Source organism: Thermodesulfobacterium geofontis OPF15 (assembly GCF_000215975.1).
GTDB classification, from domain to species: domain Bacteria; phylum Desulfobacterota; class Thermodesulfobacteria; order Thermodesulfobacteriales; family Thermodesulfobacteriaceae; genus Thermodesulfobacterium; species Thermodesulfobacterium geofontis.
Window position 1 is genome coordinate 914734 of record NC_015682.1, and the last position, 230686, is coordinate 1145419.

Sequence of the window (230686 nt, forward strand, 5' to 3'; positions counted from 1 at the left end):
AAGAAGTCCTTCACTTCCAAAAAGAGCTATTAATTCCCCTTTTTTAGCATATCCGTAAGATTTAACTAAAGGCACCTCTTTTTTATTAACCAGAACTTTAAAAGTTCCTTTTACTATATCTTTGTGAAAATTGGTAATAATATTTCCGAAGCTATCCACATACCAAATTGAAAGCTTATATCCATTTAAAGTTTTTTCAGGAAGGGGAAAATCTAAGACTTTAAGCTTATCCTTAGGAATAGGTTTTAAAAATTCTTCAAAGGGGGTCTTATCTAAAATATAGGCTACAGCAGGAGCAAATAAATCTCTTCCGTGAAAAGTTGAGCTATAAGGTGGTTTTAAAACCTTGCTTTCTATTATTTCAAAAGAGATAAAATCTGGATTTTCTGAATAAATTAAAGAGAATATTCCATTATCTGGACCAACAAAAATAAATTTATCAGTTTTAATTACTAATGCTTTTCTTTCCGTTCCTACTCCTGGGTCAACTATAGTTAGAAAAATTGTTCCTTTAGGAAAGTATTTATAAGAAAAATAAAGACTAAGTGCTCCCTTCCTTACATCTTGAGGAGGTATTTTATGGGTTATATCAATAAAATTTACATTTAAAGGCTTTTTTAGTTCTTTTAAAATTCTTCCTTTAATTACACCAACATAATGGTCTTTTATTCCAAAATCAGTAAGTAATGCAACTATCTTAAACATTTTGGGATATAAGAAAAACTTCTTCTCCTTTTGAAATTTTATTTTTTGCTTTTTTAGAATATTTTATAAGTAAATCCTTAATAAAGTTTTGTGGTGGATCTCCTTCTATCACTACAGCTGTAGGTGCAGGAACATTTAAAGTATAGGTTTTATATTTGTTTTCAACTATCCTTTTTATTTTTTCGTTTTCTTCTTTATTTCTTCCAAGAACTATCCAAAGTTCCTCTTCTAAGAAATGCCTTCCTAATACTAAAAGTTGGCAAGTTTTGTAATTAAGAGGTCTTTTTTCTTTTATAATTTTTAAAACCCTTTCTCCAATTTGTGGATCTGTAAGTAAGCATCCGCCTGCTGGGGTAGGGATTTCTTTTAGATTAAATTTTTTTGCCAATTCTAATTGAAAAGCCCTTTTTCTACCAGAAATACTATAAAGTTTTTCCCTATTTACAAGTCCTTTTTTTTCTACTTCTGTTATAGAAAGAAGTTTAGCTGAAAGGGGTCTTAATAAAATCCCTTTAACTCCAGCTTTTTCTTCTATTAATTCTAAAGTATTTTTGTTTTGGCTCATAGGTCTTTGTCCTAAAACTTCTCCTGTAGCAATAAAATCTGCCTTATATTTTTCCATTAGCTCTTTGGCTTTTTTTAACATAAAAATTTTACAATCTATACAGGGATTAGCATAATCTCCATATCCATATTCAGGTTTTTTAAGAATTTCTATATATTCTTCGGTTATATCTATTATAAGTCCCTCATCAAAATTAAGAGTCTTTATTTTTTCATAAAAAGGAGAAGGATTTTCTTTATATTTCCATCCAAAAAAGGGAGTAATAAATTTTATAGCTATTATTTTTATGCCTTGTTCTTTAAGTATTAATCCTGCTAAATGACTATCAAGTCCTTCTGAGAAAAGAAGAAGGGCTGTAAGCATTTTAAGTTAGACTTGAGCTTCTAAGAAGCTTTTTGCTAATTCTAAATTTTGGGGATCGCCAAGCATCCTTGCAATTTCTTTCAATCTTTCTTCTCCTTCTACTTTTTTAATCTTGGTTTTAGTTTCTTTTTCTTTTATTTCCTTTTCTACTACATAATGAATATCAGCTAAAACAGCAATTTGAGGAAGATGGGTGACACATAAAACTTGGTAATTTTGAGAAAGATCTTTTAATTTCTGAGCAATTTTTTTAGCAGTAGTACCCCCAATTCCAACATCCACTTCATCAAATATTAAACTACCTGCCTCAGTTTTTTCTTTTAAAATGGATTTACAAGCAAGAAAAATACGAGAAAGTTCTCCTCCTGAAGCAACTTTTTCAAGGGGCTTTAAAGGAACCCCAGGATTAGAGGAAAATAGAAATTTTACCTCATCAAGCCCTAAGGGACCGAGATTTTCAATTTTAGGTTCTCTAAGTATTAGCTCTATTTTAAAGTCAGCTTTTTCCATTCCCAAATCTTTTAATTCTTTTTTTAAAAGGCTCTGGAGTTTAGGGATTCCCTTTAATCTTTCTTCACTTAATTTTAAAGCAGACTCTATCAATTTCTTTTTTAGTGTTTCTTCTTCCTTTAATAAATTTTCATAATTTTCCTCTCCTACTTCCAAAAGGCTTATTTCCTCTTTTAATTCTTCTAAAAGTTTTATCAGTCCTTGGGTATCTCTTTTATATTTTCTTTTGAGTTTTTCGTATTTAGAAAGCCTTTCTTCTATTTCATTTAATGCTGTATCATCTTCAGGAAGATGGCTTGAGTAATCAATTAGATCTCTTGCTATTTCTTTTAGCTCATAATACATAGAAAAAACTTTAGAATAGTGATCTTTAAATTTATGCTCAATTTTGCTTAAGCTTTCAAAAGAAGAAACGATCTGATAAAAGTTTTTTTCAATTTCTTCAAGGTTTGAAAGAAGAAATTGGGTTTTTTCTTTTAAAAGGGAAAGATTTTTTAATTTTTCTCTTTCTTTTTGAAGATTTTCTTCCTCTTCCGGATTAGGTTTTAGTTCTTCAATTTCTCTAATTTGGAAAAGCAAAAAATCTTTTCTTAGCTGAGAGGAAGCTATTTTTTCTTCTATTTCTTTTATTTGCGATACCAAGCTTTTGTATTTATAATAAAGTTCTTGATATTCTTTTAAATAAGGGATAAGTTCTAAAAAGTGATCTAAAAATTCAAGTTGTTTTTCTGAAGATAAAAGAGTATAAAATTCGTGTTGGCTTGTAAGTAAGATTAAATCTTTTGTGAGTTTAGAAAGTTCAGTAAGGGTTACTGGGGAACCATTTATATAAATTTTTTGTCTATTAGGGGAAAAAATTCTTCTAACATGTATTTCTTCCTGAGGGGTATATCCTGCTTCTTGTAATTTTTGAGAAAGTTTTTCTCCTCCCCAAATAATAGCCTCGATCTCTCCTTCTTTAGCTCCGGGTCTTATATAATTAGCGCCTCCTTTTTCTCCCAAAAGGAGTTTCACAGCTTTTATAAGAAGAGATTTTCCTGCTCCTGTTTCTCCAGTAAAGACAACAAATCCTTTATCTAAATCTAAATGAATATTTTCTATAAGTACAAGATTACTAATTTTTAATTCTAAAATCACAAACTTATTTTAAAAACATTTTAAAAATTTTTCAAACCTTTTTACCTTTTCGCACTTACGAAGTGAGATAAGGTAAAGTAATTTTCAAAGTATTTTACCTTTCATAAACTCAAGGGCTTCAGATGCTGAAGCAAGATGAATAAGCTCTCCATCAGTCACAACCGCAAATCTTTCCCCTATTAACTCAGCTTCATAAACATCATGTGTAACATACAACACCGGTATATTTATACTTTTTATTACTTTATAAAATTCAGGCAAAAGCTTTTTTTTGGTGGGAGCATCAAATTCTTTTAAAGGCTCATCCATAAGCAAAACCGATGGCTCAGACACTAAAGCTCGTGCTAACGAGACCCTGCTTTTATATCCACCACTAAGTTGTTGTGGCTTAAACTGTAAATAGTCTTTTAACCCCAACATTTTAATTATTTTTTCCGCTGTTTTCTCACAACCCCGCCGATTTTTCAGCGAATACATGATATTGTCTTTTACCGAAAGATGATTAAAAAGGGCAGGAGATTGTGGAACATACCCAACCTTCCTACACTCAGGAGGTAGCATAGTTACATCCTGACCATCAATAATTATTTTACCTTCATCCGGTTTTATTATCCCAGAAATGATCTTAAGCAATGTAGATTTCCCGCTTCCATTTAATCCTAAAATAACCATTATTTCAGATTTTTTTACTTCTAATGTTACGTTTTTCAAAACTTTACGATTTACAAAACTTTTACTTATATTTTTAACCTCAAGCATTTATTTTTTCCCATTTATTTATTAAATTTAAAAATCCTACTATTAATAAAGACAATAAAATACAGAATGCACTTGCAGTCACCGCCATATCAATTTCACCCTCTTCAACTTTAGTAAAAACATAAGATGCTAAAACCTGAGTATCACCCGGAACATTTCCTCCAAACATAAGCACAGCAGCAAACTCACTTATTGACCTGGCAAAGGCTAATCCGAAACTTGAGAACATAACCGTTCCCAAAGAAGGAATCACAATCCGCAAATATACTTTACCAGGGGTGTCTCCCAATGTGCGGGCTACATCAATTACCTCTGGTTCTATTTTGTCTACACCGGCAGATATAGCTCTTGCTGCTAGAGGGTATGAAACAAAAAACATAGCAAGCACTACAGAAACCTTCGTAAATGCCAATCCTGTATCACTTACAAAACCTAAGACATTACGTCCAAAAGCTAAAAGCAGAGCAAGTCCAGCAACAGTATGCGGTAAAGCAGCAGGTAAATCATTCATAAAATTGGCAATCTTGTATAAAATCCTGTATAAATATGAATCTTTTGCAAAAAGATGATAATATCCAAATCCTATTGCCATTACAAGACATAATCCAGAAGCTATAAATGCAGCCCCTATAGTATTTTTTACGCTTTGCCAGAATAATACATCATGAAAGGTCTTAAGAATACCTGCACCATTAACATGCCCTAATAATGCAAGAATAGGATAAATTACCAATAAAAAAAATAGTGGAATAAATAAAGCGCTAATAATATTGTTTTTCATTTTTTTACAGCTCTCCAACCATATTTTTCAAATATGTTGATGTTGTCATTGGCTATATTCAAGAATTCCTTGGCAAGTTTTTCATTTCCGCCTTTAATGATAGCTGCGCCAAAAATAATCTCTCCAGTAAATTTTTGGGGTATTTCTTCAACATATTCCACATTAAATGCTTTGGCTACGCTACTATAAATTAAACCTGCATCAAGTTCATTTTTTTGAAGCATAATAGCAAGCTGATTTACTGTTGCAGGACGCGCTCTGAGATTTCCCGAAGAAACCAGCTTATCCCAAATATTCATTCTCTTTAAAGCTCTTTCAGAATAAACACCGACTGGTGCTCTGGTATCAGCTACCCCTACTACTACTCCTGGTTTTATCAAATCTTTTACACTTTTAACTTTGTTTTTACCAGTTTGTGACACTGCCAGCACCAATATATCTTGCACGAATTTTTGACCTTCAGCCAGTTTTCCGTCTTCTTTGAGCTTTTCTATATAAAGCCAGTCTGCAGAAAAAAATATGTCACAAGGCTGACCCATTTTGATTTGTGTGTAAAGTCCACCTGAGGGACCATAATTTGGTACTACCTTTGCACCAGTTTTTTTCTCAAAAATGGCGATAATTTCATCCATTGGTTTTTTAAGTCCTGCTGCTACATAAAGCTTAAGTTTCTGTCCTTTAAAAACTGCACTTTCGCTCTTTGGAGCCCCCTTAAGATCCTTATAAGCATAAACGTATCCAAAATTAAAAAACATTAGTAACACAAAAATCAAAAGCACCCAAATTTTTCTTTTCATTTTGACACCTCCTCATTATATTTAATTTTATATAACGCTGTACCTAAAAAATTAATCTAAATTTCAAAATTTTTAATTTGCTCTGAAAGAAATTTCTTAAAATTTTCATGAATTTTCCAGAATTGTTCGATCGCCTTTTCAGCGGTCTCAGTAATCCTTGTTCCTCCACCCCCTTTGCCTCCAACTTGAGTTTCAACAAGAGGTTTTTTTGCCTGTCTATTCATTGAAGCAATAAGTCTCCATGCCTGTCTGTATGACATATTTAGAGCTTTGGCTGCCTTTGAAATTGAGCCATACTGCTTGATTTTTTCAAGTAAAGCTATTCTTCCATAACCCAAAAATGTTCCCTCACTCCCTTCAATCCATATTTTACCTTTAAGTGTATACTCTCCATGTTTCTCACTATCTACAATGCAAAACTGGTGCGGATCTTTTAATGGTTTCCTTCCTTTTTTCTTCATAATATGGCAATATATAACAAAACATAACGATTTGTCAAGAACTATCAAGAAAAAGTTTTACCTGAAATTACTAATAAGCAGTTTATCCCACTTACGAAGTGGGATAAGGTAAAATAATTATAAAATAAAATTTAATTAAATTTATAAAATAGGTCTTGACTTTTTATTTTTTTTTAAATAATCTAAGTGGTATAAAGTGGAATAAAGTGGAATAAAATGTTTAGAGGTAAGTTCAAGCATACTCTTGATGAAAAAGGAAGATTTAGCTTACCTGCTAAATTTAGAGAAGTCTTAAGAGTTAAATATGGAAGTGAAAATTTAGTAGTTACCAATTATCCAGACTGTTTGGTTGCCTATCCTTTAGAAGAATGGCAAAAGATAGAAAATAAATTATTATCCCTTCCTTGGGACATTCCAGAAGTAAGACAATATGTAAGATATTTTTTAGGCGCTGCTGAAGAATATCAACCCGATAAACAAGGGAGAATCCTTCTTTCTCAATCCTTAAGAGAAGAAATAAAATTGGAAAGAGAAGTAATTCTTTTAGGAATGCTAACCCATTTTGAAATTTGGAATCCTAAGTATCTGGAATCTAAATTTAAAGAAACTAAAGAAAACTTTAGTAAGGTTATGCAAATTATAAATCCTTATCTTACAGGAGTAAAAAATTTATCACCATGAGCCTGTATTATTAAAAGAAGTATTGGAGTGGCTAAATGTGAAGGAAAATAAAATTTATGTAGATGGAACTGTTGGATTAGGAGGGCATAGTTCTGCAATTTTAGAAGCTTCCAAACCATCAGGTATTTTATATGGCTTTGAATGGAATGAGGATTCCTTTAAAATAGCTCAAGAAAGACTAAAAAAATATGGAGAAAGAGTAAAACTTTTTAATAAAAATTTCGTTTTTATAAAAGAGATTCTTCAAAAAGAAGGTGTTTTAGCAGATGGAATCCTTTTAGACCTTGGAATTTCATCCTTTCTTTTAGAAGGAAGTAAAAGAGGATTTTCCTTTCAAAAAGATGAACCATTGGATATGAGAATAAATCTTTCTATAAATCTTACCGCTAAGGATATTTTAAATAATTATGATTTTGTAAGTTTAAGCAATGTTTTTAAAAAAGGAGAAGTTCCTAAGGCAGATAAGTTTGCCAAATTTATTTGTGAAAAAAGAAAGAAAAAACCCTTCGAAACAACACAAGATTTAGTAAAAGCAATAAAAGAATTTTATAAAACTTCTAAAAAAGATTTATTAGCAGTTATTTTTCAAAGTTTAAGAATAGAAGTTAATAAAGAGCTTGAAAACTTAGAAATTGCTCTTCAAAAACTTCCAGATGTTTTAAAATCCTCTGGAAGAATTGTAGTTATCTCTTTTCACTCTTTAGAAGATAGAATTGTAAAGACTTCTTTTAAAAATGATCCCAGAATTAAGGTTCTTACTAAAAAACCTATTACTCCTTCGGAAGAAGAAATAAAAAGAAATCCGAGAGCAAGAAGTGCAAAAATGAGGGTAGGGGAAAAAATATGAATAACAAAGCTATGATTTACAGACCAACTATAGAGTATAACTATAAAAATAAAAAGGATAGAAACAAAGAAGAAGCTATTTCTTTAAAGGAATGGATAAAAGAATTTGTAACTGATATTGTGATTTTTTTCCTTGGAATCTTGGTTTTTGTTTTAAGTATAGCTAATGCTTATAATACTTATCTTCTTATAAAACTAAAAGTAGAAAAAGTTTCTTTACTTAAAGAAAATCAAGCTTTAAAAAGAGAATATCAATTTTTAACCTCAAGGGATGTTGTCTTAAGAAAGGCAAAAACTCTTGGACTTTATCCACCCCAAAAAGAAGATATACTTAGGTTAGAGTAAATGGGAAAAAAGCAAAATTTTTTGTTATTTTTAAGTATCCTTTCAGTTTTAGTAGTTTTAATGGTTAATTTTTCAGCAGAAAGAGTAACTGGAAAACCTACTGAATATAGAGTTAAAAGAGGCTACATTTTTGATAGAAACTTAAATCCTCTTGCTATATTCTTAGAAAATTATAAAGCCTATTATTTACTTAAAAATGATAATCTTTTCAGTTCCCCAGATATTAAACTTCTTAAAAAATATTTAGGTTCTACTATAAATTTATCTAAAAAAGGGGTTGTTCTTCTCTCAGAAGATCTTAGCTTGGAAGAGGTTGAAAATTTGAAAAAAGAAAAAAATGTAATAATTGAAAAAACTTACAAGAGAAAAGTTTTACAACCTTATTTAAAATCTCTCATAGGAGAAACTTTTAATGAATATGGAGTTTCAGGATTAGAAAAAATTTTTGATGAACACCTAAGTATGGGGAATCCTCTTATTTTGTCTATTGATTTAAATTTAGAAAAAAGGGTTTACAATATTATTAGTAGATTAAATCTTTTATCCTTTGGGATAGCTATTTTTGATCTTAAAACTGGTGAATTGCTTTGTTATTTAGAAAGTGAAAATTTAAGACCTTTTGGTAGTTATTATCCTTTAAACTTATTTAACATTCCACCATCTGAAATAAAAGATTTTAAATGGGTTTTAGGAGAAAATTTAGCACTTAAAGAAAAAGATACTATAAAAATAAATATTTGGCATATTGCTAAATGGTATATGGATAAAGTTTGCAATAAACCTGTTGAGCCTACTGTTTTGCTTAGAGAGACAAAAATTTGTGAACCAAAATCGGAAATCTTTAAAGATAAGGAATACATTTATAATTTAGGTAATAGTTTTGTTACAGTTGCCTTTAAGGAAGATAAAATGGCTCTTTCTTTGTTTGTTTTTGATCCCCAAGAAAAAGATTTACTAAATAAAAATAAAACAACAATAAATTATTTAATTTCTATGTTATGAAACCTTTAGGAGAACTTATTAAAAATTTAGAAATTATAAAGGCTTATTATGGAAGCCAACCTATAGAAAATTTTGCACCATATAAATATTTAAAAATAAGGGGAATTTCTGAAAATTCTAAAGAGATTGAAGATGGATTTATCTTTGTTGCAAGAAAGGGAACTAATTTTAATGGAGAAGCTTTTATAGAAGAGGCTATTAATAATGGAGCTTTGATAATTATTAGAGAAAGTGATATTAATTCTAAGGAGACTTACCCAGGAACTATTCAGATTCAAGTTAAAGATATTAAAAAAGCCTTATCTACCCTTTCTTTGAATTTTTTTGAAAATCCTCAAGAAAAAATATTTTTAATTGGTGTTACAGGAACAAATGGAAAAACTTCAGTAAGTTATTTCACTAAAAACATTTTAAATTTTTTAGGTGTTAAATGTGGATATATAGGAACTCTTTTTTACGAAACAGATAGAATTATTCCTGCCCTTGAAACTACACCTTCCATTTTAAAAATTTCCAGTCTATTAAAAGAAATGGTAGATAAAAATTTTAAAGCTTGTGTAATTGAAGTTTCCTCACATGCTTTACATCAAGATAGACTTTTGGGGCTTTTCTTTGACATAGCAGCTTTTACTAATCTTTCAAGAGATCATTTAGATTATCATAAAGATATGGAAGATTATTATCAAGCAAAGAAAAAACTTTTTAAAGAATATTTAAAAGAAAATTCTAAAATAGTTATTTCCTTAGAAAGCGAATATGGTAAAAGATTAGCTGAAGAATTAAAAGATTTTTCTCCGCTTTTAGTTAACAATGAAGAAATTAAAAGTGAAATATTAAGGAAAAAAAACAAATTAAGCCTTAAGATTAAAATTAAAGACAAAGAATATGAAATTTCAACACAACTTTTAGGAGATTATCAAGCTAAAAATCTGACCACCACTTTAGGAATTCTTTTAGCTATGGGATATAAAATTGAAGACCTCTTAGAACCCATTAAAAAACTTAAAAATCCTGTTGGAAGACTGGAATTGGTAACTGAATATAAAGGTGCTAAAATATTCGTAGATTATGCACATACACCAGAGGCATTAGCTGAAGCTTTAAAAAGTTTAAGTTCGATTAAAGAAAATAGATTAATTGTGCTTTTTGGTTGTGGTGGAAATAGAGACAAAGGTAAAAGACCTCTTATGGGTAAGGTCGCAAGTATGCTTGCTGATGGAATAATTTTAACTTCAGATAATCCAAGATTTGAAGATCCATTAAAAATTATTGAAGATATTGAAAAAGGTATTAATTCGTCAAAGCCTTATAAAATTATTCCTGACAGAAGATCTGCTTTAGAATTTGCTATTAAAAATTTACAAGAGGGGGATGTTCTTTTAGTTGCCGGGAAGGGGCACGAAACTTATCAAGAGATAGAAGGTAAAAGATATCCTTTTTCTGATCAGGAAGAAATTTTGAAAATTATAAGTACCTTAGACTTAAAATGAATGTAGAAATTAATCTATCTACAGAAGACATAATAAAAGCTACTTCAGGTATCCTTATAAATGGAGATATGGGGATATGGTTTAAAGGAATTTCAACAGATACAAGGGTTATTAAACCAGGTTATCTTTTCTTTGCTTTAAAAGGTGAAAAATTTGATGGGCATGAATTTTACAAAGATGCTATAGAAAAAGGTGCTAAGGGTTTAGTCATTTCTCGTTTTCCAAAAGGGTTCAAAATTGAGGAAATTCCTAAAACCATTTCTATAATTTTGGTAAAGGATACTCTTAAAGCTTTAGGAGATTTGGCAAGTTTCTGGAGAGGTAAACTTAATTCTATTTTTGTAGCTATAACAGGTTCATGTGGAAAAACCACTACCAAAGAATTAAGCTATAATATAATTTCTAAGTTTTTCAAAACTTCTAAAAACCAAGCTAATTATAATAATTTAATAGGTGTACCTCTTACACTTCTCTCTATAAAAGAAGATACAGAAGTAGTTATACTTGAACTTGGAACTAATCAAAAAGGAGAAATAGAAAGGCTTTCTCAGATTGTAAAACCTCATATTTCAGTTATAACCTCCATTTATCCTGCCCATTTAGAGGGATTAAATTCTATTGAAGGCGTTTTAGAAGAAAAAATAAGTTTATTTAAAAATACCTATAAAGATGGGATTCTTATTTATAATTTTGATCAAGAAATTTTAAGAAAAAGGGTAGAACCCTTTTCACAAAATAAGCTCTCTTTTGGATTTGATGAAAATGCAGATTTATCTATAAAAAATTTAGTTTTTTCTGAAAACAAAATACAAGGTGAAATAATTTTTAAAAAAAGCTCTTATCCTTTGGAGATAGAAAATATAGGAAAATACAATCTTTTAAATCTTTTAGCAAGTCTTTGTGTAGCTATTTCCTTAAAACTTGATTTAAAAGAAATTGTTCCTTTAGTAGGAAAAGAAATTCCTCTTTATAAAAGATTTAAAATTTTTGAGAAAGAAAACTTTCTCGTTATAGATGATACTTACAATGCTAATCCTGGCTCTGTTAAAGCAGCTTTAGAATTTTTAAAAGAAATTTCAAAAGACTACGAAAAAAAGATAGTTATTTTAGGAGATATGAAAGAATTGGGAAAAGACTCAGAGAAATTTCATAAAGAAATAGGGAGTCTTGTGGCTAAGGTTGCTGATTTCGCTATCTTTATAGGTGAGATGGCAAAAAGTTATAAAGAGGGTTTTAAAAGAGAAACCCAAAATAAAAATTGTGAAATTTTTAATAGTGTTGAAGAATTTTTAGAAAAAATTCCCTTTAAGAAATTTAAAGAAGAAAAGGCGAAAACAAATATTTTAGTAAAGGGTTCAAGAGCTCTAAGAATGGAAAGGGTAGTAGAAAAGCTATATGAGGAGCTAAATTAATGCTTTATCACCTTCTTTATTCTTTAAAAGATATCTCTATTATATTTAATGTTTTTAAATATATAACCTTTAGAATGATTTGTGGAGCTTTGACTGCCTTTATCTTGGTGTACATTTTTATGCCCTATTTTATAAGATTTATGAAACAAAAACAATTTGGACAGATTGTAAGAGAAGAGGGCCCCTCTCATCATAAAGCTAAAACAGGTACCCCTACCATGGGAGGTGTCATTATAGTTACCTCTATTATGATTTCTGCTCTTTTGTGGTGTAATCTTACCAATTATTTAATTTGGATAGTTTTATTTGTTCTTTTAAGCTTTGGATTTGTAGGGTTTTTAGATGATTTTTTAAAAATAAAAAGAAAAAAAAATTTGGGATTAAGGGCAAGGGAGAAATTTTTAGCTCAAATTATAATAGTAAGCATATTTTATTTAGTTTTATTTAAATTTTTAAATTTCTCTACAACCCTTAATTTTCCTTTTTTTAAAAAATTAATTATTGATATTGGTATCCTTTATTTAATTTTTAGCATGTTGGTAATAATTGGTAGTTCCAATGCTATGAATTTAACTGATGGACTTGATGGACTTGCTATAGTGCCTTTCATAGTGGTTGCTGGAGTTTATAGTATTTTAAGCTATGTAGCTGGGCATATAAAATTTTCGAGTTATTTATACCTTCCCTATGTACCTAATGCTGGAGAATTAGCTATTTTATGTGCTATTTTGGTGGGAGCTGGATTAGGGTTTTTGTGGTATAATTCTCATCCTGCTGAAATTTTCATGGGAGATGTAGGTTCTCTTGCTTTAGGAGCAACCTTAGGAGCTATTGCTATAATAATAAAACAAGAATTTCTTTTGGTCATAGCTGGAGGTTTATTTGTCCTTGAGGCATTATCAGTTATATTACAAGTTGCCTATTTTAAAATTACTAAGGGAAAAAGAATTTTTAAGATGGCTCCTTTACATCATCATTTTGAGCTAAAGGGTTGGCCAGAAAATAAAGTAGTAGTTAGATTTTGGATTGTATCTATAATTTTTGGACTTATAGCTTTAAGTACTTTAAAGATAAGGTAGAACCTATGGAATTAAAAAGTAAAAGGGTAGTAGTTTTAGGTTTTGGAAAAAGTGGAAAAGCAGTAACTAAGCTTCTTTTAAAAGAAGGAGCTGAGGTTATAGTTTCTGAGGTAAGAAAATTAGAAGAGTTTCCTTCAGAAATTTTAGAATCTTTTAGAGCACAGGGAGTTTATTTTGAATTAGGGGGACACAAAAAGAATACTCTCCTTTCAGCAGATCTTATTATAACAAGTCCCGGGGTTCCAAGAGAAATATATAAAGATTGTCTTAAAAAGGATATACCAGTGTTGAGTGAGCTTGAAATTGCTTGGCAATTTTTAAAAAATAAAGAAGAAACTATTGCTATAACTGGTACTAATGGGAAAACAACAACTACTGCTATGGTTTCAGAACTTCTTAAACTTTCGGGATACAAAGTTTTTACAGGTGGAAATTACGGAATTCCTTTATCTGAACTTGTAGTTTCAAATGTTTTGGTAGATAAGATCGTGCTTGAGGTTTCAAGTTTCCAATTAGAAAATATTTATACCTTTTCTCCTAAGGTAGGAATCCTTTTAAATATTAGTCCTGATCATTTAGAAAGATATAATTCCTATGAAGAATATGCCTACTATAAATATAGACTTTTTGAATTTCAAAAAGAAGATAACTATGCCATTTTGCCTTTTAATGAACCTTGGTTTGAAAGGTTTGGTAAATTAATAAAAAGTAGAATTCTCTTTTTTGATGAAAAAGAAAATGAGAAAGCTACAGCTTATCTCAAATTAAGTAATATTTCCTCTGAAGACCTCTTTATTATCAATCTGGGGAATAAGGAATTTTATTCCTTTTCTGGTTTTAAACTTCTTGGAATTCATAACAAAATAAATTTTATGGTAGCAAGTTTAGGAGCAAGGCTTCTTTCTGCAACTAAAGAAAGTATAGAAAGATTAATAAAAGAATTTAGAGGCTTTCCTCATAGACTTGAATATATAGGAGAATTTGGAGGGGTTTATTTTATAAATGATTCTAAAGCAACTAATGTTGATGCAACTTTACAAGCCTTAAAAAGCCTTCCAGGACCTATAATCCTTATTCTTGGAGGAAAACACAAAGGTGCTTCCTATGCTCCTTTAATCTCTTATATAAAAGAAAAGGTAAGAATTTTGATTTTAATGGGTGAATCTCGTTTTATTATGGCTGAAGAATTAAATGGAATTACTGAAACATACTTAAGTGAAACCTTAAGTTCTGCAACCCTTTTAGCTATAAAATTTGCTAAACCAGGAGATACAGTGCTTCTTTCTCCCGCCTGTTCAAGTTTTGATCAATTTAATGATTATAAAGAAAGGGGAGAAGTTTTTAGAAAAATAGTTTTAGAAGTAGCTCCCTTTTATTTTAAAGAAAAGAAAGAGGTGATACTCCATTGAAGTGGCTTATTGTTGCTGGTGGAACAGGAGGGCATATAATCCCTGGAGTGGCTATTGCTCAAGAATTATTAAAAATGCAAAGAGAAATAGCTTTTGTTTCTGGCACAAGGAAAATAGAAGAAGTAATTTTAAGAAATAAGCCCTTTAAAGTTTATAGATTAGATGTAGAAGGTTTTATAGGAAGATCCTTAAAAGATAAAATAAGAGCCTTTATAAAAATGATTAAAGCTACGGGATCTGCATATAAGCTTATCAAGGATTTTAATCCCCATATTATTTTTGCTACAGGAGGTTATATTTCCTTTCCAGTTGTGGTAGCAGGAAAACTTAAAAACAAAAAAATTGGGCTTCATGAGCAAAATATAGAACCAGGATTAGCCAACAAAATTCTAAGCTATATGGTAGATAAGATTTTTGTAAGTATAGAAGAAAGCAAAAAATATTTTACTGAGAAAAAAGTAGTCTTTTCAGGAAACCCTGTAAGAGAAGACTTATTAAATTTGAAACCAAGAGAACATTCTGGAAAAGGTTTATTAATTTTAGGGGGTAGCTTAGGAGCAAGGTTTATAAATGAGCTATCTTTAAAGATAGTGCCTATACTTTTGGATGAATATAAGAACCTCTTAATTATTCATCAAACCGGTTTAGATGACTTTGAAAGAATTAAAGAAGAATATAAAAATTTGATAAAAGAAGAAAATAAATCCCGTTTAAAGGTTTTTCCTTTTATAGAAGATATGAGCTGGGTTTATGGTCAAGTTGATTTGTTCTTAGGAAGATGTGGAGCAACCACTCTTGCTGAACTTTTTGCAGTTGGACTTCCTGCTATTTTTATTCCTTTTCCTTATGCTACAAAGAATCATCAAGAAAAAAATGCAAAAATTCTTGAAGAAAAAGGCGGAGCAATTTTAATAAGACAAAAGGAGGCTACTCCTGAAAGAGTTTTAAAAGAGATAAAATCTTTACTTGAGAATGAAGAAAAATTGAAAAAAATGTCTCAAATTATGAAAAGTTTTTTTGTTAAAGATTCAAGGAAAATAATTATAGAAGAGATGGAGGGGTTAGTGAAAAATGTCTCATAAGAAGAAAATTCACTTTATCGGTATTGGTGGAGTTGGAATGAGTGGTCTTGCCTTAATAATGCATTCCTTAGGATATGAGGTAGATGGGTGTGACATTGCAAAAAGCAAATATACAAAATTATTAGAAAAAAGAGGAATTAAGGTATATTATCAACACTCCCCTTCTCATTTAGATTCAGTTGATATTGTGGTTTATTCTTCAGCTATTTCTCAAGATAATCCTGAACTTTTAAAAGCAAAAGAGTTAGGAATATGGGTAATTCCAAGAGCTCAGATGTTATCAGAGGTAATGAATCTTTATCCTAAAAATATTGTGGTAGCAGGATCACATGGTAAAACAACCACAACTTCTATGATTGCTGAAATCTTAATTAAACTTGGGAAAAATCCTACTGTAGTAGTGGGAGGAATAATAAATAATTTTAAAACTCATTCCCTTCTTGGTGAGAGAGAATTTTTAGTTGCTGAAGCAGATGAAAGTGATGGTTCCTTTCTTTGTTATAATCCCTATATAGAAGTTATTACAAATATTGATAAAGAGCATCTTGATTTTTATGCAGATTTTAACGCAATTAAAAAAGCTTTTATAAATTTTATAAAAAGATGTTCTCCAGAAGGAAAAGTAATTTTGTGTGGAGATGATCTTGGGGTGAAGGAAATTTTAAAAGAAATTTCAGGTCCATTTTTACTTTATGGATTTTCCAAGGAAAACCATCTTGTAGGGAAAATTGTTGAAGATTCTGCCTATCCAAAAGTTGAAGTTTACTATTTAGATAAACCTCTTTCCTCTTTTAAACTTTCTGTTCCAGGAAAACATAATGCTTTGAATGCTTTAGCAGCCATAGGAGTTTCTCTAATACTGAACCTTCCCATTTCTGAAGTAATAAAGATATTAGAAAATTTTAAAGGTGTTGAAAGAAGACTTGATTTTAAAGGTATTTGGAGGGGAGCAATTTTATTGGATGATTATGCCCATCATCCTACAGAAATTAAAGCCACCCTTTCTACGATTAAAGAAGTTTATCCAAATAAAAAACTGGTGCTTGTCTTTCAACCTCATCGTTATACCAGAATGAAAGCTTTATGGGATGAATTTTTGCTTGTTTTAAAAGAACCTGAAATATTAATTTTAACTGATATTTATCCTGCCAGTGAAAAACCAATTCCTGGAATTTCTGGTTTTATCTTTTTTGAAAGTATTAAAAACATAAGGACTCCTAATCCTACCTTTTATGGAGAAACTTTCGAAGAAATTTTTGCACTCCTTGAAAAAATAGCAGGAGAAAATCAAATAATTTTAACTATGGGAGCAGGGAATATTTATAAATTGCATAAAATGCTTCTTGAACAAGAAAATGAAGAAAGATCAAAAAATGTGGTTTAAAGAATTAGACGAAGGATTAAGGAAATTAAATGTGTTTTTTAAAATTGATGAACCTTTAGCTCCTTATACAAGTATTAAAGTTGGTGGTCCCTGTAGAAGAATGATTTTTCCAGAGAAAGAAGAATATTTATTAGCTATTTTAAAATTTCTTGAAGAAAAAGAAATTCCCTTTTTTATACTTGGTGGAGGGAGTAAACTTCTTGTATCTGATGAGGGGTTTGACGGAGTAGTGATTAATCTCAGTAAGTTTAGAGGAATACAAATAGTTAAAGAAAGCAAAGAAAATATCATTTTAGAAATACTTGCAGGTACAAGGATTAATGAAATTATAGGAATGGGAATAAAGGAGGGATTTGGAGGCATTGAATTTTTGGGAGGCATTCCTGCAACTTTGGGTGGGGCTATAAAAATGAATGCAGGAGCCTTTGGAAATACTATTTCTCAACTGGTAAAAAGCATAAAAATCTTTAAAAATAGAAAGATAAAAACTATTGAAGCTAAAGAAGATCTTTGGGAATATAGAAAATTTAAAGAAGATGGCATAGTTATTAGTGCAGAGCTTGAATTAAAGAAAATGGAAAAGGGTAAAATAATAAATCTTCTTAAAAAGTATTTAGAGAAAAGAAAAGAAAGTCAGCCTCTTTTTGAAAAAACCTTTGGTTCTGTTTTTAAAAATCCTCCCTCTCTTTATGCTGGTGCATTAATAGAAGCTTGTAATTTAAAGGGTTATCAGATAGGATCAGCCAAAATTTCTGAAAAACATGCCAATTTTATAGTTAACCTCGGAAATGCAAAGGCTTCAGAAATTTTACAACTTATGAAATTAGTTCAAGAAAAAGTATTTTTAAAATTTGGAATAAAACTTGAGCCGGAGGTAAATTTTTTAGGATGTTCTCTTCAATAAAAAATTTAGTTAAAAATAAGTATTTTTGGATCATTTTAAGTATAATTTCCACATTTGCTGGAATTGTATATTTACTCTATTTTACAGATCTTTTTGTGTTAAAAGAAATCAAGGTATTAAACAATAAAAAAGTTACAGAAAGAGAAATTATAGAATTAACTGGTTTGAAAGGTGGGGAGAGGCTTTTTTCTATTCCTATAAATAAAATAAAAGAAAGAATCCTTCTTAATCCTAAGATTGAGGAGGTTGTTATAGTTAGACATCTTCCCTGTGCACTTGAAATAAAAATAAAAGAAAAAGAGCCTCTTGCAATTATTACCCAAAATAATAGAGGCTATCTTATAGATAAAAAGGGAGTTATTATAGAGCCAATCTTACCTGAAGATTATCAATTTTATCCGGTTGTGGAAATTAAAAACGAAGAATTTAAAGAAAAATTTTTAAATTTTTTAGTTTGGTTAAAAAATCAAAAAAATTATTTACCAGTTTATGAGAATTTAGCTACAGTTACTTTAGAAGAAGATAAACTTATTTTTGTTACTAAAAATGGTATAAAAATCTATTTTCCTCTTATTTCTGAAAAAGATTGGACCTATTTTTACAAAAATTTAGACAAAATAATGGCTTATTTATATGAAAAAGAATTGGTTGAAAAAGTAGAACTTATAAGATTTGATTATCCATTAGGTTCGGCATTAATAAAATTTAGAGGTTAGTTTATGGGGAAAGAGAAGGGTATTTTAGTTGTTGATGTGGGTACTACCAAAATATGCGCACTTATTGGTGAAGAAAAGGAAGAAAAATTATGGGTTACAGGAATGGGATTGGCTCCTTCAAAGGGTCTTAAAAAAGGAGCCATAATAAATATAGATGAAGCTACTCAAAGTATTAAAAATGCTATAGAAAAAGCTCAAACTCAAGCAAAGGTTCCTATAGAAAATATTTATGTAAGTATTGCTGGAAGTCATATAAAAACGATTTTTAGTTCAGGTGTGGTTGCTTTAAAAGAAAAAATAGTAACGCCTTCTGAGGTTGAAGAAGTACTTTATTCTGCGCAAACAATAGAACTCCCTCAAGATAGAGTGATTTTACATGTTATTCCCCAAGAATTTATAGTTGATCAAACAAGAGGGATACTCCAACCTATAGGGATGTCAGGGGTGAGGCTTGAGGCTCATGTTCAGCTAATTACATGTAATAGGTCTAATCTTCAAAATTTATTAAGATGTTTTGAAAATTTAAATTTAGAAGTAGATGGGGTTATTTTTCAAGGATTAGCTTCAGGAGAAGGAGTTTTAACTCCTGAAGAAAAGGAATTAGGCGTTGTCCTTATCGATTTTGGTGGAGGGACAACTGATGTAGTGATTTATTGGGATAATGTTTTAAGGTTTGTCTTTTCTCTTCCTGTTGGAGGGGAGCTTCTCACTAATGATTTGGCTATAGGATTAAGAACCTCAAGGAAAGAGGCAGAGAAGATAAAAATTGAACATGGAGTTTGTGTAAAAGAATTAGTAGATGAAGAAGAATTTGTTGAGGTCCTTGGAATAGGAAATCGTCCTTCAAGAAAAATAAGTAAGAAAATTCTTGCAGAAATACTGGAATTGAGAATAAAAGAACTTTTTGAATTAATTGAAAAAGAATTGCGTGAAAAGGTATTTGCGAGTGAAGAAATCTTAGATATTAAATCAAAATTAGGAAGTGGGGTAGTAATAACTGGTGGGTCAGCACTTCTTCCTGGAATGATTTATTTAACTGAACAATTATTAGACTTACCAGCAAGAGTTGGTTATCCTTTGCAACTTCCAGGGCTTTCAGAAGAAATTTATCATCCTCAATTTGCTACCTCAGTAGGTATGCTTTGGTATGTGTACAATTTAAAAGAAAAAGTAAAAGAAGAAAAAAAAGAGGGAATTATTGAAAAGATAAGAAAAAGTTTATTTAAATTTATAAAGGGGGGATAAAATAATGGGTATTTCTTTTGAACTATTAGATGAAGAAACTAAGGTGCAACCTAATATAAAGGTAATAGGTGTTGGAGGTGCAGGAGGAAATGCAGTAGCTAACATGATAAAAAACAAATTACAGGGAGTGGAATTTATAGTAGCAAATACAGATTTTAAAGTCTTAGAGCTAAATCCAGCCCCTCTTAAAATACAATTAGGTAAAAAATTAACTAAAGGTTTAGGTGCTGGTGGAAAGCCTGAAATTGGTAGACAGGCAGCTGAAGAAAGTGAAAAGGAAATAAGAGATGTGTTAAAGGATGCTGATATGGTTTTTATCACAGCAGGAATGGGAGGGGGAACAGGAACAGGGGCAGCTCCTGTAATAGCAAATATTTGTAAAGATTTAGGTATTTTGACTGTAGCTGTAGTCACTAAACCTTTTTCTTTTGAAGGTAAATTTAGAATGAAAGTGGCAGAACAGGGATTAGAAGAATTAAAAAAATATGTAGATACCCTTATTACTATCCCCAATGATAAACTTCTTACTTTAGGTTCACCTCAAGAAAGACTTGCAGATATGTTTAAAAAAGCAGATGATGTATTATATTATGCAGTAAGAGGAATTTCTGATTTAATTTTTTCTCCTGGATATATAAATCTTGATTTTGCGGATGTTAAAGCATTAATGGTAGAAAGTGGAGGAACAGCTTTGATGGGTATGGGAGAAGCAAAGGGTGAAGGAAGAGCTGAAATAGCAACCCAAATGGCTATTTATAGTCCGCTTTTAGAAGATATTTCTATTTCAGGAGCTAAAGGGCTGTTGCTTAACATAAGTGTTCATCCTGATACTTTGACTATTCATGAAACACAGGTAATTACAGGGACAATTGCTAAAGAGTTGCATCCAGATGCTAAAGTTTATTGGGGAGTTGTTTTTGACGAAAATCTGGATGATTCTTTGAGAGTTACTGTAATAGCTACAGGACTTGAAAAATCTGAAGAAAAAAAAGAAAAGGAAAAAGTTATATCTATGGATGAAAGTTTAAAGAAAAAAAGTGAAAAGCAAAAACAAAGTAGTTTTAATATTTTCGATGAGGAAATTTTAGATATACCAACTTTTTTAAGAAGAAACGCTGATTAAAGGGGGTGGTTATATGATTGAAATTGCCACCTTTGAAGACCCTGTAAAAAAACAGCCTTTAAAATTGGCGCTTTTTAAAATTGATGAAGTAGTAAGACCTCCTTTCCAAAGAGATATTTCAGAAAGTTTGAAAAAACACTTAGAAATGGCAATAGAAAAACTTGGATTTTTAACCCCTATAGTAGTTGTACCTAAGGATGGTAAATATTATGTAATTGATGGTTTACATAGACTTGAGGCTATGAGAGATCTTGGAGCAAGAGAAATACTTGGAATTGTTGTTGATGAAAGTCTTTATCATTACATCCTTGAATTCAATACTGAAAAACCACCTAATGTTAAAGAAAAATCTAAACAGGCTTATAGACTATATCAGGATTTATTAAAAGAAGATCCTAATATGATTGAAGAAGACCTATTTACCTATTTTAAAGACCCAGTATTTATTACTTTCGGATTTGCTATAGAAGAATTTGATCCTAAATTTCCTGCTAGTTTTTATGAAAGTTTTGTCTCTAAAATTGATAACTTTTTAGCTATGCCCTTAAGTTCAGCTGCTGAAGAAAGAAGAAGAAGAGCTTCCGCTTTGATAGATTTAAACAGAATTGTAAATGAAAAATATGCTGAATTTGGATGGGAAAATGCACTAATGAAAGGAGAAATAGTAAGAAAGGCAGTACAAAAAGCATATGGTGTTAGAGTAAGAACTATTGAAGAAGAATTCTATGCTGCAGTAGAAAGAGTAAAAGAAGCCTGTCAGAGCTTGACTGCAGAAGATTTTGGAGAAGAGACAGTCTAATGGATGCTACCTATAAACCTATTTTAAGATATGTAGATGTTATTCCAGCCAAACACGAAGGAAAACCTGTATTCTTATTAAGAGATCCTGTAGGTATAATTGAAGAAATTGTTGTTGTTCCTCAAAATGTAGTCTTTTTGCTACCTTTAATGGATGGCAAACATGATCTCAGAGATCTTCAAGTTGAAGCCACAAAAAGATTTGGAGAAATTGTGCCTTTAGAAGAAATAATTAAGATTGTTAATTTTCTTGATGAAAAAGGATTTTTATGGAGTAAGAACTTTGAAGAAATAAAAAGTAAAGCCTATGAAAAATGGCTATCTTTACCTTTAAGACCCATGGCTCATGCTAACCAAGCCTATCCTCTCTCAGCTTCAGAAGCTAAGTTTTTTATAGAGGATATTTTAAAGTTATGTAATCCTGATTCTTCAAAACCTCCTAAAATTTTAATTGCTCCACATATTGATATAAGGGCTGGTGCAAAAGCCTTTGCAGAAAGTTATAGCAGATTTAAAATACCTTCTGGTTCAAGAGTAATTATTTTAGGTGTAGGACACCATTTAGATCTTCCTTGGTCTGTCCTTACTAAAGATGTAGCAACTCCATTTGGAGTAGTTAAAAACGATAGAGGAGGTTTATTATATCTTAGTAATTCTAAAAAAATTGAACTATTTCCTAATCATATAGCTCATAAACTGGAGCATTCTATTGAATTTCAGGTTCTCTTTTTACATCATTTGCTAAAGGATGAATTTGTTGTCCTACCTTTTTTAATAGGACCTCTGATAGTCTTTTTTGAAGAAAAAACTAAAGAATTATTAGAAAAGTTTATAGAAGCACTATCTGAATTGATAGATGATAGAACTTATATCGTTTTAGGAATAGATTTTTGTCATTTAGGTCTAAGATATGGAGATCCCTTTGAAGTCTCAGAGACTCATATAAAGAAAATATTAGAAACAGATAAAAGATTATTAGAACTTACCTTTAATGGAAATTCTGAAGAATTTTTAAATGAAACTAAAAAACTTGCTCCTTTTAAAATATGTGGTCTTTCCTGTCTCTATTTATTAAATTTACTTTTAAACAAAGCAAATATTAAAGGAGAATACCAAATTTTTTATCAAGAAGCTATTCCCTTTGGTCAAGGTTCTGTAGTTTCTGTAGTTTCAGCAGGATATCATTTTTAAATTGTCAAAAAGTTTTTTTATTTTTTCTGGGTCTTTTTTTCCTGGATATAGCTCTACCCCACTTGCTATATCAATTGCGTAAGGAGAAACCTCTTTTATTGCAAATAAAACGTTATCAGGGTTTATTCCACCAGCTAAAAAAACTTTATACCCTAAAGAAACTACTTTTTTTGCTATATCCCAATTAAAAGTCCTCCCAGTTCCACCTGGTAGTCCTTTTATATAAGTGTCAAGTAATATAGCATAAGCATTTTTCCAAAGGGACAATTCTTTAAAATCAAAGAGATTATCCTTTATTTTGAAAACTTTTATTATTCTTTCTAATCCTATCTTTTTTCCAAATTGAGGTGTTTCCTCTCCATGAAGTTGAATTAGGTCTGCTCCTAAATCAAGGGCATTTTTAACCTCTTCATAAGAGGGATTTACAAAAACAACTACTTTTTTAGCTTTTTTTACTAAAAAAAGGAGCTTTTTTAACTTATCACTTACATATCTCGGAGATTTTGGATACATAATAAAACCCATATAGTCTAATGGAAAATCATTTAAAAACATAATATCCTCTTCTTCCTTAAGCCCGCAAATTTTAATTTTAACCATTTAATTTTATGATTTTCTATCAAAATAGATATTTTTTCCTTTTACACTCAAAGGTATACCTATTATTATCTGACCAGGCAAGAGATTTAGTTTTTTAGCTGCAACTCCTATGGTATACATTACTCTATTATCAATGCATAAATCCTTAGCTTTAGCAACTGCAGAACCTATAGCTATTCCCATATCCAAAAGTTTCATTGCACAGACAGGACCATCTAAATCTAAATTTGGTTTAGGTTGTTTTAAAATAGTATCACAACTAAAACCGCAAGCTCCACAGTTTAGACCTAAGGGTTTTGAAAAATTAACAGAAATTAGAATTATAGCTTCAGAATTTCTTACATTATCAGCATCCCTTTTGAAAAATTTAAAGGCAGATCCTTTTTCTTCTGCTATCCTTTCCATCTCTTGAGCAAGTTTTTCCTTTTCTTCATTTTCAGTTATAAGCCCAAAAATAAGATCATCTATGCCTTTTGCTTTTGGAGCAGTTCTTGCTGCAACTAAGATTTCTTTAGCTAAGGATTCTACAACCTCCTTTTCAGGGTTTATCTTCATATTCCCCTCCTTCAATCTGTTTTTGCTCTATATGAGATTTTTTCTTTGCTTTTCTTATTTCTAATTGATATTTGATAATTTGCCCAAGGGATAAAATTATTCCTGAAAGCAACCCTAAAATAAAACTAATAAATATTACTAAAGCAAGAGGAATATTCTCTAAAATAACTCCCGGAAATAGATGAATATTGACTTTAGGTTCCACATTAAAAATTACAAAAAATACTATAAAAAGAATAATAATGATCCATAAGATCAGTCTAATAAACATATTTTTTTCCTCCTCAAAATTTTTAAATAATTAGTAGCAAACAAAAAGTTACTCCTAAAAAGTTTTTAGAAGAAATAATAAAAACTTAGCATAAAACGATTAACCACCCCATCATCTCCATCCTCTTTTCTATAATCTGTAATAGCACGTAGATATTCCAGTCCTACTCCAAATTCAGATACAAATTTATACAAGAAATGTGCATAGTACATTTGTTGTTGTAGTCTTGCTCCTTTAACTCCTTTCAAATCTGAATTGAGCGGATTATCTATTCCCCATCCAACCCAAGTTTGAAGTTTAGGTACAGGGTTAAATCCAAGTTCTACCCATCCCCCAATAGCATGAACAGGAGTAATAGAGATTATTTTATCCTCGTTTTTATCAAAATTACTTAAAGTGGTAGCGTATACATATTTCTTTTCACTATTATCCCAATACTTAATTCTTGCTGTTTGATCTATACCTGCAGTATAATAACCTCCCAATCCTTGTCCATACCAAAATTCTCCAGATAAAGTAGGATTATATTTTTTAAAAAAAGGTATAGGTAAACTCAATTCTAAACCTGTAGAAAAACTTGTTGTTTTCTTATCTCCGCTTAAGGTTTTATAATCTTCTTTATATTCCTGTCCTGAATAGTGTCCAAATAAGGCAAATAGAGCAGGTTTTTCAAAAAGTTTGGTATGATAAGCTATTCTTGCCTCAAGACCAGGATACCCAAAATCCACATCAGGTTCATAATCCATAAAAGAAGCTAACCCACTATTTAATTTCCCAAAATTAAAAGGTTTATCAAGAGCAACCTGAACCTTTAAGAGATCATCATCAAACAGTTTAAAGTTTTTGGTAAGTCTAATTTGAGTTAATCTATAAGCTAAATTACCCATATAGGATCCAGCTGGGAAGTTTGAAAGGTGAGGATAAAGTTGAGCTATTGTCATCCAGTCATGCCCTGCTCTTAATTCCCAAGAATTTTTTAAAATTTCAAGATAGGCAAGTCGAGCTCTTAAAGGTGCATGTTGAGGGTTCCAAGGCTTGTAATCAGCACTATTACTTTGGGTATAAAAATCCATTTCAAATTTCCCTTTGATAGTAAAATTTTCATTATAAGGTTTAGTTAGATCAAAACCAAATCTACTATGCCTAAATGTAATGGTTGAAGTAGAATCATGTCCTCCTTGTTTTTTTGGTAAAGTCCAGAGTAAATAAACTGTACCTACAGAAGTTGAATCTTGCCAGATTAAATCGCCTTTAATAAATCCATAAAAATCAACCTTTGATTTTCCTGCTCCATAAGCCCCTTTAGAAAAAAATCCAGAAGAAATGCCACTTTCTTCCTTTTTTGTATTTTTAGCAATTTCAGTTTTAACTTCTTTAATTTCTTTTTCTTGTTGACTTTTGAGCCTTTCAATTTCTTTCTTTAAATATTGATTTTCCTGCTTTAATTCTTGCACTTCATTCATTAATTGTTGCAAAAGCTTATACACTTCTTCATCTGTTACTGAAAAACTTAAAGAGGGTAAAGAGAGAAGACCACAAGTCAATAAAAAAAATTTCCATCTCTTCATATTTCACCTCCTTTTTTTATTTTTTCAGTTCTTTCAAAAGTTCTTTTACTCTTTCTAAAGGAACTATATATTTTCTTCTACAGAAATTACAGGTTACTTCTATAGGTTCTTTTTTTTCTATAAACTCTTCTAATTCCTTTTCTCCTAAAGCAATAAGCATATTTTCTACCCTTTTTTGACTACAGGTACATTTATATTTCAATTTTCGTTTTTCAAGAATTTTTATATTTGGGAAAAGCATAGCCAAAATTTCTTCTGGAGTTTTTCCTTGAGATAAAAGGGTAGTGATAGGCGGAAAATTTCTTAATTTCTCCTCAAGTTCTGCAATTTCCTCATCTTTTGCTTCAGGTAATTTTTGAATTAAAAAACCTCCTGCTGCAAGGATTTTTCCATCAGTTCCTACAAGTACTCCCAGAGAGACTGCTGAGGGAATTTGTTCTGATACTGTAAGATAATAGGCAAGATCTTCTGCAATTTCTCCAGAGATTAATTTGGTTGAACTTTGATAAACTTCTTTTAGTCCTAAATCTTTAACTACAGAAATAAAACCATTTTTACCTACTGCTTCGCCAACAGGCAATTTTTTATCTTTAATTTCTAAATATACATTAGGATTTCTTACTGTACCTCTTAATTCTCCTTTATAATTTCCTTCAGCTAATATTTCTCCTAAGGGTCCACCTCCACTTATTTGAAGAAGCATTTTTCCAGTTTTAAGATCTGCCGAAAGAAGAGCAATTCCTGCAAGAGCTCTTCCAAGAGCTGCTGAAGCAATGGGACTTAATCCTTGAAGTTTTCTTGCAGTTTCGACTATATCTTTACATTCAACAGCAAAGATTCTAAAATTTTTATCAACAGGGATTGCTTTTATTACGTAAGCCATCTTTAAAATTCCTTAGTTCCTGCATTATCCTTATAGCTGATCTTGGGTCTATTAGATTAGCAGTTCCTACTTGAAAAGCCTTTGCTCCACAAAGTAAATATTCTAAAGCATCCTTTCCAGATATTATTCCTCCACATCCTATAACAGGAATTTTTACTTTATTTGCTATTTCATATACTAAACGTAAAGTAAGAGGTTTTATAGCTGGACCTGATAAACCACCTTGTAGAATTTTAAAAGGTTTTATACTTATTACAGCTAAAGCTGGATAAGTATTAGCAACAACTAAAGCATCTGCAAAACATTTTTCACATATTTCAGCTATTTCAAAAACTGGACCTACAGGAGAAAGTTTTACTGCTAAAAATTTCCCCCAAACCCTTCTTACTTCTTTTATTAATTCTGAAACCGATTTTGGATCACGGGAAAAATAAAGTCCACCTTTTTCAACATTGGGGCATGAAATATTGAGTTCTATCCCATCTACTTTTTCTTCTTTTAATTCAGAAGCAAGCTCCACAAAATCCTCTATTCTTTCTCCATAAAGATTTACAATAACAGGAACTCCATAATTTATAATTTTAGGAAGATAATTTTTTTTAAATTCTTTTATGCCTGGATTTTCAATTCCTATAGAATTTATAAGTCCACAGGGAGTTTCAAAAAGTCTTGGAGGTGGATTCCCTTTTCTTTCTTTAATAGAAATACCTTTAGTTACCAAAGCACCAATATTTTTTTTGATTTCTTCAGAGGCAAAGAATTTATCTAAATTTTCTCCCAAGCCCCAAGTACCAGAAGCAAGCATTAATGGTGTTTTAAGTTTTAGATTTTTTATTTTAACTGAAAAATCCAATATCTATCTCCTCTGCTAAAAAAGTTGGACCATCTATACAAAGATGTAAGTAATTTCTTTCTTTTGAGGGAATAACACATCCCATACAAAAACCTACTCCACAGGCTAAAAAGGTTTCCATAACCAAATAGGTTTTTACCTTGTATTTTTCTCCCAGTTCTTTTATTTTTTTAAGCATCAACTTTGGACCACAGGCTAAAATTATTTTTGGTTTTTCTCTAAGCTCCCTTTCTACTAAATCTGTAATAAATCCCTTATATCCTTTTGATCCATCATCTGTAGATATCTCTACAGATATACCAAAACTTTTTAAAAAAGAAAGTCTTACTAATTCATCTTTTGTTTTTGCTCCATAAAAAATTTTTTCAGGGGGATAAAAACTTCTTTTTTTGATAGCTTTTTGTAAAAGGAATCCAAATCCAGCAATTCCTATTCCTCCAGCACAAATTATATAATTTTTTAGTTTTGGGAAAGGCTTTCCTAAAGGACCTAAAAATTCAAGAGTTTCTCCTTTTTTAATTTCACTTAAAGCTTTTGTCCCTTTTCCTACTACCTGATAGAGAATATAAACTACATTTTTATCTACTGCATGAATACTAAAGGGTCTTGGAATGAGAGGATCCATTCTCTCATTAATTTTTATTTTTAAAAATTGTCCAGGATTAAAACTTTTCAAAATTTCCTTTGATACCTCAATTCCCAATAAATATATGTTTTTTGCTTCCCTTTTATTTAAAACAACTTTTCCTTTATACATAACTAAAAAATTTCCTTTAAGAAACTTAAAGCCTCATAATTTTTAAAATCAGATCTCAGTTTTTGCAGAAGCTCTCTAAAAGTGAATTCATCTTTTACAGGTATTCTATATAAATTGCCCACCCATTTTCTTAAATCTTTTTCTTCGGGTAAGATGGGAAGTTCATCTACATCAACTGTATTTAAAAGATAATCTGGAATTTCTTCTACTAATCCCTTTTTGTATTGATAAAGAAATTTTAATAAATCAAAAATATTTCCGTAAAGACCTCCAAGATCTATATTTTCAACAAGTTGTAAAGCTATTGTACTTATTTGAAAAAGAAAAGGCGGAAGTTCAGCAAATCCCTTTTCACAAGATATAGTAGATGCAGTAAGACGACACATTAGAGGTCTTCTTTCATAAATTTTGCATAATTTCTCTTCAGTTAAAAAGGGGCAAGGCTCTAAAGATTCAGGGATTTCCTCTATGTGGGGCTCTGAACCCTCTTTATAGGAGAGTAAAATTTGATTATGAGTAAGTTTAGGACGAAGATAATTCTCTATTTGAAAAAGCTTTTCCAAGTCTTTTTCTGAAAGGATATCAAGTATATAATAAGCCTCAATTGAAGTCGCAAAAACCTTTTGAGTACAACAAAGACTACATCCTGGTTTACAAGCAAGAGGATAGGCTTTATAGGTGGTCTCTACATAATCATATAAAATTTTTAAAAGCTGCATTTTTTCAGGTATGGCAAAATCTAAAACTATATTAATTTTACTTACTCCTTAAAAGGGTTTTTAAAAATTTTTCAAAAAACAGATAAGTTTCTTCAGGTCCTAAAATTTTACAAATTATTATAAAAATTATAGCCCCTAAGGGAATGCTCAAAATAATTTTAAATATTTTTTCAAAAATAAATATATTTAGAATCTCTAATATTCCAATTAAACTTAAGCTTGCAAGGATTAAAGTTAGAAGACTTCTTAATGTGAACTTAAAATCCAAAACCCCCAATTTATAAATAGCCATAGCAAGTAAAAACAAAGATTGGAAAACAAGAGACAAACTTGTTCCTAATGCTACACCATTTATCCCTAATTTTTTGATAGTTAAAAGAATAACTACTACATTTGTAATTACTGCTATTATGCTTCCAAAGGCAGGGATGATAGTTTTACCTAAGGAATAAAATAGGGGAACTGCTGTTTTTGAAAGTCCATAAAAAGGAAGCCCCAAAGAAAGAATTTGTAAAATTTGAGAAGTTTTTGAGGTATCATAAAATGTAAATTTTCCTCTCTCAAAAAGGACTCCTATTAAAGGGTGTGAGAGCATAAAAAGACCTATAGCAGAAGGTATAGATAAACTTAAAGAAACAATAAGGGCTCTGGAAAAGGTGTCTTTAGCCATTGTAAAATCTTTTCTTGCAATCTGGCGAGAAAGTTCTGGTAAAAGTGCTTGAGAAAGACCTACTCCAAAAAGTCCGAGGGGCACATACATAATTCTGAAAGCATAAGAATACCAAGAAACAGCCCCTTCTCCGCAGGAGGTAGCAAAAAAGGTATTGATAAATATATTTATCTGAACTACAGATAGTCCTAAAATAATAGGAAACATAAGTCTTAGAACTTCTTTAAAATACTCATTTTTAAAATCTGGAGAAAAGGAAAAAGAAAAACCCTTATTTTTGACTAAGGGATATTGAAAAATAATTTGAAACAATCCCCCAAGGGTAACCCCAATTGCCATAGCATAAATTGGATCTATAGCCATATTCATTAAAAAATAATAGCCTATAATCCCTATTATAATAGAAACTAAATTAAAAAGTCCTGAAGATAAAGCAGGAAGAAAAAATATTCTAAAAGAATTTAGCATACCTGCTAAAATGGATGCTAAGCTTATAAATAAAAGAAAAGGCATCATTATTTGAGTAAGTCTTGTAGTAAGGATAAACTTATAAAGATCTTTTTTAAATTCTGGGGCAATAATTGAGACTATGAAATTTGCAAAAATTATTCCTAAGAGCACTATGATTATAAGGATGACTAAAAAGTTTGAAATGAGAATCTGAGCTATTTTAAAGCTTTTTTCTACTCCTTCTTTTTCAAGTCCGGAGCTAAAAATTTTTACAAAAGCTGAACCAAGAGCACCCTCTGCAAAAAGATCTCTTAAGAGATTGGGAATTCGATAACCTACTACGAAGGCATCCATGCTTTTTCCTGCTCCAAAAAAATAAGCAAACACTTGCTCTCTTATAAGTCCAAGAATTCTACTTATGAAAACTGCAATGGTTACTGAAGTAGCTGAATGGGTTATGCTCTCAATTTTTTTCATTATCACTCTTGGCAAAAAGATTAATAGATTTATTATATTAACATATCTAACTTTTTAACCAACCTTTCAATTGGGAGGAAAATTTATGCCTATTAGTACTATTGAAGAGGCTTTAGAGGATATTAAAAAAGGGAGAATGATTATTGTTGTTGATGATGAAGATAGAGAAAATGAAGGAGATTTAGTATTGCCAGCAGAAAAAGTAACTCCTGAAGCAATAAATTTTATGGCAAAGTATGGAAGAGGTCTTATATGTTTGGCTATAACTCCTGAAATAGCAGAAAGATTAGAACTTCCTTTACAACCAAGAAGAGGAATTGATCCTTTTGGAACAGCTTTTACAGTCTCTATAGATGCTAAACATGGTATTACTACAGGTATTTCAGCTTATGATAGAGCTTATACTATTAAGCTTGTAATTGATGAAAATAGTAAGCCTCAAGATTTTATAACTCCTGGACATGTTTTTCCGATTATAGCAAGAAAGGGAGGGGTTCTTGTTAGAGCAGGTCATACAGAGGCAGCGGTTGATCTTGCCCGTCTTGCTGGCTTAAAACCAGCAGGTGTAATTTGTGAAATTATGAAAGATGATGGAACTATGGCTCGCCTCCCAGATTTGGAAAAGTTTGCAGAAGAACATAATTTAAAAATTATCACTATAAGAGATCTCATAGCCTATAGAATTAAAAAAGAAAGCTTAGTAAAAAGAGAAGTGGAAACCTATCTTCCTACTCAATACGGAATGTTTAAGCTTGTTGCCTATTCAAATTTTATTGATAACGCAACTCATATAGCTTTAGTAATGGGAGAAATAGATGAAAATCCTGTATTGGTAAGGGTGCATTCCGAATGCTTAACAGGAGATGTTTTTGGTTCCTTAAGATGTGATTGTGGAGCTCAGTTAAAGAAAGCTATGGAATTAATTTCTAAAGAAGGTAAAGGTGTGCTTCTTTATCTTAGACAAGAAGGAAGAGGTATTGGGCTTTTGAATAAACTTAAAGCTTATAAATTACAAGAAGAAGGTAAAGATACAGTTGAAGCTAATTTAGCCCTTGGTTTTAAACCTGATTTAAGAGATTATGGAATTGGTGCACAAATATTAAGGGATTTAGGAGTAAGACAGATGAGACTTATGACAAATAATCCAAGAAAAATTGTAGGTCTTGAAGGTTACGGTATAAAAGTAGTAGAAAGAGTTCCTCTTGAGATACCACCAAGACCTGAAAATTATAATTATTTAAAAGCTAAAAAAGAAAAATTAGGACATATTATAAGTTGCTTAAAATAGCAAAATCTTGACAAAAGACAAAAATATTGTATTTTTAATATTCAGTTGCCGGGGTAGCTCAGTTGGTAGAGCAGCGGACTGAAAATCCGCGTGTCCCTGGTTCGATTCCGGGCCCCGGCACCTCCATTAAATTTTTTCTTTTACTTAAAGGTAATTATTTTCTATTTTTAAGTTTAATTTTCTTTCTAATTTTTATAAATATCCCTTTTCTTTGGGCTGAGTTTGAACATTGCCTTCCTTCCAGAGAAATACTTATACTTGTTACCTATGCAAAAATTTACGAAAATAAGGGAAAATTTGAAGAAGCTTTAGAATATTACAAGGAAGCACTTTCCATAAGTCAGGAAATAAAAGATAAAAGATGGGAATCCTTTATTCTTACTAATATGGCAAAAATTTATGAACAAAAAGAGGATTTAAATAAAGCCCTTGAATATTATACAGAAGCTTTAAAGACATCAATTGATGAAAAAGACAAAGCGCTTATTAATAGTTATATTGGTGAAATTTATATTAAAAAAGAGGATTATCCAGAAGGAATTGAATATTTGAAAAAGGGAATTGAAATTGGTGAAAAAATAAAAGATCCTCAATCAACTGGTATATGCATGATTAAACTTGGGAAAGTATATTTAAATTTAAAAAATTTCCCAGAGGCTGAAGTGTATTTAAAGGAGGGATTAAAAAGAATTTTAGAAACAGATGAGGATATTTGGAAAGCTACTGCTTATGAAAATCTCGGGGTTTTATATTTAAATCTTGAAAATAAGGAACTTGCTAAAGAATATTTTGTAAAATCCTATAAACTCTACAGATCTATCGGTGCCAAATCTAAAGCCAAAGAACTGTTTTCTTTAATTCAAAATCTTTAAAAAATAAAGGTTATTACTTTTGAACTTTAGTATTTAGTAAGATTTAAAATTGTCGGAGATCTTTGTAACTGGTCTTTAAATTTAGCCAAGTGAGAACTATAAGAAGAAATTGTATTTTTAGACTTTCCTGAAAAGGCAAGCTTAGAAAGGGAACTATTAATTGCTCTTTCTAATTCCTCTTTCATATACATACTTATCTTTTAAAAGAAATTAAAAGAAATTTAAAATATAGTATTTTATGAAAGCAATTAAAAATTTAATTCGAAATGGATCATTTTTTAATGCTAATTTAAAATATTTAAGAGCAGACTTTTTCTGATTATCAAGAATATAATTTTTTCCGCATTTGAAATAAAAATTTGCTAAAGCTTTTTTATCCTTTTTAAAATCATCCATATGTTTTTCTAAAATGTATTCTAATGCACGTGCACGAATAACACCTTTTTGTTTATTTACACTATTTGGAGTGTCATGGGAAATATACAGAGGTTCATTTATAAATTTAAACTTGTATTTCTTTGATAATCTAATCGCTAATTCCCAATCTTCCATTATTGGTAATTTTTCATCGAATAGTCCAACATTAAAAAGTGCATTTTTTCTTACTAACATTGAAGGGGTATCAACAAAATTCCTTTTGAGTAAAGAATTAAGAATATCTCCCTCTTTTGGATAAATATTTTTTGAAGGTCCATATCTTTTTGCACCTGCACCAATAATTTTATAAGATCCTGAATATAATACAACAGCATAATCTTCTGGCAAAGTTTGTAATAAATTAACTTGTCTTTCAAGTTTGTCAGAAAACCATTCTACATCATCATCTATAAAAGCTATAAGTTCTCCTTTTGCTAAGTTTATTCCGACATTTCTAGCCCCTGCTGGTCCTTTATTTTCATTGTTTCTAAAATATTTTACTCTCGGATCTTTACATGCAATATTTGTAATAATCTCTTTTGTATTATCAGTTGAACCGTCATCAATAACAATAACTTCAAAATTACGATAAGTTTGAGCCAGCACACTTTGAAGAGCTTTACTTACAATATGTGCTCTATTATAAGTAGGAAGGATTACACTAACTAAAGGTTGATTAGAGGTTTTGTTATTCATCATTTCTTTCTCCATTTCTTGGATTTACAAAAAGTATAGTTTCACTAATACCATTGCTAAAATGCCTTAAATAAAATTTTGCTTCAGGTAATAATCCATAGATAAATGTAGGAATAGTAATAATGTCATCTGGTTTATGATAAACTGAAATAGCCATCTTTGGTTTAAATTTTTTAATTGTTTCAACTGCACCTTTAAGAACATTAATTTCAACTCCTTCAACATCAAGTTTAATAAAATCGATACGCTCGATATTATTTTGAGTAACAAAAGAGTCAAGAATAATACATTCAATCTCTGTTCCTTCTTCACTTAAAATCGAACTTGAACCCGTACCCGTCATTTTAATTTTGGATATTCCGTTTTTATCTAAAAGTAATTTATTTACAGGAATAATTTTATCTTCAACTTTGTTTAATTTTATATTTTTAAGTAAGATTTCGAAATTCTGAATGTCTCCTTCAAAAGCATAAATCCTTCTTGCACCCTTTGAAAGAAACCAAAATGAAGTTTCTCCTTTAAATGCACCACCGTCAACAACAAAATCTCCTGAAGAAACTTCACATGCTCCTTTTAAGTTATACTGTTCAAACACCCACGAACCTATAACTTGTAATGGATTAGATAAAAATTTATAACCTCCCATCTTTATAAAACCATTAGGATATAATTTTTTGATGTTTCTTTTTTTATTTTTAAATTCTTCGCTAGAAATATTTGGCGGAAATATAAATTTTGCTATTTCACCCAAAAATGCATAAGCAATTCTAAATTGAATAAACCAATCAAATGTCAATCTTGATTCTTTGTCAGTGAATAAATTATAAACTTCGTCAAACTTTTCCGGGATCTTAAGAGCAAGTTGGAATGTTCCCACCGAGCTCCATTTGCCCATTTTGTTATATTTTTCAAATTTTTCAAAAGTAGTTTCCCGCATTAAAATGAAAGCCAAATTTTTCTAAAATTCGATTAACTATATGTTTTTTTCTGCTTGGTTTTTTCTTTGAATAAGAGATATTTTCGAGTTCTTTTATATATCTTTCATAATTAAATCTTTGAATTCTTTCAAAAGCTTCTTCAATTAATAAAAGAGTATGTGAATTTTTCATATCTCAATTTTATAATTTAGTTTAACTTATCAATTATAATTTATGTATATAAAAAATGCCAAGGTTTACTTTGAAAAATGCAAAAAATCTATCAAAATTAACTTAATGAAAGGTTTCTCGCTTTTTTATATTTTCTATTGCCTCATAAGCAATTTCTTTTATAAGAGGTGGTTCATCTTTTATTGCTTCTTCAATTTTTGATACAATTTTTGGAGTACCTATCAAACCCAATAAATAAAGAATATCCCCTTTGTCTCTTTCATCTTTAACGGTTTTTAAAGTTTCTATAAGATGGGACAAGATTTTAGCTTTATTTTTAATTTTTCCTCTTTCAGCCATCTCTTCTAATACATACATAGTCCCAATCTTTGTAAAAAGTTCTGGTGCTTTCAAAAGCTCAATAAGTGTATAAAGACACTTTTCCTCCTTTTCACAGAGTTCTATAACCCTTTCTGCCTGAGCTTGTTTAAGCAAATTTTTTAAAACTTCTTTATCATATAGAGTTTCCCCTGCCTTTTCTATAAAATTCAATAATCCCTCCTTAGCTTCATTTCCAACAAGAACAAAATCTTCATTTATTACCACTGTGGGAGAGGCAGTAACTTTATATTTTTGAGAGAGTTGGACAAAAAGGGTTGCATCAATAATAAATACTTTTATTAAATTCTGAACAATAGCTATTTGGTTTGCCTTATCTACCACAAAAGGACAAAAGGGGCAGAAAGGAGTAATGAAAATCTTAATTTCAACAGGATTTTTAATAGTTTTAATCCTTTCAACTTCTTCCTTATTTAAAAAACTTTCTCCCTTTGAAATGGCTTTTAGTGCATTTAAAAAGGGTTGCCTTTCTAATCCTTCGGGAATTGCCATATAATAAATCTGAACTTTTTCTTCCTTATCTGTTACCTTTAAAGCTGGATAGTCAGGAAGTTCTTCTTCTTTAATTTCTAAATTTAATGAGAAATGTCCTTTTAAATTATTTAAAAATTCTTCAAACTTTGAAAAAATTTGATTTGATTTTTCTTTTCTTATAAGAAAAAATTTCAAATTTTCTAAATTAATTTCCTTTAGATCCTTTTCACTAATCATTTTTAATCTCCCTTAAGATTTTCTTTATGAATTCAAGTTCTGGATTAAGCTCTAATGCTTTTTCTCCATAATATATAGCTTCTTCCCTTTTATTTAACTCCTTCAAACTTAAGCATAAATTAGCATAATCAATTGCACAAAAGGGATCAATTAAAATAGCCTTTTTAAAACATTCAACTGCTTTATCATAAGCTTTTAATTTAAAATAACAAGTTCCCATTAGATTAAATATCTGTTCAAGCTCAACATACTTAACTATTTCTTCACAGAGATTTATAGCTTTTTCATATAATCCAAGATTTTTATAAGTATGTCCAAGATAAATAACTATGGGTATTTTTTCCTCCAAAGGCAAATTAAAGTTTAATGCCTTTTCTAAATTTTCTTTTGCTTTCAAAAAGTTATTTTTTTGAAAAAAAGAAAAACCTAAATAAAAATAGGTATTATGATCAATTTTTGCTTTTTTTAAATACTTAATAGCTGAAGCATAATCACCAAGTTGAGCTTTACCTATACCTAAGTAATAATAAATTTCTTCTTTTTCATCTGAGGAGGCAAATTTTAAAGTTTCATAAAAATATTTTAAAGCCATTTCTATATTTTTGTTTTCAAATAAGTCAAGCGCCAATCTAAAATGAAGAGTTGCTAATTCTTGAGGATCTATTAGACCCAAAGGAGAAAATTTTTTTAATAATCTATAAAGACATTTATTACAAAGCTCTTCATGAATATAAGAGAGTTTCCTTTCATAAGCATAAATACAAGGGAAAATTTTTTCTTCTTCAAGAATCATCATAGGATTGCAGACTTTCCAATCTATTTTAGAAGATTGAATGTTTTCTAAAAGGTTTAATAAAATATTTTGATAACCAATAGAGAGAAGAGGGTCTTTATGAGAATTTATAAAAACCCTTTCCAAAGTATGGTTTTGTGTTTTTTTATCTAAAATTATACCAGGAGGGAAAAAATAGGTTTCTAAAAAATCTTTTAAATTTCTCGGTAAGGTAAATAAAAAAATTGGAAAGACCATAAGTCTTGGCAAAATCTGATGATTATAACCTTCTAAATAAAAGGGACTAACTAATTGGTAAACTCTTAAATAAAAGGACTCTAAGTTTTCTTTGTAAGGGTGAATAATATGCAAGCGAAGATATAAAAAAGGGTAGGTATTTAAAAACTTTATTAACTCCTTTAATAAATTAAAAAGGAGCTCGAAATATTTGAAATTATTTAAAAATACATATATATCGCTAAAAATATTTATTTCAGGAAGTTTAGAAACAAATTTATTAAAATCAAACTTTTTATTAAGTTTTATATATATTTCCATTAAGAAACAATCCTCCTTCCTTTATCAAGTGAATTTTTAATCCAAAGTGATTTTATAATTTCAATTTCCTTTCTATTCATTGTTTCAGTTTCATATCTATCCCCTATAGATATATAAGATGGTCTTTTTTCGGGAAAGGGTTTTATACCAAATCTTTTGTAATTTTCTGTAACTGGTGCACCAAAATAGAGTTGCATTTGCTGAGCATTAGAATTACCTTGAATTTTAATTCCATGCGATTTGACAAATTCTAAAGTTCTTAAAGCCTCTTCAAAAGTCTCTCCAGGTAAGGCATATTGGGAAAATACTTCCACTTCAATTCCATATTTTTGTGTCAAATAAATAGCTCTTTTTAATTGCTCAAGGGAAAGCCTTTTTCTTACTATCTTTAAAACTTTTTCAGAAGCAGATTCAAGTCCATAAGCAATGGTGTGAACTCCTGCCTTTTTCATTAACTTAAGCATCTCCTCATCTATTAAATCTGCTCTAGTTTCTAACCATATATTTACTTTAAGTCCTTCCTTTAAAATTCCTTCTAATATTTGATAGATTCTTTCCTTTTTAAATGAAAAATTAGGATCTGCAAACCAAATTCGATTTTTTCCCTTTTTAACTACCCATTTTATTTCTTCAAGCACCCTTTCAACAGAGTGAAATCTTATTTTATGTTTTGAAGCAACTGGAGTGTAACAGAAAATACAATCAAAAGGACATCCTCTTGAGGTTAAGAGAATAACTTCATCTATTTTTGAGTAATCAAATATCCCCATTAAATGAGGAGAAGGATATTTATCAAGTTCTTCATACCCTTCAATTCTTTCTGTCTCAACTATTTCTCCATTAATTTGATAGGTAACCCCTTTTATTCCATTAAAGGGATTGCCACTTTCAATAGCTTTAGCAATTTCTAAGAGAGTTAACTCACCTTCACTCCTACAAAGATAATCAATCATAGGCATATTTTTTAGCGCTAAACTTGGTATAAAAGTAATTTGCGGACCACCTAAGATTATTTTTATATTTTTATTTATTTCTTTAATGAATTTAGCAATTCCTAAAACATACAAAATATTTCTTTGATAAGTACTAAAACCTACCAATTGGGGAGAAAACTCTTTAATAACCTTTTCTAATTCCTTAATAGAATATTCTCCCTTTTGAGAAAGGTTAATGATTTTAACTTTAAAACCATGTTTTATGAGAAAAGCTGCAAGGTAGCCGAGAGAAATGGGAAGTGTGGGAGGTGAAAAGGGATTTACCTCAAAAAGGAGAATCCGCATTTTTAAAAATAATACCTCTAATTTAAAGGTTAGTCAAATTTACTTTAGATTTAAACCTTCTGAGTTTTGGCTTTTAATTAAATTAGATTAAAATTTTTAAAAAATGGCTAAAATAAAAGAAAGGATAACTTTTTCAGAGTCTCAAAAAATAGTTGAACAAATAGAAAAGATTTTAAAAAAGGAAAATATTAAATTTGGAATTTATGGTTCCTATATAAGAAAAGAAAACACTATAGGAGATATTGATATCTTAGTAAACGAAAGGGATTACGAAAAAACTAAAAATATTTTAAAAAATTTTCCCTTTTATGAAAGGCTTGAAATTTATTATTTACCTGAAGAATATAAAGATTCTTGGGAAAGTTTTGCTCTTTATCTTGTTGGTTCAGGAAAATTTAATGTATGGCTTCGCGGAATAGCAAAAAGAAAAAACTTTTTATTAAATCAATATGGGCTTTTTAATCGAGATACAGGAGAATTAATAACTACTAAAGAAAAAGAAATCTTTGAAATACTTGGTGTCAGATTTATCCCTTATGAAAAAAGAAAAGAAATTTATAAAAAGGAATGGAAAAATTACTTGATAAAATAAAAGTAAATAAAATTTTTATCTTGGAATTGCTTTTTATATTATTCATTTATGTATTTATTTTTTCTTTTTTTCGAAAATGTAAAAGAAGAACTTGGTAGGGAACAAAGATATAAAATTCGCGCCCGGCAGGACTCGAACCTGCAACCTTTGGATTCGTAGTCCAATGCTCTATCCGATTGAGCTACGGGCGCATCTTAAAATAGCTTAAAAATAATATAAAATATTTTTTAGTTTTAGCAAGGATAAAAGGAAATTTTATGAAAAGCCGAAAAATATATAAATTTTTTTCTAAATATAGAAATCTCTGGTCCATATTCATTTTATGGACTGTAGTTTTAGTATCTTCTGCAGTTCTAATTATAAGTGCTTTTTTTACTTATAAAAATACAAAAATAGCAGCAGAAAATGCTTTAAAAATGCAAGCTATGGGAATAGCTATAACTATTCAAAGTTTTTTACAATCCATAGAAATTGATGAATTAAAAGATGTGGATTATGGAATTTTTTCTGAAATAATACTTAATGAAAAATGGGAAGGAATCGCTTTCATAAGTCTTTATGATGAAAAAGGATACATTATTTTACATTCCAATCCAGAGCTTATAGGTAAAAAAATTGAACTTAAAAGATTTCCTTCTTATCCTTATTATTATTATCTAACCCTTGAAACCTTAGAAAAAGTTTTTGTAGGTGATTTTAAAATTAATTTTCCTCACGGAATTTATTATATTTTAAGAGTAGCTTTACATACTTATCCTGCTCAAGTAATAGTAAGGAAAGCTAAAATTTTTGCAGGAATAAAAATATTAGCTTCCTTTGGACTTATTTTGTTTGGAGTCTTAGGAACTTTAATTATTAGAAAAGTTGAAGAAATGCAAATAAAATTTAAAGAGTTAGAAAGTATATCTCTTATGACCAAAATTCTTGCTCATGAAATAAGAAATCCTCTTGGAAGTATCAAAGGATTTTCTCAATATTTAATGAATAAGGTAGAAGATAAATTGAAAGATCCTATTAAAATAATAATTAATGAAGCTTTAAGAATTGAAAGGCTTACAGATGAACTGCTTCTTTATACCAATCCTGTTAAAATTTATCTTACCGAATTTTCTTTAAAAGAATTGGTTGAAGAAATTTTGATGGGATTTAAAAATAATTATCCACAAATAATTTTTAAGCTAAATCTTAATCAAGAAATAAAGATAAAAAGTGATAAAGATAAGTTAAAAGAAATAGTTACCAATATTTTACAAAATGCAGTGGATGCAGTATTGGAGAGTTCTAAAAATCAGAAAAATATAGAATTAAATATAGAAAAAAAGGAGGACAAAATTAAATTTGAAATTATAGATAATGGTACAGGAATGGATGAAAAAACTTTACTTAAGGCAACAGAACCTTTCTTTTCTACAAAACCTAAAGGTTCTGGACTTGGTTTAGCAATAGTAGAAAAACTATGTGAAACCTTAAATATAAAGTTTAAGATAGAAAGCAAAAAAGGGGAAGGAACAAGAGCATGTCTAATTATTCCAGAATTGCTATAGTTGAAGATGATAACTCTTTTGCCCTATTTTTAAAAACTATTTTAGAAGAGGGAGGATATAAAGTAGAGATTTATGACGATCCAGAAATTGCCCTAAAGAAACTGCCTGACTTTAATCCTCAACTCGTTATCACAGATTTAAAGATGCCTAAAATGGATGGTATAGCCTTTTTAGAAAAAGCCAAAAATATTTTTCCAAATATTCCCTTTATAGTAATTACAGCGTATGGAACTATTCCCTCAGCAGTAGAAGCTATGAAAAAAGGAGCAGCTGATTATATAACTAAACCTTTATCAAGTCCAGAAGATTTTTTATTTTTAATTGAAAAATTATTATCTACTACTAAAAAAACCGAAATTATTGAAAAACCTTTTGAAATTCCTCCTTTTGAAATTTTATTTGCTGGAATTGAAGATATTTACGAAAAAATTTTACAAGTTGCTTCTACAGAAACAACAGTTATTCTTTATGGAGAGACAGGAACAGGAAAATCTGCTATTGCAAAAGCTATACATCTTTTAAGTGGAAGAAAGGGTAATTTTGTAGAAATAAATTGTGCAGCCATTCCTGAAACTCTTATAGAATCTGAACTTTTTGGATATGAAAAAGGAGCCTTTACAGGAGCAATTAAGTCTAAATCTGGAAAAATAGAAATGGCAAAAGATGGAACACTTTTTCTTGATGAAATAGCAGAAATGAATTTAACAATACAAGCAAAACTTTTAAGGGTTTTACAAGACAAAACTTTTGAAAGACTGGGAGGACTTACTCCTATAAAAACAAATGCAAGATTTATAGTAGCAACTAATAAAGATCTTTTAGAATTAGTAAAACAGGGTAAATTTAGAGAAGATCTTTATTTTAGAATTAACGTATTTCCTATAATTATTCCACCTTTAAGGGAAAGAAAAGAAGCTATTTTAAAAATTGCTGAATATATTATAAATAAGCTTTCCCAAAAAATGGGAAAGGAGCCTTTAAAATTAAGTAAAAAATCAAAAGAAATTTTAAAAAATTATCCCTGGCCTGGCAATATAAGAGAGCTCGAAAATATACTGGAGAGAAATTTAATTTTAGCAAAAGGAAAAGAGCTTGATATTGAATTAGAATTTATTGATATAAAAAGAGTTTATGAAGATAAAGAAATATCAGGAAGTTTAAAAGAAATGGAGAAAAAAGCAATTTTAGAGGCTTTGAAAAAGACAGGAGGTAATAAGAAAAAAGCAGCTGAATTACTTGGAATTTCCTTAAGAACTCTCTATTATAAAATTAAAGAATATAACCTAGAAGCCCTTTAATTTTTTCTTTTTCCACAAAGGTTTAAAATCTTTATCTCTAAAATGATAAACTTGGTTTTTATTTACAAGATATAAAGATTTAGTAAGAATAAAGATCTCTCCTTCCTCTGAAAAAAATTTAGAACCCTTTATAAATACTTCGTCTCCAGGTTCAATTCTAATGTTTTCTTCATTCACAAACCACAAAGGACCAACAACTACATTGTAAATTTTTCTTTCTCTTTCTACATCTAAAATTACAAGTTCATGCTTAGGCAAAACCCAAACTCTTTTAATTTTTCCCTTTATAAAAATTTCTGTGTTAGGATCGTATCTTTCAAAAAATTGGTAATGAAAAAGTTTGTCAGCTTTAACCGAAAAAGGAAAAAAGAAAAATAACCAAAAAGAAATTAAAAGAATCAAATATTTCATATCCTTTTAAATTATAACTAAAAATTTTTAGGAGCGGAAGTTTTTTCCGCTCCTAAATTTTTTTAAATTACCAACCACAAATTTGTCTTAATCTTAAGCCTCTTGGACCATAAGGCAAACCCATTTCGTAAGCCTTTTTATCAATCTCAAGCTTAGTTTTAATAAATTCTATTTCTTTTTTCTCAATTGTTGTCCAATCAGGTGGGGTTTTACTCCATAATCCACGAAGTTCATTTTTAATTTGCCACATTTTTTGCCATTGAGGACTTATTTCTTTACAAAATGCTTGAGCCTTTTGCGGATCTACTTGAGGCATGTTTTGACGCATCATCGGACCACGGTGAGGCTTAAATCTTGTTGGACCTTGTTGGGGTGTGGTTTCATTTTGAGCTAAAACAGTTCCAACAACTAAAACCCCCATAGTTCCTAAAATAGCTAAAGCTTTACTTAGTTTTTTAAACATCTTACACCTCCTCTAAATTTAAGTTTTTAAATATTTAAATCAAAAATCGTGCCTGAAATTTTTTTTTCGAATTTTAAAAAGATAAAAAGACCTAAAGATTTTTTAAACTTTATAAAAATTGCAATTTTATGCAGATTTTGCAAAAATTATAGTTTTAAAGTTTCCAAATATTCTCCCTTAAGAGAATGTTTACCAGCTTCTTTTATAAGAACCTTTACTAAAGCACCTTTTAAATCTAAACGAGGAGTATTAAAATTGACAATTACATTGGTTGTGGTCCTTCCCATTAACATATTTGGGTCTTTAGCACTTGGTCCTTCAACTAATACCTCTACCTCTTTTCCTACATAGGATTCATAAATTTCTTTAGTTATTTTAGCTTGAATCTGATGAACTATTTTAAGTCTTCTTTCTTTTTCCTCCTCTGGAATTTTATTTTCTAATTTCTGAGCGAGAGTAAAAGGTCTATCTGAATACTTAAAAGAAAAGATTTCATGATATCTTACTTTTTCAAGCATTTCCAGAGTTTCTTTAAAATCTTCTTCACTTTCTCCGGGGAAACCTACAATTATATCAGTAGTGATAGCAATATCAGGCACTGCATCTTTTAACTTCTCCACCTTTTCAAGATATTCTTCCTTTGTGTATTTTCTGTTCATTTTTTTGAGAATTTTATTTGAACCAGCTTGTAAAGGTAGATGAATATGTTTACATACTTTTGGATTTTCAGCTATAACCTTAATTAATTTATCAGAAAGATCTTTTGGATGACTTGTAGTAAATCTTATTCTCCAAAGATTTTCTATTTGAGAAATCATATTTAAAAGTTCAGGGAAATCAGGATAGTTCTTTTCTTTAATTCCATAGGAATTTACATTTTGTCCTAAAAGAGTAACCTCTCTAACTCCATTTTTAACTAACTCCTTAACCTCTTTAAGAATATCTTCAGGGTTTCTACTTATTTCTCTTCCTCTAACATAAGGGACAATACAATAGGAACAAAAATTGTCACAACCCTGCATTATTGTTACGTAAGCAGTAACTTTTTTATTTTCAAGAGAAAGTTTATTTTCTTTATCAAGTATTAATGGAGGTTTAAAGTCAGGTTTAAGCTCTGTAAAAACAACAGGTTTTTTATTTTTTTTGAGTGTTTCTAAAGCTTCTTTAATAAAATAAAATCCTTGTGTTCCTAAAACTAAATCTATATAAGGAAGTCGTTGAATTAATTTCTCGCCTTCTTGTTGAGCTACACAACCTGTAACTCCAATAATAAGATCTGGTTTCTTTTTTTTGAGGTATTTATATCTTCCTACTTCACTAAAAGCTTTAAATTGAGGTTTTTCTCTTACAGAACAGGTATTAATTAAAATTAAATCTGCTTCTTCAGGATTAGAAGTTGGCTCATATTCATCTGAGAGCAAAATATACATTTTCTCCGTATCATTTTCATTCATCTGGCAACCGAAAGTTTTTATATAAACTCTTTTTTTCATAGCAAAAATAAATATAATTCACTTAAAAACATTTTTCAAATTAAGGAGGATTGGCATGTTAATGGAAAATATTACTTCTAAAGAATTTGAAGAATTAAAAAAGGATACCAAAACAGTAATAATACCAATTGGATCTATCGAAGCTCACGGTCCTCATCTACCCTTAGCAACAGACCTTTATACAATATATGAAATCTGTAAACTTATAGCTAAAAAAATAAAAGTTCTTGTAGCTCCGCCTTTATATTATGGTTTATGTAGAAGTACAAAACCACTTCCTGGAACTTTAAGTCTAAAAGGTGAGGTTTTAAAAGCCCTTGTTTTTAATCTTCTTTCTGAATTTTATCGCAATGGTTTTAAAAATTTTTTTATTCTTTCCGGGCATGCTGGAGGTACACACATAGCTTATTTAGTGGATACTGCAGAAGCTTTTATTGAGTTGCATAAAGATACTAAAATTTTTGTAGCAGATATTTTTCAACTTTTAAAGCCAGTTTTAGAAGAATTAAATATTCCCGAGAGTGATTCTCATGCGGGAGAATGGGAAACATCCCTTGTATTTTATTTTAAGCCAGAACTTGTGAAAGAGGGAGCTTTTGAAGATTATCCTAAGTTTCCAAAATTTAGAATTGTTGAGGATAAAGAAAAATATTGGTCTTCTGGAATATGGGGGAATCCTTTAAAAGCTTCAGCAGAAAAAGGAAAAATTCTTGCAGAAAAATTAACAGAAATTTTAATTAAAGAAATTAAAACTTTGGAAGAGGAAGGAGTATGATTTTAATAGATGGATCTTATGGAGAAGGGGGAGGACAAATCTTGAGAACCTGTCTTTCTCTTTCAGTTGTTTTAGGAAAACCTTTTAAAATATTTAAAATAAGAGCAGGTAGACCCAAACCAGGACTTCAACCTCAACATCTTGCCTGTGTAAAAGCATGCGCTGAAATTTCAAAAGCAGAACTTGAAGGAGCAGAACTTAATTCTAAAGAGCTTATATTTATTCCTAAAGAAAAACCAACTAATAAAACATACTTTTTTGATATAAAAACCGCAGGCTCAACTTCTTTACTTTTTCAAACCCTACTTTACCCTTTAGCCTTATCAGAAGGGGGAGAATTAATTTTAAAAGGAGGAACCCATGTTCCTTTTAGCCCTTCTTTTCATTATTTAAAATATGTGTTTTTACCTATAGTAAATTTTTTAGGTTTAAAAGCTGAAATTTATTTAGAAAAAGCAGGGTTTTATCCAAAGGGAGGTGGTAAAATAAGAGCTAAAATTTTTCCTTGGAAAGAATTTAAATTACCAAATATAAGTAAAAAATTTGATCCAGATGAGATTTTTATAATAAGTCTTATTTCTGAAGATTTGCCTTCTCACATTTTAGAAAGACAAGCAATTTCAGCTAAGAAAAAACTTTTAACTGCTCAATTAAAATCACCAAAGGAAATATTTGAAAAAGTTAAAAGTGATTCTCCTGGGACTATGCTTTTTATTTATTCTATAGATAAAGATAAGATAAAAAGGGTTGGTTTTTTTGAACTTGGTAAAAAGGGATATCCCGCAGAAAAAGTAGGAGAAAATTCAGCTATTCAATTCTTGGAATTTTTAAAAACAGAAGCTCAATTTGAAGAACATCTTGGAGATCAAATTTTGCTTCCTTTAACTTTTGCTATAATAAAAAATCGTGAAAAAATTTTTATTTATAAAACTTCGAAAATTACTAAGCATCTTCTTACCCAAGCTTGGGTTATTCCTCAATTTATGAAAGAGATTAATATTGAGGTTTTAGGAAAAGAAGGGAATCCAGGTGAGGTTAAAATTAGCTTATTAAATTAAGGTTTTTTTATGAAAAAAGAGAAATTATATTTTTGGATTTTACTAATATGTGCAGGTTTTTTAATTTTTTGGAATTTAGGAGAGAGACCACTTTTCGGAGTAGAAGGGAGATGGGGGGAGGCTGCAAGAGAAATGGTACTTAGAGGATCTTGGTTTGTACCAACTATCAACTTTGAACCTCATGTAACTAAACCTTTAATACCTTTTTGGTTGATAAAACTCTCTGGAATGATTTTTCAAAAGTTTAATGAATTTACCGTAAGACTTCCAGGAGCTTTACTTGCCTTTTTAAGTTTATGGTGCTTTTATAAAGCTGTAACTAAGCTTTTTTCCTATCCTTGGAACCTTATTTCTACAGGGATTCTTCTTACTTCCTTAGGTTTTGTAGAATTTTCTCGTCTTGCTCAGTCTGAAATTTATCAACTTTTTGGAATAATAGTGAGTCTTACCTTTTATATTTATTTCAGAGATCAAAAAAGTTTCTTAGGGTATTTAGGTTTTTTTGCTGGTATGGTTTTTGGTGGACTATCAAAGGGCATTACTTCTTTTGCAGTACTTTTTATTCTTCCTCTAATTGATGCACTTATAGAAAAAAGATTTTATCATTTAAATTGGAAATCCATTATTACTGGAATTTTTGTCTTGGGATTTTATTTTCTTCCCTATTACTTAACTGCTTATGAGCTACGAAGTGAACTTCCTTTTTATCTTTGGTTTAAAGAAAACCTAAAGCAAGCAGTGGAGCCTTATGATAATCTTAGACCTTTTTATATTTATTTCTTATATTGGCCCTTATGGTTAGCTCCTTGGTCGTTTTTTTTATTTGGAGCTATATTAAAGTTTGCTAAAAAGCTTAAGCAAATTTCTAATGAAGAAAAGCTTTTTTTCTTAACTTCTCTTGCCATATTTTTGCTTTTTACTTTAGCTAAAGCAAGAAGAGGCTATTATATTCTACCTATTCTTCCTTTTTCAGCGATTTTAATTACCTATTATATGAAAAACCACTTAGATGAATTTTTACTTAAAGTTTATAACTTGATAAGCTTTATGTTGATGATTTTGACTTTAGGGCTTTTTTTAATTTTTCCTTATCTACAATTAAAGATTTCTCCTATAGTAACTGCAGTTTTGATTTTAAGTTTTTTCTTACAAATTTTAGTTTTTCTCTTTTTTAAGAAAGAAAGATTTTTTGGCTTTATTTTCCAGTTTTTAGTAGTTGAATGGTTGGTTTATGCTATGCTTATACCTTATTATTCTAAGAGTTCTGAAAAAGATGCAGGAGAATTTTTAGCTAAACTTTCTTATAAAATCCCTCAAGCTCTTATTTGTGAGATAAATAAGCCAGTCGCTAATGTTTATTTTTATGCTCAAATTTCAAAAAAAATTGAACCTTTTTCCGAGGATAAAAATTGCCAAATTCTTTTAGTTAGAAAAGATCTTACCCCAGAAATTAAAAGCCTTTTAGAAAGGGGATATCAATTTATAGAATTTAGGGAAGAAAAAGAACCTTCAAAAACTTATTACATTCTTTATAAAAGCCCCGGATAATCCCTTTGATATTGAGGTTTTATAAAGGAAAGAAAATTAAGGGAGGTAAAAATTGAAAGAAGAGGAAAAAGAGATATTAAGATATTTGAAATACTGTTGGGAGACAAATGTTTATTTAAGAAAATATCCTCTAAAAGACTGGGAAGATGCCTATTACAAAGGAAAGGTTTTATTTTTTAGTTGGAAAAATAAAAATTTCTTTAGACTCAATAAAGACTTTAAATTTTATCCCCTGGGGACTTTTTTTAATGAAAAAATTTTAGTTCTCGGCTATCCACATATCCCAAGAATTTATGTATTAAAAACTGGGCTTAAAAGATATCTTAAATATCCCTTTTATGCTGAAGAAAAAATTGAAGGATATAATGTTAGGTTAGTAAAGGTTGATGATGAAATCCTTGCTTTTACAAGAAGAGGATATGTATGTGCTTTTGCTACTGATAGATGGGAAGATTTTTTACCTGAGCTTCCAAGGTTTTTTGAGGAAAATCCTGATTTAGTAGTTTGTGCAGAAGTTGCAGGACCTGAAAATCCCTTTGTAAGTGAGTATCCATCTTATATAAAAGAGGATATTAATTTTTTTGTATTTGATTTTATGAAGAAAGGGGAAGGAGAATTTTTAAATGTATCTAAAAAATTAGAGCTTTTAAAAAAATATAGATTAAATTCTCCTGAAATACAAGGACCCTTTGATCCAGAGAAAGATTACCAAAAAATAAAAGAACTTCTCAAAAGGTATCATTTAGAAAAAAGAGAAGGTGTAGTTTTTAAACCAGATTATGAAGGAAATAGAGTTAAATATGTAACTCCCTTTTCTAATCTTGAGGATTTAAGGGTAGTTTTTCCCTATCTCGGAGAGATAGATCCCTATTTTGTATCTTTAAGATTGATAAGACTTGCACTAAATCTTTATGAGTTTGAAGAATTTAAAGAAGAAGTTTATAGTGTTTTAGGAAAAAATTTATTTGAAGAAACTTTAGAAAATTTTAAAACAGAAAGACTTTTGCAAGAAACTTTTAGAGTAAGATTTAAAAAGGAAAGTAATTTTCATGCTATGCTTGCACATTTTCGTATAGCTAAAGTGAGTATAGAAGTTAAAAAAACAGAATGGAAAAATGGATATTTTTGTGTAGAATTTTCTAAAATATATCCAAAGGCAACCCAATTTTGGAAGTCTAAATTAGAGGGGTGGGGAGAAATTGATTAATGAATTTTTCCCAGTGTTTTTAAATCTTAAAAATAAACTTTGTATTGTAATAGGTGGGGGGAAAGTTGCAGAAAGAAAGGTAGAAAATCTTCTTACATCTCAAGCAAAAGTAAAAGTAATTTCTCCAGAGGTAACTTTAAAACTTAAAAAATTAGCTGAAGAGGGAAAAATTGAATGGGAAAGAAGAGTATATAAAAAGGGAGACCTTCACTCAGCTTGGTTAGTGATTGCAGCAACAGATAATCCAGAAATACAAAAAGAAATATTTAAAGAAGCAGAAGAAAAACGTATTTTTTGTAATGTAGTTGATGTTCCTGAACTATGTAGTTTTATAGTACCTTCAACTATTAGAAGAGGTCTTTTAACTATTGCTATTTCTACCTCAGGAGTAAGTCCTGCTGTAGCGAGAAGATTAAGAGAAACTTTAGAAGAAATAATAGGAGAAGAGTATGTGCTTTATGTGGAGCTTATGAAAGATTTAAGAAAACAAATTCTAAATTTAAATCTTTCTTCAGAGGAAAAAGAAGAAAAACTTCAAAAACTTGCTTTAGCTCCTATTCCTCGCTATATCAAATATAGAGATTTTGAATTATTAAAAGTTTTAATTGAAAAAGAGGGGCTTACTTTTCCGACTGAGATTTTTGAGAAACATTTTCCCAATATTTTTTCCAAAGAAAACGAAAAGTAGGAGAAAAAATTTCAGGATTAGTTTGAAGAAGATTTTCTACTTTTTCAATAGTAAAAAATCCTCCCTCTTCAATTTCAAGAGGATTAGGTTTAGGTATTTTTTTAGTATATCCTACAAATAGAGAAATACACTGCATATTTGTTTCTTCTGAAGGAGGTAATTTTAAAACTTTTTTAAGTTTTACTTTAAGAGAAAGTTCTTCTCTTAATTCTCTTTGTGCTGAAATTAAAGCACCTTCTCCAGCTAATACATGTCCAGAAGCTGAAGAGGTCCAAAGACCAGGATTTTCATCTACAAGGGGGGATTTTTTTTGAAGATATATTTCTCCTTTTTCATTAAAAAGAAACACATGAACAATTTTATGAAAAAGCCCCTTTTTATGAATACTTTCCCTATTTAAGATACTAACAGGTTCACAATTTTTATCAACAATTTCTAAAATTTCTCTTTTTCTTCCCTCTGGGGTCTCCTTAGGCTTTCTTCCTCTTTTTTTGATTTTTTCGTGCATTTAATTTAAAAGATTAAATTAAAAGATTAAATTAAAAATTTGAATTTATTATTACCAAAAAATTTAAATTTGAAAAGATCTAATTATTTTTTATCACTAAATTTACTACTTCGTCCAAATGGGAAACAAAAATAAATTCTATTTGATCTCTTAAATCTTTAGGAATTTCTTCTAAATCTTTTTTATTTTTAAAGGGCAGAAGAACTTTTTTAATTCCCTTTCTTAAAGCAGCAAGACTTTTTTCCTTTATACCTCCTACAGGAAGTATGGCTCCTCTTAAAGTGATTTCACCTGTCATAGCATAATCTTTAGAGACTGGTTTTTTGGTTAAAGCTGAAATTAAGGCTACAGCAATAGTTACTCCAGCACTGGGACCATCTTTGGGTATAGCTCCAGAAGGAACATGAACATGTATATCATATTTAGTGTAAAATTTAGGATCAATATTAAATTCTTTGTATTTTGATCTTATATAGGATAAAGCTGCTTGTGCACTCTCTTTCATTATATCTCCTAATTGTCCTGTTAAAATAAGATTCCCTTTACCAGGCATAGTTACCGCCTCTACATAAAGAACTTCTCCTCCATAAGGAGTCCATGCAAGACCTGTTGCTACTCCTATTTCATCCTTTTCTTGTTTTAATTCTTCCACATATTCAGGAGGTCCAAGATATTTTACTAAATTTTCTTCTGTAATTTCAAAAGGACCCTTTTCACCTTCTGCCAATCTTCTAGTAATCTTTCTACAAATGGCAGCTAATTTTCTTTCTAACTCTCTTACTCCAGATTCAGAAGTATATTCTTCTATTATTTTTAAAATTACTTCGTCTGGAATAACTATATCCTTTTTAGTAAGACCATGTTCCTTTAAAAGTTTGGGTAAAAGATGTCTTTTTGCAATTTCAAGTTTTTCTTTAAAAGTATAGCCAGATATATATATAACTTCCATACGATCAAGAAGAACCTTAGGGATGGTTTCAGTCATATTTGCAGTTGCAATAAATAATACCTTAGAAAGATCAAAGGGGACATCTAAAAAATGATCAACAAACTCCTTATTTTGTTCAGGATCAAGAACTTCAAGTAATGCTGCAGCAGGATCTCCATGGAAATCAACACAAAGTTTGTCAATCTCATCAAGCATAAAGACAGGATTATTTGTTCCAGCTTGTTTTATACCTTGAATAATTCTTCCAGGTAAAGCCCCTACATAAGTTCTTCTGTGTCCTCTTATTTCAGCTTCATCTCTCACACCACCTAAGGATACCCTTACAAATTTTCTTCCTAAGGCAGTAGCTATAGATTTTCCAAGACTTGTTTTTCCAACACCAGGTGGTCCAACAAAACAGATAATAGCTCCCTTTGCTTTTGGATTTATCTTTTTTACTGCTAAAAATTCAAGAATTCTATCTTTCACTTTTTCAAGATTATAATGGTCTTTATCTAAAATTTTCTTTACATGTTTTAGATTTAAATTATCTTTGGTAGATTTGTTCCAAGGCAGTTCTATTAACCATTCTAAATAATTTCTTATAACTGCTGCCTCTGAGGAATCGGGATGCATAAATTCAAGACGTTTTAACTGTTTTAAAGCTTCTTTTTCAACATTCTTAGGCATTTTTGCTTTTTTGATTTTTTTTCTTAATTCTTCTATATCACTTTCTATATCTTCCAATTCTCCAAGTTCTCTCTTAATTGCTCTTAATTGTTCTCTTAAAAAGTATTCTCTTTGTGATCTACCTATTTCTTCTTGAGCTTCTGCTTGTATTTTATTTTGGAGAGTAGTTATCTCTATTTCTTGAATAAGTATTTCTGAAACTTTTCTCAGCCTTTCAACTCCATCAAGAGTTTCAAGAAGGTCTTGGGCTGTTTTAGTTTTAAGTTTCAAATAAGCTGTAATAAGATCTGCCAGCCTTCCAGGTTCTTCTATAGATTGTAATACTGTTGAAATTTCAGGATTTAAAATTCCTTTTAATGACAAAAGTTTTTCAGTATTCTCCTTAACAGATCTCATTAAGGCTTCAATTTCTGGAGTAATACTTTCAGGTTCAATCTCTTTACAAGGCTCAATTTTAACTTTAAAATAAGGATCAGTTTGTAAAAACTCTTTTATTTCAACCCTTGACAAAACTTGAACTACAACCTTTAGTCTATTTTCTGTAAGATTTAAAGTTTTGATTATTAAAGCTATAGTTCCTAACTTATAAAGATCTTCAGGTTTAGGATTTTCAATACGGGAATTTTTTTGTGTAGAAAGAACTATAAGTTTATTTTTATTTAATGCTTCTTCTATAGTTTTAAGAGATTTTGGTCTTCCTACAAAAAGAGGGACCACCATAGAAGGAAAGAGCACAATATCCCTTATTGCCATTAAAGGCAATATTTCTGGAACGTCTATAATTTCTCCTTCTGAAACCTCTGGAATCTGTAGTTCTAATTCTTCTCTCATAATTTTAATTTAAAAATTTTTCATAAAAATTTAAGACTCTCGATTAATTATTCAAGGTATAAATAAAAATTGAGAATATTTTTAGATCAGTTGTTTTTTTGATAAAATATATTAAATTTTATTTGAAAAAAATAGTCTTTATGGAGGCCGTAGCTCAATGGTAGAGCACCGGGCTGTGGCCCCGGGTGTTGCGGGTTCGAGTCCCGTCGGCCTCCCCATTCAAATAATTCTTTCTAAATTTGCAAATATTATTTTTATATGATATAATTGTTTCAAGCTTTTTGTAATTTTAACTAAGGAGGTTTTATTTATGCTTCCTGTAATAAGAGAAGTTGAGAAAAAATATATGCGTTCTGATCTTCCTAAATTTAATCCAGGAGATACTGTTAAAGTTTATTTTAGACTGAAAGAAGGAGAAGAAAAAGAAAGAGTTCAAGTTTTTGAGGGTGTAGTAGTTAGAAGAAGAGGTTCCGGAATTAACGCCACTTTTACTGTAAGAAAAGTTTCTTTTGGAGTAGGTGTTGAAAGAACCTTTCCTCTTCATTCACCTAGGATTGAAAAAATAGAAATTGTTAAAAGAGGAAGAGTTAGAAGAGCAAGACTTTACTATCTTAGAGAGCGTTCCGGGAAAGCTGCTCGTATAAAAGAAAGATTCGATAATAAAATTATGGAATAATTTTTTGAAAATTTGAAAAATACATTATTTAATCTTCCGAGCAGTCTGAATTTAGAAGCTCAATTCAAAAAATTAGGTTATTCTTTAATTGCAGGAGTAGATGAAGCTGGTCGTGGTGCCCTTGCTGGTCCTGTTTTTGCAGCTGCAGTAATATTACCCTCTGAAATTGAAAATCCAGAAATAAAAGACTCTAAACTTCTTTCCCCTCAAAAAAGAGAGGAACTTTTTGATTATATTTGTAAAGTTGCTCTTGATTATTCTATAGCCTATGTGGATGTTGAAGAAATTAATCAATTGGGTATTTTTCAAGCTACTTTCAAAGCTATGCTTAAAGCTTTAAAAAAATTAAAAGTCAAACCACAGCTCGTTTTAATAGATGGACCTTGGATTATCCCTGAGTATAAAGGATTACAAAAAGCTATAGTTGATGGAGATAAATTTTGTCTTTCCATTTCAGCAGCTTCCATTCTTGCAAAGGTGGCAAGAGATAAATATATGAAAGAAATGGAAAAACTTTATCCTCAATATGCCTTTTCCCAACATAAAGGATATGCAACAAAACTTCATTTCGAAAAAATCAAAAAATATGGCCCTTCTCCACTTCACAGAATTTATTATAAATGCTTCCAAAAATGAAAATTAAAGAGTTTTTTCAAAAACTCACTTCAAAAGAAAAAGGTAAAAAAGCTGAAGAATTAGCATTAGAATATCTTATCTCCAAAGGATTTGAAATTTTAGAAAAAAATTATAAAACCTCTTTTGGAGAAATAGACATTATTGCTAAGAAAAAGAATATTTTAATTTTTATAGAGGTAAAAAGTGAATTTGGTGAGGATGAGTTTCTGGCTGAAGAAAAAGTAGATTTTAGAAAAAGAGAAAAAATTTTAAAGGTGGCAGAGTATTTTCTTCTTAAAAATTTTCAAAAATTAAGTAAAATAAAGGAAATAAGATTTGATGTTATAGTATTAAGAATAAGAAAGGGGGAGATTATTCATTATGAATCTGCTTTTTACAAAGAAAGAGATTTTACCCGGTATTAATTTAGAAAATCTTCTTAAGCTCTCTGAAAGCGAGATAGAGAAAACTTTAGCAAATCTAAAATTTTATGAAATTTATGATTTGGTTTTAAGTACACCTTGGGAGGAAAGGGCAAAATTAATTCTTTATTCTCCTTATCCAGAAGGCATTGTTAAAAATCTTCCTCCTCAAGAACTGTTTCTTACTTTAAAAGCCTCTTCTCTTGATTTAGCTGTTGAACTTCTTTCTTATGCTAAGGGAAGTCAAATCCAATTTATGTTTGATATAGATGCTTGGTATAAGGATAGAATAAAAGCAGAAAGGGTTGCTTCTTGGATAATTCTTCTTTTTAATGCAGGAGAAGATAAAGTTTTAGAATGGTTAAGGGTTGCAGATTGGGACTTTCTGATAGCTATACTTCAAAAATTTATAAAAGTTTATAAAAAACCTGATGATATGGAACTTATAGAGGCGATGGATTTTCTTCCTCCCTATACTCTTGATGATTTTTATTTTATAGACTTTAAAGTATCCTCTCTTGAATTCTATTTTAGAAGAATGATTGAAATTCTAAGAGAAGAGATGCCAGATACATATTTTGCTCTTATGGAATCTGTAATATGGGAAATACCTGCAGAAGTCGAAGAAAGAGCTTATAAATGGAGGAATGGTAGACTTGCAGATGAGGGGATACCTGAGTATTTTGAAGCTCTTGATATTTACTCTTATATTCCGCTTAAAAATTTAAGAAAAATAGACCCTAAATATTTGCCTATAAGTGAAGAAAGTCAACCATCTATTAATATCATGGTTTATACAGGCTCAGAAGAACTTTTTATCTTTAAAGTTCTTAAGATTTTAGATGATTTAAGTCAAATTGAAAGAATAAAAAGAGAACTTGCCTGGATAGCAAATAAGGTGATTATTGTGGATAATGTGGTTATTGATGAAATGGATCAAATTAAAAGGAGTTTAGATAAAGTATGGGGTTCTTTAAATATAGGACTTGAGTATGTTTCTATGGGAAATTTAGAAATAGCAAAAAGATTTTTAGAAGAGTACTTTTTAGAAGATATTTTTAAAGTTGCTCAAAATGTTTTAAAGGAATTAAGAAGATTTGCACTTAACCTTACCAAAAATAAAGATTTTGATTCTTCTATTCTCAATTATCTTGACCAACCTTATCATGGTTTTTTAAAAGGGGTTTTAGCTAAAAAAATAAATGAAATAGCACTATTTCAACCTGATAAAATAGGAACAGAAAAGGAATATACCATTTTTAGAAAATTAAGTGAAATAAAAATGGTAAGGAGATATATTGAAGAGATAGGTTATATGGCACCACTTATAGAAAAAATATTTGGCCCTCCTCTTTCTTGGATAAATGAAGTAAATAAACCTGGAAGAAATTTTGATACTAATTTTCTTACTTGGAGCTCTCTAATTCTTACTGCACTTTCTCAATATCTCTATAGAGGAGAGTTTGTTTTTAAGGCACTTCCTAAAAGTGCGTGGAAAGAAGTGATTAATAAATTAATAGAGGAAAAAGAAGGGGTATGTTACTTAAGAAAAGAGTTAAAGGAGGAGTTGTTCAAAAATTTTGAAAATTTTGCAAAAAATAAGTGGTATTTAGAAAAGGAATTGCTATACTCTTTTTTAAATTTTACAATTAAAAAATTTGAAGATGAATTTAAATATGTAGATCTTAGTGAGCCTCCAGATCCTAAGTATCAGACTCTTATACTTATAGATCTTAAAGCCTAAAAGAGATATGAAGCGCCGTAAAAGAATAAATTTAAGAGAATCAGCTCTTATTATACTAAGACAAAGATATCTTTTAAAAAACGATAAAAACGAAATTATCGAAACTCCTGAAGAACTTTTTGAAAGAGTTGCTAAGGCTGTAGCCAGCGCTGAGGCAAATTTCTCTAAGGATCCTTATATTTGTGAAAAATATGCTGAAAAATTTTATGAAATGATGGCAAATCTCGATTTTTTACCCAATTCTCCTACCTTAATGAATGCAGGATGTCCTTTAGGACAGCTTTCTGCTTGTTTCGTTCTACCTATTGAGGATTCCTTGGATTCAATTTTTGAAACCTTAAAATATACAGCCCTTATACATAAATCTGGAGGAGGAACAGGTTTTTCCTTCTCAAAAATTAGACCTAAAGGGGATATAGTTGCTTCTACTCAAGGAGTAGCAAGTGGTCCTCTTTCTTTTATAAAGGTATTCGATAGCGCTACAGAAGCTATTAAACAAGGTGGGAAAAGACGTGGTGCTAATATGGGAATTTTAAGAATTGATCATCCTGATATAGAAGAATTTATATTAGCTAAAAGAAACGAAAATACCCTTACAAACTTTAATTTATCTGTAGCTATTACTGATCAGTTTATGTCTGCTTTAGAGAAAAAAGAAAAATTTCCTTTAATAAATCCCAGAAATAAAAAGGTGGTAAGATATGTAGATCCTGAAGAAATTTTTTTCTTAATAGCTGAATCTGCTTGGGAAACTGGTGACCCGGGAGTTATCTTTATAGATACTATAAATAAGTATAACCCTACACCCCATTTAGGAGAAATAGAAGCTACAAATCCCTGCGGTGAGCAACCTCTTCTTCCTTTTGAATCCTGTAATTTAGGTTCAATTAATTTAACCAATTTTGTTAAAGATGGTAAAATCGATTGGGAGTTACTTAAAGAAACGATTCATTTAGCTGTAAGATTTCTTGATGATGTAATAGAAATTAATAGATTTCCTGTTCCCCAAATAGATAAAATTACCAGACTTACAAGAAAAATAGGCCTTGGAGTAATGGGTTTTGCTGATTTTCTTATAAAACTTAATATTTCTTATTCTGAACCTTCTGCTATAGAGATAGCTAAAAAAATTATGAAATTTATTAATGAAGAATCTATAAAAGCCTCTTATGAGCTTGCTAAAGAGAGGGGAAACTTTCCTGCCTATCCAGGAAGTATTTGGGACAATCCTGAAACACCTTTTATGAGAAATGCAACAACTACTACCATAGCTCCTACAGGAAGTATTTCTTTAATTGCTGGAGTTTCTTCAGGGATAGAACCTCTTTTTGGAATTTATTATGAGAGAAAAACCCTTGAAAATGTTTTTATAAAAGAATTTCATCCGCTTTTTATTGAAATTTTAGAGAGAGAAAATTTTTCCGAAAATGAAATAGAAAGCATTTTAGAAGAAGTTAAAGAGAAGGGGATTTTAAGGGATATGAAATTGCCTGAAAAGATAAAAAGACTCTTTGTAACAACTTATGAAATAGCACCAGAGCAACACTTAGCCATTCAATCCGCTTTTCAAAAATATACACATAATGCAGTATCTAAAACGATTAATTTACCTAAGGAAGCAACTGTAGAGGATGTTAAAAATATTTATTTAAAAGCTTATAAATTAGGGTTAAAGGGGGTCACTGTATTTAGGTATGGTTCCAAAGGAGAGCAAGTGATTTATATAGGAGGTTCAGAAGAAAGAGAATCTTCTTGTCCTATTTGCAGTTTTTCTTTAATTTAAGGTGTGGAGTTAAAATGAAGGAAGTAAATATAGCCTTACTTGGATTCGGAACAGTTGGAACGGGAGTCTATGAATTATTAATTAAAAATTCCGATCTTATAAAAGAAAAAATAGGAATAAAGCCAATAATAAAAAAAATTTTGGTGAAGGATTTGAAAAAGAAAAGAGAAATAGAAGTAGATAAAAATCTTTTAACCACTAATGTAGAAGAAATTTTAAAAGATCCTGAAATTTCCATTGTTTGTGAATTGATGGGTGGTATAGAGCCAGCTAAAGAATATGTTTTAAAAGCTTTAAAAGAAGGAAAGGAAGTAGTTACAGCAAATAAAGCGATTTTAGCTCAACATGGAGATGAAATTTGGGAAGAAGCAAGAAAAAGAAAAAGATTTTTGGGTTTTGAAGCTTCAGTTGGTGGTGGGATACCTATAATAAAGACTTTAAAAGAGGCTTTAATTGGGAATAACATAAAGTCTATAATAGGCATTATAAATGGTACTACTAATTATATTTTAACCAAAATGCTTGAAAATAATCTTAGTTTTAAAGATGCATTAAAAGCAGCTCAAGCAAAAGGATATGCAGAGGCTGACCCGACTCTGGATATAAAAGGGATTGATTCAGCTCACAAAATTTCAATTTTAGCTTCTCTTGCATTTGGATTTTACATACCAGTTTCAAAAGTTTATATAGAAGGAATAGATCAAATAGATTTAATGGATTTAAAATTTGCTAAAGATTTTGGATACGTAGTTAAATTATTAGCTTTTGCTTTAAAAAGAAAAGGAAAAATTGAAGTAAGGGTTCACCCTACTCTTATTCCTGAGAATCATGTATTGACTTCAGTCCGTTTGAATTACAATGCCCTTTACATTACAGGGGATTTTGTAGGTGATATTTTACTTTATGGATTAGGAGCAGGCAAAGAGCCTACTGCAAGTGCAGTGGTAAGCGATATAATTGATGCAATAGAGTATTCTTATTTTGGGAAAAAACCCTTTATAAAATATCCATTGACAAAAAATAATAATTTTTTTAATATAAGACCTATAGAAGAAGTAGAGTTTAAATATTATTTTAGATTTTCAGCCATAGATAAACCTGGTGTTTTATCTAAAATTTCTGGTATCTTGGGTAAAAATAATATAAGCATAGCTTCAGTAGTTCAGATAGGAAGGCAAAAAAAGAAAGGTTCTGTACCTGTGGTTATGCTTACTCATGAAACTAAAGAAAAAAATGTAATTAAAGCCTTACAAGAAATAGATAAACTTGATGTAGTTACTGCTCCTACTAAAAAATTTAGAATTTTGTAATAAAAGGGGTTTAAATGGTAATAAAGGTTTCTAAAGGACATTATGAAATAGTTGAAAAAAGAGGAGTAATATTAAAGACAGATTTTTTAGGAAGTGGTATAGCTCTTGGGATGATTGATAAAGAAAATGAGATAGCAGGATTATGTTATTTTGTTTTGCCCTATAAAGAAGGTGATTTAGAAATTGAAGCAGGAGAGTTAATTTTATCTGGACAGAGTTTATTACCTTTATTTTTTGAAGAGTTAGAAAAAAAGGGCTTTAATTTTTCATCTGCTAAAATAGCTATTGCAGGAGGTAGTAAATATAAAAGTTCTCCTGAGGCTCTCAACATAGGAGAAATAAATTTTAAAGTACTTCAGAGCTTTTTAATTAAATATCCTATTAATCCTAAAAATATTATACTTAGAGTTGGTTTTAATTGTCAGAGTTTTTTAGAAGTTAACTTAAAGGAAAAGATTTTAAAAATAAATTTAAATGGAGAGGAAGAAGTATTATGAAAAGGCAAATTTTAGAAAGAATTTTTGATAAAGTAGATACTATTCCTGCTTTTCCTAAGGTAGCTTTTCAAGCCCTTGAATTATTAAAAAAGGAAGATGTAGATTTTAGAGAACTTGAAAGAATAATAAAAAGTGACCCAGGAATTACTGCAAATTTTTTAAAAATTGTAAATTCACCAGCCTTTGGTTTACCCCAGAAAATAGATTCTTTATTTAAAGCTTTTATGTTTTTAGGAATTAATCAGATTAAATTTATTGTTGTAGCCTCAGTTGCAAAAAAATATTTTAGTAAAGATTTAATAGGCTATGGAATTAGTGTAGAAGATATATGGTTTCATTCACTTGCTTGTGGAATTATAGCTGAAGAGATAGCTTTTGATATTGGTTTTTCACCAGCAAAAATAGAAACAGTATATATAGCCTCAATTTTACATGATATAGGTAAAATAGTACTTGATCTATATACTAAATTAGAAATTAAAGAATTCCAAAAAATTGCAAGGGAAAAGGTAGATTGGGATTTTATTCAGATAGAGTGGTTAGTTTTAGGGGTGGATCATGGACTTGTAGGAGCTCATTTATTAGAAAGGTGGGAATTTCCCAAATATATTTCCTTTGCTATAAGAGCTCATCATGATAGTGATCTTATGCTTCAAAGTGATATAGCAAGTATTGTGGCGCTTTCAAATATTTTGGCAAATATGCTTGGGATAGGTGGAGGAGTAGATGTGTTTAATTATAGGGTTCCTGAAAATTTATTAAAAAATCTTAATATAGAGCCAGAAAAAATATACAAATATCTAAAAGTTGGGTTATATAAATCTTTATTAATTCAAAAAGAATTTGTTTAAAAATTTAAATATTTTTTTCATAATTAGGTAAAAAGATTTAATTTCATTAAAAATTTCCCTTGACAAAAATTTTGAAAGTGTTAATAATTTATTTTAAATTTTAAAAATCTAAAATTATTAAAAGGAGGGGGTAAGCCATGAAGAAGTTAGTGTCTTTCGTATTGAGTTTAGCTTTAGTAGGTATGGTAGGTTTAACTGCTGGATGCAAGAAAAAAGAAGAAGCACCTAAGACAGAAGCTCCAAAAGTAGAAGCTCCTGCACCAGCTGGAAATGTAACAGGAAATGTAACAGGTGCACCAGCTCCTGAAAAACCTGCTGAAAAACCTGCTGAAAAACCCGCTGAAAAGAAATAATTTTTAAGTCTTGATTTTATATTTTTAAAGGTCTCCTCCTATTTAAGGGGGAGACCTTTATTCTATAATTATTTGTTTTTTATGTAGTTTGTGCTTTTTGAAAAGTTCTTCATTAATTTCTATATATTTTGGATATTTCTTTTTGTATTCAATAATTACTTTGGGATTTTCATGATAATATTCAGTTAAAAATTTGATATTTGCTAATTCTATAATGTCTCTATCATCATAAATAACGATTTTTTCTCTTTTATGTTTCTTATAATATCCCCAAGCCTTACCATAGGGGGGTCCATAAACTACTACATATTTTCTAAATAAAGTATCTGGATATAATCCAAAATAAATCATTATATCATACCAAGAGTATCCTTTCTTTCTCATTTGTATAATTATATCTGGTTCTATCCCACGATATTCGTGGATTAAAAAGATTATAGGTATTTCCTCTTCTAAGATAAATGGATATCTCTTTTTAATAATAATTATTTTTTCTACGGGAACTCTATAATAATCTCCCACCGAAAAATAGAAGTGTGAAAGTCTTCCGTCATTTATAGAAACTCCTATATCTATATCCTTTCCATAAGAAGATTTTAAATTAAAAGGAGTTAAAAAATAAACCCAAATAAAAGTTAAGATTAAAAACTTAAGGTTTCTCATTCTCTCACCTCCTATTTTAAAATGCTGAATAAATAATCTCAAAAATCATGCCTAAAATTTATGAAAGAATAAGCAAGCTTTGGTTAATTTAAAGAATGCAGAAATTTCAAGGTTATTGCAATTATTGCAAAGAAAAAAGGCTTTGTTGTTTTAGACCTTGAGGACCTAATTCTTCAGGAGGTTCAAATATTTTTATAATTCCATATTTACCGTCATAACCAGGCTTAGCAAATATTTCCCCCTCTCTTACTCTTTTAATTCCTTCTAATAACTTAGAAGGAAAAACCTTTTCAAGCTCTTTTAGATCCATTTTTAGAAGTAGGTCGAATTCGGTTCCTATAAGAGAAGTATATTGTTTATATAATTTTTCTACAGATGGGCTCATTTTATTAAGATTAAAAACTTCAGCTATTATTTCTACAAAAGGCACCAAATGAATAGAGAGAGGTTTACCAGAAGGAATATATCCTTCTTCTCTATCAGCTAAAGTTTCTATTCTATGAAGTACTCCTATGGTTAAAGGATTACCGCATTTTGGGCATTTATATCCTATAGCTTTTGTTTCTTTAGGAGAAAGACATACCTTACAAGCTCTATGTCCATCGTAATGGTATTTTCCTTCCTCAGGATAAAATTCTATAGTGAAAGCAATATTTCCAGTTTTAATAGATTGATAAATATTGTCATAAGTTAAAGGATAAAAAAAAGGCTGTTGCTTCTCTTCCTAATTTAGAAGGAGAATGGGCATCTGAACAAGATATTAAAGTGATATTATCAAGTTTAGAAATTCTCCAATTCATTTCCGGGTCAGATGAAAGACCGGTTTCTATAGCATAAATGTAAGGAGTAGCTTCTCCAAAGGCTTCTTCTAAGGAATCAAAACCTGAAAATGCACCAAAAACTGAATACCAAGGAGTCCAAGCATGTGCAGGTATAATTAAAATTTTTTCAGAGATTTTAATCAGGTCTAAAGTTAGTTTTTCACAATCTATTCCAAAGGTAGGTCTTCCATCTATAAGGAGATTTCCGAGTTTTGATAAATAGAGATTTATTTCTTCTACAGTTTCAAAATCTGGGGCTATTATAATAAGATGCACCCTTCTATTGGATTTATTGTTTTTAGAAAAAATAAGTGATATTTCAGAAGTGAGAATAAATTTGGGTCCATCAGGGAGTTTATTAAAAAAATAGAGCCCTGATTTTGTGTCATATTCTAAATTCTCTTTTAATTCTTTTAACCACATAGGATGAGTAAAATCACCAGTTCCTATAACTTGAAGCCCCTTTAATTTTCCTGTTTCAGCTAAAAAAGGAATTTCCATAAATTTACTACAGGCACGACTGTATTTAGAATGAATATGTAAATCTGCAATAAAGGTAGTTTTAAGAAGCTCTTCAGAAGGGAGTTTTTGATTTTTTTTCATAATTTTTATAAACCTTAATTAAATGCCGGGGGCGGGATTTGAACCCGCATGGGATTAACTCCCACTGGATCCTGAATCCAGCGCGTCTACCAATTCCGCCACCCCGGCTTTTTTAAATCGGGGCGACAGGATTTGAACCTGCGACACCCGGCTCCCGAAGCCGGAGCTCTACCAGACTGAGCTACGCCCCGTTAACTTTTACTTAATAAATTAACTTTAAAAAAATTCTTGTCAAGCAAATAAAGAAAGTTGTCAAGTTTTAAAAAGGTTTTAAAATATACCTATGTCATATTTAGTTTTAGCACGTCGTTATCGTCCACAAAGTTTTAAAGAAGTAATAGGACAAAATCATGTGATAAAAACTTTAACCAATGCACTTAAACATCAAAAACTTTCTCATGCCCTTTTATTTTCAGGTATAAAAGGAACTGGGAAAACTACAGTAGCAAGAATTATTGCTAAAGCTTTAAATTGTCAAAATCTTATAGATAATTACGAACCCTGTAATGAGTGTTCTAATTGCTTAGAAATTAGCAAAGGAATATTTGTAGATGTTATAGAAATTGATGCAGCTTCAAATAGGGGAATTGATCAAATAAGAGAACTTATTGAAAATTTAAAATTCGCTCCAGTTAAAGGAAAAGTAAAAGTTTATATAATAGATGAAGCACATATGCTCACCAGAGAAGCTTCTAATGCTTTGTTAAAATCTTTGGAAGAGCCACCTTCCCATGTTTATTTTATACTTGCAACTACAGAACCTAACAAACTTTTACCTACCATTCTTTCAAGATGCCAAAGATATGATTTTAAAAGATTGGAACATCCATTAATAGTTAAATATCTGAAAGAGGTTTGTGAAAAAGAAAATTATCAAATAGAAGAAGAGGCTTTAGAACTTATTGCTAAAGAAGCACAAGGAAGTTTAAGAGATGCCCTTTCCTTGCTTGATCAGGCAATGGCATACGGAAGTAAAACTAAAGAAGATATAATCACAGCTTTTGGTTGGCATGAGACTATATTAGTGGAAGAAATCGCAAGTATTCTTTTAGAAAAAAATCTTAAAAAAGCTTTAGAATTTGCTCAAAGAGTTTATGAACAAGGAATAGATTTAATATATCTAATGGAAAAATTAACAGAATTTTTCAGAGAACTTTTAGTTATGAAAGCATTTCCTAAGGAAAGTAAAATAGGATTCCATACTCTTGGAATTAGAGATCTTGTCCTCGAAAATGAACTTGAAGATATCTTGTTAATATTTCAAAGTTTAGTAAGAGATCTCGAAATATTAAGAAAAAGTAGTTATCCTCAGCTTCAATTTGAACTTGCCCTGCTTAGAATTTGCGAATATGGGAAATTTGTTCCTATAAAAGATCTAATAGAAAAACTTGATCAAGTAACAGTTAATCATTTTTCTTTTTCTATTTCTGCTTCGACTATGCAAGAACATCAGGAAATAAAAGAAAAAAGTTGGGAAAATTTTGTAAAAGAAATTAAAAAAGAAAATTTACCTCTTTATGGGTTGGTAAGCAGTTTACCAAAGCCTGAAATAAAAGCAGATGAAATATTTTTAAAAATAAGCTCATCTTTAAATATCATTGAGTCTCCTTATTATAAGCTTTTAAAAGAAAAAATAGAAAGCTACTTTAATAAACCTTTTAGAGTTGAAATAGAAGAGAAAAAGAGACTTACTTTAGAAGAGGTAAAAGAAAGACCTGAAGTAAAGGCAATTTTAAAAACTTTATCAGCTAAAATAGCTTATATACAACCTTTAAAGGAGTAAAAAATGAAAATACCACCTCAATTTCAACAATTATTTAAAGAGATGCAAAAAATTCAAAAAAAACTTGAAGAAACACAAAAACAACTTGAAGAAAAAACAGTAACTGTTCAAGTAGGTGGTGGAATGGTTACAGTAACAGCAAACGGTAAACAAGAAATTCTTTCTATTGAAATTGAAAAGGAACTTATAAATCCTGAAGAAAAAGAAATGTTAGAAGATCTTATTATTGCAGGAGTAAATGAGGCTTTAAAAAGATCTAAAGAAATGGTAGAAGAGGAATTATCTAAAATTACAGGTGGACTTAAATTACCAGGGTTAAATCTCCCTGGACTTTTTTAATTTATTTATGTCTGGAGTATATCCTTATACTTTTAAAAAACTTATAGAAACAATTTCACAACTTCCCGGATTAGGAGAAAAAAGTGCTACAAGAATTTCTTTTTTTCTTTTATCTAAACCTGAACTTTGTGAAATCTTAGGAGAGCTTATTAAAGAATTGCCTTATAAAGTTAAGTTATGTAAATTTTGTAGAAATCTATCTGAAGAAGAAATTTGTTCCATTTGTAAAGATGAAAAAAGAAATTCAGAACTTCTTTGTATTGTTGAAAATCCTGTTAGTCTTTCTTATATAGAAGAAACCGGAGTTTTTAATGGATATTATTTTGTTTTGCACTATCTTTTATCCCCTAAGGATGGTATAGGACCAAAAGAACTGGGACTTGATCATATGCTTTATCTTATAAAATTAAGAAATATAAGAGAAATAATCATAGCCCTTTCTCCCACTCTTTCAGGAGAAGCAACCACCTCTTATATTCTTGAAGTCTTAAAAGATTATCCAGTTAAAGTAACTAAAATCGCTTGTGGTATCCCAATGGGGATGGAAATTCAATTTGTAGATCCCTTAACTCTTAAAAAAGCACTTTTTGGGAGAGAAATTTTAAAGGAAAAATGAAAGAAAATTTTAATTTTTGTAAAAGAATAGCCTTGGGAGGGCTTCTTCAAGGCTATTTTCATAATTTAAGGGGGACACTACAGGGAATATTTTTAGAGCTTCAACTTATACTTATGAAAAAAAAATCTGATTTAGATAAAGAAATCTATGAAAGGATAAATAAAACTTTAAATCTTTTACAAAAACTTCAGAATCAAATAGATACAGCTTTTGACGAAATTTATAATGAAAAAACCGGTCCCTGGGATCTTAAAGAATTTATAGAAAAAGAAATATTATTTTGGGAAGCCTTTTTGCCATTTAAACATAAAGTTAAAAAAGAAGTTTTTGAAGAGGATAAGGTTTTTATTGAAATTCCCTATAATTTACTAAAGGGTCTCTTTTGTAATATTTGTCAAGAAATATTTCTAAATTTAAAAGAAAATACCAATTTAAAGATTTTTATAAAAAAGAATAAGAGAGTAGAATTTTTATGGGATAAAGATTTAGATGAGTTAGTTTATAAAAATTTAAAAGTTCTCTCTCACCAATTGAAAGACTTAGCAGAGATTAAAGTAGACAGAAGAACCCTTTCTTTTCAATTTTGAAATGGAAGAAAAACTTTTTTGGCTTGGTTTTTATCTTAAAGAGAGAAATATTTTTAAAACTATAAAATACTTTGAAGAAGGAATAGATATAAGAGAAATTATAAGTTTTAAAAAGTATTCGGAAAATGAAATAATTGATTTAGCAAAAAAGGAGATAGAAAGAGCTAAAAAGGAGAACACTAAAATTTATTTTATTAAGGATAAGGAATTTCCTGAGAAATTAAAAACTATTTCCTATGCACCGCTATTTTTATATGTAAAAGGGAAGCTTTTAAAAGATAAAAATTTAATTGCTATTATAGGCTCAAGAAAGCCTACTTCTTATGGAAAAGAAGTAGCTTATAAATTTTCTAAGAAATTGGCAGAAAATGGTGTAGGGATAGTTTCTGGGTTTGCAAGAGGAATTGATAGTATTTCTCATAAAGGGACTTTAGACGGGAATGGCTATACAATAGGGGTTCTTGGCTGTGGCATAAATATTATCTATCCTGCTGAAAATAGAGAACTTTTTGAAAGGATTATTAAAAGTGGTGGAGCAATAATTTCAGAATTTCCTTTTGATACAAAACCAAGAAAAGAAAATTTCCCTATGAGAAATAGGATTATAAGTGGTCTTTGCGAAGGAATTGTAGTTATAGAGGCTGGTAAAAAAAGCGGAACCTTAATAACTGCTAAATGGGCGTTAAATCAAGGAAGAGAAGTTTTTGCTATTCCAGGAAGTATTTTTTCTTCTCAAAGCGAAGGAACTCATTACCTTATAAAGGAGGGAGCAAATGTTATTACTTCTCCTGAAGAAATTTTAGCTTATTTTGGATGGGGTGAAGAAAAAAATTTATCAAGAGAAAAAATAGAGGTCGAACTAACAGAAGAAGAAAAAGAAATACTTTCTCTTTTATCTTCTTATCCCCAACATGTTGAAGAGATATTTGCTAAAGTAAATAAATCTCCTTTTGAAGTCCTTTCTATTCTTACAGAATTAGAACTTAAAGGATTAGTAGAAAATTTACCAGGAAAATATATAAAGCTCAAAGTAAATCTTTAAGTTAAATGAAACCAATAGAATTTTATTATCAAGTTACCCCATTAGAAAGAATAGCTATAACTATCACCCTTATGATCGGTCATTTCTTAGCTATTTTAAATACAACAGTTGTAAATACTATTATGCCCAAACTTTTAGGTCCTCTATCTACAGATTTATATGGAGTTCAGTGGGTAGGTATAAGTTATATGATTTCTGCAGCTATTACTCTTTTATTTGTAGAAACTTTTTCAAGATACGTAGGTTATGCTTTATGTTATACAATAGGGCTTATTCTTTTTATTACCTTTAGTGCCTTTTCTGGTTTAGCCAATAGTTTACCTCAGATGATTATTTTTAGAAGTTTTCAAGGTGTTGGAGAAGCTTTTATTATGGCCACAGCTCAGACCATTCTTCTTAATGTATATCCTCCAGAAAAGAGAGGAACTGCTATGGGAATTTATAGTTTGGGAGTAAGTTTTGCCCCAGCTTTAGGTCCTACAGTAGGAGGGTTTCTTACAGAATATATTTCTTGGAGATGGGCATTTTATATTAATGTACCTATAGGAATTCTTGATTTAGTTGCTGCAATTTCTTTTCTACCTTATACCTTAGGAAAGAGAAAAGAGTTTTCTTTTAATTTTATAAGTTACGGTTTAATCTCACTGGCAACTATTTTTTTACTTATAGCTGTGTCAAAGGGTCAGCAATATGGTTGGTTCCAGTCTACTTTTATAGTATCCTTTCTTATTTTAAGTTTAACTTTTTATTCCCTTTATTTTGCTTCTGAAATTATGAGTAAAAAGCCACTTATAGATTTTAAAATTTATACTATCCCAGAATTTGGTTTAGCAATGGCTTTTCAGTTTTTTATTTTAGGATTTGTTATGTATCAAGTTTTTTATTTAATCCCTATATATTACCAAAATTTAAAAGGGCTTACTACTTTTCAAGCAGGTCTTCACATGCTTTCTTATGCCTCATTTACAGGTATTTTTGCAATTATTTCAGGAAAACTTTCTGATAAATTTTCTCCCATAATTATTCTTTCTATTAATTTTTTAATTCTTAGTGTCACTACTATTTTTCTTTTGCCTAAGTTAAATTATTATACCCCTGCTTTAAAAGCAGCAATTTTAACCATCCCCTTAGGTATTGCCATGGGATGTTTTTTTGCACCTTTAACCACTTTAGCTTTTAGGAATCTGGGAGAAAAAACAGGCTTAGGGGTGGTGCTATTTCATTATCAAAGATTTGTAGGTGGTTCAATAGGAATTGCCATAGCTACCAATACCCTTGAAAAAAGAACAAATTATCACTTTTTGAGAATTACAGAACTTCAAGAATTTAGATACATAAATATGTTAGTGGAAAAATGGTGGTATAATGCTCAAAAATATTTTTCAGAGGCTTATGCTTTCAAAAAAGCAAAGGCACTTTTATATAAAACAGAATATATTCAGGCTTTAAGTTTTGCTTTTCAAGATGCATTTAAACAGACCTTCTTTTGGACTCAAATAGGAGGTATATTTCTCATTATTTTGATACTTTATAAATTTAAGATATTGACATTTAAAAGTTCTATCTATAATAAAAAACTAATTAAGAATTTTAGATAAGGTATAAAATGAGGGTTCTGGTTTTAGGTGGTGGAGGAAGAGAACATACAATCTGTTATTCCCTTTCTAAAAGTCCTAAGCTTGAAAAATTATTTTGTATTCCAGGAAATGGAGGAATTTCAGAAATAGCAGAAACTATAGAAAATATCTCTATGACAGATTTTGATAATATTATCAAATTTTGTAAGGAAAATAAGATTGATCTTGTAATTCCTGGTCCTGAAGAGCCTTTAGTAAAAGGATTAAAGGATTCATTAAATAAAGAGGGAATTAAAGTTTTTGGTCCAGACACTATTGGAGCACTTTTAGAAGGAAGTAAATCTTTTGCTAAGGAAATTATGAGTAAAGCTGGTATTCCTACTGCAAAATTTGAAGTTTTTGATGAACCTTCAAAAGCTAAAGCTTATATAGAAAAAAAGGGAGCACCTATAGTAGTGAAAGCTGATGGGCTTTGTGCTGGAAAAGGAGTTTTTGTTTGTGAAACAAAAGAAGAAGCTATTAAGGCAATTGAAAAAATAATGGAAGAAAAAATTTTTGGAGAAGCTGGAAATAAAGTAGTAATTGAAGAAAAATTAGTAGGAGAAGAGGCGTCCTATATTGTGATTACAGATGGTTATAACTTTAAGGCTTTGCCAACTTCTCAAGATCATAAAAGACTTCTTGATAATGATGAAGGACCTAACACAGGTGGAATGGGAGCTTATTCACCAACTCCACTTATAGATAAGGAGCTTAAAGAAAAAATTGAAGAAAAAATAATAAAACCTACTTTAAAAATCCTTGAAAAAGAGGGTCATCCCTATGTAGGATTTTTGTATGCAGGACTTATGATAGTTAATAAAGAACCCTACGTACTTGAGTTTAATTGCAGACTTGGAGATCCAGAAGCCCAAGCCATTCTTCCCAGAGTAGAAAATGATTTTCTTGAGATTATAGAGATGGCTTTAGAAAAAAATCTTAATAAAATTGATTTAAAAGAAAAAAGTGAATCAGCAGTTTGTGTGGTTATGGCAAGTAAAGGTTATCCAGGAAAATATGAAAAGGGTAAGAAAATAGAAGGGCTTGAAAAAGCCTCTCAAATTCCCGGAGTTCTTATTTTCCATGCAGGAACAAAAAAAATTAATAATGAATTTTACACAAATGGAGGAAGAGTTTTAGGGGTAACAGCTCTTGATAAAAATATTCCTTTAGCTATAGAAAAAGCTTACAAAGCAGTATCAATGATTTATTTTGAAGGAGCACATTACAGAAAAGATATAGGAAAAAAAGCTTTTAAATACTTAGCTACCTGATAAGTATTTTTTATATCCCAGAGTTTGAAGTTTTTCGTTTTTTTCTATTACTTTATTTTTCATCTCTTCTCTATATTTTTTAAGTTTTTCTTTTAATTCAGGATATTTAATAGAAAGGATATGAATTGCAAGCAGAGCTGCATTTTTAGCATTATTTATAGCTACTGTAGCAACAGGAATTCCTGCTGGCATTTGAACAATTGATAAAAGAGAATCAAGCCCATCTAAAAAATTGCTTTTTATAGGAACTCCTATTACAGGGATAAGAGTTAGAGAAGCTATAACTCCAGGAAGATGGGCTGCTCCCCCTGCTCCTGCAATTATTACCTCAATACCTCTTTCTTCAGCAGTTTTTGCATATTCTAAAGCTTTTTCAGAGGTTCTATGAGCAGATATAATAGATATTTCATAAGGAATTTCAAAAAATTCTAAAATTTCTGCTGATTCTTTCATAATAGGAAGATCTGAATCGCTTCCCATAAGAATACCTACTTTCATATCTTTACTCCTTTATCCAATCCATACTGTTTTTTTAGAATAAAAAATTCCTTCTAAATATACATCAGTTCCTGCTCTATGTCCAACTTTTAATTTATCTTCTAATTGATAATATTTCAAGCAGGTTCCACAACTAAAAATTTCTACCCCTCTTTTTTCAAGTTCCTTTAATATAGAAATAATTTCTTCCTCTTGAGTAGTTAGAAAAACACCTCTATTCATAAAAAAAATCTTTTTAGGAAAAAGATTATGAGCAAGCATAGTTTCAAAATAAGCTTTCATAAGAATTTTTCCAAGACCTTCATCTTTTCCCATGGTATCAGTTGCAATAACTACAAAAAGACCCTCATCTTTTTCAGGCTCAAGTTCACAACTAATAGTAATTTCTTTCTCTTTACCTTCTACTTTTTCAATGATAATTAAGAAGTCCGAATTTAATTTTTCTATAGAAAGAATTTTATGTCCTTGTGAATTAACAAATTTTTGAATATTTTTTAAAGCTGTTTCATTATCAACTATTACTTTTATTTTTTCTCCTTCTTTTAAATTTTCCAAAGCTTCTTTTGTTTTAATTACAGGTTGAGGGCAAGGAAGTCCTTTAGCATTAATTTCTTTCATCCCACAAACTCCTAATAATTTTTTCTTAAAAAATTTATATTTAAAAACAGAAAAATTCTAATAAAAAATATCAATATAAAAACAAAAAATTTATTTAAAAAATCTATAAATCATTTAAAGATTTTAGAAATTTATAAAAAAGTAAATCAGGATCTAAACAAGGTTTTTCTTTACATACATTTGGAAAGCAAGGGCTACATTCTAAGTTAAGAGAAATAATTTTATAATTTTTTCCTATAGGTTTCCATAAGAGAATATCTGTAGGACCATAAAAAATAAAGGATTTAATTCCTAAATAACTTGCAAGATGAGATACTCCGCTATCAACTCCAATAAAAATTTTAGCCAATTTAAGAGCTTTAGCCAATATTAAGGGATCAAAACATTCCCAAAAATTTTGAGTAAAATTTTTAATCCAGCTATCAGCTTCACCAACAAAATATATTACTTCAAACCCTTTAGAGCGAAAAAACTTTTCAATTTTTTTAAAAAGAGAAAAATCTGGAATTTTTTTAGGGGAGCCACTTCCTGGATGTAAAACCACTTTGTTTTTTAAAGGGCTATCTATAAAATCTTTTATAGGTAGAACTAAGGAGAAATTTTTTTCTAATTTTAGCAAATCAAAATAGTAATCAACTATCCATATCCTTTCTGAGGGGAAAGGATCAAAGCCTTCGGTTTTAGAAAATATCATTTTAAGCTCATAATTTCTCTCTAAAATCTTTTTATAAAAATCGCTATATATTTCATCAACCCAATTTAATTCTTTGGCTATTTTCAGATAATCGGTATTTCCTATAGCTACAATATAATAATTTTTCTTTTTTAGAGCCTCAAAAATAGGGAAGGTTAAAAGGGTATCTCCAAAAGCTCCTCTTCTATAAAAAAGAATTTCCTTCATTTTTGATTTGGAAATTCTTAAAAAATAAAGTATAATTATTGCGATTTTCTAATTCAAGGTTTTTAAGAAAAAATGGAGAAAATACCTTTTATAGATTTAAAAAGAAATTACGAAGTTTATAAAGAAGAAATAGAAAAAAAGGTTTTAGAAGTTCTTAGAAGTGGAATTTATTTGAATGGTCCACAAACTCAAGAACTTGAGAATCTTTTAGCCAAATATTTAGGTACTTCTTATGCTGTTGGTGTTTCTTCAGGAACAGAGGCTCTGTTTCTTATTTTAAAAGCTCTTGATCTTCCTAAAAATACATATGTTTTAGTACCTTCGTTTACTTTTGTTGCTACAGCTGAGGTTATTGTAAGAGTTGGTCTTATTCCCTATTTTGTTGATGTTGAAGAAGATACTTACAATATTTCTTTGGAAAGTTTAAAAGAAAGTTATGAAAAACTTAAAAAAAAGAGAAAACAAGTTTCCGCAGTAATAGCAGTAAGTCTTTTTGGCTTGCCTGCTCATCTTAAGGAAATTAAAAAATTTTGTGAAGAAAAAGGGATTTATTTAATAGAAGATATATGTCAAGCCTTTGGAGCAAAAATAGGTGATAAAAAGGTAGGAACCTTTGGAATTGCTTCAGCTACTTCTTTTTATCCTACAAAACCTCTTTCTACTTTTGGTGATGCAGGAATGGTTTTTACTTCCCATAAAAATTTGGCAAAAAAAGTAAGAATATTAAAAGAACATGGACAAATTAAGCCTTATTTTTACAAATATCATGGAATAAATGGGAGAATAGATGAAATTCATAGCGCTATTTTATTAGTAAAATTTAAATATTTTGAAAAAGAAATAGCATTAAGAAAAGCTATAGTAGAAAAATATATAGAAAATTTAAAAGATTTAACACCCTATGTTAGACTTCCTCAATTTCCTAAAAACTATTTTTCTTCTTATTCTTTATTTACTATAAGAGCTAAAAATAGAGATAAATTAAAAGCTTTTTTGGAAAGTAAAGGAATAATGACAGGGGTGTATTATAAAACACCTTTGCATTTACAGCCAGTTTATAAAGATTTTAATTTTAAAAATGGAGACTTACCTGTTACAGAAAGGCTTGCAAAAGAAGTTTTAAGTTTACCTTTACATCCATATTTAACAGAAAAAGAAATAGATTATGTCATTTCATCTATAAAAGAATTTTATAAAAAATAGAAAAATGGAAAAACTTATATTTGTTTCTATTCCTTGGGAACCTTTGATAAATAAGTATTTACCCTTAGTTTTGGAAAAGAAGATAAATATTGAAATAACATTAAATGCAAAAGCACTTGATGAATGTTCTTATCTTGATTTTAAAAATATTTCTAAAAAACTTAAAGAATCAGGTATAAAAACAACTGTCCACTTACCTTTTATGGATCTTTCCTTAGGAGCTTTAGATCCTTGGATAAGAGAAACAAGTTTAAGAAGAATATTTTTAGCCATAGAAAGATCTGCTATTTTTGAACCTATAAATTTGGTTTTGCATTCGGGATATCATATGGATTATCATAGAGAAGTAAAAAGTGAATGGAGGAATATATTTTTAGAAAGTATGGATAAAATTTTAGAATTAGCTGAAGAATTAGGTTTAACTATATCCTTAGAAAATGTTTTTGAACCAGAACCTGAATTTTTAAAACCTGTTTTTGAAAATTTTAAAGAAAGACTCTTTTGGTGTTTTGATCCTGCCCATGCAAAAGTTTTTTCTGAAAAAGAAGAAATGGAATGGTTAGGGACTCTTTATTTTTATATTAAAGAAATTCATTGCCATGATAATTTGGGAAAATATGATGACCATTTGGCTATTGGAAAAGGAAAGGTAAATTTTAAAGAAATATTTGAATTTTTAAAGGAAAAGAAAATAAAACCTCTATTAGTTTCAGAAGCTCATAATGAAGAGGATACTTATATAAATATGGAGGTTCTTTCAAATGTATTTTAGAAGTTTTATTGGGATAGTATTTTTTCTTTTTTTTATGTTTTTCCCGATCCAATTAATGTCAGAAAACGAATTATTAGATAAAGAATTTTATCAACAAGAAGCTTATGAAGCTTTTGGAGAACTTCCTTATGAGGTTATTAAAAATCTACCTCCTGATATAAATACTCAGGTAGTTTACTTTTTAAAATATTATACTAACGAAAAACGAGAAGTTGTAAATCGTTGGTTGGCGAGATGTAGTTTATTTTTACCCTACTTTAGGACAATTTTTAAAGAATATGGCATACCTGATGATTTAGTTTATCTTGCTTTTATTGAAAGTGGTTGTAATCCTTTTGCCACTTCACCAGCAGGTGCAGCAGGTATATGGCAATTTATGGAAGCTACAGCAAAAAGATATGGATTAAAAATAGATTATTGGATTGATGAAAGAAGAGATTTTATCAAATCAACCTATGCTGCAGCTAAATATTTGAAAACTCTATATAAAATTTTTGGAGACTGGAGAATAGCAATAGCAAGTTATAATTTAGGAGAAAATAAAATTAAAAGAGTTTTGGAAGCTAAAAATTTTATAGATTATTGGCAAATTATAAATTCAAAGGAAATACCAATTGAAACAATGATTTATTTGCCTCAATGGATGGCAATCACTTTAATAGCAAAAGATCCAGAAAAATATGGATTTTCAATACCAGAGAATAAAATTCTTGATTATGAAGAGATAAAGGTAAATGGTGGAATAGATTTAAAAGTATTTTCAGTTGCGGGAGAGATTGACTATGATATGCTTTTGCTTTTAAATGCTGAGCTAAGAAGAAAAATCACTCCGCCAGAAACTATTTATAATTTAAAAATTCCTTATGGTAAAAAAGAAATTCTTGAAAAAAATCTTTTATCATTAAGGACTGTGAAAAAGGAAAAAGATTTTGCAAAGAGAAAAATAGAAATTGTCACCCTTCCCGAAGAAAATTTAAGCAAAAAATTAGTTGTTTTTTAATAAAAAATTATTAAAATTTACAGTACTTTTAAAAATCAAGAGAATGAACTATGAAAAAAATTAAATTTTTATTAATTTTTCTATTTTCAATTTTTATATTTCTATTTTTAGAAAAACCTCTTTATGCTCTTGAAATTGTGGTTTCCAATTCTCCTCTTGAAAAAATTGTAAGAGAAATAGCAAGTGATTGTAAAATTTATCAACTCCAAAGTGAAAAAGAAGATTTCCATTCTTATGAACCGACTTTATCTCAATGGCAAAAAATTAAAACTGCTGATTTAGTTATTATTGTAGGAACTGAAAGATGGGCAAAAAGGGTATATGAATTAAGAAAGGGGAAAAAAATATTGAGTCTTTCAAAAGGAGAAGAAAGGTTTTTAGACCCTCATCTTTGGTTTGATTTGAAAAGAGTAAAAGCTTTAATAAAGGAACTTGGGGATTATTTAAGCACAAAAGAGCCTTATAAAAAGGATTTTTATCAAAAAAATGTTCAAAAATTTTTAAGGTCCTTGGAAGAGGTTAAAAAAGATTACAGTGAGCTAAAAAATTGTAAATTTAAAGAAATTTATATTTTAGGTCATCCTATTTTTGGTTATCTTTTAAAAGATTCAAAAATAGAACAAATAACACTTTTAAAAAGTCCCCACAAAGAAGGAGAACCAAGTATTAAAACTTTAACAGAAATGTATAAAAAGCTTAAAACTAAAGGAGTTGAAATTGTATTTTTAGTAGATCCTGAGTTTGAAAAGTATAGAGGATTTTTTGAAGAAAAGGGAATAAAAGTAATAAAACTTTGGTCTGGAGGAACCTATTATATGCCTGGTAGTTACATAGAACTTTTGAGATATAATTTGCTAAATATTAAAAAAGCACTTAAATGTAAATAGGGGGCTAAAAGACTTTGTCCCTTAGGATAAAATTAAAAATAGCATTTTTAGTTTTCTTAATACTTTTTTCTGTTTTTTTACTTCTTCCTACCTTTGTAAAAGACCTTCCTCCCTGGTTTAAAAAGTACATTTATAGAGGCGAGCTTAAACTTGGTCTTGATTTAAAAGGAGGTGTTCATTTAGTTCTTAGACCAGATTTAGAAAAAGCTCTAAAAACCCAATTTGATAATTATTTGCAAGATATAAAAGCTCAAGCTCTTAGAACAAATATAAATTTTGAGCTTATTCCTGAGGAAAATAAGGCAACTTTTAAGTTTTATAAAGAGGAAGATTTAAGAGTATTTAAAGATGAAATAATAAAAGGTTTTAAGGAATTGCAGATAGTTAAAGAAGGGAAAGAGAAAGATGCCTTTTTTGTAGAAGTTAGTTTATCTCAGGAAAAGGTTTCTTATATAAGGGAACATATTTTAGATCAGGTTCTTGAAGTTATAAGAAATAGAATTGACCAATTTGGAGTAGCAGAACCTATAATTACAAAACAGGGTTCTGACAAAATAGTAATTCAGCTTCCTGGCTTAAAGGATCCTCAAAGAGCAATAAATGTAGTAGGTCAAACAGCTCAGCTTGAATTTAAATTGGTAGATGAAGAAGCTATGCAAAAATTGAATTTAGATGCCCTTATTAATTCTTTGATAAAGGAAAAGAAAATTTCTCTTGATGCTCCTATAGAAGAGTGGAGAAAACTAATTAAACCTTATATACCTCCAGATTCAGAATTTTATTTTTTGGTAGAAAAAGATAGAACCACAGGGAAAATAATAAAAAAGCCTATTGTTTTAAAAAAAGAGGCAGTTCTTACTGGAACGTATCTAAAAAATGCACAAGTTCGTATAGATCCTCAATTTAATGAGCCCTATGTATGGATTCAATTTGATTCAAGAGGAGCAAAAATATTTGAGCAAATTACTGGAGAAAACGTAGGTAAAAGGCTTGCAATTGTTCTTGATGAAGTAGTGCGTTCTGCACCAGTTATAAGAGAAAAAATTTCAGGAGGAGATGCTCAAATAACAGGTAGTTTTACAATGGAAGAAGCATCAGACCTTGCCCTTGTTTTAAGGGCAGGAGCTCTCCCAGCTCCTGTTAAAATTTTACAAAATATTACTATCGGACCTTCCCTTGGAAAAGATTCTATTCAGAAAGGAATTATAGCAGGTTTAATAGGAGCATCAGCAGTTATTGTTTTCACTTCTATTTATTACAGGATTTCTGGAATGATAGCGGTTTGTGCACTTATTTTAAATATTTACTTTTTATTAGCTCTTTTATCAGCTTTTCAGGCCACTTTAACCCTTCCTGGAATTGCTGGAATTATCTTAAGCATTGGTATGGGAGTGGATTCTAATGTGCTTATTTTCGAAAGAATTAGAGATGAACTTAAATTGGGAAGAAGTACCTATTCAGCTATCTTTCAAGGATATTCAAGAGCTTTTTGGACCATTTTTGATGCTCACATTACAGTTTTAATAACCTCTTTAATTTTATTTCTTTTTGGTACAGGTCCTATTAGAGGTTTTGCAGTAACTTTATCCATTTCTATTATTGTAAATTTATTTACAGCTATTTTTGCAACCAAGATATTTTATGAATATTTATATGAAAAAGGTAAAGAATTTAAGATTAAATTTTTTGAAATTATAAGAAATCCTAAAATTGATTTTATGAAATATAAAAAGATTTTTGCTATAGTTTCTATTCTTTTTAGTTTAATAGGAATTTTAGCTTTTATTCAAGCTTTCAGAGGAAAGGCTAATTTGGGGATAGATTTTACAGGCGGGACTCTTATTTATTTAAAAAGTGAAATTCCTCCTTCCTTAGATAAAATAAGAAAGACACTTTCTCAAGAGGGTTTTGGAGACTTTACTCTTCAGGATGTTAAAGGTGAAAATATGCTTCTTTTAAAACTAAAAAGTTCTAAAGAAACTCTTACCGAAGATGTAAATAAGATTTTAACAACCTTAAAAAGTAAATTTCCTGAATATAACTTTACTTTGTTAGGAAAAGAAGAAATCGGAGCTACCATAAGTAAAGAATTAAAAAAGAAAGCCACTTTAGCTATCTTAGGTGCCCTTTTAGGTATTATACTTTATCTTACTTTTAGATTTAATTTTAACTTTGGTGTAGCTGCAGGAATAGCAACCTTTCATGATGTTCTTTTTACTTTAGCAATTTTTTATCTTTTGGGTAAAGAAATAAATCTCCTTTTTATTACCGCTTTACTTACCTTAGCAGGTTATTCCTTAACAGATACCGTGGTTATTTTTGATAGAATAAGAGAAAATATTTTGAATAGGAAATCTAAAGATTTTGATGAATTAGTGAATATAAGTATAAATGAAGTGTTAGCAAGAACGCTTATCACTACTATTACAACTCTTTTTGGTTCAGTAAGTTTACTTGGTTTTGGAGGTATAGTTATAAGAGACTTTGCCTTAGCTTTAACTATAGGATTTATTGTAGGAACTTATAGCTCTATTTTTATTGCTTCTCCTATTTTAAAAGTTTTACATAAAGGAAAAGTGCCAGAACTTATTCCCAAAGAACGCCTTTTTTAAGTCTTTGACCACAAGCAAATTCATAAGCAGAAATTTTTTTCTTACCTTCTAATTGAACTTCTTTTAACAAAATTGCATCTTTAGAAGTGGCAACAAGAATTCCATCCTTATTTATGTCTAAAATAGTTCCCGGCTTTTCTTCATGTTTTAGTGGAACAGCTTTTGCTGAAAATACTTTTAAAAGCTTGTTTTTATAATAAGTAAAGGCAGAAGGCCAAGGTAAAAAGGCTTTTATTTTTTTTTCTATTTTTTCAGCTGGTTCTTCAAAGGTAAAAAATCCGTCTTCTTTTTTTAAAATGGGAGCATAAGAAATTCCTTCCTCAGGTTGAGGTATTATTTTTAATTCTCCTTTTTTATGAAGTTCTATAGCAGAAAGAATAGTCTCTTTCCCAAGCTGAGCTAATTTTTGGGAAAGAGAATTAGCATCGTCATTTTCTGAAATAGGAATTTTTTTCTGTAAGAGTATAGGTCCTGTATCAAGCCCTTCATCCATAAGCATGATAGTAATACCAGTTTCTTTTTCCCCTTCTAAAATTGCCCAATTTATAGGAGATGCACCTCTATATTTTGGAAGAAGGGAAGCATGTATATTCCAGCAGCCAAATTTAGGGATTTCTAAAATTTCTTTAGGAATAATTTTCCCATAAGCACAAACTACTATTAAATCAGGTGAAAGATCTTTAAGTATTTGAATAAATTGTGGATCCTTTAATCTTATTGGTTCTAATACTTTTAGACCCTTTGATGAAGCCCAAGCTTTTACAGGGGAAGGGGAGGGTTTTAATCCTCTTCCCTTTGGTTTATCTGGTTGAGTAACAACAGCAATTACTTCTTCTTTTTCATAAAGAGCTTCTAAAGAGGGTATAGCAAATTCAGGGCTTCCAAAAAAAATTATTCTATATTTTTTCATTAATGAAGTGCAACTTTCCTTAATTCTTCTACTTCTTCAGCTTTTCTAAATTCAAATTCTCCTGCTTCGTTTACATCAACTATTATTTTATCTCCTTCAGAAAAAACACCTTCTAAAATTTTCAAAGCTAAAGCATTTTCAATATATTTTTGTATAGTTCTTTTAAGCGGTCTTGCTCCAAAGACTGGGTCATATCCATAAGTTGCAAGAAGTTCTTTAGCTTTATCAGTTAGTTCTAAGAACATTCCTTTTTCAGAAAGTCTTTCATTGAGATACCTAATTTGGATATCTACAATTTTAATTATGTCCTCTCTGGTTAAATTATTAAAGACTATAATTTCATCTATACGGTTTAAAAATTCAGGTCTGAAAGTGGATTTTAAAAGTTCAAATACTCTATTTTCTACTTCTTTACGAGAAAGAGACAAATCTTGGAAATAGAAACTACCTACATTTGAAGTCATAATTATAATTGTATTTTTAAAATCAACGGTTCTTCCTTTACCATCAGTTAATCTCCCATCGTCAAGAATCTGAAGCAGAATGTTAAAAACATCGGGATGAGCCTTTTCGATTTCATCAAACAAAATAACAGAATAAGGTCTTCTTCTTACTGCTTCAGTAAGTTGTCCTCCTTCTTCATATCCAACGTATCCAGGAGGTGCACCAATTAATCTTGAAACAGAATGTTTTTCCATATATTCTGTCATATCAATTCTTATCATTGCATCTTCAGTATCAAACATAAATTCAGCAAGTGCTTTCGCAAGTTCTGTTTTTCCTACTCCTGTAGGACCAATAAAGAGAAAAGAACCAATAGGTCTTCTTGGATCTTTTAGTCCTGCTCTTGCTCTTCTTAAAGCATTTGCTATTGCAGAAATAGCATGATCCTGCCCGACCACCCTTTCTTTCAATCTTTCTTCTATTCTTAAAAGTTTTTCCCTTTCACTTTCAAGAAGTCTGTGCACAGGTATTCCTGTCCATTTAGATACAATTTGAGCTATATCTTCAGCATCTACTTCCTCTTTTAAGAATTTATGTTCCTTTTGAAGTTCTTCTAATTTTTTATTTTCTTCTTCTAATTCCTTTTGAAGTTGAGGAATCATGCCATATATAATTTCAGCAACTCTATTTAGATCACCTTGTCTTTCAGCTTGTTGAGCTTCGATTTTAAGTTGGTCAATTTTTTCTTTTAATTTTCTAATTTTTTGAATAACCTCTTTTTCTTTTAACCATTGAGCTTTTAATTTTTCAGCCTCTTTTCTAAGTTCATTTAATTGCTCAAGTAATTTATTGAGTCTTTCTTTTGCTTTAGGATCAGTTTCTTTTTCTAAAGCAACTTTTTCAATTTCAAGTTGTTTAATTTTTCTTTCTATTTCATCTATTTCAGTTGGCATAGAATCTATTTCTATACGAAGTTTTGCAGCAGCTTCATCTATTAGATCTATAGCTTTATCAGGAAGATATCTATCAGTAATATATCTATGAGAAAGCATAACAGCAGCAATAATAGCATTATCAGTAATTCTAACTCCATGGTGAACTTCATATTTTTCTTTTAATCCTCTTAAAATTGCAATAGCTTCTTCTGGGGTTGGTTCATCTACATAAACAGGTTGAAATCTTCTTTCTAATGCAGGATCTTTCTCTATATATTTACGATATTCATCAATGGTTGTTGCACCTATACATCTTAATTCCCCTCTTGCAAGGGCAGGTTTAAGCATATTTGCTGCATCTATAGCTCCTTCAGCAGCTCCAGCACCTACAATAGTATGAATTTCGTCTATAAATAAAATAATTTCTCCTTCACTGGCTTGAATTTCACGTAAAACAGCTTTAAGTCTTTCTTCAAATTCTCCCCTAAATTTTGTTCCTGCAATTAAGGCTCCTAAATCTAATTGAATAATTCTTTTATCTTTCAAAACTTCAGGTACATCTCCAGCAACGATTCTTTGAGCAAGACCTTCTACAATAGCAGTTTTACCAACACCTGGTTCTCCAACAAGAACAGGATTATTTTTAGTTCTTCTGGAAAGAATATGCATAACCCTTCTTATTTCCTCATCTCTTCCTATAACAGGATCAAGTTTTCCAGCTTTAGCAAGCGCTGTAAGATCTCTTCCAAATTTTTCTAAAGCTTGATATTTTTCTTCTGGATTTTGATCTGTAATCCTTTGTCCTTTTCTTATTTTTGTAATTACATCTTTAGCATTGCTAAAAGTAATACCTCTTTTTCTTAAAATTTCTCCAGCTCTGGTTGGGCTATCAATGATACTTAAAAATAAATGCTCAGTAGAAATATATTCATCTCTCATCTCTTTAGCTAAACTTTCGGCTTTATCGAGTATTTGTTTTAAACTTAAAGAAATATATAATTGATAAGTTCCATAAGTAAGTTTAGGAAATTTTTCTAAAATTTCGTCTAAATCTGAAGAAATAATTTTTGAATTTACTCCTAATCTATCAAGGATTGTAGGTACTATTCCACCTTCTTGATCAACTAATGCTTTTAAAAGATGTTCTGGTTCTATCTGAGGATGGTTATAGGTTTCAGCTAAACGCTGAGCACTCTGTAAGGCTTCTTGTGCTTTAAAAGTAAACTTATCAAGTTTCATCTTTTAAACCTCCTATTTCAAAATGTTTAAATTTAAAAATAAATATGATCATCAAAATTTCAATATATAAATTTTGAAACCTTGAAAAAAAAATAATTATACTTATTTTTAAACATGAAAGTAAAAATAAAAACAAAAAAATAAAAGGAGGTGATAAATATGGCAGATTTAATTCTTTGGCGTCCATTACAAGAATTAAAAAGAGAAATGGATCGTATATGGCAAGAATTTTTTGGTAAAAGTTGGTTAACAGAAAGATTTGAGAGTATTGAATGGATACCTGCTATTGATGTTTCGGAAACAGATAATGAAATAATAGTAAAAGTTGATGTTCCTGGTGTAAATCCTGAAGATATAGAAATAAGTTTATCTGACAATGTATTAATTATTAAAGGTGAAAAGAAAAAAGAAGAAGAGGAAAAGAAAGAAAACTTTTATAGAATGGAAAGATATTATGGTAGTTTTATGAGATCTATTCAATTACCTTGTGATGTAGAAGAAGAAAAAATATCAGCTACTTATAAAAATGGTGTATTAAAAATTGTATTACCAAAGAAACCAGAAGAAAAGAAAAAAGTAATTAAAATTAATGTTGAAAAATAGTTTGATAATTAAGAGGGGGTTATCCCCCTCTTAATTTAATTAATTCTCAAAATGATCAAATCCCTTGGGTTTAATTTTTAATTTTTTTGTTCCTTTTATTAAATAGAAATTTCTTTCTTTAATAATCCTTCCTATTTTAAAAAAATTTCTATTAAATTTTTTAGCTAAATTTTCTAATTTTTTAAGATTTTTTTCTTCTACAGTAAATAAAAGTGCATAATCTTCTCCACCAGATAAAGCCTCTTCTAAGGTGGCAAAATTACCTATTGGAATTTTATCTTCCCAAAGTTCAGCTCCAACTTTACTTTCTTCACATATTCTCCAGAGATCAATTAAAAGTCCGTCTGAAATATCTATCATTGAGGTAGCAAGTTTTTGTTTGGAAAGCTCTTTACCTAAAAGTATTTCTGGTTCAGGTCTCAGGTGGGCTTGTTTTACAGATTCAGGGATATCTTTTAGAGATTTTTTTTGAATAAGTCTTAAAAATGCAGAGCTTTCTCCTAAGGGTCTTGAAACAAAGATATAATCTTCTGGTTGAGCCCCTTTTCTAAAAATAGGGTTTTTAGTTTCCCCTATAAGTGCTAAATTGACAAAGAAAAAAGGGCTTTTAACTGTATCACCACCTACTAAATGTGTTTCAAATTTTTTTAAAGTAGAAGTTAGAGCTTCCATAAAAGGATTAATCCAAGATTTATCTATAGGTTTAGGAGAACCTAAGGTTAAGAGAGCCCATTTAGGTTCTCCTCCCATAGCAGCTATATCGCTTAAATTTGAAGTAGCAAGCTTTACTCCTAAATCAAAAAAAGAAGTGTAAGAAAAGTGAAAATGGATTTTTTCTACTAAGGCATCTGTGGTAAAAAGAAGATATTTATTTTTACTTAATTTTATAACTGCGCAATCTTCATTTTTTGATTTTATTACATAAGAATTCTCTATAATATATTTTTTAAGATATTTAAGCCATTCTTTTTCTGTCATTTATTCTGCTGCGATTAATTCAGATTCACTAAAGAAAAAATTAATTTCTTTTTTAGCTGATTCAGGGCTATCTGAACCATGTACAGTATTTTTTTCTTTATTTAAACCAAACAATTTTCTTATAGTTCCTTCTTCAGCATCCTTTGGATCTGTTGCTCCCATTATTTCACGCACTTTTTTTATAGCATTTTCTCCTTCAAATACTATAGCAACTACCGATCCAGAACTTATATAATCTGTTAGGCTCTCATAAAAGGGTCGGTCTTTATGGACTATATAAAATGCTTTCGCTTGTTCCTTTGTTAATCTCAGTTTTTTAATAGCAACTACTTTAAGACCCTTTTCTTCAAAAATGTTAATAATTTTGCCAATAAGATTTCTCTCTACCCCATCAGGTTTAATCATTACTAAAGTCCTTTCCATAAATCCCTCCGTGGTAGTTTTAGCTTTTAAATAATAAATATATTCCTACTACTACAAAAGTAGTTCCCAAAATTTTATAAAAATTGAGTTCTTCTTTTAAAAATAAAACAGCCAGTAAAGTTGCAACTAAAGGATAAGTTGAGGTTAAGGGAACAATTTGTGAAGCGTTTTTAGCTTTAAGTAAAGAAAAATAAGTAAGCATTCCTAAAAATCCTGCTAAAATCCCACTAAGAGAAAGAATCCCTACATTTTTAAAATTTAAAGAAGATAAAGAAATAGAAGGGCTTAAGAATAAAGTTAGAGAAATTGCAAGTAAAGCTGCAGAAGTTCTTATAAAAAGAGCAAGCAAAGGTTCAACACTTCTAAGACCTATTTTTTCTATTACTGGTGAAACACCCCAAAAAAGAATAGTCAAAAGCCACAATATTAAAACCTTTTTTTCCATTTTTTACTCCCAAATACTATAAAATTCCCATTTTAAATTTCAGCATAAAATTTTTAAAAGATATTTGTAAAATAAAGAATGAAATCAGAAAAAAAACTTATAATAGGATAAATTATTTTAGAAAGTATTCCAGTTATAGCTAAAAAAATGATAATAAAAAAACCAAAAATTTCTAATCTTAAGTAGCTTATTCTTAGAGGAAGAGGTAAAAATTTTACTATTATTTTACTTCCATCTAAAGGGGGAATAGGAAGTAAGTTAAAAATTCCGAGACCAATATTTATTTTTACTCCCAGATAGCACATTAGGGATAAGGGTTCAGAGATAGCAAAATTTTGAAGATTTAAATTCAAATTACTAAACAAATTATAAAACAAACCAAATAAAATAGCTAAAAATATATTAGAAAGAGGTCCAGCTACTGATACTAAAGCCATATCTCTCCAAGGATTTTTAAAATAATTAGGATTTATAGGGACTGGTTTTGCCCATCCTATAGCCTGAGTAATAAATAAAGTGAGGGTTCCAAAAAAATCTAAATGTTTAATAGGATTTAAGGTCAATCTATTGGCTAATTTAGGAGTGGGATCTCCCAAAAGATAAGCAATAAATCCATGAGAAAATTCATGCACTGTCAAAGCTAATAATAAAGGAGGAGTGAGAAAAAGAAATATTTTTGGATCAATCATTAGAATCTCAATTTAGAAATTTCTTTAACATTTTTTAGTATAGAAAGAGCCATTTTTACTTGGAAATCTTCCTCAGGGCTTGAGAAATATTTAAAAACTTTATCTTCTTTCGCTTTTTCTGAGTTTTTGTCTCCTGGAGTTTCTATTTCAGGAATTTCTATATCAGGGTTAATTCCAACTTTATCAATGCAGACTCCTTTTGGTGTATAATAATAGGCAGTGGTTAATTTTACTGCATAATCTTCCTCTAAAGGAATTACAGTTTGTACACAACCTTTTCCAAAACTTTTTTGTCCTAAAACAAGTGCTCTATTGTTATCTTTTAAAGCACCAGTAACTATTTCAGCAGCAGAGGCTGTTCCATGATTAATAAGAATAACTATAGGATAAGGATGTTTTCTGTGAGAAGGATTCGGTGCTGCTTTAAATTCCATTTGTGCTTCTTTACTTTTCCCTTTTACAGAGACAATGAGACCATCTTCCAAAAATTCATCAGCTACTTCTATTGCTGAAGAAAGGAGTCCTCCGGGATTAAATCTTAAATCTAATATAATTCCCTTTATTTGTTGTTCATTTTCTAATTTTTCTAAAGCCTCAATTAGTTCTTGAGGGGTTTTTTCTTGAAAACTTGTAATTCTAACGTATGCAAATCCTGGTTCAAGTAATTTAGTTTTAACACTTTTTATAGGTATCACATCTCTTACTAAAGTTATTTCTTTTATATCTTTATCATTTCTAAGAATAGTAATAGTAACTTTTGTTCCTTTAGGACCTCTTAAAAGCTTTACTGCTTCTAAAAGGCTCATTCCTTTAGTAGGTTTATCGTCAATTTTTAAGATTTTATCTCCCGGTTTAATACCTGCTTTCCAAGCAGGAGTATCTTCTATAGGAGCCACTACAGTTATAATTTCATCTTTAATAGTAATTTCTATCCCAATTCCTGTAAAACTTCCCTTAGTTTCAATTTCAAGTTCTTTGTATTCTTCAGGTTTCATTAAGGAGGAATAGGGATCAAGAGAGTTTAACATTCCATTAATGGCACCATAAATTAAATCCTTAGGATTTACTTCAGTTACATAATTATCTTCTATTAATCTTAAAACCTGAGAAAAAAGTTTGAGATACCTATAGATTTCATCGTTTTTTTCTTTGGTTTCTTTAGAAAATCCCCAACTAAAAATTAGAAGAAAGATAAGACAAAAGCTTAAAAGTAAATTAAATTTTAAATTCTTTTTATACATAAAGGTGCTCCCTTAATTTAAGAGTTTTTAATTTTTACAGGAAATTAAACACCTAAATAAAATTTTTTCAAGATATTTGAGACATTAAAACTTTATATAATATTTTATAACTTGAAATTTGGATAAAAAGTGATTTAATTATGTCTCTAAAAAAGCACGTCTAAGGATTGGGGTGTCCCATACGGGATGCTGGTTAAAATCCACCTTAGACGGAAGTAAAAAACCCCAAAGGAGGTAGGAATATGTCACACATTACCATGAAACAACTTCTTGAAGCTGGTGTCCATTTTGGACATCAGACTCGCAGATGGAATCCCAAAATGAAACCTTTTATTTTTGGAGAAAGGAATGGGATTCATATTATTGATTTACAACAAACACTTCATTATTTTGAAATTGCTTATGAATTTGTGGTGAATTTAGTTGCTCAGGGAGGGAAAATTTTATTCGTAGGAACAAAAAAACAAGCACAAGAAACTGTTAAAGAAGAGGCTGAAAGATGTGGAATGTATTATGTGGTCAATAGGTGGCTTGGTGGAACACTTACCAATTTTAGAACTATAAGACAAAGTGTAGAAAAGTTAAAAAAACTTGAAACTTGGTTTGAGGATGGAACTATTGAAAGATTTACTAAAAAAGAAAGATTAAGACTTGAAAGATTAAAAAACAAATTGGAAAAAAATCTAGCAGGAATAAAAAATATGGAAACTCTTCCTCAAGCTTTATATATAGTTGATCCTGTACATGAAGAAATTGCTGTCAAAGAAGCTAGAAAATTAGGTATTCCTATTATTGCTATTGTTGATACTAACTGCGATCCTGATCTTATAGATTATATTATTCCTGGAAATGATGATGCTATAAGAGCTATCAAACTTATCACTAGTAAAATTGCTGATGCTTGCTTAGAAGGATTGGAAATTTATAAAGAAAGAATAGCAGCTCAAACAGATAAAGAAATTTCTCTTGAAGAAAAGCTTCCAGAGGAAGAAGAAAAAGTAGACCGAATATTAAAAGAAATTCTTATTGAAGAAGAGAAAGAATTAAGATTTGAAGAGGAAGCAGAAAAATTAATGGAAAAAGAATAAAAATTTTGGCTAAGAGGAGGTTAAAATGGCTGAAATTAGTTTAGAATTGATAAAACAATTGAGAGAAAGAACAGCAGCTGGATTTATGGATTGTAAGAAGGCGTTAGAGGAAGCACAAGGAGATATAGAAAAAGCTATAGATATTCTTAGAAAAAAGGGGCTTGCTATTGCTACAAAAAGAGCAGCTAAGGAGACTTTGGAAGGTGTTGTAGCTGCCTATATTCATAGTAACAGAAAAATTGGAGTATTAGTAGAAGTAAATTGTGAAACAGATTTTGTAGCCAGAACTTCAGAATTTCAAGAATTTGCCCATAATTTAGCTATGCAGATTGCAGCTACCAATCCTGTTGCTGTTAGTAGAGAACAGGTTCCACCAGAGATATTAGAAAGGGAGAAAAAAATATATGAAGAACAATTAAGAGAGGCAGGGAAACCAGAAAATATTATTCCTAAAATAGTTGAAGGGAAACTTGAAAAGTTTTATAAAGAAAATGTATTGTTGGAGCAGCCATTTATTAAAAATCCAGACCTTACTATTCAAGATCTTTTAAATGAACTTATGGCTAAAACTGGGGAAAAAATTGTAATTAAAAGATTTTGTAGATTTCAAGTAGGTGAATAAAGGTGCAAAAACCTAAATATAAAAGGATCCTCTTAAAAATTTCTGGAGAAGCTCTTTTAGGAGATAAATCCTTTGGTATAGACCATCAAATTGTAAAGAAAATAGTTGAAGAAATAAAAGAGGTATATCGTCTTGGAATAGAATTAGGAATTGTAGTAGGGGGAGGGAATATATTTAGAGGTGTTATAGGTCAAGAAAAAGGTATGGATAGAGTAAGAGCAGATTGTATAGGAATGCTTGCAACACTAATTAATGCATTGGTTATTCAAGATGCTTTAATTTCTCAGAATATTCCTTGTAGAATCATGTCTGCTTTTGAAGTAGTAAAAGCAGGAGAAACTTATATAAGAGAAAAGGCACTCAAACATTTAGAAAAGGGAAGAATTCTTCTTTTGGCTTGTGGTACAGGAAATCCCTTTTTCACAACAGATACTGCAGCAGTTTTAAGAGCTCTTGAACTTAACGCAGAAATCTTATTTAAGGCTACTAAAGTAGATGGGGTTTATGATAAAGATCCAGTTAAAGATCCTACAGCTAAAAAATATGATGTTCTTACTTTTGATTCCGCTCTTGAAAAAAAGCTTAAAATAATGGATGCAACTGCCTTCTCTTTAGCAAGAGATTATAAACTTCCTGTTTTAGTTTTTAATATCTTAGAATCAGGAAACATCAAAAAAGCAGTTTTAGGAGAGAAAGTAGGAACTTTAATAACGCCTTAGAAAGGGAGGTGATGAATTTGTGAATTCCGCTTTAGAAGAAGTAAAAAAGAAGATGGAGAAAAGTTTAAAAAATTTTAAAGAAGAGCTTTCTCATATAAGAACAGGTAGAGCCTCAATTGCACTTTTAGAAGCTATTAAAGTGGATTGTTATGGAACAAAAATGCCTATTCCTCAGATAGCTACTGTAAATGTAGTGGAAGGTAAAATGCTTGTTATACAACCTTGGGATATAAATTTAGTAAAAGAGATTGAAAAGGCTATTCAAAAATCTGATTTAGGGATTAATCCTACAAGTGATGGAAAAACTATAAAACTTATTATGCCACCTTTGACTGAAGAGAGAAGAAAAGAACTTATAAAGGTAGCAAGTAAACTTGCAGAAGAAGCAAGAATAGCTATTCGTAATATTAGAAGAGACGTTTTAGAAAAATTTAAAACAGCTAAGAAAAAAGGAGAAATATCTGAGGATGATTATCTTCAATTAGAAAAAAAGGTCCAGAAATTGACAGATGAATATATTGAAAAGATTAATACAGCTTTAAAAGAAAAAGAGAAAGAGATTTTAGCTCCTTAAAATGGAAAATTCCTTAAATGATTCTTCAATAATTTTAGATCCTTCAAAACTTCCTAAACATGTAGCTATTATTATGGATGGTAATGGAAGATGGGCAAAAAGCAGAGGTTTACCAAGAGTTTATGGTCACAAAAAAGGTGCAGAAGTAGCGAAAACAATTGTTTATAAAACTAAAGAGTTAGGTATTCCCTATCTTACTCTTTTTGCCTTTTCAAAAGAAAACTGGCTTCGCCCTAAAGAGGAAGTTGAAACCCTTCTTGAATTGTTAAAAATCTATTTAGATGCAGAATTTGAAAGAATGAAAAATGAAGGAATAAAGTTTAAAGTAATAGGAGATAAAGAAGATTTTCCAGAAGAACTAAAGCATAAATTAGAGTTTATTGAAAAAGCTACAGAAAATAATGACAAAATGGTTTTATGTATGGCTTTAAGCTATGGAGGAAAAGCTGAAATAATTAAGGCTACAAAAAAAATAGCTGAAGAAGTTAAAAAAGAAAAAATTCTTCCAGAAAATATAGATGAAAATCTTTTTAGAAAGTTTTTAGATACCAAAGATATTCCTGATCCAGATCTTCTTATAAGAACAAGTGGTGAGATGAGAATTTCTAACTTTTTACTTTTTCAATTAGCTTATACAGAATTTTATTTCACACCTGTTTATTGGCCAGATTTTGATGAAAAGGAATATTTAAAGGCTCTTTATTCTTATCAGCAAAGAGAAAGGAGATTTGGTAAAGTTTATGAACCTTAAAAGAGTAATTACCGCTATTACCCTTTTTCCTCTTCTTGTTTTAGTTTTATTAAAGGCAAGTTTATTTATCATTTTTCTTATTATTCTCCTTTCTACCTCTTTGTGTTTTTATGAATGGAAAAATCTTTATGAAATTCCCTTTTCTTTATGGTTAATAGGTGAAATACTTCTTATAATTAGTTTTTTAGCTATTTTTTTATATAATTCTTCAGTTTTTTATATTTTCTACTTTTTCCTTTTTTTTTCTTTCCTTCCACACTTATTCAAATATGAAAAAGAAGAATTTAAAAAAACCTTTTTTCCTTTTCTTATAGGTCTCATATATATTTTTATAGGATTTTATCCTTTTTGGGAGATTTTAAAAAATTTTGAAAGGAAATATTTAGTTTATTTTTTTTCTGTTATCTTTGCTAATGATACAGGAGCTTATTTAATAGGAAAAATTTTTGGAAAAACCCCATTTTTTTCAAAAATTTCACCTAAAAAAACATGGGAAGGATTTTTTGGGGGAATTATTTTTGCATTAGTAATAGCTTTCTTTTTAAACTATTATTGGGGACTTTTTGAAAGTCCTATTAATCTTTTTATTGCTTCAATTCTTTCTTTTGTAGGAAGTATAGGAGATCTCCTTGAATCGGCTTTTAAAAGAGTTGTAGATAAAAAGGATTCAGGAAAAATTATTATAGGTCACGGTGGATTACTTGATAGATTAGATAGTGTTTTACTTTCTTCTCCACTTTTTTTAATAATTCTAAAAATTAAATTTATTTAATGATATGATTCTTTCCCTTGAGGAAGCCTATTTTCTTTTAGAAAAAGAAAAGGTTCCGGAACATATTATAAAACATTCAGAAAAGGTAGCTCTCATTTCTTTATTTATCGGTTGTTTTTTAAAGGAAAGGGGAGAAAAAATTGATACTCAACTTTTAGTAGTAGGGGCTCTTCTTCATGATATAAAAAAATATGAGTCGCTCTTAACAGGAGAAAATCATGCTCTTCTTGGATATGAGTTTATGAAAAAATTAGGTTATAAAAGAATAGGAGAGATTATAAAAGCTCACATTTATTTGGAGATAAATTCTTTTAATCTTCCTGTAACCGAAGAAGAAATAGTTCATTATGCAGATAAAAGGGTAATGCATGATAAAATAGTTACTTTAAAAGATAGATTTGAAGATTTAAAAAAGAGATATGGTAAAAATGAACAAACTATTTCAAGATTAGAAGCATTAGAAAAATTAAATTATTTAATTGAGAAACGCATTTTTAGCAGAATCCCTTTTACACCTGATAAAATAATAGAGTTAGAAAAAATAAAGGAGGTAAGGGATGTCCTCTATAGGTGTATTAAAGATTGCTCTTCTTGCTGGTGGAACCTCATCTGAAAGGGAAGTATCTTTAAAGGGAGCAGAAGTAGTAAAAAAAGCTTTAGAAAAGTTAGGGCATAAATATGAATTTTTTGATCCAGCTCAAGATCTTCCTAAACTTGCTCAAAGAGCAAAAGAGTTTGATTGTGCTTTTTTAGTAGTTCATGGACCAGGAGGAGAAGATGGTACTTTGCAAGGTTTTTTAGATTCTATAGGACTTCCTTATCAAGGAGCAGGGGTTTTAGGAAGTGCTCTTGCTATGCATAAAGGAATATCTAAAAGTCTATATAAACTTGCTGGACTTAATGTTCCTGAAGGAAAAACTTTTTCAAAAGATTCTTCCTTTGAAATAATAAAAACTTATGGAGAAAAAATTGGTTTCCCCTTGGTTGTTAAACCTGCTACACAGGGTTCAAGTATTGGGTTAAGTGTTGTCAAAGATAAAAAAGATCTTAAAAAGGCTGTTGAAGCAGCTTTTAATGTGGATAGGGAAATAATTTTAGAAAAATATCTTAAAGGGAAAGAAATAACAGTAGGTATTTTAGATGATAAACCTTTACCAGTAGTAGAAATAGTCCCAAAGGTTTCGGAGATTTTTGATTACGAAACTAAATATACTCCAGGTCTTTCAGAAGAAATTTGCCCTGCAAGACTTTCAGAAAGACTGACTAAAAAAGCTCAAGAATATGGACTTATAGCTCATAAAACATTAAAGCTAAGGCATTACAGTAGAACTGATATGATTATAGTAGAAGATGAAATTTATGTACTTGAAACTAATACCATTCCTGGTATGACAGAAACAAGTCTTTTACCTCTTGCAGCAAAAGTTGCAGGTTATAGTTTTCCTGCGCTAATTCAGAAATTATTAGAATTAACTTTAAGAGATAAAAATACCTAAGAATAAAATCCCTGTTTTATTTTTTGAGCTTCAATTCCTATAAAAAATGTCCAATCTTTTAAAAGATTTTTTAATGAAGAATCAGGTAAGGTTTCTAAAATTTTATTTATTTCCAAAGCTTGTGCTAAAATAAAATCTCCAATAGTCTCAGAGGAGGCCTCATTTAATTCTAAATTGGTGATATTTTCTAAAATTTCAAAACTTTTTTCTAATTTTTGATATACCAAATTAATTCTTTCTTTTTGAGTTTTTCCTAAAAGTTCTTTTTTTTCTATTTCAGAAAGAGCAACTTTTAAATATTCTTCAAAAAGATTTTTTCCACTCTTTGAAGTTATAGATTCAGTAGTAAAATTAATTGGAAAAATAAATTTTGAATATATTTTCATAAGGGGCTCCCTATGAATAAATATTTTAATAGTATTATCGGAAAATTTCAAGAAAATTTAAAAATTTTCAGTTTGATCTATTTTCTAATCTTAGTTCTTAATATTTCAGGTTGTGGTTGGCTTATAGTAGGAGGAGGAACTGCATATGAAGGTTATAAAGTAGGATCAGATCCAAGAAGTATAGGAACTCAAATAGATGATGCAACAATTACTGCTAAAGTAAAATTAAAACTTATTGAAGACCCAATAACCAAGGCTCGTAAAATCGATGTAGATACAGTAAATGGTGTAGTTACTTTAACTGGAGTTGTAGAAAGTGAGAAAGAAATAAAAAGAGCTATAGAAATTGCAAAAAATGTTAAGGGAGTTAAAAAGGTAGTTAATAATTTAAGAGTAGAAAAAAGAGGAATAACTTCTTATCTTTCTGATAAAGAAATTACTACAAAGGTTAAACTTAAATTAATAGAGGATCCAGATTTAAAAGCACTTTCCATCGATGTAGATACAGTAAATGGTGTAGTTACTTTAACTGGAGTTGTAGAAAGTGAGTATCAAAAGAAAAAGGCTATAGAACACGCTAAAAGTGTTTCTGGAGTAGTAAAAGTAATTGATAATCTTCAAATTAAAAAATAAAAGGCTAAGGCTGATAATTTTTTCCTTGATATAGATTTCTTTCACTCATAAATTTTCTTAATAAATTAATAACTTCCATTTTCTTTGAAACCCAAGTAGGTGCTAAAATATCTTCTTCTTTTGCTTCTGAACATACTCTATGAATAACTGTTGAAGGTGGAAGATAAGTTAGAGCTAAAGCAACGAGTTCTACATATTCCTCCATTTCAAGAGGCTTATATTCTCCTTTTAAATACATTTCTTCCATTTTAGAACCTTTTGGAATATAGAGGGCGTGAAATTTTATTCCATCTATTTTAAGTTTAGCTAATGTTTTCACAGTTTCCATCATCATTTCTTTTGTTTCCTTAGGTAATCCAAAAATAATATGCACTACTACTGGAATATCATTTTCTTTGAGAAGATGATAAGCTTTTAAAAAATCTTCAAAAGTATGCCCTCTATTAATTAGTTTTAAGGTTTCATTATATATGCTTTGGAGTCCTAATTCTATCCATAAATAATAACCTTTTTCTTGGTAGGTTTTAAGAAGGTTTACTACATTTTCGTCTATACAATCAGGACGAGTCCCTATTGCTAATCCTACTATAGAAGGGTCCATAAAGACTATGTCATAAAGTTCTTTAAGTTTTTCTAAAGGAGCATAAGTGTTAGAGAAAGACTGAAAATAAGCTACAAATTTTTTAAAATTTTTCTTTTTAAAAAGTTCAAGAAAATACCTCAATTGTTCATTTAAGGATTTTCCCTCTATATAAAGTCCTGTTCCAGAACCCTTAGGATCACAATATATGCATCCTCCTAAACCTTTAGTTCCGTCTCTATTAGGACAGGTTAACCCTGCATCTAAGGGAATTTTTTTTACTTTTTCTCCAAACTTTTCTTTTAAAAACTCATTTAAGGTATAATAAAGCTTCTGGGTATTCATATTTTTAAAATAAGATAATTTAAGGAAAAATTCAACTCTGTATCTATTTGTTGTGGTTATTATTTTAGAAAAATTTGCGAAAATATGTTTTTTATTGATTTTTAAAATTAAAGGTTTTAAATTGTTTTTATGGTAATTAAAATTTATAAAATCTGGGAGGATAATTGTGGATAAAAAAGCTTTAGAAGAAGAAATCAGAAAGGTAGCTTATGAGCTTTATGTGAAAAGTGGATATGTACCAGGGAGAGATTTAGAAAATTGGTTAGAGGCTGAAAGAATAGTTTTGGCTAAATACGGATTAACTCCAGAGGAGATGACTCAAGAATCAAGTCTTTCTTCAAACTTTGAAGGAAAGCCTAAGTCAAAAACAAGATGTAGAAAAAAGGTAAAAGAAGGAGCTACCAAAGGAAAAGGTAAATGTAAGAAAAAAGGATAGTTCCCAAATTTTATACCTTTAATAGCTTAGAAACAATAAGCTTTCTTATTTCTTCTATAACAATTAGTGCTATGGCAAAGGGTATTAAAATAAACCATACAGTTAATGGAATTGGATATGTTGAAAATATTTTGTTTCCAACTGGATGATAAACAATAAAAATCTGTAAAGCAATTTCAAAGAGTATTCCAACAAGCAGAAACTTATTTGAAAATATTCCTATGCTAAAAATTGATTCTGTGAAAGAACGTGAGGCAAAGCCATTTGCCACCTGTGCAAGAACTATTCCTGTAAGGCATGCAGTTGTTGCCTGCATATAAAGAATGCTTTTTGCTGAAAGAGCAGAACCCCACTGCCATCCTCCTGTATATAGAACATAAAAGAATCCAAAAAGTCCTGCAGATGCCTCAATTGGTCCTAAAAATAAAAATACCCTTAAAAGAAGCTTTAAATTTAAAAGTCTTTCTTTATGGCTTCTTGGTTGCTTTTTCATTACTTCTTTTGTTGGTTTTTCTGCTCCAAGTGCAAGTGCTGGAAATATATCTGTTCCGAGATCAATTGAAAGAATCTGCATAACTGTGAGAGGGAGAGGTATTCTAAAAATTGCATAAGCAATACATGGTAAAAGTTCAGCAACATTTGAGGTAAAAAAGTATGAGATAAACTTTCTTATATTTTCATAGATTGCTCTTCCTTCTTCAATTGCATTAACAATGGTTGCAAAATTATCATCAAGGAGTATTATTTCTGCAGATTCTTTTGCCACATCTGTTCCACTTCCCATAGCAATTCCTATATCTGCTTTTTTAAGGGCAGGTGCATCATTTACTCCATCTCCTGTAACAGCAACTCTTTCTCCCATTTCTTGTAAAAGGGTTACAATTCTTAATTTATCCTTTGGTGTCATTCTTGTAAAAATTACTTCTTTATGTGAAAGCCTTTCTTTAAGTTCTATATCACTAAGTTTATGGAACTCCTCTCCCTCAATTATCATAGGATTTTCTCTAACCAGTCCTATTTCTTTTGCAATTGCAAGAGCTGTTCTACTTGCATCTCCTGTAATTAGAATTATCTTTACTCCTGCTTCATGACATTTTTTAATAGCTTCTTTGACCTCAGGTCTTGGCGGGTCTTCAAGTCCAATAAGTCCAACAAATATCATGTCTTTTTCAGGCTCATCTTCTGAATAAGCAAAACATAGCACCCTTAATCCTTCATCCATTAGTGAATGGCTGGCATATTTGATTTTTTCTTTTATTTCTTCAGTAAGTTTAACCTTTTTTCCATTTATTTTTGCATATTTACACAAAGGTAAAACAGTCTCAATTGCACCCTTTGTAAGAGAAATCTTGGCTCCATCTATGAGATTAACAGTTGTCATTCTTTTTCTCTCAAAATCAAAAGGTATTTCTGATATTCTTTCTGATACAAAACCTCCAAAATTTTCTTTAACATATTTTAAAAGGGCAACCTCAGTAGGATCACCTTTATATTGATTATCAGAAAATTTGGCATTATTACAAAGATAAGCAATTTTCATAAGCATATCAACTGAGGAAGTGTCAATTGTCCAGATTTTTTTAACTTCCATTTTATTTTGGGTAATTGTTCCGGTTTTATCAGTACATATAACTGTAATTGAGCCAAGAGCTTCAACAGAAGTAAGAGTTTTTATAAGTGCTTTTCTTTTAAGCATTCTCTGACTTCCTATAGCAAGGGATAAAGTAACAGTTGGAAGCATTCCTTCAGGAACAAGGGCAACAATAACACCAATTGCAAAAATAAAGTTTTCCCAGAAGCTTCTTCCAATTGCGTGTCCTACAAAGAAAAAAATTAAGCCGATCAGTGTAGCGAATATAGCTATAAACTTTGATGTTCTTGCAATCTCCTTTTGAAGAGGAGTAGCTTCAGCTTGAACAGTTTCTGTAAGATGGGCAATTCTTCCGAATTCTGTTGTCATTCCTGTTGCAAATACAACCGCTTTCCCGCTTCCTGAAACTACAGTTGCACCTGCAAAAGCGATATTATTGCTTTCAATTATTTCACCTTTAAAGGGTTCGCAAGTTAAAATAATAGGAATAGATTCACCTGTAAGTGGTGCATTATTAACTGTAAGAAAGTTTGACTCAATAACCCTTGCATCTGCTGGAATTTTATCCCCTTCGGAGAGAATAATTAAATCTCCAGGAACAATTTCTCTTGCTGGAATCTCTTTTTGTATTCCATTCCGTATTACCTTTACATAAAAGGGAAGCATTTGCCTTAGTTTTTCAATTGCTTTTTCAGCTTTATATTCCTGCACAAAGGCAAAAATTGCATTTATACAAATAACTCCTATTATAGCAAATCCAAGATGCCTCATTCCTTCACCTGGATGAATATAATCAGAAATAAAAGCTAAAGCTGAAGCAAGCCATAGAATAATTGCAAGGAAATGGGTAAACTGACGTAGAAATTTTAAAACAAAAGAAGTTTTTCGAATTTCTTTGATTTCGTTATAACCAAAATAAAGAAGCCTTCGCTGTGCCTCCTCATCTTTAAGCCCAGCCTCAGATGTATCAAGTAACTTAAAAATCTCTTCCTTAGTAACTTCTGTTATTCTCATTTTCTGTGATATGGTTTAAATATAATTAAATTACAAGGTGGATTTTCAATTAATTTACTTACTAAATCAAGCTTGAAAATTCCCAAAAATTCTGTTTTTTTCTGCTCAACAGCAAGAAGCTCAATCTTTTTTGAAAGAGTTTGAAATATCAAGGTTTCATAAGAAAATTTTGGGAAAATTCTACTTTCAAACTTTATTTCGTGCCTTTTTAAAGATGAAAAAATTTTTTCAATATTTTCGCCTTTTCCAAAATAATTTATAAAGACCTTTGCATGAAAAATTTTTGAAAGATTTATTATAAAATCTGTTTTTTCTTTTAAATAATTTAAATCCCCTTTCAGAATAAAAAGAATTCTTTTAGGAGATATTTTCCCCACGTTGATGATTTTTATTATGACTACTGAACAAGGAAGTTTTAAGGTTTTTTTAAAATCATCTGAGGGTAAAAAGGCAAGGTCGATTTTTTCTTTTAATATAATATCTTTTAACTCTTTAAGCCTTTCACCTTCTTTTATAATGCATTCAGCTTTGAGATGGTTTTTTTCTGCTTCCAGAAAAATTCTTTTTAATATAGTAGAAATCTTTTCAAACTTTATTCCCTTTTTATGAATAAAAAAGAAGCAAAGTGAAGCATTATTGAGCTTTGCAAATTTTAAAGCATAACGAGCAAATATTTCAGCAGTAACAATTTCATTAATTTCTACAAGAACCTTTTTATACACGGTTATAAACAATATAATTTGACAAAAAAGTTTTGTCAAAATAAATATTTTTATTTTATAAAAGTAAGGCTTTTAATTGAAGATGGTAAAAAAACAAAAGAAGATTATATTTAAAATAAAAAAATTAATAAAAATGGTGATTGAGGATGAAGTTTTTAGAGAGTTTTGATGTAATTGTAATTGGGGCGGGGCATGCTGGAATTGAGGCATCTTTAGCAGCAAGCAGAATGGGATGTAAAACCCTTCTTGTTACTATAAATCTTGAACGTATAGGAGCTATGAGCTGTAATCCTTCCATTGGTGGAATAGGGAAGGGACATCTTGTGAAAGAAATAGACGCCCTTGGTGGAGAGATGGCATTAGCTATAGATGAAACAGGAATTCAGTTTAGAAAACTTAATACTAAAAAAGGCCCCGCAGTAAGAGCAACCCGTGCTCAGGCAGATAGATTTAAATATCAAGAAAGAATGAAAAGGGTTTTAGAAAGAACACCCAATCTCTATATTAAACAGGCTTTAGTAACGGGACTTTTAATAAAAGATAAAAGGGTAATAGGTATTGAAACAAAGGCAGGAGAACAATTTGGAGCCAAAGCTGTAATTATTGCTCCAGGAACATTTTTACATGGGCTTATCCATATAGGTTTAGAGAGTTTTCCTGCAGGAAGATTGGGAGATCCTCCCTCTAATAGACTTCCTGAACATTTAAAAGAACTTGGCTTTGAAATGGGAAGATTTAAAACCGGAACCTGCCCAAGACTTGACGGAAGAACTATAGATTATAGTAGACTTGAAATACAATGGGGCGATTTTCCACCTCCGCTATTTTCTTTTAAAAACAAAGGCAAAAGACCCCCTTTACCACAAGTTCCTTGTTTTATAACCTACACTACAGAGAAAACTCACGAAATCATTAGAAATGCCTTAGATAGATCTCCTCTTTTTACAGGGAAAATCAAAGGAAGAGGAGTTAGGTATTGTCCCTCTATTGAAGATAAAGTTTTTAGATTTCCTGATAAAGAAAGACATCAAGTTTTTCTTGAACCAGAAGGACTTGATACAGTAGAGGTTTATCCTAATGGAATAAGTACAAGTCTTCCTATTGATGTGCAGTGGGAAATGGTAAGAAGTATCCCAGGTTTAGAAAAGGCAGAAATTTTAAGACCAGGTTATGGAATAGAGCATGATTATGTGATTCCAACCCAATTAAAACATACTTTAGAAACAAAATTAATTTCAGGTTTATTTTTAGCAGGACAGATAAATGGAACTACAGGATACGAAGAAGCAGCAGCCCAAGGACTTATAGCAGGAATTAACGCAGCTCTTTATGTGAAAGAAGAAGAACCTCTTATCATTGATAGATCTCAAGCTTATATAGGGGTTCTTATAGATGATTTAGTAACTAAAGGAACAGATGAGCCTTATAGAATGTTTACTTCCCGTGCAGAATATAGGCTCCTTTTGAGAGAAGATAATGCAGATTTGAGACTAACTGAAATTGGAAGAAAAATAGGTTTGGTTGACGATGAAAGATGGGAGCTATATTTAGATAAAAAAGAAAAAATAAAAAGAGCGATGGAATTTTTAAAAGAAACAAAAATTTCTCCAGATCGTGTTAATGGCTATCTTGAAAGCATAGGTTCAACTCCTCTAAAATCAAGTATAAGACTTTATGAACTTTTAAGAAGACCTGAAGTAGAGATAAATGTTCTTTCAGAATTAATACCAGATTTAAAAAAATTCCCAGAAGATGTTTTATCAGAAATAGAAACAGAAATAAAATATAGTGGATATATTGAAAAGCAACTTAGAGAAATTGAGAAGTTTAAAAAACTTGAAAATATGAAACTTCCTGAAGATCTCAATTATTTTGAAATCCCAGGGCTTTCTAATGAAATGAAAGAAAAATTTAGCAAAATAAGACCAACCTCAATAGGTCAAGCTTTGAGAATTCCTGGTGTTACACCTGCAGCAATCTCAGCTATCCAAATTTATTTGAAAAAACGCTCATCATCTAATGTTATTTCTCAAGATTTCTAAATAGTTTTAAAAAATTCTTTAAAGGAGGTTTTAAAAGTGGGACTAAAAGAAACCCAGGCTTATCAGTTTTTAAAATTCACTAATTTATCTTTAAAAAATCTTGGGATTAGGGAAGCAGTAGTTCCTCCAGTTTCACCGTTTAAAGAATATCCTGATGCAAAAAAGATAAAACTTTTTATAGATGAATTTCCACCAACTCCCAATTTTTTTGAAATTTTATCAAAAAGAAGGAGTAAAAGAGGTTATAAAAGAGCTCCTTTATCTTTAAAGGAGATTTCTTTATTATGCTATTCTGCACAAGGAGTTACAGGTATTGCTGGACCTTACCTTTTAAGAACTGCACCTTCTGCAGGAGCTTTATATCCTATAGAAACTTATTTGGCAGTTAATTTTTCTTCTGAAATTGAACCAGGGATATACCACTTAGAAATAAGAGATTTTTCTTTAGCCCTTTTAAAAAAAGGATATATGGGAAAAATATTAAGTGAATTAGCTCTTGGACAAGCATTTTTAGGGGGAGCAAGTGTGATTTTTATTTGGTCTGCAGTATTAAGTAGAACTATATCAAAATATGGAAGTAGAGGACTAAGATACATTTTTATGGATGTAGCTCATATTTGTCAAAATGTACTTTTAGCAAGTGAAGCTCTTGGGCTAAAAGCTTGCCCTGTAGGTGCTTTTTTTGATGAAGAGTTGAATAAGTTTTTAGAATTAGATAATGGAGAAAGTGTAATTTATATGGCAACAGTTGGTAAATAATTTTAATCTAAGAAAAATTTCTTTTTAGCTTTTTCTTTTTGGTATTTTTTCCAGGGTTTTTCCTTTTTCTTCCCTTGAGTAATTTTTCTAAAGGGAAGTTTGCTTTCTTCTTTTTCACTTTCTATTTTTGAAATTTGTGCTTTAAAAGGAATAATAAGGGATGGTCTTGAGGGTAATTCCTGTTTAGGACCGTATTTTCTAAGAAATTTTTGATCAATAGGAGGACCTTTTAGGGCTTCATAATTTATTTTATCTACTAAAAAAATTTTTTCTCCAAAAACAAAAACATTAATATCAGAAGGGAAAAATTTAGGAAAAGCTTCTAAAAGGATACAACCTTTTACTTTTGCCCAATTTTCTGCTAATTCTTTATCAGTAAAAAGAGGTATAAGAGAATATATAGGTTCCCATAGCCCTTCTATAGAAATTTTAATCCATAACTTGGGCTTGACAAATGTCCAAAGTGTAGTAAATTTTTTAATTTGTAAATTTTCAATTTTTTGGGGAGGTGAGTAATAAAGGAGTTTTGGTTTAACTAAATTGAAATTTTGCGAAATTTCGAAAAAATCTCTATAATAATAAGAAAAAAATTGTTTTAAAATTTTTAATTTTACTTTTTTAAATTTTTTAGTAAAAATTAGAACTTGAAAAATTTCTTTGATTTTAAAAAATCCATTATTATCAGGTATTAAACCAAATTCTTCAGGATGATGTGCTAAAATATAATTTAAAAATTTAAAAAGCAAATTATTTATCATTGAATATATAATATAAATGAATTATTTTTTAATAAGCTATTTAAGAAAAGCTAATTCAATACTATAGCATAAAATTTATTAAAAGGTAAGGGGTGATAAAATAATATGGCTTCAAAAGATTTACATGAAAAAATTGTAGAGCTTGGCAAATCTGGGCAACTTACTTATGATCTATTGAATAGTATATTACCAGAAGAATATAATGATCCCGATAAAATGGAAGAAATTTTTGATCTTCTTGAATCTTATGGAATAGAATTAAAAGAGCTTGATCCTTATGAAAGAGAGGAATTAATAGAAAAAAAGGTTCAAGATAAAATAAAAGAATTATCCATCTTTGTAGAAGGGGAGCTCGAAGAAGAGGAAACTATTTCTGAACCAGGAAGTGAGGAGCTATTGTCTATTTATCTAAAAGAAATGGGAAAATATGAGCTTCTAACACCAGAAAAAGAAGAAGAATTATCAAGGCAAATAAGAGAAGGTTTTGAAAAAATAATTGAGCTTATAGAAAATACAAAAATTTCTTTAAAAGAAATAAAAGAACTTAAAGAAACTATAAAAGAATGGAAAAGAAGAGATCCTAATTTAAAGCCCAAGAAAAGTTATGTGAATTATCTTGAAAATACTATAAAAGCTTGTGAAGAAAAATATAAAAACTTAAATAAAAAAAGTATTATAAACTTCTGTGAAGAAATTAAAAAATATATTGCTCAAATTGAAAAGGCAAAAGATGAAATGGTAAAAGCTAATCTAAGGTTAGTAGTTTCTATAGCTAAAAAATATATAAGACAAGGTCTGCCTTTAGCAGACTTAATTCAAGAAGGAAATCTTGGTCTTATGAGAGCAGTTTATAGATTTGATTATAGAAAAGGAAACAAATTTAGCACCTATGCTTCTTGGTGGATAAGACAATCTATTACCAGAGCAATACTTGATAAAACTCGTACCATAAGATTACCTGTACATTTCTTAGAATTGAGAAATCATGTATTTAAGGTATTTTATGAACTCTCCAAAGAATTGGGAAGAGAGCCAACTCCTGAAGAACTTGCCCAAAGAACTGGTGTACCCTATGAAAAAATTTTGACAATTTTTGAAACCTCAAAAGAACCTGTTTCTTTAGAGACTCCTATCGGAGATGAGGATAGCACACTTGGTAATTTTATAGAAAATAAAAAGAGTCCTTCTCCCTATGAAACAGCCAGGAAAAAAGATGTATCTGAAAAATTAAAGAAATTTTTAGCTACCCTTTCTCCAAGAGAAGAAAAAATAATTCGTATGAGATTTGGTTTAGGAGAATATGGAGGATATACTTTAGAAGAAATTGGATATATGTTTAAGGTTTCAAGAGAGAGAATAAGACAGATTGAAAAGAAGGCTCTTGCTAAAATGAGACAACTTGTTCAAAAAGAGAAATTTGATCTTAGAGATTAAAAAGTCCTGACTGCTTTGGTTTTTTAGGTTTAGGAGAAAAGGTTTTTAAGGGGAAATTTTTAAAATAGGAAGAAACTCCTTTATTTAAAGTAAAATTAAAAACTTTCCTTTCTCTTACCGAGGTAAAGAAAAATCCATTTTTTGCTCTGGTAAGAGAAACATAAATAAGTCTTTTTTCTTCATCTTCCGAAGTGTCTTCAAATAATTTTAAAGGTATTAATCCATCTTCTGCACCTACTAAAATTACATATTCAGCTTCTAGTCCTTTAGATGCATGAATAGAAAGGAAATTAACTCCTTCCTTGTAAGGATTTATAAAATCAGAAGGTTCAAGAATTTTAAGATAACTTATAAATTTTTCTTTATCTTCAGAAGCTAAGGCCCAAAGGTTTTCTAAAAAATTCCTTATTTCTGGGTCACAGTTTTCGATAAGTTTATCTATTGGAAATGCACTTTTCTCCAAAAGATTTAAAAACTCAGTAATTTTTTCAAAGCAATTAAAGGCGTCTTCTTCTACAACATTTATAGGGATTCCCTCTTTTAAAAATTTATTTTTTAAAGAAGAAAACACATTTTTAATTCTTGAAAGAATAAAAATATCCTTTGGAGATGTAGATCTATATTTCTGATTCTCCAATTGAAGCCCACCTAAAAGATTTTTAACCAGATTAACAAGGTAATCTTCTTCTTCGAAAGTGTTGGGGAATATGAACCCTTGAATTGTTCCATTTTCTTTTAAACTTTTGTAAGGAGGAACCTTCCAAGGTGCAGTTTTAAAGTTTTCAGCATATTTTAAAATCCTTTCAGGGCATCTAAAACTTAAAGTTAGATTAAATACCTTTATATGAGGTTTGAAATTATGCCAGAAGGTATAAATTTTTTCTAAATTTACTCCTCTAAAGCCATAAATAGATTGATTGGGATCGCCGAATAACAAAAAATTAGCCTTTTGAAAAGGTTTTAAAAATTCCAATATATCTGGTGAAAGATCTTGGAATTCGTCTATTATAATATAGTAGTTCTTAAAGTCAGGTAAATTAATTTTAGAGACCTCATAAAGTAAAAGTTCAAAATCAAGTAAATTTTTTGATCTAAGATATTTAAAATACATTTCTTTGTATTTCTCATTTCTTAAAGGATTTTTAATTTTGGGGAAAAGTTTTTTTAAAATCATAGTTTTTTCTTTTTCTGAAATTAAAGGAGGCTCCTTATTGAAGTAATCTCTCCAAAGATCATAGGCAAGTCCGTGAAAGGTATCAATTTTTATAAAACTAAGCTTTTCTTTCTTTAAACGAGCTTTTAATTCCTGAGAAGTTTTGAGAGAAAAAGTCAAAACTAAAATCTTTTCAGGAGGATTATTTTCTAAAAGATATTTAATTTTATTAATAAGAGTATAAGTTTTTCCTGTCCCTGGTCCAGCAATAACTATCAAATCTCCTTCTTGGGAAAGAATTTTCTTTTGTTCTTCAGTAAGGTTTTCAAACATTTTTTAGTAATTAAAAATCTTTAAAAGCTTGTTTTTTTAAGATTATTTTATATAATCTTCAATTTAAATTAAGATTGGAAATGGAAAAGATGAAAAAAATTGAACATTTGTATTTTTATTTGCTTCTTTTATTGGTAATCTTTTTTGGTCTTTATATAAGATTTGATGACATAAAATTTTGGGAAGAAAGAAAAGAGATATTTTTTTATAAGGATTTACCTATTTATAGTGAATACGATTCTTATTATTTTGCAAGACTTGCTTTAGATATAAAAGAAGGAAAATTTAAGCCGGGTTCTATCGACAACTACAGATTTTTTCCTGATAATTCTTCTAAAGCAAAACTTGATGAAAAGACCAAATTTTATCCAGAATATTCAATTTCAGGTAATTTGTTAAGTATAATCTGGGCCTATCTTTCTAAGTGGTTTAATATCTCTCTTGAAAAACTTACTTGGTACTTGATACCCGTTTTAGCTACACTTGTTGCTTTTCCTATGTTTTTTTATCTTAAAGATCTTAATTATTCCTATGCAGGATTGATAGGAGGGCTGATAGCTATTTCAGCTCCCATGTATCTTTCAAGAACAAATCTTATGAGACTTGACCATGATATTTTAAATTTAACTTTTCCAATTTTTATTGCTTATACCTTTTACAAATTTTTTAAAACTCAGGAGAAACTTAAAAAATATATATGGATTTTGATAAGTTCTATATCCTTAGTGTTATACCAATTATGGTACGCTCATCCTAATCTTAATTTTGTCTTAGTTTTTATGTTCCTATTAAGATATTTTTGGGATAGAAAATTAAATTGGATTAAAGAAGATATTTTGTTCATTATCTTACTTATACTTCCGCAGCTCTGGTATATATATATAGGTCCTTTTCATCTTTATGAACAGGTAAAAGTCTTAGTTTTTAATATTAAAAGTCCTACTTCTGCTGAAATTTTATTTAAAGACTTTCCTAATGTTTTTATGTCTATTTCTGAATTACAAAGATTACAATTTAAAGAGGTTATAGAAAGTGTTATTTTAAACTACTATTTAGGAATTTTGGGGCTTATAGGAGCTTTTCTTTTCTTTCTTTTTAATTTGAGAAACACACTTTTTATTTTACCTTTTTTTGTAATAGGACTTTTATCCTTTTTTTCAGGTGCTCGTTTTGCAATGTATCTTGCACCATTTATAGGAATAGGAATAGGCTATTTAATTTATTTATTTTTTAATCAATTTATGCCTAAGTTAGCACTATTTAAAGAACCAGAAAAGCAAAGATTAATAATTCACTTTATAGGGTCTTTTCTTCTTCTTTTAACTATATGGGCTCAAAAACCTGTTTTGGGATTTAATAGCTATCCCAAGGTTTTTTCTCCATTAGTTAAAGATATGGAGTATATTAAAATTCATACGCCTGAGAATAGTGCTATTTGGACATGGTGGGATTATGGTTATGCCTTTCAGCTTTACTCAAGAAGAACAACTTTCCACGATGGTGGATCTCAGAGTTCTCCTAAAACATATTTTATAGCAAGAAGCTTTACTACTTCAGATCCGAGGGAAGCTTGGTTTATTACTTCTTTTATAAGTAATTTTGGATTAACAGGTATTGCAGAAAAATTAAAAGAAGGGATTTCTGCAAAAGAATTGGTAGAAAAAATAAGAGAGGGAAAATATATAAAAGAGATAAAAACACCAATTTACTGGGTATTTACTTTGGATTTATTTGGGAAATTTGCTTGGATCCATTACTTTGGAAGTTATAATTTTGACACTAAAGAAGGAAGATTTGGAAGAATTATAGCTCCAAGTCAATGCAAAATTTTAACTGAAAATTTTATTGATTGCGAAGATGGAAGACTTTCTATAGATTTAAACAGCGGTATAATAACGGATTCTTCTAAGGGAGTAGCCACTATTAGTAATTTTTATTTTAAAACCCCAGAAAATTTTTTTCAAAAAAAGTTTTTTGAAAGAGGTTATGTAGTTGAGGTTGTTAAAGGAAAAGAAGGAGGACAGGTTTTTATATTAGATAAAGATGTTTTTGAAACTCTGTTTAATCAGATGTTTATCTTAAGAAAATATGATCCCAAGTATTTTGAATTAGTTTTTGATGATTTTCCTTATATGGTAATATATAAAGTAAAAGAAAAAATTTAACCAAGGAGCAATTAAATATGGCATTTATCATAAATCTTAAAAATTTAGAAATGAAAGCCCATCCTAAATTTGAAGGCGTTAAAATAGGATATATTCTTACTAAAGAAAAACATCCAGAGTTAAGTATTACTGTTCTTGAAATTTCGCCTGGTGCTGAAATTCCATTACATACACATGAAAAAGAGGTAGATACCATTTTTGTTTTAGAAGGAACTGCCAAAATATACATAGAGGACGCATGGAAAACTGTAAAAAAAGGAGATGTAATTGTAATTAGCCCTAAAGAAGTTCACGGAGTTAAAACCTTAGGTAAAAAACCTTTTAAGTGTTATATTGTTCATGCTCCAGCCCTTTGGTAAGGTTAATTTTTATGGTTGTTAATATTCACGAAAAAGCTCAGATATTAATTTCAGCTCTTCCATATTTTAGAAAATTTTACAAAAAAATTATGGTTATTAAATATGGCGGACATGCCATGGTTGATGAAGCCTTGAAATCTGCCTTTGCTCAAGACATAGTATTAATGAAGTATGTAGGAATTCGCCCAGTTATTGTTCATGGAGGAGGTCCTCAAATAAATCAGGTTATGGAAAGAATGGGTTTAAAGCCAATTTTTATTGAAGGACAAAGGGTTACAGATGAAGAAACTATGAATGTTGTTGAGATGGTTCTTGTAGGTACAGTAAATAAAAAAATTGTAAGTTTTATAAATAAAGCCGGGGGGAAAGCTGTTGGACTCTCAGGAAGAGATGGAAATCTTATATTAGCAGAAAAAATGACAGTTTATAAATACACTGGAGAAGATAGACCACCAGAAATTATAGATATAGGGAGAGTAGGGAAGGTTAAAGAAATTAATCCCGAAGTTTTATATACCCTTATTGAAAATGATTTTATTCCTGTTATAGCTCCTGTTGGAGTAGGACCTGATGGAGAAGCTTATAATATAAATGCAGACCTTGTTGCAGGAGCATTAGCAGGAGCTTTGGGGGCAGAAAAATTAATTTATCTTTCAGATGTAGAGGGAGTTAAAGATGAAAAAGGAAATTTAATTTCTACCCTTTATGTAGAGGATATAAATGAGCTTATTGAAAAGGAGATAGTTAAAGGAGGAATGATTCCAAAATTAAAAAGTGCAAGAAAGGCGATTTTATCAGGAGTAAAAAAGGTTCATATTATAGATGGTAGAATAGCCCATAGTTTAATTATAGAACTCTTTACTGATGAAGGACTGGGGACTCAAATTTTGGCTAAAGGAGGGGATTAAGGTTGGAAGCTGAAATTTTAGAAAAAAGTTATGATCCTAAAAGGGTTGAAGAAAAATGGTATAAAATTTGGGAAGAAAAAGGTTATTTTGAGCCAACTTATGATAAAACTAAACCCAAATTTTCTATAGTAATTCCTCCTCCAAATGTTACAGGAGCTTTACACATCGGTCATGCATTAAATAATACACTTCAAGATGTATTGGTTAGATATAAAAGAATGGATGGATATGATGTATTGTGGGTTCCTGGTACAGATCATGCAGGAATAGCAACTCAAAATGTAGTTGAAAAGGAATTAGCTAAAGAGGGTCTTACAAGATATGATTTAGGAAGAGAGGCTTTTTTGAAGAGAGTTTGGGAATGGAAAGCATTATACGGAGGCAAAATTATTAGCCAACTTAAAAAATTAGGTGCAAGTTGCAGCTGGTCCTATGAAAGATTTACTATGGATGAGGGACTTTCTCGTGCAGTTAGAGAAGTATTTGTTAGACTTTGGGAAGAAGGTTTAATTTATAAGGGAGACTATATTATCAACTGGTGTCCCAGATGTGAAACAGCTCTTGCGGATTTAGAAGTAGAATTTGAAAGTGTAGCAGGAAAACTTTGGTATATAAAATATCCCTTAGAAGATGGTAGCAATTATATTGTTGTTGCTACTACAAGACCAGAAACCATGCTTGGAGATACAGCAGTAGCAGTGCATCCTGAAGATAAACGATATAGAGCTTTAATTGGTAAAAATATAAAACTCCCTTTAATAGGAAGGATTATACCTATTATTGCTGATAAAATAGTTGATCCTGAGTTCGGAACAGGAGCTGTTAAGGTTACACCAGCTCACGATTTTACAGATTTTGAGATTGCAAAAAGACATAAATTACCTTTTGTAAAAGTTATAGATGAAAAAGGAAAAATGACTGAAGAAGCAGGAAAATATGTAGGACTTGATAGATTTGAAGCAAGAAAAAAGGTAATAGAAGATTTAAAAAAAGAAGGACTTTTAGAAAAAGAAAAAGATTATCAACTCGTTTTAGGGCATTGTTATAGGTGTAATACTGTAATTGAACCTTTGCTTTCAAAACAGTGGTTTGTGTCTACTAAACCTCTTGCACAGCCAGCTATCTCAGCAGTAGAATATGGATTTATTAAGTTTATTCCTGAAAACTGGGTTAATCTCTATTTTGATTGGATGAGAAATATAAGAGATTGGTGTATTTCAAGACAAATATGGTGGGGTCATAGAATACCTGTCTGGTATTGTAGCTCTTGCGGAGAAACTATAGTAAGTAGAGAAGAAAATGTAGATATATGCCCTTTTTGTGGGTCTAAGGAATTAAAAAGAGACGAAGATGTACTTGATACTTGGTTTTCTTCAGCTCTTTGGCCCTTTTCTACCCTTGGTTGGCCTGAAAAAACAGAAGCTCTAAAAACTTTTTATCCTACCTCGGTTTTGGTAACAAGTTTTGATATTATCTTTTTCTGGGTTGCCAGAATGATAATGATGGGAATTCATTTTACAGGTCAAATCCCTTTTAAAAATGTATATATCCATGCCTTGGTGAGGGATGAAAAAGGACAAAAAATGAGCAAAAGTAGAGGAAATGTGATAGATCCTTTAGAAATGATAGAGAAATATGGAACCGATGCTTTAAGGTTTACTTTAATTGCTCTTGCTGCCCAGGGAAGAGATATTAAACTTTCAGAAGCTCGTATTGAAGGATTTAGACATTTTATTAATAAAATTTGGAATGCTGCCAGATTCGTTTTAATGAACCTAAAAGATTATATTCCTGATAAAAAAGACCTTAATTTTGAGGAACTACCTTTATTTTCTAAATGGATTCTTTCTGAGCTTCAAAAAACTATAAAAATAACCAGAGAAAAACTTGAAGAATTTGAATTTGATCAATCAGCTATGCAAGTTTATCACTTTTTTTGGGATAAATTCTGCGATTGGTATTTGGAAATTTCTAAAATTTATTTAAAAGATCCTAATTATAGAAAAAGCACTCAAAAAGTACTCTTAGAGGTTCTTAAAAATTCATTAAAATTATTGCATCCTTTCATACCTTTTATCACAGAAGAAATATGGCAATATCTTCCTGAAAGAGAGACCGAGCACATTATTATAGCTAAATATCCTTTATATGAAGAAAAATTTGTTGACGAAATTGCTGAAAAGTGGGTTAAAATTTTGCAAGAATTAATTGTAGGGATAAGAAGTATAAAAGCTGAATATAACTTGACTACGAAAACCGATTTAGTTGTTACTTTTAGAAGTTCAGATAAAGAGGTTTTAGATTTTATTAAAAATCAAAAAGAACCGATCAAATTTTTAGCAAAGATTTCAGATATTGAATTGAGGAGTAATTATGAAAAGAAAAAGGGTGAAGTTTCTGTAGTTTTACAAGAAGGTGAAATATTTATAAACCTTGAAGGATTAATTGATGTAGAAAAAGAAATAAAAAGATTGGAAAAGGAAAAAGAAAAAATAGAAAAAAAATTGGTTCAAATTGAGAAAAAATTAAAAAATAAGGAATTTTTGGAAAAAGCACCCAGAGAAATTGTTGAAAAAGAAAAAAATAGTTATAATGATTTAAAAGAAAGGCTTAATAAAATAATACATTATCTTTCTGATTTAAAATAAAATGAAAAAGAAGTTATAAAATGGATGCAGATAAACGTTATTATACTCGTTATGTAATTTCTTTAAAGGGAAGGGTGGCAACTGAAAAAGGAAGTACCTTTCCGGTTGAAATTGTAGATATAAGTGCAGAAGGAGCAAGGTTAAAGACAGATTCTCAAGTAAATTTAAATAAAGGAGATATTATAAATTTAGTAATAAAATGGAAGTCGTCTATTAAAACTAAGGCTGAAATAAGATGGGTTAAAAATGAAAAATTTCACACAGAATTTGGAATAATGTTTACAGAAATGGATATGGCAAATAGAGAAGCTCTATCTTCTCTTATTTCAGAAATTGCTTTAGCTTCCCTCAGTGATTTATATACTCGCTAAAGAAATTTTCTTTTTTAATAACAAATATTTTTGAAATTCCTTTTTCTTCCATAGTTACACCAAGAAGGGTATCTACTTCCTTCATAATATGTGGATTATGGGTAATTAAAATTATTTGGGAAGATCTTTTAATTAAATCAAGAAGTTTAATAAATTTTAAGGAATTTTTTTCATCTAAAAAGGCATCTACTTCATCTAATATACAAAAGGGTCCAGGTTTAACTAAATAAAAGGAAATTAAGATAACTAAAGCGCAAAGGGATTTCTCTCCTCCAGAAAGCATATTTATATGCTTTAGACCTTTATGAGGAAAATTTATTTTTAGCTCAAGCCCAGAGCTTAAAGGATCTTCTCCTGAAAGCAAAAGTTCAACCTTCCCATTTTTAAAAACAAGAGGAAAAATCTCCTCTAATTTTTTATTAACCTCTTCCAAGGTTTTTAAAATTCTTTCTCTTGATATTTCTCTAATATTTTCTAAAATTTTTTTAAATTCTCTTATACTTACCTCTAAATCCTCTTTTTCTTTCATTAATTTTTCATATCTTTGGGATACGAATTCAAATTCCCTTAAACTTGCTAAATTAACTTCTTTAAATTCATTTAATAAATTTTTTGTTTTCTCAATTTCTTCTTCGACTTCCTCAAGGTTAAATTTTTCTTTATTTTCTTGAATAAATTCGGTTTCTATTTCAAACCCAAATTCTTTTAAATTCCTATAAATAGAATCTAAAAACAATTTTTTCTCTAACAAATACAATTCTAAATTGTGTTCCTCAGTATCTAATTCCTTGAGTTCCTTTTCTATTTTTCTCTTTTTATTTTCTAAAGCTTTTAATTTTTTTTCTCCTTCCTCCTTTTTCATTAAAAGATCTTCAAGGACTTTAGTAAGATCAGAAATTTCAGAACTTAAATTTTTAATTCTTTTATTAAACTCTTTTATTTTGTCTTTCAAATAGTTAATTTCTTTTAGTAAAGCTTCTTTATCAAATTCATACTGTCTTAAGAAAATCTTTATTTTTTTAATTTCTTCCTGAATAAAGTCTTTTCTTTTTCTTAAATTTTCTTCTTCAGTTTTTATTTTTATTATTTCTTGTTCAAGAAAATTAATTTTTTGATTGATTTCTTCTAAATTTTCTTTTAAACTTAGATTTTCTTTCTTAACTGTTTCATATTCTTTTTTCCTTCTATTAATCAATTCACTTATATCAATTAGTTTTTTATTGAGATTTTCTTTCTCATCTTTTAAACTTTTTAATTCATTCTCGATATGATTTATTTTTTCTCCTAAATTTATTTTTTCTGTCTCCAATTTTATACAAGATATTTCTATCTTTTCCTTTTGAGATCTTAAATTTTCAAGCCCATTATTAATATTTTTAATTTCTTTCTCAGCCCTTTTAAGTTCCTTTTCCAAATTTTCTATTTTTAACTTTAATTCTTTCTCCTTTTCAAGAAGAGTTTTTAAATCTTTTTCTAAAGCTTCAACTTTATTTAAAAGATCTATTTTTTCTTTTTTTAAACTAAAAACACCCTTTTTTTCTTTTCTTATAAAGCAAATAAATCCATAAGGAGTTAATAAAATTTTTTCTTTTATAAAATAAATGAATCTGGGATGTGTTTTATAACTTTCTAAAATTTCATCTGAAAAAGAATTATATCTTTCTATAGAAAAAGATTTAATTATTTCAGGTTCTCCCCAAAGAAAGATAATATTTTCTTTAAGGTCTTGTGAGATAAAATTTTTTATTAAATTAAGTTCTTCTATCACAAAGGCATCTAAATTTTCTTTAAATATTAACTCAAGTAATGATATATCTTCAGTACTTAAATTAAGATAACTTTCCAAAGAGGGTAAATTTAAATTTTTTGAAATTGAAGATAAATTTTTAGAAAGTATCTTTTCTATTAGACTTAGTCTATCTTTTAAAGATTGTATCTCAATTAAAAGGTTTTGCTTTTTAGCATTGAAATTTTCAAGCTTTTTATATAATTCCTTACTATCTTCAATGATTTTTTCTTTAAAATTAATTAAATCCTCTAAAGTTTTCTCTTTTTCTTTAAATAGATTTTCTAAAGCCTTTTTTTCTTTTTCTAAGTTTTTCAAATTTATAAAAAGATCTTCTAAAATTTTTTCATTTATATCCTTTTCTTTTTCTAATTGAGAAATTTTTTTTTCAAGAGAGTTTCTTTTTTCTTTGAGATTTTCTTCTTCTTTTTCTGTTAAAAGATATTCTTTTTCAAAATTTTGGAAATTTTTGAGTTTTTCTTCAAATATTTTTGAAATTTTTTCTTTTTCTCTTTTAAGATTTATTAAATTTTCATTGAGGGTTTCTTTTTTTTCTCTCAGATTTTTTAAACTAATTTCTATAGTAGAAAGTTCTTTATTAAAATTGTTAAATTTTTCTTCTTCATTTTCTCTTTTTAGTTTTATTTTTTCCAATTTATGGTTTAATTCGTTTTCTTGTTTTACTAAATTTTCTAAATTTTCTTTATGTTCTTTTAAGTAATTTTCTTTAGATTGTAGATCCTTTTTAAGATCCTTTATTTTTCTTTCTAAAATAAGAATTTCCTGATAAATTGCTTGTTCTTCTTTTTCTAAACATTCTACTTCTTTTTCAAGGGTTTGTTTTTGATTTAAAAGTTCCTCCTTTCTTTTTTTTAATTTTTCTTTTTCTTTTTGGTTTAATTCAAGTAGATACAAATTTTTTTGGATTAAAAGCTTTTGGAGTTTTTCTTTTAAGCTTATATATTTTCTTGCCTCTTCTGCCTGTTTTTTTAAAATTTCATACTGTCCTCTAACTTCATTAATTATGTCTTTAAGTCTTAATAGATTTTCTTCTGTTTTTTGAAGATTTTTAAGTGTATTTTCTTCAGTAATTTTTAATTTTGAGACACCTGCAAGATCTTCCAAAAGTATTTTTCTTTCCTTAGGGGAAAGGTCAATAAATTTGCTTACTTCCCCCTGTTCAATAATTCCGTAACTTTGAGGATTTACTCCTAAATCAAGAAAGAGAAACTGTATATCTTTAAGTCTACAAGGTTTTTGATTAATAAAATATTCGCTTTCTCCATTTCTATAAAATCTTCTTGTAATTAATATTTCTGGAAAATCTTTATATGTTTCCCACACTGGGGGTTCATGATTTAAAAGGAGTTTTACTTCCGCAAAGTCGATATTTCTATTGTTATTTCCTGAAAATATTAGATCAGAAAGTTCTTTTACTCTTAATTTTTTGGGGCTTTGTTCTCCAAGAACCCAGCGTATAGCATCAAGTATGTTACTTTTTCCGGATCCGTTTGGACCAACAATAGCTGTTATTTTTGGAGAAAAAGGAATGGAAACTTTATAAGGAAAAGACTTAAAACCATAAATTTCTAATCTTTTAATAAACATTTACCTAAAAAACATGAGAAGGTTACCCTATTATACCACAAACACTAAAATTAAAAATAAAAATTGCCACTTCGTAAGTGGTAATTTTCTACCACTTACGAAGTGGTAGATGGTAGGGTTATGCTTCTTTTAGTTTTAGATATTCCTTTATTTCATGAATGAGCATAGCAGGGGTTTTTATAGGATAATGTATATTATTTATTATTTCTTCAGCAGAGGAACCTTTAATGGTTAGTCCATCAAGTTTTTCCTTTAGTTCTTCTGGAGAGGTTATAGGATATTTTATTCCCTTTGTTTTTCTTAAAACTAAATAAGCCCAAGGTATATCAAGTCCTCTTAATATATCTTCTGCCAAGGCAGAAGAATAATAGAAGAAGGTTTGAGCATCATGTCCTTCTTTAATTTCTTTATAAGCAAGTTTTGCAATACCACCTGCAGTATGAACTTTAAGCTCTCTTGCTTCTTCGTTTACTAATTCTTCTAAAGCTTTTATTTTTTGAAGAGCAAGTTCTGGATCAGCTCTTAGAATATTTCTTACTGTATTTTTGGTTAAACCAACTTTAGAGGCAATTTCTTCGTCTGTTTTCATAAATTCTTCTTTTAAAACCACTACAAAAGCAGCCCTTGCTAAAGAGGGAAGCCAAGTGAGTGTTCTAAATTCAGCAAGTTTACCGAGACCCCCTAAAAGTTCTATAGCTTTAAAAAACACACGGTTTACCAAATGTTCTATTTCTGCATCAGAAACAACAGGACTTCCAATTTGTATAACCATTTTATCACCCCCTTATTTAATTTTAGAAATTGGCTCTTTAATTACTACTAAACCTTCTTCTGTTATTTCTAAAAAGTGAGTTTTAGTATCATGCCCGCACATTCTACATCCATCAATTCTGAAAAGTCTGACAATATCACCTACTTCTTTTTTATAAAGTTTTGCTTTAAAAGAGGAATCAATAAGTTCTTTTGCTAAAACCATTGTTCCATCAACAATATGACCAACTGCATATCCACCAGCTGCTTCAGCTGTTAATTCTTCATGACCGCTTCTTTTTTGAGAAACAAAAAGAGCTGTTTGATACCACTTTTTCATAAAATTAAAAAGCCTTCTTACAATAGCACGAGCAAGCATTTCTTTTGTTTCAAAAAGACCTGTGACAGAATCTATAATGGTGAAATTTACTTTATAATTTTGGATAACATAAGCTAAGGTAGCAAGAAGATCAGGAATATTTTCCCTTAGTCTGGTTGAAGAGGCTGCATCAATAAGAATTATATTATCTTCAAAATCTTCAAATCTAAATCCCATAGCATTCGCTCTTAATTTTAAAGATGCCACCACAAAATTAGCAGGAGCTTCAACTGTTATAAAAGCTACCTTTTCACCTAAGGATGCCTGTTTGACAGCAAATTGTTCTACCATCAAAGATTTTCCGGTATCAGAAACTCCTGTAATATTGAAAACTGAATAAGCTGGTATCCCCCCAAGATTTTTCTTTACCAACTTTCCATTTTCAGAGGTCACTATAAAAAACAAATCATCAAGTCCAACTATACCTGTAGGGACTCCATATACCTTAGGTGCTTTTTTAATAGCTTGACTTCCAGTATAAATAGACTTTAAATCAGGTTCACCTACACCATAAATACCTTCTTCTTTTTTCTCAATTTTTTCAGTTTTATCCCATTTTTCCATCGCTTTTCTCCTTTTATATATTTTTTTAAAAAATTAAATCTATTTTTCGTAAATTCAAGACAAATTTAAACAAATTTATATAAAAACAAACGGGTTAAAAACTTATTTGATCATGATTATATCTATTGTTTGATTTTTGAAAATGGAGTATATTAAAAAGGCAAATGAGAAAGACTAAAATAATTGCAACTCTCGGTCCAGCATCAAGAAATTATCAAGCTATTAAAGCCCTTATAGAAGCAGGGGTTGATGTTTTTAGGCTCAATTTTTCTCATGGAGATATAGATTATCATAAGGAAAATATACAAAGGATTAAAAAAGCCTCTTTAGAGCTTAAAAAAACAGTTGCAATTTTACAAGACCTTTCTGGACCAAAAATAAGAATAGGTGAAGTAAAAAATCCTTTTCCTTTATATCAAGGAGAAATTTTAGAAATTTATAAAGAACCTGTTTTTTGCAAAAAGAAAGACAAGGTTGGTAAAGTATATATAGATCATCCTGAAATTTTGAAAGAAGTTAAAAAGGATGATTTAATTTTTATAGCAGATGGACTTATAAAGGTTAAAGTAATAGAAAAAAGATCTGAGAAGGTAATAACAGAAGTAATTCAGGGAGGAGTTATTTCTTCAAAAAAGGGTCTTAATTTTCCTGGTGCAGAAATTCCAATAAAAGCTTTAACAGAAAAAGATAAAAAAGATTTGGAATTTGGTCTAAAAGAAGGGGTTGATTTTATTGCCCTCTCATTTGTAAGAAATAAGAAGGATATATTAGATGCAAGAGAAATTGCTCAAAAATTTGATAAAGATATCCCTATTTTTGCTAAAATTGAAACTCAAAAAGCTTTGGATAATATAGATGAAATAACAGAAGTTTCTGATGGGTTAATTATTGCAAGAGGAGATTTGGGAGTTGAAATTCCTGTAGAAAAAATTCCTGTTATTCAAAAAATTCTTATAAAAAAGGCAAGAGAGTATGGTATTCCTGTAGTAATTGCTACTCAGATGCTAACTTCCATGATAAATTCCACTATGCCCACAAGGGCTGATGTTTCAGATATAGCAAATGCTGTTTTTGAGGGAGTAGATGCCCTTATGCTTTCTGATGAAACTGCTGTAGGTAATTATCCTGTTGAGGCTGTAAAAACTATGGTAAGAGTTATTGAGGAGGCAGAAAAATTTTATGATGAAAAATTAGAAAAAATAAAACCTGTTTCTCCAGATTTTGCTATAGCCCATAGTAGTTGTATTTTAGCTGAAGAAATAGGTGCCAAAGCTATAGTTGTTTTTACTAAATCTGGAAGTTCAGCTAAAAGAGTAGCTAAATTTAGACCAAAGCCTCTTATTATAGTAAATGTGCATAATGAAGAAATTTTAAGAAGATTAAAAATAGTTTGGGGAACTTATCCATATATGGTTTTATCAGAAAAAGAAGAGCCAGAAAATATGGTAAAAGAATTTGTTAAAAAAGCCTATCAAGAAAAATTGATAAAAGAAGATGATACCTTAGTTTTAACTATGGGTTATCCTATGGGTAAAATTGGTTCTACAAATCTTATTAGAATAATAAAAAAAGATCAAATATTAGAATTTGTGAGTAAATAAAGATTATGCCTATTTTTACTCCTATTCAGGTAATTAAATTAATTGATCTTGCTAAAAAAAATCGCATAGCTCCTGTTTATCTTTTAATAGGACCCGAAAATATTTGTAAGGAAAAAGCTAAAGAAATCTATGAGGTTTTAAGAGAAAAAAACTTACTTTTAGAAGTTTACAATCTTAAAGATAAAGAAGAAAGACAAATCTTTCTTGAAACAAGAGGATATCAAGAAAGTTTATTTGGAATAAGAAAGGTTTATCTTATCTTAGGAGCAGAAAATATTACCTCTGAAAAAGAAAAAGAAATAATTAAAAATCTTAATGAAAGAAAGGAGTTATTTAGCTGGTTTTTAATTAGTGAAAATTTTAATGAAAATCGTCCTTTATATCAATATGCCTTTGAAAATGGAGCCATTATACCCTTTTCTACCAAAAGAGAGGAGGATCTTTTAGAATCAGAACTTATAATGACTCTAAAGAAATATGGGAAAAGCATGGACAAAAGCACAGCAAGCCTGTTTATTTCCTTAGTGGGCAAAGATTATCATTACTTTAAAAATGAACTTGAAAAATTGATTTTTTATACTGAAGATAGATCAATAATAACTGAAGAAGATGTTTGGGAAATTGTTTCTCCCTCTGAAGAGGATGCTTTATTTTATTTAGCAGATAAGTTTTTCCATTATGGACCTGAAAGGGCATACAAAATAGTTCTAAATCTTTTAGATAGAAAGATAGAACCTCCCAAAATTTTAGGACACCTTTATAAATTTTTCAAAAAGATGCAGATATTAAAAGAATTTTTGGAAAAATATCCAGAACTTGCCTCAGAAAAGAGATATCCCAATTTTAATAAAAAATTTCAAGAGCTAAAGGATAGTCCCTTAGAAGAGATACCCAAAATAATTGCAGAATCTCATCCCTATGCCTTATTTAATATAAAAATTCACTCAGAAAAAATAAAAGATTTTAATTTTATATTTGAGGAATTTTTTAAAGCTGACCTTGCTATAAAAAGAGATTTCAAAAATCCAGGTAAAGTTTTTAATGAGCTATTTCTAAATATATGGTATAAAATGGAAAAAGAGAAAAATTAAAGCTTCTCCCAAATTTTTTTGATCTCTTCTTTATTTTTTTCTATAAACTCTAATTTTTCTTGAAAATCTTCAAAAGAAACATTTTTGAATTGAATTTCCATTTCTTTTTTTTCAAAATAGGGTGGAAAATTAAGATAAATATTTTTTTTGCGAAATTTTTCAACTAATGGAGAGATTTTGATCCATTTATGAAAATAAAAGGAATAATAAAGTTCTTTTAAAATTTTAAAAAATTCTGTCTTTCTTTTGTTAAAATCCTCTTCTTTAAGAATTTCTTTTAATTTTTCTGGTAAAAGAGAGGGAAGGTCTTTTCGCTTTTTATAATCTAAAAGTTTTTCTAAAACTTCTTTTTGTTCGCTAAAGGTTAAGTTTAATTTCTTAAGAATCTCTAAGAAATCTTCTCTTTCCTTTGAGGATAAATCAACAAGTCCTACTGCAACCTTTGGATTTAATTTTTCTTCTACAATAAGTGTTTTAAAAGGCTCATCAAGGCTATAAATTGCGCTTAAATATTCTATCCAGTAATAGGAAGGATTTAAGTTTAGTTTAGAAAGAAGATTTATCACCTCTTCTATAGAAAAGAAATTTAAAGCCTTTCCTACAACTTCTGCTTTTTCAACAATATTTAAGGTTCTAAAAAGATTACTTTCAAGAGATAGGAGAAAAAGTTCTTTTGATGAATAATTTTCTCCGATAAAAGCAGGTATTTCATAAATCCCCAGATCCTTGCAAGCAATTATTCTTCCTTCTCCACAAATAATTTTTAATTTTGGATAATTTTTTTCTAAAAAAAGGATAGGTGGTTGGAGAAGCCCTACAGATTTTATGCTATTTTTTAAAAGTTCTCCTCTTTTTGGATAAGAAAAAAGGTAGGTCCTATCTTGAAGATCTACATTTTCTATGGAAAGAGTAGTATATTTTAAGGGCACTTTTACAAAGTTTTTCCAGTAAGCCTATATAAAGCTTCAAAATATTTAGCTCTTGTTTTTTCTACAATATCAGGTGGAATAGTTGGAGGAGCATTTTCTTCCCAGGAGAGAGAGCTAAGCCAATCCCTTATAAATTGTTTGTCAAAGCTTTTTTGAGGTTTTCCAGGTTCATATTCATCCTTTGGCCAAAAACGTGAGGAATCAGGAGTTAAGACCTCATCAATTAAAATTATTTTTCCCTCATAAAATCCAAATTCAAACTTTGTATCTGCAATAATTATACCTTTTGATTCAGCATAATTTGAAGCCTTTATATAAAGTTTTAAAGAAAGGTCTCTTAAAGTTTCTGCAACTTCTTTTCTTACAATATTTATAAGTTCATCTAAGGTGATATTAATGTCGTGTCCTTCTTCAGCTTTAGTTGAGGGGGTAAAAATGGGTTCTGGAAGTTTATCAGCTTCTTTTAAACCTTCAGGAAGTTTTATTCCACAAACTTTACCAGTTTTTTGGTATTCCTTCATCGCAGAGCCTGTTATATAACCTCTCACGATACATTCAACAGGAATAACTTTAGCTTTCTTAACAATCATACTTCTTTGATAAAGAATTTCTTTATAGGGCTTAAGGATTTTAGGATATTCTTCTATATGAGCTGTGATTAAATGGTTTTCTACAATATCTTTAAGAAAATCAAGCCAAAAAAGGGTCATAAGAGTAAGTATTTTCCCTTTATCAGGGATAGGAGTAGGTAAAACCACATCAAAAGCAGAAATTCTATCTGTAACAACGATAAGAAGTCTATCTCCAAGATCATAGATATCTCTTACTTTACCCCTTTTTAAAAGGGGAATCTCTTTGATATCTGTTTGGAAAAGAGCATTTTCCATAAATTTAGGAGACAGCTTTAGCTAATTTTCTGGTGCGTTTTTTAAATCTACTTGCCAATCTTCTATATCTTTCATATTTTACCCAATCTTTATTTTTTTTAGCTTCTTCAGCAAGGGCTTTAAATTTTTTCACCTTAGCCTTAAGTTCTCTCATTGATTCTCCAACCTTTTTAGGTTCCTCTTTAATTCCATAAACTTTCTTTAAAACTGATATAAGTTCCTCTTTATTCATTCCGTGAACACCGCTAATTTCAGGAATTTGAAGAGCAATTTCTCTCAGCTCTTTAATGGTCATCTTTTCAAGTTTTTTCTCCAATTTTGGAAGTTCTCTCATTTCTTCTGTATTCTTTTCTTCCATAAAGAGCCCTCCTTCAAGAAGAGTTTTCGAAAGTCTTTATAAATTATCACAAAACTTATATAAAGCAACTCAGGAAGTTGAGATACCAAATTTTTAAGTTTTTTACACAATTAATAAGCACTATGGTAGTGTTTAATTAATTGTGTAAAGACTTGAAAAGTAAAAATGGACATGGCAGCTTCCCCAATGGTTAATAACCAAAACTACCAGAAGGGAGGGGAAGCTACCATAAAAGAAAAAAAACTAAAGCCTGAACCACACAAACTATAGATTTTACGCTAAGGATTTACTTACAAAGTACGGGAAGGTTCAAGATTTAAAAGTGCCTCGATTCAAGAATGGTGGTTTTCGTCCAGCTATACTTCCTGAAAGAAGGAAGGATGATTTAGATCTTACATCTGCTATTATTACCCTTTATGTATTCACCTCAAAGATTTTTCGGTTAATAAAGGTGACCGAGGATGAAGTAAGTGCGTTTAGTATGTATTTATTTGGAGAAGTAAAGTAGCAAAAAAGCCGTTTATTTAGCTTGAAATGGGTAAGATCTAATGGAAAAAAGGAAATGGAATGAGAGGTTTATAGTGGAAGAGTTAAGAAGGATATATAGAGCGGATACCGAAGAATCTGCTAAAGAGGGGATATTAAGATTAAAGGAAAGATAGGGTAAAATATTTCTTAGGGCAGTTTATTTATACAACTAATCAGCTTGAAAGATTAGCAAAGGAGATAAAAAGGAGGATAAAGGTAATAAAAGTATTTTCAGATGAAGTATCAGCGGAAAGATTATTTATATTTAATCTTGATAGAACTAGATAACAGGTTAAACTCAAGAAAATTAAGAAAATTTAATGAGATTAAATTGGTGAAGCATTATGCTCTTCTCGACAGGTTTTTTTATTGTTTAAAAGGGCGCTAAGAAGGATTTTTTATGACCTGGAGCTTAAGATATAGAATTGGCTAAAAGAGAATATCTAAAGCATATTTATTGGTGTTTTTATTAATATTGATTAAAAATTGGTTCGAAATGAAAATTTCTATAGAGAAAAAGAGGGTGTTCATGAGAAAAAATTTAAAAGATTGATAAAATGGAGGGGAAATGGGAGTTTTTATCACAAATGAAGGAGTAAAAAATTTCAAAGAAAGACTGAAAGTTTTGATAAAAAATAGCGAGGAATTGAAGTTTCTTGTTGGGTTTTTCTACTTTTCAGGTATGAGAGAATTATATGAAACATTAAAAGAAATGTATAAAAAAAATGAATTACAAACAGGGCATATAAAGGTACTCGTTGGTCTGTATGTAGATGTAGATAATTATGGAATTTATGAAATAGCAAGAAAGAGAGCATACTTTAAAGAATACAGCATAGATGCAATAAAAAAGACTTTTTTTGAATCCGTAAAAAGGGCTTTTAATTCAGATGAGATGGATAATAAGGATTTCTATGAACAGGTAGATTTTTTCATCAAACTACTTGAAGAAGAGAAGCTGATTCTTAGAAAAACAATAGAGCCAAATCATGCTAAGTTGTATCTTTTTAAGCTCAAAGATAATGAAATTTTACCTAATCTTTTCATTATAGGAAGTAGCAACCTTACAAAGGCTGGTTTAACATCTCAAAATGAGTTCAATGTAGAAATTAAAGATTTTGGTTTTAAAGAGGCTGAGGAGTATTTTGACGGGCACTGGAATAAGGCTGTAGAATTATCTAAGAATGATATTTCAAAATTGGTAAACATCCTTAGAAATGAAACTTTATTAAGAAAAGTCAATCCTTTTACGGCTTATGTTTATCTCTTAAAAACTTATTTAGAGATACATCAAGGAAAGGATTTAAAAGAGGATCCTAAGGAACTAATGGAAAAAGCTGGTTATAAGCCCTATTCTTATCAACTGACCGCTGTTTCTCAAGCTAAATCAAACTGCGAAGCCCATAATGGAACTATTCTTGCCGATGTTGTTGGTTTAGGAAAAACTGTTATAGCTTGTCTAACCGCTAAAGTGCTTGGAAAAAGAGGGATAGTAATCTGTCCACCACATTTAATAGGGGATGATGCCAAGTTATCAGGATGGAAGAAGTATCTTGAAGATTTTAAGCTTTACGATTGGGAAGTCTTTTCAGTAGGTAAACTTGAGGAAGCATTAAATTTTGTTAAAAAGAGAGAAAATATTGAGATCGTGATCGTTGATGAAGCTCACAGGTTTAGGAATGAAAGAACGCAAAGCTACTATTATCTAAGCGAAATTTGTAGAGGTAGAAAGGTAATCTTACTTACAGCAACACCCTTCAATAACCGTCCGGCTGATTTGTTTGCCCTCTTAAAGCTTTTTACTATACCTAAAAAATCATCAATTGTGCTCGATGAAGACCTCGAAAGTAGATTTTGGGAGTATGAGCATATTTTTAAAAAACTTTCTTACATTAAGAATTACCATAATTCTTATGATATTAAGAAAAGAAAGCAAGTAGAGAAGTATTATAAGGAGATATTTAGAAGTAAAAAGGTAGACTTAGGGAAGGTAAATGAAAAGGCTAAGGAGATTGCGAATGAGATAAGGTCGATTCTTGAGCCAGTAGTTATAAGAAGAAATCGTCTTGATCTTAGACATTTTAAAGAGAAAATAGACCTTCCAGAAGTAAAAGACCCGATAGAGTGGTTCTACGAATTAACACCAGAGCAGTTAGAATTTTATGATGAAGTTATCCAAACTTTTGCTCCCTTTGACGGAAGCTCAAGAACCTTTTCTGGTGCTATCTATTTCCCAATAAAGTATGAGAAGGGAATAGAAGACTATATAGAGGAAATCAGTTTTTATTTAGAAGGACCCAAATATATCACCCCTGAAGAAAGTTTTCTTTATTTTAGCCAAAGAAATCTCTATGATTTCATGAGACGGCTTCTTGTAAAAAGGTTTGAAAGTAGCTTTGGTGCTTTTTATGAAAGTTTGCAAAGGTTTAAAAGAACACATGAAAAGGCTTTAAAGTTTATTGAAAGGACTGGGAAGTTTATTTTGGATAGAAAGCTTTTGGAAAAGATAGCCGAGGCAGACGATGAAACCATTGAGGCAGAACTTGCCGAGTATGAAAAAAGTTTAGAAGAAGAGAAGATTAACAGAAAATATTATAAAATCTATGAAGTAAATAACTTTAAACAAAAAAACGAATTCATAACTCATATTAAAAACGACATTAGGCTTTTTGAACATTTAATGAAAAGATTGGAAGAAGTTGGATTAAGAGAATACGATCCAAAGGTTGAGCGTTTAACATCTGGATTAAAGGAATATTTAGCTCAAGGTAGAAAGGTGGTCATTTTTACAGAATATATTGATACGGCTAAACATCTGGCAGAATATTTAAGGAGGGAGTTTGAGGATAGTTTACTCGTAGCTATTGGGAATCTTAGTAAAAGCACTTTAGAAGACCTTTACAAAAACTTTGATGCACAATATAAGGAGCAGGATGATAGATATAAAATTTTGCTTACAACTGATAAACTTTCGGAAGGAATAAATTTAAACCGGGCTGGAGTCGTGATAAATTATGATATACCATGGAATCCTGTTAGAGTAATTCAGAGGGTTGGGCGTATAAACCGCATAGGGAAAAAAGTCTATGATGAGATTTACATCGTTAACTTTTTCCCGACGGAAAAGGGGGCAGACATTGTGAAATCCCGAGAGATAGCTCAAACTAAAATGTTCATGATCCATAATATACTTGGAGAAGACGCAAAGATCTTTGCTCCTGATGAGGAGCCACAACCAGCAGAGCTCTACCGTAGGCTGACTACATACAAAGAAGATGAGGAAGAGAGTTTTTATTCTAAGATTAAAAGTGAATACGAAAACATAACTAAGAAATACCCAGAAATAGAGAAAGAAATATCTAACTTACCAAAGCGTATCAAGGTAGCTAAAAGAGGAGAGTCTTACGAGCTTTTAGTTTTCGTAAAAAAAGGAAAAGACCTTTTTGTAAGTTATAAGGATTATAGGAAGGCTATTCCAGAGGCAGTCTCCTTTGAAAAGGTAATAGAGAAAGTTCGGTGCGAAAAGGATGAACCGGCATTATCTCTATCAAGCGATTTCTGGGACCACTATGACCAAATTTTAAACGAAAGGATAGCTTATCAAAAATCAAGGCAATTAAAGCCTAATGAACTTTCAAATAAGGCTTTTAATTTGTTAAATACTTTACTAAAGTTAGAAGCTGAACAAATTAAACCTTTAATTCCGTTTATTCATAGTTTGATAGAAGATATCAGAAAATATGGAACATTGTCAGACTATGTGTGGGCAGAAATAGTATCGCTTGAGACATTTCTAAAAAAAGGTGAGATAGATAAAATAGCAGATGCCCTTAAGAAACTAAAAGAAGAAATAGGAGAAGATTTCTTAGAAAAGATAAAAGAACGTTTGAAAAGTTTAGACAGAGAAATAATCATAGCTATAGAAAATCAAGCAATATTGTAATTGGTAGTTGGGGGATATACTATGCCTATACACAGCTTTGACAGAGATATAAAACTTGCTGAAGAACTTGCTAAAAATCTTTCTTATGAAGCTTTAAACGATTTTCTATTTAGAAAAAATTTTACTATTAAATTAGAAAAGTTTTACAATTTAGAAGGCAAGCCTATTGATGAATACGGGATTAAAAATCTTCAATTATTTGCAACAAAGGAGATAGATGGTCAGCCTTTTCATGTTTATACTTTAGAGCTCACAACTGAGCTTACAGAGCGTTCGAGCAAGAAAAGGCAATTTAATATAGCAAAGAAGCTTCTTAATACTCAATTGGTAAATGCTGGTCTTTTTATTTTTCATGATGGTTCAGGGAATTTTCGCTTTTCCTTAGTGTATAAGGAAACATTTGGCACAAAAGCGGACTATAGCTATTATAAAAGGTATACTTTCTATGTTAGTCCTAAGCTTTCTAATAAGACTTTTATTCTTCAAATAGGAAAGTGCGATTTTGATACTTTTCAGAGCATAAAAACCGCCTTTAGTGTAGAACCTGTAACAAAACAATTTTATGATGAATTGCAAGCTTGGTATTACTATGCTATGGATAAAGTTTGGTTCCCTGAGGATTATAAATATTCAGATGACCCAGAAAAAGATAAGGAAATACGCACTGCCTTAAACCTTATTAGGCTCATCACAAGATTAATCTTTATTTGGTTTTTAAAAGAAAAAGAACTTATACCTGAGGTTCTTTTTGATAAAGAACAACTAAAGGGCATTGTGAAAGACTTTGGCAAAGGGCATAATTACTACAATGCCATTCTTCAAAACCTTTTCTTTGCTACGCTAAACCGTCCAATAAACGAAAGAGGTTGGGCTTATGATAAAGGTTATCCTGCTAACAAATCTAATTTTGGAATAAAAAGTTTATACCGCTATGAAGATAAGTTTCTTATACCTCCTGATGAAGTAATGAAGATATTTTTTGAAATTCCTTTTATAAACGGCGGACTTTTTGACTGTTTAGATAGAGATTCAGTTTATATAGATGGTTTTTCAAGAAATCCGAAAAAGCAAGCTAAAATACCTGATTATTTGTTCTTTCAGGAAGAAGAACAAACAGTAGACTTGTCTAAATATGGACTTGGTAGAAAAAAATTTAGAGGTCTGATTGAGATCTTAAAAAGCTACAACTTTACGACCGATGAGGCTACACCCATTGATCAAGAGATAGCTCTTGACCCAGAGCTACTTGGAAAGGTGTTTGAAAACTTACTTGCCTCATACAATCCTGAAACAGCAACTACGGCAAGAAAGGCAACGGGTAGCTATTACACACCGCGAGAGATAGTAGATTATATGGTAGATGAAAGCTTGAAAGCCTATTTTAAAACAGTACTTCCAGATATACCTGAGGAAAGTATAGAACTTCTTTTGTCCTATAGTGATGTAGTGCCAGATTTAACGGACGAGCAGAGATGGAAGATTGCTAAAGCTATAAACAACTTGAAGATAATTGACCCTGCCTGTGGTTCAGGTGCTTTTCCGATGGGTGCTCTACATAAACTTGTGCATATTCTTCAGAAGATAGACCCAGATAATAAGATTTGGTATAAAATCCAATTAGAAGAGGCATCCAAAGAGGCAGATGAAATATTTAGAACAGAAAAGGATAAAGAAAAAAGAGAAGAGCTTTTGCGAGAATTAAACGAAAACTTTGATACTAATATAAACGAGCCTGATTATGCAAGAAAGCTATACTTGATTGAAAACTGTATATATGGAGTAGATATTCAGCCAATAGCCATTCAGATTAGTAAATTAAGATTCTTTATTTCTTTAATATTGGACCAGAAAGTAGATAAAAGTAAGCCAAATTGTGGAATTTTACCTTTGCCAAATCTTGAAACTAAGTTTATTGCTGCAAATACTTTGATTGGATTAGAAAAACCAAGCAATACCTTGCATTTGATTTATCAACATACTGCTACATTAGAGAGGGATTTAAAATTGTTAAGACACAGGTATTTTAGGATAAAAACCCGTAGGGAAAAAGAGGAACTACAGAAGAAAGATCAAGAATTAAGAAAACAGATTGCTAATATTTTAAAAAAACATGGATGGTCCGTTGATGAAGCTGAAAAGATTGCAAGTTTTGACCCCTTTGACCAGAACGCCTCTGCTGATTGGTTTGACTCTGAATGGATGTTCGGAGTGAGAGATGGCTTTGATATTGCGATTGGAAATCCGCCGTATGGAGATCTATTAGGTAAAGATGTTAATAAAAATACAAAAAAATTTGTTGAAGAATATTATAGATTTTCAACAACTTCAGACATATCCAGTCCTTTTATTGAGAGAGGAGTTGAGCTTTTAAAGCCGGGAGGAAATTTATTTTATATAATCACGTTTGCAATAACATTTAATAAAGATTTCTCCAAATCTAGATACTTGTTAAATATGAAATTCAAAAGGATAGAAGTTATTTCTTTTGATAGAGATAGATGCAGTATTTTCGAGAGCATGACCCAGTCTGTTTCAATTTTAAAAGCCATAGATTATGAAAGTAAACATAGAACTGGTTTTTTTACAAGTAGAATGTTTCGTGAGACACCAGATATATACAATATAGAGCTTTCTCCAGCAAACCGTTATTTACTACCTATAGGTACTAGTTTTGAATATCCACATAGATTACCGAAAATTGGAGAAGCAATTAATCTTGGAATTTTAAATAAATTAATATCTTTTAAAAATAAGATTGGAAATGCATTAAGCAGAAATGGTAGATTAATGTATATTAGAACTAGTGGAAATTACTGGTATAATGCTTGGGATAAAAAACCATATGAAAGTTCAGAAATAAAACCGTTATATGTAAAAGAGGCATATTATAATTTCATAGTATCAATTGTTAATACATCTTTATTCTATTTTTGGTTCAGAATTTACGGAGATGGAAGACACATGAATACAGACATTTTTGAAGAATTTAGGATTCCTGAAGAAAGCAATATATTACGATATAAAAAACTACTTAATTATGTAAGAAAAGATTTGATGAATAGCTTATTCTCTGTTTTTGATGAAGAAAGGAAGCGATTTGAAACAAGAAGAATAAAAGATAGGTTGGACCTTGCTGATTTTGTAATATGTAGATATTTATACGGTTTTAATTATAACCATATTAAACACATATTGGATTATGATAAAGAAGTCAGATCTGGTATAAAGTTGGATGACAGTATTTTAGGTAAAGTTGACGAAATCCTCACGCTTACCCAATCATCAGACTACGAAACCAACCAAGAAAAACAGCAAAAAGTCAAAGAGCTTGAAAAAGAAATAGACCAATTAGTTTATAAACTATATGATCTTACAGAAGACGAGATAGCAATAATTGAAAATAACTAAAAAAGAGGAAGTTATGTCTGATAGTAGCGTAGTATTTAAATTTAAACTTGCAGAAGTTGAAGTTTTAGAGGAGAAAGAGCAAAAGTTCAGAATAAAATTACAGACAACCTCTACTCCCGGTTCTCAAAAAAGTTTGAAAGTTTTGCAAGTAAATCCTTTTTCGGACATTTTTCAAGCGTTTTATCGGTTTGTTTTAGTCCTGATGATGAATATGCAGTGTCTGGAGCAAGAGATGGTTCTATAAAGTTATGGGATATACATAGAGAAAGATTAGTTAAATCTTTTAGAGGACATAAAAGTAGCGTTAATTCCGTTTCTTTTAGCCTAGATGGGAAATATGTGTTATCTGGAAGCGATGATAAAACTATCAAACTTTGGGATGTAGAAACAGGGGAACGTATAAGGACCTTTGAGGGACATAAAGGCCGTGTAAGTTCAGCGTGTTTTAGCCCAGATGGTAAGCTTGTTATATCAGGAAGTGATGATGCAACAATTAGATTTTGGGATGTAGAAACTGGGGAGTGTATGAGAATTTTGGAAGGACATGAAGGTTCAATTAGTTTAGTATGTGAGCCCTCAGAGAAAGCTACTATACATCAGGCAATTACTTTTTCTTGTAAATTACTCAAGAGTAGGAAAGATTATTGAAAGAAATTAAAATTTAAAAGCAGAATGAACAATTGTATAATGCCTTTTTTATTGTGTAAAAATTAGTTCAGTCATATCTTTTCTCACTTTCAACCCTTTATTAAAAACGATAAATCAGCCTACTAAATTTGGTTTTTAAGTCCCGTTGTCATAAAAGTAAAACATAATCTTACCTTTTCCTTAAGAGATTATCAGATTTCATAAGATCCTTGCAACCCCTTACTAAATCAATCTTGGGGAAGTATAAGAAGATGATCCCTAATAATGTTTTATTTTTGAAGAAAATTCAAAGAAAAAATACTCGTTATTAAGATAATCCTAAAATTTAGTGAATATTTTTTCAAATTATTGAAAAATTCTTTATTTTTGAACTTGACAAAATTCTTATTTTATATATAATTTAAAATTAACTAAAATCAAAAGTATTTTGGATTAAACAATGGAAAATCCTGGACTCGAAGAAAAAGGATTTTCTCCTCACCTAAGCTAAGTCTTTTTTTCTCATCGCAGATACATCTCTTCTTAAAATTTTTGAGATCATTTTATCAAAAATAAATAATGGAGGTGGTAGTATGCTTATGAAAAGACTAAGAGAGACCAAAGAAAGGTTGGAAGATGTGACCAAAAGGGTTGGCGTTGGTGCTTATCATAGAACAGTTCCTTATGAAATCTTTCAGACAGTTAAATCATATTTACTCAAGCTTTACATGGGCTATGAGGTTAATCCTCCAGCTGATGAATTGCCTTTTTCTGTTGAAGATGCTTTCTCTTATGTTAAACCAGGGTTTTTGACTCTGCCTATGGTTGTAGGGTTTGATCCTCTTGATAATTATACTTCTTCAGAGCAGTCTTTTCTTGCTATTGTTAGGTATAGAAATAAAAGATATTACATTTCATTTTCTACTATTGAAGATAGGTTCGTCGGGACTCTTTATGTTATTTTTGTGGTAGGTGAAGACCCAGAAGAATTATACTCTATTGAGTTAACCAATCTTCTAATAAAGCTTGCTATCAGAAATTCAGGCTATTACGGAAAATTCCTAAAATTTTCTAGTCCCACTGACAACATTGAAAGGGTCAAATTTAAAGTTTTACTTCCTCCCAATCTTACCCTTGATGATATTTATTTAAAAGACAAATCAGATCTTGAGGATTTTGTAGAAGCTGTAAAAAGGAAAAATCAAGGTCTTAGATATCTTTTTGTTGGTGAGCCTGGTACAGGAAAAACAGATACAGTGAAAGCTATCATAGCTGAGTGTTTAAAGTCTAATGGAATAACAGTGATAGAGGTTGATGCAGGATGTGGCATATCTTTAAATCATGTTTTTGAATACGCAGAAATATTTAGCCCGGTTTTACTATGCATAGACGATATTGACCTCTTAGTTGGGTCAAGAGAAAACCCTTTAAAAGCGAGAGATCTTTCAAGTGCACTTCAAGCCTTAGATGGTTTTGTTGAGAAGGAGGATCATTATTTAATTGCTACTACTAACGATAGAAAACTTGTTGATTTTGCTTTGAGAAGACCAGGCAGGTTTGACCTCATTATGGAGTTTGAAGAGCTTGATCCAGAATTTTATCCCAACCTTGTTTTAAGAGAATCAAAAGATGAACGCTTAAGTGAAGTGTTTAAAGACGAAAAGGTAAGAAAAAAGCTTTCTAATCTCAAGGTGACAGGTGCATTCATTGTAACCTTAGTTAAGCATTTACTTAAGCCCCGGTATGAAGAAACAAGATACGAACCTAATACAGTATTAGCTTTGATAGACAAGCTTCAAACGTCCTTTAAGCAGGAGGTGAAAAAGGAAGAAAAATTAGGTTTTGTTGGAGGAGATAATGAGTAAAGTCAATCTTGAAGAGTTTAAGCAGATCATTAAAGAACTAACCGACGAGGCTAAAGTTTTAGGGAATCCTTATATATTTTTGACTGAATTAGATAGGTTTTTAAGAAACAAGGGGATAAATCTTTACAGATATACCGGAGAGCTTGATAAAAAGGAAAGGAGAATCATAGATAGGGAGATTATCAGTCAGCTTATTAAGTGTGCAAATGAGATTTTGGAAAGATTTGACGCTGAAACTATTTTAGATGAAAGGAAAAAGCTTGAACGAGAATTTTTAGAAATTCTTAGGATATTCGCTAAATTGAAAAATATTGACTCAGCATATTATCTAATGCACGTTTTTTACTACTATTTCAATCCCTATGATTTTAACTACATTCTCATTTTAAATGAACTGAGAACGCTAAATCTTGATCCTGAAACTGAGATGGTAGAACTTAGAGTCAAAGATATTATTAACATTGATGAAGATCAGAAATTTACTGAAAAGGAGGATGTAGTTCAAGAAAAAGAAATAGGAGAGGTGCTTATTCAAGAATATCTTGAGCGTAGATGTAAGGAAGAGCCAAAAGTAGAGCTTCCGCAATGCGAGTGTGAAGAGGAAGAGTATCCCCTTGACCCCATCATTCAAGCAATTGAAGAATTGTTTGCCAATAAAGCTGATGTTAAGCCAACCTTAGAGATGGCAAAAGAGTATTTAAAAACCAAAGGATTGAGCCTTGAGACTTTCTCCAAAAGAGAGCTTATAGAGTTTTTAAATATCTTAGCTTCTTTGATAGCAGATAGAATACTCTCTGACGACGAAGAGTTGGCTAAGATTTATAATAGTATGTGGCTTGAAGATATTAAGATCTACTGCTTAAAAAATCTAAGTCCTAAAAATCCTTACTGTAGGGTAATGTATCTTTTTTATTTAGATATTATCGGTAGATATGGTGCTGAGAAAGCATCTCTTGAAGCTTATGAATTCGTAAAGAAAAGGGTTGAACCAAACGAAGTAGAAAAGCTTCTTATGGAACTTTTAGAGGATGAGCTTAGCAAAAGGCAAAGGCAAGCAAAGACTAAATCAAAGCAAAAGAGAGGGTAAAAGATGAAGGTATACAGAACCTCAGCCAGTTCTAAATATTGTGCTACTTGTGAGTATTGGGGTGCCGTGAGGCAGGTTAGATCGTCAACCGTTGAAAGCGAGGGATGGGGTATATGTTCTAACAGAAGGAGTAGTTTTTATGGTAAAGAAATGAAATACAAGGATCGTTGTTCTAAATACATGAGATGGATCGTGCTTGAGAGATAAAGGATGTAAAAATTGCCCCAAGGCGTATTGCCCAGGGGCACCCTTTTCCCTCGGAAGTTTTCTATGCAGATATACTTTACTGATGAAAAAACAATTACTGATAACATTACAGGAGAAGTTTTTGACCTTGAAGAAGAACAAGGAGTATGGACTTGGGAAAGGAAAGTGTACGTATATAATAAATTATCAAGGAAGGAGAAGCTTAAAACTCTAATGCATGAGATTGTAGAATGTTTTTTAGTAGTTTATTTAGGGATGAAGCAAGACAGAGCCCATAAAATAGCAAGCTTTGTGGAGAGGGTAGTGGGGTTTTGAAAAGGCTGTGCAGAAATAAAGTTTGCCATGCGGACAAAATTGAAAATTAAATTAAAATAAAAAGGAAGGAGGGAATAGTTATGGCTACAGAGATTAAAGTATGGCAGATTATTAATGAAACATTAGAACCCATTGAAACTTCAATGGTAGAGGAGAAGCGTTTAGAAAAGGACCTTGAAAATTGGATTAAAACACATCCAGAAATTTTAGGAGAAAATATCCTAGTAATAGAAGAACAAGTTTCTACTAGTGAAGGATTTATTGATTTTCTAGGGATAGATAAGGAGACAGGAGATCTCATCATTATTGAGCTTAAAAGGGATAGACTTGGGAGAGATGCTTTAGCACAGGCTATAGACTATGCTTCAGAAGTGGCTTCTTGGACAGAAGATGATATTAATGAGCGTATTAACAAAAAATTAAAAGACTTGATCATTGATGAAAACTTGAATTTGGAGGATTCAAACATTAACCTTAACCAAAATCAAAAAATTTTGCTTGTGGGTTTTTCTATGGAGGACCGTTTACAAAGAATGATCGATTGGCTTTCTGAAAAATACGGAATGAGTATCAATGCAGTTCTTTTAAAATATGTAAAAACAAAGAATGGTGAGGAATTAATTGCAAGAACTATGGTTATACCTGAAGAGATAGAAAAAGAAAGAGCTGAAAAACAAAGAGGGCAGATAAAAATTCAATTGTCTGATGAACCAGGGAATTATAATATAGATGAATTAAAAAAACTATTATTAAAATATCTCTCAGAAGATAGACCTGTTCCAAAGCGTATAAGAACGATATTACTTCCTTTATGCTTAGAACATCCTATTGTAACTCGTAACATGATAAAGGAAGAATTACTCAAGAGAGGAGAAGCTGAAGATGAAACTTCAGCCGGGAAAATTATAACCACTATTTCAAGAGAAATAGGAATAGAAAAAAGAGATTATCTGCGCCAAATATTGAGATACGATAAAATAAGCGAACATCAAAAAGAAAATTATAGAATTTCCGAAGAATACAAACAATTAGTAAAAGAAATACTATCTGAACTTAATAAAGAATAAGGTTTAGTAGATAATGTTAAGGATTTGATAATGTTTTTTAAAAATTTGATAATAATTTTTAATCCGAGTTTCTAAGGAGACTTATTATGTTTAGACAAAAGCAACAATTTAAACCCCAAACAAATAAAATCTCTCTTAGCCCAAGCGAAATAGGGAAACCGCTTCTTAATGATTTCTGTCCTCGGTGCTTTTGGTTTACTAAAAAGTTTCCGATTAAAGATAAACATCCTTTTAGCTCTCCAATGGCAGGTATCCTTAGCATAACCGATAAATATGTTAAGGATGTTGTTAAATGGCATGTGCAGGTATTAAACCAATTACCAACTTGGATACTAAATCAATTGCAGAATTTTTATCCTCACCTTGATTTTGAGAATATTAGATTGATAAGACCAACTTCTTGGCGGGTTTCTCTTTTTGATGGGACATGCCTTTTAAGCGGACAAGCTGACGAAATTATAGAGTTTTCTGATGGCTCATTATTCATCATTGATTATAAAACTGCTGCTCTAACAGAGTATCAAACAAAATTAAGACCTTTGTATGAGGCACAACTTAACGCTTATGCCTATTTAGCTAACAAAAAGTTGGGAAAGCCTGTTGTAGGCTTAGCTTTAGTATACTTTGACCCAGAGTATAAAGACCTTAAGGATGAGGTCATGCTACACCGAACTAAAGAAAAGTTTCTTTTTGGTTTCAACCCAACAGTAGTGCCAGTAAAGCTTATGGACAACGAGTGGGTAGAAGATTTATGCCAAACCCTGTTTGAAATTCTTTCTTTGAATTCACCCCCTGAAGGAAGGTCAAACTGCGAGGGGTGTAATTTACTACAGGACTGGTTAAATAAAATTAGCAATTATTTGTTATAAGATTAACCTTAACATCTTACCGAAACTCTCTTGGTAATAAAAATAAAAGTTGAAATTACAAAAGAATAGATCAATTCATCCATATTTTGATGAGTTTATACAAATAAAGCAAGTAAGAGAATTTCTAAACTTAATTTTTGAATATAACTATGCCATAGTTGGTGGATTGGCAGTGTCTTTTTGGATCCCCGAGAGAAAACCAACGCCGGGAGAGCTTGATGTTTTGCTTGATGAAGACCATATAAACGATTTTATTTTTGTTCTCGAAAATCAAAATTATACAATAGAAGGATGGAAAGGAATTGATCTAACTAATGTAGTCGTAAGAAAAGAGAAATTTCGATTTGATATTCTACTTGCTCAAGATGATTGGTTAAAAGAAATGCTGTATTTCAGTATAAAAATAAAAGCCAAAAAGGTTAAAGTTCTTCATCCAAAATGGTTAATCAAAATGAAACTTTTAGCTATGAGAGAAAAAGATTTAAAGGATGTTGAGATGTTAGAGTGTCTCTTAAAAAAGAGAAAGCTATAAAAAACAAGTAATATGTATGACATGCTGAAGGAATGTAGCTATATACGCTCTTTTTAGATGATAGCATGTGGGTCATAACGGAATACCTCTTTGAATAGCCTCGTTAATTTTTTTCATCATCTCTCCAATTCTACCAATTAATGATGCATGAATTTCCTTTCCACTAAACACCGATTTTACTATATTTACATAACATTTCCCGCCCAAAACTACAATTCTATCAAACTTATCTAATCTTTTTTCTACTACTTGCTTAGAAAGTTCCTCTATAGATATTTTTTTCTGATTTATTTCTGCAAAAGGTCGCATTATAATTACCTGGAACAATCTCATCAGGAAGCAAAAATCCATATTTTGCAGATAAAATGCACCAAGATGTTGAATAAAATTTCTCTGCATATTCTCTACACTTTTTAGCAAACGCTCCTATATATACATCTTTTGCCTTAGTAGGACCTGCATCTGGTTTTTCATCCCATATTTTCTTTTTTCCACAAGAAACTATACACAGTGTCCTCATGTGCTCACCTCCACTATATCACCTTTTATTTTAATCATTCCTTTAACGCAAAACTCTTTTGCTATACATTCAGAATAATATGGACAATCCCCGGTAATTTTATCTCGCCTATAACAACCATTTTTAGAAAGATACCAAAGAGGTTTATCCATATTTAATGGTATCAAATCTATGCCTTCATTCTGAAGTTTTTTAAAACTCTCAAACCAAACTTCTTGTGTATATTTAGTTAGTTTATTTTTTTCAGTTTTAAAATTTCCTCTAATAACTCCTGTTGCTAATGTAGCTCTTATCACATGTATATCTACCGGGATAGGAATTTTATCTAAATTTTTTAATTCAAGACCAATATTGTCTCTAAGCATTCTTATCCATAAAGGACCAATCTTAGGACCTCTAAGGTTCGGATAATTATTATTTTCCTTTTTATTTTGTAGTCGTCTCCAAATTAGCTCTGCATCATTATTGCAGTCTTTAATAAAATTTAATGGATCCCCTTTCCACTTCTCCCAAAAAGTAGTCCCTAGGGTTTTCCAAATTGAAACATCTTTTTTTTTCTCTCCAGGATAAATTATGTTTTTTTATATCATCTTTAATTTTTTCAAAAGAACTTTCATATACCTTTTCTGGATAAAATAAATATCTCGTTTCCGGGTCTTCATATGTTCTTCTTGCGCTTTCCCATAATTCATCAGCTTTTCTTTGATAGTCAATTGATACCGTAAAAGTTATAAAAAGCACATGTTCACGGGAGCCTTTAGTCATACCTTTTGGCAATATATCCTCAGGCATCTCCTTTTTTCCGAAAATACCAGTCTTCGTATATGTTTCATAAAGAAGTTTAATTAACTCTTTCCCCCGCTCTGGGTCAAGCTTGATAATCATTTTTCTTAATTTCCTGTACTTTTTCCATCATTTATCTGGCGCTAAATAGAGCTCTTTTCTTAAAAATTTTTCTCACATATATCACTTATTCCGCACTTTTTACAAATAGTTTTATTGCGACAAAATCCAAAGTTTGATGATTCAGTTTTAGAACAATAGGTGTAAATTCCTTTATTGATTTCTCTTAATGTATATGGAAGATTTAATTTTTTTAAGAAATTTATCACATTTTTTTCATTAAGATCTCCTATTAATTTAGATATCCCTGTAATTTTTAAAAAGTGTTTATTAGCCGAGTCCAACTTAAATGAATTTATTGCAAACTGAGCTTCTTTAATGTCACCAACTATAAAATCGAATATATTTTCTCCTATACCATATAATTCTTTCCATGGTTTTTTTATCTTTTTAAATTCTTCCCAATCTTCAGGAGATATATTAAGAAAATCAGAATCGGTAATATCTGGTATTTTTTTATACTCACAATATTTCTTTTTTAAAAAGTAGGAAAAACTTGCGTTATAGTTATTCTTTAAATAATTACAACAGACTAACATATACCATAATAATTTCCAAAAACTGTTTCCTTTCTTATTTTCTTCTTTTTCTAAATAATTTTCAACACATTTGTAAAATTTATAACCTTCTATACCGTATTCTCCATTTTTCATACTCTGATATAAAGGACTTGAAATAGACCCTGCAAAGTTGCGATTGTATTTTTTATTTTTTTGTATATCTAATTTGTCTAAAATTTGTCCGATGCTATTTATTGAACATATTCCCTGTTCCTTTAAAAGACCAATAAATTTCCAGCATTCAAATCCTCCTTGTTCATACCCTCTGCGAAGAAATACTTCATCAATATTTTCCCAATCTTCGTAATATTGATCCCATCTATGTTTAGTTTTTTCTACCACATAAAGGATAATCCTTTTTGCCCCTTCTATATCCATTTCACTCACCTCCCAAATTTTTTTACCTAATTCTTTTTTATTATACCTAATTCTTTCATAAATCAAGTACTTTGCTTTTGTCCTGAATTGTGAGTATAGACGAAATATTTTGTATATTCCAATTTTGACCGAACTGCTGGGTTCTCTATACGTGACCAACTTTATCATTTTGCACTTATTTCCTTTTAAAATTATTAAAAATCAATATATTCTCTAATACCTTTGCTAAAATTTTGGTAGTGTCTAATTAATTGTATAAAGACTTGAAAAGTAAAATAGGCATAGTAGCATCTCCAATGGTTAATAACTTTAAACTACTAGAAAGGAGGGGAAGCTACCATGAAAGAAAAGAAATGAGAGGTTAAACTTAAGGAGGTTAAGGGGATTTAACAAGATTGAATTGGGGGGAACTACCATGCCCTTCCCGAAGAAATTTTTACACAATTAATGAAACACTATCTTTTATACCATATCTTGTGGTTGTTATTTTCAAAACGTTACATCGGTAAATTAGCTACAAAATAGTAGTGTTCATTAATTGTGTAAAGACCTGAAAGGTAGGGAAGGGAAAGATAAAATAGTAAAAAGCTTGAAAATTCTTTCATAAATCTTATATAATTCACTAAAATTAACAACAAATAAATTAAATCAAAATGAAAGCATATTTAGATTGTATCCCCTGTTTAATAAGACAGGCACTTGATACTGTAAGGCTTTCTACAGATGATGAGAAAATCCAGAGAATAACTCTAATCCAAGTAATGAATTTTCTTATTAATTTTTTTCAAAATAATCCAGATGAAGTTCCTACTCCTCCGTATATAGCCTATCACATTTACAGAATTATTAAAGAAGTTACGAAGTGCGAAGACCCTTATCATGACATAAAAGTTAAATATAATGAGATAGCATTAAATATGTATCCAGAGCTTAAAAATATAGTAGAAAATTCATCTGATCCTTTACTAACTGCAATAAGACTTGCAATCGCAGGAAATATTGTTGATTTTGGTGCAACTGGTGGTCAGTTTGATCTAAAGGCAACTTTGAAAGAGGTATTAACTCAAGAATTTGCTATATACCATTATGATTTATTTTGCGAAAGCTTAAAAAATTCAAGAACATTACTTTATCTTGGCGATAATGCTGGGGAGATTGTTTTTGATAAAATACTAATAGAAGAAATCCTAAAAAAGCATAAGTTAAAAATTTATTATGCAGTAAAAGGTGCGCCAGTGATCAATGATGTAACTATAGAAGATGCAGAGCAAGTTAAAATGAATGAGGTAGCTGAAGTCATTACTACCGGTTGCGATGCCCCTGGAACAATCTTAAATTTATGCTCAGAAGAGTTTTTAAAAATTTATAATAATGCAGATATGATAATCTCTAAAGGGCAAGGTAATTATGAAACATTGAGCGAAGAAAAGAAGAAAAATATATTCTTTCTTCTAAAAGCAAAATGTGTAATTATTGCAAGGCATCTAAAAGTAAAAGTAGGTGATATAATACTTAAAAAGGTTGGAAGTAATAATTAAAAATTATGATACTTTTTGTAGTTGAATCCCCTACCAAAATTAGAACTTTGCAGAAATTTTTAAGGGATGGTTTTATTTTTAGGGCTACTCTTGGGCATATAAAAGATCTTCCCAAAGCTAAGCTGGGTATTGATTTAAAAACTTTTGAGCCAGCGTTATATTGGCTTCCCAATAAGAAAAAAGTTCTTTCAGAGATTAAAAAAATAAGTTCAAAAGTAAAAGAAATATACCTTGCTACAGATCCTGATAGAGAAGGAGAAGCTATTGCCTATCATCTTTATGAATATCTCTCTAAAGCTAATCCTAAGCTTAATTTTAAAAGGCTTGATTTGATAGAAATTACAGAAAAGGGGTTAAAATTAGCTCTCTCCAATTTAAGAGAAATTAATCCCTATCTTTATCAATCTTGGCTTACAAGAAGGGTTCTTGATAGACTTATAGGTTATCTAATTTCTCCAAAACTTTCAAAAACTTTTGAAAAGAGCCTTTCAGCTGGAAGGGTTCAGAGTGTAGCTTTAAGATTGATTGTAGAAAGAGAAAAAGAAATAGAAAATTTTGTTCCTGAAAAGAGCTATTCCTTAGAAATTAAACTAAAAAGAGATTCTGTAACAATTCTATCTGAGTTTTATTATAAAAATAGACTTTATAAAACAAAAAATAAAGAGGAACTTATAAAATTCTATAAAGAAAAGCTTCTTAATAATTTGATAATCCTTGAGAAAATAGAAGAAAAAATAGAAAAGAAAAATCCACCCTTACCCCTTAAAACAACTACACTTATTGAAATTTCTCAAAAAATGTTAGGCTACGAACCAAAGCAAACCATGTATTATGCTCAAAGACTTTATGAAAATGGATATATTACTTACATGAGAACTGATTCTGTCAGAGTAAGTGAATATGCTCAAAAAATGGTAAAAGAATTTATAAAGCTTTATTTTGGAGAAGAATTTGTAGGAAAGGAAAGAAAAATCAGACAAAATAGATTTGTTCAAGATGCTCATGAATGCATTAGACCAACAGATGTATTTAGAGAAGAAGTTCCTCTTTCTGAGCCAGAGAAGAAACTTTATCAGCTTATAAGAACTTATTTTATTGCAAGCCAAATGTCTCCTGCAAAATATCTTATTAGAACCTATATTTTTACAAACCAGAATTTAGAAAAAGATTACTTTTTGAAAGCTATATTTAAAAAGCTTCTTTTTGAAGGTTTTTTAAAGGTTTTCAAGGGAGAAAAAGAAGAAAAGGAATTTATAGATTTAAAAGCTGGAGAAATCTTTGAAATTTTAGCCTGGAAAATTAAGGAACATATAACAGAACCACCCTCTCCTTATACTCCCTCAACTTTAATAAAAAAACTTGAATCTCTTGGTATTGGAAGACCATCTACTTACGCAACTTTGCTTGATATTCTTTATAAGAGGAAATATGTAACAAAAGAAAAAGGCTTTTTAAGACCTACAGAACTTGGAAAAGAAGTTTGTGAATATTTGATAAAAAGTTTCCCTGAGTTTTTAGATTATAAATTTACTTCAAAAACGGAGGAAGATCTGGAAAAGGTAGTTGAAAATAAAAAAACCTATCAAGAAATTGTTAGCTTTAATTATGAAATTTTAAAGAATTATTTATAATCCTTAAGTATTCACTTACAAAATAGATAGAGCCAGTAACTAAAACCTTTTCAAAAGAACTTTCTAAACTCATTTTAACTGCTTTTTCACAATCCTCTATAAATTTTATGTTATTAATTTCTAAGGATAGATTTTTTAAAGCCAACTTCCAATCTTCTAAAGTAACTATTTTTCTTGGAGAATTAAATTGGCATAAATAAATTTCCTTTGCCAAAGGAATTAATATTTCAAGCATTTTATCAAAGGGCTTTTCTCCATCATCATTGGTAATACCTAAAACTAATAAGAAATCTTTAAAATTATCTTTTATGAGTGAGGACTTAAGCGCAATAAAACCATCCAGATTATGAGCTGTGTCAATTAAAATGGTTTTGTCTTTTATTTTTAAAGTTTCGTAACGTCCAGGCATTTTAACTTTGGTTAAAGCTATCTTGAGTTTTTCTTCTGAGATTTTCAAAAATCTCTTTTTTTCAAGAATTTCTAAAGCTTTTAAGGCACAAGAAAGATTGCTTCCCTGATAAAATCCTTTAAGATTCAATTCTAAATCTTTAAAACTATAATCTCCTTTATAATTCCAATTTTTCCTTTCATTAAGCTCTATATTAAAATCTTTCCCCAATATATAGAGAGGAGCTTTTAAAAGGGCTTCTTTTTTTTGAAAAATAGGAACTAAATTTTCTGAAACATTTCCTAAAACGCAAGGGGTTTCCTTTTTCATTATTCCTGCTTTTTCTAAAGCAATTTTTTCAAGAGTATTTCCTAAGTATTTAGTATGATCCCAACCAATGCTTGTTATTATAGAAACTTCTGGTTTTATAACATTTGTAGCATCAAGTCTTCCTCCGAGTCCACATTCAATAACTGCTATATCTACTTTTTCTTCAAAGAAATATAGAAAAGCCAAAGCAGTTGTGATTTCAAAATAAGTTGCCGGATAATCTTTGAGTTCCAATTTTATACGTTTCAAATATTCATTTAATTTACTATCCTCTATTTCTTCTCCATTAACTTTAAATCTCTCATTTATTCGAAATAGATGCGGTGAGGTATAAAGTCCAACTTTAAATCCATGTTGAGAAAGAATTTCGCTTAAGATAGCTGAAGTAGACCCCTTTCCGTTTGTTCCTGCAATATGAATAGTAGTAATATTTTGATGGGGATTCCCGAGTCTTTTAAGAATTTCTTTAATTCTTTTAAGACCAGGTTTTATCCCATGAAATTGATAAGAATTAAGCCAATCTAAATAATTTCTCTCCATTTTAGGAATAAACTGATTTTATAACTAAATACACATAAACTAAATAGGCACATCCGGAAAGAATAAAAATATAAGGTGGAAGTTTTTTAAAAAGTTTTAAAAATAAAAGATAAAATATTCCTAAGGATAAGGCAATTAATGCAGAAGCTAAAGCTAATCCTTTAATTTCCCATGAAGTAAAAAGAAGCCCAATACTTACAGGAAAGGTTGATTGAAAGACCATAGCTCCAGTCATATTTCCAAGGGCAAGGATATCCTTTTTTCTTAAGGTCCAAAGAAGACTATTACTCTTTTCAGGTAATTCTGTAGCTATAGGGGCTAAAAGAAGGGAAAAAAGAAGAGGGTCTATTCCCCAATTTTTGGCAAGTATTTCTAAATTTTCTACAAAGATATGAGCTCCCTTTATCATAAATAGAAGGGCAAGAATTATTTGAAAGAAAGAAAGAAAAACATAGAGGATTTTCCTTTCAAAATTAATGTTTAATCTTAGCAATCTCGCAAGATATAAATCTTTTGAAGACTCTATTCTTAAGCTCTCAGCTCTAAAAGTAAGAAATAAATAGAAAATATAATTAAAAAGTAAGAAAAGGGCGATAAAATAGTGAAGTAAGCGGGTATTTGGGAAGATTAGAGGAAAAAAAATAGCTAAGGAATAGCTTAAAAGGAAAAAACTAAAATCTCTTATAAAGGTATGAGGTTCTAAATATACTTCTAATTTTTTTCTTTTTTTAAAAAAATAACTTGTAAATACACCCAGGCCTACTAAGAAAAGTCCTACAGTTGTTAACATAAAAGGAGCTCCTAAAATAGCTCCAATTCCTATATGAGCCCCGCTTTCTCCTTTATACAAAAAAATAGCAACTAAAGGGATTATAGTTTCAGGAAGTGCAGTTCCTACAGCTGCTAAAATACTTCCCACTACTGCTTGAGATAAAGAAAGTCTTTCCCCAAATACTTCAACCCCATTTGTGAAAAGTTCTGCACAAATTAATATAATTACAAGAGAAAAGATTAAAAGTACTACTTCCATAAAGCTTAGATAGTTTCAGCTATTAAAATAGGGATAGAAACCCTTTTTAATAATTCCTTAGTTACAGAACCGAGTCCAAATTCTACTATTTTTCCAGTTTTTCCAATTATTAATAAATCAGGGGAAAACTCATTTATAGTTTTAAGAATTTCGTTTGTTTTTTTTCCATACTTTATTTGAAAATTAAACACCTCCTTTTTAGCTTCTTCTAAGGAGTTTAACAAATTATTCCATAGTTCATTTCTTTTGGCTCTTTTTTCCTCTAATATTTCTTCTTTCAATTTATGATTTTTTATTTTAATTTCAGAAATTACATTTAAAACTATTAATTGGGCACCTAATTTTTTGCTAATAAAATTTGCCATTTTTAAAGAAGGCAAAGAATTTTCAGAGAAATCAATACAACATAATACTTTTTTAATTTCCTGTAAAGGAGAATCTTTTACTACTAAAAAATTACTCTTTACTCTTTCTAAGATTTTTTCAGCTGTGGGAATTTTAAATCTATAGGGTTGATAACCTAAAACTAATAAATGGGGATTTAAATTTTTTACAAAATTTTTCAGGGCTTCCCAAAAATTTCCAAAGATTACTTCAGTTTCTACAGGAATATTTTTATTTTTGAATTTTTGGGAGAGATTCAAAAATTCTGTTTTTAATCTATTTTCTTCTTCTTTAAAATAGGGGATAAGATAATGGGGAGGTGTGAAAAAAAATTCGATTACATGAAAAAGAACTATTTTACTTTCAGGATAAAGTTTTTCCTTTAAAAACAGACCTGTTTCTAAAACAGAATTAGTAAATTTTTTAAAATCTATAGCTAAGGCTATAGTTTGAGACATTATCTTGACCAATAAACTCTAACTAACTTATTTCCCTTTGACCATTTAAATTCCAGATCCCCTTTGTAAGCTTTGTATAAAGCTCTTCCCAATCTTTGAGCAAGCTGATCGGTTGTTGTTTCTATAACAGTTTTGTCTTCTTCTTCATAAATATCAATTATTTGATGAAGAGGGTTTAGACCTCTTGCTCTTTCAACTTCATTATTTATAAGTCTCATTATATCGTCTTTATGAGTTTTCCAAAATTCTCCAGAAATATAAAGGTATCCCATAGCATATTTTTCAAGAGCCTTTCTACAGGCAGGACAAATAATTTGAGGAACAGTATCTATATCTTTTAATTCTTCGTATAACTCTTCATCTAAAAGCCATCTTTTATCTTTAAAAACAGCATTACATCTGGGGCAAATTGCCTCACCAGCAGGAGCAGCTTTTATTGCATAAGGATCTTCAGATGTTTCAAATTCCCAAGTGTATTTAATCCACTTATCCCCCTTTTTACTCATTTTCACCTCCTACATTTTTGAAATTTTCTAATTTCTAAATATAAGACTTGAGAAACTATTTTTCAATTTAAAAACCCTGTCTTAGAAGAATTATAGGGTCAATTTTTGCAGCTTTATAAGCTGGGTATATTCCAGCGATAATTCCAAAAATAATGGTTAAAAAGGCAGAAACAAAAATAGGACCCCATGGAAAAACTAAAGGATATTTAAAAAGGGGTAGAAATATTAGAGAACCAATGATACCTATTAAAATTCCTATTATACCACCTAAAAGAGTAATAAATACACTTTCCACTAAAAATTGAAAAAGAATGTCCTTATCTTCAGCTCCGATAGCCTTTCTTATACCTATTTCTTTTTTTCTTTCGTTTACAGAAAGAGTCATAATAGCTGTAACTCCAAGTGAGCCAACTAAAAGACACAAAATAGAAATGCTTTTTACCAATGAAGAGAAAAGTTCTGTAGTTTGAGTTTTTACTTCTAATATATCCTCAGCTTTAACTATGCTAAAATCTCTATTTTTTTCACTAACTTTGTGCAATTTTAAGAGGATTTCATCGATTTGTTTTGCAATAGTAGATGTTTCTTCAGGATTTTCTACATTTAAATATATACTTCTTATATAATCTACGTTATAGAGAGCTGAAATAGCCACAGTCCATGGAATTAGTATTTGATCATCTTGATCAGCATTGCTGGCATCAATTCCTATAGGAGCAAGAACTCCTATTATTCTAAAGGGAAGCCTATTTATGAGAATAATTTTTCCAACAGGATCTTCATCTCCGAATAATTCATTTTTCACTTTATATCCTAAAATGGCAACTTTTTTATAACCCAAAACCTCATCCTTTAAAAAATTTCTTCCTTCAGACAAGGGGAATTTTCTTAATAACAGATATTCTTCATTTACTCCATTAATTATAGTAGTTAAGTTTTTTCCAAAATATCTAACAATTGCATCTCCATTATAGACAGGGGAAAGATATTTTATTCCTTTAATTTTTCGCAAAGCATCAGCATCAGAAGGTTTAAGTGTAGTTGTAATTTCAGTTTGTATAGCTCTTCCTGCACTTACTCTTACACTCCCTGCAACAACCATCATCACATCTGGACCAAAGGTTTCAATTTCTTTTAGAGTTTTAATTTTTGCTGATTCTCCGAAAGCATTCATAAGAAGGAGGGATGAAACACCAATAATTATTCCGATTACAGAAAGAAATAATCTAAGTTTTTTATGAAAAAGTCCTCCCCAAAGTAATTTATATTTAATAAACATAATTAAAGACTCTTTAATAAAATGGCAGGCTCAATTTGAGAAGCCTTTATAGCTGGAATTAAAGTAAAACTAATAGCAGTAAAACTTGCAAAAGAAAAGCTAAGCAAAAAGATCCACCAAGAAAAAATAGGCTTTAAAGGGGTAAAAAGAGAAATAATTTCCATTAAAATTAGACTTAATATCCAGCCGGCAAGACCACTTATAAAAGCAACAAGGAAAGACATTATTAGATAATGCTCTATTATTTTTTTGGAAGTTGCTCCAAGAGCAATTCTTAAAGCTATAATAGGTGCCTTTTCTTCAATATTTGCATACATGAGATTCATAATAATAACACCACTTATAACTAAACTTATTAAAGCTATGACTAAAAGAAAAACATTTATAGTTCTTAAAGTTTTTGTAAATACAGAAATAGCAAGTTCAGGGGTAATAATTCTAAAATCATCTGGTTCTATCCCATAAAGACTGTGTCTTTTCCTCAAGATTTCTCTTATTTTTGCTTCAGCAAGTTTCATATCTGTTCCTTCTCTAAAGAGAAGTTTAACTGCATCAATATAATCTTTATTGAAAACCCTTCTTTGTGCTGTAGTAAAAGGGATAATAATATTTTCGTTTCTTCTAAAATGTCCAAAAGATGGCTTAGGTTCTAATACACCTATAACCTCAAAATATTCTCCTCCAATTTTTACTTTTTCTCCTAAAATATCTTTTTTATTAAGTTTTTCAGGTACATCAGCTCCAACAACACAGACTTTGGCCAAGGTTTCTAAATCTTTTTCATTAATAAATCTCCCTATTTGGGGATACCAGTTATTAGCAACAGTATAATTGGGAAAAACTCCTTCAACTCTCATCTTTTCTGCAAAATCTTTGTAAGAGACTTCAAGTGTTCCTCTTGTTATAGGGGAGGCTAATTTTACAAAATCAAGTTTTTCTAATTCTTCTACGTCCTCTAATTTAAGAGTATCTGTTCTTGTAGTAGTTAATCCCATTATTCTTCCGCCACCAGCTAAAATAAGCATGGCATCTTTTCCAAATTGAACACTTGCTAAAGAATCTAAAACTTGTTTTTTAGCAGAAAGTCCTAAGGAATAAATAGTATTTAAAGCAATAAGACTTATAGTTAAAGCTATGAACATAAAAAAGAAATTAACTTTATTAGAAAAAAGCTCTTTAAGAATATCTTTTAGAAATTGAAAAAAGATAAAATTCATTTTTCTACAAACACACCATCTTTTATTATTTTAATTCTTTGAGCAAATTTAGCAATTTCAGGATCATGGGTAACCATAATAATGGTAAGTCCTTCTTCATTGAGTTCTTTAAAAATTTTCATTACTTCTTGAGAACTTTTACTATCAAGATTTCCTGTAGGTTCATCAGCTAAAAGAAGTTTAGGATGGGTAATAAGAGCTCTTGCAATAGCTACCCTTTGTTGTTCTCCACCTGAAAGTTCACTTGGTTTTGCATTCATTCTTTTTTCAAGTCCTAAACGAGTTAAAAGTTGTAAAGCTCTTTCTTCATCTTCTTTTTTAAAAACCCCTCTATATAAAAGAGGCATTAAAACATTTTCAAGAGCAGTAGCCCAAGGAACTAAATGGAAAGCTTGAAATACAAAACCTATCTTTCTATTTCTTATATAAGCAAGATCATTTTTATTTAATTTGCTTACTTCTTGCCCGTCAAATATATAAATACCTGAGTCAGGTTTATCAAGAAGACCTATAATATTCAAAAGGGTGGTTTTTCCACTTCCAGAAGCTCCCATTATAGCTAAAAATTCTTTTTCTTCCACTTCTAAATTAATTCCTTTTAAAACTTGATAAGCTATTTTGCCGGTTTTGTAGGTTTTGGTGATATTTTTAAGAATTACAAGTTTTTCTACCACAAACCTATTTCCTCACCCTCTTTAAGACCGGAAATAATTTCAATTTTTCCTCCTGATTCCCATCCCACTTTCACTATTCTTTTCTCCCATTTATCTCCCTTTTTAACCATTACATAATAATTACCTTGAGGATCTATTTTAACAGCTTGAGAAGGAACTATCAAAACATTTTCCTTTTTTCCTGCAATTATAGTAACATGAGCTGTCATTTCAGGACGAAGAATATTTTCATAAGGATCTAAGATATCCAAAACTACATCATAAAAAACTACATTATTTTTTATAATAGCACCTGGGTAAATGGTTTTAACTCTTGCTCTAAAGATTCTGCCAGGATAAGAATCTACTGTAAAAGTAGCTTCTTGACCTTCTTTTATTTTTCCTATATCTGTTTCATCAACATAGCATTCTACTTGAAGTTTTGAAAGATCAATAATAGTTATAAAAGTAGGAGCATTAAGACCTGCAACTACTGTTTCTCCTTGTTGAGTTGTTACTTGAGAAACTACTCCAGAAATAGGTGCATAGATAAAGGCATAACTAAGTTTTACTTTTGCTTCTTCCCATGCATTTTTAGAAGCAGAAATTTGAGCTTGAGCTCTTTCAAGTTCTTTTTTATATTCAGAAATTAAAGCAGAAAGAGTTGATTTTTCAGATTCAAGCTCAGCTTTCTTTACCTTATAGTCTCTTTCCATTCTCTCTAAATCAGTTAGGGAGATTAATCCATCTTTATATAAAGCTTCATATCTTTTTAATTCCCTTTCTATTTGTTCTAATTGTATTTTAAGGGCTTCCACTCTTTTTTTCTGAGCAGAAATCTTATCTGGATACACTTTCTTGATTTTTTCCATATTAGCTAAGGCATCTTTATAATTTGCATAGGCTCTATCTACTTCATCTTGTAAGTCCTTATGTTCAATAACAGCAATTAGTTGTCCAACCTTAACCCTATCTCCTTGAGTTACAAAAAGTTTCTCAACTTTACCTGAAATTCTTGCTCCTACTTTAACTTCAGCTCCAACTTGTGGTTTAATCGCACCTGTTGCACTCACTTCTAAAAAAATAGTTCCTCTTTTTACTTTAACAGATTCCTTAGGTAGAGGATTTTTGTCTTCCTTTTTTTTACATCCTGTAAAAAGAAAAAAAAGGAAAAGGGAAAGGAAAAGAAATTTTTTCATTTTTCTATTCCAGGAATAAGACCTATAGATTTTTGAAGTTTATAATATTGATATATCCAATCATATTTAGATACTGCTACTTTAGCTCTTGCTTGAGAAAGTCTTGCAAGAAGGGTTGTTACATCAACAATACTTGCTAAACCTTCTTCATATTTTTTTTGAATAATCCTATAATCTTCTTCTATACTCTTTAGCCAGGCAAGAGCAGATTCATAATTTTCTTTTGTGGTCTGCCAATTTTTATAATTAGTAAAAATTTCTTGTTTTATGTTAAGTTCTGTAGAAATTTTTTCAAAATTCTTCTGTTCCAATAAAGCTCTTTCTTTTCCTAATTTAGCAATTCTTGAAAAACCTAAAAAGATAGGAAGGGTTATTTTTACCCCTGCTACAAATTCTTCATCTTGATGGGGTAAATTTTCATATTTGTAGTAACTACTGAAAACATCAACAGAAGGATAAAATTCTCCTTTTACACTTTTTACTCTTTCTTCTTGAGCAAGGATTTCTTTTTCTTTAGCTTTTAATTCTGGTCTATTCATAAGTCCTATTTTTATATATTCTGTAAGTTCTTTAATCTTAAAGGCTTTTTCTTCAACTGGCAAAAATTCAAACTCCCCTATTCTTGTAAGATCATAATTTATCAAAGTAAGAACATTAGCTTTAGCAATTTCAGCGGTGTATTTATAATTGGTTACATTAAACTCAGCCTCTTTAACCCTTGCCTGGGCATCAAGAACATCTGCATAAGGAGAAAGCCCTACTTCATATCTTTTTTGAGCAAGTTTAAGTAGGGTTTTTGCATCTTCTAAATCTGCCAAAGCTGATTCATAAAGTGCTTTTTGTTTAAAATAGTCTAAATAGGCCTGTATGATATTAAGAGATATATTTAAAATAGTAGCTTTTATATTTTCATCCTGAGAGGATATTAGTAAAAGTGCTTCTTTATAACTATGCCAGGTTGAAAATCCAGAAAATATATTCCAGTTTAAGTAAGGTCCCCATCTTTGATAATCTACAGTAGGTTCATTTTTTCCACGATCCCATCTTTGAAAACTATATTCAAAATATAAATAAGGGAAAAAACCAGCTCTGACTATATTTTTCTGGTAGTAATACTGTTCTTTTATTTTTTCTGTAATATGAATTTGGGGATTATTTTTAATTCCTATTAAGATAACATCTTCTAAAGAAAGAGTTTGAATTCCCCAAAGATTAGAATAAAAACCTAAAAATAAGATGACAAAAAAACTTATTAAATATTTTTTCATAATTTAATCCTATGTAAGTACTTACTTAATTTTATTTTAAATTGAATATCTGTCAAGATGAATTTTTTAAGGTTCGGGTTTAAGTAAACTATGTTTATATCCATAAAGTAAGTAAATTAGAATTCCTATAATAGTCCATACACCAAATCTAATCCAAGTTTCGATGGGAAGCCCAAGCATTATAAATAAAAGAAAAAATAAATTTATAGGAAGAAAAAGTTTAGGGAATGGGACTTTGAAGGCAGGATTATAATCTTTATTTTTTCTTAATAATATTACAGCTACTCCTATGATGAAATAAGCAAAAAGAGTTCCAATATTTATCAATTCTGCAAGTATTTTTAAAGGTAAAAATCCTGCAAATAAGGATAAAAATAAAGCACCAAAAAGAGAAGCCTTATGAGGAGTAAAATACTTATAATGAACCTCAGAAAAAGCTTTAAAAATTAACCCGTCTCTTGCAAGAGCATATAGAACCCTTGTAAAACCTATAGCCATAACAAGCATTACTGAAGTAATAGTTATTACTGCCCCTAAGGAAATAAAATTTGCTACCCATTTTTCATTAACTTTATACATAGCATAGGCAAGAGCATCTGGTTTTCCTTCATATTCCCAATAAGGAAGCATTCCCACCAAGGTAAAAGAAACTATTATATAAAGAAAAGTTATAATAATTAAAGAAAGAATAAGTCCTTTAGGAAGGGTTTTTTTAACTTCCTTTGTTTCTTCAGCAAGAGTAGCAAGGGCATCAAAGCCAAGATAAGTAAAAACTATAAGGGAGGCTCCACTCCAAACACCTTTCCATCCATAGGGCATAAAATTTTTAAAATTTTCCCAATTTACGTATTTACTTCCTATAATTACGAAGAGAATAAGAACAATTAGTTTTAAAATTACTATAAAATTATTTACTAAAGCACTTTTTCTAATCCCTATGGTTACAAGTAAGAATATTAAAATAACTCCCATAAAAGCAAAAAGATCCATAAAGGTACCCTGTTGAAGATTTATTGGACCTGAAAGGGCAGTTGGTAGAACGAAATTAAAATTATTTTTTAAAAAAGCCCTCAAATATCCTGACCAACCAGTTGCAACCGCGGCTGTAGCAACTCCATATTCAAGAAGTATATTCCACCCTACTAACCAAGCAAAAAATTCTCCTAAAACAAAATAAGTATAATTGTATGCACCTCCTGCAAGAGGAAAGGCAGAACAAAGTTCAGCATAAACAAGGGCAGTTATTCCTATTCCAATTCCTGCCAATATAAAAGAGAGTACAATAGCAGGACCAGCATAAGAAGCTGCTGCTTGTCCTGTAATAACAAAAATTCCTGCCCCAACAACAGCCCCTATCCCTATGAAAACTATATCCCATAAACGAAGTTCTCTTTTTAATTTAGAATCGATTTTTTCAGCAAGATTTAAAGGTTTTTTTCTAAAAAGGTTCATAATTAAACCATAATTATACTAAAAAATTTCTTTTAATCCAGTAGTAATATATTCAATTGCTATACTTGCAAGAATAAGTCCAAGAATTCTAACTATAGCTTTTGTTCCTAATTCTCCTAAGAGTTTAGAAATTTTGGAAGAATAACTAAAAATTAAATAAGTAATTAGTAAAACTAAGAAAATTATTAAGGATAAACCTAATTTGGTGTGTAAAGTAGAAGTTTCACCCAATATTATAGTAGTAGTTATAGCACCAGGACCAGCTAAATATGGGATACCAAGAGGAACTATAGAAACATCTTCTTTTTCTTTTACTTTTAAGGTCTCTTTTTCAGTTGTTTTTACTTGTGTAGTTTTTCCAAAAAGCATTTCCATAGAGATAAGAAAAAGAAGTATACCTCCGGCTATCCTAAAAGAAGAAACTGAAATTTGGAAAAAGGATAATAAATATTTTCCTATCCATAAAAAAAATAACAAAGTTAAACAAGCTGTTAAGGAAGCTCTTAAGGCAATTTTTTTGCGCTCCTCTTCAGAATATCCTGCAGAAATGCTTAAAAAGAAAGGGACACCTCCTATAGGATCAATAATAGTAAAAAGAGTTAGAAAACTTTTAATTAAGAAGCCTGTTTCCATAAATGTTTTCCTCTTAAATAAAAATAAAGTCCTGGTAAAGAAGAAATGAGAATGATGGAGTATCCTAAAAGTCCTAAAGAAATTCCATATTCTAAGGAATAATGTAGAAGAGAAAGAAAATAACTTAAAGTTCCTTCTCTTACTCCTAATCCTGAAATGCTTAGAGGTAGAGCTGCAAGAAAACTAACTACAGGTATAATTACAAAGAGATTAAAAAATTTTAAATTAAGATGCAAAGCCTTACTTAGAAAAACAAATTGCAAAACAAAAAGAACTTGAATAGTGAAACCTAAGAATAAGGGTTTTATATTGTAAGGGAAAAGAATAGGTTTTAAATATTCCGGAGAGTAATATTTTTTAATTATCACATTTCCCAAAATTGCCATCAATAAAGTTCCATAAACTAAATATATAAGAAATGAGTAAAATTTATGAGGAAGAAAATTTCCAAAAAGAGGCAAAGACCAAAAAAGAATCAGAAAAATACCTAATAAACCAAATATTCTATCGAAAAAGACACTTAAACTTGCCTTTTTCCAATTTAACCCCTCTTTAGTAAGAAAAAGGGTTCTTAAAATATCGCTTCCTATAATTCCGGGAAAGATAGTATTTAGAGAAAAGCCCATTAGATAAGTTTTCAAATAAAATAAATATTTAGTTTTAAAATTCCAACTTTCACATATAGTCTTCCACCTAAGAGCTACTAATATTTGAAAAGTATTAAAACTTAATAAGGCTAAAAGATAATAGGGTAAAGTAATTCCTTTAAAAATGTTTTTTAGTTTTTCAAAATCGCTTTTTTTAAAAAGAATATAAAGTATGGAAAAGGTAATAAAAATTCTAAGAAAAAAGAGGAAATAGGATTTAAGTTTTTTCATTTTAATCCTTCAATCTTTAAATACTCGAAAATATTTAATATAAGTAGCTGAGGGATTTAGGAGTGGATTTTCTATAATAGCTACTAATTTTCCCCTTGTAGTAACAACCCTTATCCATTTTTCTGTAGGAGAAATAACAAGTTTTTGAAATTTTATGAAAGAGAGAAAAGAAGATGTATGAATCTGTCGACCGTCTTTTATTCTTTGTGAAAGGTCTTCACTAACAATAACCTTAGGTAAAAATTCAAGAGCAGATTCCGGAGGTATAATAAAAGGCATCAATTTATCTAATCCTTGAGAATAAAGCTCTTTTAGTTTTTCTAAAGTTATAGATTTATCTAAAGTAAAAATACTCTTTTGTAATCTTCTTAAATTTACAAGAACAGCTCCACAACTTAGCTTTTTCCCTAAATCATGAACTAAGGACCTTACATAAGTTCCTTTAGAACAATGAAGATAAAAACGGATTTTGGAATCCTCTTTTCCAAGAATTTTAAATTCGCTAATTTTAATTTTTTTTGGTTTCTTAGGAATAAATATTCCGTCTCTAGCGTATTTATAAAGCGGTTTTCCTTTATATTTAGTAGCAGAAAAGGGAGGGGGGATTTGCTCAATTTCTCCTAAAAAGGAATTGGCTATTTCTTGAATTTCTTCTATACTTATATCTGGAACTTCTGCTTTACTTAATATTTCCCCTGTAATATCATAAGTATCAGTAGTTATCCCTAATTGAAATTCACCTTCATATATTTTATCTCCCTCTAAAAAGATTTCTGCAAGCTTAGTAGTATTATTTAAAAAAATTGGTAAAACTCCTGTTGCAATAGGATCAAGCGTTCCTCCATGCCCAGCTTTTTTAATTTTTAAAATTTTTTTAACCTGTTCTAATGTTTCAGTAGAAGTCAATCCTTGAGGCTTATCTATTACTAAAATTCCATTTAATAAGGAGGCTTTAGCTTCCATAGTAATTTTTTAGAATTTCTTTAAATTTTTTTAAAAACTCATAAAAATTTTCAATTTTTATTTTGAAACCGCAGGCATACTTATGTCCTCCACCACCGAAGGTTTTAGCTAAATTTAGTACCTCAATAGGAGCTCTACTTCTAAGGCTTACACTAACCATGTTTTTTTCAAACTCTTTTATAAGAGCAGAAATTTTAACCCCTTTTATACTTCTTAAAAAATTAGAAAAATCGTTTAAATTTTTAATGCCTAAATTTTGAATATCTTCATAAGTTAAATAAGAAATAGCTATAATTCCATTTTCAAGAAATTCAAGTCTATTTAAAATTACTTTAAGAGTTTCCAATTCTTTAAGAGATATATTCTCAAAAAGGTGAGAAGCTATTAAATGAGGTTTTGCTCCTAATTTACAAAATTCACTTGCTATTAAAAAAGTTTTTTCATCTACATTTTCATATTTAAAACAACCTGTATCAAAGTAAAGACCAGCTAATAAATTTTGTGCCATCTCAGGAGTAATAATAAAATTTTTGTTTTTAAGAATTTTATATATTAAAAAAGTAGTCGAAGGGGCTGAAGGGTCAATTATTGTAATTTCATCTTCAGAAAAGGATTTTTTATTTTTTTCAATCTGATGATGATCTATAATAATAAAAACTTCAGAATTTAAAATCTTTTCGTAAATTTTTTCAAATATTCTTTCTGGACTATGGGCATCTAAAATAATAGTAGCAAATTTTTGAGGAAGATTACTAAAGTTATCTACCAAAATAAGATCTTCTGAATAGGGTAAAAATTCTATATTTTCTGGAATATTTTCTAAAAGGGGGAAAGAATTTTTATTAAGTAATTTTAAAAGATTGTGTAAGGTAAGCATAGAAGATATTCCATCTACATCTGGATTTAAGTGGGTAATTAATATAAAATTTTCAAAAGATTCCAAAATATTAAAAAATTTTTTTAAATTTTCATTCATTTTTATAATTTCTTTGAAATTTTAGCAAATAGTTCATCAAGTCTTTTTTCTTTTTCTAATTTGTCATCTTGACGAAATTCAATATCTGGAAGGTATTTAAGAGTTATTTTTTCTCCTAAAAGTTTTTTTATATAACCTTTTGCTCTATTTAAAGCCTTTTCTACTTCTTTTATATCTCCCTCATAAACTGTAAAATAAATGATTGCTTTTTTCAAATCTTCTCCAATTTTTACTTCAGTAATGGTGATAAATTGTTTTAGTGCAGGGTCATTTAATTCATGCATAATTATTTCTGATATGACTTCTTGTAAAAGACTGGCAACTTTTTTAGATCTATAGGACATTGAAGTTTTTAATAGGAAATAAAATCTATTTCAGCTTTAATAATTTCAATATTTCCGTCATTTTTTATAAAGTTTAAAATAGAAGTAAGTTTGCTATCCACAAATTTTTGATCTTTTCCAACTATACTTATACCAAGAGTTGTTTTTTGCCAAAGATCATGACCATCAACTTCAGCTAAGGATATTTTTTTAAATTGAGATTCTAATTTATGGATAAGAGCTTTTAATATTTTTCTTTTTGATTTTAAAGAATTTGGCTCAGGGAAAAAGATTTCTATTTTTGCTATCCCTACCACCATTTTAAAGCTCCGGAGCAACTTCTTTTATTTCGAAAGCCTCAATAATGTCTCCTTCTTTAATATCTTGAAAGTTTTCTATTCTCAATCCACATTCATATCCTGCTGCAACTTCTTTTACATCTTCTTTAAAACGTTTTAGAGAAGCAATATTTCCTGTAAAGATTACTACTCCATCTCTAATAACCCTTACTTTATTATTTCTACTAATTGTTCCTTCCTTTACATAACAACCGGCAACTATACCAATTTTGGGGATTTTAAAAGTAGCTCTTACTTCAGCAACGCCTGTAATATGTTCTACAAGTTTAGGTTCAAGAAGACCTACCATAGCTTTTTTAATGTCATCTATGAGCTGATATATGACATCATAAAATTTTATTTCAACCTTTTCTTCCTTAGCAACATTTTTTGCATTAGGAGTGGGTTTCACATTAAAACCAACCACTATTGCATTAGAAGCTGAGGCAAGCATTACATCACTTTCTGAAATGGCTCCAATTCCAGCACGTATAATATTAATTTTTACTTTATCGGTAGAAAGTTTTGATAAAGAACTTTTTAATGCTTCCAAAGTTCCTTGAGTATCTGCTTTTAAAACAATATTTAATTCCTTTATTTCTCCTTCTTTAAGTTTTTCAAAAAGTTTTTCTAAAGAAATTTTAACTTCTTTAGCAGCTTCAGCTTCACGGGCTTTTCTTTGACGATATTCTGCTATTTTTCTTGCTTTTTCTTCTTCATCAACTACTATAAAGTCGTCTCCAGCTTGGGGAACATCTTCAAATCCAAGTATCTCTACAGGAATTGAAGGTGTAGCAGTTTTTATTCTATTTCCATAACTATCAAACATAGCTCTTACTCTTCCATAGGTAAGCCCAGCTACAAAAACATCCCCTTCTCTTAAGGTTCCTTCTTGAACAATAACAGTAGCTACAGGTCCTCTACCTTTATCAAGTTTACTTTCAATAATTCTTCCCCTTGCAGGTCTATCATAAGCAGCTTTAAGATCAAGCATTTCCGCTTGTAAAAGAACAAGCTCTAAAAGTTCCTCTATTCCTATTCTTTTTTTTGCAGAGATATTAGCTACTAAAGTATTTCCTCCCCATTCCTCTGGAACGAGCCCTAATTCTGCTAATTGGGATTTAACTCTTTCAGGATTAGCATCAGGTTTATCAATTTTGTTTATAGCAACTACAATCGGAACTTTAGCAGCTCTTGCATGTTCTATAGCTTCTTTAGTTTGTTCCATAACCCCATCATCAGCAGCAACTACAAGGATTACTATATCAGTTACTTGAGCTCCTCTTGCTCTCATAGAAGTAAAAGCTTCATGTCCAGGGGTATCAATGAAGGTTATAATTCTTCCATCTTCCAATTTCACTGTATAAGCACCTATATGTTGGGTAATTCCTCCTGCTTCTTTACTTGCAACATCAGTTTTTCTTATAGCATCAAGAAGTGTTGTTTTTCCATGATCGACATGTCCCATAACTGTAACTACAGGTGGTCTTGGTTTTAGCTCCTCTGGAGATGGAGGGATATACTGTAAAAGAATTTCTTCCTCGATAGGTGCTTTCTCTACTTGATAACCAAATTCGTCAGCTAAAATAGCTGCAGTATCAGCATCTATAGATTGATTAGCAGTTACAGGCATCCCCATTTGTAAAGATTTTTTAATGAGTTCTCCTACTTTTACTCCCATCAATTTAGCAAGTTCGCTAACTTGAATAGTTTCATAAATTTTAATTTTTTTCTCTTTTGGAGGAAGGGTAGGTGGTCTTTCTGGAACTTTTTCTACTTTTTCTTTTACTTTTTTAGGTTTTTCTTCTACAAGCTCTTCTTTTTCTTCAAAAAGAACTTCTGGTTCCTCTAAAAAGAAATCTTCAAAAGTTTCTAATTCTCTCCTTTCTTTTTTAAATATTCCTGGTTTTTTCTTGCTTTTTTTCTTTTCCTTTAATTCAAGCTCTCTTTCTTTTTTCTTTCTCTTTATCTCTTCTTTTTCTGGTCTTGGTATTGTTTCAGGTTCCTCAGTGGGGATAGGTGCTGAAGGGACTTCTCTTGGCTTAAAAGGTCTTTCTTTTCTTGGTCTAAAATCAGTAACTACTCTTTTTTCATGAGAAACTTTTATTTCTCTTTCAGGTGCTTCTAAAGGTCTTTCTTCTTTGATTGTTTCTTCTAATTTAATGCTTTCTTTTTCTAAAACTTCTTTTTCTGGAGTAACTAAAGCTTCAGGCTTTTCAACTTCCAGCTTCTCAGCTTCGGGCTTTTCAATCTCGGGCTCTTCTTTTTTAATTTTTTTTATAATTAACTTTTTCTTCTTTGGTGCTTCTAAAGCTTCAGGGCTTAAAATTTCGGCAAAGGCACTTTCTGAAAGATCAACTTGATGTTTTTCTATATCTTCTTTTCTTATAATAATAAAATTAGATTTTATACTATAGTGTTCTCTTATTTTTTGGGCTTCTTCTTCACTAACAGAAGAGGCTATTGTTTTTACAGTGTAACCCTTTTCTTGAAGTTCTTTAAGAAGCTCCTTAGGATCTAAATTTAATTCTTTAGCTAATTCTACAACTTTTATTTTTGCCATTAACCACCTAATTTTAAAATTTTTAATTTTTTAAAAATTTTTAAAAATTAAGTTTAAATAAGTTTAATCTTAAAGTAAGAAAATTCAAGAGCTTCTTTTAATTTGAAAAAATTAGATTAAATTAAAATTTAATGAGAAAGGTAATCATTATTCCTGCAAGATATGGATCTACAAGATTTCCTGGTAAACCTTTAGCTTTGCTTTGGGGTAAAACTATTATTCGTCATGTTTATGAAAGAGCTTTAGCTTCAGAAATAGAAGAAATATATGTAGCAACTGATGATGAAAGAATTTTTAATGAAGTAATAAGTTTTGGAGGAAAAGCAATTTTAACAAGTAAAGAACATACCTGCGGTACCGAAAGAGTTGCAGAAGCAGTTAATATTTTAGGACTTGATGAAGAAGACCTAATAATAAACTTGCAAGCTGATCAACCCCTTTTCCCCTCTGAATATTTTTCCTTGCTCATAAAACCCTTATTATTTTCTTCTGATATTCATATGAGCACTCTTGCAACACCTATAAAAAATTTAAAAGATCTTGAAAATCCTAATAGAGTAAAAGTAGTTTTAGATAAAGAAGGTAGGGCACTTTATTTTTCTAGATCTTCTATTCCCTATTTTGTTCCTTCTGGTAAAGAACCACTCTATTTAAAACATATAGGAGTTTATGCTTATACAAAAGGTTTTTTAGATAAATTTATAAGTCTTCCACCAGGAGATTTAGAAGCTTCTGAAAAACTTGAGCAATTAAGGGCTTTAGAATATGGTTATAAAATAGCTGTAACAGTAGTACCAAAAGAGGTTCCAGAAGTTGATACCCCTGAAGATTTGGAATATATAAAAACTTTAAAAGAGGAAGAGCTATGAAAAGAGAACCAGCAGTTGCAGGATATTTTTATAGTGACAATCCACGAGAACTTAAGTTTCATCTATCTACTCTTATTAAATTTAGAGAAAATAAAATCAGAGCTAAAGGGATAATTGTTCCTCATGCAGGATATATGTATTCTGGATGGGTAGCAGGCAAAGTTTACGGAAGCATAATACCTCCTGATACTGCTATAATAATTGGAACAAATCATACAGGATTAGGTGAAAGGATATCCCTATTTCCTGGAGAGGCATTTATAACCCCCTTAGGTGAGGTTTCGGTTGATAAAGAAATTTCAGAAGATTTAATAAAATCAGTTCCACTTTTATCAAGAGATGTTATGGCACATCTACATGAACATTCAATAGAAGTCCAAGTTCCCTTTTTACAATACATAAATCCTAAAGTAAAAATAGTTCCTATATGTTTAAGTAAACTTAGTTTAGAAGAGGTTAAAGAGTTAGGAAAAGGTATAGCTGAGGTTATAAAAAAACATTCTGATAAATATATTTTAATTGTTGGGAGTAGTGATTTTAGTCATTATGTACCTCATGAAGTAGCTAAGAAAAAGGATTTAATGGCAATAAGAGAAATATTAAAGCTTTCAGAAGAAGATTTTCTTAAAGTTATTTATGAAGAAAAAATAAGTGCCTGTGGGTATATTCCTATAGCTGTTACTATTAATACCTGTAAAAATCTCGGAGCGAGTAAAGCTGAACTGGTAGAATATCAAACTTCAGGAGATATAATAAAGGATTATTCTTCTGTAGTTGGATATGGAGGAATAATTATTTATTAAAGAAGGGGGATTTTAAAAATGGTTGTAACTAGGTTTCCTCCGAGTCCAACAGGACATTTACATCTTGGAGGAGCAAGAACAGCGCTTTTTAATTGGCTTTTTGCAAGGCACAACAAAGGAAAATTTATCCTTCGTTTTGAAGATACAGATAGAGAAAGATCAAAACCTGAGTATGTGGATTCTATAATATCTGCTTTAAAATGGCTTGGGCTTGAATGGGACGAAGGTCCATATTTTCAAAGTGAAAGAATAGAAATATACCAAAAATATGCAAAAAAGCTTTTTGAAGAGGGAAAAGCATATTATTGCGAATGTTCTAAGGAGGTTTTAGAAAAAAAGAAAGAGGAAATGTTAAAAAGAGGGCTTAAACCAAGATATGATGGAACTTGCAGAGATAAAAATTTAGGTCCAGGTGAGGGTAGGGCATTAAGAATTAAGGTACCAGAAATTGAAGAAATTATTTTTGAAGACCTTTTAAGAGGAAAGATCGTTTTTCCTGCGGAAGAAATAGATGATTTTATAATAATGCGTTCAGATGGAACACCTACATATCATTTTGCAGTAGTAATAGATGATATTACTATGGGAATAACTCATGTAATAAGAGGAGACGATCACATTTCTAATACCCCTAAACAAATTATTATATATAATGCCCTTGGAGTTAATCCTCCAGAATTTGCACATATCCCTATGGTTCTTGGGTCTGATGGAGCAAGATTATCTAAAAGGCATGGAGCAAAATCTGTTCTTGAATATAAAGAGGCTGGTTTTTTACCTAAGGCACTTATTAATTATTTAGCTCGTCTTGGTTGGGGATATGGAGATCAAGAATATTTTACAGTAGAAGAACTAATTGAAAAATTTGATCTTCAAAGTGTAAATCTCTCTCCTGCAAGATTTGATCAAGATAAACTTTTAGCTATAAATGCTTATTGGATAAAGAATAGCGATAATAAATATCTTTTAGAGCATCTTAAATATTTTCTCAAGTCTTATGATTTAGATAAGTTTTCTGAGGAATATCTTCTTTCTGCTATAGAAACGGTAAAAACAAGAAGCAAGACCTTGGTTGAGATGGCCGAAATGATAGAATTTTACTTAGTAGAAGAAGTAAGTTATGATTTGGACGGAGCTAAAAAATTTTTAGTTTCAGAAATTAAACCTTTACTTCAAAAAATAGTTGAGGATTTAGAGGAAATTCCTTTAGAAAATGAAAAGAAATTTGAAGAGTATTTTAGAGAACTTTCTGAAAAATCAGGTATTAAGTTAAAAAATATTGCTCAAGCTGTAAGAGTTGCTTTAACAGGAAAAGCGGTTAGTCCTTCTCTTTTTGAGATAATGAAAGTTTTAGGAAAGGAAAGAGTTGAAAAGAGATTAAAGAGAGCATTAGATTTTATAGAAAGTCAAAGATAAAGTTTAGAAAAAGTGGTTGTAAAATAATAAGAAAAGATTATAATTATAAGAAATACGGGGCGTAGCGCAGCCTGGAAGCGCACCTGCCTTGGGAGCAGGGGGTCGGAGGTTCAAATCCTCTCGCCCCGATTGTATTTTCAAGGGGTCCAAAAATTTAACTCCTTCCACTGTGATAAATTGTGATAGAATTATGATAAAGCACTCTTTCTAAAGTTTTTACAGCCCTTTTAAAATCCTTTATAATAACTCTTTCAACAATTTCAACTGTAATTTTGCATCCTGCTTTGATATATTTTTTCAAATTTTCAACGATTTTTCCTTCTATAAATGTTTTTTCTGAGACATTTATATGAATTGGAATATCCCAGTTTTTACTTTTAAAGGTAGAAGTTTTTATAAGGTTTTCTTCAAACTCATAAATAAATGGATGAACCTCAAGTAGATGAATAAATTCACTTGCAGTATAAAGATTGTCACTAGCTATTCTTGCTAAAGCTTCGGCTGAGCAAGGTTTCAAATCTTTTGAACTAAATATTGGTTGATAATAGAACCTAAAAAATTTTGAACTAAATATCGGTTGATAATAGAATTTAAAAAGATTTATATCAATTGCTTCCTTAATGATTGTCTGTATTTTTAAGGTCTCTAATATTTTGTCTTCAAACTTTTTATCATAAAGCACTATAGCATTTGGGGAGCTCTTTTTAGCTTCTTTTAGGGCAAATCCAGCTTTTTCAAAAAGTTCTAAAGGATTCACTCCATCAAATGGATAAATAGAAACCCCAGAAGTAAGAAAGACACTTATATCTTCAAATTTAAAAGAAGAAAAATTTTCAATTCTTTTTAAAACTGAAAATACATCCTCTTTTCTCTTAACCTCAATAAAAATTAAAAATTCATCTGGACCAATTCTTCCAATAAGGTCTTCCTTTCTTAAGTTTTGTCTTAAAAATCTTTCTATCTCCTCAATTAATCTTTTTCCCTTTTCAAAACCATATTTTATATTTATGTATCCCATCTCAAATACATCCATCCTTATAAAAATTCCAACCTTAGCTGTTTTTATTCTTTCAGAGACTTCAAAAAGAATTTTTTCGATAATTAACACTTCTGGATAAAGATTTTTATTCACTATATGAACCTTTAACAAATTTTAAAAATTATATCGGAATTGTTTTACTGATGTTTAATGTTAAAATATTTTTAAATGTATTTAAAAAGGGGGGCAAAATGAGAAAAATTTGTAAAATCTTTTTAAGTATATTTCTTATTATTCTATTTAGTTCTTCTATAAGTTTATCTAAAATTAACAAAAAAATTTTAATGATTATTGCTCAACAAAATTTTAGGGATGAAGAATTGTTAATTCCCAAAAAGCTTTTTGAAAAAGAGGGTTATAGTGTGGTTATAGCGGGAACTTCTTTAAAACCAGCTAAAGGTATGCTTGGTGCTGTAGTTACACCTCAAATTTTAATTGATCAGGTTAGAGTAGATGAATATGATGCTATAGTTTTTGTAGGAGGAGTAGGTGCTAAAGAATATTTTAATAATTCTATAGCCCATAAAATAGCAAAAGAAGCAGTTTCCAAGAATAAAATCCTTGCAGCTATTTGTATTGCTCCAAGAATATTAGCTGAAGCTGGGGTTTTAAAAGGGAAGAAAGCAACTTGTTGGGCAGAAGAAGGAAAGAATTTGGAAAGAAAAGGTGCATATTATACGGGAAGACCTGTTGAAGTTGATGGAAATATAGTTACAGCTTCCGGTCCTCAAGCTGCAGAAGAATTTGCAAAAACCATTATAAAACTATTAAAAACTAAAAAATAAATTTAAATAGAAAAATTATGGAACAGAAAAAAAACAAAAGATAATTATCATTAAAAAGGGAGAAGAAAACAAAGAACAAAAGAGTCAAGCACAACAAACACAAAAACCATCTTTAGATCAATTTTTAAAAAATAAAAATGGTAATCCAAACTCGAGGAGCTCTTATTAGAGGAACTTTTCGTTCAATTGTAAATGAATTTTTAGTTTTAGAAAATGCTAAGTTATAGGTACCCAGCACGTAGCTTAAGCTGATCTCTAAATGCCTATCAAAACAGGTTTAGCAGAAATTAGGAAAAGAAAATTAATAGATGAATTAAACCGCTTAATTCCTGAAATTATTAAGCTTGATGTAGAAAAAATTATCCTTTTTGGCTCTTTAGTAACCGAAGATATTCATAAAACAAGCGATATTGATTTGATAATTGTGAAAAAGACTGATAAAAAATTTTTAGATAGGCTTGATGAGTTTTATAGTAAATTAAATCCGAAAGTAGCTATTGACATTTTTGTTTATACCCCTGAAGAGTTTAAAGAAATGAAAGAAAATAACTCGTTTATTAAATGGGCTTTAAAAGAAGGAGTTGTTGCATATGAAAAGAAACAAAAAGAATGAAGCTCAAAGATGGTTTTTGCAGGCTCAAAGAGATTTAGATGATGCAAAATTTAATCTATCTGGAGAAAGATTTAATGTTGCTTGCTTCTTAGCTCAACAATCTGCAGAAAAAGCTATAAAAGCTTATCTGATTTTTAAAGGTGCTGATTTCGTATGGGGACATTCGGTAGCAGATTTATGTGAAGATGCTAAAAAGTTTGATTCAGAGTTTCAAACAATTGAAAAGGCCTGCAAGTCTTTGGACAAATTTTATATTCCTACCCATTATCCCAATGCTTTACCAGGTGGAATCCCTTCTGAAGCTTTTGATAGATCTGATGCTGAAAAAGCAATCTCTTTAGCGGAAGAAATTCTTAAATTTGTTGAAAAAAAGCTACAAATTTCTTGATAAATTTCCCGTAGTATCTTTTTATTACGTGAAAACTTTTTTAAGAAGGGCTTAATAAATCCCCATTTTCAACCTCGTTAAAGCCAAAATCTTATTAATTGGGGAAACACTTGAGGTATAAGAGAAATATATAACTTTCCCAAGAGATAACTAACTAAAACTACCAGGAAAGGAGGGAAGCTACCACAAAAGAAAAAAACTAAAACTTGAACCACACAAACTATAGATTTTATACCAGAGATTTACTTACAAAGTATGGGAAGGTTCAAGATTTAAAAGTGCCTCGGGTCAGGAATGGGAGTTTTCGTCCTGCTATACTTTCTGAAAGAAGGAAGGATGATTTAGATCTTACATCTGCTATTATTACCCTTTATGTATTCACCTCAAAGATTTTTCGGTTAATAAAGGTGACTGAAGATAAATTAAGTGCGTTTAGTATTTATTTGGAGAGATAAAGTAGTAAAAGAGCTGTTTATTTAGCTCGTAGTGAACAAAGTCTGATGGAAGAGGGGAAATGGGATTTAAGAGGTTATAGCTGAAGAGTTAAGAAGGATATATAGAGTGGATACTGAAAAAATCTGCTAAAGAGGGGATATTAAGATTAAAGGAAAGATAGGGTAAAATATTTCTTAGGGCAGTTTATTTATACAACTAATCAGCTTGAAAGATTAGCAAAGGAGATAAAAAGGAGGATAAAGGTAATAGAAGTATTTTCAGATGAAGTATCAGTTGAAAGATTATTATATTTGATCTTGAAAGAGATGAATGAGAGGTTAAACTCAAGGAGGTTAAGGGGGTTTAACGAGATTGAATTGGGGACCTACCATGCCCTTCCCAAAAAAAATTTTTACACAATAAAGGGATACTATGTAAAATTTAAAAAAATATATGAAAATTTAAAAAATATTTAAAAAATTAACGTATATTTAGCATTTAAATTCCAAAAATAGCTAAAAATTTTTATTGACAAATTTTTATGGTTTTAATAAAATATTTATATTTAGATTTAGATTAAGGAAAGAAAAATTTGATAGAATTTTCAAAGATCAGCTCAATTCTTAAGAATTTGCTTTTTTTGTTAAAGTCGTTATTTAAGACTTTCGGCTTAGTTTTAATTTTAGTGATTAGTTTAGTAATTAATGTTTATTCACAGGAGGGGGTTAAGGGAGCTGGAGGTGGTGTTCAAGGAAGAAGAACAATCCTTGATTTTAAGCAAGAGCTAAAGCTTAATGAAAAGCAGGTTAAAGAGATAGAAAAGTTTTTGCAAGAATATTTTAAAAAGGAAAAGGAATTTGTAGATAAGATAAAAGAAAAAGAGGCAAAGCTAAATCAAATGTTAAACAGTGGTAGCGATATTAAGGAGGTAAAAAAACTTGCAAAGGAAATATATTGTCTCCGTGGGGAGCTTTGGGGAGAGGAGCTTGAGACAGCAAAGAAGATAGATGGAGTATTAAATGATGAGCAGAGAAAGAAGTGGAGAGAGATTAGACTTGGGAAAAAAATATAAAGATGAATAAAAAGAATTTGAATAATAAAAAATTTTGAATATGGAATAGGAGGAAAAAAAGATGCAAGGTAAGGGTTTTAAAGAATATTTAGAATGGTTGACAGTAGGGGTATTTATTCTATTGATAATAGGCATGGGTGCACGATTGACTATTGGACAAGAGGCTAAAATTGGCGTATCTTTGAATGCCTCAAACAGTTCCTATACTTTAGAACAAGCTTTATCTGTATCTGATAATACAGGTGCTCATACTGGAGGAATATTTATAGATAACGATACACAAGCTCTATTTTCTGATTTAACCATTAACGCAGCGCTCACAGTCACACAAACAAATTCTACTACCTTTACTTTTAATAATGAAACTGAAATTTCAAATACTTTAGGTATTTTTACTCAGGGAGCTTTTGGTGATGAAATGACTGCAAGACCTATTGGTAATTTAACTATCACTTCTAATGGAGCAATAAATGTTTCAGCAAATGGCACAGCTGTTGTAGCAGGTGGAATAGCGGTTGGAAATGTTACTGATAATCTTATAAATAATGGAACAATTAATGTTTTTGGTAATGTAATTGATTCTTCTGGGCAACTTATGGTTGGGGGAGTGTATGCAGTAAACGCTACGAATGTAGTTAATAATGGAAATGTTACTGTAAAAGGAACTGGCGGATATGTTGATTATGCACATAATAATGTTCCAGTTGGTTTTGAGATTAAAGAAAGACTTGACAATTTCACTAATACTGGAAACATAAGTGTTTCTATAGAATCAATAAACGCAACAGCAGTTGGAGTAAGGTCATACGATATAGGCTATTTTAACAATACTGGGAATATATCCGTTTTCGCTAATTCAACAAGCGGAGGCACACCGGGGCCGGGGGTAGTAGGGGTAATGGCAGGAAAACCTACAGAATTTGAGGGATATTATCCCGGGCAGATGAGAACATTTGTAAATAGTGGAAACTTAACGGTAACGGGATATGCAAGTGGCTCATCCTTTTATGCACATGGTGTAGAAGTATTGGGCGATGAGAATTTTGTTAATAATTTTACGAATACAGGAAATATTTTGGTGACAGCTCAGGCGACAAACGGACATGTGTATGCCACAGGAGTTAGAGCATGGAGTATTGGTAATTTTACCAATACAGGAGATATTAGGGTGACAGCTCAAGCGACAAACGGATATGTGTTAACCTATGGAGTTAGAGTATGGAGTAGCATCGATAATTTTACCAATAATGGGGGTATAAGTGTAATAGCAAATGGGACAGACTTTGTCTATGCTTCTGGGGTTGAGGCAGGAGATATAGGTAGTTTTACAGGCAACGGGACAATTTTTGTGAGTGCGACTTCCAGTAATGAGGGTGTAGAAGCATATGGAGTTAATGCTGGTAATATAGGTGATTTTAGACTTGAGAGAGGTGGCATAATAACTGTTACTGCAAATGGGACAAACTACGCAGAAGCATATGGAATATATCAAGAATATGGATATATAGGGAACTTTACTAATGAGGGGAGTATAAGTGTAATAGCGAACGCGACGGGCGGGAATGCGCAGGCTTATGGTTTGTATTATGCATATAGTATCGATAATTTTACCAATAATGGGGGTATAAGTGTAATAGCAAATGGGACAGACTTTGTCTATGCTTCTGGGGTTGAGGCAGGAGATATAGGTAGTTTTACAGGCAACGGGACAATTTCTGTGAGTGCAACTGCCAGTAATGGAACTGCAGGAGCATCTGGAGTATCAGCATATGGTAATATAGATGATTTTAAGCTTGAGAGAGGGGGTATAATAACTGTTACTGCGTCCGGCACAGCAGTGTTTGCAGGTGGAGTACTTGTTGGAAATGTTACGGATAATCTTATAAATAATGGAACAATTAGTGTTTTTGGTAATGTAACTTATCCTTCTGGGCAACTTATGGTTGGAGGAGTATATGTTGAAAATGCTGCTACAAATGTAGTCAATAATGGAAATGTTACTGTAAACGGAACTGGTGGATATGTTAATTATGCAGAAAATAATGTTCCAGCTGGTTTTGAGATTGCAAGTCTTGGCAATTTTACTAATACTGGAAACATAAATGTTTCAATCGAATCTATAAATGCAACAGCAGTTGGAGTAAGGTCATATGAAATAGGCTATTTTAACAATACTGGAAATATATCCGTTTTCACTAATTCAACAAGCGGGGATTTTTCTGCGGTAATAGGGGTAATGGCAGGACAACTTGAAGAATTTGAGGAAGCTCATTCGGGACATATTGGTAATTTTGTTAACAATGGAAACCTAACAGTAACTGGATATGCAAGTGGTGGTAAGCTTAATGCAGCAGGAGTAGCAGTATTTAATGGAACGATAGATGATTTTCAGAATTTAGAAAGGATTGAGGTTTATGGAAAGAACATTGGTGGAAATGCAACTGTTGCTGGTGTATATGCAGAAAATGGTATAGGTAATTTTACAAATATAGGAAATATAATAGCAACTTCAAATGCAAGTGATGTTGCAGAAGCTTATGGAGTAGTAACAAATTATTATATAAATAATTTAACACTTAACAATGGAACAATTAATGTAAATGCAACTGGAACAAATGGTGCATATGCAGGAGGAATTGTAGCAGGTAGTAATGTAGGTAATTTTACACTTAATAGCGAAATAACTACAATTGCAAATGCAACAAATGGATGGGCAGAAGCATTTGGAATTGAGGTTGGTGGTAACGTAGGCAATTTTACCACTAATGGAGCAATTAGTGTAAGTGCAAATGCAACAAACGGACAGGCAAGAGCATCTGGAGTTGAGGTTTGGGGTAGCGTAGGCAATTTCACTGGTAATGGAGCAATTAGTGTAAGTGCAAATGCAACAAACGGACAGGCAAGAGCATCTGGAGTTGAGGTTTGGGGTAGCGTAGGCAATTTCACTGGTAATGGAGCAATTAGTGTAAGTGCAACTGGAACAAATGGAGCATGGGCAATGGGAGTTTTTGCAGGAAGTATAGGCAATTTTACTAATGCAGGTAGCATAGTAGCGAGTGCAAATGGGACAGATTGGTCAGAGGCATGGGGGGTGTGTGTAAGTAATAGTATAGATAATTTTACGAACAAAAATAATATAAATGCAAATGCTATAGGTAATAGTAATGTGGCTGCATATGGAATAGAAACAATGGGTAATGTGAGTAATATAGGTAATTTTGCAAATGAAGGCAATATAATTGTGAATGCTACTGCAACAGTTAAGGGTGCATGGGTAGCCGGAATAAGTGTAGGGGGTGACATAAGTAACTTTACGAATGAGGGTAGTATAATAGCGAGTGCAAATGGGACAAGCGAGGCAAGTGCATTAGGAATATATTTGTGGAATGGTATAGGTAATTTTACTAATAAAGGGAATATAAATGTTATAGCAACTTCAACAAATGGGAATGCAGAAGCATATGGAGTATCTGCTAGTGATATAGATAATTTTACCAATAATGCAACTGGAGTAATTAACGTAACGGCGATAGCTTTTAATGGTAATGCAACTGCAAAAGGTGTGGATGTAGATGGAACAATAAGTAATTTTATTAATTCAGGAAGTATAACTGCAAACTCAACTTCAACTGGAGGGAATGCAGAAAATACAAAAGGAGTTACTGCATATAATATAGATGAATTTTTCAATAATGGGACAATAACAGCTATTTCAACTGCAACTGGCAATGCAGATGTAACTGGAGTTGAGATAGACTCTAATGCTACCTCATTTACAAATGCTGGAATAATAACAGCTGCTGCAACTGGAGCAAATGCAACATCAAGCGGAGTTTTTGTAGGAAATGCGACACTATTTACTAATACTAAAACAATAAATGTAACTGCAAATGCAACAGCTGGTAAGGTTATTGCTGCTGGTGTAGTTGGATCAAATAATCTGGGTAATTTTACTAATGAAGGAAATATAACTGTTACTTCTAATGCAACAAGTGGAGGAATAGTAGGTGGAGTGCTTGCAGGATTACCACCTGAGATCGGTGGAGGGGCAAATGGAACCATTGGTATTTTTGTTAATAATGGGAACTTAACAGTAAAAGGATATACAGGTGGTGCAGAGTTACACGTAACAGGAGTAGCAGTATTTAACGGAACGATAGATGAATTTCAGAATTTATCAGGGGGAAGGATAGAGGTTTATGGGAATAATATTGGTGGTAATGCTACAGTGTATGGAGTGGGTGCATTTAAAGACACAGGTGGATATGGGAATTTGACCAATTTTATTAATGCTGGATTAATAAATGCAACAGCGATAGGTGGCAATGCAACCTCATGGGGAGTTTATGCTGATGATTATATCGGTAATTTTACGAATACAGGGAATATTTTGGTGACAGCTCAAGCTACAAACGGAAGTGCGCATGCCAGGGGAGTTAAGGTAGATTATATAAGTAATTTTACGAATACAGGAAGTATTTGGGTGTCAGCTCAAGCGACAAATGGATATGCGGGGGCCAAGGGAGTTAAGGGAGATGATAGTATAGATAATTTTACGAATACAGGTAATATTTGGCTGGCAACTCAAGCGACAAATGGAATGGCGTATACCATAGGAGTTGATGCACATGATTATATCGGTAATTTTACGAATACAGGGAATATTCGGGTGACAGCTCAAGCGACAAACGGAAGTGCATTTACAGAAGGAATTTCTGCATATGGTTCTATTTATAATTTTACGAATACAGGAAATATTTTGGTGGTATCTCAAGCGACAAATGGACCTGCGTTTGCCAGTGGAGTTGATCCAGGTAATATTGGTAATTTTACCAATAATGGGAGTATAAGTGTAATAGCAAATGGGACAGACTATGTCTATGCTGCTGGGGTTGGGACAGGAAATATAGGTAGTTTTACAAGTAACGGGACAATTTCTGTGAATGCGATTGCCAGTAATGGGAATGCAACAGCATATGGAATTTTAGCTGGTGATGTAGGCAATTTTACCAATGCAGGAACAATTGATATAACAGCAACTGCAACAAATGGAACTGCAAAAGCTTATGGATTAAATGTTGGCGTAGTAGATACTATAGGAAACTTTACCAATAATGGCACCATTAAGATAACAGCAACTGGTAAAGATGCAGAAGCAACTGGATTATACGCAGTTTTTCTTACAGGAACCCTTTTGAATGATATTAACGGGTTAATTAAAGTTTCAGCTCAAGGAGAGCAGTCTGCAAATGCAACCGGAATATATGTTGAGAAAGCACAAACTGGATCAACTATCCTTAATAAGGGACTTATTGATGTATCTGCCATATCTACAAGTGGGTCAGTTAACAGCATTGGAATTTATTTAAAAGATTCAAATACAACTTTTACAAATAATGGAACCATTAAAGTGTATGCAAGCGGAAATGTAGATAAGGTAGCTGGAATTTATGTTGCTAATTCTACAGTTCAACTTTCAAATCCTGGTGAGGTAGTTGTTTGGGGTAATGTTCCCTCTGAAGCAAAAATTCGTACTCTTTATGTTGATACCGGCTCAAATGTAACTCTTAAGGACAAATTTGCTATTACCTTTGGAGCACCTGGAACTGGTCATAATATAGCTCCTATCTATGTTGCAAGTGGCTCAGCACTTAATCTTAATAGCACAACCTTAGTTGTAAGGCTTTGGAATAACAGTGCTCAATACATAGTAGTGAATACTCCCTATAGTATAATTGAATATAATGGAACAGTAAATGGTAACTGGGGCGGGTTAGAGAAAGGCTATACAAACCCACTTATTAATGTAACATGGTATAACTCAACTATAACTGATAAGGATGCCCAGATTATCTTTAAGTATTCAGCTTTAAATAATCCAGAACAAGCATTAGGACCAGTTAGTAGTATAACAGGTGGGGTTATAATTAATTCTATTATGGTAGACAATGTTTTTACTTTTCTACCTATATCTTCTCCTTTGATTTTTGTGAAGGGTTATCAGCCAATAATGCTTGCATCTTCTGGTGTTAGTGATGTTGGAGCTGGATATAGTGTTGGTGGAATAGAATATCGTGGTGGTATGTGGTTTAAACCTCTTTACACTTATGTTGATGCAGATGACCTTGGTTTTGATGCTGATGCTTATGGATTTAATATTGGATTAGGAGGTTTCCTTACAAAGAACTTTTCTTTAGGTATCTATGCCAATTATTTGAGAGCTGAATATGATTATAGTATTAGTTCAGCCAAAGACGGTGATTCTGACATCTTTTCAGTTGGTATAGCAGGTATGTGGAAAATGATGAAGGATACTTATTTGAGGTACAACGTATATGGATTTAGCAGTTCAAATGACTATCATGGGCGCACAGGATTTAATTTTGAGCTTAAAGAGAAGGCAAGTTACAATATGAATGGTGTGCATGCAGAGATACTTATTGGTAAGGTTTATAGAGGGAAATTAAACATAATTCCTGAGATTGGAATAAAATATACTTATTACAATCCTGAAAGTTTTTGGACAAAGGTTTATGACAGTGCTGGAAATAGGGTATCAAGTTGGGATAGATATTATGATCCTGATAACAAACATATGTGGAAAGGGTTGGTTGGTGTTATGGTTGCTGGTGAGACTAAGGCAGGTGGCATACCAGTAAATCTTTTTGCATATGGAAGATTGGAACAGGCATTTGGAGAAAACGATATAAGTGCGCTTAACTATATGAGAAGCGACCCAACAAGATGGGAAATATCAAAGGAGATAAACAGGACTACTTTTATTGTTCAGCTTGGAGGAGAATTTATGCTTCAGAAGAACCTTGGGCTTGAGATTTCAGGAAGAGGGGACTTTAACGGAGATTACTCAGGCTATACAGGAAAAGTAATGTTAAGATATAGCTGGTAAGACTTTTTTAGTTTATGTTTTTTTAGAGCCCGCCTTGTGCGGGCTTTTTTTATTATTAGCCACTTAAATTAGCTTAAATATCAACTAATCTGCAAAGCAACCTTAAATTGTTATTTTTTAAAAATTTTCTTAAAATTTTAAAAAATTTAGAAAACTTAAAAAATTTAAAAAATTTAAACGTATATTTAGCATTTAATTTTCAAAAATAGCTAAAAATTTTTATGAGGCTGTTTCAAAAAACATTTGCTTTTGGTTTCCCTACAAATGATCTTTGGGTAAACATTCTCACTACTCTAAAGTTTGAACCCAGCTTTAAATTTATTGATCCAAATAATGGCTCTATCCGGTACTTATATTTACCGTACCTTTTCCAGTTTCTCCACCAATAACTTCTTAACTGGATGTCTTATTTTTATCCTAAGGTTTCTTTAACATTTCAATCTCACTCGCATAGGGACTACCTGTCTCACATCCCATTATCATTGCTTCTTCTCTCATCTACCGATATAACAACTGCAAGCCTAACACAGGCTAAACCGTCCTTATCTTTGTTCCTCTTTGCCAGTTAAGACAATATTTCTTTCCAAAGCCAAACCCTGTAGCATCAGCAATATAATGCTTTACTCGAGCTTCTCTTTGAAAAAAAGATCTTAAAGCTTTCTTTTATAAGAACTTTTAAAAGCTTCTCATTTAAATTTTTAACTCTGTAGTGACAATCATGTAGAGAAAGGTAGGAAAGTTTTGTTGAGAAGCCAAAGCAAGCGTTTCTCAGTGAGGGGTATCTCATTGAATTTTGATACAACCGAAAAGCTATGATAAGACTCTCTGCATATTTTTGAAGTCTTCCACACTTTTTGTTTTAGGTGTTTCTCCTCAAACCCCCCATCTAAAATTAGTATCATTACAAAAATATCATATAAACTAAAATTTCGAAACAACCTCCGCATAATCTTACCTTTTCCTTAAGAGATTATCAGATTTCATAAGATTCTTGCAACCCCTTACTAAATCAATCTTGAGGAAGTATAAGAAGATGATCCCTAATAATGTTTTATTTTTGAAGAAAATTCAAGAAAAAATACTCATTATTAAGATAATCCTAAAATTTAACGAATATTCCTTCAAATTATTGAAAATTTCTTTGTTTTTAAACTTGACAAAATTCTTATTTTATACATAATTTAAAATTAACTAAAATCAAAAGTATTTCGGATTAAACAATGGAAAATCCTGGACTTGAAGAAAAAGGATTTTCTCCTCACCTAAGCTAAGTCTTTTTTTCTCATCGCAGATACATTCTCTTTTTAAAATTTTTAGATCATTTTATCAAAAATAAACAATGGAGGTGGTAGTATGCTTATGAAAAGACTAAGAGAGACCAAAGAAAGGTTAGAAGATGTGGCCAAAAGGATTGGCGTTGGTGCTTATTATAGAACAGTTCCTTATGAAATCTTTCAGACGGTTAAATCATATTTACTCAAGCTTTACATGGGCTATGAGGTTAATCCTCCAGCTAATGAATTGCCTTTTTCTGTTGAAGATGCTTTCTCTTATGTTAAACCAGGGTTTTTGACTCTGCCTATGGTTGTAGGGTTTGATCCTCTTGATAATTATACTTCTTCAGAGCAGTCTTTTCTTGCTATTGTTAGGTATATAAATAAAAGATATTACATTTCATTTTCTACTATTGAAGAGAGGGTCGGGAATTTTTATGTTATTTTTGTGGTAGGTGAAGACCCAGAAGAATTATACTCCATTGAGTTAACCAATCTTTTAATAAAGCTTGCTATTAGAAATTCAGGCTATTACGGAAAATTCCTGAAATTTTCTAGTCCTGCTGACAATATTGAAAAGGTCAAATTTAAAGTTTTACCTCCTCCCAATCTTACCCTTGATGATATTTATTTAAAAGACAAATCAGATCTTGAGGATTTTGTAGAAGCTGTAAAAAGGAAAAATCAGGGGCTTAGATATCTTTTTGTTGGTGAGCCTGGGACAGGAAAAACAGATACAGTGAAAGCTATCATAGCTGAGTGTTTAAAGTCTAATGGAATAACAGTAATAGAGGTTGATGCAGGATGTGGCATATCTTTAAATCATGTTTTTGAATATGCAGAAATATTTAGCCCGGTTTTACTATGCATAGACGATATTGACCTCTTAGTTGGGTCAAGAGAAAACCCTTTTAAAGCGAGAGAACTTTCAAGTGCACTTCAAGCCTTAGATGGTTTTATTGAAAAAGATGACCACTATTTGATTGCTACTACTAACGATAGAAGGCTTGTTGATTTTGCTTTGAGAAGACCAGGCAGGTTTGACCTCATTATGGAGTTTAGCGAACTTGACCCAGAATTTTATCCTAATCTTGTTTTAAGAGAATCAAAAGATGAACGCTTAAGTGAAATGTTTAAAGACGAAAAGATAAGGAGAAAGCTTTCTAATCTTAAGGTGACAGGTGCATTCATTGTAACATTAGTTAAGCATTTACTTAAGCCTCGGTATGAAGAAACAAGATACGAACCTAATACAGTATTAGCTTTGATAGACAAGCTTCAAACGTCCTTTAAGCAGGAGGTGAAAAAGGAAGAAAAATTAGGTTTTGTTGGAGGAGATAATGAGTAAAGTCAATCTTGAAGAGTTTAAGCAGATCATTAAAGAACTAACCGACGAGGCTAAAGTTTTAGGGAATCCTTATATATTTTTGACTGAATTAGATAGGTTTTTAAGAAACAAGGGAATAAATCTTTACAGATATACCGGAGAGCTTGATAAAAAGGAAAGGAGAATCATAGATAGGGAGATTATCACTCAGCTTATTAAATGCTCAAATGAGATTTTGGAAAGATTTGACGCTGAAACTATTTTAGATGAAAGAAAAAAGCTTGAACGAGAATTTTTAGAAATTCTTAGAATGTTCGCTAAATTGAAAAATATTGACTCAGCATATTATCTAATGCACGTTTTTTACTACTATTTCAATCCCTATGATTTTAACTACATTCTTATTTTAAATGAACTGAGAACGCTAAATCTTGATCCTGAAACTGAGATGGTAGAACTTAAAGTCAAAGATATTATTAACATTGATGAAGATCAAAAATTCACTGAAAAGGAGGATGTAGTTCAAGATAAAGAAATAGAAGAGGGTCTATTCGAGAATATCTTGAGCGTAGATGTAAGGAAGAGCCAAAAGTAGAGCTACCGCAATGCGAGTGCGAAGAGGAAGAGTATCCCCTTGACCCCATCATTCAAGCAATCGAAGAATTGTTTGCCAATAAAGCTGATGTTAAGCCAACCTTAGAGATGGCAAAAGAGTATTTAAAAACCAAAGGATTGAGCCTTGAGACTTTCTCTAAAAGAGAGCTTATAGAGTTTTTAAATGTCTTAGCTTCTTTGATAGCAGATAGAATACTCTCTGACGACGAAGAGTTGGCTAAGATTTATAATAGTATGTGGCTTGAAGATATTAAGATCTACTGCTTAAAAATCTAAGTCCTAAAAATCCTTACTGTAGGGTAATGTATCTTTTTTATTTAGATATTATCGGTAGATATGGTGCTGAGAAAGCATCTCTTGAAGCTTATGAATTCGTAAAGAAAAGGGTTGAGCCAAACGAAGTAGAAAAACTGCTTATGGAACTTTTAGAGGATGAGCTTAGCAAAAGGCAAAGGCAAGCAAAGACTAAATCAAAGCAAAAGAGGGGGTAAAAGATGAGGGTATGCAGAACCTCAGCCAGTTCTAAATATTGTGCTACTTGTGAGTATTGGGGTGCCGTGAGGCAGGTTAGATCGTCAACCGTTGAAAGCGAAGAATGGGGCTTATGTTCAAATAGAAGAGGTAGTTTTTATGGTAAGGAGATGAAATACAAGGATTGTTGTTCTAAATACATGAGATGGATCGTGCTTGAGAGATAAAGGATGTAAAAATTGCCCCAAGGCGTATTGCCCAGGGCACCCTTTTCCCTCGGAAGTTTTCTATGCAAATATACTTTACTGATGAAAGAAAAATCGTTGATGACATTACAGGAGAAGTTTTTGACCTTGAAGAAGAACATGGGGTATGGACCTGGGATAAGAAAATATATGTGTATAATAAGCTATCAAGAAAAGAAAAGCTTAAAACCCTCATTCACGAGGTAGTAGAATGCTTTTTAGTAGTTTATTTAGGGATGAGGCAAGAAAGAGCCCACAAGATAGCAAGCTTAGCGGAGAGAGTGATTGGGAAATAGAGTATATAATAAATAAGGGCTAAGGTATGTGGAAAAAATGTGAGGATAAAAACACAGTTTATTGGAAAAAGGATGAAAAGGATGGTTTTAGATTGACCCTAAGAGAAATACATGGCGAAAGTCCAATTTTAAGGAAAGAAATACATGACGAAACTCCAATTTTAACGGAAAAATCTAAAAAATCTATTATTTATCAAGATTTTGAAATCTCTCCCGTTGTAGTTGAAGAATGGAAAGAGCTTTGGGTAAAGGTTGAGGATAGTTCAGGAAGAAAAGTTGACAAAATTTACTTTGGAGCCAATGAAGCAAACAAAATCCCATACCTTAAAGGCTTGTATTCTTTCACTTTCAGAAACTATCTTGGAAAAAGCTATATAAGGGTGAAGTTTACGGATGGGAAAGAAATCATTACGGACCCGATAGAAGTTATTTCAAGTAAGACTACTTTGGCTGAAAATGAGCAAAACGGTAAGCTTCCCTATTGCCAATTTCTTAGGGCTCTAATAGACGATTTAATCAATTACCTTGCTACATGTCCTTTTGACTTAAGCTCACCTACTGAATTTTATACTGAGGAGTATTCTTATCCACCATCTCCAGTCTTTATCCTTCACACCTTAGCTCACAATGCAGAAGCTATAATCCAAGCCCTTCAAACAATTTGGCACAACCCTTACAGAAAATTAGCAACCGAAGAAAGATGGGGATATCTTAGCGAAGCAAAGCAGGTAGATGAAGACACAATCATTATGATGCTTAAACATCCTGAATATTTGCAGGAGTATAAAGGAGAAGAATTAGAGTATTTAACTAAATTTCTTAAAAATAATACAACAGATACCAAATATCTTCCATTAAAAGTTTATCAGAGGCAGTTTATAGAGAGCTTAGACAATCCTGAAAACCGTTTTATTAAAAAGTTCATGGATATTATACTCTATTGGTGTGATGAGTTGGAAAGGCTGAATATTTTAAAAGAAGATAGTTCACATAAGGAACAAATAGAGAGATTAAGAAACTATGTTAGGTATTTTAGAGCTGACCCGCTTTTTGCTGATGTAGGGGAGATGACTATTTTCCCAGCCTCATCACAAGTTTTATTAAAACGAGACGGTTATCGTGAGTGCTTAACCATTTATAGGCTTTTACACCTTGCAAGGATCCCTATATTTAACAACATACAAGAGGCGATAGATAATAGAAGGATAGACCAGCTTTATGAATTGTGGTGCTTTTTTAAGTTGTCTGAGATGTTGGCAAAGGTTATAAATGGAGAAGGAGCAAAGCCAAAGTTTAGAATAAAAGAAGGTCCACAAGGCGGTCTTGAAGGAGAGACTGAAGCAGATTTAGGAAAGGGATACAAGCTTGTGTATAACAAGACTTTGAAAGGATATACTTTTGATTTTCGTCCAGATTTTTCACTAATAAAAGATGAGAAAAACTTAGAAATTGTTTTTGATGCCAAGTTTAGGTTTGATTTAAAGGAGTTAGATAAAGATAAAGATTTGAAGAAATTGGAAGAGGCGGAAGAGGAAGCTATTAGAGAAGGAAATTTGGAAAAAGTAGTTAAGGTTGATGATGTATATAAGATGCATACTTATAGGGATGCTTTGCAGTGTAGAGCAGCAATTGTAGTGTATCCGGGGGATAGCGGTTGTTTTTATTATGTAAGCAGAAAGAAGGAAAATTATTCATTATCGGAAGTAGAAGAAAATTTGAAAGAGGTAATAGAAAAATTTGAAGGAGTAGGGTTTATAGGGTTAAATCCGATTGAAAATGATTAGAAAAAGATATAAAAACATAAAGGGAGGTGGAATGATGGCTAAAATAGAGGAGATACTGAACAATTGGAAATGGGATGAAGAGAAGATAAGAAAGTATTTAGAAGAGTTTGAAAAATATTTGAATAGTGAGAAAGGGCAAAATGACGTAAAAAATAGAAGTGAGAAATTAAAGAATGCACAAGAACTATTAAAAGATGAAGAAAGTATTGAAAGTTTAACAAGTGAGAAGCTAAGTGCTTTGCTTAAAATGACAGATGCATCTAGGGGAAATAAAATACCTGCTTTAATAATAGAGAAGGGAGACGAAGAGTATTTTAAAGAATTTAAAACTTGGTTAAAAAGTCTTATTAAAATAAATCCTGGAGACCAATTACCAGAAAAAAACCCCAAAGATATAGGAATTGCTTACGCAACCGAATTACTTACCTTACGAAATCCGAAAGAATTTTACTTAATTAATAATGCTTCTATAAAGGGAATTAATAATTTAGGGATTAATAATTTAGCAAGAGATGAAAAAGATCAAAAGTTCCCGAACCCAGGAAGAAATCCAACTTCTTATTTTAAATATTATCCAAAATTTAGACCATTATTTGATTATTTAAAGGAAAGAATTAAGCCAATTATAGAAAAGAATTTAGATAAAGAAGTGGATTATTACGATGTTGATCAATTTTTATACTTTATAAGTGAACAAAATGGAGACTTAAAGAAAAATAAATCAGATGAGAGTCAAGATAAAAACAGAGAAAGTTCCAATATTGCAGAAGTTGGAAAAAAATTAGAATCTGTAAAACAAACAGAAATATCTAAATTAACCTTACAACAGTATTTCCAATACAAAGGCTTCTACTTTGACCAAGATTTAATAACAGCCTTCTATTCTGCTCTTAAAACTAAAGGCTTTGTCATTCTCTCAGGTCTTACTGGGACCGGAAAGACAAAGTTGGCTCAACTATTTGCTGAGCTTTTATGCCCTAATTGTAATCCTCAAAACGAGCAAAATATGCAGATTGCTCAAGCAAGTTCTGAAAATCAAAACCAATGTAAGTGCACGCATCTTTTCCTTCCTGTAAGACCAGATTGGAGAGATAGCAAAGCTTTGCTTGGCTACTACAATCCTATTACTGGAAAATATGAAAGAACGCCTTTATTGGATTTTATTTTAAAAGCTAGAAATGATTATAAAACTAATAAAAATAATGCGAATCCATACTTCATCATCTTAGATGAAATGAACCTATCTCATGTAGAATACTACTTTGCTGATTTTCTAAGTGTTTTAGAATCAGGGCGTGACCAGCATGGCTGGACAAAAGAAACAATAAAGCTTCATAATGTTGATTCTAATAATGTTAAAGAGGGTAAAGAAAGTAATTTGCCACCTAAAGAAATTAATTTACCACCTAATCTCTACATCATAGGTTCTGTTAATATAGATGAGACAACCTATATGTTTAGTCCAAAAGTGTTGGACAGAGCTTTTACGATTGAATTTTGGGATGTTGATTTTGATAACTACATTTCCTTCAATATTAATAATGAAAAAGCGAAGATTAAGATGGATGAAGATAAAGCAAAAGAAATGGCAGTTAGTATTCATAGTAAACTTCTTGAGGATTTACGAAATAAAAAGATCAAAAGTAAAAATAATAAACAAAATAATGATCAAGTAAGATTTTGCGGCGTTGTAGGTGATAAAGAGGAAATTAAGGAAGCGTTAAAATGGATATATAATTATAGTGAAAAAGTAAATAGTGAGGAAGTAGAAAAGGGTAAAATAATTTTGATAGAACTTAAACAACTCAATCAAATTCTTCAATCCTACGACCTACATTTCGGATATAGAGTTTTAGATGAAATAGCTTTGTTTATTAAATATGCAACGAATGCACCTAAGGAAGTAGGAGAGCTCCAACTTGAACAAGCCTTAGACTTTGCAGTATTAATGAAAGTATTACCAAAGTTCCATGGTCCAAGACAGAAGTTAGAAAAACCTTTATGGTTAGTTTTAAATTGGTGCTTGGGAAATTCAGAAATAAAGAATGGCGATGATTTGGTAAAAGCAATTTCAAAAAATTTAAATGATTTGAAAAAAGAAATTTGGAAAAATTTGACAAGCGAGGAAAAGGAGCCAAAAACTGAAGATTTAATTAAAGTAATACAAAAATTAATACAAGAATTAAAATTAAATGAAGCAAATGAAGGGGCATCCCCAAAGGTTAATACACAATCTCAGACATCAGGTGAAAATCAAAATCAGACACAAGAAGAGACACAAGAAAGAGAAAGCGATCATCCTCATACAGAGCAAAAACCTGAAACTGAAAAGACATCAATTATTAACAATGTCAAATACAAGAGAACTGCTATAAAGGTGCTTAGGATGCTTAGACAACTATATGAGACTGGATTTGCAAGCTTTGCTTAATTTAAAAAAGGAGGCAAGTATGGCTAAAAAGCAGCAATCTAAACCTCAAACAAATAAAATAACTCTCAATGCCAGAGATATTGGAAATTCCCTTCTTGATGATTTCTGCCCTCGGTGCTTCTGGATTACTAAAAAGTTTCCGCTTAAAGATAAACATCCATTTTCTTTGCCCTTTTCAGGTTTGCCTAATATAGTTGATTCTTACATTAAAAGAGTAGTTAGATACTATGTACAAAAACTAAATTTTTTACCAAGTTGGTTATTAAATCAATTAAAAGATTATTATCTCGAGCTTGATTTTGAAAATGTTAGGCTATTCAAACAAAGTAGTTTCCAGGTTACTCTTTTTGATGGGGCATGTGTGTTAAGTGGACAAGCTGACGAAATACTTGAATTCCCTGATGGCTCATTGTTTATTATTGACTATAAAGCATCAAGCCTAACTGAAAATCAACTTAAGATAAGACCTCTTTATGAGGCACAACTTAACGCTTATGCCTACTTAGCTAACAAAAAGTTGGGAAAGCCTGTTGTAGGCTTAGCTTTAGTATACTTTGACCCAGAGTATAAAGACCTTAATGATGAGGTCATGCTACACCGAACTAAAGAGAAATTCCTCTTTGGCTTTAATCCAACTGTTGTGCCAGTAAAGCTAATGGACCCTGAGTGGGTAGAAGAACTATGTCAAACTCTTTTTGAAATTCTTTCCTTAGATACACCACCTGAAGGAAGGGCAAACTGCGAAGGTTGTAATTTACTACAGGACTGGTTAAATAAAATCAGTAGTTATATTGGTTTGATATAAAATTAACCTAAAGGGGGAAGGAATGAAAGAAATTCAATATACAGGTGTTTGGTGGCTTCCTGAAGCTCCAGATAACAAAGTTTCAGGCAGTTTAAGTATTGTTTATGGAGATGGAATATTTTTAACATTAAGTGAAAGCTTTAATAAAGATAATGATACCGATAACGAATTAAAAGCTTTCAATCCTACAATTATTCTTGGAAAATCAATAAATAATACAGAAATTACTCTGTATAATTGTTATGAAATTGTCCCTTATTTAGACTCTATAGGAATGCCAACTAAATTATATTGTGAAACTGCTTTTATCGGAGTGCATTTTCCTAAAGAAGAAGATATTAAATTTATAGATCTTACTTTTAAATGCACTTATTTAGATGATTGGTTAAAGATCGCTGCCGTTGAATTAGAAGATGTTTCTAAAGATGAAACTATTGTAAAGTTTAAAAATCCCAAACCTATAAAAGTTAACATTGATGATTTTACGATAGTTTTTAAAAGTAAGTTTCAATTAGGAGGCTTATTTGAGGCAAAAGAAGATCAATTTTTAAATATAGAGGAGATCAAGGTTTATCCAAAAAAATCTATTATAATTAGACCTTCTAATGAAAGACATTTTACTGATTTTTTGAAAATGATAAGTCATTTATTAAGGTTTATAAGCTTAGGATTAAATTATCCAGTTTATTTGCAAGAAATAAAAGGTATTAGCGAAGTTAAAAGGGAAAAGGTTGGAAAGAAAACATATAGAATTGATCCAATTCAAATTTTTCATAATGTTGCAAAATTTCATCAGGAATTTATAAGTCTTAATGAGGTTGATTTTTTATTTACCTGTAAAGATATAAAAGATAGTTTGGAAAAAATTCTTCAAAATTGGTTTAAGAATTCGAAACTATTTGAAAGGGTATACAATGCTTATTTTGAAATGTTTTACAATAAACAAGTATCTTTAGAACATAAATTTTTAGGTTTAATCAAAGCTTTGGAAATATATCATGATTATAAGAGAAAAGTTAATGATTCAAATAGTTTTAATGTATTGTCGGAAGATAAATGGAATAAGGTTAAAAACGAAATAGTGAAGTTAATTAATAACATGCTATCTAAAAATGAGGCAAATATTTTAATAACAAATTTAGATTGTCTTAATAGATTTGCTTTACAAGAAAAATTAAAATATCTCTTAAATAATTGCTTAGGAAAACATTCAAAAGAACTTAATGAGGTTATCGATGAATTTATTACAGATGAAAACGAATTTATTAAGAAAGTCGTAATGATAGGAAACATGCTAAGTGATTCTGCAAATGAGAATATCTTATATGATAAACCTATAAAAAAGAACGAACTTGCAAATGTAGTTTTAAACTTAAAAAGATTATTAGAAATTTGTATACTAAGAGATTTGGGTTTCTCATTTGATATGATCAAAAATATTTATTCTAAAAGATCTGTTAAGAATTTAAAACGTCAATTAAAAGAAATGGAAGCCGAGTTAATGAATGATCCAAACATGTTTCGTAAAAGTTAATGTTAATTAATTTAAAAGTAATAACTTAAAAAACATCTTACCGAAATTCTCTTGGTAATAAAAATAAAAGTTGAAATTACAAAAGGATAGATCAACTCATTCATATTTTGATGAGTTTATACAAATAAAGCAAGTAAGAGAATTTCTAAACTTAATTTTTGAATATAACTATGCCATAGTTGGTGGATTGGCAGTGTCTTTTTGGATCCCCGAGAGAAAACCAACTCCAGGAGAGCTTGATGTTTTGCTTGATGAAGACCATATAAACGATTTTATTTTTGTTCTCGAAAGTCAAAATTATACAATAGAAGGATGGAAAGAAATTGATTTAACCAATGTGGCCGTAAGAAAAGAGAATTTTCAATTTGATATTCTACTTGCCCAAGATAATTGGTTAAAAGAAATGCTGTATTTCAGTATAAAAATAAAAGCCAAAAAGGTTAAAGTTCTTCATCCAAAATGGTTAATTAAAATGAAACTTTTAGCCATGAGAGAAAAAGATTTAAAGGATATCGAGATGTTAGAGTATTTCTTAAAAAAGAGAGAGCTATAAAAAAACGAGTAATATGTATGACATGCTGAAAGAATGTAGCTATATACGCTCTTTTTAGATGATAGCATGTGGGTCATAACGGAATACCTCTTTGAATAGCCTCGTTAATTTTTTTTCATCATCTCTCCAATTCGACAACCAATGAATGGTGCATAAATTTCCTTTCCCCTAAACACCTCTTTTACTATATCTACATAACATTTCCCGCCCAAAACTACAATTCTATCAAACTTATCTAATCTTTTTTCTACTACTTGCTTAGAAAGTTCCTCTATAGATATATTTTGTGATCTATTTTTACAAAAGGTCGCATTATAATTACCTGGAACAATCTCATCAGGAAACAAAAATCCATGTTTTGCAGATAAAATGCACCAAGATGTTGAATAAAATTTTTCTGCATATTCTCTACACTTTTTAGCAAACGGTCCTATATACACATCTCTCGCCTTAGTAGAATCTGCATCTGGTTTTGGTAATTGTTCATTTTATTCCACCAAGCACATTATATAACATTCATCTAAGTTAGCCCTAAAATTATATCTGAATTTTTAAGAACTAAAAAAATTTTTTATAAAAAATTAAGATTTAAGGGGGTTTAAAGAAAGTAAAAAATTTAAGTATAGTGATAAGAATTATCTATGATTTAATTGATGAAAGATCGGTAGTACCTCATTAATTGTGTTAAGACTTGAAAAATGAGAAAGGGAATGGTAGCTTCCCAAAAGACAGAGAATCTAAAACTACTGGAAAGGAATTACTATAAAAAAATAAGAAGTTAAACTCAAGAAGGTTAAACGAATTCAATGAGATTGAATTGGGAACTATCATACTTTATAGAGAAGTTTTTACACAAAAAAAACATCTGTTTTTAAAAACCTTATCTAAATACTTGAATACTTGAAAAATCTTTATAAAGAATTAAAATACTAAAAGTGAAGTAATACTTTAATAGAGGTAAAGAATGATTAAAAATCTTACAAGTTCCTCGATTCTTACTAAAAAGTTTCAAATTACTTTACCTAAAAAAATAAGACAAATTCTTGGTGTAAAATCTGGGGAAAGGATAGGCTTTATAGTTGAAGGCAATGAAGTAAAAATTGTTCCTTTAAAATCAAAACTTGAAGAAAATTTTGGAAAGGTGAAAGCGCTTAAAAAGCCAGAAAATTTCAAAGAAATAAGAGATTTTGTGGAAAACGAAATGGCAAAAAATGTGATAGAGAAACTTAAATGAGAAAATTTTTAGACACTAACATATTTCTCCGTTATCTTACAAAAGACGATGAAGAAAAAGCTTATAAGGTTTTAGACTTATTAAAGAAAATAGAAAGAGGGGAAGAAAAAGCAATCACAAGCCCATTAGTGATATTTGAATTAATCTTTACTCTTCAAAAGTATTATAAACTTTTAAGAGAGGAAATAAGAGATTTAGTTTTGCCTCTAATTAATTTGAGAGGGTTGAAAATACCTTATAAAGCTGTTTTTGAAAAAGCTTTAGAAACATTTCCTAATACAAATGTTTCTTTTGCAGATCTTTTTAATTATTTTTTTATGTTAGAACATGAAGTAAAAGAAATTTATTCATATGATGAAGATTTTAACAAGCTTCCAGAAATAAAAAGATTAGTTCCTTAATAAATTGCTACTGAAAATTGATATCTTAATTAAATCTTCACTCCAAACCAAGCCCAAACTAGTCTCAACCATTATTTAGGCTTTTTCAACCCTTTCAAACAGTAATGTCCCATTAATTATGTAAAGATTTGAGTTTCAAAAGGATCCGCTATAAGGCTTGTAGAATTTGGGGCTTTTAAGGTAGTAAGGAGGGCAGAAAGGGCAGGAAGAAATCCAAGGACAGGAGGACCATTAAAAATACCTGAAAAGAGGGTAGTAAAGTTTAGGGCTGGGAAAAAGCTAAGCGAGATAGTATCAAAGAGTTAATCAGCTTGAAAGGAACGAGATTGAATTGGGGACCTACCATGCCCTTTCCAGAGAAATTTTTACATAATAAAAGAGACACTATGATAACAGGTAGTGTCTTATTAATTGTGTAAAGACTTAAAAAGTTAAAAAAAGCATAATTAAACTCAAGGAAGTTTAAGATGATTTAATGAAATTGAATTGGAGAACCATCATCTTCTTTCCGGAGAAGGTTTACACAATAAAAGGGACACTATAAATTAGGATGTTCAAGATTAACACTTTCTCCCCTCTTGTTAAAATTTAAATTTTAGTTATCAATTAATCTAATGGATAAAACTTTAAAAATGGGAAGGAAGGTTACACCATATAAGCTATTTTTTAAGCTTAATTCTGGAGATTATAAACACCTTGCCATAGTCCCTAATCGGATTTTAAGAAAATTCGACGAGATTGCAGGAGGTTGTTTAGGTAGTCACATCTCGCGAAAAATTAGGCCTTGCATTTTCTGGAAATCCAAAGAAAATAGCAAGGAATGTTATAAAATTGTCTTCTTAACCACTTCGCGATTTACTCCTATAGCTGTTGATTTAAATAATTGTGTTAGCTTAGAGAAAAATTGTCCATATTTTAAATTTTCTCCCAAATCTTATGTAATTTTTTCTTCACCTGAGAATCCTGTTTGTTTAATCCTTAAATCTCCAGAAGAGCAACTTGAAGGTGTTATACATTGTGGTGTATGCCGAGATTTAGAATTTTTAGATAAACTTTAGTTTTTTAAGAAATGTACGATTACAAACCTAATATTGAAAGGATAATAAGAAATGAAATTACTTCTGAAGAATATCAAAAATTTTTAAATATTCTTAAACGGATATTCAGGCAAGCTTTTAAAGTTTATTTTACTTTGGACATCGAAAAACTTTTTCATAAGTTCTACGGACCGGACTATCTTGAAGTCTTAACTTCAGAACTGATTTTTAGAATTGTCTCTAAGAAGGATAGTTTTCTTAAGTTGCCTTATATAAATGAAAGATATCTTCTATCTACTGCAATAAACATAATTTATTTTCATCTTTCTTCAGGATTCAAAGTTGTGGAAAGAGAAGTAAATTTTGACGATTTAAACTTAGCTCAAGAAGAGAATAAAGAGCAAAAATTCAGTGTTGAAAGTTTGCTTCCCCCAGTATTTGTGAATTTTCTTGAAGATAGTGCCTTGAGTCATCTTGTTATGAGCTTAAAGAAAAGATTAACCAAAAAAGAATTAGAAACGCTTTGTTGGTACATATACAAAGCCTACAAACAAAATCCAAAAGATGTTAAAGCAAGTGCAGACGCTATATACAAAAGGTGGGAAAGGCTTAAACCAAAGCTTAAGAAAATATTAGGAGAGGAAGTTTTTGAAGGTACCTCTGCTGATAAATTATTTTATGTTATTATGTCAGAAATCTGCAAAAAGCTTGATTTGTTTAAAAGTAGGAAATAAATTTTATTGGCGAAAGGGACTTTTAATTAGACACCAGACTAAATAATGAAGAAACCAGATAGAATTAAAAAGCAATGGGAATTATATCAATTTTTGAGAGGAAAAGAACTTGTAATATTCCCGGTCTCTCAAAAAATCCCTCCTAAGGTGAATGAGTTGCGTGAGCTTTGCACTTTTCCTTCCATTTATTTTGTTCTGGCTGAAGAGATTTCTTTTTACCAAGAAAGACTTTTCAAGGCTATTGTCTTGACAGAAGAGATCATTCTTGGTTGGCTAAATCCTAAAACCCCTATCCTAAAACTTCATAATTTCAAAACATTATTAGTTGCGCTGCCTTTTTGGGTATATTTGGACGAAAAATTTTTACTTACCTATACTTTTAAACGAGGGATCCTAAACGAAGAAGACATCCACCGTCTTGAAGACTACGCCGAGTGCGCCAAGATCCCTCAGGACATTCGCGGCGAATACATCCGCTTTCTGATGAAGCTTCTTGCCCCTTACAATACAGAATCTATCTTGACTTATCTTGAAAAGCTTGAAGAGTATCAATTTGCTCCTTCAGTTTTTACCATCCCAGATGACCTAAAAACCTATTATGAAAATTCTCATTTCGCCTATGCTAAGGCAGCTTCTTCAAAAAATGTGCATAAAGGCAAAAACTTCTTCGCCATAGTTGAAAAAATCCCTGAGGTTGGACCAAAGCTCACCCTCTATCTTCCACAAGATTACTTAGGACAGAAAGTAACCATAAAAGTTGAAAACAATATTCTATTTGAGGGTACATTAGAAACAATCAAGCTTGAATTTACAAACCTTCCTGAACTTGCAGATTATACCTCTTGGTTGGAGGCAATAAATGTCGAGATTTCCGTTTGAAGAATTTGACGAGAATCATCTACTTAATTTCCTTGAGCAAGGTTTACTTGATGAACATATTGAAGAGCTCTTAATGAGGTGGAGTTTATTTTCTCCAAAAATTCAGTTTAGTCTTATTAATTATATTCGCGAAAGGTTGAAAGATAGTTTTAGCCCCAAGCTTTTAGTAAAGCATTTAAAGATTAAGCCTATTGAAGATGCCGAGCAGATTGTTAAAGGGAAAGGTAAACATTTTGAAATAATCGTTGTAGATAAAGACCAATCGGATTTTGCTAAAGGATTAGTAATACCTGATACTTCTAAAATCATAACCAATTTACCTGAGCTTAAAAATTCTTTAACTATTATTAAGAAGTTTTTAAACAAAAACTTTGCTGTATTCTTTGATTCCTACATCTCTGGAAAAAGTTTTATGCTTCCTCTTGCCTGTGCGTTAAGCATCGAAAGAATACCTGAAGATTTAAGATTTACAGGAGCCCTAAATATTAAAGGAGATGTTTTAGAGGTTGAACATCTAAAAGAAAAAATAGAGTTTGCTAAATCTCACGGTTTAAGGCTTATAACTCCTCTTCAGGTAAAGCGTTTTAATACTATTAAAGCTTATTTAGAAAAAGATAAATGGGACATACCCTTTTACATCACGACCGCAGGATATGAGGAATTTTTAAACTTTCTAAAAGACTTCATTGGAGAAAAAACTTTTGAAGAATTCGAGATCATTAAAGGGCTTGAGTTATTCTATGGCTTGCAAGAAGACACTTTTTATCAGGTAACTGGACAATTAAAGACTGAGGAAGATTGGAAGAAAGTTTGTCAAGACTTTTATACTCGTTATTATAAAATTGTTACTACTCTCCCTGGGAATAAGATTTTTCACATAGGCATAAGAGGTGCTGTGGCTTTAAGCTTTGCTCTTGGAGTGCTTTATTCTCACTTCTATCCTTTCGTCTTTTACCACTATCAAGCTAAGGAGTGGGAGACAAAATACCATACCATTCCCATAGATGAACCGAGATACCTGAAAGAAAGAAAATCTCAGTATAATTATATTAATACGCTCTTTGAACATAATGGAGAAGACTTAGCGATGGTGCTTAACTTTGGACATCACGAAGCGGTTGCAGATGTAAAATCCTATGCCTTTTCCCATCTCAATAATCCTTCTTTTTTAGTTTTAGAGGCTAAAGAAAAAGGGAATGTCCCCATTGAGAGCTTTTCTGAGGTTGCCAAAGAATGTGCTAGTGCTATCCAAGATATTCGTTCTCAATTTTCAATGAAGACCTATCACTTCTTCTTTTCTTGCCCGGTTCCTATTGCCTTCATGGTAGGCTTAGCCTTTGGTCATTATGTTGACGGCTGGATCTACAATTTCCAAAAAGAAGGCTCTTCCTATCAACCAGTCTTAGAATTCAAATTTTTAAGAAAAATTAGGGAAGAAGCTGTCAGGAATTAGAAAAAAGTAATGTTTAAAAATAATAAATTAAAGTAGTAAAGAGAGGGATGTATGGAAGAAAATAAAAAGGAAGTTAGAAATTTACTTGCTATTGGTGCTCTTTTTCATGATATTGGTAAAGTAATAATAAGAGCACTTTGGGGTGAAACTGAACAGTATTTTAAACAAATTGAAAAAGAAAAACATTATAAAGAACAATTTAAATATGCTCATGCCTATTCAACTTATGAATTTTTAAAAAATATTGTTGATAATCCAGTTATTCTTGCATCAAGCTATCATCATAATCCAGATGGTGCTGAAAAAGAGTTTAAACTTTATGCCAAAATTTATCAACTCGCTGATTATTATTCAAGTTCAGAAAGAAGTGAAAAAGAAAAAATAGAAAAAGAAAATTTATTAAGAGTGATTTTTCAAAATATTAAAGTTCCAAAAATTGAATCGAAAAGTCAAGAAAATTTTTCAGAACAAGAGTACTTTTACAATCTTCAACCTTTACAAATAAATAATGAAGTAATTTTCCCAATAAAAAAAGAAGATCTTATAAGTTTTGATGAAATTACTGCATATAAAAATTTATGGCAGGGATTTCAAAATGAATTTAATATCTTAAAAAATGCTTATATAAAAGAGAAAAAATTAAATTCTTCAGAAAAATTTCTTACAGCTTTATATTATTTAATTTACAAATATTTTTGGTGCGTTCCTGCTTCAACTTATGATCCAGAAAGAAAAGAAAGGCACTACCCAGATATTTCTCTTTTTGATCACTTAAGAGTTTGTTCAGCCTTTTCTACTTCTCTTTATACAGACTATAACTTAAATATTATTAAAAATGGAGATAAACCAGAAACAGAAATAAAATTAATATTTTTGAAAGGGGATATAAGTGGAATTCAAAAATTTCTTTATGGAATAACAAATATTAAAGGTGTTGCAAAGAGATTAAGAGGAAGAAGTTCTTTTTTAGCTCTTCTTCCTGATTTAGTAGCCAAAGCACTCCTTGACAAATTTGGTTACCCCTTTGTTAACATTCTTTATTCAGGAGGTGGTCATTTTGAAATTGTTTTAGGTTATGAGGAAGGGATAGAAAAAGAATTAGATAAATTTTCAAAAGAAGTAGAAGAGATTTTATTTAAAAATTTTTATGGAGCTCTGGGATTAGCTTTAGGTTATACCGAGATTACTTTATCTGAGTTAAGGAATAAAGAAATTTATAGAAATAAAATAATGAAAAACATTTATAGAGTTCTTGAGAAAAACAAAAAACAGAAATTTAAAGGCGTATTAATTAATTATTCTATAGATCAACTTTTAGATATAATAAATCAAGAATTTAAGGATATAGAAAAAAATTATACAGTTTGCTCATCCTGTCAGGTAGTTATAACAGAAGAAAAGGGAGAGGAAGAAAAAAATATATGTAAGTGGTGTGAAACTTTTAAAGAAGTAGGAGAAATTATTCCCAAAGCAAAATATTTAATTTTTTCTAAAGAAAAATTAAATAATCTACCAGGATTTCACATTGATAGAATAGGCGGAGTTTACTTTTTAGAAAATTTATCAAAAGTTTCTATTCAGATTAAAGAAAATAATGAGATATACCTTCTTAATGATACTAATTTTCTAAAGAAAGATAGATGTGATGGATTCAAATTAATAGCCCAAATAGTTCCTCAAACAAATTCCGAAGTTATGACTTTTGAAGAATTAGTTGAGTTTGCAAAGGGAGACAAGAAACTTGCTTTTGCAAGGGGTGATGTAGATAATCTTGGGCTTATTTTTATGCAAGGGTTAGGAGAAGATTATAGCATTTCAAGGATAGCAGCCTTAAGTAGAAGTTTGGATTTGTATTTTTCTGGCTATTTTAATTATCTTTTTAATTTAGAAGAATTTAAAAATAAAATTTATGTTTTATATGCAGGTGGTGATGACTTTTTCATAATTGGTCCTTGGGATATAGTTTTTGAAGCCTTAGAAAGAATAAGAGAGGATTTTAAAAAATATACATGCAAAAACAAGGATATAGATCTTTCAAGCGGAGTTTTTGTAGGGCGTGATTCTTATCCTGTAAGATTTGCTGGTGAGTTAGCAGGAAGTGAAGAAGATAAAGCAAAGGAAATCAAGTCAACAATTAGAGTTTTAAGTGAAAGTTTAAAGTGGGAAGAATATGAAAAAGCAATTGAAGAAGCAGAAGGCATAGTTAATCTTGTAAATAATAAAAAAATAGGGCGGTCTTTATTTTATAAATTTTATCAATTATTAAAGTCTTTTAGGGATAATAAAAATAATATTTCTCCTAAATTTTATCCTCAATTTTATTACTATTTATATAGAAATGTTAAAGATAAAGATGATAGAGAGCAAGTAATAAATTTCTTTCTTGATTCAAAAAATGATTATCAAGTAAAGAAAGATGCTTTATTTAAAGCTAAATATGTAATAATGAAAACAAGAGAATAAAGTGAAGGGGGTATAAAATATGTCTAATGGGCAAAATAGAGATCAAATTACTAAAAAATTAACAGACGAAATTAAGAAAAAGAGTGGACTTTGTTATTTTAGTCTATATGAATTACTAAAACCGAATGGTTATGCACAACAGGTAGTTAAGGAAAATGAACTTACCAGGGTTCAGTTAAGAAAAGTATTTTCTGAATTTAAATACGTATATGATGAATACAAAAAAAATAAAAATAAAGAGAAAGCCAAAATTCATTTATACAAACTTTATCCTCTTCTTCAATATCAAGTAAATAGAAGATTAATTAAGGAAAATTTCAAAAATTTAATATGGGCTATTTTAGACACTTTAGTAGGCAATGACGAAAAATTTGATGAGAATTTAGAATTTTCATATGAATTTTTAAAAGCTTTAGTAGCGTATATTCCGAGAGAGTAGCATGTATTCCGAAAGAACATTAAAAAGAGGAGGTGAAAATATGTTTAATTATAAAGGTTCATTTATTATAGAATATACTTTAAAAGCTTTAACCGGTCTTAGAATAGGAGGTTCAAAGGAACAGTTCGAAATAGGAGGACTTGATAATCCAGTTATTAAAGTTGAAGTTGAGATCCCAGATTATGATGGAAATGGTAATACATTGCCTCAAGGAGCTCCTTATATCCCTGGCTCAAGCTTAAAAGGAAAGATGAGAAGTTTACTTGAATGGTTAAATGGGAATGTAGAGAAAATGATAAAGAAAGTAAAGGATGATAAAAATATAAAAGATGAAAAAAAAGTTGATAAAGCAGGAGGAGCTTGTACTTGTGGAGAATGTGAGATTTGTAAGATATTTGGAACTGGAGATGCAGAAAGAGTGAAAGAATTAGCAGAAAAAGGAATAGATTTTATTCCTGGTCCGCCCCGTCTTAGAGTTTTTGATGCTTATCCAACTTATGAGACCTTAAAACGTTTAAAAGATGCTCTTGGTGAAAATATTTTTACAGAAATTAAAACTGAAAATCAGATCAATCGTTTAACTTCTAAATCAAATCCAAGAAAGGTAGAAAGGGTTCCAGCTGGGGCTGAATTTAAAGGAACTATGGTTTTTGATGTGTATAAAGATGAAGATAAAGACCTTTTGAAAGTTGTTTTTCAAGGAATGAAATGTCTTGAAGATCACTATCTTGGTGGATATGGATCAAGAGGTTCAGGAAAAGTAAAATTTAAAGATATTACCCTTATATGGAGACCAAAAGAATATTATCTTGGTGAAGAAGAAAAAGAAAGAAAACTTTTTGAAAATAATCAGCTCAACGAAATTTTAAAAAATTTATCAGAAAAACTAAATACACTTTAAAATTGGAGGTATTAAAGTTGAAACTTTATGAATTTACTTTTAAAGGATTATCATATTTTACTTCTGAAATAAAAAGTTATACAATTTTTGGTGCTTTATGTTGGGGATATAGAAATTTTTTTGGCGAAAAAAAGCTTTTAGACCTTCTTGAATGTTTTAATTCAAATCCTCCCTTTTTAATCTCTTCTTGCATTTTTAAAAAGGGAAATATCAGATATTTTCCTTGTCCTCAAATAGAGGAGGCTTTTCCTGAACCAAAAGATATAGAAGAATATAAAAAACAAAAAGAAATTAAGAAAAAACTAAATTATATTCCTGAAGATATCTTTATAGAATTTTTAGAGGGGAAAATTAAAACAAAATGGAAATTAGGTCAAAAAATTGAAGAATGTAAAGGTTTTGAGACTATATCAATTCATAGGACAATAAAACTTCATAATTCAATAAATCGTTTAACTTGGACAACAGTAGGTGGTCAGTTATATAATGTTTTTTCATACTTTTACCCAGAGTTTTCATTTTTTATTTGTTTATTTGATGAAAATTTATTAGATGAAATTAAAGCTGTGTTTAAATATATATCCTTTGGAGGTAATAAATCTACTGGTTATGGAAGAGTTAAATTGATAAAGGTTGATAGAGTAGAAAAATTTGAAAAATATTTAAATCAGTTTACTCAAAAGTTTTATACACTTTCTTCAACCCTTCCAGATTCTTCTTTTGATTATGATAATAGTTATTATCAAATAGAAATCTTTTGTGGAAAGGTTGAAAATTTTTATGATAGATTAGTTGCTCCGATATTAAAAAGAAAGGTATTATATCTCCAACCTGGTTCCATTTTAACTATAAAAGATGGTAATAAAAAAAATTTTTATGGTAATTTAATAAATGTTCTTTCTTCAAGATCTCTTATTGATCCTTCAAAGGAAGTGAAAATTTATCAGTATGGTTATGCCTTTCCATTTTATATAAAAGAATAATGGAGGATAAGATGGAACTTATAACTCTTTCTCCTTTGCATATAGGAGATGGAGAAGAACTTATTCCTTTTGAATATATAGAAGAAGATAATAAAGTCAAAATCTATCCTTTTGACTATTTCATAGATAAGCTTTATGAAACGTATAAAGAGCCAAAAGATTTACTTCCTAAATTAATAGAACTTAAAGAAACAGCTAAGAACGGCTTAAAAGAAAATTTGAAAGATTATTTTAAAAAAGTCAAGATTTCAATTTCTCCAAAATATGAAATAACTACAAAGGTTGGTATCCCAGCAGAAAACAATATTAAGACTTTTATTAAAAATCTTGAAGGACCTTATATTCCTGGAAGTGAAATAAAGGGTGCTTTAAGAACTGTATTTCTGTATGGAATATTGAAAAAAGATATTAAAAGAAAAAGCCAATTTTTAAATCAACTTGAAAAAATAAAACCAGAAATAGAAAAATTAGCAAATGTTTACGATGAAAGAGAGAAAAAAGAAGAAAAAAGAAAGGTCTTAGAGAGTATATCAAAATTAATTGAAAATTTAGAAAGAGAAATTTTTCGTGCAAATCAAGAAGATGCACAATATGATCTTTTTAAAGCTATTACTGTTTCAGATTCATTCTCTATATCCTATAACGATCTTTATATAGATGCTATAAGAGTGTTAAATTCAAGTAGAGACTTAAGAAGCTATTCAGAAATATTAAAAGGGGGTTTGAGAATTAAATTAGATGGGTTTATTGATGAAAAAATTGCTCTTGAGGGATTAAAGAAATTAACCATTTTTAATGAAAAATTTAAAAATCAAAATATAGAAAAAGTAACTTGGCAATTTTTAAAAGAAAGTGCTATAGATTTTTATTCAAGTTTAATTGAGAAAGAGAAAAATTATGTAAAAAATAAAGTAAAAGATCAAGAACTTAAAAATTCTTTGTTAAAACAATTAGAAAAATTAGAAGTATATATTAGAGAGGCTAAAAATTCTTCAAAAATTATAATTCCTTTAAGAATTGGTCAGCATCAAGGATATTTAAGCATTACTATAATGCAATTAGTAAAAGAAGAAAGACCTGATTTATTTGATGATATTTTTAAAGTTTCTGCCCCTCAAGTAAGGTGTGAGCTTAATAAAACCAGAAGAGTAGTTGAAAGTGAGGGGAAGTTTTTAGGTTGGTGTTTTTTATACATAGAATAAAATGCCTGTTAGGTTCTCTATAGATTTAAATCTTCAGAGTAAAGTAGAAAATCCCTCGTTAATTACGCCTGATGTTTTGCATGGGTTTTTCTTTAGTCTTCTTCCTTCAAATATAGCTGAAACTCTTCATAGACCTTCAAGATACAAGCCCTTTTGCCTATGGGCACCTAAGATATTTAAGTTTCTTCAAGATAAAGAGACTTTTCATGATTTTTCCAATTCAATTTTAACCATAACGGTTAGTTTTTTAAAAGATGAACTCTTTTCTCCATTTTTATTTAAGCTTACTGAGAATAGAAAAAATCTATTTTTAGGACCTTACAAGGTTTCTCTATTACAAAATCCAGGAAGTTTAATAAAAAATGATGAATACAGTACATTTGAAAATTTTTTAAACATCCAACCAAAAACCTACATGTATTTCTATGCTATTACACCTATTTCCTTTAAAAAAGGACAAATTGATTATCCCTTGCCTGACCCTAAGATTTTTTTTAAAAGCTTGATTAATAAATGGAATTACTTTTCCCCTTTTAGAATAGAAGTTGATTTAAGAAAAGTTTTAGAGGAGAAGTTATGCATAGTTTATAGTAAGATAAGGACTTATAAAATCAAACTCTCTCTTGGAAGTGCTGTGACAGGTTTTAAAGGGAAAGTTGTTTTTTATGGGAAAGGTCTGATAGATGAAGAATTGAGGTGGCTTAATATTCTTGGACATTTTTCAAGATATGCCGGCGTTGGTAGAAAAACCACTATGGGGCTTGGTATGGTTGAATTTCAAGCACTTAATATAGATGAAATTACTGCTGAGGAGGGCATCGATGATGCTAATTTACCAAATTGGTCGGCTTGATTCAGGCGCATTTAATCCAATAAAATTTGAAGTTAATGGAAAAGAATATACAGCTCAACTTAGTTCTTTTGCTCTTCGCCAAAGCTTTCTTGAAAATGGAGAAGCATCTAAGGTTATTCTTATCTATCCCGTTAGCTTATTTTTAAACAAATCACTTTCGAACAAAAATAATCCTCAAACTCAAAATATTCCAATAGATTTTAAAAAGGTAATAGAAAGTATTTTATACAATAAAGCCGAACGTTTTAACTATCTCTCAAATCCATATCCATATTTTGCTAAGCATCCCCATTCAAAAGAAGCAGATGAATTTATAGTAATTCACAGCATAGGGCAGTATGAAGGTATAAATTTTTCCGCAACTTTAGAAGAGCTAATTCTTGAAATCTTTATTGATATGGTTAAGCGGTATCAAGATGAGCCTTTTTCTGAACTTTATCTTGATATCTCAAGTGGTCATAATATATACACTTCAGCTCTTCTTGAAGCAGGAAGATTATTTTTAACTTTTTATAAACTACAAAATTTTTTAACTAAAGGAAAAGAACTTAACGTTTTTATAACTTTTTCTGATCCGATTCTACCACCCTATGAGAGAACCTTCAAAATTCATAAAGGATTCCTTTTAGAAGTAAAAGTATTTTTTAGTTATCCTGAAAAACCTTATGAATATTCTCTTAGGCAAGGTTATATGAAATTTGCAGGAGAATTGGCAAAAGAAAACAGAGAAATTAAAAGAGATTTAAATGATCTTTTTTCCTACGGGAAATTTTTTTATTCCGCTATTAAAAATAATATTCCTCTGGTGCTTTATACTCAGGCTTACCATTCGGAGGAACGTATAAATGAAGGACTACAGATTTTAATAAAATTAGTAAAAGACAGTCTTACTCAAAATTATCAAAACACTCCTAAACTTAACTTTGATCTTTTTCGCAAAGCTTTCCTTATGTTAGCAATTTACAAAGGAATAACAGAAGTTCTCAAAACTTATAAAATTGCAAAAAAAGAAGAAGTTTCAATATCCGAACTTAGAGAAAAATTTGTAGAAGAAAACAAAAGTCTTTATAAATATTTTGGATTGGTTCAAAATAGAAATTATCTTTCTCAAGAAATAAAAAATAATTTTGATAGAAATAAAGATAAATTTGAAAAAGAATATAAACTTTTGAGAGAATATATAGGTGGGGAAAGTGAAGATTTTAACCCAAGAAATTTTTTTGCCCATTGTGGATTTGAAAGAAATAGCATTTATGTCAGAAAAGATGGAGAAGAAATTTTAGTAAAATATAGAGAAGATAGGTTAGAAGAGATAGCAAAGATCTTAATGGAATATTAATTAAAATGTATGGTAGAATTTTAATATACTATGGACAAAAGGTAACTTTTTCTGAAGATATAGCCTCTATCATAAGCTTTAAAAGCGGTTTTGAAAATATTGGTCTTCCTTTAATCAGACTTTTTCCTTCTAAAGACTATTCGAGAATTTATTTAAATTTTAAAGAACCGATAATACCAGTTAAAAATTTATTTGTAAAATTTTTGAGAGAACGTAGAAAGTGGTTAGAAGAATTCCAAAATACTGCTTATTTAGCTTTGAAGTACAGAGATCATAAACTTTATGGAAAGTCTTTTAATGAGCCAATTCCATATAGATTATTAGTAAAAGAAGTTTCTACAATAATTAAAGCCTATTACAGATATTATAGCATTGCTTGTGCAATTTTGACTGCCCTCTTTTTTACTAATGTTGGATTACCTAAATTCTTGCCTAAGGTAGTAGAAGAAGTTTATGGGCAAGATTTTCTTGACGATTTTTTCTTTGCTCCAGCTTTTATATTTACTGTCTTTGAATCAACTGCGGATCTTTTATTGGGGGAAGCACTTAAAGATGAATTTTGTATAGCAAAAAGTTTTCTTTCTTTTTTACTTTGGAAACATGCAAAAGCTTTACTTAAAATTCCTTATTTTAAATTAATTCATGTAGGAGTTAAAAAGGAGCTTATATGGATTACCTTATAGTATACGATATTTCAGACCACAAAAAGAGACTTAAAGTATCAAGACTTTTACAAAAATTTGGTTATCGCATCCAATATAGTGCATTTTATTTACCTGAAACAAAGGGAAATATAATAGATTTCTTATTTAAAGAAATTTCTAAACTTATTGATAAGAATACCGATCGGGTTTTCTTTTATCCAGTACATCCTCCAGAGGTATTTAAAGGCTATCCTCTTGAACCTTGGAAAATTTTTATAATTTAAAAAGGAGTAATAAATTATGAAACAAACTATTATTATCTACAGTAATTATGTAGAAGTAAGTCGTAAAGGAGGAAGACTATATATTGAAACTCCTAAAACTAAATGTAGTATACCTCTTTCTAACATAGACGGAATACTCATTTTTGGAAAATCTTATCTTACTTCAGAAGCTATCTCTCTTTGCATGAAAAAACAAATTCCTATTATCCTTTTTACTATCTATGGAAAAATAAAGGGACAGATTTTACCCCCGGCTAATAGTGAAACTACTAATAAAAGAATAAAACAATTCGGTCTCTATTTTTTCAAAAGATTTGAAATTGCTAAATATTTAATAAAAAGAAAATATAACGAAATAGAACGCACTTTTAATGTAGAACTTTGGGAACTTAAACCTAAAATTGATGAAGTAACTGATTATACTTCCTTACTTGGTATTGAAGGAATAGCAACTAAGGTTATGTTTCAAAAATTTGAGAGTATGATAAAAGATACAGAATTTAAATTTTGGGATAGGAATTATCGTCCTCCAAAAGATGAAGTAAACGCCCTTTTAAGTTTTATTTATACTCTTGGTTATAATTTAGCAACTGGAATTATTGTTTTAAAAGGATTTGACCCTTTTATATCTTTTCTTCATTTTAAAAGAGGTAAACATGCTGCTTTTGCTTCAGATTTAATGGAAATAATTCGTCCTAAATTAACTTTATTTTCTGCAGAGCTTATTACTAAGAATAAGATAATCAAGGAAGATTTTGTTAAAGAAAATAATTATTTTTATTTAAAAAAACAAGCCATTTATAAGATTTTAGAAGAGTTCAATCAGCTCAAAGAAGAACTAATAACTTCTATGAAAAAGTTTTTAACTGATTTGGAAAATTTTGATTTTTAGAAGAGATTTGTAAAATGCGAGTTATAGTCTACGATTATGAGACAGAAAAAATAAGAGAAAAGGTTAGGAAAAATTTGAAAAAGCTTGGAGTGCATGCTCAATGGAGTGTATTTGAGAGTTTAGAAAGTTATGAAAACTTAATAAAAGTTTTGCTTGAGGAAGAGGGTGAGAAATATAGAGTAGCTATTTTTAAGATTAATCCAAAAGGAGAAATAAGAAAAATTGGTCAAAATTGGGAAAAGATTAAATTTATTTTTTAAAAATTTTTACTATAATAAATTTTAATAGCAAATTGTTCTTTGAAAATTGAATAATTTAGAAGGGCAGGTTTTTTATTGGAGCATTAATTTTAAACTTTTTCTCCTTTCCATAAGTAAAAATCATTAAAGCTTTAAAGAAGCAAATTTTAAAAAAGAAATATTGAGATTCAGTTATCCCTGATCTTGTAGCTCAAAATAAATGTGTTCTCCAAGGGTAAATTTTAAAAAATTTAATTTGTTTTAATATTCACAAATAAGATTTTATAAGATTTACATAGTGTTAGGGTTGAAACCTGCCCTGGATTAAAAGGGATTGCGAATTACAAAAATAAAATTTTTCATGTGGACAGGTCCATTCAAGAGTTGAAACCTGCCCTGGATTAAAAGGGATTGCGAAAATTGATCATAAAGTATTCTTTCAATTGTCTCTTTCAAATTGTTGAAACCTGCCCTGGATTAAAAGGGATTGCGAATTTCGTTGAACTTCTTTATCTTACTCGCACACTCTTTTTCACAAGTTGAAACCTGCCCTGGATTAAAAGGGATTGCGAAACCTCTTTGTAAATCATTTTAACCCTCCCTTTTTTTATTGTTGAAACCTGCCCTGGATTAAAAGGGATTGCGAATCTTCCGGTTTTGGTTTGTGCCATACTGGGAATTCAAATACGAGTTGAAACCTGCCCTGGATTAAAAGGGATTGCGAAACAGGACATTTTTCTAACATAACCTTACCTCCTTTTTAAGTTGAAACCTGCCCTGGATTAAAAGGGATTGCGAAAAATTGCTCTATCCTCTCAAACTCAACTACTCTAAATGTTGAAACCTGCCCTGGATTAAAAGGGATTGCGACACTTTTATTTACTTTTCCTCCGATTTCGTTCCAAATATTAATGTTGAAACCTGCCCTGGATTAAAAGGGATTGCGAAATACAAACCTCTTTACCCTCAGCACAAAGCTCTTCATATGTGTTGAAACCTGCCCTGGATTAAAAGGGATTGCGAATGTGGTAATTTTTTTTATCATGGCTTACACCTCTTTTTTAGTTGAAACCTGCCCTGGATTAAAAGGGATTGCGAAAAATGATTTAATTAAATGTTGATAGTTCAACCAAAAGGTTGAAACCTGCCCTGGATTAAAAGGGATTGCGAAAAGAGAGGAGTGGAGGATTTATTCAATTTTGATGGTAATTTCGGGTTGAAACCTGCCCTGGATTAAAAGGGATTGCGAAATACAAACCTCTTTACCCTCAGCACAAAGCTCTTCATATGTGTTGAAACCTGCCCTGGATTAAAAGGGATTGCGAATCTTTTTTTTCTGGCATAATAACCCTCCTTTATATTTTGTTGAAACCTGCCCTGGATTAAAAGGGATTGCGAAATAAGATCCCTGTCTTCTCCTATGATAATGAATTTTTTGTTGAAACCTGCCCTGGATTAAAAGGGATTGCGAATATACAAAAGCCACTTTCCTTATAATAAGGACAATTTTTAGTTGAAACCTGCCCTGGATTAAAAGGGATTGCGAAAAATGATTTAATTAAATGTTGATAGTTCAACCAAAAGGTTGAAACCTGCCCTGGATTAAAAGGGATTGCGAATTGACACCTCCGTAAACTTTCGTATCGGCTGTATAATAGAAGTTGAAACCTGCCCTGGATTAAAAGGGATTGCGAAGATCTAAATCTACCTCCCCTTCCCTTTTCTCTTTCAAATGGGTTGAAACCTGCCCTGGATTAAAAGGGATTGCGACTTTTTCATTTTTGTCCTCCTCCTTTTGATTTTTTATTTTTATGTTGAAACCTGCCCTGGATTAAAAGGGATTGCGACACTTTTATTTACTTTTCCTCCGATTTCGTTCCAAATATTAATGTTGAAACCTGCCCTGGATTAAAAGGGATTGCGAATTAACATCTGCAAAATTTATAGGAATGTTAATGGTTGAAACCTGCCCTGGATTAAAAGGGATTGCGAATTTGCCATTTCCTTTCTCATAAGTCTCACCTCCTTATTTGTTGAAACCTGCCCTGGATTAAAAGGGATTGCGAAAAGTTGCTACTTTTTCAATCATAGTTTTCCCCCTTTTTAGTGGTTGAAACCTGCCCTGGATTAAAAGGGATTGCGACGCAGACTTTATGACATCAGAAAGTCTAATCTGAGAAGGTTGAAACCTGCCCTGGATTAAAAGGGATTGCGACTTCTGTCCAGCCCAGCCCTAATAATTTGATATTGATTAGTTGAAACCTGCCCTGGATTAAAAGGGATTGCGACCCTAAAAAATTGGGCAACTCTAAAAACTACTGAAAGAACACGTTGAAACCTGCCCTGGATTAAAAGGGATTGCGACACTTTTATTTACTTTTCCTCCGATTTCGTTCCAAATATTAATGTTGAAACCTGCCCTGGATTAAAAGGGATTGCGAATTAACATCTGCAAAATTTATAGGAATGTTAATGGTTGAAACCTGCCCTGGATTAAAAGGGATTGCGAATTTGCCATTTCCTTTCTCATAAGTCTCACCTCCTTATTTGTTGAAACCTGCCCTGGATTAAAAGGGATTGCGAAAAGTTGCTACTTTTTCAATCATAGTTTTCCCCCTTTTTAGTGGTTGAAACCTGCCCTGGATTAAAAGGGATTGCGACGCAGACTTTATGACATCAGAAAGTCTAATCTGAGAAGGTTGAAACCTGCCCTGGATTAAAAGGGATTGCGACTTCTGTCCAGCCCAGCCCTAATAATTTGATATTGATTAGTTGAAACCTGCCCTGGATTAAAAGGGATTGCGACCCTAAAAAATTGGGCAACTCTAAAAACTACTGAAAGAACACGTTGAAACCTGCCCTGGATTAAAAGGGATTGCGACACTTTTATTTACTTTTCCTCCGATTTCGTTCCAAATATTAATGTTGAAACCTGCCCTGGATTAAAAGGGATTGCGACCCTAAAAAATTGGGCAACTCTAAAAACTACTGAAAGAACACGTTGAAACCTGCCCTGGATTAAAAGGGATTGCGACACCCAGAGAAAAGAATAATCAAACAATCTTATTAAAAATTAGTTGAAACCTGCCCTGGATTAAAAGGGATTGCGACATTAAAGATACAGCCTTCATCACTCCATAACCTTCTATAGGTTGAAACCTGCCCTGGATTAAAAGGGATTGCGACAATATTTTCTACTTTTTCAATTTTGGTATCCCATACTTTAGGTTGAAACCTGCCCTGGATTAAAAGGGATTGCGACATATGTTTTTGCGGTGATTATTCCTTGACCTACTGATTTCAGTTGAAACCTGCCCTGGATCAAAAGGGATTGCGACGTATAAATTTCTTTGCTTCTTCAAGTTGATAGTTTAAATCGTTGAAACCTGCCCTGGATCAAAAGGGATTGCGACTTGGGGATCAAAAAAGATTGCGGCCGTCTACTTGCAAAGTAAGACCAAACAACCTTCTTTGGTTTCTGATTTAAAAATTTTTAAAAATTGGTTATAGAAATTTCTTTAAATATTCAATCCATTCATTGGGGAGACTGTTTTCAATGGCTCCTTTGAGAATGGTTTCTATATAGGATCTCGGTGGTTTCCCTCTTTCCTTTGGTTCTGGTCTCACATAAGCTATAGCTTTTATTTTTTTTACCCATCTCTGGTAGAAAAACTCCAAATTCCTTTCTTGTGTAACTAAAAGGATAGCCTTCATACTTATCTAAACAATTAATAAGATCATCAAAGGAGTTAAACTTAAATACTACTCCCCAAACCCTTTCGTTTGGATTTTCAACCATATTAGCAGTGGGACCACCCCTCGTACTTGAATATCCATCAAATACAAGTTCATAGCCTTCAACATACCCAATACCAATCTTTTTCCAGAGGTTGCCACAACGCTCCTTCATCTGCTCTAAACTCATGTTTGAACCATATGCAAAATAGTAAACCATAATGCCTCCTTTAATTTAATTAATTTTATTAAATTTTATTTACATCTTTCCAATTTCCTGAAGGAATAAGAAGTTTGTTATCTACCCCTTTATTATAAAGATAGGCATAAACGGAAATAATGGTTCCATCTTCAAGCACAACCTCTATGAGCTCTCTTTTGAATAATTCAGGTACTCCTTCAATCAAGTCAAGCCTTTCAAGCAGGCTTTCTGGTATCTCGTAGACTTCACCTATAACTTCGCCCTCACCCTGTACCATACCTGGAAATGAGCTAACATTGTAGAGAAGAAAGCCTTTGGCTTTAGCATAGCCCAGAAATTTACAATCAGCTAAAGTACTATGTCTACATTCTCCTTTTCTTAAGGTTCCATAAACAAAAAGTTTAGGCATAACTTAAAGTATCCTTAGTAGAATTGGTTAAGGCACGTTCTTTTCACTAATGTTTTATCTGGAAAATACCTCTATATTCTCCTCTTTATCTCCTTTGCTAATCTTTCAAGCTGATTAGTGTATAAATAAACTGCCTTAGGGGATACTTTATCCCATCTTTCCTTTAAATTTAATATCCCCTCTTTAGCAGATTCTTCGTTATCCGCTCTATATTATTCTTCTTAACTTTTCCACTAAACGCACTTACTTCATCTTCGGTTACCTTTATTAACCCCCACTCCTGACCCTCGAGGCGCTTCTAAAGATAGTTACTTACTAATTATGAAAAAACTTGAAAGGTTTGAAAATTTAATTAAAATTTCTCAAAACTTTGAAATTGAAAAAACTTAATTTATTTGAAAAGATTTAAATTGTGTAAATAATGTTTTTTCATCGTTTACAGTGGTTGAATCATAGCTAAAGGATTAATCTCTGCTAGATATTTTAGACTATGAAAAAGAAAAATGAAGAACTAAAATAGGGGGGTACAAAAGATGGAAGAGGAAAAAATTCATCCAAAAGTTCGTAATAGAAGAGTTCATCTTGCAAATGAAAGAACATTTCTTTCATGGATAAGAACAAGTATAGGAATAATGGCATTTGGATTTGTTGTTGAAAGGTTTGCTCTTTTTGTAAGACAACTTTCAGTTTTTCTTGGTAAAGAAATTCCTCTAACCCCTCATCATGGATACTCTTCATTTTTTGGAGCTTTTCTTATTGCTCTTGGAGCAGTAATGGGTTTTCTTGCGTTTATAAGATATAAAAGCATTGAAAAACAAATTGATGAGGATACATACAAACCATCTATATTGCTTGATATACTTTTAGTAATCTCACTTCTTGTAATTGCCATTTTTTTAATAATCTATATACTCTATAGCATTTAAAATTTTGCAAATTTTCTGCACTCCCCAAATCCAAAGATATGTAAGAGTTTTTTAAAATACCTTTAAATTTTTTTAAATTTGTTTAAAATTGAAGCGTTTTCAGTGAAGTGCAAGAAGAGAATTAGTTTATCTTTTACGTGAACTTTTGGCAAAACAGCCTTACTAATGCAGGATTGACTCTTTTAGAAGCTGTAAAAAATGAATACCCCTGTAGCAGATCATTATGTTGAGATAAGTTATTAGTTTTTATAAAGATGCGATTAGATAAATTTTTGTCAGATCTTGGTATAGCATCAAGAAGGAAAATAGTTCATTTAATAAAAAGTGGCAAAGTAAAGATAAATGGAAAAAAGGTAACTAATTGTGGTATTAAAGTAAATCCTGATTTAGATTTAATTGAAGTTGAAGGAATTTTGGTAACTGCTTTGCCAAAAAAACACTACTATAAATTTTACAAACCTAAAGGTTATATTACTTCAAAAGCAGATAAAGCCCCTACAGTAATGGATCTTCTTCCTTCAGATCTCCCAGGTTTAAAAAAGATTTTTCCTGTTGGAAGACTTGACAAAGATGCAGAAGGATTATTGATTTTTACAGATGATGGATTGCTTGCTCATCGTATTATGCATCCTAAGTGGAAACTTACTAAAACATATTATGTGCAAATAGATAAGGAAATTACAGAAAAAGATTTAGAAAAATTAGAAGAAGGAATTGAACTTTCTGATGGAAGAACTTTACCCTGCAAAATTTCTATTTTAGATTTAACTCGAAAATTTTTGCAAGTAAAGGTTAAAGAAGGAAGATATCACTTAATAAAGAGAATGTTTGGTAAATTGGGATATAAGGTGTTAGAATTAAAGAGGATTGCCATAGGACCAATTAAATTAGGAGATTTAAAACCTTCACAAATAATTCCGCTTTCTTCTGAAGAGATTCGTCTTCTTAAAGAAGCAGTAGGGTTAAAAGACTAAGAATATATTTAGTTTTACATAGATAATCTAGTTAATACACCGTGAAGTTTGGTTGGAGGAAGGTCAAGGAACTTAACAAAGTGAGGGCTTATTTGTTTTATAAAAGCATAAATTTTCCAAAGAGGACTTGAAGTTTGAATCTCTTCTAAACCGTAAAAAATAACTCTTTCCTCTATTCCATTTTCTCTAAGAATTTCTTCAACTCTTAGAATTTCCATATAACCATAAGCTATTTCAAAGACCTTAGCACCATTACAAAGTGGTTGAAGGAAACTTGTAGTAATTCCATAGGGCTCATTTTTGCGGATAAGTGAAAGAAAAATATTTTCTTCATAGATAATTCCATGGAAAAAAAGAGTTTCTATTACATAAGGAGGAAAAACAGAAGGATCTCTTATTAAAAAAAGAGCTGTTCCTGGAATTTTAGGATTTGTAGCATAAAAACGTTCAAACTTATTTATAAATTCTTCTTTACTTAGAAAATTGGTAAAACGATAAAGTCTTTTTTGTCCATTAGTGTAAAGAAGAATTATAGAGAAGGGGAAACTTGCAAGAGCTACTGCCCAATACCCACCATGGGGAAATTTAAAAAGGGTAGAGGTAAAATAGATAAAAGTAATAATAGCGGTAAAGATGGCAATACTCATAAAAGAAAAATGCCTTTTTAAGTAAAAAATAATAATAAGGAATATCCCAGTAATAGTCATATTTCCAGCTACAGCAAGTCCATAAGCCCCTGCAAGAGAAGATGAGCTTTTAAATTCATACATGATAAAAGAAACAGCTAAAAGGAGTAACCAATTAACAGTAGGAATATAAATTTGTGAAGGAAGTTCTACCGAAGTATATTTAACTTTAAAAATAGGAAGAATTCTTGCAGTAATTGCTTGATAAATTATGCTAAACATTCCACTTATCATAGCTTGTGAAGCAATAATGGTTGCAAGTAAAGCAATTATTAAGAAGGGGATATAAAAAAAAGAAAGTGTGCCAAGACACATCTCAAAAAGAACTGATTTTGTTTCTGGATTTAATAAAAGATAGGCTCCCTGTCCGAAATAGTTAGTAACTAAAGCAAGAAAAACAAGTTTCCAAGCTTGTTTAATAGGTTTTGCCCCTAAATGTCCCATATCAGCATACATTGCTTCAGCTCCTGTAACGCAGAGAATAGTTTCTCCAAGGACAAGATAGGCTTTCCAGCCATTAATTTTAAAAAATTGAAAAATATAATGTGGACTTATAGCTTTTAATATCTCAGGCATTTTAATAATATTAATAAAACCTAAAAGAAAAAGACTACTAAACCAAAGGCTCATAATAGGTCCGAAAGTACCAGAAACTGTTTCTGTGCCACGAGATTGAAAGATAAAAAGCCCTAAAGTAATAAGTATGCTTATAAATACTATTTCCATTTCAGTAAGAGGTCTAAATCCAGGAATATAGGAAATACCCTCAACAGCACTTAGAATACTTATTGCAGGGGTAATAACTCCATCACCCATAAGTAAGGAGGTACCAAGAAAAGAAAGAAGGGTTACTACAGAGATAGCCCTTTTTGAGGTAAGAAGTCCTCTTAAAATTTCAAAGAGAATAAGGGTTCCACCCTCACCCCTTAAACTAAGACTCATAGCAAGAACAGTATATTGCAAAGTAGGAATAATAATAAGAGTCCAGAAAATAATGGATAATACCCCGAAAACATTTTCTTTTGTTGGAGGTAAAAGAAGAAAGACAACTGTAAGAGTATAAATAGGGCTTGTCCCAATATCTCCAAAGACAAGCCCAATAGCTTTGATTATTCTTAACATAAAAAATTTTTCAAAAAATCTTTGTAGAGATTATGCCAAAAACTTCCCCTTTGTCAACTAAAGGAAATATTTATATCTCATATATTATTTTAGGTTTTCCGTTTAGTTTAGCTCTGTAAGCAAATTTATCTGCTAAGTCAAGAACTTCCTTAATTTCTTTTGTTCCGTCGATTTCTACAATTCCGATACTTACACTTGGTTTAATTTTAACGGAATTTAATTTAATTTCTGAATTTTCCAATTTATTAATTATTCTTTCGGCGATCTTTATTCCTAAATTTTTGTCACAATGATTTAAAATTACTACAAATTCATCTCCTCCCCAACGACATCCCAAGTCTTCTTTTCTTATACTATCCTTTATGGCTTGGGCAACAACTTTTAGAACTTTATCCCCTATTAAATGACCATAGGTGTCATTTATTTTTTTAAGGTCATCACAGTCTATAAATAATAAAACAAATTTCTCCCCTCTTTTTGAAGCAGCCATAATTCTTTCTAAAGCATCCTCTAAATATCTGCGATTATAAAGACCTGTCAAAAAGTCTTGGGTAGCCATTTTAAAAAGCTTTTCTTCTTTTAGTTTTGCTTCAGTTATATTTTGTCCAATTAATAAATATAGGTTTTTAAAAACTTCAATTATTTGAAAATTGAACCAGTAATTTTTTATATTAAAATTTTTAATCTCCAGTTTTCCCTCAAAAAGCTCTATATTTTTTAATTCTTCTGAAATTTTTTCTATAAGATATTTAAGTTCTTCTGAATCAAAGTAAAGGTCTACGTTAGCATTTTTAAAAATTATGTTTTTTTCTCCATTAAAAAGTAAAATTAAATTTTCTGTTTTTTCTGCAACAGCCTTATAAATATTTTCTCTTACAGAAATATTTTCTAAAAATTCATTTATTACCGAAGCTAAGTTTTTATACTCTTTAGTGGGATAATCTAAGGAAAGCCTTGTTTTTTCTTTATTTTCAACCTCTTTAATTTCACTTAAAAGCTTTAATAAAGGTTTTAAAATATATTTATCTATCAAAAAAGACATAATTATAGCAAATATTAAAAATAAGGAGATCTGAGTGATACCTATAAAAGGGATGATAGATTTAATATAGGGTTTTTCTACAAAAAAGCTTACCTTAACCTTTAAATTTTTATCATTTAAAAAATGGTTCTTTTCTAAAATTATTTCATTAAAATCTGCTTTTATAAAGTTTATTTCTGGTGAGGGTTTATCAGATTTAAAAATCTGAAGATCTTTTACATCAAAAAAATTTGCTAAAGTATTTATATCTTCAGAGGTTAAAAATCTACCCATAAAAAGGTATCCCTTTGGAGGACCAGTGTAATTTGATTTTAGAACAGGATAAATCGAGATAATGAAAGGTTTATCCATAAATAAAACCAGTTTTTTATAATCATATAAATTTTTATTAGAAAGATTTTTTAAGTTTTCTTTAATAAGATTTAAAAGCTCTCTGTTAAGATAAATTTTACCGCTCTTTTTATTAAAAAGTCCCCCAGCTTTTATTTTTCCGTTTAAATATGTATAGAGAAGTAAATCTATTTTAAGATTTAAATAAGTTGATGGAGTAAGATTAGCTTTTATAAATTTTTTAAAATTTTTATTTTCCATAAATAGATAGGCATCATCCCAAGCTGCCCAGTCTTTAGTTAAATTGTGTAATTTAGTCATCTCTTTTTGAAAATAGTTTTCTATTTTATTTACTCTATTTTTAGAATTTTCTTTTTCTAAGGACAAAAAATTTGATTCTAAAAATTTAAAAATAAAGAGATAAGAAATTAATAAAAAAGAAAAGATAAAAGTAGAAAGCAAAAGGAAAAACTTTTTTAAACTCATAATACTAATTTTAGATTAAAAGCAAAAAATAGCAAATTTTAAAATCTTGACAAAGGGTGGGATTTAAGTAATTTTTTTTAAAAATTTAAATTAAAATTTTTCAAAAAATGAATAAAATTTCTATTAAATTTATTTTTTGTGCCTTAAAAGATGAACATCTTGAAAAATTAAAGGAACATCTTGAAAAAACTTATTTTTCAGAACTTGATATTGCTTATCTTCCCTTGGATATTTCTAAGGCTTATAATTTCAAAAGAAATCAATATTTAGCAGATATTATAATTGGAGAAGCAAGAAAATTAAAGAAGGACCCTAAGGAAAAATGGCTACTTGTTGTAGATGTTGATCTTTATGCTTCTGGTTTAAATTTTATTTTTGGTCAGGCAGATTTGAGATCAGGAATTGGAATAATTTCTCTAACAAGACTTAAACCTGAATTTTATGGGCAAAAACCTAATGAAAAATTATTTTTAGAAAGGGTTTTAAAAGAAGCTACTCATGAATTGGGACACCTTTTTTATCTTATTCATTGTGAAAATCCTAAATGTGTAATGGCTTTTTCTAATTCTATTTTAGATACTGATAGAAAAGAAAAAGCTCTATGTATAGGTTGTAAAAATATATTAAAAGTTTATACAAGATTAAGGTTTCAAAAATAAAAAAAGCTAAAAATTTGTAAGAAATTAGATAAATTATAAAAAAAATTGCTCAAAATTAAGCTTTATTTATTAAAAAAAGTAAAATTTTAACTTTATTATTCTTGACAAAAAATTGAGTTCTTATAAGATTTTATTAACTTGGTGAAAATAGTAAAGATTTATTAATCTTTGAAAGGGGGCGAGGATGAAATTAAATAATAAAATTTTTTATATTTTTGGGATAGTAGTATTTTTATTTATTTTTACAAGCTTCTATATTTTTTCTGAGAATCTTACTTTTGCAAAAAGTGAGAATAACTGTTTAAAATGTCATTCAGTGAAGAGACTTCCTAAGGTTCTTCCTAATGGGGAGAAGATGGACCTTTATATAGATAAAACAGGATTTTTAAATTCTGTTCATGGGAGTCTTAGTTGTACAGATTGTCATAGTGATATCAATCTAGCCACCCATCCAAGACCTATGAAGATATCAAGTAAATTAGAATATGCTAAAAAAGTTTCTCAAAGTTGTGCCAATTGCCATCCGGAAGATGGTTTATCACCAATTCATAAAAATATTCTTAAAGAGGGTAAAATATCTTGTATAGAGTGTCATGGTTCTCATTATATTAAACCTATGAAAGAATTAGCCAAAGATGCAGATAAATGTTTGGATTGTCATTCTGTAGAAGATTTATCTAAAGATCTTCCAAGTGGAGAAAAAATGTATCTTTATGTAAATAAAGAGAAATTTTTAAATTCTGTCCATGGTAAAATAGGTTGTCTTTTCTGTCATAAAGATGTAGATCCTTCTAATCATCCTCAACCTGTAGAAATATCATCTAAACAAGAATATGCTAAAAAGATTTTCAAAAATTGTTTAAACTGTCATCCCTTAAATACATTATCTCCTATCCATAAAGGATTTCTCAAAGAAGATAGAATGGTATGTTTTGGATGTCATGGGAATCATTATGTAAAATCAAAGGCTCAGTGGAAAAAAGAAACAGATAAGTGTTTAAGATGTCATTCGGTAAGAAGACTTCCTAAGGTTCTTCCAAATGGTGAACAAATGGATCTTTATGTAGATAAAGAGGCATTTAAGAAAACTGTTCACGGAGATGTAGGTTGTTGGGTATGTCATCAAGGAATAGATTTTTCAAATCATCCGCGTCCTATACGTATAGAAAGTAAAAAAGCCTATGCTAAAAAAATAACTGCTGGATGTTTTAGATGCCATCCAAAAGACGTTCTTTCTAAACACAAAGGACATGCTAAATTGATAGAAGAGGAAAAAATCCTTTGTATAGATTGTCACGGACATCATAAGAATCAACCCTTTAGAGAATGGAAAGAAAAGGCTAAATATCAAGAATATTGTATGAGCTGTCACAAATTAGATTTATTTAAGACCTTACCTAATAAAGAAAAAATTAGTTTAAAAGTAGATTTAACTCAACTTAAAGAATCGGTTCATAAAAACTTTGAATGTATAGTTTGCCATAAAGATTTTTCAAAAAAGGCACACCCAAGTTATAATTTTAAAACCAGAAAAGAATATTCAATAAATCTTTCAAGAAGCATTTGTCAAACCTGTCATACTGATGAAGAGCTAAAGAAAAATCCTGCTCACTATGCAATTGCTAAAACAGCTTCTTGTATAGATTGTCATGGCTATCATAATGTGAAATCTTTAAAAGTTCCAGCAGGAGTTCCAGAAAATAAATACTGTATGAATTGTCACTCTTTAAGTTTAGTTAAAAAAATGGAAAATGGAGAGATTTTATCAGTAAAAGTAGATGAAAAACAAATTTTGGCTTCAGCTCATAAAGATTTAAAATGTTCTCAGTGTCACATTGGTTTCTCTACTAAAACTCATCCTATAAGAAGCTTTAAATCTATTGCTGATTATAGAAGTAAAGCTCAAGAAATATGTGCTAATTGCCATAAAAATGAAACTTTAGAATATAATAATAGTATACATGCTAAGGCAATCTTAAAAGGAAATAGGGAAGCTCCAGATTGTTTAAAATGTCATGGATATCATAACGTAGCTAAAATTACTTCCAATTTGGCACTAAGATATGAAACTTGTATAAGATGTCATGATAAAGAAGATAAAAGTTTTAAGGAAAGTATTCATTATAAAGCTTATGAAGAAGGTAAAAAAGATGCTCCTGTCTGTTCAAGTTGTCACAATGCACATAAAGTATTGCCTACTAATATAGCTAAATTAAATGAAGCTTGTATTAAGTGTCATAAAGATGTGAAAAAATCTCATAATAAATGGTTATATAATCCTCCATTTAAATTAGAAAGTTTCGTTGATGTTCATTTTGCTGGAAGCACTTGTACAACTTGTCATATATCTGGTGAAAAGGCTATAGTATTAACTTTAATTACTTCTGAAAATAAACCTTTAACTTTAGAAGAAATATCTAAACTTACAAATTGGAGTGTAGAAGAAATAAAATCAAAACTTGATAGTAATAAAGATAATATAATACAAAAAGAAGAACTTTATCAATTTTTAAAGAATTTTAAAGATAAAGAAAAGGTTCAATTTAAAGGAAGATTAGATGTAGTCAACGGAAATGATGCTCACAAGATACTTACTAAGCAAGGTGCTGTAAAGGATTGCGCTTTTTGTCATAATCCAGAAGCTCAATTTGTAGGAAAATTAGAATTTAATAAAGAGGGAGAAAAACCAGAAAAATTTAATTTAGAGAAAAATGTAGTGAATTCAGTTTATGCTATACCTAATATTAAAGATTTCTATGTTTTGGGATTGACTAAAATAAATATTTTAGATATACTTTTTGTAATTGCTTTAATTGCTGGAGCTGGTGTAGCTGGTGGACATATTTTCTTAAGATTAATTACTACACCAATTAGAAGAAAAAGAAGAGGAGGATAAAATGAAAAAAATTTATTTGCATCCTCTTCCTGTTAGGATTTGGCATTGGATAAATGCTATTAGTTTTATAATACTTATTATTACAGGGCTTCAGATAAGATTAGGAGATAAAATGACTTTTATGTCCTTTCAAACTGCAGTAAAAATACATAGTTGGTTAGGATTCATCTTAATTGCCAATTATCTTATTTGGTTTGTTTATTATTTTGCAACTTTGAAATTTTTTAAAATTTATTTACCTCCCTTCTGGAAACCTATTGAATTTATCAAAAGAGCCCTTCGTCAAGCCAAATATTATGGATATGGAATAATGGTAGGGGATAAGAACCCTCATCATCCAACTCCTGAAAATAAATTTAACCCTTTACAACAAGTTGCTTACTTTTTTATTATGATAATATGTATTCCTTTACAGCTTCTTACAGGACTTGTACTCTGGGATCCTGTGAAATTTAAATTTTTAGCAAATATTTTAGGAGGAATTCAAATAGTATCCTTAATTCATGTAGGATTGTGGATATTTTTTAGTGCTTTTATTATAATTCATTTTTATTTAGCCACTTTAGGACATACATTTTGGGCTCATTTTATTGCTATGATTACAGGATATGAAGAAGAACCTGAAGAACATTAAAAATATAAAAAAATCTACTAAAGGAGGTGAAGGGGTATGAAAGTTAAAAAATTATTAATTGGTATTATTAGCGGATCTTTTATGTTGGGAGGAACTGTTTTATTAGCTCAGCAAGCTACACCCCCTACTGAAGTAGAAATAATAGTAGAAGGCGCAAAAATGGCAGGGGTTAAATTTTCTCATGAAAAGCATACTAAGGATTACAAAGTAGATTGTAAGGTATGTCATCATAAAGAAGAGGATCCAACAAAAGGGGCTCTAAAATGTTCAGTCTGTCATGGGTTAACAGGTGGAACAGAAAAAGCTCCCAATGCACCTAAAAATATGTTAGCTTATCATAAAAATTGTATAGATTGTCATCAAAAAGTTAATGCAGAGCAAGGAAAAGCTGCACCAACTAAGTGTAACGAATGTCATAAAAAATAAAATTCAGAGGGGGGGTTATAACCCCCCTGAATTTTAAAATTTAATATTCCTCTTCTGATTCTTCTACAATTTCTTCTTCGTATAAATATTCTTCTTCTAATTCTGATTTAGTTTCCTCAGTTAAAGGAAGCGTGTAAGGAACTCTTATAATTTCTCTTAATTGGTCAAGTTCTAAAGGAAGATCTTCGTCCTTTTGACAGATTTCACAGGCTTTAATGTGTTTATTTATTAATTCCATCATTTTTATAGGGGAAAGGGTGAAATTTCTTACCTCTTGATACCAATCTCTAATTAAGTTTTTTAATCTTTCGCATTGCATTTTTTATCCCTCAAAATTGGTTTAAAATTTTTAAATTTGTGATATTTTATAAAATTTCATAGAAATTGCAATAATTTTGGAAAGGGTTTTTGGAAAAATGTCTAAAATTAGAGTTTTAAGTGGGATGAGACCTACTGGGCCTTTACATCTTGGTCATCTTCATGGAGTTTTAAAAAATTGGTTAGAATTACAAGAAAAATATGATTGTTTTTATTTTATTGCTGATTGGCACGCATTAACAACTGAATATGAAAATCCTGAAAATATTTCTGAATTTTCTAAAGAATTATTTTTAGAGTGGTTATCGGTTGGTCTTTCTCCCCAAAAAAGCACTCTTTTTATTCAATCAGCAATTAAGGAGCATGCCGAACTTCATTTATTATTTAGTATGTTTGTTCCAGTTCCATGGCTTGAGAGAAATCCATCTTATAAAGAAATGCTTCAAAATATCCAAAATAAAGATTTAAATACTTATGGATTTTTAGGATATCCTGTTCTTCAAGCTGCAGATATTCTTATTTATAAAGCACAAAAAGTTCCTGTAGGTATTGATCAAGTTCCTCATTTAGAGTTAACAAGGGAGATTGCAAGAAGATTTAACTATCTTTATAAAGTGAATTATTTTCCTGAACCAGAACCTATACTTTCTGAAGTTTCAAAAATTCCAGGTATTGATGGAAGAAAAATGAGTAAAAGTTATAGAAATGCTATATTTTTAAATGATCCACCAGAAGTAGTTAGAGAGAAAGTAATGAACTATGTTACAGATACACAAAGAATTAAAAAAAGTGATCCAGGAGATCCTGAAAATCGTTGTGTTGCTTTTAACTTAATAAAACTTTACTATAGTGATGAAGAAATAAAAGAAATTATAAGAGATTGTAAAAATGCAGTTTTAGGATGTGTTGAGTGTAAAAAAAGATTGGCAGAAAGAATAATATTTGAGCTTGAAAAAATTTGGGATAAAAGGTTGGAAGTAGAAAAAGAAGATTGGAAAGAAATGTTATATAAAGGTATAGAGACAGCAAGAGAAATAGCTCATCAAACTGTAGAAGAAGTAAATATTATTATTTTCAGGAAAAAAATAATTTAAAGTTATTTTGCTTTACCAATTAATTTTAAAAATTCTTCTTCATTAATTATTTTAACACCAAGCTGTAAAGCTCTTTGATATTTAGATCCAGGATTATCTCCTGCTACAACATAGTCAACATTTTTAGAAACTGAATCTGTGGTTTTCCCTCCAAGCTCTCTTACTATTTCTTTTGCTTCGTCTCTGGTCATAGATTTTAAGGTTCCAGTAAAGACAAAGGTTAGCCCCTCAAGAATTTTAGGTTTTTCTTCTTTTTCTTCTTCAACAAAAGTAACCCCTGCATCAAGCATTCTTTGAATCATTTTGCGATTTTCTTCATTTTTGAAAAATTCAACTATTGATTTAGCTACTTCATAACCTACTCCAGGGATACTTAACAAATCAGACATAGAAGCATTCATCAATTTATCAAGGCTTTTAAATTTTTCAGCAAGCATTTGTGCCATAGCCTCTCCTACATGTCTTATTCCAAGAGCATAGATAAATCTTCCCAAAGTAGTTTTTTTACTTTTTTGTATAGCCTCATAAAGATTTTTAGCTTTTTTGTAAGCAAAACCTGGAAGTTTCATAAAATCTTCCCATTTTAAATAATAAAGATCTGCCACGTTTTGAACCAGACCTCTATCTACAAGATCTCTTGCTACTTTCTCTCCAAGCCCTTCTATATTCATAGCATTTCTACTTGCAAAATGAAGAATTTTTCTTACTGCTTGAGCATAGCAATTTTTGTTAGGGCATCTCCAAATAGCTTCTTCTGGTTTTTTAATGAGTTTTGTTCCACAAATGGGGCAGTGAGTAGGAAATATTATTTCCTTTTCTTGGCCAGTTCTTCTTTCTTTAATAGGCATTACTATTTCTGGTATAACTTCTCCTGCTCTTTGGACAAGTACCCAATCACCTATTCTAATATCTAAATTTTTAATAAAATCTTCATTATGAAGGGTTGCTCTTTCAACAATAACTCCACCTATTTGAACAGGTTTTAATACCGCAACAGGAGTAATAGCACCTGTTCTTCCTACCTGAAAAACTACATCTAAAAGTTGAGTAGTTACTTGGGTAGGTTGAAATTTATAAGCAAGAGCATATCTTGGTGAACGAGCCTTAGTTCCTAATTTTTCCCAGAGAGAAAGATCATTAACCTTTATTACCACTCCATCTATTTCATAAGGTAAAGTATCTCTTATTCTTTCTATATGATGATGATAGTTGATAGCTTCTTTTATATCTTTCACTAATTTTACATAAGGGTTAACTTTTAATCCCCATTTAGGAAGAGTTTGTAATATTTCCCATTGAGTTTTAAATTTATATCCTTCAACCTTTCCCACTCCGTAATAAAAAATATCAAGTTTTCTTTTTGCTGTAATTGAGGGATCAAGTTGTCTTAAAGATCCTGCTGCGGCATTACGAGGGTTGGCAAAAGGAAGTTCTCCTTTGCGAATTCTTTCTTCATTTATTCTTTTAAATTCATCTTTATTCATATATACTTCTCCTCTTACATCAATACGAGGAGGAATATCTGGTGCATCTTCAGTAAATTTTCTTAATCTTAGAGGAACAGTAGGGATAGTTTTGATATTATTGGTAACATCTTCTCCAACATATCCATCTCCTCTTGTTGCCCCTATTGATAAACTCCCATTTTCATAAACAAGTTCTACTGCAAGACCATCTATTTTGGGCTCAACAGTATACTCTATAGGAGTTTCTTCAGGTAGTCCCAAAAATCTTTTAATTCTTTTATCAAATTCAATAACTTCTTCCTCATTCATAGCATCATCTAAAGAAAGCATTGGCTCTGCATGAGGTACCTCTTTAAATCCCTCTGCAGGTTTAAAACCAATTCTTTGGGTTGGAGAATCAGGTGTAATTAATTCTGGATACATTTCTTCTAATCTTCTTAATTCTCGCATTAGAGCATCATATTCAGCATCAGAAATAACAGGAGAATCAAGAACATAATATCTGTAATTATGATATTCAATCTCTTCTCTTAATTTTTTAACCTTTTCAATTATTTCCTGAGGAATTTCTCTTTTTTCTTTTGCTTCTTCAGGCATATAACCCTCCTTTGCTTAAGTTATAAAAGTCCTTTTTTAAATTTTACTTCAAAAATGGGAACTTCAAATAAAATTTTCAAATTTAACGAAAATGTCTTGCTAATTTTTATAAAGCTTCTATAATATTTAAAATTTTTTCAAAGGAAGGTTTTTTTATGAGTAAGCTTTGGGATTTTCTCAGTTCAGCAAAACTTGCCATTATTTTATTTTTAATTTTAGCTTTTATTTCTATTTTCGGAACAATTATTCCACAAGGAGAACCTTCTCAATTTTATCTTATGAAATATGGCCCATCCTTAGGGAAAATTATTCTTTTTTTAAAACTTGATGATGCGTATCGTTCTTGGTGGTATGTAGGGACTTTATTTTTTTTCTTAGCAAATTTAATAGCCTGTTCTATTAAAAGATTTCCTATTAGTTGGAAACTCTATAAAAAAAATCCTTTAGAAATTAACTTAGAAAATTTACCCTATAAATACCAAATTACTTTAAAGAGTAGCCTTTTAGAGATTGAAAATTTTATCTATAACAAATTAAAATTTAAAAAAGCTGAAAAAGATTTTAATGGAAAGATTTTATTTTATAAAGATCTTAATAGATGGGCACATCTTTCTGTTTATTTGGTCCATTTCTCCATAATAATAGTAATAATAGGTGCTTTAATAGGAGCAATTTGGGGATATAGAGGAAATATGTGGATAATAGAAGGACAAACTTCTAATACAGTTTCACCATTTAAAAGCAAAGAACCTATATTTTTAGATTTTTCTATAAAACTTAATAAATTTACTATAGAATTTTATCCTGATGGAACTCCAAAAGAATATATTTCAAATGTTACCGTAATAGACGGGAACCATACAATAGATGCTCTTATAAAGGTTAATTCTCCCTTTAAATATAAGGGATTAACTTTTTACCAAGCAAATTATGATACTATTCCTGAATTTAAAATTAAAGTAAGATATAAAGGAGAAGACAGATTTTATACCCTAAGTTCTTTTTCCCCAGTTTCTATTGATGATAGATATACTATTGCTTTAAATGATTTTGGTTCTGCTCATGGATTAATTTATGCTAAAATTATCTTTTTTGATTCTGAAACTGGTCAACAAATTCCTGGTATTATAATACAAGGGTTTCCTCATTTTAACATTCCTGTAGATAAAGATAGATTGCAGATATTTTTAGAAAATGTAGAAAAAATTACTTATGTTTCAGGGCTTCAAGTAAAAAGAGACCCTGGTGTTCCTGTAGTTTATACAGGTTTTACTTTAATAATAATAGGGCTATTAGGAGTTTACTTTTTTGAACCTAAAACTTTTTGGATAATTTTAATTCCAGAGAAAGATAGAATTATTTTAAATATGGGAGCCTATGCAAAAAGAGAGAGAGACACTTTAAGATTGAAACTTGAAGAAATTGGGAAACAAATTAAAAGTTTTTTATAATTTAAGAAAGATCTTGACAAACACTTAAAAAAATTTATATTTGAGGATGTTTAGTTATATCTGGAGGTTAGAATGGCAAGACATAAAAAGAGAGAAAGAGAAAGAGAAATTGAAAGAAGAAGGAGAAGAAGAGCTAAACTTGCAAAACTTCGTGCAAAAGGGCTCTTTCCAAGACCAGAAGGTTATGATCCCAGAGTATATTCCTATGTAGCTTATGCTGTAGCAAAAGGTATAATGAGTTTAGAAGAAGCCTTAGCAAGATTAGAAAAAGCAAAAATCTCTTAAAATCAATTTTTCTTTCTCAAAAAAATCTTCTTTGATGTTTCCTATTTTAAAAGTAGAGAATTTAATTAAAAAATATAGAGAAAAAGTAGTATTAGATAAAATCTCCTTTGAATTATATCCATCAGATATTCTTGGCATAATAGGTCCTAATGGAGCAGGAAAAAGCACCTTACTTTACACTCTTTTAGGTATTGTTTCTCCAGATTCAGGAAAAATATATTACTTTGGAAAAGATTTTTCTAAAAATAGAAGCGAGATTCTTTATAAAGTGAGTTTTGCGTCCCAATATATAAGTTTACCTTATTCTCTTACAGTAGAAGAAAATTTAAAAATTTTTGCCCATTTATATGAGATTTCAGAAGTCAATAAAAAAATAGATGAGCTTCTTAAAATTTTTAAACTTTTTGATAAAAAGAAAATTCTTACCAGAGCACTCTCTTCAGGAGAGATGATGAGACTTAATTTAGTGAGAGCTTTTTTAAATGATCCGTCTATTTTGCTTTTAGATGAGCCAACAGCTGGTTTAGATCCGGAATATATAAAATATATAAGAGATTTGTTTAAAGAATTTTCTCAAAAAAGAAATCTTTCTATAATCCTTACTTCTCATCAATTAGGAGAGTTAGAAAAAATAATTACTAAGGCACTTTTGATAAAGGAAGGAAAAACCCTTGCTTATGGAAACATTACAGAACTTTTTCAAAAATTTAAAGTATCTTCATTAGAAGAACTTTATTTTAAAGTGTTTGTTTAGGTTTATGAATTTAAACATATTTAGACCTAAAAGAGTTTGGGGAATAGTTCTAAGACATTTATATTTATTAAAACATAGTATAAGCAGGTGGATTGACCTTTTATATTGGCCTACAGTTGATTTATTTTTATGGGGATTTATAACACTTTATTTACAGAGAGGTTTCTATCAAGGAAGCAAATGGATATTTCAATTTTTAGGAGCTCTCATTTTTTGGAATATTCTTATTCGTGCTCAACAAGGATTAGCAGTTGGTTTTTTAGAAGACATATGGGCAAGGAATCTCCTTCACATTTTTATATCTCCTTTGACAATCTTTGAATATCTCATGGGGCTTTTTATATACAGTTTATTTAAAGCTTTTGTAGCTTCTTTATTAATGGCTTTTCTTGCTTTTTTTGTATTTAATTTCAAAGTTTTGATGCAAGGAGTAGATGTTTTTCTTCTAACAGGGTGTTTAATAATTTTTGCTTGGAGTATAGGGCTTTTAACCATGGCTTTTATTCTCTTTTTTGGGCAAGAGGCAGAAATCTTGGCTTGGGCATTAGCACTTTTATTTCTACCTTTTTCAGCAGTATTTTATCCAATAGAAGTGTTACCAGAAAATTTTCAATCTATCGCAAAGATTGTTCCTACATCTTATATTTTTGAAACTTTTAGACAAATTCTTTTAAAGGGTTATACCCCCTATATTTTTATTGTAAAAGCCTATATTTTAGTTTTTATATATTTTCTTTTAAGTGCAGGAACATTTGTGATTGCCTTTAATTTTGCTAAAAAAACAGGAAAAATTACTAAAATAGGGGAGTAGAAGCCCTTGTTTTTTAAAATAGATTTGTTATTTTTTAAATTGCTATGAAACCTATACCTATAGAAAGGATTAGAAATTTTAGTATTATTGCTCATATTGATCACGGTAAATCTACGCTTGCAGACCGTCTACTTGAAATTACAGGAGCTGTTTCCGCAAGAGAAATGAGAGAGCAATATTTAGATCGTTTAGAGCTTGAAAGAGAAAGAGGAATCACTATAAAAGCTCAAGCAGTGAGACTTTATTATCAAAGAGAAAATGGAGAAGTTTATCAATTAAATCTCATTGATACACCAGGGCATGTAGATTTTACTTATGAAGTTTCAAGAGCACTTGCAGCTTGCGAAGGGGCTCTTCTTGTAGTTGATGCCTCACAAGGGGTAGAAGCCCAAACTCTTGCTAATGTATATTTAGCTTTAGAAAATAATTTAGAAATTATCCCTGTAATTAATAAAATAGATTTACCTCAAGCTGATATTGAAAAAACAAAAAGAGAGATTGAAGAAATTATAGGGCTTTCTACAGAAGATGCATTATTGGTAAGTGCAAAGTTTGGAATAGGTATAAAAGAGGTTTTAGAAGCAATTATTAATAAGATTCCATCTCCTAAAGGAAAAAGAGAAGCCCCTCTGAGAGCTTTAGTTTTTGATTCTTGGTATGACCCCTATTTAGGAGTAGTGGTTCTAGTAAGGGTTGTAGATGGTAAAATTTATCCAGGACAAAAAATAAAATTTCTTTCTACAGGTAAAGTTTACGAAATTACTAAGGTCGGAGTTTTTGCACCAGAAGCAGCAACTTTGGATTGTTTATTTGCAGGGGAAGTTGGCTTTATTGCTGCAGGAATAAAAGAGGTAAGGGAAGCAAAAATTGGGGATACTATTACAGAGGCTAATGCTTGTGTAGAACCCTTACCAGGATTCAAAGAGGTAAAACCTGTGGTTTTTGCAGGTATTTTCCCTGTTGATAATGATGATTTTGAAAATTTAAAAGAAGCTATAGAAAAACTGTGGCTAAATGATCCAGCCTTTTCTTATGAATTGGAAACTTCAGCAGCTTTAGGATTTGGATTTAGATGCGGATTTCAAGGGCTTCTTCATATGGAAATTGTTCAAGAAAGATTAGAAAGAGAATTTAAATTAAATCTAATTTCTACTGCACCTTCAGTTAAATATAAAATAAGACTTAAAAACAAAAAAGAAATAGAAATAGAAAATCCTGCCCATTGGCCTGATCCAGCTTTAATTGAAGAAGTTTTAGAACCTTATATAAGAGCAGAAATTTACACACCAAGAGAATATATAGGGTCTCTTATTAAGCTTTGTGAAGAGAAGAGAGGTATACAAAAAGAAATTAAATATTTGACCCCTGACAGAGTAGTTCTGGTATATGAGTTACCTTTTAGTGAGATTGTTCTTGATTTTTATGATAAACTAAAAAGTTATTCAAGAGGTTATGCTTCCTTAGATTATCAATTTATTGGTTATAGAGCAGGAGACTTAGTTAAAATGGATATATTAATAAATAAGCAACCTGTTGACACTTTATCTCTAATTGTTCATAGGGATAAAGCTTATTATAGAGGAAGAGAACTTACTTCTAAATTAAAAGAAGTAATTCCGAGACAACTTTTTGAAGTAGTTATTCAAGCAGCTATAGGAAATAAAGTAATAGCCCGTGAAAGGATACCACCTTTAAGAAAAGATGTGCTTGCAAAATGTTATGGTGGAGATGTAACAAGAAAGAAAAAACTTTTAGAAAAGCAAAAAGAAGGAAAGAAAAGACTTAAGGCTATAGGTCATGTAGAAATTCCTCAAGAAGCATTTTTAGCTGTTCTTAAAATATAATTCTAAGGAGGTTAGTCTAAATGCAAGATTCTAAAAATAAACTTTGGGATTGGACTAAGAGTTTATTAATTGCCTTAATTTTGGCTCTTTTTATAAGAGCTTTCATAGTTCAAGCCTATAAAATACCTTCTGGTTCCATGATCCCTACTCTTCTTATAGGAGATTATTTATTGGTTAATAAATTAGCCTATGGTATAAAAAATCCTATTAAAGATGATTTTATTTATTTTTGGAAATTTCCGAAAAGACAAGAAATTGTTGTATTTACCTATCCTCAAAATAAGAAGCTTGACTTTATTAAAAGAGTTATAGGTCTTCCAGGAGATACCGTTCAAATTGTCAATAAAAAAGTTTATGTAAATGGTAAATTATTAAATGAACCTTATGTTCAGTTCAGTGATCCAGAAATTTATCCTCAAGAAATAAGTCCCAGAGATAATTATGGACCTATAAAAGTGCCACCTGAACATATTTTTGTATTAGGAGATAATAGAGACCAAAGTTATGATAGTAGATTTTGGGGTTTTGTTCCTGTTAAATATCTTAAAGGAAAAGCTTTAATAATCTACTTTTCATGGGACTCTCAAGATTTTAAAATTAGATTTAACCGAATTGGCAAGTTGATTCAATAATTTTTTAATAAAAATATTAATTAAGTGTTTATTTTATTGACTAATTTAACATTTTTAAAAATAATTATTTAAATAATATCCTATTTAAAGGAGGTCAAAAATGATAGGAATAGATTTTGTTGGGTTTTTAATTTTATTAATTATTTCTGTGATAGTAACAGCAATTATTCATTTTGGCTTAAAGTATTATATTATACCTGGTTGGGGCTCTTTTTTATCTAAAGTTATAGTAAGCTGGATAGGAGCTTGGCTTGGAAGTCCTGTATTTGGATATTGGTTTGAAGGTTTAGCCTATAAGCAAATTTACATTATTCCTGCGATTTTAGGAGCTATAGCAGCTAATATTTTAGTTGTAGATATATGTAAAACTTTGAAAAGTTAAATTATTTAGCAATCATAGCCCTCATTAGATCTGCTGTATTTTCTGCATGATGTGGAATACCTAAAATTAATTCAACCAATTTGAGAGTATAAAAAAGATTTAATGGATCATTTATTTTTGAAAAGATTTCTTTTTTAATTTTGTTACCAAATTCTTCTGCTAAATATTGTGAGTATCTTATATTTCTTACAATTTCTTTAGCTTCATTTCTACTATTTTCGTTTCTGTACAAAAGGAAATCTGCAGAATAGATAATTAGATCTTCTAAAAATTTCAAAGATTCAATACTTTTTAATAAAAGTTCTTCTATCATTTTAAAAATTGTTTCTGGAATTTCTAAATGCTTAAAAGATAGCCAATTAAGAATTTCTTCTGCTACATCAGCAATAGCATCTTGTTCTTTTAAATATAAGAATAGTTCAAATCTCTCTACTGGAAGAATAATTCCCTTGGGAAGATGTCCTCTTATGTTTCTTTTCATTTGATCTGCTTCTTTTTCTATTTCAAAAATATGTTTAGCAATTTCTTCAAGTTTTACAAAATCTTTTTTATTATAAGCTTCTAAAGCAAGGGAAAGTCTTTCAGCACATTCAAGAACAAGATGGGCGTGATTTTTTAATAAATCAAAAACAGGAAACTCTTTTAAGACTACTTCTTTTATTTCTCTTATTTTTTCAATTTCAATTTTAGGACTTTTCCCTTCTACTGTAAAAATTACTCCTTCAGCAATATTAGTAGCAAGATCTCCAACTCTTTCTAAATTTTGAACTACTATTATATAATCAATTCCAATATCAAGAAGTTCAGGATTTCCTTTCATGCAATCCTTTATCTGTTCAATGTTATCCCTTTGAAACCTATCTACTATATCATCATATTCAATTACAGAATAAGCTTTTTTAACATCTTCAGTTATAAAAGCATTTATAGCAGACTCTAACATATAAAGAGCCTCATTAGCCATTTCTATAATAGTTACTTGACACTGAGGGATAGTTTTTTTTCTTGTATTATATATATCAAGCACTCTATAGGCAATGTTTACAGATTGATCTGCTATTCTTTCTAAATTTTTTGCTATATCTATAGCAGTAATTATAAATCTTAAATCTTTTGCTACTGGTTGTTGTAAAGCAATAACTTCTAATGCAGTTTGAGACACCATATTTTCGTAATAATCTACTTGATCATCAAATTCTACAACCTTTTTAGCTAATTCAGGATTTAATTTATCTATAGCTAAAATAGCACCATTTACCATTTCATCTACAATTTTTGCCATATCTGATAAAAGATTTTTTAGAATTTGTAATTCCTTTTCTAAAGCAATTCTTGTCATATAAAAAACCTCCTATAAATTTTAATCTTAAACGGTTTTAATATTATAAGCTTTAAAATTTAATTTTCTAAGTTTTAAAGTAAATAAATAACCAATTTCTGGTTCAGATGCAGTTAAAAATATGTGTTTATCTCTATAAGATTTGAAAAATCTTTTTAGTTTTTTTGTAGATTCATTTAATAAATTCTCTCTATTTTTTAAATCTATTAGAACCCAATTTGAATTCAAATTTTTTATATAATCCTCAAATTCTTCTTTTGTGAGTTCTAAAGTTTTATTATCTATTTTTTCAAGTAATTCAATTCTTTTACATCTGCTACAAATTTTATCTTGAGAACTTGTGATTTCTCCACATTTAATACATAAGCTTAAAACCTCTTCTTTATAATTTGATTTTATGAGAGGAATTAATTTTTTAGTAAAAACTGAAAGTAACTGATATTTTATTTGTCTGTTTTCATCTTCTAATTTTGTTAAGAGCTCTTTGATTTTTTTTGAAGGTGTTACATTTGCATGAGGACACTTAAAATTTTCAAAAGGTATTTCGTTTAAAATAGCATAATAAAGAATTTCTTTTTCAGGAGTAGTATATAAAGGTTTAATTTTTTTTACTTGATTTGGAAAAAGAGGAGGTAAAGAGGGTTGTAATTTTGCAATTCCTAAAAAATCTCCTTGAAAAAATAGATTTAACATAACAGAAATTGTGTCATCTAAATGATGTCCTGTTGCTATTACATTTAATTCTAACTCTTTTGCAATTTTTGAGAAAAGATACCTTTTTATAGCTCCACAAGCAGAACAAACTTTATCTTTAAAATAGGTAAAAATAAAATCATCAATTCTGTATCCTTCTTTTTCTGGTAAATTATATATAAAAAGAGGTACCTCTAAGTTTTTGCAAAAATTTTTAACCAAATCTTCTAATTTATCAGAATAGTATCTTATCCCTAAATTAATAAATATAGCTTGTAAATTTATATCTGGATAAAGTTTTTTTAATACAAAAAGTAAGGTAGAACTATCTTTTCCACCTGATAGAAAAACTCCTACTTTGTCTTGTGGTTTTATCATTTTGTATTTTTCTATAGTTTTCTTAATTCTGTTTTCAAAGAAATTGTTATAACAGTTTTTGCAAACCTTTATCTTTTGGGAAGGGATTTCTATTAAAGCCTTTTCTTTTTTACAAATTTTACACAAAAAAGGATAATCCTTAATTATTAATTTGAGCTCTTCTTTGCAATTATAATGTTTCATGGTTTTTATTTTAACCTAAATATTTTATTGTGAAAAGAAGAATTTTATTATATCTTACTTGTTTTTATTGTAATTTAAGAGTAAAATAAAACCAATTTACAATGGATAAAAAATTTTTAAAAAAGTTAATTTTCTGTATAAGTTTTGTTATTATTATTTATGGATGTGCAACCAAGCCAGGTCCTAATTTAGCCTCTAAAGCTGCTTTAATTCATCCTAAGCAAACTACAAAAGCAGAAGTTTTGCAATTTTTGGGTCCTCCAGTACAAATATTTACTTTTCCTGATGGAAAAGAAGAATGGTATTATTATTACAGAGTTAGAAATTTTTGGGAAAAAGTTCCCGTAGTTAAAGAATATAAAGGTGAAGATTATACAGAAGTTTTAAAAATAACTATAAAAGGAGAAGAGGTAATAGATTGTACTTATTACACCATTACTTCTCCTAAAAAGAAAAAATAAGGGATAATATGAAGCTTTCAGAAACCGAAAAAGATTTATATAGAATTGCAAGAGAAAAAATGGTAGAAACTCAGATTAAAGCTCGTGGTATAAAAGATGAGCGGGTTTTGGAGGCTATGCTTAAAGTACCTCGGCATTTATTTGTAGATGAAGCATTGAGAGATCAAGCTTATGGAGATTTTCCGCTTCCTATAGGTGAAGGACAAACTATTTCACAACCTTACATAGTAGCTGTTATGACAGAAGCTTTAGAATTGAAGGGAAATGAAAGGGTTTTAGAAGTCGGTACAGGATCAGGATATCAAACTGCTATTTTAGCTGAATTGGCATTTTGGGTTTATACCATAGAAAAGTATTCTACTTTACTTGAAAAAGCAAAAAAGATACTTTTAAATCTTGGTTATAAAAATATTTCTTTTAAATTAGGAGATGGAAGCTTAGGATGGAAGGAAGTAGCACCTTTTGATGCAATAATTGTTACCGCAGCTGCTCCTCAAATTCCCCCACCTCTTATAGAACAACTGATAGAAGGGGGGAGAATAGTAATTCCTGTAGGGGATGTTTATTCTCAAGTATTAATAAAAGGAATAAAAAAGGGAGGGAAACTATATACAGAAACTTTAGAACCTGTTAGATTCGTAAAATTAGTAGGCGCTTATGGATTTAAAGAATAAAAGAATAGGGATTATAGGATCTGGGATAGTAAATAAAGAAATTTATGAATTAGCTTATAAAGTAGGAAAATTACTTGCAGAAAAAGGAGCAATTATTTATACAGGAGGACTGGGAGGAGTCATGGAGGCTGCTTCAAAGGGTGCCTTTGAAGCAGGAGGAATAACAGTTGGAATTTTACCTGGTCATAAAGCTGAAGACGCTAATCCCTATGTAAAAATTCTCGTTTTAACTGATATGGGACATGCAAGAAATGTAATTTTGATAAGATCTGTAGAAATGGTAGTTGCAATCGCAGGAGGATATGGCACCTTATCTGAAATTGCCTTAGCTTTAAAGATGTGGAAACCTGTTATAGGACTTAAGACCTGGGAAAATATTCCGGGTGTTCATTATGTTAATTCTGCTGAAGAAGTTTTATCTAAAATTTTAGAATTTTTAAGTTGAGAAACAAAAGAGAATAATTTTCTCAATTCTTTTTTTGAAAGAGGTCTTATTTCTCCTGGTTTTAAATTTCCTAAAGAGAGAGGTCCAAATTTAACCCTCACTAATCTATATACTTTTCCTCCTAAATAATTTATTATTTTTCTTACCTCTCTTTTTATTCCCTCTTTAACTGTTATTTGGTAAATCCATTTATCTTCATTTGCTCTTAAAAGATCAAAACTTAGGGGTTTTATTAATTTGTTTTCTATTATAACTCCAGATTTGATCAATCTTTCAATTTTTTCTTCCTCAAGTTTAGGAGATACCCAAACTTTATAAACTCTTTTTACTTCATAGCGAGGGTGTAAAAGAAGATTAGCAAGTTCACCATCATTTGTAAGCAAAATCAATCCTTCACTATGTTTATCAAGTCTTCCTACAGGAAATACTCTAAAGGGTAATTTATCTAAAAAAGGTTTAATGGTTTCTTTATGGTGGGGATCATATAAAGAAGTAAGAATTCCTTTAGGTTTATAAAAAAGATAATAAACTTTTGGAGGAGGTGTAATAAGTTTGCCCTCTACAAATACTTTATCCTTTTTTGGATCAACTTTATAACTTAAATCTTTTACAATTTTACCATTTATAGAGACTTTTCCTGATAATATAAGATTTTCAGCTTTTCTGCGAGAAGCAATTCCACAAAAAGACAAAAATTTATTTAATCTCATAAAATTATTTCTTCTTTTCTTCTTCAGGTTCTATATGAATAGTTACTGAAAGTTCAGGGAATTTTTCTATAATCTTCTTTTCAAGTTCATCACATAAATTGTGAGCTTCTCTTACAGGCATGTCTCCTGAAACTGTAAGATGAAATTCTACAAATCCTTTCCTTCCAGCTCTTCTTGTTTTAAAATCGTGGATATCATGTATAATATAAGTTCCGTAAGAGGAATTTTTTATGGTATTTTCTATAATCCTTTGAATGGAATCTATTTTTTCTTTGGGTAAACTTATATCAAGTAAAGCAGTGATTGAATTTTTAATGATTCTATATCCCAAATAAAGGATATTAATACCTATTATCAATCCAATTATAGAATCTAATACCAAAAGTTTAGAAAAATGAGCGATATAAACTCCTATTATTACTCCTGCTGTAGTTAAAACATCTGTAAAAAGATGGGAAGCATGAGAGATTAAAATAGGAGAATTTTCAATTTTACCCTGTCTATGTATGTAATAGGAAAGAAATGAATTTAAAACTATAGTAATCAAAATTAAAAAAACACCTATGTTTAAATTTATAAAGGGTCTAGGATTTAAAATTTGTTGATAAACTTTCCATAATATAGAAATTGAAGCAAATAAAATAAAAAAGGCTTCAATTATAGATATAAAATACTCTAATTTTGTGTAACCATAGGGATATTTTTCATCTGGTGGTTTTAAAGCAATCTTACTTCCCAAAAATGCTATGAAGGCAGAAATAATATTAATTATTGATTCCATAGCATCAGAATAGATAGCTACGGATTTGGTTATAAAAAAAGCAGTTAGTTTAAATACAAAAATTAAGATGCTTATAAAGAAACTTAAAAGAGTTAACCTTATAGCTTTTGATTTAAAAGTAGAAATATTACTGTTCATTTAAACTACCCTTTTAGATTTGCAAAATATTCAGTTTTTTTCCACTGTTGCCTGGATGTTTTTAATAAAACTTAAGAAATTTTTTCTTGTATAGAGATCAATCCTGATTGTTGTTTCTCCAGCACAATTAGGTTCTAAAGGAGCAAGTAGTTCTTTTAGGGTTATATTAAACATTAAGTTTATATGGCGGAGGAGGCGGGATTCGAACCCGCGGTACGGGTTTTAGCCCGTACATGCGATTTCCAGTCGCACCCCTTCGTCCACTCGGGCACTCCTCCAATTTAGTACTTTTTACTAATTTTAAGACCTGATTTTAATTTTGCAATACTAAGAAGTTATCTATTTTAAATAGCTCTTGAGCAAATTTAAAATTTTTTCTGTAGCTCCAGTTTTTTGCTTTAAAATCTGATAAGCTTTTTC

221 protein-coding genes, 7 tRNA genes, 5 pseudogenes and 1 CRISPR repeat array (2 of these 234 running past the window's edge) are annotated in these 230686 nt (G+C 30.3%); of the genes and pseudogenes, 140 read left to right on the top strand and 93 right to left on the bottom strand.

Annotated features, from left to right (window positions below):
* The 7 genes from TOPB45_RS04780 to TOPB45_RS04810 form a co-directional block, all read right to left on the bottom strand.
* Positions 1–705, bottom strand: partial view of an SAM hydrolase/SAM-dependent halogenase family protein gene (locus TOPB45_RS04780; RefSeq protein WP_013909723.1) — the 5' portion only. 81 nt of this gene lie to the left of the window's left edge; the window shows 705 of its 786 coding nt (coding positions 1–705); its start codon is at positions 703–705; its stop codon lies off the left edge, out of view.
* Positions 698–1633: a tRNA methyltransferase gene (locus tag TOPB45_RS04785; RefSeq protein ID WP_013909724.1), complete on the bottom strand. Its 936-nt coding sequence runs from the start codon at positions 1631–1633 to the stop codon at positions 698–700. Before TOPB45_RS04785 ends, TOPB45_RS04780 begins: the two co-directional genes overlap by 8 nt.
* Before the next feature lie 6 nt (positions 1634–1639).
* The gene (gene recN / locus TOPB45_RS04790; RefSeq protein WP_013909725.1) at positions 1640–3280 is read right to left on the bottom strand and encodes a DNA repair protein RecN; all 1641 of its coding nucleotides are present in this window, start codon (positions 3278–3280) and stop codon (positions 1640–1642) included.
* An 84-nt stretch (positions 3281–3364) separates the two neighbouring features.
* Complete coding sequence (locus tag TOPB45_RS04795) at positions 3365–4039, bottom strand: ABC transporter ATP-binding protein (RefSeq protein ID WP_013909726.1); 675 nt, start codon at positions 4037–4039, stop codon at positions 3365–3367.
* Positions 4032–4820 carry an ABC transporter permease gene (locus TOPB45_RS04800; RefSeq protein WP_013909727.1) on the bottom strand — a complete coding sequence of 263 codons (789 nt, stop codon included), beginning with the start codon at positions 4818–4820 and terminating at the stop codon, positions 4032–4034. Before TOPB45_RS04800 ends, TOPB45_RS04795 begins: the two co-directional genes overlap by 8 nt.
* Positions 4817–5617, bottom strand: coding sequence for a molybdate ABC transporter substrate-binding protein (modA, locus tag TOPB45_RS08785; protein ID WP_013909728.1), 801 nt, complete (start codon positions 5615–5617; stop codon positions 4817–4819). Before modA ends, TOPB45_RS04800 begins: the two co-directional genes overlap by 4 nt.
* A 56-nt stretch (positions 5618–5673) precedes the next feature.
* Complete coding sequence (locus TOPB45_RS04810) at positions 5674–6078, bottom strand: winged helix-turn-helix domain-containing protein (RefSeq protein WP_013909729.1); 405 nt, start codon at positions 6076–6078, stop codon at positions 5674–5676.
* Positions 6079–6294: 216 nt separating this feature from the next.
* Here TOPB45_RS04810 and mraZ point away from each other — a divergent pair, with 216 nt between their 5' ends.
* Genes mraZ through amrB (TOPB45_RS04890) form a run of 16 tightly spaced genes read left to right on the top strand, consistent with a single transcriptional unit; the run spans position 6295 to position 22785 of the window.
* Complete coding sequence (gene mraZ / locus TOPB45_RS04815; protein WP_013909730.1) at positions 6295–6759, top strand: division/cell wall cluster transcriptional repressor MraZ; 465 nt, start codon at positions 6295–6297, stop codon at positions 6757–6759.
* Between the two features lie 37 nt (positions 6760–6796).
* The gene (gene rsmH, locus TOPB45_RS04820) at positions 6797–7606 is read left to right on the top strand and encodes a 16S rRNA (cytosine(1402)-N(4))-methyltransferase RsmH (RefSeq protein ID WP_236608007.1); all 810 of its coding nucleotides are present in this window, start codon (positions 6797–6799) and stop codon (positions 7604–7606) included.
* Positions 7603–7950 (top strand): hypothetical protein, encoded by a 348-nt coding sequence (locus tag TOPB45_RS04825; RefSeq protein ID WP_013909732.1) that lies wholly within the window; start codon positions 7603–7605, stop codon positions 7948–7950. The genes rsmH and TOPB45_RS04825 overlap by 4 nt, the downstream gene beginning before the upstream one ends.
* Entirely contained in the window at positions 7951–8952 is a 1002-nt protein-coding gene (locus TOPB45_RS04830) for a penicillin-binding protein 2 (RefSeq protein ID WP_013909733.1), read from the top strand.
* Positions 8949–10442 (top strand): UDP-N-acetylmuramoyl-L-alanyl-D-glutamate--2,6-diaminopimelate ligase, encoded by a 1494-nt coding sequence (locus TOPB45_RS04835; protein WP_013909734.1) that lies wholly within the window; start codon positions 8949–8951, stop codon positions 10440–10442. Before TOPB45_RS04830 ends, TOPB45_RS04835 begins: the two co-directional genes overlap by 4 nt.
* Positions 10439–11854, top strand: a complete 1416-nt coding sequence (locus TOPB45_RS04840) for a UDP-N-acetylmuramoyl-tripeptide--D-alanyl-D-alanine ligase (RefSeq protein WP_013909735.1) — start codon at positions 10439–10441, stop codon at positions 11852–11854. The genes TOPB45_RS04835 and TOPB45_RS04840 overlap by 4 nt, the downstream gene beginning before the upstream one ends.
* Entirely contained in the window at positions 11854–12933 is a 1080-nt protein-coding gene (gene mraY, locus TOPB45_RS04845) for a phospho-N-acetylmuramoyl-pentapeptide-transferase (RefSeq protein WP_013909736.1), read from the top strand. Before TOPB45_RS04840 ends, mraY begins: the two co-directional genes overlap by 1 nt.
* A gap of 5 nt (positions 12934–12938) precedes the next feature.
* Entirely contained in the window at positions 12939–14342 is a 1404-nt protein-coding gene (murD, locus tag TOPB45_RS04850) for a UDP-N-acetylmuramoyl-L-alanine--D-glutamate ligase (protein ID WP_013909737.1), read from the top strand.
* Entirely contained in the window at positions 14339–15424 is a 1086-nt protein-coding gene (murG, locus tag TOPB45_RS04855; protein ID WP_013909738.1) for an undecaprenyldiphospho-muramoylpentapeptide beta-N-acetylglucosaminyltransferase, read from the top strand. The genes murD and murG overlap by 4 nt, the downstream gene beginning before the upstream one ends.
* Complete coding sequence (gene murC, locus TOPB45_RS04860) at positions 15414–16808, top strand: UDP-N-acetylmuramate--L-alanine ligase (protein WP_013909739.1); 1395 nt, start codon at positions 15414–15416, stop codon at positions 16806–16808. Before murG ends, murC begins: the two co-directional genes overlap by 11 nt.
* Positions 16780–17712: a UDP-N-acetylmuramate dehydrogenase gene (gene murB, locus TOPB45_RS04865; protein ID WP_013909740.1), complete on the top strand. Its 933-nt coding sequence runs from the start codon at positions 16780–16782 to the stop codon at positions 17710–17712. Before murC ends, murB begins: the two co-directional genes overlap by 29 nt.
* Complete coding sequence (locus TOPB45_RS04870) at positions 17697–18428, top strand: cell division protein FtsQ/DivIB (protein ID WP_013909741.1); 732 nt, start codon at positions 17697–17699, stop codon at positions 18426–18428. Before murB ends, TOPB45_RS04870 begins: the two co-directional genes overlap by 16 nt.
* Positions 18429–18431: 3 nt before the next feature.
* Positions 18432–19673 carry a cell division protein FtsA gene (ftsA, locus tag TOPB45_RS04875; RefSeq protein ID WP_013909742.1) on the top strand — a complete coding sequence of 414 codons (1242 nt, stop codon included), beginning with the start codon at positions 18432–18434 and terminating at the stop codon, positions 19671–19673.
* A 4-nt stretch (positions 19674–19677) separates the two neighbouring features.
* The gene (gene ftsZ / locus TOPB45_RS04880; RefSeq protein WP_013909743.1) at positions 19678–20796 is read left to right on the top strand and encodes a cell division protein FtsZ; all 1119 of its coding nucleotides are present in this window, start codon (positions 19678–19680) and stop codon (positions 20794–20796) included.
* Positions 20797–20809: 13 nt separating this feature from the next.
* The gene (locus tag TOPB45_RS04885; RefSeq protein WP_013909744.1) at positions 20810–21595 is read left to right on the top strand and encodes a ParB/RepB/Spo0J family partition protein; all 786 of its coding nucleotides are present in this window, start codon (positions 20810–20812) and stop codon (positions 21593–21595) included.
* The gene (gene amrB, locus TOPB45_RS04890) at positions 21595–22785 is read left to right on the top strand and encodes an AmmeMemoRadiSam system protein B (RefSeq protein ID WP_013909745.1); all 1191 of its coding nucleotides are present in this window, start codon (positions 21595–21597) and stop codon (positions 22783–22785) included. Before TOPB45_RS04885 ends, amrB (TOPB45_RS04890) begins: the two co-directional genes overlap by 1 nt.
* Here amrB (TOPB45_RS04890) and TOPB45_RS04895 read toward each other — a convergent pair.
* The 9 genes from TOPB45_RS04895 to murJ form a co-directional block, all read right to left on the bottom strand.
* Complete coding sequence (locus TOPB45_RS04895) at positions 22765–23385, bottom strand: phosphoribosylanthranilate isomerase (RefSeq protein ID WP_013909746.1); 621 nt, start codon at positions 23383–23385, stop codon at positions 22765–22767. The two genes, amrB (TOPB45_RS04890) and TOPB45_RS04895, sit on opposite strands and share 21 nt — an antisense overlap.
* A 6-nt stretch (positions 23386–23391) precedes the next feature.
* Positions 23392–23940 carry a ferredoxin domain-containing protein gene (locus TOPB45_RS04900; RefSeq protein ID WP_013909747.1) on the bottom strand — a complete coding sequence of 183 codons (549 nt, stop codon included), beginning with the start codon at positions 23938–23940 and terminating at the stop codon, positions 23392–23394.
* Positions 23924–24211 carry a LapA family protein gene (locus TOPB45_RS04905; protein WP_013909748.1) on the bottom strand — a complete coding sequence of 96 codons (288 nt, stop codon included), beginning with the start codon at positions 24209–24211 and terminating at the stop codon, positions 23924–23926. The genes TOPB45_RS04900 and TOPB45_RS04905 overlap by 17 nt, the downstream gene beginning before the upstream one ends.
* A 65-nt stretch (positions 24212–24276) precedes the next feature.
* Positions 24277–25779: a bZIP transcription factor gene (locus TOPB45_RS04910; RefSeq protein WP_013909749.1), complete on the bottom strand. Its 1503-nt coding sequence runs from the start codon at positions 25777–25779 to the stop codon at positions 24277–24279.
* A 16-nt stretch (positions 25780–25795) separates the two neighbouring features.
* Positions 25796–26662 (bottom strand): Hsp33 family molecular chaperone HslO, encoded by an 867-nt coding sequence (gene hslO, locus TOPB45_RS04915; RefSeq protein ID WP_013909750.1) that lies wholly within the window; start codon positions 26660–26662, stop codon positions 25796–25798.
* Positions 26631–27515 (bottom strand): dihydroorotate dehydrogenase, encoded by an 885-nt coding sequence (locus TOPB45_RS04920; RefSeq protein WP_013909751.1) that lies wholly within the window; start codon positions 27513–27515, stop codon positions 26631–26633. The genes hslO and TOPB45_RS04920 overlap by 32 nt, the downstream gene beginning before the upstream one ends.
* The gene (locus TOPB45_RS04925) at positions 27499–28272 is read right to left on the bottom strand and encodes an iron-sulfur cluster-binding protein (RefSeq protein WP_013909752.1); all 774 of its coding nucleotides are present in this window, start codon (positions 28270–28272) and stop codon (positions 27499–27501) included. Before TOPB45_RS04925 ends, TOPB45_RS04920 begins: the two co-directional genes overlap by 17 nt.
* A 2-nt stretch (positions 28273–28274) precedes the next feature.
* A complete protein-coding gene (locus tag TOPB45_RS04930) occupies positions 28275–28991 on the bottom strand; it encodes a YkgJ family cysteine cluster protein (RefSeq protein ID WP_013909753.1) in 717 nt (238 codons plus the stop codon).
* Between the two features lie 37 nt (positions 28992–29028).
* Entirely contained in the window at positions 29029–30588 is a 1560-nt protein-coding gene (gene murJ / locus TOPB45_RS04935) for a murein biosynthesis integral membrane protein MurJ (RefSeq protein ID WP_013909754.1), read from the bottom strand.
* Positions 30589–30673: 85 nt separating this feature from the next.
* Here murJ and TOPB45_RS04940 point away from each other — a divergent pair, with 85 nt between their 5' ends.
* The 3 genes from TOPB45_RS04940 (at position 30674) to TOPB45_RS08960 (ending at position 32748) form a co-directional block, all read left to right on the top strand.
* Positions 30674–31876 (top strand): bifunctional 3,4-dihydroxy-2-butanone-4-phosphate synthase/GTP cyclohydrolase II, encoded by a 1203-nt coding sequence (locus tag TOPB45_RS04940; RefSeq protein WP_013909755.1) that lies wholly within the window; start codon positions 30674–30676, stop codon positions 31874–31876.
* A gap of 47 nt (positions 31877–31923) precedes the next feature.
* Positions 31924–31996, top strand: a tRNA-Phe gene (locus TOPB45_RS04945).
* Between the two features lie 134 nt (positions 31997–32130).
* The gene (locus TOPB45_RS08960) at positions 32131–32748 is read left to right on the top strand and encodes a tetratricopeptide repeat protein (RefSeq protein WP_269077168.1); all 618 of its coding nucleotides are present in this window, start codon (positions 32131–32133) and stop codon (positions 32746–32748) included.
* A 26-nt stretch (positions 32749–32774) separates the two neighbouring features.
* On the opposite strand, the gene TOPB45_RS08940 is transcribed toward TOPB45_RS08960, so the two are convergent.
* The 7 genes from TOPB45_RS08940 to TOPB45_RS04980 all read right to left on the bottom strand — a co-directional run bounded on the left by TOPB45_RS08940 (position 32775) and on the right by TOPB45_RS04980 (position 38669).
* Positions 32775–32933: a hypothetical protein gene (locus TOPB45_RS08940; RefSeq protein WP_154645419.1), complete on the bottom strand. Its 159-nt coding sequence runs from the start codon at positions 32931–32933 to the stop codon at positions 32775–32777.
* 25 nt (positions 32934–32958) lie between these two features.
* Positions 32959–33864, bottom strand: a complete 906-nt coding sequence (locus TOPB45_RS04955) for a glycosyltransferase family 2 protein (protein ID WP_013909756.1) — start codon at positions 33862–33864, stop codon at positions 32959–32961.
* Positions 33854–34798 (bottom strand): FkbM family methyltransferase, encoded by a 945-nt coding sequence (locus TOPB45_RS08615; protein WP_013909757.1) that lies wholly within the window; start codon positions 34796–34798, stop codon positions 33854–33856. The genes TOPB45_RS04955 and TOPB45_RS08615 overlap by 11 nt, the downstream gene beginning before the upstream one ends.
* Complete coding sequence (locus tag TOPB45_RS04965) at positions 34779–34970, bottom strand: hypothetical protein (protein ID WP_013909758.1); 192 nt, start codon at positions 34968–34970, stop codon at positions 34779–34781. The genes TOPB45_RS08615 and TOPB45_RS04965 overlap by 20 nt, the downstream gene beginning before the upstream one ends.
* A gap of 102 nt (positions 34971–35072) precedes the next feature.
* Entirely contained in the window at positions 35073–36059 is a 987-nt protein-coding gene (locus TOPB45_RS04970) for a thioredoxin family protein (RefSeq protein ID WP_013909759.1), read from the bottom strand.
* A complete protein-coding gene (locus TOPB45_RS04975) occupies positions 36052–37389 on the bottom strand; it encodes a tetratricopeptide repeat protein (protein WP_013909760.1) in 1338 nt (445 codons plus the stop codon). Before TOPB45_RS04975 ends, TOPB45_RS04970 begins: the two co-directional genes overlap by 8 nt.
* On the bottom strand, positions 37389–38669 hold the full coding sequence (locus TOPB45_RS04980) for a B12-binding domain-containing radical SAM protein (RefSeq protein ID WP_013909761.1): 1281 nt from the start codon (positions 38667–38669) through the stop codon (positions 37389–37391). The genes TOPB45_RS04975 and TOPB45_RS04980 overlap by 1 nt, the downstream gene beginning before the upstream one ends.
* A 103-nt stretch (positions 38670–38772) precedes the next feature.
* Here TOPB45_RS04980 and TOPB45_RS04985 point away from each other — a divergent pair, with 103 nt between their 5' ends.
* Positions 38773–39261 carry a nucleotidyltransferase family protein gene (locus TOPB45_RS04985; protein ID WP_041430339.1) on the top strand — a complete coding sequence of 163 codons (489 nt, stop codon included), beginning with the start codon at positions 38773–38775 and terminating at the stop codon, positions 39259–39261.
* A gap of 117 nt (positions 39262–39378) precedes the next feature.
* On the opposite strand, the gene TOPB45_RS04990 is transcribed toward TOPB45_RS04985, so the two are convergent.
* A tRNA-Arg gene (locus TOPB45_RS04990) sits at positions 39379–39452 on the bottom strand.
* Between the two features lie 66 nt (positions 39453–39518).
* Between TOPB45_RS04990 and TOPB45_RS04995 the strand changes: the two genes are divergently transcribed.
* Together TOPB45_RS04995 and TOPB45_RS05000 are read left to right on the top strand one after the other, a co-directional pair.
* Positions 39519–40805 (top strand): sensor histidine kinase, encoded by a 1287-nt coding sequence (locus TOPB45_RS04995; protein WP_013909762.1) that lies wholly within the window; start codon positions 39519–39521, stop codon positions 40803–40805.
* Positions 40778–42103, top strand: coding sequence for a sigma-54-dependent transcriptional regulator (locus tag TOPB45_RS05000; protein WP_013909763.1), 1326 nt, complete (start codon positions 40778–40780; stop codon positions 42101–42103). Before TOPB45_RS04995 ends, TOPB45_RS05000 begins: the two co-directional genes overlap by 28 nt.
* On the opposite strand, the gene TOPB45_RS05005 is transcribed toward TOPB45_RS05000, so the two are convergent.
* The 3 genes from TOPB45_RS05005 to miaB all read right to left on the bottom strand — a co-directional run bounded on the left by TOPB45_RS05005 (position 42089) and on the right by miaB (position 44470).
* Positions 42089–42514, bottom strand: a complete 426-nt coding sequence (locus tag TOPB45_RS05005) for a hypothetical protein (RefSeq protein WP_013909764.1) — start codon at positions 42512–42514, stop codon at positions 42089–42091. The two genes, TOPB45_RS05000 and TOPB45_RS05005, sit on opposite strands and share 15 nt — an antisense overlap.
* A gap of 67 nt (positions 42515–42581) precedes the next feature.
* Positions 42582–42977, bottom strand: a complete 396-nt coding sequence (locus TOPB45_RS05010; RefSeq protein ID WP_013909765.1) for a hypothetical protein — start codon at positions 42975–42977, stop codon at positions 42582–42584.
* Positions 42978–43123: 146 nt separating this feature from the next.
* The gene (miaB, locus tag TOPB45_RS05015) at positions 43124–44470 is read right to left on the bottom strand and encodes a tRNA (N6-isopentenyl adenosine(37)-C2)-methylthiotransferase MiaB (protein ID WP_013909766.1); all 1347 of its coding nucleotides are present in this window, start codon (positions 44468–44470) and stop codon (positions 43124–43126) included.
* A 55-nt stretch (positions 44471–44525) separates the two neighbouring features.
* Between miaB and TOPB45_RS05020 the strand changes: the two genes are divergently transcribed.
* Genes TOPB45_RS05020 through TOPB45_RS05040 form a run of 5 tightly spaced genes read left to right on the top strand, consistent with a single transcriptional unit; the run spans position 44526 to position 49746 of the window.
* Complete coding sequence (locus tag TOPB45_RS05020; protein ID WP_013909767.1) at positions 44526–45245, top strand: creatininase family protein; 720 nt, start codon at positions 44526–44528, stop codon at positions 45243–45245.
* Positions 45242–46303, top strand: coding sequence for an RNA 3'-terminal phosphate cyclase (gene rtcA / locus TOPB45_RS05025; RefSeq protein ID WP_013909768.1), 1062 nt, complete (start codon positions 45242–45244; stop codon positions 46301–46303). Before TOPB45_RS05020 ends, rtcA begins: the two co-directional genes overlap by 4 nt.
* A 9-nt stretch (positions 46304–46312) precedes the next feature.
* A complete protein-coding gene (locus tag TOPB45_RS05030; RefSeq protein WP_013909769.1) occupies positions 46313–47851 on the top strand; it encodes an ArnT family glycosyltransferase in 1539 nt (512 codons plus the stop codon).
* A gap of 52 nt (positions 47852–47903) precedes the next feature.
* Entirely contained in the window at positions 47904–49058 is a 1155-nt protein-coding gene (locus tag TOPB45_RS05035; RefSeq protein ID WP_013909770.1) for an RNA ligase, read from the top strand.
* Positions 49051–49746, top strand: coding sequence for a precorrin-2 dehydrogenase/sirohydrochlorin ferrochelatase family protein (locus TOPB45_RS05040; protein ID WP_013909771.1), 696 nt, complete (start codon positions 49051–49053; stop codon positions 49744–49746). Before TOPB45_RS05035 ends, TOPB45_RS05040 begins: the two co-directional genes overlap by 8 nt.
* Here TOPB45_RS05040 and TOPB45_RS05045 read toward each other — a convergent pair.
* Positions 49679–50254, bottom strand: coding sequence for an NUDIX hydrolase (locus tag TOPB45_RS05045; protein ID WP_013909772.1), 576 nt, complete (start codon positions 50252–50254; stop codon positions 49679–49681). The genes TOPB45_RS05040 and TOPB45_RS05045 overlap by 68 nt on opposite strands.
* A gap of 79 nt (positions 50255–50333) precedes the next feature.
* Positions 50334–52703, bottom strand: a complete 2370-nt coding sequence (gene lon, locus TOPB45_RS05050; protein WP_013909773.1) for an endopeptidase La — start codon at positions 52701–52703, stop codon at positions 50334–50336.
* Positions 52704–52846: 143 nt separating this feature from the next.
* On the opposite strand from lon, the gene TOPB45_RS05055 reads away from it, so the two are divergent.
* The 10 genes from TOPB45_RS05055 to TOPB45_RS05100 all read left to right on the top strand — a co-directional run bounded on the left by TOPB45_RS05055 (position 52847) and on the right by TOPB45_RS05100 (position 60954).
* Positions 52847–52921 (top strand) — tRNA-His (locus tag TOPB45_RS05055).
* A 92-nt stretch (positions 52922–53013) separates the two neighbouring features.
* Positions 53014–53379 (top strand): 50S ribosomal protein L19, encoded by a 366-nt coding sequence (gene rplS / locus TOPB45_RS05060; RefSeq protein WP_013909774.1) that lies wholly within the window; start codon positions 53014–53016, stop codon positions 53377–53379.
* A gap of 12 nt (positions 53380–53391) precedes the next feature.
* A complete protein-coding gene (locus TOPB45_RS05065) occupies positions 53392–54015 on the top strand; it encodes a ribonuclease HII (protein WP_013909775.1) in 624 nt (207 codons plus the stop codon).
* Entirely contained in the window at positions 54000–54419 is a 420-nt protein-coding gene (locus tag TOPB45_RS05070) for a YraN family protein (protein ID WP_049774818.1), read from the top strand. The genes TOPB45_RS05065 and TOPB45_RS05070 overlap by 16 nt, the downstream gene beginning before the upstream one ends.
* A complete protein-coding gene (locus tag TOPB45_RS05075) occupies positions 54376–56160 on the top strand; it encodes a DUF6178 family protein (RefSeq protein WP_013909777.1) in 1785 nt (594 codons plus the stop codon). Before TOPB45_RS05070 ends, TOPB45_RS05075 begins: the two co-directional genes overlap by 44 nt.
* 7 nt (positions 56161–56167) lie before the next feature.
* A complete protein-coding gene (locus tag TOPB45_RS05080; RefSeq protein ID WP_013909778.1) occupies positions 56168–57943 on the top strand; it encodes an adenosylcobalamin-dependent ribonucleoside-diphosphate reductase in 1776 nt (591 codons plus the stop codon).
* A 14-nt stretch (positions 57944–57957) separates the two neighbouring features.
* A complete protein-coding gene (locus tag TOPB45_RS05085) occupies positions 57958–59253 on the top strand; it encodes a homoserine dehydrogenase (protein WP_013909779.1) in 1296 nt (431 codons plus the stop codon).
* A gap of 14 nt (positions 59254–59267) precedes the next feature.
* Positions 59268–59750, top strand: a complete 483-nt coding sequence (locus TOPB45_RS05090; protein ID WP_013909780.1) for a hypothetical protein — start codon at positions 59268–59270, stop codon at positions 59748–59750.
* On the top strand, positions 59747–60601 hold the full coding sequence (locus tag TOPB45_RS05095; RefSeq protein WP_013909781.1) for an HDOD domain-containing protein: 855 nt from the start codon (positions 59747–59749) through the stop codon (positions 60599–60601). The genes TOPB45_RS05090 and TOPB45_RS05095 overlap by 4 nt, the downstream gene beginning before the upstream one ends.
* A 137-nt stretch (positions 60602–60738) precedes the next feature.
* Positions 60739–60954, top strand: coding sequence for a hypothetical protein (locus tag TOPB45_RS05100; protein ID WP_013909782.1), 216 nt, complete (start codon positions 60739–60741; stop codon positions 60952–60954).
* A 57-nt stretch (positions 60955–61011) separates the two neighbouring features.
* Here TOPB45_RS05100 and TOPB45_RS05105 read toward each other — a convergent pair whose 3' ends face one another.
* The 5 genes from TOPB45_RS05105 to TOPB45_RS05120 all read right to left on the bottom strand — a co-directional run bounded on the left by TOPB45_RS05105 (position 61012) and on the right by TOPB45_RS05120 (position 63232).
* Positions 61012–61617, bottom strand: coding sequence for a hypothetical protein (locus tag TOPB45_RS05105; RefSeq protein WP_013909783.1), 606 nt, complete (start codon positions 61615–61617; stop codon positions 61012–61014).
* Between the two features lie 121 nt (positions 61618–61738).
* On the bottom strand, positions 61739–62047 hold the full coding sequence (locus tag TOPB45_RS09000) for a hypothetical protein (RefSeq protein WP_201763786.1): 309 nt from the start codon (positions 62045–62047) through the stop codon (positions 61739–61741).
* A gap of 253 nt (positions 62048–62300) precedes the next feature.
* Entirely contained in the window at positions 62301–63041 is a 741-nt protein-coding gene (locus TOPB45_RS09005; RefSeq protein ID WP_201763787.1) for an endonuclease Q family protein, read from the bottom strand.
* A gap of 23 nt (positions 63042–63064) precedes the next feature.
* A tRNA-Leu gene (locus TOPB45_RS05115) sits at positions 63065–63149 on the bottom strand.
* Between the two features lie 9 nt (positions 63150–63158).
* Positions 63159–63232 (bottom strand) — tRNA-Pro (locus TOPB45_RS05120).
* 92 nt (positions 63233–63324) lie between these two features.
* Here TOPB45_RS05120 and dnaX point away from each other — a divergent pair.
* From dnaX to purD, 7 genes are read left to right on the top strand one after another with little or no spacing between them, the layout of a single operon-like run.
* Positions 63325–64824, top strand: coding sequence for a DNA polymerase III subunit gamma/tau (gene dnaX, locus TOPB45_RS05125; protein WP_013909784.1), 1500 nt, complete (start codon positions 63325–63327; stop codon positions 64822–64824).
* A 3-nt stretch (positions 64825–64827) separates the two neighbouring features.
* Positions 64828–65163, top strand: coding sequence for a YbaB/EbfC family nucleoid-associated protein (locus TOPB45_RS05130; RefSeq protein WP_013909785.1), 336 nt, complete (start codon positions 64828–64830; stop codon positions 65161–65163).
* Positions 65164–65170: 7 nt separating this feature from the next.
* Positions 65171–65779 (top strand): recombination mediator RecR, encoded by a 609-nt coding sequence (gene recR, locus TOPB45_RS05135; protein WP_013909786.1) that lies wholly within the window; start codon positions 65171–65173, stop codon positions 65777–65779.
* Complete coding sequence (locus TOPB45_RS05140; protein WP_013909787.1) at positions 65776–66366, top strand: hypothetical protein; 591 nt, start codon at positions 65776–65778, stop codon at positions 66364–66366. The genes recR and TOPB45_RS05140 overlap by 4 nt, the downstream gene beginning before the upstream one ends.
* 1 nt (position 66367) lies before the next feature.
* Positions 66368–67408 carry a DNA-processing protein DprA gene (dprA, locus tag TOPB45_RS05145; protein ID WP_013909788.1) on the top strand — a complete coding sequence of 347 codons (1041 nt, stop codon included), beginning with the start codon at positions 66368–66370 and terminating at the stop codon, positions 67406–67408.
* A gap of 5 nt (positions 67409–67413) precedes the next feature.
* A complete protein-coding gene (locus tag TOPB45_RS05150) occupies positions 67414–69006 on the top strand; it encodes a DHA2 family efflux MFS transporter permease subunit (protein WP_013909789.1) in 1593 nt (530 codons plus the stop codon).
* 8 nt (positions 69007–69014) lie between these two features.
* Positions 69015–70298, top strand: a complete 1284-nt coding sequence (purD, locus tag TOPB45_RS05155; RefSeq protein ID WP_013909790.1) for a phosphoribosylamine--glycine ligase — start codon at positions 69015–69017, stop codon at positions 70296–70298.
* On the opposite strand, the gene purE is transcribed toward purD, so the two are convergent.
* The 3 genes from purE to TOPB45_RS05170 form a co-directional block, all read right to left on the bottom strand.
* Entirely contained in the window at positions 70287–70796 is a 510-nt protein-coding gene (gene purE, locus TOPB45_RS09010; protein WP_013909791.1) for a 5-(carboxyamino)imidazole ribonucleotide mutase, read from the bottom strand. The two genes, purD and purE, sit on opposite strands and share 12 nt — an antisense overlap.
* 12 nt (positions 70797–70808) lie before the next feature.
* On the bottom strand, positions 70809–71414 hold the full coding sequence (yedF, locus tag TOPB45_RS09015) for a sulfurtransferase-like selenium metabolism protein YedF (protein WP_013909792.1): 606 nt from the start codon (positions 71412–71414) through the stop codon (positions 70809–70811).
* A gap of 103 nt (positions 71415–71517) precedes the next feature.
* A complete protein-coding gene (locus TOPB45_RS05170) occupies positions 71518–72315 on the bottom strand; it encodes a glycosyltransferase family 9 protein (protein WP_013909793.1) in 798 nt (265 codons plus the stop codon).
* A gap of 72 nt (positions 72316–72387) precedes the next feature.
* On the opposite strand from TOPB45_RS05170, the gene TOPB45_RS05175 reads away from it, so the two are divergent.
* From TOPB45_RS05175 to TOPB45_RS05195, 5 genes are read left to right on the top strand one after another with little or no spacing between them, the layout of a single operon-like run.
* On the top strand, positions 72388–73518 hold the full coding sequence (locus TOPB45_RS05175; RefSeq protein WP_013909794.1) for a DegT/DnrJ/EryC1/StrS family aminotransferase: 1131 nt from the start codon (positions 72388–72390) through the stop codon (positions 73516–73518).
* Between the two features lie 4 nt (positions 73519–73522).
* Positions 73523–74290: a sugar phosphate isomerase/epimerase family protein gene (locus TOPB45_RS05180; protein WP_013909795.1), complete on the top strand. Its 768-nt coding sequence runs from the start codon at positions 73523–73525 to the stop codon at positions 74288–74290.
* The gene (locus tag TOPB45_RS05185; RefSeq protein WP_013909796.1) at positions 74280–75290 is read left to right on the top strand and encodes a lytic transglycosylase domain-containing protein; all 1011 of its coding nucleotides are present in this window, start codon (positions 74280–74282) and stop codon (positions 75288–75290) included. Before TOPB45_RS05180 ends, TOPB45_RS05185 begins: the two co-directional genes overlap by 11 nt.
* 50 nt (positions 75291–75340) lie before the next feature.
* Positions 75341–76177 (top strand): metal ABC transporter substrate-binding protein, encoded by an 837-nt coding sequence (locus TOPB45_RS05190; RefSeq protein WP_013909797.1) that lies wholly within the window; start codon positions 75341–75343, stop codon positions 76175–76177.
* Between the two features lie 14 nt (positions 76178–76191).
* Positions 76192–78789: a protein translocase subunit SecDF gene (locus TOPB45_RS05195; RefSeq protein ID WP_013909798.1), complete on the top strand. Its 2598-nt coding sequence runs from the start codon at positions 76192–76194 to the stop codon at positions 78787–78789.
* Here the strand turns inward: TOPB45_RS05195 and fmt are convergent.
* Together fmt and clpB are read right to left on the bottom strand one after the other, a co-directional pair.
* On the bottom strand, positions 78764–79699 hold the full coding sequence (gene fmt / locus TOPB45_RS05200; RefSeq protein WP_013909799.1) for a methionyl-tRNA formyltransferase: 936 nt from the start codon (positions 79697–79699) through the stop codon (positions 78764–78766). The genes TOPB45_RS05195 and fmt overlap by 26 nt on opposite strands.
* Positions 79699–82317 (bottom strand): ATP-dependent chaperone ClpB, encoded by a 2619-nt coding sequence (gene clpB, locus TOPB45_RS05205; protein ID WP_013909800.1) that lies wholly within the window; start codon positions 82315–82317, stop codon positions 79699–79701. Before clpB ends, fmt begins: the two co-directional genes overlap by 1 nt.
* Positions 82318–82476: 159 nt before the next feature.
* Between clpB and TOPB45_RS05210 the strand changes: the two genes are divergently transcribed.
* Positions 82477–82920, top strand: a complete 444-nt coding sequence (locus TOPB45_RS05210) for an Hsp20/alpha crystallin family protein (protein ID WP_013909801.1) — start codon at positions 82477–82479, stop codon at positions 82918–82920.
* A 39-nt stretch (positions 82921–82959) separates the two neighbouring features.
* Here TOPB45_RS05210 and thiL read toward each other — a convergent pair whose 3' ends face one another.
* Genes thiL through TOPB45_RS05235 form a run of 5 tightly spaced genes read right to left on the bottom strand, consistent with a single transcriptional unit; the run spans position 82960 to position 86696 of the window.
* Positions 82960–83898 carry a thiamine-phosphate kinase gene (gene thiL, locus TOPB45_RS05215; RefSeq protein WP_013909802.1) on the bottom strand — a complete coding sequence of 313 codons (939 nt, stop codon included), beginning with the start codon at positions 83896–83898 and terminating at the stop codon, positions 82960–82962.
* Positions 83899–84321 (bottom strand): nucleoside-diphosphate kinase, encoded by a 423-nt coding sequence (ndk, locus tag TOPB45_RS05220; protein ID WP_013909803.1) that lies wholly within the window; start codon positions 84319–84321, stop codon positions 83899–83901.
* Positions 84322–84340: 19 nt separating this feature from the next.
* Positions 84341–84766 carry an EamA family transporter gene (locus TOPB45_RS05225; RefSeq protein WP_013909804.1) on the bottom strand — a complete coding sequence of 142 codons (426 nt, stop codon included), beginning with the start codon at positions 84764–84766 and terminating at the stop codon, positions 84341–84343.
* Positions 84767–84819: 53 nt separating this feature from the next.
* The gene (locus TOPB45_RS05230) at positions 84820–85455 is read right to left on the bottom strand and encodes a site-2 protease family protein (RefSeq protein WP_013909805.1); all 636 of its coding nucleotides are present in this window, start codon (positions 85453–85455) and stop codon (positions 84820–84822) included.
* Entirely contained in the window at positions 85455–86696 is a 1242-nt protein-coding gene (locus TOPB45_RS05235; RefSeq protein WP_013909806.1) for a S41 family peptidase, read from the bottom strand. Before TOPB45_RS05235 ends, TOPB45_RS05230 begins: the two co-directional genes overlap by 1 nt.
* Before the next feature lie 242 nt (positions 86697–86938).
* Between TOPB45_RS05235 and rpsB the strand changes: the two genes are divergently transcribed.
* From rpsB to TOPB45_RS05275, 8 genes are read left to right on the top strand one after another with little or no spacing between them, the layout of a single operon-like run.
* Entirely contained in the window at positions 86939–87784 is an 846-nt protein-coding gene (gene rpsB / locus TOPB45_RS05240; protein WP_013909807.1) for a 30S ribosomal protein S2, read from the top strand.
* A 25-nt stretch (positions 87785–87809) separates the two neighbouring features.
* The gene (tsf, locus tag TOPB45_RS05245; protein WP_013909808.1) at positions 87810–88406 is read left to right on the top strand and encodes a translation elongation factor Ts; all 597 of its coding nucleotides are present in this window, start codon (positions 87810–87812) and stop codon (positions 88404–88406) included.
* A 2-nt stretch (positions 88407–88408) separates the two neighbouring features.
* Entirely contained in the window at positions 88409–89125 is a 717-nt protein-coding gene (gene pyrH / locus TOPB45_RS05250) for a UMP kinase (protein WP_013909809.1), read from the top strand.
* Between the two features lie 52 nt (positions 89126–89177).
* The gene (frr, locus tag TOPB45_RS05255) at positions 89178–89699 is read left to right on the top strand and encodes a ribosome recycling factor (protein WP_049774832.1); all 522 of its coding nucleotides are present in this window, start codon (positions 89178–89180) and stop codon (positions 89697–89699) included.
* Position 89700: 1 nt separating this feature from the next.
* Complete coding sequence (locus TOPB45_RS05260) at positions 89701–90450, top strand: isoprenyl transferase (protein ID WP_013909811.1); 750 nt, start codon at positions 89701–89703, stop codon at positions 90448–90450.
* Positions 90440–91222 (top strand): phosphatidate cytidylyltransferase, encoded by a 783-nt coding sequence (locus tag TOPB45_RS08620; protein WP_013909812.1) that lies wholly within the window; start codon positions 90440–90442, stop codon positions 91220–91222. The genes TOPB45_RS05260 and TOPB45_RS08620 overlap by 11 nt, the downstream gene beginning before the upstream one ends.
* A 4-nt stretch (positions 91223–91226) precedes the next feature.
* Positions 91227–91835 carry an HD domain-containing protein gene (locus TOPB45_RS05270; protein ID WP_013909813.1) on the top strand — a complete coding sequence of 203 codons (609 nt, stop codon included), beginning with the start codon at positions 91227–91229 and terminating at the stop codon, positions 91833–91835.
* Positions 91780–92718, top strand: coding sequence for a D-alanine--D-alanine ligase family protein (locus TOPB45_RS05275; protein ID WP_013909814.1), 939 nt, complete (start codon positions 91780–91782; stop codon positions 92716–92718). The genes TOPB45_RS05270 and TOPB45_RS05275 overlap by 56 nt, the downstream gene beginning before the upstream one ends.
* Here the strand turns inward: TOPB45_RS05275 and TOPB45_RS05280 are convergent.
* Positions 92715–93104, bottom strand: a complete 390-nt coding sequence (locus TOPB45_RS05280) for a hypothetical protein (RefSeq protein WP_013909815.1) — start codon at positions 93102–93104, stop codon at positions 92715–92717. The genes TOPB45_RS05275 and TOPB45_RS05280 overlap by 4 nt on opposite strands.
* Positions 93105–93116: 12 nt before the next feature.
* Here TOPB45_RS05280 and TOPB45_RS05285 point away from each other — a divergent pair, with 12 nt between their 5' ends.
* On the top strand, positions 93117–93737 hold the full coding sequence (locus TOPB45_RS05285) for a BON domain-containing protein (RefSeq protein ID WP_013909816.1): 621 nt from the start codon (positions 93117–93119) through the stop codon (positions 93735–93737).
* 4 nt (positions 93738–93741) lie between these two features.
* On the opposite strand, the gene TOPB45_RS05290 is transcribed toward TOPB45_RS05285, so the two are convergent.
* Entirely contained in the window at positions 93742–94662 is a 921-nt protein-coding gene (locus TOPB45_RS05290; protein WP_013909817.1) for a TIGR01212 family radical SAM protein, read from the bottom strand.
* A 166-nt stretch (positions 94663–94828) separates the two neighbouring features.
* Between TOPB45_RS05290 and TOPB45_RS05295 the strand changes: the two genes are divergently transcribed.
* On the top strand, positions 94829–95098 hold the full coding sequence (locus tag TOPB45_RS05295) for a DUF2934 domain-containing protein (RefSeq protein ID WP_013909818.1): 270 nt from the start codon (positions 94829–94831) through the stop codon (positions 95096–95098).
* 10 nt (positions 95099–95108) lie between these two features.
* Here the strand turns inward: TOPB45_RS05295 and TOPB45_RS05300 are convergent, their stop codons facing one another.
* Positions 95109–97703 (bottom strand): cation-translocating P-type ATPase, encoded by a 2595-nt coding sequence (locus TOPB45_RS05300; RefSeq protein ID WP_013909819.1) that lies wholly within the window; start codon positions 97701–97703, stop codon positions 95109–95111.
* The gene (locus TOPB45_RS05305) at positions 97700–98425 is read right to left on the bottom strand and encodes a universal stress protein (RefSeq protein WP_144011488.1); all 726 of its coding nucleotides are present in this window, start codon (positions 98423–98425) and stop codon (positions 97700–97702) included. The genes TOPB45_RS05300 and TOPB45_RS05305 overlap by 4 nt, the downstream gene beginning before the upstream one ends.
* A 146-nt stretch (positions 98426–98571) precedes the next feature.
* Here TOPB45_RS05305 and mnmG point away from each other — a divergent pair, with 146 nt between their 5' ends.
* The gene (gene mnmG, locus TOPB45_RS05310; RefSeq protein ID WP_013909821.1) at positions 98572–100467 is read left to right on the top strand and encodes a tRNA uridine-5-carboxymethylaminomethyl(34) synthesis enzyme MnmG; all 1896 of its coding nucleotides are present in this window, start codon (positions 98572–98574) and stop codon (positions 100465–100467) included.
* 36 nt (positions 100468–100503) lie between these two features.
* The gene (locus tag TOPB45_RS05315; RefSeq protein ID WP_013909822.1) at positions 100504–101226 is read left to right on the top strand and encodes a SagB/ThcOx family dehydrogenase; all 723 of its coding nucleotides are present in this window, start codon (positions 100504–100506) and stop codon (positions 101224–101226) included.
* A 2-nt stretch (positions 101227–101228) separates the two neighbouring features.
* Here the strand turns inward: TOPB45_RS05315 and TOPB45_RS05320 are convergent, their stop codons facing one another.
* Complete coding sequence (locus TOPB45_RS05320; RefSeq protein WP_144011489.1) at positions 101229–101972, bottom strand: hypothetical protein; 744 nt, start codon at positions 101970–101972, stop codon at positions 101229–101231.
* Between the two features lie 117 nt (positions 101973–102089).
* On the opposite strand from TOPB45_RS05320, the gene TOPB45_RS05325 reads away from it, so the two are divergent.
* Positions 102090–103418 carry a sigma-70 family RNA polymerase sigma factor gene (locus tag TOPB45_RS05325; protein ID WP_013909824.1) on the top strand — a complete coding sequence of 443 codons (1329 nt, stop codon included), beginning with the start codon at positions 102090–102092 and terminating at the stop codon, positions 103416–103418.
* On the opposite strand, the gene TOPB45_RS05330 is transcribed toward TOPB45_RS05325, so the two are convergent.
* Complete coding sequence (locus TOPB45_RS05330) at positions 103408–104904, bottom strand: UvrD-helicase domain-containing protein (RefSeq protein WP_013909825.1); 1497 nt, start codon at positions 104902–104904, stop codon at positions 103408–103410. The genes TOPB45_RS05325 and TOPB45_RS05330 overlap by 11 nt on opposite strands.
* A gap of 89 nt (positions 104905–104993) precedes the next feature.
* Between TOPB45_RS05330 and TOPB45_RS05335 the strand changes: the two genes are divergently transcribed.
* Genes TOPB45_RS05335 through TOPB45_RS05355 form a run of 5 tightly spaced genes read left to right on the top strand, consistent with a single transcriptional unit; the run spans position 104994 to position 111355 of the window.
* Positions 104994–107069: an Oligosaccharyl transferase STT3 subunit gene (locus tag TOPB45_RS05335; protein ID WP_013909826.1), complete on the top strand. Its 2076-nt coding sequence runs from the start codon at positions 104994–104996 to the stop codon at positions 107067–107069.
* A 17-nt stretch (positions 107070–107086) separates the two neighbouring features.
* Positions 107087–107428: a cupin domain-containing protein gene (locus TOPB45_RS05340; protein ID WP_013909827.1), complete on the top strand. Its 342-nt coding sequence runs from the start codon at positions 107087–107089 to the stop codon at positions 107426–107428.
* Between the two features lie 11 nt (positions 107429–107439).
* Complete coding sequence (argB, locus tag TOPB45_RS05345; protein WP_013909828.1) at positions 107440–108336, top strand: acetylglutamate kinase; 897 nt, start codon at positions 107440–107442, stop codon at positions 108334–108336.
* 2 nt (positions 108337–108338) lie between these two features.
* Positions 108339–110984, top strand: coding sequence for a valine--tRNA ligase (locus TOPB45_RS05350; protein WP_013909829.1), 2646 nt, complete (start codon positions 108339–108341; stop codon positions 110982–110984).
* Between the two features lie 20 nt (positions 110985–111004).
* Positions 111005–111355, top strand: a complete 351-nt coding sequence (locus TOPB45_RS05355) for a PilZ domain-containing protein (RefSeq protein WP_013909830.1) — start codon at positions 111005–111007, stop codon at positions 111353–111355.
* Here the strand turns inward: TOPB45_RS05355 and TOPB45_RS05360 are convergent.
* The 3 genes from TOPB45_RS05360 to TOPB45_RS05370 all read right to left on the bottom strand — a co-directional run bounded on the left by TOPB45_RS05360 (position 111333) and on the right by TOPB45_RS05370 (position 116442).
* Positions 111333–114749, bottom strand: a complete 3417-nt coding sequence (locus TOPB45_RS05360) for an AAA family ATPase (protein ID WP_013909831.1) — start codon at positions 114747–114749, stop codon at positions 111333–111335. The genes TOPB45_RS05355 and TOPB45_RS05360 overlap by 23 nt on opposite strands.
* A gap of 118 nt (positions 114750–114867) precedes the next feature.
* Positions 114868–115521, bottom strand: coding sequence for a circadian clock protein KaiC (locus TOPB45_RS05365; RefSeq protein ID WP_013909832.1), 654 nt, complete (start codon positions 115519–115521; stop codon positions 114868–114870).
* A 12-nt stretch (positions 115522–115533) separates the two neighbouring features.
* Positions 115534–116442, bottom strand: a complete 909-nt coding sequence (locus TOPB45_RS05370; protein ID WP_013909833.1) for a KaiC domain-containing protein — start codon at positions 116440–116442, stop codon at positions 115534–115536.
* 164 nt (positions 116443–116606) lie between these two features.
* Between TOPB45_RS05370 and pyk the strand changes: the two genes are divergently transcribed.
* Together pyk and holA are read left to right on the top strand one after the other, a co-directional pair.
* A complete protein-coding gene (pyk, locus tag TOPB45_RS05375; protein WP_013909834.1) occupies positions 116607–118043 on the top strand; it encodes a pyruvate kinase in 1437 nt (478 codons plus the stop codon).
* A 5-nt stretch (positions 118044–118048) separates the two neighbouring features.
* Positions 118049–119134 (top strand): DNA polymerase III subunit delta, encoded by a 1086-nt coding sequence (gene holA / locus TOPB45_RS05380; protein ID WP_013909835.1) that lies wholly within the window; start codon positions 118049–118051, stop codon positions 119132–119134.
* Here holA and TOPB45_RS05385 read toward each other — a convergent pair.
* The 3 genes from TOPB45_RS05385 to TOPB45_RS05395 are packed head-to-tail and all read right to left on the bottom strand — an operon-like array spanning position 119131 to position 121308.
* Positions 119131–120063: a ParB/RepB/Spo0J family partition protein gene (locus TOPB45_RS05385; RefSeq protein WP_013909836.1), complete on the bottom strand. Its 933-nt coding sequence runs from the start codon at positions 120061–120063 to the stop codon at positions 119131–119133. The genes holA and TOPB45_RS05385 overlap by 4 nt on opposite strands.
* A gap of 2 nt (positions 120064–120065) precedes the next feature.
* On the bottom strand, positions 120066–120950 hold the full coding sequence (locus tag TOPB45_RS05390; protein WP_013909837.1) for a phosphoribosylaminoimidazolesuccinocarboxamide synthase: 885 nt from the start codon (positions 120948–120950) through the stop codon (positions 120066–120068).
* A 4-nt stretch (positions 120951–120954) separates the two neighbouring features.
* Entirely contained in the window at positions 120955–121308 is a 354-nt protein-coding gene (locus TOPB45_RS05395) for a hypothetical protein (RefSeq protein WP_013909838.1), read from the bottom strand.
* A 250-nt stretch (positions 121309–121558) separates the two neighbouring features.
* On the opposite strand from TOPB45_RS05395, the gene TOPB45_RS05400 reads away from it, so the two are divergent.
* From TOPB45_RS05400 to TOPB45_RS05455, 12 genes and pseudogenes are all read left to right on the top strand, one after another.
* Complete coding sequence (locus TOPB45_RS05400) at positions 121559–121816, top strand: transposase (protein ID WP_144011490.1); 258 nt, start codon at positions 121559–121561, stop codon at positions 121814–121816.
* 179 nt (positions 121817–121995) lie between these two features.
* Positions 121996–122224 (top strand): annotated as a pseudogene (locus tag TOPB45_RS09285) (transposase); the annotation flags it as partial.
* 180 nt (positions 122225–122404) lie between these two features.
* A complete protein-coding gene (locus TOPB45_RS05405; protein ID WP_013909839.1) occupies positions 122405–125779 on the top strand; it encodes a helicase-related protein in 3375 nt (1124 codons plus the stop codon).
* A 21-nt stretch (positions 125780–125800) separates the two neighbouring features.
* Entirely contained in the window at positions 125801–129187 is a 3387-nt protein-coding gene (locus TOPB45_RS05410) for an Eco57I restriction-modification methylase domain-containing protein (protein WP_013909840.1), read from the top strand.
* A 96-nt stretch (positions 129188–129283) separates the two neighbouring features.
* A pseudogene (locus TOPB45_RS09250) lies at positions 129284–129394 on the top strand (hypothetical protein); the annotation flags it as partial.
* Between the two features lie 9 nt (positions 129395–129403).
* Complete coding sequence (locus tag TOPB45_RS05420) at positions 129404–129835, top strand: WD40 repeat domain-containing protein (protein ID WP_013909841.1); 432 nt, start codon at positions 129404–129406, stop codon at positions 129833–129835.
* 578 nt (positions 129836–130413) lie between these two features.
* The gene (locus TOPB45_RS05425; protein WP_236608009.1) at positions 130414–131679 is read left to right on the top strand and encodes an ATP-binding protein; all 1266 of its coding nucleotides are present in this window, start codon (positions 130414–130416) and stop codon (positions 131677–131679) included.
* On the top strand, positions 131672–132766 hold the full coding sequence (locus TOPB45_RS05430; RefSeq protein ID WP_013909843.1) for a hypothetical protein: 1095 nt from the start codon (positions 131672–131674) through the stop codon (positions 132764–132766). The genes TOPB45_RS05425 and TOPB45_RS05430 overlap by 8 nt, the downstream gene beginning before the upstream one ends.
* 270 nt (positions 132767–133036) lie before the next feature.
* Positions 133037–133288: a hypothetical protein gene (locus tag TOPB45_RS05440; RefSeq protein WP_013909845.1), complete on the top strand. Its 252-nt coding sequence runs from the start codon at positions 133037–133039 to the stop codon at positions 133286–133288.
* A gap of 80 nt (positions 133289–133368) precedes the next feature.
* The gene (locus tag TOPB45_RS05445; RefSeq protein ID WP_013909846.1) at positions 133369–134355 is read left to right on the top strand and encodes an endonuclease NucS domain-containing protein; all 987 of its coding nucleotides are present in this window, start codon (positions 133369–133371) and stop codon (positions 134353–134355) included.
* Positions 134356–134441: 86 nt separating this feature from the next.
* A complete protein-coding gene (locus tag TOPB45_RS05450; RefSeq protein WP_013909847.1) occupies positions 134442–135224 on the top strand; it encodes a PD-(D/E)XK nuclease family protein in 783 nt (260 codons plus the stop codon).
* A 49-nt stretch (positions 135225–135273) separates the two neighbouring features.
* Positions 135274–135756: a hypothetical protein gene (locus TOPB45_RS05455; protein WP_013909848.1), complete on the top strand. Its 483-nt coding sequence runs from the start codon at positions 135274–135276 to the stop codon at positions 135754–135756.
* A 72-nt stretch (positions 135757–135828) separates the two neighbouring features.
* On the opposite strand, the gene TOPB45_RS09020 is transcribed toward TOPB45_RS05455, so the two are convergent.
* The 5 genes from TOPB45_RS09020 to TOPB45_RS05475 form a co-directional block, all read right to left on the bottom strand.
* Entirely contained in the window at positions 135829–136065 is a 237-nt protein-coding gene (locus TOPB45_RS09020; protein ID WP_201763788.1) for a hypothetical protein, read from the bottom strand.
* A complete protein-coding gene (locus TOPB45_RS09025; RefSeq protein WP_201763789.1) occupies positions 136010–136276 on the bottom strand; it encodes a DUF6884 domain-containing protein in 267 nt (88 codons plus the stop codon). Before TOPB45_RS09025 ends, TOPB45_RS09020 begins: the two co-directional genes overlap by 56 nt.
* The gene (locus TOPB45_RS05465; protein WP_041430345.1) at positions 136273–136641 is read right to left on the bottom strand and encodes an N-glycosylase/DNA lyase; all 369 of its coding nucleotides are present in this window, start codon (positions 136639–136641) and stop codon (positions 136273–136275) included. Before TOPB45_RS05465 ends, TOPB45_RS09025 begins: the two co-directional genes overlap by 4 nt.
* A 109-nt stretch (positions 136642–136750) precedes the next feature.
* On the bottom strand, positions 136751–137161 hold the full coding sequence (locus TOPB45_RS05470) for a hypothetical protein (protein ID WP_041430346.1): 411 nt from the start codon (positions 137159–137161) through the stop codon (positions 136751–136753).
* A 59-nt stretch (positions 137162–137220) separates the two neighbouring features.
* A complete protein-coding gene (locus TOPB45_RS05475; RefSeq protein ID WP_013909849.1) occupies positions 137221–138117 on the bottom strand; it encodes a hypothetical protein in 897 nt (298 codons plus the stop codon).
* 653 nt (positions 138118–138770) lie between these two features.
* Here TOPB45_RS05475 and TOPB45_RS05480 point away from each other — a divergent pair.
* On the top strand, positions 138771–139655 hold the full coding sequence (locus TOPB45_RS05480) for a damage-control phosphatase ARMT1 family protein (RefSeq protein WP_013909850.1): 885 nt from the start codon (positions 138771–138773) through the stop codon (positions 139653–139655).
* A gap of 5 nt (positions 139656–139660) precedes the next feature.
* Positions 139661–141286 carry a type I DNA topoisomerase gene (gene topA, locus TOPB45_RS05485; RefSeq protein WP_013909851.1) on the top strand — a complete coding sequence of 542 codons (1626 nt, stop codon included), beginning with the start codon at positions 139661–139663 and terminating at the stop codon, positions 141284–141286.
* Here the strand turns inward: topA and TOPB45_RS05490 are convergent.
* From TOPB45_RS05490 to infB, 17 genes are all read right to left on the bottom strand, one after another.
* Complete coding sequence (locus TOPB45_RS05490) at positions 141255–142544, bottom strand: bifunctional folylpolyglutamate synthase/dihydrofolate synthase (protein ID WP_013909852.1); 1290 nt, start codon at positions 142542–142544, stop codon at positions 141255–141257. The genes topA and TOPB45_RS05490 overlap by 32 nt on opposite strands.
* Position 142545: 1 nt before the next feature.
* On the bottom strand, positions 142546–143574 hold the full coding sequence (locus TOPB45_RS05495) for a sodium:calcium antiporter (RefSeq protein ID WP_013909853.1): 1029 nt from the start codon (positions 143572–143574) through the stop codon (positions 142546–142548).
* 5 nt (positions 143575–143579) lie between these two features.
* On the bottom strand, positions 143580–144416 hold the full coding sequence (locus tag TOPB45_RS05500) for a universal stress protein (protein WP_013909854.1): 837 nt from the start codon (positions 144414–144416) through the stop codon (positions 143580–143582).
* The gene (locus TOPB45_RS05505) at positions 144416–144922 is read right to left on the bottom strand and encodes a BCAM0308 family protein (protein ID WP_013909855.1); all 507 of its coding nucleotides are present in this window, start codon (positions 144920–144922) and stop codon (positions 144416–144418) included. The genes TOPB45_RS05500 and TOPB45_RS05505 overlap by 1 nt, the downstream gene beginning before the upstream one ends.
* A 67-nt stretch (positions 144923–144989) precedes the next feature.
* Complete coding sequence (locus tag TOPB45_RS05510; RefSeq protein ID WP_013909856.1) at positions 144990–146201, bottom strand: ABC transporter permease; 1212 nt, start codon at positions 146199–146201, stop codon at positions 144990–144992.
* A gap of 2 nt (positions 146202–146203) precedes the next feature.
* Positions 146204–147418 carry an ABC transporter permease gene (locus TOPB45_RS05515; protein ID WP_013909857.1) on the bottom strand — a complete coding sequence of 405 codons (1215 nt, stop codon included), beginning with the start codon at positions 147416–147418 and terminating at the stop codon, positions 146204–146206.
* Complete coding sequence (locus tag TOPB45_RS05520) at positions 147415–148092, bottom strand: ABC transporter ATP-binding protein (protein ID WP_013909858.1); 678 nt, start codon at positions 148090–148092, stop codon at positions 147415–147417. The genes TOPB45_RS05515 and TOPB45_RS05520 overlap by 4 nt, the downstream gene beginning before the upstream one ends.
* Positions 148086–149270 carry an efflux RND transporter periplasmic adaptor subunit gene (locus tag TOPB45_RS05525; RefSeq protein ID WP_013909859.1) on the bottom strand — a complete coding sequence of 395 codons (1185 nt, stop codon included), beginning with the start codon at positions 149268–149270 and terminating at the stop codon, positions 148086–148088. Before TOPB45_RS05525 ends, TOPB45_RS05520 begins: the two co-directional genes overlap by 7 nt.
* Positions 149267–150538, bottom strand: a complete 1272-nt coding sequence (locus TOPB45_RS05530; protein WP_013909860.1) for a TolC family protein — start codon at positions 150536–150538, stop codon at positions 149267–149269. Before TOPB45_RS05530 ends, TOPB45_RS05525 begins: the two co-directional genes overlap by 4 nt.
* Before the next feature lie 66 nt (positions 150539–150604).
* Positions 150605–151990, bottom strand: a complete 1386-nt coding sequence (locus tag TOPB45_RS05535) for an amino acid permease (protein ID WP_013909861.1) — start codon at positions 151988–151990, stop codon at positions 150605–150607.
* An 18-nt stretch (positions 151991–152008) separates the two neighbouring features.
* Positions 152009–152623 carry a MarC family protein gene (locus TOPB45_RS05540; RefSeq protein WP_013909862.1) on the bottom strand — a complete coding sequence of 205 codons (615 nt, stop codon included), beginning with the start codon at positions 152621–152623 and terminating at the stop codon, positions 152009–152011.
* Entirely contained in the window at positions 152605–153501 is an 897-nt protein-coding gene (locus TOPB45_RS05545; RefSeq protein WP_013909863.1) for a lysylphosphatidylglycerol synthase transmembrane domain-containing protein, read from the bottom strand. Before TOPB45_RS05545 ends, TOPB45_RS05540 begins: the two co-directional genes overlap by 19 nt.
* A 9-nt stretch (positions 153502–153510) precedes the next feature.
* The gene (truB, locus tag TOPB45_RS05550) at positions 153511–154464 is read right to left on the bottom strand and encodes a tRNA pseudouridine(55) synthase TruB (RefSeq protein ID WP_013909864.1); all 954 of its coding nucleotides are present in this window, start codon (positions 154462–154464) and stop codon (positions 153511–153513) included.
* The gene (locus TOPB45_RS05555) at positions 154454–155440 is read right to left on the bottom strand and encodes a DHH family phosphoesterase (RefSeq protein WP_013909865.1); all 987 of its coding nucleotides are present in this window, start codon (positions 155438–155440) and stop codon (positions 154454–154456) included. The genes truB and TOPB45_RS05555 overlap by 11 nt, the downstream gene beginning before the upstream one ends.
* Before the next feature lie 2 nt (positions 155441–155442).
* Complete coding sequence (gene rbfA / locus TOPB45_RS05560; RefSeq protein WP_013909866.1) at positions 155443–155784, bottom strand: 30S ribosome-binding factor RbfA; 342 nt, start codon at positions 155782–155784, stop codon at positions 155443–155445.
* A gap of 8 nt (positions 155785–155792) precedes the next feature.
* Entirely contained in the window at positions 155793–156083 is a 291-nt protein-coding gene (locus tag TOPB45_RS05565) for a DUF503 domain-containing protein (protein ID WP_013909867.1), read from the bottom strand.
* A 1-nt stretch (position 156084) separates the two neighbouring features.
* A complete protein-coding gene (infB, locus tag TOPB45_RS05570; RefSeq protein WP_013909868.1) occupies positions 156085–158664 on the bottom strand; it encodes a translation initiation factor IF-2 in 2580 nt (859 codons plus the stop codon).
* 131 nt (positions 158665–158795) lie between these two features.
* On the opposite strand from infB, the gene kdsB reads away from it, so the two are divergent.
* The 4 genes from kdsB to TOPB45_RS05590 all read left to right on the top strand — a co-directional run bounded on the left by kdsB (position 158796) and on the right by TOPB45_RS05590 (position 161881).
* Positions 158796–159533 carry a 3-deoxy-manno-octulosonate cytidylyltransferase gene (gene kdsB, locus TOPB45_RS05575; protein ID WP_013909869.1) on the top strand — a complete coding sequence of 246 codons (738 nt, stop codon included), beginning with the start codon at positions 158796–158798 and terminating at the stop codon, positions 159531–159533.
* On the top strand, positions 159530–160336 hold the full coding sequence (gene amrB / locus TOPB45_RS05580) for an AmmeMemoRadiSam system protein B (RefSeq protein WP_013909870.1): 807 nt from the start codon (positions 159530–159532) through the stop codon (positions 160334–160336). The genes kdsB and amrB (TOPB45_RS05580) overlap by 4 nt, the downstream gene beginning before the upstream one ends.
* Positions 160337–160354: 18 nt before the next feature.
* On the top strand, positions 160355–161752 hold the full coding sequence (gene gltX, locus TOPB45_RS05585; RefSeq protein WP_013909871.1) for a glutamate--tRNA ligase: 1398 nt from the start codon (positions 160355–160357) through the stop codon (positions 161750–161752).
* Positions 161753–161807: 55 nt separating this feature from the next.
* A tRNA-Pro gene (locus TOPB45_RS05590) sits at positions 161808–161881 on the top strand.
* 25 nt (positions 161882–161906) lie between these two features.
* On the opposite strand, the gene TOPB45_RS05595 is transcribed toward TOPB45_RS05590, so the two are convergent.
* Complete coding sequence (locus tag TOPB45_RS05595) at positions 161907–162884, bottom strand: GGDEF and EAL domain-containing protein (RefSeq protein ID WP_013909872.1); 978 nt, start codon at positions 162882–162884, stop codon at positions 161907–161909.
* Between the two features lie 98 nt (positions 162885–162982).
* Here TOPB45_RS05595 and TOPB45_RS05600 point away from each other — a divergent pair, with 98 nt between their 5' ends.
* The 17 genes and pseudogenes from TOPB45_RS05600 (at position 162983) to TOPB45_RS05685 (ending at position 184326) form a co-directional block, all read left to right on the top strand.
* Positions 162983–163576 (top strand): DJ-1/PfpI family protein, encoded by a 594-nt coding sequence (locus tag TOPB45_RS05600; RefSeq protein ID WP_013909873.1) that lies wholly within the window; start codon positions 162983–162985, stop codon positions 163574–163576.
* Positions 163577–163835: 259 nt separating this feature from the next.
* Positions 163836–164189 (top strand): nucleotidyltransferase domain-containing protein, encoded by a 354-nt coding sequence (locus TOPB45_RS05605; RefSeq protein ID WP_013909874.1) that lies wholly within the window; start codon positions 163836–163838, stop codon positions 164187–164189.
* Positions 164167–164577, top strand: coding sequence for a HEPN domain-containing protein (locus TOPB45_RS05610; RefSeq protein ID WP_013909875.1), 411 nt, complete (start codon positions 164167–164169; stop codon positions 164575–164577). Before TOPB45_RS05605 ends, TOPB45_RS05610 begins: the two co-directional genes overlap by 23 nt.
* Positions 164578–164783: 206 nt before the next feature.
* Positions 164784–165032, top strand: coding sequence for a transposase (locus tag TOPB45_RS05615; RefSeq protein ID WP_041430347.1), 249 nt, complete (start codon positions 164784–164786; stop codon positions 165030–165032).
* A gap of 183 nt (positions 165033–165215) precedes the next feature.
* A pseudogene (locus tag TOPB45_RS09255) lies at positions 165216–165488 on the top strand (transposase); the annotation flags it as partial.
* 164 nt (positions 165489–165652) lie between these two features.
* Positions 165653–166084: a Spy/CpxP family protein refolding chaperone gene (locus TOPB45_RS05620; RefSeq protein ID WP_236608011.1), complete on the top strand. Its 432-nt coding sequence runs from the start codon at positions 165653–165655 to the stop codon at positions 166082–166084.
* Positions 166085–166145: 61 nt separating this feature from the next.
* Positions 166146–172991: an autotransporter outer membrane beta-barrel domain-containing protein gene (locus TOPB45_RS05625; protein WP_013909877.1), complete on the top strand. Its 6846-nt coding sequence runs from the start codon at positions 166146–166148 to the stop codon at positions 172989–172991.
* 1359 nt (positions 172992–174350) lie between these two features.
* Positions 174351–175613 (top strand): ATP-binding protein, encoded by a 1263-nt coding sequence (locus TOPB45_RS05635; RefSeq protein WP_236608012.1) that lies wholly within the window; start codon positions 174351–174353, stop codon positions 175611–175613.
* Positions 175606–176187 (top strand): hypothetical protein, encoded by a 582-nt coding sequence (locus TOPB45_RS05640; RefSeq protein ID WP_013909879.1) that lies wholly within the window; start codon positions 175606–175608, stop codon positions 176185–176187. The genes TOPB45_RS05635 and TOPB45_RS05640 overlap by 8 nt, the downstream gene beginning before the upstream one ends.
* 68 nt (positions 176188–176255) lie before the next feature.
* Positions 176256–176483, top strand: coding sequence for a hypothetical protein (locus tag TOPB45_RS05645; protein WP_041430350.1), 228 nt, complete (start codon positions 176256–176258; stop codon positions 176481–176483).
* Positions 176484–176509: 26 nt separating this feature from the next.
* Positions 176510–176698: a hypothetical protein gene (locus tag TOPB45_RS05650; protein WP_013909880.1), complete on the top strand. Its 189-nt coding sequence runs from the start codon at positions 176510–176512 to the stop codon at positions 176696–176698.
* Between the two features lie 269 nt (positions 176699–176967).
* Entirely contained in the window at positions 176968–177219 is a 252-nt protein-coding gene (locus TOPB45_RS05660; protein ID WP_013909882.1) for a hypothetical protein, read from the top strand.
* Between the two features lie 26 nt (positions 177220–177245).
* Positions 177246–179003, top strand: a complete 1758-nt coding sequence (locus TOPB45_RS05665; protein ID WP_013909883.1) for a DUF2357 domain-containing protein — start codon at positions 177246–177248, stop codon at positions 179001–179003.
* Positions 178996–181434: an McrB family protein gene (locus TOPB45_RS05670; protein ID WP_049774819.1), complete on the top strand. Its 2439-nt coding sequence runs from the start codon at positions 178996–178998 to the stop codon at positions 181432–181434. The genes TOPB45_RS05665 and TOPB45_RS05670 overlap by 8 nt, the downstream gene beginning before the upstream one ends.
* 19 nt (positions 181435–181453) lie before the next feature.
* Entirely contained in the window at positions 181454–182239 is a 786-nt protein-coding gene (locus TOPB45_RS05675; RefSeq protein ID WP_013909885.1) for a PD-(D/E)XK nuclease family protein, read from the top strand.
* 22 nt (positions 182240–182261) lie between these two features.
* Positions 182262–183773, top strand: a complete 1512-nt coding sequence (locus TOPB45_RS05680; RefSeq protein WP_013909886.1) for an ApeA N-terminal domain 1-containing protein — start codon at positions 182262–182264, stop codon at positions 183771–183773.
* A gap of 70 nt (positions 183774–183843) precedes the next feature.
* A complete protein-coding gene (locus tag TOPB45_RS05685) occupies positions 183844–184326 on the top strand; it encodes a hypothetical protein (RefSeq protein ID WP_013909887.1) in 483 nt (160 codons plus the stop codon).
* A 104-nt stretch (positions 184327–184430) separates the two neighbouring features.
* Here TOPB45_RS05685 and TOPB45_RS05690 read toward each other — a convergent pair whose 3' ends face one another.
* Positions 184431–184766 (bottom strand): DUF6884 domain-containing protein, encoded by a 336-nt coding sequence (locus TOPB45_RS05690; protein ID WP_013909888.1) that lies wholly within the window; start codon positions 184764–184766, stop codon positions 184431–184433.
* Positions 184767–185290: 524 nt separating this feature from the next.
* Here TOPB45_RS05690 and TOPB45_RS05695 point away from each other — a divergent pair.
* From TOPB45_RS05695 to cas2 (TOPB45_RS05780), 18 genes and pseudogenes are all read left to right on the top strand, one after another.
* Positions 185291–185560, top strand: a complete 270-nt coding sequence (locus TOPB45_RS05695) for an AbrB/MazE/SpoVT family DNA-binding domain-containing protein (RefSeq protein WP_013909889.1) — start codon at positions 185291–185293, stop codon at positions 185558–185560.
* Positions 185557–185961, top strand: coding sequence for a PIN domain-containing protein (locus tag TOPB45_RS05700; protein ID WP_013909890.1), 405 nt, complete (start codon positions 185557–185559; stop codon positions 185959–185961). Before TOPB45_RS05695 ends, TOPB45_RS05700 begins: the two co-directional genes overlap by 4 nt.
* Before the next feature lie 147 nt (positions 185962–186108).
* Positions 186109–186267, top strand: a pseudogene (locus tag TOPB45_RS08805) (HU family DNA-binding protein); the annotation flags it as partial.
* A 326-nt stretch (positions 186268–186593) separates the two neighbouring features.
* On the top strand, positions 186594–187019 hold the full coding sequence (locus TOPB45_RS05710) for a hypothetical protein (protein ID WP_144011492.1): 426 nt from the start codon (positions 186594–186596) through the stop codon (positions 187017–187019).
* Positions 187020–187030: 11 nt separating this feature from the next.
* Positions 187031–187732: a hypothetical protein gene (locus TOPB45_RS05715; RefSeq protein ID WP_013909892.1), complete on the top strand. Its 702-nt coding sequence runs from the start codon at positions 187031–187033 to the stop codon at positions 187730–187732.
* Positions 187733–187777: 45 nt separating this feature from the next.
* Positions 187778–188611 (top strand): hypothetical protein, encoded by an 834-nt coding sequence (locus TOPB45_RS05720; protein ID WP_013909893.1) that lies wholly within the window; start codon positions 187778–187780, stop codon positions 188609–188611.
* Positions 188592–190064 (top strand): SAVED domain-containing protein, encoded by a 1473-nt coding sequence (locus TOPB45_RS05725; protein WP_013909894.1) that lies wholly within the window; start codon positions 188592–188594, stop codon positions 190062–190064. Before TOPB45_RS05720 ends, TOPB45_RS05725 begins: the two co-directional genes overlap by 20 nt.
* Positions 190065–190115: 51 nt before the next feature.
* Complete coding sequence (gene cas10 / locus TOPB45_RS05730; protein WP_013909895.1) at positions 190116–192527, top strand: type III-A CRISPR-associated protein Cas10/Csm1; 2412 nt, start codon at positions 190116–190118, stop codon at positions 192525–192527.
* 19 nt (positions 192528–192546) lie between these two features.
* Complete coding sequence (gene csm2 / locus TOPB45_RS05735; protein WP_013909896.1) at positions 192547–192966, top strand: type III-A CRISPR-associated protein Csm2; 420 nt, start codon at positions 192547–192549, stop codon at positions 192964–192966.
* A 40-nt stretch (positions 192967–193006) separates the two neighbouring features.
* The gene (gene csm3, locus TOPB45_RS05740) at positions 193007–193867 is read left to right on the top strand and encodes a type III-A CRISPR-associated RAMP protein Csm3 (RefSeq protein ID WP_013909897.1); all 861 of its coding nucleotides are present in this window, start codon (positions 193007–193009) and stop codon (positions 193865–193867) included.
* Between the two features lie 17 nt (positions 193868–193884).
* Entirely contained in the window at positions 193885–194850 is a 966-nt protein-coding gene (gene csm4 / locus TOPB45_RS05745; RefSeq protein ID WP_013909898.1) for a type III-A CRISPR-associated RAMP protein Csm4, read from the top strand.
* 11 nt (positions 194851–194861) lie between these two features.
* Positions 194862–196052 (top strand): type III-A CRISPR-associated RAMP protein Csm5, encoded by a 1191-nt coding sequence (gene csm5, locus TOPB45_RS05750; RefSeq protein WP_013909899.1) that lies wholly within the window; start codon positions 194862–194864, stop codon positions 196050–196052.
* A gap of 1 nt (position 196053) precedes the next feature.
* Positions 196054–196905 (top strand): CRISPR system precrRNA processing endoribonuclease RAMP protein Cas6, encoded by an 852-nt coding sequence (gene cas6, locus TOPB45_RS05755; protein ID WP_013909900.1) that lies wholly within the window; start codon positions 196054–196056, stop codon positions 196903–196905.
* On the top strand, positions 196874–198244 hold the full coding sequence (gene csx1, locus TOPB45_RS05760) for a CRISPR-associated CARF protein Csx1 (protein WP_041430352.1): 1371 nt from the start codon (positions 196874–196876) through the stop codon (positions 198242–198244). Before cas6 ends, csx1 begins: the two co-directional genes overlap by 32 nt.
* Positions 198245–198249: 5 nt before the next feature.
* Positions 198250–198927: a hypothetical protein gene (locus TOPB45_RS05765; protein ID WP_013909902.1), complete on the top strand. Its 678-nt coding sequence runs from the start codon at positions 198250–198252 to the stop codon at positions 198925–198927.
* On the top strand, positions 198912–199172 hold the full coding sequence (cas2, locus tag TOPB45_RS05770; protein WP_013909903.1) for a CRISPR-associated endonuclease Cas2: 261 nt from the start codon (positions 198912–198914) through the stop codon (positions 199170–199172). Before TOPB45_RS05765 ends, cas2 (TOPB45_RS05770) begins: the two co-directional genes overlap by 16 nt.
* Before the next feature lie 16 nt (positions 199173–199188).
* Positions 199189–200064: a CRISPR-associated endonuclease Cas1 gene (cas1, locus tag TOPB45_RS05775; protein WP_013909904.1), complete on the top strand. Its 876-nt coding sequence runs from the start codon at positions 199189–199191 to the stop codon at positions 200062–200064.
* A gap of 14 nt (positions 200065–200078) precedes the next feature.
* A complete protein-coding gene (cas2, locus tag TOPB45_RS05780) occupies positions 200079–200324 on the top strand; it encodes a CRISPR-associated endonuclease Cas2 (protein ID WP_013909905.1) in 246 nt (81 codons plus the stop codon).
* A 285-nt stretch (positions 200325–200609) separates the two neighbouring features.
* A CRISPR array of direct repeats spans positions 200610–203716; the repeat unit is 35 nt; unit sequence GTTGAAACCTGCCCTGGATTAAAAGGGATTGCGAA.
* Between the two features lie 91 nt (positions 203717–203807).
* On the opposite strand, the gene TOPB45_RS09260 is transcribed toward cas2 (TOPB45_RS05780), so the two are convergent.
* From TOPB45_RS09260 to TOPB45_RS05790, 3 genes and pseudogenes are all read right to left on the bottom strand, one after another.
* A complete protein-coding gene (locus tag TOPB45_RS09260; RefSeq protein ID WP_408033201.1) occupies positions 203808–204017 on the bottom strand; it encodes a gamma-glutamylcyclotransferase in 210 nt (69 codons plus the stop codon).
* A pseudogene (locus tag TOPB45_RS05785) lies at positions 203959–204258 on the bottom strand (gamma-glutamylcyclotransferase family protein); the annotation flags it as partial. The gene TOPB45_RS09260 and the pseudogene TOPB45_RS05785, both read right to left, overlap by 59 nt.
* Before the next feature lie 28 nt (positions 204259–204286).
* Positions 204287–204649 carry a gamma-glutamylcyclotransferase family protein gene (locus TOPB45_RS05790; protein WP_013909907.1) on the bottom strand — a complete coding sequence of 121 codons (363 nt, stop codon included), beginning with the start codon at positions 204647–204649 and terminating at the stop codon, positions 204287–204289.
* Between the two features lie 533 nt (positions 204650–205182).
* Here TOPB45_RS05790 and TOPB45_RS05795 point away from each other — a divergent pair.
* Entirely contained in the window at positions 205183–205575 is a 393-nt protein-coding gene (locus tag TOPB45_RS05795) for a YidH family protein (protein WP_013909908.1), read from the top strand.
* 254 nt (positions 205576–205829) lie between these two features.
* Positions 205830–206549 (top strand): pseudouridine synthase, encoded by a 720-nt coding sequence (locus tag TOPB45_RS05800; protein ID WP_013909909.1) that lies wholly within the window; start codon positions 205830–205832, stop codon positions 206547–206549.
* A gap of 14 nt (positions 206550–206563) precedes the next feature.
* Here TOPB45_RS05800 and TOPB45_RS05805 read toward each other — a convergent pair whose 3' ends face one another.
* Positions 206564–208357 (bottom strand): KUP/HAK/KT family potassium transporter, encoded by a 1794-nt coding sequence (locus TOPB45_RS05805; RefSeq protein WP_013909910.1) that lies wholly within the window; start codon positions 208355–208357, stop codon positions 206564–206566.
* A 70-nt stretch (positions 208358–208427) separates the two neighbouring features.
* Positions 208428–210215: a sensor domain-containing diguanylate cyclase gene (locus TOPB45_RS05810; RefSeq protein ID WP_013909911.1), complete on the bottom strand. Its 1788-nt coding sequence runs from the start codon at positions 210213–210215 to the stop codon at positions 208428–208430.
* A gap of 107 nt (positions 210216–210322) precedes the next feature.
* Here TOPB45_RS05810 and TOPB45_RS05815 point away from each other — a divergent pair, with 107 nt between their 5' ends.
* The 4 genes from TOPB45_RS05815 (at position 210323) to TOPB45_RS05830 (ending at position 214830) form a co-directional block, all read left to right on the top strand.
* On the top strand, positions 210323–210874 hold the full coding sequence (locus TOPB45_RS05815; protein WP_013909912.1) for an archaemetzincin family Zn-dependent metalloprotease: 552 nt from the start codon (positions 210323–210325) through the stop codon (positions 210872–210874).
* A gap of 184 nt (positions 210875–211058) precedes the next feature.
* Positions 211059–213770 (top strand): hypothetical protein, encoded by a 2712-nt coding sequence (locus TOPB45_RS05820; RefSeq protein ID WP_013909913.1) that lies wholly within the window; start codon positions 211059–211061, stop codon positions 213768–213770.
* A 1-nt stretch (position 213771) separates the two neighbouring features.
* On the top strand, positions 213772–214404 hold the full coding sequence (locus tag TOPB45_RS05825) for a cytochrome b/b6 domain-containing protein (RefSeq protein WP_013909914.1): 633 nt from the start codon (positions 213772–213774) through the stop codon (positions 214402–214404).
* 36 nt (positions 214405–214440) lie between these two features.
* On the top strand, positions 214441–214830 hold the full coding sequence (locus TOPB45_RS05830) for a class III cytochrome C family protein (protein WP_013909915.1): 390 nt from the start codon (positions 214441–214443) through the stop codon (positions 214828–214830).
* Between the two features lie 40 nt (positions 214831–214870).
* Here TOPB45_RS05830 and TOPB45_RS05835 read toward each other — a convergent pair whose 3' ends face one another.
* Complete coding sequence (locus TOPB45_RS05835) at positions 214871–215149, bottom strand: hypothetical protein (RefSeq protein WP_013909916.1); 279 nt, start codon at positions 215147–215149, stop codon at positions 214871–214873.
* 97 nt (positions 215150–215246) lie between these two features.
* Between TOPB45_RS05835 and trpS the strand changes: the two genes are divergently transcribed.
* The gene (gene trpS, locus TOPB45_RS05840; protein WP_013909917.1) at positions 215247–216242 is read left to right on the top strand and encodes a tryptophan--tRNA ligase; all 996 of its coding nucleotides are present in this window, start codon (positions 215247–215249) and stop codon (positions 216240–216242) included.
* 2 nt (positions 216243–216244) lie between these two features.
* Here trpS and ligA read toward each other — a convergent pair whose 3' ends face one another.
* Positions 216245–218305, bottom strand: a complete 2061-nt coding sequence (gene ligA, locus TOPB45_RS05845; protein ID WP_013909918.1) for an NAD-dependent DNA ligase LigA — start codon at positions 218303–218305, stop codon at positions 216245–216247.
* Positions 218306–218460: 155 nt separating this feature from the next.
* Here ligA and TOPB45_RS05850 point away from each other — a divergent pair, with 155 nt between their 5' ends.
* The 7 genes from TOPB45_RS05850 (at position 218461) to TOPB45_RS05880 (ending at position 224464) form a co-directional block, all read left to right on the top strand.
* Entirely contained in the window at positions 218461–219756 is a 1296-nt protein-coding gene (locus tag TOPB45_RS05850; RefSeq protein WP_013909919.1) for a cytochrome c biogenesis protein ResB, read from the top strand.
* Positions 219757–219828: 72 nt separating this feature from the next.
* A complete protein-coding gene (locus tag TOPB45_RS05855; RefSeq protein WP_013909920.1) occupies positions 219829–220041 on the top strand; it encodes a hypothetical protein in 213 nt (70 codons plus the stop codon).
* Between the two features lie 34 nt (positions 220042–220075).
* Positions 220076–220795 (top strand): ABC transporter ATP-binding protein, encoded by a 720-nt coding sequence (locus tag TOPB45_RS05860; RefSeq protein WP_013909921.1) that lies wholly within the window; start codon positions 220076–220078, stop codon positions 220793–220795.
* 4 nt (positions 220796–220799) lie between these two features.
* Positions 220800–221606: an ABC transporter permease gene (locus TOPB45_RS05865; protein WP_013909922.1), complete on the top strand. Its 807-nt coding sequence runs from the start codon at positions 220800–220802 to the stop codon at positions 221604–221606.
* A gap of 53 nt (positions 221607–221659) precedes the next feature.
* Positions 221660–223450, top strand: a complete 1791-nt coding sequence (lepA, locus tag TOPB45_RS05870; protein WP_041430669.1) for a translation elongation factor 4 — start codon at positions 221660–221662, stop codon at positions 223448–223450.
* A gap of 20 nt (positions 223451–223470) precedes the next feature.
* Positions 223471–224082 carry a signal peptidase I gene (gene lepB, locus TOPB45_RS05875; protein ID WP_013909924.1) on the top strand — a complete coding sequence of 204 codons (612 nt, stop codon included), beginning with the start codon at positions 223471–223473 and terminating at the stop codon, positions 224080–224082.
* A gap of 100 nt (positions 224083–224182) precedes the next feature.
* Positions 224183–224464, top strand: a complete 282-nt coding sequence (locus TOPB45_RS05880) for a hypothetical protein (RefSeq protein WP_013909925.1) — start codon at positions 224183–224185, stop codon at positions 224462–224464.
* Between the two features lies 1 nt (position 224465).
* Here TOPB45_RS05880 and phoU read toward each other — a convergent pair whose 3' ends face one another.
* Positions 224466–225803 carry a phosphate signaling complex protein PhoU gene (gene phoU, locus TOPB45_RS08625; protein ID WP_013909926.1) on the bottom strand — a complete coding sequence of 446 codons (1338 nt, stop codon included), beginning with the start codon at positions 225801–225803 and terminating at the stop codon, positions 224466–224468.
* Between the two features lie 27 nt (positions 225804–225830).
* Positions 225831–227000, bottom strand: a complete 1170-nt coding sequence (locus TOPB45_RS05890) for a TIGR00269 family protein (protein ID WP_172632670.1) — start codon at positions 226998–227000, stop codon at positions 225831–225833.
* Between the two features lie 158 nt (positions 227001–227158).
* On the opposite strand from TOPB45_RS05890, the gene TOPB45_RS05895 reads away from it, so the two are divergent.
* The 3 genes from TOPB45_RS05895 to TOPB45_RS05905 are packed head-to-tail and all read left to right on the top strand — an operon-like array spanning position 227159 to position 228637.
* Positions 227159–227518 carry a hypothetical protein gene (locus tag TOPB45_RS05895; protein ID WP_013909928.1) on the top strand — a complete coding sequence of 120 codons (360 nt, stop codon included), beginning with the start codon at positions 227159–227161 and terminating at the stop codon, positions 227516–227518.
* A gap of 8 nt (positions 227519–227526) precedes the next feature.
* Positions 227527–228192: a protein-L-isoaspartate(D-aspartate) O-methyltransferase gene (locus TOPB45_RS05900; protein ID WP_013909929.1), complete on the top strand. Its 666-nt coding sequence runs from the start codon at positions 227527–227529 to the stop codon at positions 228190–228192.
* On the top strand, positions 228176–228637 hold the full coding sequence (locus TOPB45_RS05905; RefSeq protein WP_013909930.1) for a TIGR00725 family protein: 462 nt from the start codon (positions 228176–228178) through the stop codon (positions 228635–228637). Before TOPB45_RS05900 ends, TOPB45_RS05905 begins: the two co-directional genes overlap by 17 nt.
* On the opposite strand, the gene TOPB45_RS05910 is transcribed toward TOPB45_RS05905, so the two are convergent.
* The 4 genes from TOPB45_RS05910 to TOPB45_RS05925 all read right to left on the bottom strand — a co-directional run.
* Positions 228583–229347 carry a pseudouridine synthase gene (locus tag TOPB45_RS05910; protein WP_013909931.1) on the bottom strand — a complete coding sequence of 255 codons (765 nt, stop codon included), beginning with the start codon at positions 229345–229347 and terminating at the stop codon, positions 228583–228585. The two genes, TOPB45_RS05905 and TOPB45_RS05910, sit on opposite strands and share 55 nt — an antisense overlap.
* Before the next feature lie 4 nt (positions 229348–229351).
* Positions 229352–230266 carry a cation diffusion facilitator family transporter gene (locus TOPB45_RS05915; RefSeq protein WP_013909932.1) on the bottom strand — a complete coding sequence of 305 codons (915 nt, stop codon included), beginning with the start codon at positions 230264–230266 and terminating at the stop codon, positions 229352–229354.
* A gap of 184 nt (positions 230267–230450) precedes the next feature.
* Positions 230451–230544: transfer RNA gene (locus tag TOPB45_RS05920), tRNA-Ser, on the bottom strand.
* A 61-nt stretch (positions 230545–230605) separates the two neighbouring features.
* Positions 230606–230686, bottom strand: the 3' portion of a protein-coding gene (locus tag TOPB45_RS05925) for a 3-deoxy-D-manno-octulosonic acid transferase (protein ID WP_013909933.1). Its footprint extends 1170 nt past the window's final position; 81 of the gene's 1251 nt are visible here — the last part of the coding sequence; the start codon falls outside the window, past its right edge; its stop codon occupies positions 230606–230608.

Excerpts from the sequence above, each read along its gene's own strand:
- amrB (WP_013909745.1), top strand. The coding sequence starts at position 21,595 with ATGGATGCTACCTATAAACCTATTTTAAGATATGTAGATGTTATTCCA.
- TOPB45_RS05070 (WP_049774818.1), top strand. The coding sequence starts at position 54,000 with ATGCTTCCAAAAATGAAAATTAAAGAGTTTTTTCAAAAACTCACTTCA.
- modA (WP_013909728.1), bottom strand. The coding sequence starts at position 5,617 with ATGAAAAGAAAAATTTGGGTGCTTTTGATTTTTGTGTTACTAATGTTT.
- TOPB45_RS05545 (WP_013909863.1), bottom strand. The coding sequence starts at position 153,501 with ATGAAAAAACTTAAATCCTATTTCCTCTTTTTTCTTAGAATTTTTATT.
- TOPB45_RS09005 (WP_201763787.1), bottom strand. The coding sequence starts at position 63,041 with ATGAAAAAAAATCAAAAACTCCCTTCTGAAGAGCTTCTTAAAACTACC.
- TOPB45_RS04930 (WP_013909753.1), bottom strand. The coding sequence starts at position 28,991 with ATGCAGCTTTTAAAAATTTTATATGATTATGTAGAGACCACCTATAAA.
- TOPB45_RS05865 (WP_013909922.1), top strand. The coding sequence starts at position 220,800 with ATGAATTTAAACATATTTAGACCTAAAAGAGTTTGGGGAATAGTTCTA.
- ftsA (WP_013909742.1), top strand. The coding sequence starts at position 18,432 with ATGGGGAAAGAGAAGGGTATTTTAGTTGTTGATGTGGGTACTACCAAA.
- TOPB45_RS05260 (WP_013909811.1), top strand. The coding sequence starts at position 89,701 with ATGGAAAATTCCTTAAATGATTCTTCAATAATTTTAGATCCTTCAAAA.
- TOPB45_RS05300 (WP_013909819.1), bottom strand. The coding sequence starts at position 97,703 with ATGAGAATAACAGAAGTTACTAAGGAAGAGATTTTTAAGTTACTTGAT.
- TOPB45_RS05335 (WP_013909826.1), top strand. The coding sequence starts at position 104,994 with ATGAAAAAAATTGAACATTTGTATTTTTATTTGCTTCTTTTATTGGTA.
- TOPB45_RS05555 (WP_013909865.1), bottom strand. The coding sequence starts at position 155,440 with ATGAATGAAAATTTAAAAAAATTTTTTAATATTTTGGAATCTTTTGAA.
- TOPB45_RS05495 (WP_013909853.1), bottom strand. The coding sequence starts at position 143,574 with ATGGAAGTAGTACTTTTAATCTTTTCTCTTGTAATTATATTAATTTGT.
- TOPB45_RS05515 (WP_013909857.1), bottom strand. The coding sequence starts at position 147,418 with ATGAATTTTATCTTTTTTCAATTTCTAAAAGATATTCTTAAAGAGCTT.
- TOPB45_RS04835 (WP_013909734.1), top strand. The coding sequence starts at position 8,949 with ATGAAACCTTTAGGAGAACTTATTAAAAATTTAGAAATTATAAAGGCT.
- TOPB45_RS05130 (WP_013909785.1), top strand. The coding sequence starts at position 64,828 with ATGAAAATACCACCTCAATTTCAACAATTATTTAAAGAGATGCAAAAA.
- purD (WP_013909790.1), top strand. The coding sequence starts at position 69,015 with ATGAGGGTTCTGGTTTTAGGTGGTGGAGGAAGAGAACATACAATCTGT.
- TOPB45_RS05180 (WP_013909795.1), top strand. The coding sequence starts at position 73,523 with ATGGAAAAACTTATATTTGTTTCTATTCCTTGGGAACCTTTGATAAAT.
- TOPB45_RS05150 (WP_013909789.1), top strand. The coding sequence starts at position 67,414 with ATGAAACCAATAGAATTTTATTATCAAGTTACCCCATTAGAAAGAATA.
- cas2 (WP_013909905.1), top strand. The coding sequence starts at position 200,079 with ATGCGAGTTATAGTCTACGATTATGAGACAGAAAAAATAAGAGAAAAG.
- TOPB45_RS05105 (WP_013909783.1), bottom strand. The coding sequence starts at position 61,617 with ATGAGAAACCTTAAGTTTTTAATCTTAACTTTTATTTGGGTTTATTTT.
- TOPB45_RS05675 (WP_013909885.1), top strand. The coding sequence starts at position 181,454 with ATGGCTAAAAAGCAGCAATCTAAACCTCAAACAAATAAAATAACTCTC.
- phoU (WP_013909926.1), bottom strand. The coding sequence starts at position 225,803 with ATGACAAGAATTGCTTTAGAAAAGGAATTACAAATTCTAAAAAATCTT.
- TOPB45_RS05425 (WP_236608009.1), top strand. The coding sequence starts at position 130,414 with ATGAAAAGACTAAGAGAGACCAAAGAAAGGTTGGAAGATGTGACCAAA.
- TOPB45_RS04925 (WP_013909752.1), bottom strand. The coding sequence starts at position 28,272 with ATGTATAAAGGAAAAGTTGTTTTAAATAAAAGGGAAGCAAAAAACATA.
- TOPB45_RS04940 (WP_013909755.1), top strand. The coding sequence starts at position 30,674 with ATGCCTATTAGTACTATTGAAGAGGCTTTAGAGGATATTAAAAAAGGG.
- TOPB45_RS09025 (WP_201763789.1), bottom strand. The coding sequence starts at position 136,276 with ATGAGGACACTGTGTATAGTTTCTTGTGGAAAAAAGAAAATATGGGAT.
- TOPB45_RS05325 (WP_013909824.1), top strand. The coding sequence starts at position 102,090 with ATGGCTTCAAAAGATTTACATGAAAAAATTGTAGAGCTTGGCAAATCT.
- TOPB45_RS05795 (WP_013909908.1), top strand. The coding sequence starts at position 205,183 with ATGGAAGAGGAAAAAATTCATCCAAAAGTTCGTAATAGAAGAGTTCAT.
- TOPB45_RS05030 (WP_013909769.1), top strand. The coding sequence starts at position 46,313 with ATGAAAAAAGAGAAATTATATTTTTGGATTTTACTAATATGTGCAGGT.
- TOPB45_RS05850 (WP_013909919.1), top strand. The coding sequence starts at position 218,461 with ATGAGTAAGCTTTGGGATTTTCTCAGTTCAGCAAAACTTGCCATTATT.
- infB (WP_013909868.1), bottom strand. The coding sequence starts at position 158,664 with ATGGCAAAAATAAAAGTTGTAGAATTAGCTAAAGAATTAAATTTAGAT.
- cas6 (WP_013909900.1), top strand. The coding sequence starts at position 196,054 with ATGCCTGTTAGGTTCTCTATAGATTTAAATCTTCAGAGTAAAGTAGAA.
- TOPB45_RS05525 (WP_013909859.1), bottom strand. The coding sequence starts at position 149,270 with ATGAAAAAATTTCTTTTCCTTTCCCTTTTCCTTTTTTTTCTTTTTACA.
- TOPB45_RS04980 (WP_013909761.1), bottom strand. The coding sequence starts at position 38,669 with ATGCGGATTCTCCTTTTTGAGGTAAATCCCTTTTCACCTCCCACACTT.
- lon (WP_013909773.1), bottom strand. The coding sequence starts at position 52,703 with ATGAGAGAAGAATTAGAACTACAGATTCCAGAGGTTTCAGAAGGAGAA.
- TOPB45_RS05390 (WP_013909837.1), bottom strand. The coding sequence starts at position 120,950 with ATGGAAAATGCTCTTTTCCAAACAGATATCAAAGAGATTCCCCTTTTA.
- TOPB45_RS05445 (WP_013909846.1), top strand. The coding sequence starts at position 133,369 with ATGGCTACAGAGATTAAAGTATGGCAGATTATTAATGAAACATTAGAA.
- TOPB45_RS05480 (WP_013909850.1), top strand. The coding sequence starts at position 138,771 with ATGAAAGCATATTTAGATTGTATCCCCTGTTTAATAAGACAGGCACTT.
- lepB (WP_013909924.1), top strand. The coding sequence starts at position 223,471 with ATGCAAGATTCTAAAAATAAACTTTGGGATTGGACTAAGAGTTTATTA.
- TOPB45_RS04900 (WP_013909747.1), bottom strand. The coding sequence starts at position 23,940 with ATGAAGATAAACCCTGAAAAGGAGGTTGTAGAATCCTTAGCTAAAGAA.
- ftsZ (WP_013909743.1), top strand. The coding sequence starts at position 19,678 with ATGGGTATTTCTTTTGAACTATTAGATGAAGAAACTAAGGTGCAACCT.
- TOPB45_RS05905 (WP_013909930.1), top strand. The coding sequence starts at position 228,176 with ATGGATTTAAAGAATAAAAGAATAGGGATTATAGGATCTGGGATAGTA.
- TOPB45_RS05470 (WP_041430346.1), bottom strand. The coding sequence starts at position 137,161 with ATGATTATCAAGCTTGACCCAGAGCGGGGGAAAGAGTTAATTAAACTT.
- murC (WP_013909739.1), top strand. The coding sequence starts at position 15,414 with ATGTCTCATAAGAAGAAAATTCACTTTATCGGTATTGGTGGAGTTGGA.
- TOPB45_RS05275 (WP_013909814.1), top strand. The coding sequence starts at position 91,780 with ATGTCCTCTATAGGTGTATTAAAGATTGCTCTTCTTGCTGGTGGAACC.
- TOPB45_RS05650 (WP_013909880.1), top strand. The coding sequence starts at position 176,510 with ATGTATCTTTTTTATTTAGATATTATCGGTAGATATGGTGCTGAGAAA.
- csm5 (WP_013909899.1), top strand. The coding sequence starts at position 194,862 with ATGGAACTTATAACTCTTTCTCCTTTGCATATAGGAGATGGAGAAGAA.
- TOPB45_RS05285 (WP_013909816.1), top strand. The coding sequence starts at position 93,117 with ATGAATAAATATTTTAATAGTATTATCGGAAAATTTCAAGAAAATTTA.
- TOPB45_RS05800 (WP_013909909.1), top strand. The coding sequence starts at position 205,830 with ATGCGATTAGATAAATTTTTGTCAGATCTTGGTATAGCATCAAGAAGG.
- TOPB45_RS05610 (WP_013909875.1), top strand. The coding sequence starts at position 164,167 with ATGAAAAGAAACAAAAAGAATGAAGCTCAAAGATGGTTTTTGCAGGCT.
- TOPB45_RS08940 (WP_154645419.1), bottom strand. The coding sequence starts at position 32,933 with ATGAAAGAGGAATTAGAAAGAGCAATTAATAGTTCCCTTTCTAAGCTT.
- TOPB45_RS05395 (WP_013909838.1), bottom strand. The coding sequence starts at position 121,308 with ATGGAAGAAAAGAATACAGAAGAAATGAGAGAACTTCCAAAATTGGAG.
- fmt (WP_013909799.1), bottom strand. The coding sequence starts at position 79,699 with ATGAAAAAATATAGAATAATTTTTTTTGGAAGCCCTGAATTTGCTATA.
- TOPB45_RS05450 (WP_013909847.1), top strand. The coding sequence starts at position 134,442 with ATGTTTAGACAAAAGCAACAATTTAAACCCCAAACAAATAAAATCTCT.
- csm3 (WP_013909897.1), top strand. The coding sequence starts at position 193,007 with ATGTTTAATTATAAAGGTTCATTTATTATAGAATATACTTTAAAAGCT.
- TOPB45_RS05500 (WP_013909854.1), bottom strand. The coding sequence starts at position 144,416 with ATGTCTCAAACTATAGCCTTAGCTATAGATTTTAAAAAATTTACTAAT.
- TOPB45_RS05820 (WP_013909913.1), top strand. The coding sequence starts at position 211,059 with ATGAAATTAAATAATAAAATTTTTTATATTTTTGGGATAGTAGTATTT.
- TOPB45_RS05635 (WP_236608012.1), top strand. The coding sequence starts at position 174,351 with ATGAAAAGACTAAGAGAGACCAAAGAAAGGTTAGAAGATGTGGCCAAA.
- TOPB45_RS05210 (WP_013909801.1), top strand. The coding sequence starts at position 82,477 with ATGGCAGATTTAATTCTTTGGCGTCCATTACAAGAATTAAAAAGAGAA.
- TOPB45_RS04955 (WP_013909756.1), bottom strand. The coding sequence starts at position 33,864 with ATGATGAATAACAAAACCTCTAATCAACCTTTAGTTAGTGTAATCCTT.
- gltX (WP_013909871.1), top strand. The coding sequence starts at position 160,355 with ATGGTTGTAACTAGGTTTCCTCCGAGTCCAACAGGACATTTACATCTT.
- TOPB45_RS05000 (WP_013909763.1), top strand. The coding sequence starts at position 40,778 with ATGTCTAATTATTCCAGAATTGCTATAGTTGAAGATGATAACTCTTTT.
- TOPB45_RS04995 (WP_013909762.1), top strand. The coding sequence starts at position 39,519 with ATGAAAAGCCGAAAAATATATAAATTTTTTTCTAAATATAGAAATCTC.
- rplS (WP_013909774.1), top strand. The coding sequence starts at position 53,014 with ATGCTTCCTGTAATAAGAGAAGTTGAGAAAAAATATATGCGTTCTGAT.
- TOPB45_RS05910 (WP_013909931.1), bottom strand. The coding sequence starts at position 229,347 with ATGAGATTAAATAAATTTTTGTCTTTTTGTGGAATTGCTTCTCGCAGA.
- TOPB45_RS05010 (WP_013909765.1), bottom strand. The coding sequence starts at position 42,977 with ATGTTTAAAAAACTAAGTAAAGCTTTAGCTATTTTAGGAACTATGGGG.
- frr (WP_049774832.1), top strand. The coding sequence starts at position 89,178 with ATGGAGAAAAGTTTAAAAAATTTTAAAGAAGAGCTTTCTCATATAAGA.
- TOPB45_RS05330 (WP_013909825.1), bottom strand. The coding sequence starts at position 104,904 with ATGTTTGAAAACCTTACTGAAGAACAAAAGAAAATTCTTTCCCAAGAA.
- TOPB45_RS04970 (WP_013909759.1), bottom strand. The coding sequence starts at position 36,059 with ATGATTAGTGAAAAGGATCTAAAGGAAATTAATTTAGAAAATTTGAAA.
- amrB (WP_013909870.1), top strand. The coding sequence starts at position 159,530 with ATGAAAAGAGAACCAGCAGTTGCAGGATATTTTTATAGTGACAATCCA.
- TOPB45_RS04975 (WP_013909760.1), bottom strand. The coding sequence starts at position 37,389 with ATGGAAATATATATAAAACTTAATAAAAAGTTTGATTTTAATAAATTT.
- TOPB45_RS05365 (WP_013909832.1), bottom strand. The coding sequence starts at position 115,521 with ATGGTTATACAAATTGGAAGTCCTGTTGTTTCTGATGCAGAAATAGAA.
- TOPB45_RS05535 (WP_013909861.1), bottom strand. The coding sequence starts at position 151,990 with ATGAACCTTTTTAGAAAAAAACCTTTAAATCTTGCTGAAAAAATCGAT.
- TOPB45_RS05695 (WP_013909889.1), top strand. The coding sequence starts at position 185,291 with ATGATTAAAAATCTTACAAGTTCCTCGATTCTTACTAAAAAGTTTCAA.
- miaB (WP_013909766.1), bottom strand. The coding sequence starts at position 44,470 with ATGAAAAAAAGAGTTTATATAAAAACTTTCGGTTGCCAGATGAATGAA.
- TOPB45_RS05005 (WP_013909764.1), bottom strand. The coding sequence starts at position 42,514 with ATGAAATATTTGATTCTTTTAATTTCTTTTTGGTTATTTTTCTTTTTT.
- TOPB45_RS05900 (WP_013909929.1), top strand. The coding sequence starts at position 227,527 with ATGAAGCTTTCAGAAACCGAAAAAGATTTATATAGAATTGCAAGAGAA.
- TOPB45_RS05290 (WP_013909817.1), bottom strand. The coding sequence starts at position 94,662 with ATGAATACCCAGAAGCTTTATTATACCTTAAATGAGTTTTTAAAAGAA.
- TOPB45_RS05085 (WP_013909779.1), top strand. The coding sequence starts at position 57,958 with ATGAAGGAAGTAAATATAGCCTTACTTGGATTCGGAACAGTTGGAACG.
- murJ (WP_013909754.1), bottom strand. The coding sequence starts at position 30,588 with ATGAAAAAAATTGAGAGCATAACCCATTCAGCTACTTCAGTAACCATT.
- TOPB45_RS05510 (WP_013909856.1), bottom strand. The coding sequence starts at position 146,201 with ATGTTTATTAAATATAAATTACTTTGGGGAGGACTTTTTCATAAAAAA.
- TOPB45_RS09260 (WP_408033201.1), bottom strand. The coding sequence starts at position 204,017 with ATGAAGGCTATCCTTTTAGTTACACAAGAAAGGAATTTGGAGTTTTTC.
- TOPB45_RS04885 (WP_013909744.1), top strand. The coding sequence starts at position 20,810 with ATGATTGAAATTGCCACCTTTGAAGACCCTGTAAAAAAACAGCCTTTA.
- TOPB45_RS05710 (WP_144011492.1), top strand. The coding sequence starts at position 186,594 with ATGGGAAGGAAGGTTACACCATATAAGCTATTTTTTAAGCTTAATTCT.
- TOPB45_RS05725 (WP_013909894.1), top strand. The coding sequence starts at position 188,592 with ATGTCGAGATTTCCGTTTGAAGAATTTGACGAGAATCATCTACTTAAT.
- TOPB45_RS05360 (WP_013909831.1), bottom strand. The coding sequence starts at position 114,749 with ATGTTTATTAAAAGATTAGAAATTTATGGTTTTAAGTCTTTTCCTTAT.
- rbfA (WP_013909866.1), bottom strand. The coding sequence starts at position 155,784 with ATGTCCTATAGATCTAAAAAAGTTGCCAGTCTTTTACAAGAAGTCATA.
- TOPB45_RS05600 (WP_013909873.1), top strand. The coding sequence starts at position 162,983 with ATGAGAAAAATTTGTAAAATCTTTTTAAGTATATTTCTTATTATTCTA.
- TOPB45_RS04795 (WP_013909726.1), bottom strand. The coding sequence starts at position 4,039 with ATGCTTGAGGTTAAAAATATAAGTAAAAGTTTTGTAAATCGTAAAGTT.
- TOPB45_RS05225 (WP_013909804.1), bottom strand. The coding sequence starts at position 84,766 with ATGGAAAAAAAGGTTTTAATATTGTGGCTTTTGACTATTCTTTTTTGG.
- TOPB45_RS05810 (WP_013909911.1), bottom strand. The coding sequence starts at position 210,215 with ATGAGTTTAAAAAAGTTTTTCCTTTTGCTTTCTACTTTTATCTTTTCT.
- TOPB45_RS05665 (WP_013909883.1), top strand. The coding sequence starts at position 177,246 with ATGTGGAAAAAATGTGAGGATAAAAACACAGTTTATTGGAAAAAGGAT.
- TOPB45_RS05505 (WP_013909855.1), bottom strand. The coding sequence starts at position 144,922 with ATGAGTAAAAAGGGGGATAAGTGGATTAAATACACTTGGGAATTTGAA.
- truB (WP_013909864.1), bottom strand. The coding sequence starts at position 154,464 with ATGGAAGCTAAAGCCTCCTTATTAAATGGAATTTTAGTAATAGATAAG.
- TOPB45_RS04870 (WP_013909741.1), top strand. The coding sequence starts at position 17,697 with ATGTTCTCTTCAATAAAAAATTTAGTTAAAAATAAGTATTTTTGGATC.
- ligA (WP_013909918.1), bottom strand. The coding sequence starts at position 218,305 with ATGCCTGAAGAAGCAAAAGAAAAAAGAGAAATTCCTCAGGAAATAATT.
- TOPB45_RS05410 (WP_013909840.1), top strand. The coding sequence starts at position 125,801 with ATGCCTATACACAGCTTTGACAGAGATATAAAACTTGCTGAAGAACTT.
- TOPB45_RS05830 (WP_013909915.1), top strand. The coding sequence starts at position 214,441 with ATGAAAGTTAAAAAATTATTAATTGGTATTATTAGCGGATCTTTTATG.
- TOPB45_RS05475 (WP_013909849.1), bottom strand. The coding sequence starts at position 138,117 with ATGGATATAGAAGGGGCAAAAAGGATTATCCTTTATGTGGTAGAAAAA.
- TOPB45_RS05530 (WP_013909860.1), bottom strand. The coding sequence starts at position 150,538 with ATGAAAAAATATTTAATAAGTTTTTTTGTCATCTTATTTTTAGGTTTT.
- TOPB45_RS05720 (WP_013909893.1), top strand. The coding sequence starts at position 187,778 with ATGAAGAAACCAGATAGAATTAAAAAGCAATGGGAATTATATCAATTT.
- TOPB45_RS05490 (WP_013909852.1), bottom strand. The coding sequence starts at position 142,544 with ATGGAGAGAAATTATTTAGATTGGCTTAATTCTTATCAATTTCATGGG.
- TOPB45_RS04840 (WP_013909735.1), top strand. The coding sequence starts at position 10,439 with ATGAATGTAGAAATTAATCTATCTACAGAAGACATAATAAAAGCTACT.
- csx1 (WP_041430352.1), top strand. The coding sequence starts at position 196,874 with ATGATGCTAATTTACCAAATTGGTCGGCTTGATTCAGGCGCATTTAAT.
- TOPB45_RS05815 (WP_013909912.1), top strand. The coding sequence starts at position 210,323 with ATGAATAAAATTTCTATTAAATTTATTTTTTGTGCCTTAAAAGATGAA.
- TOPB45_RS05190 (WP_013909797.1), top strand. The coding sequence starts at position 75,341 with ATGAAAAAAATTAAATTTTTATTAATTTTTCTATTTTCAATTTTTATA.
- TOPB45_RS04810 (WP_013909729.1), bottom strand. The coding sequence starts at position 6,078 with ATGAAGAAAAAAGGAAGGAAACCATTAAAAGATCCGCACCAGTTTTGC.
- TOPB45_RS05100 (WP_013909782.1), top strand. The coding sequence starts at position 60,739 with ATGAAGAAGTTAGTGTCTTTCGTATTGAGTTTAGCTTTAGTAGGTATG.
- TOPB45_RS05670 (WP_049774819.1), top strand. The coding sequence starts at position 178,996 with ATGATTAGAAAAAGATATAAAAACATAAAGGGAGGTGGAATGATGGCT.
- TOPB45_RS05835 (WP_013909916.1), bottom strand. The coding sequence starts at position 215,149 with ATGCAATGCGAAAGATTAAAAAACTTAATTAGAGATTGGTATCAAGAG.
- TOPB45_RS05680 (WP_013909886.1), top strand. The coding sequence starts at position 182,262 with ATGAAAGAAATTCAATATACAGGTGTTTGGTGGCTTCCTGAAGCTCCA.
- TOPB45_RS05880 (WP_013909925.1), top strand. The coding sequence starts at position 224,183 with ATGATAGGAATAGATTTTGTTGGGTTTTTAATTTTATTAATTATTTCT.
- TOPB45_RS05565 (WP_013909867.1), bottom strand. The coding sequence starts at position 156,083 with ATGGTGGTAGGGATAGCAAAAATAGAAATCTTTTTCCCTGAGCCAAAT.
- rpsB (WP_013909807.1), top strand. The coding sequence starts at position 86,939 with ATGTCACACATTACCATGAAACAACTTCTTGAAGCTGGTGTCCATTTT.
- dprA (WP_013909788.1), top strand. The coding sequence starts at position 66,368 with ATGGAAGAAAAACTTTTTTGGCTTGGTTTTTATCTTAAAGAGAGAAAT.
- TOPB45_RS05235 (WP_013909806.1), bottom strand. The coding sequence starts at position 86,696 with ATGTATAAAAAGAATTTAAAATTTAATTTACTTTTAAGCTTTTGTCTT.
- TOPB45_RS05370 (WP_013909833.1), bottom strand. The coding sequence starts at position 116,442 with ATGGAAAAATGGGATAAAACTGAAAAAATTGAGAAAAAAGAAGAAGGT.
- mnmG (WP_013909821.1), top strand. The coding sequence starts at position 98,572 with ATGAAGTTTTTAGAGAGTTTTGATGTAATTGTAATTGGGGCGGGGCAT.
- TOPB45_RS05175 (WP_013909794.1), top strand. The coding sequence starts at position 72,388 with ATGGAGAAAATACCTTTTATAGATTTAAAAAGAAATTACGAAGTTTAT.
- TOPB45_RS05095 (WP_013909781.1), top strand. The coding sequence starts at position 59,747 with ATGAAAAGGCAAATTTTAGAAAGAATTTTTGATAAAGTAGATACTATT.
- TOPB45_RS04830 (WP_013909733.1), top strand. The coding sequence starts at position 7,951 with ATGGGAAAAAAGCAAAATTTTTTGTTATTTTTAAGTATCCTTTCAGTT.
- argB (WP_013909828.1), top strand. The coding sequence starts at position 107,440 with ATGGTTGTTAATATTCACGAAAAAGCTCAGATATTAATTTCAGCTCTT.
- cas10 (WP_013909895.1), top strand. The coding sequence starts at position 190,116 with ATGGAAGAAAATAAAAAGGAAGTTAGAAATTTACTTGCTATTGGTGCT.
- trpS (WP_013909917.1), top strand. The coding sequence starts at position 215,247 with ATGTCTAAAATTAGAGTTTTAAGTGGGATGAGACCTACTGGGCCTTTA.
- mraY (WP_013909736.1), top strand. The coding sequence starts at position 11,854 with ATGCTTTATCACCTTCTTTATTCTTTAAAAGATATCTCTATTATATTT.
- kdsB (WP_013909869.1), top strand. The coding sequence starts at position 158,796 with ATGAGAAAGGTAATCATTATTCCTGCAAGATATGGATCTACAAGATTT.
- holA (WP_013909835.1), top strand. The coding sequence starts at position 118,049 with ATGCCTATTTTTACTCCTATTCAGGTAATTAAATTAATTGATCTTGCT.
- TOPB45_RS04785 (WP_013909724.1), bottom strand. The coding sequence starts at position 1,633 with ATGCTTACAGCCCTTCTTCTTTTCTCAGAAGGACTTGATAGTCATTTA.
- csm2 (WP_013909896.1), top strand. The coding sequence starts at position 192,547 with ATGTCTAATGGGCAAAATAGAGATCAAATTACTAAAAAATTAACAGAC.
- TOPB45_RS08620 (WP_013909812.1), top strand. The coding sequence starts at position 90,440 with ATGAACCTTAAAAGAGTAATTACCGCTATTACCCTTTTTCCTCTTCTT.
- TOPB45_RS04825 (WP_013909732.1), top strand. The coding sequence starts at position 7,603 with ATGAATAACAAAGCTATGATTTACAGACCAACTATAGAGTATAACTAT.
- ndk (WP_013909803.1), bottom strand. The coding sequence starts at position 84,321 with ATGGAAAGGACTTTAGTAATGATTAAACCTGATGGGGTAGAGAGAAAT.
- TOPB45_RS05270 (WP_013909813.1), top strand. The coding sequence starts at position 91,227 with ATGATTCTTTCCCTTGAGGAAGCCTATTTTCTTTTAGAAAAAGAAAAG.
- TOPB45_RS05540 (WP_013909862.1), bottom strand. The coding sequence starts at position 152,623 with ATGGAAACAGGCTTCTTAATTAAAAGTTTTCTAACTCTTTTTACTATT.
- TOPB45_RS05230 (WP_013909805.1), bottom strand. The coding sequence starts at position 85,455 with ATGATTGATCCAAAAATATTTCTTTTTCTCACTCCTCCTTTATTATTA.
- TOPB45_RS05915 (WP_013909932.1), bottom strand. The coding sequence starts at position 230,266 with ATGAACAGTAATATTTCTACTTTTAAATCAAAAGCTATAAGGTTAACT.
- mraZ (WP_013909730.1), top strand. The coding sequence starts at position 6,295 with ATGTTTAGAGGTAAGTTCAAGCATACTCTTGATGAAAAAGGAAGATTT.
- TOPB45_RS04895 (WP_013909746.1), bottom strand. The coding sequence starts at position 23,385 with ATGGTTAAAATTAAAATTTGCGGGCTTAAGGAAGAAGAGGATATTATG.
- TOPB45_RS05790 (WP_013909907.1), bottom strand. The coding sequence starts at position 204,649 with ATGCCTAAACTTTTTGTTTATGGAACCTTAAGAAAAGGAGAATGTAGA.
- TOPB45_RS05625 (WP_013909877.1), top strand. The coding sequence starts at position 166,146 with ATGCAAGGTAAGGGTTTTAAAGAATATTTAGAATGGTTGACAGTAGGG.
- TOPB45_RS05660 (WP_013909882.1), top strand. The coding sequence starts at position 176,968 with ATGCAAATATACTTTACTGATGAAAGAAAAATCGTTGATGACATTACA.
- TOPB45_RS05465 (WP_041430345.1), bottom strand. The coding sequence starts at position 136,641 with ATGCTTAGAGACAATATTGGTCTTGAATTAAAAAATTTAGATAAAATT.
- TOPB45_RS04905 (WP_013909748.1), bottom strand. The coding sequence starts at position 24,211 with ATGTTTATTAGACTGATCTTATGGATCATTATTATTCTTTTTATAGTA.
- topA (WP_013909851.1), top strand. The coding sequence starts at position 139,661 with ATGATACTTTTTGTAGTTGAATCCCCTACCAAAATTAGAACTTTGCAG.
- TOPB45_RS05075 (WP_013909777.1), top strand. The coding sequence starts at position 54,376 with ATGAATCTGCTTTTTACAAAGAAAGAGATTTTACCCGGTATTAATTTA.
- yedF (WP_013909792.1), bottom strand. The coding sequence starts at position 71,414 with ATGAAAGAAATTAATGCTAAAGGACTTCCTTGCCCTCAACCTGTAATT.
- TOPB45_RS05045 (WP_013909772.1), bottom strand. The coding sequence starts at position 50,254 with ATGCACGAAAAAATCAAAAAAAGAGGAAGAAAGCCTAAGGAGACCCCA.
- clpB (WP_013909800.1), bottom strand. The coding sequence starts at position 82,317 with ATGAAACTTGATAAGTTTACTTTTAAAGCACAAGAAGCCTTACAGAGT.
- thiL (WP_013909802.1), bottom strand. The coding sequence starts at position 83,898 with ATGACAGAAAAAGAATGGCTTAAATATCTTAAAAAATATATTATAGAG.
- recR (WP_013909786.1), top strand. The coding sequence starts at position 65,171 with ATGTCTGGAGTATATCCTTATACTTTTAAAAAACTTATAGAAACAATT.
- hslO (WP_013909750.1), bottom strand. The coding sequence starts at position 26,662 with ATGGCTTACGTAATAAAAGCAATCCCTGTTGATAAAAATTTTAGAATC.
- TOPB45_RS04800 (WP_013909727.1), bottom strand. The coding sequence starts at position 4,820 with ATGAAAAACAATATTATTAGCGCTTTATTTATTCCACTATTTTTTTTA.
- tsf (WP_013909808.1), top strand. The coding sequence starts at position 87,810 with ATGGCTGAAATTAGTTTAGAATTGATAAAACAATTGAGAGAAAGAACA.
- TOPB45_RS05895 (WP_013909928.1), top strand. The coding sequence starts at position 227,159 with ATGGATAAAAAATTTTTAAAAAAGTTAATTTTCTGTATAAGTTTTGTT.
- cas1 (WP_013909904.1), top strand. The coding sequence starts at position 199,189 with ATGAAACAAACTATTATTATCTACAGTAATTATGTAGAAGTAAGTCGT.
- TOPB45_RS05280 (WP_013909815.1), bottom strand. The coding sequence starts at position 93,104 with ATGAAAATATATTCAAAATTTATTTTTCCAATTAATTTTACTACTGAA.
- TOPB45_RS05765 (WP_013909902.1), top strand. The coding sequence starts at position 198,250 with ATGTATGGTAGAATTTTAATATACTATGGACAAAAGGTAACTTTTTCT.
- TOPB45_RS05340 (WP_013909827.1), top strand. The coding sequence starts at position 107,087 with ATGGCATTTATCATAAATCTTAAAAATTTAGAAATGAAAGCCCATCCT.
- TOPB45_RS05080 (WP_013909778.1), top strand. The coding sequence starts at position 56,168 with ATGAAGCGCCGTAAAAGAATAAATTTAAGAGAATCAGCTCTTATTATA.
- TOPB45_RS09020 (WP_201763788.1), bottom strand. The coding sequence starts at position 136,065 with ATGCGACCTTTTGCAGAAATAAATCAGAAAAAAATATCTATAGAGGAA.
- TOPB45_RS05020 (WP_013909767.1), top strand. The coding sequence starts at position 44,526 with ATGTTAATGGAAAATATTACTTCTAAAGAATTTGAAGAATTAAAAAAG.
- pyk (WP_013909834.1), top strand. The coding sequence starts at position 116,607 with ATGAGAAAGACTAAAATAATTGCAACTCTCGGTCCAGCATCAAGAAAT.
- TOPB45_RS05430 (WP_013909843.1), top strand. The coding sequence starts at position 131,672 with ATGAGTAAAGTCAATCTTGAAGAGTTTAAGCAGATCATTAAAGAACTA.
- murD (WP_013909737.1), top strand. The coding sequence starts at position 12,939 with ATGGAATTAAAAAGTAAAAGGGTAGTAGTTTTAGGTTTTGGAAAAAGT.
- purE (WP_013909791.1), bottom strand. The coding sequence starts at position 70,796 with ATGAAAGTAGGTATTCTTATGGGAAGCGATTCAGATCTTCCTATTATG.
- murB (WP_013909740.1), top strand. The coding sequence starts at position 16,780 with ATGAAGAAAGATCAAAAAATGTGGTTTAAAGAATTAGACGAAGGATTA.
- TOPB45_RS05405 (WP_013909839.1), top strand. The coding sequence starts at position 122,405 with ATGGGAGTTTTTATCACAAATGAAGGAGTAAAAAATTTCAAAGAAAGA.
- TOPB45_RS05185 (WP_013909796.1), top strand. The coding sequence starts at position 74,280 with ATGTATTTTAGAAGTTTTATTGGGATAGTATTTTTTCTTTTTTTTATG.
- TOPB45_RS05715 (WP_013909892.1), top strand. The coding sequence starts at position 187,031 with ATGTACGATTACAAACCTAATATTGAAAGGATAATAAGAAATGAAATT.
- dnaX (WP_013909784.1), top strand. The coding sequence starts at position 63,325 with ATGTCATATTTAGTTTTAGCACGTCGTTATCGTCCACAAAGTTTTAAA.
- TOPB45_RS05700 (WP_013909890.1), top strand. The coding sequence starts at position 185,557 with ATGAGAAAATTTTTAGACACTAACATATTTCTCCGTTATCTTACAAAA.
- TOPB45_RS05170 (WP_013909793.1), bottom strand. The coding sequence starts at position 72,315 with ATGAAGGAAATTCTTTTTTATAGAAGAGGAGCTTTTGGAGATACCCTT.
- TOPB45_RS08615 (WP_013909757.1), bottom strand. The coding sequence starts at position 34,798 with ATGCGGGAAACTACTTTTGAAAAATTTGAAAAATATAACAAAATGGGC.
- TOPB45_RS04965 (WP_013909758.1), bottom strand. The coding sequence starts at position 34,970 with ATGAAAAATTCACATACTCTTTTATTAATTGAAGAAGCTTTTGAAAGA.
- TOPB45_RS05855 (WP_013909920.1), top strand. The coding sequence starts at position 219,829 with ATGGCAAGACATAAAAAGAGAGAAAGAGAAAGAGAAATTGAAAGAAGA.
- TOPB45_RS04985 (WP_041430339.1), top strand. The coding sequence starts at position 38,773 with ATGGCTAAAATAAAAGAAAGGATAACTTTTTCAGAGTCTCAAAAAATA.
- TOPB45_RS05825 (WP_013909914.1), top strand. The coding sequence starts at position 213,772 with ATGAAAAAAATTTATTTGCATCCTCTTCCTGTTAGGATTTGGCATTGG.
- TOPB45_RS05640 (WP_013909879.1), top strand. The coding sequence starts at position 175,606 with ATGAGTAAAGTCAATCTTGAAGAGTTTAAGCAGATCATTAAAGAACTA.
- TOPB45_RS04910 (WP_013909749.1), bottom strand. The coding sequence starts at position 25,779 with ATGAAGAGATGGAAATTTTTTTTATTGACTTGTGGTCTTCTCTCTTTA.
- TOPB45_RS05605 (WP_013909874.1), top strand. The coding sequence starts at position 163,836 with ATGCCTATCAAAACAGGTTTAGCAGAAATTAGGAAAAGAAAATTAATA.
- TOPB45_RS05355 (WP_013909830.1), top strand. The coding sequence starts at position 111,005 with ATGGATGCAGATAAACGTTATTATACTCGTTATGTAATTTCTTTAAAG.
- TOPB45_RS05805 (WP_013909910.1), bottom strand. The coding sequence starts at position 208,357 with ATGTTAAGAATAATCAAAGCTATTGGGCTTGTCTTTGGAGATATTGGG.
- TOPB45_RS05860 (WP_013909921.1), top strand. The coding sequence starts at position 220,076 with ATGTTTCCTATTTTAAAAGTAGAGAATTTAATTAAAAAATATAGAGAA.
- TOPB45_RS05440 (WP_013909845.1), top strand. The coding sequence starts at position 133,037 with ATGCAGATATACTTTACTGATGAAAAAACAATTACTGATAACATTACA.
- TOPB45_RS05140 (WP_013909787.1), top strand. The coding sequence starts at position 65,776 with ATGAAAGAAAATTTTAATTTTTGTAAAAGAATAGCCTTGGGAGGGCTT.
- TOPB45_RS05090 (WP_013909780.1), top strand. The coding sequence starts at position 59,268 with ATGGTAATAAAGGTTTCTAAAGGACATTATGAAATAGTTGAAAAAAGA.
- rtcA (WP_013909768.1), top strand. The coding sequence starts at position 45,242 with ATGATTTTAATAGATGGATCTTATGGAGAAGGGGGAGGACAAATCTTG.
- cas2 (WP_013909903.1), top strand. The coding sequence starts at position 198,912 with ATGGATTACCTTATAGTATACGATATTTCAGACCACAAAAAGAGACTT.